The sequence below is a fragment of the Streptomyces sp. TS71-3 genome (assembly GCF_018327685.1).
Classification (GTDB): Bacteria; Actinomycetota; Actinomycetes; order Streptomycetales; family Streptomycetaceae; genus Streptomyces.
This window is the reverse complement of sequence record NZ_BNEL01000003.1, coordinates 1,325,834-1,556,519: the sequence shown is the minus strand read 5'-3', so window position 1 is coordinate 1,556,519 and position 230,686 is coordinate 1,325,834. Positions and strand designations below refer to the sequence as shown.

The following is a 230,686-nucleotide window of genomic DNA, read 5'->3' as shown; positions in this document are numbered from 1 at the left end:
CGGCCGGTCACACACCCCGGAGATCCACCGCGCCACCGACCGACCGGAGCCGGACCCGGACCGTCAAGAGGGAACAGGCACACGGGTTGCATCGGCCCACCCGGTCGGTCCGGTGGCCCATCCCCACACCGTGAGCGGCGGCCTTACCAGACCGGGAACCCGTCACCTTTCCGCCTGATACGCCCGAGTTAAGCTGTATGCGGGGCCTGTCGTTATGCGCCCTCGTCAGGAGCAGACGTGGAAACACCCATCGGACTGCCGGACGATCAGGGGTTCTGCCTGCCTGCGCTCGCATTGGCCGTCGTCGACCGCTCAGGGTCGATCGTGGGTTGGTCCAGCCAGGCCGAGCGGCTCCTGAACCTGCCCTCCAGCGCCGTCTCGGACCTGCCGGTCGACGGGCTACTCGCGGCCGGCGCACAGTGGGCCCCGCGGGAGATGACGGGGTTGCCCAGGCCGGGCCCGGGGCGGACCCGGCTCCGGCACGCGGACGGCGGGGATGTGGAAATCGTCTTCTGGGTGGAGGCGATGGGGGGTGAGGCCGGTCTCCTGCTGATCCACTTCGTGGCGGCCGAGGCGGCCGTCGAGTGGGGGCAGGGAGTCGCGTTGCTCCGGACGTTGCTCGACCAGCAGGAGGTCGGGATCTCCCTGCGCGACACGCACCTGCGGTTGGAGCGCACCAATATCACCTCCGGAATGTTCGGTGCCGCAGCCCCGGAGCCGGGAGAGACGCCGGACGAGGACGTGGTGTGGGCCGAGGACACGGCCGAGGCCGAGGCGATCCTCGGCGAGGTACTGGACACGGGCGTTCCGGTGGTCTCGCGCGAGCATCAGTGGCGGTCGGGGCAGACTCCGTCGCAGGACCGCACGGTCTCGGTATCCGCCTTCCGCATGGCAGACGCGCGGAGCGAGCCGTCCGGCGTGACCGAGATCGTAAGGGACGTCACCGAGCAGGACCGCATCCGGAGGCAGCGGGAACTGCTGCACAGCGCCTCAAGCCGCATCGGCTTCTCGCTCGACGTCAACGAGATCGCCCAGGCACTCGCGGACGTCGTTCTCGGGAATTCCGACCTGGTGACCGTGGACCTCAACGCGACCATGTTCTCCGGAGACGTGATGGCGCCGGCCTTCCGGGGAGACACCACACTGGTCCGTGCCGCCTTCGCCGGCGTCGATCACTGGCCCGAGGGCATGCTTGGCGTCGGGGAGTCGCAGCCCCGCATGCCGGACACCACGGAGGTCGAGGAGGTACGGGAGGGCCACCCGGTCCGCCTCACCAGGGACGAGGTGATCCATGCGATGGACGGGAACGACAACCTCACCAGGTTGTTCGTCCCGGACGATGCGCACTCGCTGGTGGTGTCGCCGGTTTTCGCGCGCGGCATGATGCTGGGCGCCATCTGCGCCTGGCGGACGGGGAACTCGCCTGCCTTCGACGACGACGAGGTGCGGCTCCTCGGTGATATCGGCTCGCGGGCGGCCCTGGGCGTCGACAACGCCCGTCGCTACGCCTACGAGCACCGGACCGCGCTGGGGCTCCAGGAAGGGCTGCTGCCCCGCGCGGTGAGCGATCTGACCCCCGCGCACACGGTGGGCGCATACGCCCCGGCCGGCGGCAGGAACGAGGTCGGCGGGGACTGGTTCGACGTCATCGAGCTGCCCTCGCTGCGGGTCGCCTTCGTCGTCGGCGACGTGGTAGGCCGCGGGCTGCCCGCCGCTGCCGGGATGGGCCGGCTGCGCACCGCCGTGCAGAACTTCGCCCTCCTCGAACTGGAACCCGCCGAGGTCCTCACCCGCATCGAGGACCTGGTCCAGCGACTGGCCGCCGAGACACCCACCATCCGCAGCGACACCAGCGGCGCCACCTGCCTCTACGCCGTCTACGACCCCACCACCCGCCAATGCACCTTCGCCAACGCCGGACAGCCCGCCCCCCTGCTGGTGCGGCCCGACGGGCACTCCGAGCAACTCGATGTGCCCCCGGGGCCTCCGCTCGGCGTGGGCGGCATGCCGTACCAGTCCACCACGATCACCCTGGAGCCGGGCGGCATCCTGGCACTCTTCACCGACGGCCTGCTGGAACTGGAGCCCTACACCGCCGCGGACGGCGCGAACCGGGTGGAACAGCGGCTGGCTGAGCTGTACCGCGAGGGCCGCTCGCTTGAACAGATGGGTGACCACCTCCTGGAGCCCACCACCCGCACAGAGCTTCGAGACGACATCGCCGTGCTGCTGGCCAGGACCAACGCCGTCGACCCCGACTCCGTCGCCACCTGGGAGTTCCCGGCAGAGGCAGCCTCGGTGGCCGCGGGCAGGTCGGCCGCCGCTCGGCAGCTCGACGCCTGGGGTCTGCCGGAACTCGCCTTCACCACGGAACTCATCGTCAGCGAACTCGTCACCAACGCCGTCCGGCACGCCTGGGGCCCGATCGGCGTACGCCTCATCCGCGACGAGGTGCTCATCTGCGAGGTCAGCGACCCCAGCAACACCCAGCCGCGGCTCATGCGCGCGGGCGACACGGACGAGGGTGGCCGCGGCCTGTTTATCGTCGCCCAGTGCACCTCTCGATGCGGCTGCCGCTATGCCAGTCAGGGCAAGACCATGTGGACCGAACAATCCCTCAAGGAATCAGAGAACGCGCACCTCGTCTCGTTGCCGGAGTGACGCGGAAGCGCCCGCGCCCAGGCTTGGTCTGTTCGCAGCCGGGCGCCCCACCGCGGCGGTGGCACCCCGCGCGCCAAAGGCACCGGCGTGGCTCACCGGGTCCCGAGGCGATCAGGCAACCGTTTGACTGAGTGTCTCAAGCAAGCAGCCCACCTTCCCCTTCCCATCCCCTTGCACCTGCCCAGGAGGGCTCCTATCGTCGAGCGCAACATTGAGGTCAATCGATTGACTAGATAAGCCACGTGGCCTGCCCCCTACGAACCCAGACGGGATGAGCACAAGTGAAAGCATTCAGAAGCGAGCGCAGAGTCCGAGCGCTGGCCGTCGGGGCCGCCCTGCTGCTGGCGGCCACGACGGCCTGCACCGTGCAGACGACGACCGGCTCCTCCACACCGTCCTCCGGGTCGTCCGGCGCAGCCAAGGGCAGGTACACCATCGGCCTGGCGAACCAGCAGGAATCCGTGACGTTCCCCGCGGCCATCGCGAAGGGCGCCCGGGCTCGGGCCGCCAGACTCGGAGTGAAACTGATCGATCTCGACTCCCAGGGGGACACCGCCAAGCAGTCGAGCCAGGTGCAGGACCTGATCGCCCAGAAGGTCGACGCCATCCTGCTGTCACCGTTGTCCCCCGGACCGGCCCAGGCCCTGGTGGACCAGGCGGATGCCGCGGGCGTCCCGATCGGTACCGTGCACGGCTATGTCGGGGCGAACCGGGACGCGGACGACCCCTACGAGAAGGTGAGGTTCGTCCTCGACGAGAACGAGACGGCCGCGGGCGCCATCGCGGGTCGGATGGCGTTGAAGGCGCTGCCGGGCGGCGGCGAGGTCGCCGTCATCACCGGTGCTCCCGGCTTCGTGGAGAACACCACTCGGGTGACGAAGTTCAGGGCGGCACTGCGCGACGCCGGCCCGTCGGGCAGGTACCGGATCGTCGCCGCCCAGCCGGGCAACTGGACCAAGCAGGACGGCCAGTCCGCGTGCCAGAACATCCTGGTGTCCAACCCCGGCGTCGGACTGTTCTACGCCATTTCCGACGACATGGCCGTCGGCTGCGCCGCCGCGGTGAAGTCGGCCCGCTCGGACGCCAAGATCATCGGTATCGGCGGCTCCCGGAGCGGGATCGCGGGAATCAGGTCGGGTGACCTTTACGGAACGGTCTGCGACAAGCCGTACGACGAGGGCGAGATGGCCGTGCAGATGATGCACGACGTGCTCACCGGCAAGCTGACCGGGCCACCGAAGACCTCGTTCTACTACACCCCCGGCATCACAGCCGCGAACGTCTCCGCATGCGCACCGCAGTGGTGACCGCGCCCCGTACCCCTGTGAGGCCGGCATGAGCGGGCAAGCCGGCACCTCGCCGGTTCTCTCCGTCGCCGGCGTGCACAAGGTGTACCCGAGCGGCACGCACGCGCTGCGCGGAGTGTCCCTCGACGTCCTGCCCGGCACCGTCCACGGCCTGATCGGGGCCAACGGCGCCGGGAAGTCGACGCTCATCAAGATCCTCTCCGGCGCCCAGACCGCGTCCTCCGGGACCGTCGCCTGGCACGGTGAGCCCGTCACCTGGACCAGTCCGGCGCAGGCACTCGCCGCGGGGATGGCCGCGGTCCACCAGCACACTCCGCTGGTGGAGGCACTGACCGTGCTGGACAACGTCTTCCTGGGCCGCCGGGAATCAGCCCGCTGGGACGCCCGCCGCCGAGCGGAGGAGCTGGCGGCGCTGTGCGAGCGGATCGGCTACGGGCTGGACCCCGCCACGCCGGTCGGCCGGCTGTCGGTCGGGGCCCGCCAGATGGTCTCCATCGTGCAGGCACTGGCCCGGCACCCGTCCGTGGTGCTGCTGGACGAGCCCACCGCCGCGCTGTCGCCCACCGAACGCGAGGTGCTGTTCCGCTCGATCCGGCGACTACGGGACCAGGGCACCACCTTCGTCTACGTCTCGCACTTCCTCGACGAGATCCTTGATCTCACCGACCACCTCACCGTGCTGCGGGACGGCCGGGTCGTGGTGAACACCGCCACGCCCGAGACCGGCAAGGAGCAGCTGGTCAGTGCGATCGTCGGCGAGCGGCTCGGCCGGCTGGAGGAACAGCCGCGAGCCACGCCCGCCCCCGCGTCCGGCGGCGAGCCCCTGCTCGCGGTCCGCGACCTGGCCTCGCCGGGGCGGTTCGGGCCGGTGAGCCTGGCCGTGCGGCCGGGCGAGATAGTGGGCGTGGCCGGGCTCCTGGGCAGCGGCCGTACCGAACTCCTCCAGGCGATCTTCGGTGCCGACCCTGCAGTCACGGGCACCGTCGCGGTGGACGGTCACCGGATACGCCCGCGCTCACCGCGCGCCGCCGTCAGGCGCGGTCTCGCCCTCGTGCCCGAGGACCGCAGCCGCCAGGGACTGCTCCCCGCGTGGGAGATATGGCGCAACATCTCGCTTCCTTACCTGCCGAGCCTGTCCCGCCGGGGCGTCGTCGTCGACAACGCGCGTGAACGGGCCCTGGCCGGACGGGCACTGCAGGAGCTGAACATCGCGGCCCCCTCCGCCGACGCGCCGGTCAGCGAGCTGAGCGGCGGCAACGCCCAGAAGGTGGTGTTCGCCAAGTGGCTGTACGGACGTGCCCGCGTCTTCCTGCTGGACGAGCCGTCGGCCGGTGTGGACGTCGCAGGCAAGGCCGACATCATCCAGCTGATGCGCGGCCTCGCCGACTCCGGGCACGCCGTCGTCCTCGTCGCCTCGGAATTCGAGGAGCTGCTGGCCGCCTGCGACCGCGTCCTGGTGATGCGGCGCGGCCGGCTGATCGCCGAGCGGGCCGCGTCCGCCACAGACCTCCATGAACTCACCGCTCTCGCCAGCGGCCTGTAGGCCCTGCGTCGCAGAAAGGCACCACGATCGTGACCTCCGGTACTGATATCGGCCCTGTCCGCCGGCCGCAGAAGCCTTCAGCGGGCTGGCCCCAGGCGCTGTCGCCACGCTCCGCGGGAGTGGTCTACGCCCTGGTGGTGCTCACCGCCGTACTGGCCATCACCTCGTCGGTCGAGGGCCGCCCCGCCTACCTGAACGACGTCAACGTCGGCAACATCCTCGATCAGTCCGCGCTCATCGGCATCCTCTCCGTCTTCATGACGGTCACGCTGATCACCGGTAACTTCGATCTGTCGGTGGCCTCCACGGCCGCACTCGGCGGCACGGTCGCGCTCAAGCTCGTCGATGCGCACGGCGTCGTGGTCGCGCTGGTCGTCGCACTCCTCATCGGCCTCCTGGTCGGCCTGGTCAACGCAGTGCTGGTGCAGAAGGTCGGCGTCAACGCCTTCATCGTCACGCTGGGCACGCTGACGGCCGTGCGCGGCATCGTGCAGGCCATCCTCAACGGGCAGAGCATCAGCGCCGAGAACACCGGTTTCCACACCTTCGCGACCGCACGTCTCATCGTGCACCCGGCAGCGGCCTTCGCTGCCGGAGTCCTGCTGGTCGTAGCGGCCGTGCTCCTCTTCGTGCGGGCCTCCCGCCGTCCCACGCGCGCATCGGTGGAATCGGCGGTCGTGGGCGTGATCCTCCTGCTGATCGCCTCGGCCCGTCCCGCGCTGCTCGGCCAGACCGTCCCGGTGTGGATCATGCTGGGTCTTGCTCTGCTCACGGGCGCCGTGCTGCGCTACACGGTGGTCGGCAGGAACCTGTACGCCGTGGGCGGCGGTTCAGAGGCGGCCCGGTTGTCGGGAATCAACGTCGACCGCTACAAGATGGCCGCGTTCATCCTCAACGGAGCCATGGCCGCGCTGGTCGGTGTGCTCTACGCGGGCCGGTTCAACTCCGTCGACCCCACCGTGCTCACCGGCGGCGAGCTAACCGTGATCGCGGCGGCCGTGCTGGGCGGCACCTCGCTGTTCGGCGGCTCCGGCCATGTGTCCAAATCCGTGGTCGGCACCCTGATCCTCTTCACGCTGAGCAACGGATTCAACGTCCTCAACATCGGATCGAACTACCAGAACGTCGTGCAGGGTTCGGTACTGGTCGCGGCCGCGGCCGTCTATACGGCCTCCGGATCGCGCGGCCGGTCCTTCCTGCGCAGCCGCTGGACGGCCATACGCAGCGCCCGGACGACCGTGCGCGGCGACTGACCGCCGGACACGCCGCACCCCCGCCGGCGACCGTGCCGGGCGCCGGCGGGGTGCTGTCCCTTCCCGGTTCACCTGGTTTGCCAGGTGTGGCATGGGCGGCCCTGGCGGGTCAGTTGCCCAGGCGGCGTCCCTGCCCGTCATAGAAGTCGATCTCCGCGATGTCCGCGTTGTTCCGCGGCGAGCCGTTGTACGTCTCGGCGTTCACGGTCACCCTGACGGTGTCGGCCGTCACCGGCGTGGAGAGGGTGAACGTCGCGTCGGGGGACGTGTTCCCGGTGAGCGAGGCCACCTGCCGAAGCGGCCCGCTGCCGGACGACGTGCTCAGGGCCAGGTCCCCCAGTGTCATGTCCCCGAGGTTGCGGCCGTGGACGACGACCTTGCCGAGCTCAGCGCTCCGGTTCAGTCGCAATTCGATCCAGTGCGGCATGGCCGTCGCGGCCGAGGACCAGAAGGTGCCGGCGCTGCCGTCCACCGCGTTGTACGGGTAGAAGCTGGTGTTCCAGAACACCTCGTCGTCCATGGAGTCCGCGGTCACCGAGGTCAGGGGCAGCCCCGACGGTCCGGTACGGCTGCCTCCGGCGGTCGTGACGGTTGCCTCTGCGAGGCTTGCACCGGCCGGGCACCGGGCGACGATGAACGACGGCGAGAGCACCGTCGTCCGTGCCGCGGGCGCGCCCCCGAAGGCGACCTCGCTGCCAGCGGTGAAGCCGTTGCCGGTGATCAGCACGCTGGTCGGTGCGGTGACGGTGCCCTGGCGCGGGCTGAGTGCGTCCACCCGGGGGCCTCCGGACGTCGCCAGGTGCCGGTACGCCGGCTCCAGGCCCGCGTTGCCGAGGATGTCGGCCGGCATGTCGGCAGGGCCCGGACGCAGCGGCAGCTGGGTGTTGTCGGAGTACTGCATGTCCACCGCTGCCGGCGAGCACGGGTAGACCGCGATCTGGTCGGCGTGGTAGTTGCCGGTGAAGCGCAGATGCCCGACCGGGGCACACCCGCCGTTGCCCGCGCTGTTGTTGAACTCGATGTTGCGGGTCCAGGTGATCCACTGGCTGCCGATGTCGTTGTAGAGCGTCAGACCGCTGTGCTCGTCGTTGAAGACGACGTTGCCGCTGACCGCCGTACCGTGGCTGAAGCTCCCCTCCTCGTCCACCGTCCCGTCCGCGCGGTGCAGGGTCTCGCCCTGGTGGCCTTCGAGGTAGATGGCGCCGCCGTCGGCGAGCACCTGGTGGAAGTCGTGGACCAGGTTGTCCGTGATGGAGTTGTCGGCGTTGATGTTGGTGGTGACGTCGGGGTGGTCGGCGGTGTCGAGGTGTCCCGCGTTCACCCCGCTGTCGATGCCGTCCCAGGGCACGTCGACGATCTCGTTGTGCGTCACGGTCGTGTGGCGGCTGTAGAAGAGCAGGATGCCGTCCGCACCGTGGTACTCGGCGCCGATGTTGTGGATGTAGTTGTTCTCGATCCTCGTGCCGGTGTTGATCTCACGGTCGTCCGCGCCCACGTCGGCGGGGTGCGGGTCGTCGGTGCTGCCGAGCGTGAGGCCGCCCCCGGAGATGTCCCCGAACTCGTTGCCGCTCACGACGTCGTTCCGGCTGCCGTGGGCGAGGGCGAGTCCGGCCGCGCCCAGATGCGTGAAGAGGCTGTCCCGGATGGTGACGTCGTGGGCTGCCTGCCAGGTGACCGCCGCCGGGTCCTGCGCGTTGGCGCCGAACGGGCAGGTGCCGGCGGGCCGGGTGAATCCGCAGGTGCCCTGCGGCCGCGGGCTCTGCGGCCCGGTGATCCGCACGTTGGCCTGGATCTCGGAGAACCCGCTGTCGCCGCTGGGGTCGAGCCACGTCGCGTACGCGTAGGTGATCCCGCTCAGCGTGATGTCGTGTACGGGCGCGTCGAGCGTGCCCTGCCCGGAGACCAGCGTCTGGAGGACGGGTGCCTCGATGTCCGCCCGGTTGGGGTCCGTGCCGGCCGGCGGGATGTACGAGATGGTGTGCCGCGTGCCGTCGAGGTACCACTGGCCCGGATGCAGCAGCTCGAACGCGTTCTCGATCCGGCTCGGCACGGCGTCCGCGGGCAGGTTCGGGAAGAAGTACGGGCTCTGCGCCTCCGGCATGGGCCGGTCGGTGACGTTGTCCCAGCAGGGCTGCCGCATGGTGATCCGGGTGCCGCTCACGGTGGACACCCGGCAGCGGCTCTCGGTCCAGGCTCCGTTGCCGCCGGTGTACACGAACTCCAGGCCGGAGGGGTCGCGCCAGTGGGAGTACGCGTCGTCGGCCGCGGTGTATCCGCCGGGAGCCCGTGTCAGGGCGGTGGGCGCATCCCCCTGGGCGACGGGGATGCGCTGCCCGTCGGCGTAGAGCTGCCGGGTCCGCAGGGAGGCGGGTACCGGCGCGGTCCACAGGCCGCGTGAGGCGTCCGTCAGCTTCCAGCCGGTGACGCGCCGGCCGCCGCTGAACTCGGGGCGGGCTCCCGGCTCCGGTCCCCAGACCACCCGGTGGCCACCGGTGCCGGAGTCGGCGGCGGTGAACCGCAGGGGGCCGTCGAGGCGGTAGGTGCCACCGGCCAGCCGGACCTGGAGGTCGCTGGTCATCCGGGGCGCGAGCGCGCGGACCCGCCGTTGGACGGACCCGAGGGAGCAGGGGTCGTCCACGGTGCAGCCGGTGCCCTTGCCGGTGGGGGCGACATGCAGGATCACGGACGAGGCCTGCGCCCGGGCGGGAGTGACCGCGGCTGCGAGAGCGAGGCCGGCGACGAGCGCGGCCCACACGCGGCGTGGTCTGCGTCGATGCATGGGGATTCCTTCGCGTGAGGTGATGGAGAGTTTAGTCAATCGATTGACTGAACGTAGTCCCACGGATGCCCCCCCGGCAATGCGTCTCGCATGACTTTCGCTGTTCACCAGCGCTGGATTTCGTTGACCTGGCGTCCGGACGAGGTTCATACTGCGCAAGCAATCGTTTGTTCCAGGCGGGCCCGGGCCTGCTGCGTGAGGAGGGGCCATGTCCACGACGAGGCAGCCGCTGCGCCTGCTGGGCCGCTCTTTCGACGGGTTCGACCGTGCGTTGGGCCGCCAGATGCCCGGGGCGGTGGCCGAGCCCGCCGAGCACCGGCTGCCCGACATCCTGGAGCTCCAGGAGCAGGTGGTGGCCGGGTCCGCGGCGACCAGCGGGGAGACCGATCTGCTGCTCGTGGTCACCGACTGGCTGCCCGCGCTGATCGCGGCCGGCAAGGTGCTCCCGCTCGACCCCTTCATCGCGCGGACCCCGCCCGAGGGATGGCCGGATGCCTGGCATCCGGCGCTGCGCGAGCTCCAGCGCGGGCCCGACGGATCGACCTACGGGGTGCCGTACCACGCGGGCCCGATGATGCTGCTGTACCGGGCGGACCACTACGACGATCCCGGCGAACAGGCCGGATTCGCCGAACGCTTCGGATACCCGCTGGCGGCGCCGGACACCTGGGAGCAGTACCTGGACCAGGCCCGATGGTTCACCCGGCCCGGGGAGGGCCGGTACGGGACGATCGCCGCGGGATATCCCGACGAGCACAACACGGTGTACGACTTCCTCACCCAGTTCTGGAGCCGGGGCGCGGAACTCACCGACGCCGAGGGGCGGTTGTCACTGGAGAGCGCCGAGGCGCTGGACTCGGCACGGTTCCTGTACGACCTGTGGCACACGCACCGGGTCGTCGATCCGGCGGGCGCGCAGTGGGACAGCGTGGCGAGCGGGGTGCGGTTCGCCGCCGGCGGGGCCTCGCTGATGGTCAACTGGAGCGGTTTCGCCGCGCTCTCCGCGCCCGCGGACAGCCCCACGCACGGCCGGGTGCGGTGCGCGCCCGTGCCGCGAGCCGCTGTGCCGGGCGGGACCCGGGTCGCGCTCAACAGCTACTGGGTGCTGGCCGTCGCCGCCGGGTCACGGCGTCCGGACGCCGCCTACGAGTTGCTCCGCGGGCTCACGACGCCCGAGATGGACCGGATCACGGCCCAGGAGGGCGGCACCGCGACCCGCCTCGACTCCTGGGCGGATCCGGCGGTCTCCGGTCTCGCGCCGTACTACGAGCAGTTCGAGGAGGCCCACGGGAACACCCGGTCGCTGCCGCGTGATCCGCGCTGGCCGCAGATCTCGGAAGTCCTCAACGACATGGTGGGTGCGCTGGTGAAGGGCTCGGCGCAGCCCGCGGCAGCGGTGGCCGTGGCCCACCGGCGGCTGACCGAGATCGGCTGAGCGCATGGACTTCCTGGTCGAGTTCGCGGTCACCCTGCCGCCGGGGATGCGGCTGCCGGAACGGCGCGCGTTGCTCGCCCGTGAGCGCACAAGGGGGCTGGAGCTGCGCGAGGCGGGCATCCTGGACCGGATCTGGCGGCTGCCGGGGCGCAACGCCAACGTCGGGGTGTGGACGGTGCCGGACACGGAAGCGCTGCACGAGGCAGTGACCAGCCTGCCGCTGTGGCCGTACGCGGAGGTCTCCGTGACGGCGCTGGCCCCTCACCCGCTGGAACGGGACCCGGCCGTGGAGTAGGAACTCTCCGGCCCGGTGGCTCACACGCTCTGCTCGGAGCTGCCGGGCCGGCGGCGGGCGGCACACGTCCTGCCCGCGCCGCCGCACCGCGATGTCGGCCCGCAGAGGTGGTCCGTGATTCCCGGTCAGCTACCGGGCGGTGCCGAGGTGGAGTCGCGCACCACCACTTCCACCGGGTCCGTCACCACTTCGGTGATCGGGTCCGCGGGCCCGCGCGCCGCCATCAGCTGCACGGCACGGGCACCGAGTTCGCCCAGCGGCATGCGGACCGTCGTGAGGGCGGGGACGAGGTGCCCGGCGAGCGGCATGTCGTGCATGGCGATCACGGAGATGTCGGCCGGGACGGCGAGCCCCGCGGCGTGCAGGGCGTGCAGGGCGCCGACCGCGGAAGCGACGTTGGCGACGAAGACGGCCGTCGGGCGGTCCGCCGCGGCCTGAGCGGTGAGGAGCGTGTCCATGGCGGCGCGTCCGCCCGCCGGCGTGTAGTCCGCGTGGACGATGAGGCGGGGGTCGACGGCGAGGCCGGCGCGCCCCAGGGCGGCGCTGTAGCCCATCCGCCGGCGGCGGGCGGTGTCGGCGGTCTCCGGGCCCGCGATGTGGGCGATCCGGCGGTGGCCCAGGGAGAGCAGGTGGTCGACGGCGAGGCCGCTGCCCTGCTCGTCGTCGAGGACGACATAGCGGTCGGTGCCGGTGATCCGGCGGTTGACCATGACCCATGGAACGCGGAGGATCCGCAGCTGCTCCAACTCGCGGCCGGTCTCGTCGCCGGCGAACAGCAGCCCGTCGACGCGCCCTTGGCCGAACAGGTCCACATAGTGCTCGACGCCCTGCCGGACCCCCTCCGAGCTGGCCGTCATCAGTCCGTACCCGAGCTTGCCGGCCTCCGTCTCCGCGCCCTTGATGATCTCCGCGTAGACAGGATTGGCGAAGTCGGGGATGAACAGGCCGAGCATGTACGAGCGGGCCGTGCGCAGGCTGCGCGCCGCCGCGTTGCGCCGGTAGCCGAGCTTCTCGATCGTCTCCAGGACGCGCTTTCGGGTGTCCGGCCGGATGTTGAGACGCGGGTCGTCGTTGATGACCCGGGAGACCACGGACCGGTCCACCCCGGCGAGCAGGGCCACATCGCTCAGCGTGACCTTGCCCGGAGTGGGCGCGGAAGTGCCGGGGGTGGTCCTGCCAGGGGCGGCTCGCTCGCCGCCCTGTGCACGTTTCGGTGTCATCACCGTCATCATTCCATGGACATGCTGTGGCCGGAGTCCATCGAGGCGTACAGCCGGTCGACCAGCCGGATCGTGCCGAGGTTGTCCCGGGCGGAAGGAAAGGGTTCGCCGCCGTCCGCGACCGCGCTCAGCAGGGAGGCCATGGGACCGGCGAAGGCATCGGGGATCCAGCGCCGGGTGACGGGGTACGGCAGCCAGCCATCGGTGGGCAGCGAGGAGCTGTTGACCTCGGCGGTGTCCGGCCGGCCGCGAGGGTAGTCGTAGAGCAGGCCCAGCGTGCCGCGGATGCTGCCCTCGGAGCCGTCGACCCGGAAGGTCGCCCGGGGGTCGGCCGTGCGGTTCTCGTGGGTGGCGTGCACGAGGGCGCGGGCGTTGCCGGGGAAGACCAGGGTGCTCATGGTGCGGGTCTCACCGGCAGCGAGCTGGCCCGGAGTGCGGCCGCCCGCGCAGAAGACGGTCTCGGGGTCGCCGAGCACGGAGCGTACGGCGTCGAGGTAGTGGATCGAGTGGTACATGATCTCCAGCCGCTCGCTGCGGACCAGCCACGGCCAGGGCGCCCAGTCGGTGGCGATGTCCACGGTGAACGTCATGGCGGTCGGCTCGCCTATCCACCCGGCGCCGACCATGGCGCGTGCGGCCGCGATGCCCTCGTCGTAGCGCAGCTGCTGATTCACCGCGATCTTCAGGCCGAGCCGTTCGGCGGTCTCGATCAGCTTCTCGCCGGTCGGCTCGTCGGGCACGAACGGTTTCTGGCACAGCAGGTGCTTTCCGGCTTCCAGGGCGCGCAGGGCGATCTCCGGCTGGGCACCCGGAGCGACCGCGATGTCCAGCACGCGCACCCCGGGGTCGGCCAGCAGCTCGTCCAGTGAGCCGTACACGGTGGGCACACCGTGCCGCCGGGCCACCTCGTGCGCCCGTTCCGGGTCGAGGTCGAACAGTCCCCGGACGGTCAGGCCCGCTTGCCGGTACGCCGGCAGGTGGGCGACGTCGACGATGGCGCCCGCGCCGACGACGGCGATCGGCAGCCGGTGGCCGGGCTCCACGCGGATGTCGCAGGCGGCTGCGATGGGAGCGAATACGTCCAGCATGCGGGGTCCTTCCGGGACTAGGGACGAGGCGCCGGCGGCTGCACGAGCTCCAGCACGATCCGGTCGGGGTCCTCGAAGTAGCAGGTCCAGCCGCCCTCGTTGACGCCGGACGTGATCGCGTTGGGCGGGGAGAAGAACCGCACGCCCGCCGCGGCCAGCCGCTCGTGCAGCCGGTGGATGTCGCCGACGGTCAGCGCGAGGTGCGCCGCCCCCGGGTGACGGATCTCCGGGTCCTGCCGGGTGCCGGCCGGGTGTACGTACTCCACCAGCTCCAGGTCGTGTGTGGAGCGCCCGGGTGTCCTGCCGGGGACCGCCAGCTGGGCGATCCGCAGATGCGCGTCCGGGTAGCCGACCAGCCTGCCGGTGTAACCGCCGCGCTGCTCCTGGCTGTGAACGTGCTCGAAGCCCAGCAGCCGGGTGTAGAAGTCCACCGAGCGTTCGATGTCCGCCACGGTGAAGCTGAAGTGCCATACGCCATGCAGCATGTGCGTCCTCTCTCGCACCGGAACGCGGCCGGTGCCGGTGGTGCGGCTAGTCCATCTCCAAGCCGCCGCAGACGTTCAGCGCCTGTCCGGTGACGTACGACGAATCGTCGGAGAGCAGGAAGGAGACGACACCCGCGATCTCTTGCGGGGTCTCGATCCGGCCGAGCGGGATCTTCGCCGCCTGCCGGGCGAAGGACTCCTCGGCCGTTATCCCTTCGATCTCCGCTTTCTGCCGGTGGATGGCCCGGGTCATCTCCGTGTCCACCACCCCGGGGCACACGGCGTTGACGCGGATACCGTGCCCGGCCAGCGACAGGGCCGCCGACCTGACCAGGCTGATCACCCCCGCCTTGCTGGCCGCGTAGTCCGCACAGGTGGCCCGCGGTCCCCGGCCCGCCACCGAGGAGACCGCGACCATGGTGCCGCCGCCGTGGGCGACCGCCCGCAGGGCCGTCCTCTGAAGCAGCACGAACATGCCCTTGAGGTTCACCGCCATCGTGGCGTCCCAGTCCTCGGCGGGCAGTTCGAGGAACGGGTGGTTGCGGACGATGCCGTGCGCGCCGGCGGCGAGCGTCACCGGCCCGAGATCCTCCTCCGCGCGTGCCAGCGCGGCGTCGACCGCGGCCGTGTCGGTCACGTCCACCAGGTATCCCGCTGCGTTTCCGCCCGCCCTGCGGAGGGCCTCGGCGGTCAGTTCCACGCTCTCCGCGGAGATGTCCATCAGCGCCACGCGCGCACCCTGCTCGGCGAGCAGCAGCGCGCAGGCCCGACCGATGCCGCCGCCCGCCCCCGTGACCACGGCCGTGCGGCCTTCGAAGCGTCCCATGTGCCATCTCCTTCGACCTGCTGCCGCCGACCCGTCGGGCGACCCCGGACAGTCGCCTTCGCCTCGCGCTTCCCCGGGACCGCTCACACCGGGGCGTGCCACTGCGAGAGCGCCGCGTCGATCGTCGTATGCGGATTGCCGACATACTCCTCGGGCCGCAGCTCGGCCGTCTCCTCGGCCGCCTGGCCGGAGAGCATGGCTTCCAGCACGGTGCCCAGTCTCTCCCCGGACTCCCGGCACCGGCGGGCCGCGGCGTACACCACGTCGTGGGCACGCTCCCGGCCCAGGCGTGGCGCCAGCCTGATCATGTACGCCTCCGACATCACCAGGCCGGAGTCCGCATCGAGATTCCGCCGCATCGCTTCGGGGAACACCTGGAGTCCCTCAGCGATCCCCCGGGTGGTGGCCAGCGCCCCGGCGGCGAGGGCGACCAGCTGGGGCAGTACCTGCCACTCCGCCTGCCATTCACCGGCCGCCCGTTCGTGGCCCGCCTCCATCACGCGATACAGGGCGGAGGTGAGCGCGCCCGCGGTGATGGACATGCCGATGACAGCCTCGGACTCGACGGGGTTGGCCTTCTGCGGCATGGTCGAGGAGGCGCCACGCAGGTGCCCGGCCGCTTCCGACACCTCGGCGATCTCGGTCCTGGACAGGTCGACGACCTCACGGGCGAAGCGGGCGCAGGTCGCGGCGAGCAGGGCGCAGACCGCGCCGAACTCCGCCACCCGGTCGCGAGCGACGTGCCAGGAGATGTCGGTGGTCCTCAGATCGAGCAGTTCGGCGACCCGCCGGCGCACCGCGACCGCGTCCGCCCCGTACGCGGCGGAGGTACCGCCGGCGCCGAACAGGGAGACCGTGGCGATGGACCGCCGGGCGCCGGCCAGCCTGGCCCGGTCGCGGGTGAGCTCGCCCAGGTAGCCGGCCATCTTGGCACCGAAGGTGGTCGGCACGGCCTGGAGGGCGTGGGTGCGGCCGGCGATCACCAGTCCGGCGTGGGCGGTGGCCAGTTCCGCGACCGCTTCGCCGAGGCCGGCGAGCAGCTCGCCCAGCCTGGCGCCGGCCGCGTCGAACTGAAGAGCCAGACCGGAGTCCATGATGTCCTGGGTGGTGGCGCCGTAGTGCACCCGCCCGCGGTGCTCCTCGGGCAGTGCCTCGTCGAGCTGCCGTACCAGTGGCAGGATCGGATATCCGACGTTGCGAGTCTCCCGCCACAGCCGCACCGGGTCGATGACCGCGCCCGTGGCGGCTTCGGCGATGGCGGCCCCGGTCTCCACCGCGATCACCCCGGCCTCCGCCTGGGCCGTGGCGAGCGCCCCCTCGACCCGCATCCACGACGCGATGAGCTCCTGCTCGGACAGGATGGCGGCCATGCGTTCGTCCCCGTACAGGCCGACGAGCATCTCAAAACGCTGCGGACTCATCGTCCCCCTCTCCTGGCTCCCTGCGACCGGAACGGCGTACCGTCACGGTGGCGGCCGCATCAGATCAATCGTTTGTCTAAACCTAGGCCCGAAGAGCCCCGCGGGCAAGCGCCGAATGAGTCACCCCAGCCGATTCATGGCAGTTCAAAGGTATCTCCTTGTCAGGCATTCAGCGTTCGCCTACATTCTAAGCAATCGATTGACTCTCACGAGTAAGGGACGGCGGCGGAGGCACCATGCGGGAAGACCTCTTGGCGGATCTGCGGGCGATGTGGCGCATCCGCGCGTTCGAGGAGAAGGCGCAGGCCCTGTGCGATTCCGGTGAGATCCGGGGGTCGGTGCACCTGTGCATCGGACAGGAAGCGGGACCGGTCGGTGCGTGTGACGCACTCGAGGGTTCGGACGCGCTCTTCGCGACCTACCGTGGCCACGGCTGGGCCATCGCCCGCGGGGCGCCGCTGCGGCCCCTGATGGCCGAGCTGCTGGGCCGGGCCACCGGGGTGAACGGCGGCCGTGGCGGCTCGGCGTATCTGAGCGCGCCGGAGCACGGCTTCCACGGTGAGAACTCGATCGTGGGAGCGGGCGCACCCATCGCGGTGGGCGCGGCCCTGGCGGGGCGGTACGACGGTACGCACCGGGTGGCGATGACGGTCTTCGGTGACGGCGCGATGAACCAGGGCTCCGTGCACGAGGCGATGAACTTCGCCGCGGCCGCGCGGCTGCCTGTGCTGTTCCTCTGCGAGAACAATCGCTGGTCGGAGCTGACGCCGATCCGGGAGACCGTGCACAACGAGACCCTGACCGACCGGCCGGCGGCACTGGGCATGCCGGCCGTGCGGATCGACGGCAACAACCCGGCCGTCGTCCGGGAGACCGTGTCCGATCTGGTGGAGGCCGCGCGGGAGGGCGGCGGCCCCGCCTTCGTGGAGCTGAGCACGCAGCGGCTGGTGGGCCACTACGTGGGTGATCCCCAGCTCTACCGCACCCGTGAGGAGCTTGCCGCCGACCGGGAGCGCGAGCCGATCGCCGTGGCGGTCCGCCGGCTGGCCGAGGCCGGCGTGGACGAGGGCGAGATCGAGGAGGCGCGGAGCAGCGCCTTCGCGGAGGTCGAGCGGGCCGTGCAGGACGCGCTGGCCGATCCACCGGCGAGCCGGGGCAGCGTGAGGGAGCACATCTATGCCTGACGACGAGATCATCAAGGTCAACTACTCGGGCGCGGTCAACGCCGCCCTACGGCGCGTTCTGGCCGAGGTTCCCCAGACGCTGCTCTATGGCGAGGACGTCGCCAAACCGGGCGGTGTGCACGGCGTGACCAAGGGGCTGTGGAAGGAGTTCGGCGAACGGGTCTTCGATACACCCATCAGCGAGTCGGCAATACTCGGTTCCGCGGTGGGTGCGGCGATGATGGGTCGCCGGCCGATCGTCGAGATCATGTGGGCGGATTTCTTCCTGGTCGCCCTCGACCAGATGATCAACCAGGCGGCGAACGTGCGGTACGTGTCGGGGGGCCGGCTGACCGCGCCACTGGTGGTCCGAACCCAGCAGGGCAACTCCCCCGGCGCGTGCGCACAGCACTCCCAGAACCTGGAGGCGCTGTTCCTGCATGTCCCCGGGCTGCGGGTCGCCATGCCGTCCACTCCGCAGGACGCGTACGACACCATGGTCTCGGCCGTGTACTGCGACGACCCCGTGGTCGTCTTCGACAACCGCACCTTGTACTTCGGCGAGAAGCAGGAGATCGTCACGGGCCGGCCCCCGGCTCCGGTGGGCGGCAGCCTGCGACGCCGCTCCGGCTCTGCGGCCACCGTCGTCACCTGGGGTGCCATCACCCACCGCGTCCTGACGGCGGCGGACCGCCTGGCCGAGCGCGGAGTGCGGGTGACGGTGATCGAGCTCCCCTGGCTCAATCCCTTCGACGGGGACGCGGTCATCGACTCCGTCTCCCGCACCGACGGCCGACTCGCGGTGGTCCACGAGGCCAACGTGACCGCGGGTTTCGGCGCCGAGGTGGTCGCCCGGGTCGCAGAGGCAGGCGTCCTGCGTGGCCGCCCGGTCCGCATAGGAGTCCCCGACTCCCGTATCCCGGCTTCCCCCGAACTGGCGGCGGCTCTGATCCCGGACGTGGACCGCATCACCATGGAGGTGGGCCGACTCGCCGGTGAGTGAGGCCGGTGGAGCGGTCGGTCGCCCGTTCCACCGGGGCGCGCGTCTCAGTCCGGCGCCGGGGAGCATGATCCTCCTCGGACTGCACTGGTCACGAAATCCGCCGCTGTCCTGGTCTCCACGGCGTCCTACAACCGGATGGTGTACGGGGTTCTGGAGAACGCGCAGTGGCTCTGCCAGCCTTGGCGGGACAGTGCCTCGACGGGCAAATCGCCTGCTACGTCCATCGGCTGCCGCAACGTGCCCTGAGGCGGCGCCCTCCTTCCCTTGGGGAGGATGCCTCTCGGCGCGGTGCTCCGAGGCCCAGGGCTCAGCGCAGGAACCGGTGCCCATGGTCGGTGGAGGCAAGGACAACTGCGCCACGGGTCTGTACGGTGAGTGGTGTAACTCCCGAGCTGGAAGCGACAGTTGATGACTGACGTGACGAGTGGCAGCGAGGCCGGGAAGGCCCCTGTGAGTGGGACGGGCGCCGTGGATGACGGGCTGGTCGCCGAGTTGGTGGCCCGGGCTCAGGCCGGTGGCGTGAAGCTCACCGGGGAGGGTGGCCTGCTGCAGCTGCTGACCAAGCGGGTGCTGGAGTCTGCCCTGGAGGGCGAGCTCACTGATCATCTGGGGCACCAGCCCGGTGAGCGGGCCGAGGGCGGTCGGGACAACTACCGCAACGGGCACCGGTCCAAGACCGTGGTCACCGAGTCGGGGCCGGTCGAGATCTCGGTGCCGCGGGACCGGGCGGGGTCGTTCGAGCCGCAGCTGGTCAAGAAGCGTCAGCGGCGTCTGGGCGGGGTGGACGAGATGGTCCTGTCGCTGTCGGCGAAAGGGCTGACGCATGGGGAGATCTCCGCGCATCTCGCCGAGGTGTACGGCACGGAGATCTCCAAGTCCACGATCTCCGCGATCACCGACAGTGTGATGGCTGGCATGGCGGAATGGCAGAACCGCCCGCTGGACAGCGTCTACCCGGTCGTCTTCATCGATTGTGTGAACGTGAAGGTCAGGGACGGGCAGGTCGCCAACCGGCCTGTCTACATGGCGGTGGCGGTCACTGCCGAGGGGCATCGGGACATTCTGGGTCTGTGGATCGGCGACGGCGGGGAGGGCGCAAAGTACTGGCTCCAGGTCCTGACCGAGATCAAGAATCGCGGCGCGGCTGATGTCCTGATGCTGGTCTGTGACGGCCTGACCGGCCTGCCGGACGCCGTGAACACCGTCTGGCCTGCGACGATCGTCCAGACCTGTGTCGTTCACCTGCTGCGGAACAGCTTTCGTTACGCGGCCCGGCAGGACTGGGAGAAGATCGCGAGGGCGCTCAGGCCCGTCTACACCGCGGCAACCGAGGACGCCGCCCTGGAGCGGTTTGTGGAGTTCACCGACGCCTGGAGCAAAAAGTATCCGGCGATCGTTCGCCTCTGGGAGGCGGCCTGGGCGGAGTTCGTGCCCTTCCTCCAGTTCGACGTGGAGATCCGCAAGATCGTCTGCACCACCAACGCGATCGAGAGTATCAACGCGCGGATCCGCAGGGCCGTCCGGGCCCGGGGGCACTTCCCCACCGACCAGGCCGCCCTCAAATGCGTCTACCTGGCCGTCATGAGCCTGGACCCGACCGGCACCGGACGCAAACGCTGGACCATGCGCTGGAAGGCCGCACTCCAAGCCTTCGACATCACCTTCGACGGCCGGCTCACCGCCGGACGCCGCTGAAGAAAACCGACCGAGTTCCACCGTTTGCTACACAGACCCCATAGGTCATGTCTGCCACCCACAGCTGGTCCGGCCGTGAGGCAGTGAAGTCTCGGTCGACCAGGTCCGGCGGGCGTGGCGCCGACGGCTCCGACACGGTGGTCCGCCGCCGTTGCCCGCGGATGACGCCTTCCAGGCCCAGTTCGGCCATCAGCCGCTCGACGGTGCAGCGGGCCACGGCGACGCCTTTGCGGCGCAGGGCCCGGGCGATCCGGCGGGCTCCATAGGTGCCACCCGACTCGCCATGGACCTGCTCGATCAGCGGCATGAGCTGCTCGTCGCGGAGCCGGCGAGCCGACTTCGGCCGCTTCTTGCGGGCGAAGTACGTGGACGGCGACAGCTCCAGAACCCGGCAGACGGGATCGACCCCGAAGCCCTTGTCGCGCAGGTGGTCGATCACCTGCTCGGCCTCGTCCGGGGACGGTCGATCTCCTGGGCAAAAAACACACTGGCGGCTTTCAGGATCTCATTCGCCCGCTTCAACTCGGCGTTCTCCCTGCGGAGTTGCTTGAGTTCCTCGCGCTCGGCGGTCGTGAGCCGGTCATCCCGCTCGCCACTGTCGGCCTCGGCCTGGCGGACCCAGCCGCGCAGGGCCTCCTTGTGGATGCCCAGGTCCTTCGCGACGTGGGCGATGGGGCGGCCGGTGGCGCGGACCTCACGGATCGCGCGCTCGCGGAGCTCGTCGGGGTATTTACGCGGTGCTGCCATGGTGCTGGTGGTTCTCCTTCGCCAGGACCGTAACCCTGGCATCACGGACTCCACAAATCTCAGTACAGCTCATTGATGCATCGTGGACGACTCTTGCCCGCCGCGCTGTCGCTCACGCATGACGATGAACTCGTGATGCTACGCGAATCGTGCCCTGAAGCAGTTTCGGTGGCGGTCGTGACAGGTGATGTGTGCTTCGACCGGTTGGTGGCGAGCGTGCCGCTGCGGGAACGCTACCGGCGGGCGTTGGGCATGCGTGTGGGGCAGAAGCTAGCCTCGAACTTTCGTGACGGCCTCGTTGCGGAAGCGTCTGCGGGCGCGCACGGCCTTGCGGATCCGGGCGTTGACGCTTTCGATCGCGTTCGTGCTGCAGATGACCGTGCGTATCTCGACGCCGAACGAGCGGCTGTTGCCGTTGTTCTTCCCGGCCGGATCGTGCTTCTCGTAGCCGACGTGGTCGGCAATCTCACCCTCCAGAGCGGACTCCAGCAGCCGCTTGGTCAACTGCTGCAACAGCTCGCCCTCGCCGGTCAGCTGCAGTCCCTCCCCTGTTCCGGGCCCGGTCAACCAGCATCGCCATGAGCTGTTCGTCCGACACCGCACTCGACGGTGCCTGAACCACCGGCTCAGGCTGCTCGTTCTCCACGGCGGTCCCCGTCATCAGACGCATCTCCTTGATCATCAGATCCGCCGTTGATTGGACACTCCCGGTTCCCACCTCGGCGTGGACGCCGGCCGTCGAACCCGGCGGTGAGATCCGTGACGGTGCCGGGGTCGCCGAACTCGGCGGAGATGTGCTGGACGACCGACCCAAGGGCATGCGGCTGCGCATCCGCCGGAACGTCCGCACGCCCCGGCGATCAGTTGCGCTTCACCGACGCCGACGGCATGCGGCTCACGGCGTTCCCCACCAACACAAGAACGTTCCGATCGCGGCGCTGGAGCCGCGGCACCGCCAGCGGGCCTGCGCCGAGGACCACATCCGCACAGCCCGCGTCACCGGACTACGCAACTTGCCCCTGCACGACGCCGCACAGAACCAGAGTTAGCCGGCGATCATCCAGACCGCCCTCGACATGCTGGGGCCTGGATGCCGATGCTCGTCCTCACCTGCCCTGCCCGGCTGTGGGAACCCCGCCGCCCACCTTCGGTTCTAGTGGTCGTTGCAACACCCCAGTTCAAGGGGTGCGATGGGCTTCGAGATCCGTAGGGTTCGTACGGCTCAGGGGCCGGTGAAGCTTTGGGCCGAGCGGGAGGAATACTTCCGGCTCGTGCAGATGGGGCTGACCAACCGAGAGGCGAGCCGGCGTGTCGGTGTCCATGATCGGACCGGTCGTGAATGGCGTAACGGCCGGATGGATCCGAAGCGGCGGCGGGCTCCTGCTCTGGCAGAGCAGGAGCCCGAGCCTTCGTCTAGCAGGTACCTGCGGGAAGACGAGCGCATCCACATAGCCGACCGGCTGCGGGAGAAGGCCACGGTCCGCGCGATCGCCGCCGAGCTGGGCCGCAGCCCGTCCACGATCAGCCGGGAGATACGCCGCAACGGCACACCTGTGCGCGGTGACCTCACCCGGTGGGCCTACCGTCCCCACGCCGCTCAGCGCCGGGCCATCGCTCGCCGGCCCCGGCCCAAGCCCGGCAAGATCGGCCAGAACCCCGAGCTACGGGACTTCATCCAGGCCCACCTAGCCATGCGGTGGAGTCCTGAGCAGATCTGTCACGCTCTTCGCAGACGGTTTTCCGACCGGCCGGAGATGCACGTGGTCCACGAAACGATCTACCAGGCCCTCTACGTCCAGGGCCGCGGGGAACTGCGCCGTGAGCTGGCCCGAGCTCTGCGCACGGGACGGGCCCGGCGCAAGCCGCACCGCCAGGCCGCCGCCCGGCAACCGCGCTTCACCCACCCCATGGTCATGATCAGCGAGCGGCCCGCCGAAGCGGACGACCGCGCCGTACCCGGCCACTGGGAAGGCGACCTGATCATCGGCAAGGACGGTGCCTCCGCCATCGGCACCCTGGTCGAACGGGCCACCCGCTACGTCATGCTCGTCCACCTGCCGACCGGCCGCAGCGCCGAGCACGTCAACACCGCCCTGCAGACCACCGTCCAGACCCTGCCCCGACACCTGATCAAGTCCCTGACCTGGGACCAAGGCTCCGAGATGGCCGCCCACCACGCCTTCACCCTGGCCACCGACATCCCCGTCTACTTCTGCGACCCCGCCAGCCCCTGGCAGCGCGGCTCCAACGAAAACACCAACGGCCTGCTGCGGCAGTACTTCCCCAAAGGCACCAACCTGGCCGCCCACAGCCGCGAGCACCTGGACACCGTCGCCGCCGAACTCAACAGCCGCCCACGCAAAACACTCGACTGGCAAACCCCAGCCGAACGCCTGCATAAACTGCTCACGACCTGAACAACCAACCACGTGTTGCAACGACCCCTGGAATCCGCCCACGGCTGCGGGTGTTCTCCGCCGCCGCTCAGCTCGTGACAACCAGACGGCGCCGTATCCTCCGGCTCGCGGCCCTGCTGAGCCCCCGCTGACCAGCAACTACCCAGTCCCTACGAACAGCACCACCCGACCGGAGCCTCGGAACCCGGCACCCACCCGACGCGACAGCCCGGCCACTGACGTGCCCACCGCCAAGCCCGGCAGCCGGAAACGACCCGTAGCGTATCCGACGCTCTGTCACGAAAGATGCGAGTCAAGTGGGGTGCGTTTCTATTCAAGAATTCTCCGTAGGAGCATGAAGGACGCGGGCCCGTGGAGGTAGTCCGTTTGGCCAGTCAAGTCGTGCGACAGCAATCCGTGATTGCGCCGTGCATGCACTAGTGCCGTGCGAGGCCGGACGCCCAAGGACAGTCACCGTAACGGTGTCTTTCCCTCGGGTGAAGCGCACACCTCGGAGCGTCACGCAGGCGGGCATGTTGACGGTGATGGTGGCGGCTCGTTCGGTCGTGACCGTTTGTGGGCTCTTCCATGACAGGCTGATATCCGTTCTCTCTTCCGCTGTCGTGACGACGGGGAGCGCCTGTTGGGGACGAGGAATGGACATGGTGTGATCCGGCACAGGGTGACGTCCTGCGGGACTGGTTGACGACTGTCTTCCACCCAGATTTCCGCAGGCGGTCAACGTGATTGCCGCGACCGAAACCACACACGGGACGATCGCACGAACGAACCACCGGTCCGTCATCCTAGCCACGTAGTGCCTCCATGGTTTACGTTTTCATGGTCCGTATGCGACGATCGCGCGGACCTTCGGGGCGGGGGACTTCAATGAGACGCGGAGAGGCCGCAGCAGGTTCCAGGGCCAACCAGGACGACAGCCCGCTCCAAGAGGGAGCAGGCTGTCGTTGCGCGCAGGGAATGCCATCGCTCCCATCAAGGGTCAGCTAGAACTCTCCGGATAGGCGTTGAGACTGATGTCTACAGACCCCATGTCGGCGAAATCCAGGGTGAGACCGTCCGCCGTGCCGGCACTGATGATCCCCAAGGGGTGATGCGGGGTCCCGGAAGTGTAGACCGGGCCGCCACTGTCGCCCGATTGGACTAGTGTCCCACCAACCCCTTCCGCCACGTCGAGATTGCACACCTTGACGATGGTGCCGTCGTCGTTGACGTTTTCGCAGACGTTTGTAGCCGTCACCATGCCGTAGCAGCTCTGAAGGGTAAAGGAGCCGTCTGCACAGATTTTCTGCCCCACCGAGACAGGGCTGACGGAGCCAACATTCTCGAGAGCCGTGCTGGTCGTATAGACCTGCGGCCAGAATCCATCGGGATTCCCGGTGTCGTTGAGGAGCTCCGCGTCTGACTTCCCGTTGCCCCATATCCTGGTGTAGGCGGAGCCCATAGTTCCGGTATAGTGGATGGTCTGGGCGGATTCGTCGTAGTACCCCTGCCGCCAACTCAACCCAGTAGGGCCGCAGTGACCGGCCGTCCCCATAGCGGGTGAACCGCTGCTAGTGACGAAGTCGAAGTTCACCGTGCACTCGACGATGTACTGGACACCATCGATCGTTTGCGTGGATACGATGCGGTCACCTCCAGCGTAAGGGACCGAGTCGAGCAGCCGGGTCGGCGTACTCGCCGCGGTGCCCGACTTTGTCACGCCAGTGTCTCGCAGTTCGGGTGTCCGATGCGAATAGCTCACCGGCCCGTCGACTTTAGTGCGCTTGTCCATCGTTTTATGCTGCTCTTCTTGGGCGACGGTGACGCGATCTCCGAAGTCCTCAGAAGCCAGCTTCACCAGTCGTGGCTTCACCTTGTTCAAGCCGATATGGACGGTATCGGTGCGAGGATCCGCATACCAGATGGTGAGGTTGTTTCCGGCTTCCCGAGCAAAGGCCTCCGAAACTCTGTCGCGGGTCTCCTGGAGCGTGGCCATGCTGTACCGCGCAGCTTGGGTCGAGAGGGTCCATTCCGGCCCGGCACTCTCCGATCTTGCGGTAGTCGCCGTGGACCTGATCGCGAGGTCTGAAAGGCTTTTTTGCGCCTTCAACGAAGTTGCCCCACCAACAGTGAGAACGTGCAGGGTGTGCGTCTGCTCATCCAGGTAGGATCCGCCGAATTCAGCCGGATGGTCTTGGATGTACGAACTCACGGAACCGAGCGCTGAGGCGCTTATTGAAACCTCGTCCAGCGGGTTCTGCGCAGCGTCAGCAGGGGTAACGAATAACCCCGAGAGTAGAGCAGCTGCGGCACCCGCAGAAAGGAGCATGGGTCTGGGTATCGCCATGAAACAACCTCTCACTAGGAGCACTTGCGGCCGGGGAGCCTAGCCCTGCAGGAGAGCACCCACAAGGGTGCGTGGGGAGCGTCGAGCTCGGCCAACTGCCATGCAGCGGCGAACTGCGACCCGTGTGTGCGAATCGCAGTCAGTGCCCAAGAGCCTGCTACGGCGGTGTCGGCCGGGCGGGAGACGGCCGGGTCGAAGTTCACCGGCCCGAAAACGGCAGGTCCAGCCCTCATTGCCATGACATCGGCCATACGATCCCCGCCCACGGCGGTCGCGAGCGTGAGGTCCAAGAGGATCTTGCCCGGATCGTGCACCGCCCACGCACACCACGCGGCGAGCGCCGCCGACAACGCGGCATCCATATCTGCGCCTTGCCAGTCGACAGGGTCACCCATGAGGAGAATTTTAGTAAGTCTTGGTTGGTTCCTGTGTGGTTTCAGTGATCATCTGGTGATGATGAGCTGTCAGCTCACCGGTCAGTGACGGTGGCGTAGGTGGGGGAGGACGCATCGCATGACGTGGCAGCGGCTCCTGTACCCGCGTCAGCGATGTCCTCACTTCTCTATCGCAAAGGATTCGCACGTTAAGGCGAAGACGCCCGCCCGGCTTAGGGACTCGATCCCGGTACTCCCGCACTTTCAGCTCCCTGGTCCTGGCCCTCGCCCTGGGCGCGGCCTGCGTGGTCGCCGGCTCGGCACCGGCATCGGCCGGCACCTGCAAGGGATCGGCCTGCACCGGACAGAGCCCCGTGACGATGGGGTGCGACGGCGACGCCCGGCTCCTGGAGGAGATCGACGACACGGATCTATCCCTCCGCTTCTACTACTCCGGCACGTGTGACGCCTCCTGGGCATACCTCACCGTCGATCCGAAATCAGAGCTGTGGCCCCGGGCCGCGAACATCTTCTACGTGCCGCAGCTCGGTGGCAGCGAAGCCTCGTACTCAGCCGGATACGTCAGCTCGGACGACGTGGCCAAGCCGACGCCGATGGTGGGTGGCAACGCGATGGCCAAGGGCTGCGCGGCCGAAATGGGGGCGGGATTCGACCCGGCGCCGGAGACCTGGAAGCAAGAGGGCACCACCGGAGTGTGCACCCAATGGCACTGACACGGAGCAGAAACACGGCGGGTGCCCGCAGGCGCGCCTCGCGCCGGACGGCACGGATGGGAATGCTGACCTGCGCCGTACTGGCCGCAGGGCTGCTGCCCGCTGCGGGGGTGACAGCGTCCGCCCAGGCAGCGGCACAGGACGAGGAGGGCGGTCGCCCGCCGTCGGCGGCGGTCCGCCAGCGCAGGCGGCCTGCCGCGTCACAGTAGTAGTTCTGCACGACGGTCTGCAGGACCCGTGTGCCGACGCGTGTCGTGAGAGCCGAGGGGAACCGATCTGCGAGCGAATCCCGGAACGCGTGGATGATCTTCAACTTGCCCAGGCTCGAGGACGGATGGCAGAGGGAAATTCGTCGTTGCTGGCATAGTAGAACCGCCTACAGCAGAGCGAGTGGCAGCTGATCGCTGCCCAGATGGAGCAGGGAGCGAGTCCAGCGCCTCCTGGTGGAGTGGTCGCATAAGCCCAGCGCCAGTCATCCGAAGCCCAGGCTCCAGGGTCCTCGCCGGCGGCAAGCCGTTCGAGGAGCGCGCGCTGCCGTTCCTTCAGGGCGGACCACCCATACACAGTCTCCGGCCCGCACCTCCCCGGCCGAGCCTGGATAGAGCCGAGAAAGTATCCGTCAGCGCTGGGAGTCCTCTGGGACTTCTCTGGGACTTCCGGCCTCATAAACGGGCACGAGCGTGAAACAGCCGAAAGTTCGTCTGCGCAGGTCAGCGTCCCACGGTCGCCAAGCATTGCAGGTCACAGGGTCGACTGGTCCCTTCCGGGACATCTGAGCCGCCGGAACCGTGCCGCCGCGCCCCTCCCGACCCGTGGACACCCGGGGCGGGCGGGGTGCGGCGGCGCTCTCGTGTCCCCTCCGGCTCTTCTCGTGTCCCCTCCGGCACTCTTGGGCTCCCTTCCGCGGTCTTGCGGGTCCCCTCCGGTGGCCTTGTGCTCCCTCCGGCGCTCTGCGCCCGCACCCGGGGGCCGGCAGTGGTAACTTCCGTATACAAGGTGTATGCACTGTCAGGGGGTAGCGGTGGCGTCCGGTCGGGAGAAGGCCTACGGGTATCTCAAGGACACCGTGCTGACCGACCCGGGGATGCAGGGGGCGTTCCTGTCGGAGCAGGAGATCGCCGACCGTATCGGGGTGTCGCGGACTCCGATCCGTGAGGCGCTGCTGCTGCTCGCGGCCGAGGGCCTGGTGGAGCTGGTGCCCAAACGGGGCGCCCGGGTCTCGCCCCTGAGCGGGCGGGAGATCGGCGAGCTGATGGAGCTGCGCGGCATCGTCGAGCGCTACGCGGCCCAGCGGCTGATCGCCACCGCCCGGGTCCCGGTGGCCCGGATGCGCGAGCTGCTGGAGCGCCAGCGCGGCCTGACCGGCCCCGACCAGGCGCGGGAGTTCATCGCGGTGGACCACCGCTTCCACGCGACGCTGGTGTCGACGGTGGGCAACGCCCTGCTGGACCGGCACTACGAGGGGCTGCGCAGCCGCCAGGTCAGGGCCGGCGTGGCGGCGCTGTACAACCAGCGGGGGCGGCAGGAGTCGGTACTCCAGGAGCACGAGGCCATCCTGGACGCCCTCGCCGCGGGCGACGCCGAGGCCGCGTGCGCGGCGATCGACGGCCATCTGGACTCGACGCTCAAGGTGCTGCTCGCGGGCTAGACGACGGTCAGGGCGAGGACATCGCGGCACTCGACCGCGTCGGGCGTCCGCGTGGGGCGTCCGCGTCTGGCGTCCGCGTCGGGCATCCCGGCCGCGACGGGTCGCAAGTGCACCCCGTGACCTGCGAAACGTCCCGTGGCGGACCCGGCAGGAGAATCCGCCCCGCCCCGTCGCCCCCGCCGGCACCCCCGAACGCTTCACAGCTGTAACGAGTGCCACAGGAATGAATATTCGAATGCTGGACAGGGGCCCTCTGACGGAAGGGCATTCTTGTGACGACAGCTGCGCACGATCCAGGTGAGACGGCTCGCACGAGCCCCGGCACACGCCGCTTCCTGCGGCGCCTGACCGCCGCCACCGGCGGAGGCATGTTCATCGACGGTTTCGTCTTCGCCTCGGTGGCCTCGGCGCTGGCGGGCACGGCGATGGCCCGCGACATCGGTGTCACCTCGACGTGGAACTCGCTGATCTCGTCGTCGACCCTGATCGGCACGTTCTTCGGCGGGCTGTTCCTCGGATACGTCACCGACCGCCTCGGCCGCCGGCCCATGCTCACCATCGACCTGTCCGTGTTCCTCGGCTCCGCCGTGCTGATGTTCTTCGTGACGTCGGCCTGGCAGGTGTTCGCCCTCGGCCTGGTCATGGGGCTCGCGGTCGGTGCCGACTACTCCATCGGGTCACCGCTGCTCGCGGAGTTCGCACCCACCAGGAAACGGGGCAACTACCTCGGCATCCTGGAGATCCTCTGGAACGTCGGCTACGTCGTCGCGTACCTCGTCGGATACGTGATCAACACGAACTGGCCGAACGCCTGGCACTACACGCTCGCCGCCAGCGTGGTCCCCGCCGTCGTCTGCCTGCTGATCCGGCACGGCCTGCCCGAATCGCCCCGCTGGCTGATCTCCAAGGGGCGGCACAAGGAGGCCGCCGACATCGTCGAGCGGGACCTGGGCATGTCCATGGGCGCGGAGGACTGGCGCGACGAGCAGGCGGAGGAGACCCGCTACCGGGAGCTGTTCTCGCCCGACTACATCCGGCGCACGGTGTTCACGTGCGTCTTCTGGATCTGCATCGTCCTGCCGTACTTCGCGCTGACGTTCTTCCAGCCGACCGTCCTCAGGGCGATCGGGCTCGACGGCAGCGCGCTCGCGGGCGCCCTGCTCGGCACCGTCATCGCGCTGGTCGGCGCCACGACCGGGTGGTTCCTGGTCGACCGGGTGGGCCGGCGGACCATCCTGATCTGGCCGATGTTCGGCTGCGCGCTCGCGCTGTTCCTGGTGGCGCTGGGCTCGTTCCTGCCGGTGTGGCTCGCGACGGTGTGCTTCTTCGGCTACCTGTTCTCGTACGGGGTCATGAGCATCCTGCCCGGCATCTACCCCGACGAGGTCTTCCCGACGTCCATCCGCACCTCGGGCGTGGGCCTGTCGTCCGCGGCCAGCCGGATCGGCGCCGCGCTGGGCACGTTCCTGCTGCCGATCTCGCTCGACCACCTCGGTCTGAGCTGGTCGATGGTCTTCATGGGCGTCGTGTCGCTGATCGGCGGCGTCACCTCGCTGGTGTGGGCGCCCGAGACGAACAACGTACGGCTGACGCAGTCCGGCCACCGCCAGGCGGACGCCAAGGGCTGGTGGGTGAAGACCCCGCTGGTCCCGCACCGCCAGGGCTGACCCGCGGCCGGGACCCGTCCGGTGGTCAGCTCCGCCGGGCGGGTCCGGCCCCGGTGCGATCGGTCAACTCGGCCGGGCGGGTCCGGCCCCGGCGCGGGCGGACACTCAGGCCGCCGGATCGCCGGGATAGGTGATCACCAGCATGGTCACCCCGTCCCCCGAGGTCCACGGGCCGTGCGGCATGCCGGGTGGCCGGCAGGCGTACATGCCCGCGGTGAAGGTCGCGTCGAGCGTCAGGTCGTGCAGCCCGCCCTCAAGGAGGTACACCTCCTCCCAGAAGTCGTGCCGGGCCACCCCCTGCGCCGAGGTGTCGGTGCCCGGCGCCCAGCGGACGAGCGCGGTACGGCTCCCGGTCGCGGGGTCCAGTGCCAGCTCCCGCTCCTCCACTCCCCGGTCGGCCCCCTCGGGCACCGCCCAGGGTCCGCCGGGCAGCTGGAACTCCCGCTCGGGCTTGCTCATCGCCACACCTCCGGCCGCCGGTTGGCCAGCACGGACGTCTTCTCGCGGACCGCCGCCACCTCGTCGAGGTCGAGATCGGCCACGAGGAGCTCCGGCGCGGCGCCCAGCGCGTGCCGCACGCTCCCGTCGGGGCCGACGATCCGGCTGTGCCCGATGCCGGTCGGCGCGGAGCCCTCCGCGGCCTCCGGCTCGGCCTGGCCGGCCGCGGCGACCCAGAGGGTGGCGTCCAGTGCCCGGGCGCGCACCAGCAGCTCCCACTGGTCGAGCTTGCCGGGGCCGGCGCCCCAGGACGCCGGCAGCAGGCTGGCGACGGCCCCGGCGTCGGCGTGCGCGCGGAACAGCTCGGGGAAGCGCACGTCGTAGCAGGTGGCGAGGCCCAGCCGGGCGCCGTCGACGTCGATGGTGACGATGCGCTCGCCCGGCGCGACGGTGCGGGACTCCTGGAAGCCGAACGCGTCGTAGAGGTGGATCTTGTCGTAGGAGGCCTCGACGCCGGGGCCCGTGGCGAGCAGCGTGTTGGCCACGCGCCCGTCCGGGGCCGGGGTGAACATGCCCGCCACGACGACCGTGCCGTGGGCGTGGGCGATGGCGCGCACCGCCTCGGCCCAGGGGCCGTCGAGGGGCTCGGCGAGGGGGGCGAGCGGGGTGCCGAAGCAGGCCATCGCCGCTTCGGGGAAGACGACGACGCGGGCCTGCTCGGCGGCGGCGCGTGCCGTCCACTCCTCGATCAGCCGGAGGTTCTTCTCGGGGTCGGGACCGGTGGTGAGCTGGCACAGGGCGATGCGCACGGCTGCTTGGCTCCTTCGCTGGATCGGAGGGCGTCTGCGGGGTTTGTGGGCGGGCGTGGCTCAGACGGCGTCCGCGGGCTTGTGGGCGGGCGTGGCTCAGACGGCGTCCGCGGGCTTCTGGGCGGGTGTCGCGGCGAGCATCGCGTCCTCGTCGGCGGCGGCCTGGGCGCCCCGGCCCAGGTACACGCCGGCGAGGGTGACGACCGCGGTCACGGCGATGTACAGGGCCAGCGGCACCCAGCTGCCGTACGCGCTGAGCAGGGCCGTGAACAGCAGCGGGGCGACGGCGCCGCCGATGACGCCGGCCAGGGTGTACGCGAGCGAGGAGCCCGTGTAGCGCAGCCGGGGCGAGAACTGCTCGGCGATGAAGGCCGCCTGCGGCCCGTAGAGGAACGAGTGGATGGCCAGCCCCACGACCACGCCCGCCGCGAGCGGGACCCACCCGCCGCCCGCCATCGGGAAGAACACGAACGGCCACACGCCGGCGGCGACGGCCGCGCAGCCGTAGAGCAGCCGGCGGTCGACCCGGTCGGAGACGGCGCCGGCCAGCGGGATCATGACGACCTGGAGCGAGGATCCGATGAGGACGGCGGCCAGCGCGGACCCCCGCGACATGCCGAGCTCCTCGGTGGCGTAGGTCAGGACGAACACCGTGAACATCGCGTACAGCACGTCGGGGGCGACGCGGCAGAGGACCGCGGCGGTCAGGGCGCGGGGCTGGGTGGTGAAGACCTCCTGGACCGGCGCGCGGGGACGCGACCGCTCCGCCTCCATGGCGCGGAAGACCGGAGTCTCCTCCAGCCGCACGCGGATCCACAGGCCGAAGCAGACCAGGACCGCGGAGAGCAGGAACGCCACGCGCCAGCCCCACGACTCGAACTGCGACTCGGTGAGCAGCGCGCCGAGGGCGGCCAGCACCCCGTTGGCCAGGAGGTTGCCGGCGGGCGGGCCCACCTGGGCGGCGGAGGCGTAGAAGCCGCGCCGTCGCGGGTCGCCGAACTCGCTGGACAGCAGCACGGCCCCGCCCCACTCGCCGCCCACGCCGACGCCCTGCGCGAACCGCAGCAGCACCAGGGCGATGGGGGCGGCGACTCCGGCGGTGGAGTACGTGGGCAGCACGCCGATGAGGAACGTCGCCGCGCCGATCAGGACCAGCGTGGCGATCAGCACCTTCTTGCGGCCGATCACGTCGCCGAGGCGCCCGAAGACGATGCCGCCGAGCGGCCGCGAGACGTATCCGACGGCGTAGGTGGAGAACGCGAGGAGGGTGCCGGTCAGCGGGTCCTTGGACGGGAAGAAGTGGTCGCCGAAGACCAGGGCCGCGGCGGCGGAGTAGACGGCGAAGTCGTACCACTCCAGCGCGGTGCCCGTGAGGCTCGCGGCGAAGGCACGGCGGACACCGGAGTGGTGTCCGGGCGCCGGCGGGCCGCCCTGCGGGGTGTCGTGCATGGTTCCCATCCTTGCGTCTCGGCGGACATCGAGTCCTGGCCTTCTGGCGGACTTCGAGCTTCCGGCCCTTTGGCCCTCACGGCATACTTCTTGTATACAGGTCGTATGCGCAACCCCCTGCGCGAGAAAAGCCGGCCGCCCGCACACGGCTGCCGCGCTGCCGTGACCAACCACTGGAGCGCCGCATGGCCCAGCTGACCTTCGAACTGCCCGACGGGACGACCCGCGAGGTGGACGTCACCCAGCTCCTGAACGCCGGGTACGCCGGGCGCAACCAGGAGGACGTCGCAGCCCACGTCGCGGAACTGGCCGAGCTGGGCGTGCCCGCACCGTCCGTGACACCGGCGCTCTACCCCGTGGCCCCGTACCTCGCCCAGCAGACCGGGCACGTCGCGGCCCAGCACGGGCGCACCTCGGGCGAGGCGGAGTGGGCCCTGGTGGTGGCGGACGGCGGGGAACTGCTGCTCACGGCCGCGTGCGACCACACCGACCGGGACCTCGAAGTGCACGGCGTGGCCTGGAGCAAGAACGCCGCCCCGGACGTCCTGGCGCGCCGCGCCTGGCGCCTGGCCGACGTCGAGGACCGGCTCGACGACCTGACCCTGCGCGCCTGGGTGACGCACGGCGGCACGCGGAGCGAGATCCAGCACGGCACGCTCGCGGAGCTGCTCACCCCCGGCTACTGGCTGGAGATACTGCGTGCCCGCGAGGTGCTGGCGCCCGGCACCGTCCTCGTCTCCGGGACGATCCCGATGGCCGCCGGCGTCGACCAGTTCGCCGAAGCCTGGCGCGTGGAGCTCGGCGACCCGGCCACCGGCGACACCATCGCCCTGTCCTACGACGTGCGGCCGATGCCGGAGCCCATCGGCTGAGCGGACTCCTCGCACTGCGGGTGGCGCGTCCTCCCGCGCCCCCGGCGGCGCGCGCCCGCGCACTGCCGGCGCCTTCGCGCACCTCCGGCGGCGCGTCCTCGCTCCCTCCCGGCGGCGCGCCCTCACCCTGCTACGCGGCGCCGATGAACTCCCGCAGCAGCGCCACCAGCCGCTCCGGCTGGTCCTCGGCGATCAGCGTGCGGGAGTCGCCGATCTCCTCCAGGCGGCCCTGCGGCAGCAGCCGGGCCAGCCGGGCGCCGTGCTCGCGGGGCATCATCAGGTCGTCCTCCGCCCACACCACCAGCGCGGGCTTGTCGAAGCGCCCGAGGCCCTCGGCCGCTTCGAGGAGTTCCGTCCTGCGGATGTGGGTGGCGTAGTGGCGCAGGTCCGCGCGGATGGCCGGATCGGTGCGCAGCGGGCGCAGCCAGCCGTCGACGATCTCGTCGGGAACGGGGTGCTTGGTGAGCGAGCCCAGGCCGAGCGGCAGGCGGCGCAGCGGCCTCAGGCCCAGCACCCTGATCATCAGCCCGATGCCGCCGGGCGTCCGGGCGGCCACGCCGATCATCTTGCCGGGCAGGCCGGGCGGGTAGTTGTCGAAGGCCTCGCAGGACATCAGCACCAGCCGCGCCAGCCGCTCGGGGTGCCGGGCGGCGACGGTCTGGGCGCGGCCGCAGTCGCTCTCGACGAGGGTCACCTCGCGCAGGTCGAGCCGGTCGAGGAACTCGACGACCAGGTCGATGACGACATCGGGGGTGGGCGGCACGGCCATGGGCGTGCGGTGCGCGCCGTACGGCAGGGTCGGCGTGAGGACGCGGTGGTCGTCGCGCAGGCCGGGCACCACTTTGCGCCAGACCGTGGCGTCGTGCACCAGGCCGTGCAACAGGACGACGACGGGGCCCTCGCCGCCGGTGTCGCCGTAGCTGATGGTGCCCGCGGTGAGTTCGATCTCAGGCATGTACAGATTGCTCCTCGGTCCGGCGGTCCTGGCCGTGCGCCCGGCGGCCCTCCGGGACACACGATCACGATGCCATGCCGCCCGCGCCGGGCGCGGTCCGCCAGGGGCGCGCCCGCGCCGGCGCATGTCGCCGTCGGTACCGGTGCCGGCGCCGGTGCCGGGCGAGCAGGGCCAAGCCGGGCGTCCCCCAGCTGAGTACAGCCACGCCGGCCGTCCTCAGGCGAGTACGGCCACGCCGTCCAGCTCCACCAGCGCCTCCTCGTCCCACAGCCGGACCACCCCGATCAGCGCCATCGCCGGGTAGTCCCGGCCCGCGCGCTCGCGCCAGATGCGGCCGAGCCCCCGGGCGTGCGCGCGGTAGCCGGCGACGTCGGTGGTGTAGACGGTGACGCGGGCGAGGTCGGCGGGGGTGCCGCCGGCGGCGGCCAGCGCGGCGAGGAGGTTGCCCAACGCCACGTCGAACTGCTCGGGAAGCGTCTCGCCGACGACCCGCCCCTGCCCGTCCAGCGCCGTCTGGCCCGCGAGCATGACCAGCCGGGAGCCGGTCGCCACGACGGCGTGCGAGAAGCCGGTGGGCGGCGACAGCTCCGGGGGGTCGACCCGCTCCAGGGGGCTCACCGGTACGGCTCCGGGTACGGCTCCTCAGCGGCGCTCACCGGTACAGCTCCTTCGCGATGATCGTGCGCTGCACCTCGCTGGCGCCCTCGTAGATCCGCGGGGCCCGCACCTCGCGGTAGAGGTGCTCCAGGAGGTGGCCGCGGCTCAGGGCGCGGGCGCCGTGCAGCTGGACGGCCTTGTCGACGACGTACTGGGCGGTCTCGGTGGCCAGCAGCTTGGCCATCGCGGAGGTCCGGGCGACGCCGTCGTCACCGCGGTCGTACGCCGCGGCCGCCGCGTAGACCAGCATCCGGGCGGCCTCGGTGCGCGTGGCCATCTCGGCGACCTGGTGGGCGACGGCCTGGAGGTCGCGGAGGACCCCGCCGAAGGCCTCGCGCCGTGCGGTGTGGGCGATGGTGGCGTCGAGCGCGGCCTGCGCCATGCCGAGCGCGAAGGCACCGACGCTGGGGCGGAAGAGGTTCAGGGTGGCCATGGCGACCTGGAAGCCGCGGTCCGGCTCGCCGATCACATCGGCCCGGGTCACGGGCGTACCGTCGAACTCCAGGGCCCCGATGGCGTGCGGGGCGAGCATGTCCAGCGGGCTGCCGGTCAGGCCCGGCCGGCCGGCGGGGACCAGGAAGGCGGTGATGCCGCGGGCGCCCGCACCGGGTGTGGTACGGGCGAAGACGGTGTAGAAGTCGGCCTCCGGGGCCTGCGAGATCCAGCACTTGCCGCCGGTGAGCCGCCAGCCGTCGCCTCCCGGATCGGGGTCGGCGGCGAGGCTGAGCGCCGCGGCGTCGGAGCCGGCGTCGGGCTCGCTCAGCGCGAACGCGGCCACCGCGCGTCCGCTCGTCACCTCGGGCAGCCAGCGTTCCCGCTGCTCGGCCGTGCCCCACGCCAGCACGGGATGCGCGCCGAGACCCTGGAGGGCGAGGGCCGTCTCCGCGTCGGTGCAGGCGTAGGCCAGGGACTCCCGCATCAGGCAGAGGTCGAGCGCGCCGGACGTGAACAGCCTGCGCAGCAGGCCGTGCTCGCCGAGGGCCGCGAGCAGCGGCCGGTTGAGGCGGCCGGGCTCGCCCCGCTCGGCGACCGGGCGGAGCCGCTCGGCGGCGAGTGCCCTCAGCTCCGTGCACCAGGCGAGTTGCTCGGGGTCCAGCGCGAACGCGGGCGTCTTGGCCATCGGGTCCCCTTCAGATCCGCCATATCGCGAACCGTTGACTGTCGTCACCATCACGATACGCTCCATACGCGAGCCCACAACGACTTGCGCGAGCCCACCATCCCAAGGGGGCAAACCGCCCATGGACGCCGGGAACGCCAGGCAGAGAAGCACCGGAGCCGCCCCCGGGCGTGCTCCGGCTCCGGCAAGCACACCGCGCACGCCCGAACACCCCGGCGCGCCCCGGACCGCGCCGGAGGGCACCACGCCGGCCGCGGGGAGCGCGGAAAGCGCGGGGACCAACCCGGCCACAGGCATGGGCATCGGGGACACCGCGAGCCCCGGCACCGGGCACACGCCCGCGGCCACCGATACCGGGGGCACCCCGGACACAGGTGCCGCGCACACCGCAGCGACCCGTACCGAGAACGCCCCGGGCTCCGACCCCGGGGAGACCGCACACGCCCCGTACACCGCCCACACCGACACCTTCGCGCGCGACCACCTGCCGCCCGCCGCACAGCGGCCCGGCCTGGTCTTCGACCTGCCCGAACTGCGCTACCCGGCGCGGCTGAACTGCGGCGCCGAGCTGCTGGACGGCACGCTCCGGCGGTTCGGCGGCGAGCGGCCGGCGTTCCGGTCGCCGTCCGGCGAGGTCTGGTCGTACCGGCAGCTCCAGGACCGTGTGGACCGGATCGCGCACGTCCTGACCGGCCAGTTGGGCGTGCGGCCCGGGAACCGCGTGCTGCTGCGCGGCCCCACCACACCCTGGCTCGCCGCATGCTGGCTGGCCGTGATGAAGGCGGGCGCCGTCGCGGTCACCGTGCTGGCCCAGCACCGCGCCCGCGAGCTGGCCGCCATCTGCGGGATCGCCCGCGTCGGGCACGCTTTGTGCGACGCGCGCTCGGTCGACGACCTGGCCGCTGCCCAGGTGCCCGGGCTGACGATCACGACCTACGGCCAGGACGCGCCCGGGGATCTGACGCAGCGCTGCGCCCAGTTGCCGGGCCCCTCGCGCTACCGGGCCGTGGACACCGCCGCCGACGACATCGCCCTGATCGCCTTCACCTCGGGCACCACCGGCATGCCCAAAGGCTGCCTGCACTTCCACCGCGACGTGCTGGCGGTCGCGGACACCTTCTCCCGGCACGTCCTCAAGCCGGTGCCGGACGACGTGTTCACGGGCAGCCCCCCGCTGGGGTTCACCTTCGGGCTCGGCGGACTCGTGATCTTCCCGCTGCGCGCCGGCGCGAGCACGCTCCTGCTCGAACAGGCCGGGCCGCGCCAGCTGCTGCCCGCCATCGCGGAGCACCGCGTGTCGGTGCTGTTCACGGCGCCCACCGCCTACCGCACCATGCTGGACCAGCTGGACGGCCATGACATCACGGCGCTGCGGCGGTGCGTCTCCGCGGGCGAGAACCTGCCGGCGGCCACCTGGCGGTCCTGGTACCGGCGCACCGGCCTGCGGATCATCAACGGCATCGGGTCCACCGAGTTGCTGCACATCTTCATCTCCGCGTCGGACGGCGACATAAGGCCCGGCAGCACCGGCCGTGCCGTACCGGGTTGGCAGGCACGGGTGGTGGACGCCTCAGGGCGCGAGGTGCCGGACGGGCACCCCGGGCTGCTCGCGGTGCGCGGCCCGGTCGGCTGCCGCTACCTGGCCGATCCCCGGCAGAGCGCGTACGTGCGCGACGGCTGGAACGTGACGGGTGACACCTATGTCCGCGACCCCGAAGGCTACTTCCGCTACGTGGCACGCGCCGACGACATGATCATCTCTGCGGGGTACAACATCGCGGGCCCGGAGATAGAGGAGGTCCTGCTGCGCCACCCCGACGTGGTGGAGACGGCCGTGGTGGGCCGCCCGGACGAGGCGCGCGGGCAGATACCCGTCGCGTACGTGGTGCTGCGCGGCCAGGCCGTGCCGGACGCCGACGGGCTGCGCGAGTTCGTCAGGTCGAACCTGGCGCCGTACAAGTGCCCCCGCGAGATCGTCTTCTGCGGCACGCTCCCCCACACGGCGACGGGCAAGTTGCAGCGCTTCAGGCTGCGCGGGGCGGACGGCGGCCGGGCACCCGGCGGTTCCGGGCCGGCGGCGGGCCCCGGCGAGGATGACCCGCACACGCCCGGACCTGGCGTTCTAGAGTGATGACGTGTCCGAGCCGCCTCATCCCCAGCCCGTCAGCACGCACACCCCGCGCTCGCTGATCGTCACGTTCTACGGCGCCTACGGCCGTGGGTTCGAGGGGCCCGTCCCGGTCGCGGAGCTCGTCCGGCTGCTCGGCACCGCCGGGGTGGACGCGCCGTCCGTGCGCTCGTCCGTGTCGCGGCTGAAGCGCCGGGGGCTGCTGGTGCCCGAGCGCACCGCCGGCGGCGCCGCGGGATACGCGCTCTCCCCGGGCGCCCGGCAACTCCTCGACGACGGCGACCGCCGCATCTACGTCCACGAACCGCCGCGCGCCGGCGACGGCTGGGTGCTGGCGGTCTTCTCGGTGCCGGAGACGGAGCGCGCGAAGCGGCACGTGCTGCGCTCCCGGCTCGCGGGACTGGGCTTCGGCACCGCGGCACCCGGCGTGTGGATCGCGCCCGCCCGGCTGCACGAGGAGACCCGGCACACCCTGCGCAGGCTCGGCCTCGACCCCTACGTGGAGCTGTTCCAGGGCGCGCACCTGGGGTTCGCCGAGACGGCACGGTCCGTGGCGCGCTGGTGGGACCTGCCCGGCATCGCCGCGGAGCACGAGCGGTTCCTGGCCGCGCACGAACCGGTGCTTCTCGCCTGGCGGGCACGTGCGGACACCCCGGCGGAGGACGCCTACCGGGACTACCTCCTCGCTCTGGACTCCTGGCGCCACCTCCCGTACACGGACCCCGGGCTCCCACCGGAGCTGCTCCCTCCCGACTGGCCGGGCGGCCACTCCGCGGCGGTCTTCCAGGGCCTGCACGAACGGCTGCGGGAGTCGGGCGAGCGGTACGTGCGGGGCACGGACTGACCGGCGCCGGGCGCCCGGCTCACTCCAGGAGTCCGAGCGCGCTGTCCGGCCGGCAGTGCGGGCACGCGGACGTCCCCTCGGTCAGCGCCCGAACCGCCGCGGCACGGCCGACCGGACGCAATCTCCCCCCGGCGGTCGGGCACCCGCCCACGTGCACGTACACCGGAGGCCGGCCGTGCCCGATACCCATCTCGACCGTCCAGTCCGGCACCGGCGGCCTCTCCCGGTCCCCGCGCCGCCGCTCCGACTCACGCCGCTCCAGAAAGGCGATCTTCCGCCGCACCCTGTCCAGCATGTAGAGCAGCCAGGTCTCCAGAACACGGAGGCGCGGCAGGTCGGGCGGTAGATCGGACATGCGTTCGATTCTATGGTCCGCTACCCGGGGCCCTCGCGGGGGCTGCCGCAGCGCACGGGCCACGGCTGGAGGATGACCGGCTGATCCTGCTGGACTCGCAGAGGCTCCGGGTTCCGCGGAATCGGCGGGAACCGGCCACCACTCCCCCCATCAGACGGCCATCCACCGGCCGTTGACGACTCGATACGCCCTAGACTAGGTCGTGTCCGGCGGATCTTCGTGGGCCCGCGACTCCCCCACTGCCTGAAGGGCGTGGGTGGGGGTACCTCCCACGCCCGTTCAGGGCAGTGGGGGAGTGCCCCCAGTACCGCACCTCGCCGCGTTGTCGGAGTCATCCGGGTACGCCCAGTACGAGTATGATCCTCCGCCTTGCGATGCACGGCACCAGACGCCGCAGGCTGATCCACGAAGATCCGCCGGACACGACCTAGACGGCAACCCGGCGGAGCCAGTCCCGCAGCGACCGGGTGCCGTCCTCCCCCTGCATCGCCTGCTGGACGGCGCGAGCGCCGCCACGCAGCGGCCGGCTCGAACGCGCCTGCGCGATGGCCGCTTCGAGGAGGGAGCCGTCGACCTTCCCGATCGGGATCGGGTCGGTGGCCGCGCCGAGGGCGACCAGGCGGCGCGCCCAGAAGGGCTGGTCCGTGTGCATCGGCAGGGGAACCGACGGGATCGCGGCCCGCAGGGCCGCGGCGGCGATCCCCGCTCCCGCCTGGTGTACGACCGCGGCGGCCCGGGGCAGGAGCCAGCCGTGCGGCACATCCCCGACGTGGATCACGTGGGGGCTGTCCAGCCGGTCGGCGACCGGGCGCAGCTGCGCGCCCTGCACGATCGCGCGCGCCTTGCCCGATCGCAACGCCTCTTCCACCGCCCGCACGGCAGCCGAGTTCGGCGGAACGCTGCCGAGGGTGATCACGACGGGCGCGGGGCCGGCGTCGAGGAACTCGCACAGCGAGGCCGGCGCGTTCCAGTCCTCGGGCTCGGGGGGCCACCAGAAGCCGTCGAGGGTCAGGTGGGCGGGCCAGTCGGCCGGCCGGGGCAGCACGGCGGGGCTGATGCCGTGGTGGACGGTTCGCCCCTCGGCGTCCCGCCGGCGCTGTCCGGCGCGGCGGGCCTCGGGAGGCAGGCCGAGCTCGGAGCGTATCCGGGCGCAGGCCGGGTCGTAGGGCGTCGGAACGCGGCGCGCGATCCGCCCGGCGAGACGGTTGCCGGCCCGGCCGAGGTCACGCCGACTGAAGATCACGGGCGGATAGGCGGCGCTGGGCTGCCAGGGTTGCAGCAGCGCGTCGACGGACGGCACGCCGATGCCTTCGGCGATGTCGTGGCCATACGGGGCGATGCCGTTGGCGAGCACGGCTTCCGCGCCGGGTGCGGCGCGCAGCGCGGCGGTGGCGGCCCGGTCCATGTAGACCCGCAGCGCCGCGAGGTGGGCACGCACCCCCTCCGGGGCGCCGGCGCTGCCGTCCGCCTGCGGCCCGAGCGGCGCGCCGATCGGCGCGAGCGTGCAGCCGGCCCCGGTCACGAGCGGCTCGTACTCTTCGCCCGCCACGACGGTGACCTCGTGGCCGTCGGCGACGAACGCCGCCCCCAGCCCGGTCGCCGGCACGACGTCACCGCGGGTGCCGGGGCTCAGGATCAGAACCTTCATCGTGCCTCCACCTCGCCTGCCGCACGGCTTCCCGTCCGGTGTTCCCGACTTAGCGTTCACCGTTCGCTAACGGCGTTCTCGAATATAACGCGACGCATACACTGTTCGCAAAGAGGGGTACACGGAGGCGCCATGGAGTCGGATCTCATCTGGATGAGGCCGGGCAAGTCAGGGGCCGGACGACCGGCCGGCCGCACGCGCGAGGAGATCACCGAGGCCGCGGTGCGGGTCGCCGACCGGGACGGGCTCGACGGGGTCTCCATGCGCAACGTCGCCGCGGAGCTGGGGACGGGGGCCGGCTCGCTCTACCGGTATGTCGACAATCACGGCGACCTCCTCGACCTGATGGCCGACCACGTCTGCGGCGAGTACGACCTCCGCGAACCCTCCGGAGACTGGCTGGCCGACCTGGTGGGCCTCGGGCTCCAGGCCCGCGAGATCTACCGCCGCCACCCGTGGCTCGCCGAACTCACCCTCACCAGGCCGGCGGTCGGCCCCCATGGCATCGACGTCAACGAGCACTTCTTCGCCGCGCTCGCCGGCCACCCCGCGACCGACGGGGAGAAGCTGGTCGCGCTCGGGATCCTCAACGCGGTGGTCGCCGCGGCGGCACGCGCGGAGGCCTCCCCCGTCGACATGCTGCGCAGCGCCCGCTACGTCGCGCACGTGGCCGCCGAGGGCAACCACCCCCACCTCGCCGCCCTCAACCCCGCCCCCGGGGACGGCGACCCGTTGCCGGAGGCCCTGCGCCGGATCCTCACGGGCCTGCTCGGCTGACGGACGGGGGCCGCGTTTCGCATGACCGGTCGGTTCGGGAACCCGGCGGTGTCGGCCTCCTGGCCGGTTCGGGCTCGACGACGGCTCAGACGAGTTCGAGGCCCCCGTCGACCGTGAGGACCTGGCCGGTGAGCCAGGTGGTGGCGGGGTCGGTCAGGCGCACGATCCAGGTGGCCACCTCGTCGGGCTCGCCCCGGCGGCCGAGGGGGATGCGGGCGGCCTCGTCCTGCTTGATGTCGTCGACGGCCGCCTCGGGGAATCCGGCCGCCGCCAGGGCCTGGCTCTCGGTCGGGCCCGGAGCCACGGCGTTGACGCGGATGCCGTCGGGGGCGAGTTCCAGCGCCCAGCTGCGGGTGAGCTGTTCGAGGGCGGCCTTGGAGGCCGCGTAGTGCGCGGTGCCGGACGACGGCCGGTGGCCGTAGGTGCTGGAGACGTTGAGGATCGAGCCCCGACTGCGGCGCAGGTGGGGCAGCGCCCGGTGGGCCAGCAGGCTGGGCGCGGTGACGTTGAGGGCGAACAGGTCGGCGATGCCCGTGGCGGTGGTGTCGGCGAGCGGCATGAACGCGACGGCTCCGGCGTTGTTGACGAGCACGTCGAGGTGGTCCCATCGGCCGGTCGCGGCCCCGACGATCTCCTCGGCCGCCCCCGGGTCGCGCAGGTCGGCCGGGTGAACGGCGATTCCCGGGCGTCCGGCCGCGGTCTCCTCCAGGGCGTCCTTGCGCCGCCCCACGCCCAGCACCCGGGCGCCCGCGCGGGCGAAGGCGCGGGCCGTGGCGCGGCCGATACCGGATCCGGCCCCGGTGACGATGACGACTCGGCCGGTGAAGTCTGCGGGGGTCTGCACGCTCATGGCCTACCTCGGCGGTTGCTCGATGTTCCAGATCCTGATTATTCGATGTTCGTGAAACATCGAATAAATTACCATGGCCACCATGAGACATGTGCGGCATCCCGATCCGGACGAGATCGACCTGATGGATGTGATGGGGGCGCTCAACGACCCCACGCGGGTCGGCCTGGTACGCGTGCTCGCCGACGGCCGCGAGCAGCCCTGGGGCAATCTGCGCGTCCCGGTGGCCAAGTCCACGCTCAGCCATCACCTCCGCACGCTGCACGCCGCCGGCATCACCCGGGGACGGCAGGAGGGGACCCGCTGCTGGGTCACGCTGCGCCGGAACGACCTGGACGCCCGCTTCCCCGGCCTGCTGGACGCCCTCCTCGACGCGGCCGAGCGTGACGGCGTCGGCGACCATGTCGGCCTCGCCGGCGGGGAGCCGTCACCTGACCGGCACCACGGGCTCGCGGAGCCCGCCGGGGCCGTCGCCGACTGCTGAACGCGGAGGCCGGCCGCCGCCCGGTGGCCCGGGGGCGGTGCCCCAAGGCAGTGACCCGAGCGGCAGGCTCCGCGGTCCCGGGTCCCTTCGGCCGTGGCGGAAGGGACCCGGGGAGGGTCAGTAGGCGCGTGCCACGACGGCGACGTTGCCCGGCTGGTCGTCGCTGTCGGGGACCGAGCCGTCCGCCGCGACCAGGCACCGCACGGACACGCCCTGCTCGGCGAGCTTCGCCTCGCCCTCCGGGCCCAGCGCGTCCCAGCGGATGCGCCCCCAGCCGGTGCTCGCGGCCTGAGCCGCCTCCTCGATCGTGCTCACCTCGGCGGTGCGGCTCTCGCGGCGCTCGCGGGACTGCGCCAGCAGCAGCGCCTGGTCGTCCTCCAGCATCTCGGGCAGGAGCGCGGGCAGCGCGTCGATCGCCATCGGCTCCTTGCTGCCCGTGATGCGGCGGACCAGCACGGCGGTGTCGTTCTCCAGGTCGCGGGGGCCGACCTCGATCCGTACGGGCACGCCCTTGAGCTCCCAGTCGACCGCCCGGCGTCGGAACGGCGTGTCCGTGCGGTCGTCGACGCGGACGCGCACGCCCGCCGCCTTCAACCGGTCCCCGATCTCGCGGACCTTGGCCAGAACCGCGTCGTCGCCCTTGATGGCCACGACCACCGCCTGGACCGGGGCGAGGCGCGGGGGGATCCGGAGGCCGTCGTCGTCTCCGTGCATCATCACCAGGGCGCCGACCATGCGCGTGGTGGAGCCCCAGGAGGTCTGCCAGACGTACTCCTGACGGCCGTCCTTCGACAGGTACCGCGTGTGGAAGGCCTTGGCGAAGTTCTGCCCGAGTTCGTGGCTGGTGCCCAGTTGCAGGGCCTTGCCGTCACCCATCATGCCCTCGAGGGTGAGGGTGTTGATCGCGCCGGCGAACCGCTCCCTGACCGTCTTGCGGCCCGGCAGGACGTCCATGGCGAGGACGTTCTCCATGAAGTCGGCGTACACCTCGCGGTGGATGTGCGCGGCGTAGTCCCGGGCGTCCTCGTAGGTGGCGTGTGCCGTGTGGCCCTCCTGCCACAGGAACTCCGTCGTCCGCAGGAACACCCGCGGGCGCAGCTCCCAGCGCACGACGTTCGCCCACTGGTTGATGAGCAGGGGCAGGTCGCGGTAGCTCTGCACCCACTTGGAGAAGTAGTCGTTGATGATCGTCTCGGAGGTGGGGCGGACGACGACGGGCTCCTCCAGCTCCTTGCCGCCGCCGTGCGTGACGACGGCGAGTTCGGGAGCGAAGCCCTCGACGTGCTCGGCCTCCTTCGTCAGGTACGACTGCGGGATGAAGAGCGGGAAGTACGCGTTGTCGGCGCCGGAGTCCTTGATCCGGGCGTCCATCTCCTGCTGCATCCGCTCCCACAGGCCGTACCCGTACGGTCGGATGACCATGGTGCCGCGCACCGGGCCGTTGTCGGCCAGTTCGGCCTTGTTGACCAGGTCCTGGTACCAGCGCGGGAAGTCGTCCGCCCGGGGCGTGAGAACGGGTGCCTTTGCCATGGCGGGCAGAGTAAGGCGCGGGCACGCCCGTGCGCGAATCCGTTACTCCCTTCCGGCACCTTCGGCACGACTGACGGCGCCCCCGCCGGATCCGCGTTCACCCCCTGGCACCGGACGCCGCAGAGCCGTCGATGTAGTCGCGGACGCGTCGGATCAGCCCGCCGCTGACGTGCAGGATCAGCAGGCCGGGGACGGTGAGGGTGCCGCGCCCGGCCGGCAGCGTCCCCACCACGATCTGCTCGGCGATGATCACCGAGGGATCGGCGGTCTCGTAGGCCGCGATCTCCTTGATCTCCGCCACCTCGACGGGGCTGGCGCCCCAGGCCGCCCGGTATCCCGCACGCACGGCCTCGCGTCCCTCGAAGCATGGCGGAAAGCCGGGCGCGGCGAACGGGAACTCGTGGAGCGCGTCCACCGCGTACAGATCGGCGAGATCGTCCGCGGACTTGTCGAGCATGGCCTGGTAGTAGCGGGCGAGCACGTCACGGGGGGTGCGGTCCACAGGGGTCTGAAGATCCGGCACGGTCCACTCCATTCGCTCAACACGCGTTGACCCAACTGTGGGCGCGAGTCTAGAAGCCGGCCGGAGGCTCGGTCAACGGCTGTAGAGTGAATTGGTGTCCACCCCCCATCAGTCCCGCGCCGAACGCCGCCGAGCCACCGAGGCGCGGATCCTCGACAGAGCCCGGGAGCTGTTCGCGGAGAGGGGCTTCGACCGGACCACCATCCGCGCCGTGGCGACCGCGGCGGGCGTCGACCCGGCCCTGGTCATGCAGTACTTCGGCTCGAAGCGCGAGCTGTTCACCCGGGCCGTGCAGATGTTCCCGGCGGCGCCGGCGGCTGCGGACGCGGACGCGCTCGTGGATCAGCTGCTGGCCACGCTCGACCTCAAGCTCGGCGGCCTTCCGGAGGGCGCGCTGGCGATGATGCGCTCCATGCTCACCGACCCGGCGGTGGCCGAGCACGCCCGCGCCGTCCTCGGGCGCCAGATCGACGGCATCGGCACCGCCCTGCCCGCGGGCGAGGACGCCGAACTGCGCGCCGCCCTGCTCGTCACCACGCTGCTGGGGGTCACCATCGGCCACCGCCTCATCAGCCTGGAGCCGCTCGCCGGCGTCCCGGCCGAGCGCATCGCGGCCCTGCTGCGCCCGGCGTTCAGGACCCTCGCGGAACCACCGGCCCCGTAACGCCCGCGGCGCCGCGGACACCCGGCACGCGGAGGCGCTCGCGACAGGAGCGTGACCTACACTTGCTTGAGAGTTCAATTAAGTAGGTCGCCTCGTGCGACTCCCGGAGGGGTGATTGCCGTGAACGCGCCAGTGGAACGCATGCCCGCCCTCTACCTCTCGCACGGAGCACCGCCCCTCGCGGACGACGCGCTGTGGACGCGCGAGCTCGCCGAGTGGTCGGCGCGGCTCCCGCGGCCGAAGTCGATCCTGATGATCTCCGCGCACTGGGAGGAGGCCCCGCTCGCCCTGGGCGCGACCGCGACCGTCCCCCTCGTCTACGACTTCTGGGGCTTCCCCGAGCGCTACTACGGCGTCAGGTACGAGGCCCCGGGCGCGCCGGAACTCGCCGCGTCGGTGCGCGGGCTGCTCGGTGGGGCCGGGACGCCGGTGCAGGACGTGCCCGGCAGGGGCCTGGACCACGGGGCCTACGTGCCGCTGAAGGAGATGTTCCCCGAGGCCGACATCCCCGTCCTCCAGGCGTCGATGCCCACGCTGGACCCGGCTGAGCTGATGGAGATCGGGCGGAGGCTGGCGCCGCTCCGCGACGAGGGCGTGCTGATCGTGGGCAGCGGGTTCTTCACCCACAACCTGGCGGCGCTGCGGCTACCGGACGGCGTGGTGCCGTCCTGGTCCGCGGAGTTCGACGACTGGGGGCGCCGCGCGCTGGCCTCGCGGGACGTCGACGCCCTGCTGGACTTCCGGCACAAGGCTCCCGCGGGCCAACTCGCGCACCCGCGAACGGAGCACTTCGCGCCGCTGTTCGTGACGCTGGGGGCGGCGGAGGGCGATCTCGACCGCGGGCGCAGCGTGATCGACGGCTTCTGGATGGGGCTGGCGAAGCGGTCGGTCCAGTTCGGCTGAGACGGGGGGCGCGGGCCGGCACCGGCCGCTGGTGGTGTCCCCGGCCGTCGTATGCGTGCCGATCAGCGATCACGCGGTCACGCAATCGCGCCGAAGCGGATCACCTGCGGATCGCCCGCTGTTCACCCGTCATCGGGCACCGGGGGCCTTGATGATCTTGCCGGACCCATCCACCGTGTGGGTGCGCCAGTACGTGTCCCACTTGTCGCCGACGTGCTGGGGGGCCTTCCCCTTCGGGTAGCCGGCGTACCGCTTGGGCGGATCGGCGCTGTCGGAGACGCAGGTCCTGCCGGTGCTGCCCACGGCCATGACGGGGTGCTCGCCGCCTCCGCAGACCGCGTCCGCGGAGGAGCAGCCGGACAGCATGGCGCCGGTCACGCAGGCGAGTGCGAATCCTGCCGCGAGGCCCATCCGGCCGCCGACGCGCCTCCGGCCACGCTGGGGCGCGCTCACGGCGCGCGGTGGGGAATCGCGCAGGCCGGTGTGCCGCCCGGCATCCGTTCGCGGTTGTTCGCGATCAGGCGGTAGACGCCGTGGGCGATCCAGCGCACGGGAGGAACGGCGAGCAGGGCGCCCGGGAGGACCCACACCCGCCCCGCGCTCATCAGGAGCCTGGAGACGGCCTGCGCGCCGCCGTGCACGGTGCCGTCCGGAGCGAGCCACAGCAGTTCGTGCTCGGCACGCTGCCGGGTGATGCCGAGCGCGTCCAGGTCCGCGAACTGCCACGGAACGGTCGTGCAGCGCGGCCGGATGCGGCGCTCGGCGAACCTCACCGAGGTGGTGCAGAACGCGCAGTCTCCGTCGTAGACGAGCAAAGGTCGCGTCGGCATGGTTCCATCATGCCGCCCCGGCCGGCTCGCCGTCCGGCCGACCCCGAATCCCGTCAGCGGTCCAGCGTGAGCCGCGGCCTCGGGCCGTCGGTGCGGCCGGTGGGCGGGCGGCGGCTGCCCGCCCGGTACGGCGGCGGCCAGGCCGCGCCGGGGCCCGTGTAGCCCTGCTCCGCCGCGGCGTGCAGGGTCCAGTGCGGGTCGTACAGGTGCGGGCGCGCCAGGGCGCAGAGGTCGGTGCGGCCGGCCAGGATCAGGGAGTTGACGTCGTCCCACGAGGAGATGGCGCCGACCGCGATCACCGGCACGCCCACGTCGCCCCTGATCCGGTCGGCGTACGGGGTCTGGTACGAGCGGCCGAAATCGGGGCGCTCCTCGGCGACCACCTGTCCGGTGGAGACGTCGATGGCGTCGGCGCCGTGCGCGGCGAAGGCCCGCGCGATCTCCACGGCGTCCTCGGCGGTGGTGCCGCCGGGCGCCCAGTCGGTCGCGGAGACGCGGACGGTCATCGGCCGGCCTTCGGGCCAGACCGCGCGCACCGCGTCGAAGACCTCCAGCGGGAAGCGGAGCCTGCCGCTGAGCGAGCCCCCGTAGGCGTCGGTGCGGTGGTTGGTCAGCGGGGAGAGGAAGCCGGAGAGCAGGTAGCCGTGCGCGCAGTGCAGCTCCAGCAGGTCGAAGCCGCAGTCCGCGGCCCGCCGTGCCGCCTCGGTGAACTGCGCCCGCACCAGGGCGAGGCCGTCCCGGTCCAGCTCGTGCGGGACCTGGTTGCGGGGGGTGTACGGCAGCGGGGAGGGGGCGAGGACCGGCCAGTTCCCGTCGTCCAGGGGCTGGTCCATGCCGTCCCACATCAGCTTCGTGGAGCCCTTGCGGCCCGCGTGCCCGAGCTGGACGCCCAGCGCGGTGTCCGGCGCCTGCGCGTGCACGAAGTCGGCGATCCGCCGCCAGGACGCCGCCTGCTCGTCGTTCCACAGGCCCGTGCAGCCCGGGGTGATGCGGCCCTCGGGGCTGACGCAGACCATCTCCGTCATCACGAGGCCGGCGCCGCCCAGCGCCCGGGCACCCAGGTGGACGAGGTGGAAGTCGCCCGGCACCCCGTCCGCTGCCGAGTACATGTCCATCGGCGAGCAGACGACGCGGTTGCGCAGGGTCAGGCCGCCCAGCCGGAACGGCGTGAACATCGGCGGGGTGCCGGGCGGGCAGCCCGCCTCGCGCTCCACGGCCGCGGTGAAACCGGGGTCGCGCAGCCGCAGGTTGCCGTGGGTGACGCGGCGGCTGCGGGTGAGCAGGTTGAAGGCGAACTGCCGGGGCGGCTGGCCGGTGTGGCGGTCCAGCTCCTCGAACCACTCCAGGCTGGCCCGGGCGGCCCGCTGCGTGGACGCGACGACGGGCTTCCGCTCGTCCTCGTAGGCGCGCAGGGCGCGGGCGAGCACGCCCGCGGGGCCCGGCTCTTCCGTACGGCCGGACGCCGCGCTCCCGTCCCCGTCCGGCGAGGGCCCGGAACCGTCGCCGGGCCGTTCCTCCGCCTCCAGGCAGGCCGCGAGGGCGAGGGCGTCCTCGACGGCGAGCTTGGTGCCGGAGCCGATGGAGAAGTGCGCGGTGTGGGCGGCGTCACCGAGCAGCACCACGTTCCCGGCGGCCCAGCGTTCGCTGACGACGGTGCGGAAGGTGAGCCAGGAGGAGTTGTTGCCGCGCAGCGGGCGGCCGTCCAGGGCGGTGGCGAAGAGCTTGGCGCAGCGCTCCGCGGACTGCTGCTCGTCCAGGTCGGCCAGACCGGCGGCCCGCCAGACCTCCTCGCGCATCTCGACGATCACGGTGCTGGCGTCCGCCGCGTACGGGTAGCCGTGCAGCTGCATGACGCCGTGCTCGGTCTCGGCGATCTCGAAGCGGAACGCGTCGAAGGCGAAGTCAGCGGCGAGCCAGATGTACCGGCAGCGGTGCTCGGTGACGTGGGGGCGGAACACCTCCGCCAGCGCGGTGCGGGTACGGCTGCGGGCGCCGTCGGCGGCGATCACCAGATCGTGGCTCACCGCCAGCTCGTCGACCGGCGGTGCCCCGGAGGCGAAGCGGAGGTCGACGCCGAGGGAGCGGCAGCGCTCGTGCAGGATCGCCAGCAGCCGGCGGCGCTCCAGGGCGGCGAAGCCGTGCCCTCCGCAGACCTCGCGCGTGCCGCGGTGCACTATCTCGATGTCGTCCCAGCGGACGAACGACGACTCCAGGGCCGCGTACACCTCGCGGTCCGCGCTCTCGATGCCGCCGAGGGTCTCGTCGGAGAGCACCACTCCGAAGCCGAAGGTGTCGTCGGGTGCGTTCCGCTCCCAGACGGTGACCTCGCGCGCCGGGTCGAGCCGCTTGAGCAGCGCCGCCGCGTACAGCCCGCCGGGCCCGCCGCCGACCACGGCGATCCGCCGGACCGCAGAGCCCGCAGGTGACGCGAGCGCCCGGGTGCCGGGGGCCACCGTCAGCGCCCCCGCCACTTCGGCGGCCGCTTCTCGGTGAACGCCGCGTGGAACTCCGCGTAGTCCGCCCCGGTCATCAGCAGTGCCTGCGTGGACGCGTCCAGCTCGACGGCGGCGCCGAGCGGCATGTCGAGCTCGGCGGTGAGCAGCGCCTTCGTCTGGGCGTGGGCGAGCGCAGGGCCGTCGGCGAGGCGCCTGGCCAGCGCCTGCGCCCGCTCGTCCGCGCGGCCCTCCTCCGTCAACTCGCTGATCAGCCCGATCCGCTCGGCCTCCGCGGCGCGCACCGGCTCGCCCAGCATCAGCAGCCGGGTGGCGTGGCCGAGGCCGACCACCCTGGGCAGCAGGTAGGCGGCGCCCATGTCGCCGCCGGAGAGCCCGACCTTGGTGAACAGGAACGCGAACCGCGCGGTGGGGTCGGCCACCCGGAAGTCCGCGGCCAGCGCCAGGACGGCGCCCGCGCCCGCGGCCACCCCGTGCACCGCGGCGAGGACCGGGAACGGGCACTCCCGCACCGCCCGCACGACCTGTCCCGTCATGCGGTTGAAGTCGACGAGCTCCGCCGTGTCCATGGAGAGCGTGGCGCCGATGATGTCGTCCACGTCGCCCCCTGAGCAGAAGCCGCGGCCCTCCCCGGCCAGCACCAGCGCCCGCACCGACCGCTCACGCGACAGCTCGGCGAGCAGGTCGCGCAGGTCGGCGTAGGCACCGAAGGTCAGGGCGTTCAGCTTCTCCGGACGGGCGAGGGTGACCGTGCCGACGCCGTCGGACACCGTGAGGCGCAGGTGGCGCCACTGCTCGGTACGGGACGCGGATCCGGCGAAGGGACTCATGGAGCGGCCTCCTCGGACGGGGGCGGCTGGATGGCGGACGCGCACGGCGGCTCGACGCATGCACGGGATCGGCGGTATCGGGTCGAACTTTATCACCCGTTCATGACTCCCGTCACGAGCACGCGATAGCGCGGTAGCCTGGGCAGGGTGACGCTCACGCGACCGGCACCTCACCCGCGCGCGAGGGGCACCGGATGGGCACGAAGAGGTGCACCGGAAGCCGCCCGAACCGGAGACTGCCGACGAAAAACCCAGGTCACAGTGGTCAAAGTGGGCCCGCAGGGAGCGTTCGCCCATACGCCACGTACCATTCAAAAGGTTGAAAGCAGGCCACCTGCTCCCCGGACTGGATGACACCGTGTTCATACCTCCCGCCCAGGTCCCCTGGCGCATAGCGCTGCCGCGCACCACGGCCGCCGTGCCCATGGCGCGTGCGGTGGTGCGCTCGGCCCTGGCGGAGTTCGACCACACCCCCGAGTGCGAGACCGCGGAACTCCTCACCGCGGAACTGGTCGCCAACGCCGTGGAGCACACCGCGGCCGAGGGCCCGATAGAGCTGGTCGTCGCGATGCTGCCGGGAACCTGCCAGGTCGAGGTGCACGACCGCGACCCCTCCCCGCCCGGCTCGCTGGGCCTCCCGGGCCACGTCGAGGAGCCGGACCCCTGGTCCGAGCACGGCCGCGGGCTCGTCCTGCTGCGCACCCTCAGCTCTTCCTGCGGCCACCGCCCCACCGACACCGGCAAGGCGGTCTGGTTCACCCTCGCCTGCGGCGTCCCGCGCCAGCAGCAGCGCCACCCCGCGTAACCCGGCGGCGCGCCGCCCCGCGCCTCTCTCCCCCCTCCATGCGCACGCGCATACGTCGCGCGCATACGTCGCGCGCACCACGCGCCCACGCGCCCGCGCGCGTACGCCACCGTCGTCCGGCGGACGGAGCCACCTCCGCCGGACGACGGCGCCAGACACAGGGCGCAGGGCGCCCGCCGATCAGCTCACGGTGGACGAGAACGAGTTCACGGCCAGGCCCACGCCGTTCTGCCAGGGCTCGAAGCCGGCCTGGACGCTGGTCAGGTACCAGGAGCTCTGGGCCTTGCCCAGGCTGATCGTCTGGTCGACGAAGTCCTTGACGTCGAAGCTGTAGCTCGACATCGCCGAGGACGCCACGTAGGAGACCACGTCATTGCCGCCGTTGTTGCCCGTCCAGACGGCCCAGCTCCGGCCGCCGACGGTGGCGGTGCCCGTCTGGGAGCCGACGGGCTGCACGGGGCCGACGTGGTTGAGCCAGATCATTATCTCGGTGCGGTTCACCCCGTCCTTCTTCGGCTGCGGGTCCAGCCAGATGTCGTACGCCGCGTCGAAGACGGAGTCGCCGGCGAAGGTGTACGAGACGCTGCTCGGCGCGCTGCGGATGGCGCTGATCTGCTTGGGCAGGGCGGTGCCCGGCGAGCAGTTCGCGTAGTGGCAGCCGTTGTAGACCGAGGGGTACGACTTCGGCGGCCCCGAGGTCGACGCGGAACCGTTCGCCTGGGTGATCCGGAAGCCCGAGCCGGACACGCTGATGCACTGGGCCTCGCTGGTCCCCCAGCGGTTGTTCTGCACGACGTAGGCGCCCTGGATGGTCGTCGTGCCGTACGCGCTGCATATCTCCGTGTCGGCCTGGGCGGTACCCGCCGTGGTCGCGACCGCGGTCAGCGAGCCCACGGCCAGCACGAGCGCCGCCAAGGCGGCACGCAGGGCGCGGGTCGGGTGGGTGCGGGGTGTCATGGATTCCCCTCCGGGTGGTGTGGGGGTTGCGCTATGGGAGCGCTCCCATAGCGGTGGCCCTGAACTGTAGAGGTCAATCAGGGGCATGACAACCCCGCGGTGGCGGGGTTCGGCGACCACCATCCGGGCCGGTGACCCGGGGATGGCTGCGACTGCCCCTCCGGGCCGGTGACCCGGGGACGGCTGCGACTGCCCCTCCGGGCCGGTGGCGACGGACAGGTCGCGTCGTGGGTGCTCGCGCGGTTCCCCGCGCCCCTGGGAAGCCGGGGCTGCGCCCCGGTCAGGGCGCGGGGAACGCGGGCCATGCCGGGCAGGCGCGCAGGACCACGCCCGGCAAGGGTGCAGGGGACACAGGACCACGCCCGGCAGAGGCGCAGGGGACACGGGGCCGCGCCCCGCAGGGGCGCGGGGTGGGGGTACCTCCCACGCCTTGAAGGCAGTGGGGGAGCGACCAGCCACACACCGGCAGATGGACCGGAGACAACAGGCACCACCCCTCCGAGCCGGCTGCACGGCGGGCCGTCCACCCGGAGGAGGACACGAGGTATACCCCCCACATCGGGTCCTCGCGCCCCTTCGGGGCGCTACGTAAGGGTGGCGACCAAGAGGGCCTTGATGGTGTGCAGGCGGTTCTCCGCCTCGTCGAAGACGACCGAGCGAGCGGACTCGAAGACCTCGTCCGTCACCTCCAGGGAGTCCAGCCCGTGCCGCTCGTGGATCTCCCGGCCGATCCGCGTGCCGAGGTCGTGGAAGGCCGGCAGGCAGTGCATGAACTTCACGTCCGGGTTTCCGGTGGCGTGCAGCACGTCCGCGGTCACCGCGTACGGCCGCAGCGCCGCGATGCGCTCGTCCCAGACCTCCTTGGACTCCCCCATGGAGACCCAGACGTCGGTGGCGACGAAGTCGGCGCCGCGCACCCCCTCGCCGACGTCCTCGGTGAGCGTGACGACGGCACCGCTCTCGGCCGCGAGCCGCCGCGCCTCGGCCACCACGGCGGGCGCCGGCCAGTACGCCTCCGGAGCCACGATCCGGACGTCCAGGCCGAGCAGGGCGCCGGTGACGAGGTAGGAGTTGCCCGTGTTGAACCGGGCGTCGCCCAGGTAGGCGAAGCCGAGGCCCGCGTCGAGGGGCTTCTTGCAGTGCTCGGTCATGGTGAGCACGTCGGCGAGCATCTGGGTGGGGTGCCAGTCGTCCGTCAGGCCGTTGTAGACGGGTACGCCGGCGTGCGCGGCCAGCTCCTCCACGTTCGCCTGGCTGTCGCCGCGGTACTGGATCGCGTCGTACATCCGGCCGAGCACCCGGGCGGTGTCCTTGACGGACTCCTTGTGCCCGATCTGGGAGCCCGCGGGGTCGAGATAGGTCGTGGCGGCGCCCTGGTCGGCGGCGGCGACCTCGAAGGCGCACCGCGTCCGGGTGGACGTCTTCTCGAAGATCAGCGCGATGTTCCGGCCGGCGAGCCGCCGGGTCTCGGTACCCGCACGCTTGGCCGCCTTGAGCTCGGCGGCCAGCTCGACCAGGCCGCGGAACTCCTCCGCGGTGCAGTCCAGCTCCTTGAGGAAGTGGCGTCCGGTGAGCTTGACCGGGACAGTCGCCATGGGGTGCTCCTGGGGTACGGGTCTCTGGACAGGACTGGAACTATATACGAGCTAATACATTTCTATACAGGCACCCATGGGACATCCTGCCGCGGACTCCGCCACCGGCCGCTCGGAGCGGGGCGGCTCACGGGGCCACGGCGTCGCGTTCCACCGGGCAGCTCATGCACCGCGGCCCGCCGCGGCCCCGGCCCAGCTCGCTGCCGGGGATCTCGATCACCTCGATGCCCTGCTTGCGCAGGTGCGTGTTGGTGGTGGAGTTGCGCTCGTAGGCGACGACCACGCCGGGCTCGACGGCGAGCACGTTGCACCCGTCGTCCCACTGCTCGCGCTCCGCGGAGTGCACGTCCTGGGTGGCCGTGAGGACCCTGATCTCGCTGAGGCCCAGGGCGGCCGCGATGGCCCGGTGCATGTGCTCGGGCGGGTGGTCGGTGACCTTGAGCTCGCTGCCGTCGTCGCCCGGCTCGATGGTGTACGAGCGGAGCATGCCGAGGCCCGCGTACTGCGTGAAGGTGTCCCCGTCGACCATCGTCATGAGCGTGTCCAGGTGCATGAAGGCCCGGCGCTTCGGCATGTCCAGGGCCACGATGGTGCGGGCGGAGCCGGCCGCGAAGAGCTTGTGCGCCAGCATCTCCACGGCCTGCGGGGTGGTGCGCTCGCTCATGCCGATGAGCACCGCTTCCCGGCCGATCACCAGGACGTCCCCGCCCTCGATGGTGGACGGGTAGTCCGCCTGGCCCTGCGACCAGGTGTGGAAGGGGCCGGCGCGGTCGCCGTGGAACAGCGGGTGGTGCTGGTAGATCGCCTCGAAGTGCACGGTCTCGCGCTGCCGGGCGGGCCAGCGCATCGCGTTGATCGAGACGCCGTCGTAGATCCAGGCGGAGGTGTCCCGGGTGAAGAGGTGGTTCGGCAGCGGGTCGAGCAGGAAGTCGTCCAGGTCCATCACGTGGAACCGCACCGAGGACGGCTCCGCGTGCCCCGCCAGGAACTCCCGCTTGGTCATCCCGCCCACCAGGGCCTCGGCCAGCTCGCGGGAGTCCATGGTCTCGAACACGGCCCGCAGGTGGTCCGTGGCGAGCGGGCCGTACTCCTTCTCGTCGAAGACGCGGTCCAGGACGAGGGCGCGGGCCGCCGGGATGTCCAAGGTGTCGGTGAGCAGGTCGCCGAAGAGGTGCACGGTCACGCCGCGGTCGCGCAGGACGTCCGCGAAGCCGTCGTGCTCCTGGCGTGCCCGGCGGACCCAGAGGACGTCGTCGAAGAGGAGGGCGTCCTTGTTGCTGGGGGTGAGGCGTTTCAGCTCCAGGTCAGGCCTGTGCAGGATGACGCGGCGCAGCCGGCCGGCCTCGGAGTCGACGTGGAATCCCATGCCTCCCATCCTGCCCCCGCGGCGCGGGTTACGACCGGGCATGCGCCTGGACGGGAGGTGGGGGGGGGCTGCCTCTCCCCACCCGCCCGCTCCACGGATACGGCAGTCGGCAGCCGACAGCGGGGCAGAGAAACGCGTACCCCCACCGGGCCGCAGTCGCGTACGAGACGCGAGGGGACGCGGGGAGATGTCCGCCCGCAGCGGCCGGCGTCAGGCCCACAGAACCCTCCGGGCAACGGAGGACGCCGGACCGTGGGGGCACCTCCCAGACCTTTAAGGCACTGGGGGAGGATATCCCCCCGCGGCCCCGCCCCACAACGAACCAGTAGGCGCACCCACAGCCACGACGGCAGCGAACGCACAACCCCAGCGCACACCCGGCCCAGCCCACGCACAGCCCCCGTCACAACCGCGGATCCACCGGCTCCGACTCCAGCGCGAGCACCGCGAACACCGCCTCGTGCACCCGCCACAACGGCTCCCCGTCGGCCAGCCGATCCAGCGCTTCGAGGCCCAGCGCGTACTCCCGGATCGCCAGCGACCGCTTGTGCCCCAGGAACCGCGACCGCAGCCGCTCCAGGTGCTCGGGGCGCGTGTACTCGGGCCCGTACACGATCCGCAGGTACTCCCGGCCCCGGCACTTCACGCCCGCCTGCACCAGCCGCCCCTGCTGGGTCCTGACCATCGCCTCCACCGGCTTGACGACCATCCCCTCGCCGCCGCGTCCCGTCATCTCCAGCCACCAGTCGATCCCGGACCGTACGGACGTCTCGTCCCCGGTGTCGACGTACAGCCGCCGGGTGGTCCCCAGCAGGCTGCTGCCGTCGTGCTCCACCATGCGGTCGATCAGCGCGAGCTGCGCGTCGTGCGGGAGCACGGCGCGGTTGCGCCCCTCGGACGCCAGGATCGTGAACGGCGCGAGCCGCACCCCGTCAAGACCCCTGGTGGGCCAGCAGTACCGCCGGTACGCGTCGGTGAAGGCGGCCGCGTCCCGTGCCCGGCCGCGCTGGCGCGCCAGCAGTTCGTGGGCGTCGACCCCGCGGTCGGCCGCCGCCTCCAGGGCGCCCAGCACCCGGGGGAAGGCGGCCTCGGAGGCGGCGCCGACGGCCGCGTAGCGGGTGCGCAGCAGCCCGGACGCCTTCAGCGACCAGGGCATCAGCTCCGCGTCCAGCAGCAGCCAGTCCGTGGCCAGCTCCTCCCAGAGCCCGGCCTGACCGATCGCCGCGCGCACCCGCCGCAGGATCTCCTCGGTGACGGCGGGGTCGTCGAAGAACGGCCGCCCGGTCCGGGTGTAGAGGGCGCCGGTGGGCGCCTGGCCCGCCGCGTCGCGCGCGCCCGCGACGCCCGGCGCCCCCGCCGCACCGGACACCCAGAACCGCTCCCTGGCCACGCCCGCGTTCCGACACACCAGGACCACCGCGCGCGAGCCCATGTGCTTCTCCTCGCACACCACCCGTGCCACGCCGTCCGCCGCGTACTGCGCGAAGGCCTCCGCCGGGTGCTCCAGGAACCCCTCGCGGCGCGAGGTCGCGGTGGGCGCCATCGTCGGCGGCAGGTACGGCAGCAGCCGGGGGTCGATGGCGAAGCGGCTCATCACCTCCAGCGCGGCCGCGGCGTTCTCCTCGCGGACCGTGATCCGCCCGGCGTGCCGGGTCTCCACGGCCCGGCGGCCGTGCACGTCGCCGAGGTCGAGCGGGCGTCCGTCGTCGCCCCCGGGCGCGGCGGTCCGCAGCGGCCTGGCCGGCTCGTACCAGACCCGCTCGGCTGGCACGTCCACCAGTTCCCGCTCGGGCCAGCGCAGTGCCGTGAGGCGGCCCCCGAAGACGGCGCCGGTGTCCAGGCAGATGGTGTTGTTCAGCCAGCTCGCGGCCGGTACGGGCGTGTGGCCGTAGACGACGGCGGCGCGCCCGCGGTAGTCCTCGGCCCAGGGGTAGCGCACGGGCAGGCCGAACTCGTCGGTCTCGCCGGTGGTGTCGCCGTACAGGGCGTGCGAGCGGACCCGTCCCGACGTGCGCCCGTGGAACTTCTCGGGCAGCCCTGCGTGGCAGACGACGAGCCGGCCGCCGTCGAGGACGTAGTGGCTGACCAGGCCGTCGATGAACCCGCGAACCTCGGCGCGGAACTCCTCGCTCTCGGCACCGAGCTGCGCGACGGTCTCCGCCAGGCCGTGCGTCTGGCGCACCTTGCGGCCGCCGAGCCAGCGGCCCAGCTTGTTCTCGTGGTTGCCGGGGACGCACAGGGCGGTGCCGGCGGCGACCATCGACATGACGCGGCGCAGCACGCCGGGGCTGTCGGGGCCGCGGTCGACGAGGTCGCCGAGGAGGACGGCCGTCCGCCCCTGGGGGTGCTCCCCGTCGACGTAGCCGAGCTTGCCGAGCAGCGCCTCCAGTTCGGCGTTGCACCCGTGGACGTCGCCGATGATGTCGAAGGGGCCCGTGAGGTGGGCGAGGTCGTTGAAGCGCCGCTCGCGGACGATCTCGGCGTCCGCCACCTCGTCGGGGCCGCGCAGGACGTGCACCCGGCGGAAGCCCTCGCGCTCCAGGTGGCGCAGCGAGCGGTGCAGCTCGCGGATGTGGCGCTGGATGACGCGGCGGGGCATGCCGGCCCGGTCGTCGCGTGAGGCGTTGCGCTCGGCGCACACCTCCTCGGGGACGTCCAGGACGATCGCGACGGGCAGCACGTCGTGCTCGCGGGCCAGCCGGACGAGCTGCCTGCGGCTGTCGGGCTGCACGCTGGTGGCGTCCACGACCGTGAGGCGGCCGGCGGCGAGCCGCTTGCCCGCGATGTAGTGGAGCACGTCGAAGGCGTCGGCGGTGGCGCTCTGGTCGTTCTCGTCGTCGCTGACGAGGCCCCGGCAGAAGTCCGAGGAGATCACCTCGGTCGGCTTGAAGTTCCGCCGCGCGAACGTGGACTTGCCGGACCCGGAGGCGCCGACCAGCACCACGAGGCACAGGTCGGGCACGGCGAGGGGGCGCCGGGCGGGGGTGGCGGCCGCTTCGGCCGCGGTGCCGGTCATGCCGCCCGTCCCGTCGTCGGCCCGGAAGCGGTGCCGGACGCGGTCGTGGGCCGGCTCGCGCCCGCCGGCTCGGACCTGCTGAAGACGGCCATCTGGGTCGGCGGGCCCACCTCGGGGTCGTCGGGCCCCACGGGGACGGTCCGCACCTCGTAGCCGTGCCGGCCCGCGGCCTTCCGCGCCCAGGCGGCGAACTCCGCGCGGTCCCACTCGAAACGGTGGTCGGCGTGCCGCATCCGCCCGGCCGGCAGGCTCTCCCAGCGGACGTTGTACTCGGCGTTCGGCGTGGTCACGAGCACCGTGGCGGGGCGGGCGACGGCGAAGACGGCATGCTCCAGCGCGGGCAGCCGCGGCGGGTCCAGGTGCTCGACCACCTCGCACAGCACGGCGGCGTCATACCCCTTGAGCCTGCCGTCGGTGTAGACGAGCGAGCCCTGGAGCAGCCGCACGCGGCCGGCCTGCCGGGCGCCGGCCATCCCGCCCGGGCTGCTCTGGGGGAGGTCGATGCGCAGCCTCCGGGCGGCCACGGCGAGCGCCCGCATGGAGACGTCCACGCCGACGACCTCGGTGAACCTGCCGTCCCTCAGCAGCTCCTGCACCAGCTGCCCCTGGCCGCAGCCGAGGTCGAGCACCCGGCTCGCACCGGCGGCACGCAGCGCTTCCACGACGGCGGCACGGCGCTGCACGGCGAAGGGCACGGTGGGGGCGGCGTCGTCGGGCGGGCCGGTGACCGGGGCGGTGCCGGTCGCGGCGGGGGCGGAAGCGGGGACGGAAGCCGGGGCGGGGTCGCACACCGTGTCGTCGCCGGCGGGCGTGGCAGCGGGTGCGGCGGGGTCGCCCGCCTCCTCCGGCACGGCGTTGTCGATCTCCTCGACGCCCGTGTCGTCGGCCTCCGCGAGCCGTGCCAGCTCCAGTCGCTCCTGGGCCTCGCGCGCCAGCGACCAGCGGCGCGCCAGGTAGCGGCTGGTGATCAGGTTCCGTTCCGGGTGCCCGGGCAGCCAGCCCTCGCCGGCCCGCAGCAGCTTGTCCACCTCGTCGGACGTCACCCAGTAGTGCTTGGCGTCGTCGAGCACCGGAAGCAGCACGTACAGGTGGCAGAGCGCGTGGGCGAGCTGCTGGTCGCCCTCCAGCACCAGGCGGACGTACCGCGAGTCGCCCCAGGCCGGGAAGGCGGTGTCGAGGGGTATGGGATCGGCGGTCACCCGCCAGCCCAGCGGCTCGAAGAGCCGGCGCACCAGCGCGGGGCCGCCGCTGGCGGGCAGCGCGGGCACCTCGACGCGCAGCGGCAGCGGCTGGGCGACCAGCTCCGGCCTGGCCTTGCTGCGGCCCTTCATCGCGCTGGAGAAGACGTTGCCGAGTGCGACGGCGAACAGCGACGACGCGGCGTACGGCCGGTCGTTGACGTACTGCGTGAGCGCCGCGTCGGGGGCGCCGCCCCTGCCCCGGCCCTTGCCGCGCCGTCCCAGCGCCACCGGATCGACCTCCAGCAGCAGCGCCGCCGTGCACCGCCGGGTCGACGCCTCGGGGTAGACGACGTGCGCCGTGCCGTAGGACGTCGTGAAGGCCTGCGCGTGGTCGGGGTGCTTGTGCAGCAGGAAGCCGAGGTCGGTGGCGGGCCATTCAGGGGTACCGGTGGTGGTGATCGTCAAGAACACCTGTCCGAGTATCGCCGCGCCGGGCGGTGGTGGCTACGGGCTTTCCGGCCCGTGGCCACTGCGCACGACGCTCAGCGCCGGTGCGTGACGGCACCACTGCGCGGGTGCCGCGCGCAGGCGCGCACGGGAGGCAGGCTGCGTGCGTACGTGTCCGGCGCGCATGTCCTGCGCGGGCGCCGTGTGAAGAAGCGCTCCCCGGGTGTCGTGCTCCGGGGCTGAGGGCGGCGAGAATCGGCGCATGCTGAACGTGGGATCGGTGGTGATGGGCGCGGCGGACGTGCGCCGGGCCGCGGCCTTCTGGACGCGGGCCCTCGGGTACGTGCCGCGCGGGGAGATCGAGGACGGCTGGGCCGTGCTGGTGCCGCCGGACGGCACCGGTGTCCGGCTGTCGCTGGGCCGCAGCGAGACGCCCGTGCGGGAGCGGCCGCGTGTCCACCTGGACCTGTACGCGGGGAACGCCGCGGAGCAGGCCGCCGAGGTCGAGCGGCTCGTGGCGCTGGGCGCCCGCCGGGTCGACTGGGACCTCTACCCGGACGACCCCGACTTCGTCGTGCTCCAGGACACCGAGGGCAACCGCTTCTGCGTCATCGACACGGCTCACGGCTGACACCCTCCCCCGTCGCACACGGCCCGCCACGCACTGGCGCCAGGAAGCCGGACGCCCCTCGCGCTCGCCACGGGGGCCCGCCACGCACCCGCCCGGGGGGCACCCGACACAGGAAGCACCCGCCACGCACCCGCCACGGCGCTCCAGGCCCGTCGCGCCGTCCCGCGGCGCCCCGCGCCGGGGGCCCGCCGCGCACCCCGCGCGGGCGGTATCGCCCCACGCCCCTCGCCGGCCGCTGCCGCCGCCCGCACGGCGCGCGCTCCCCTCTTCCGTGCCGCTGACTCTTTTGCGTGGGCGGCCCGGGGGCCGCGCCTGCCCGGCCGCGGCAGCGGGCATCATCGGGGTGTGCCGGAGGACCGGCCGCGGCGCCCGCGGCCGGTCCTCCGCCAGCGGCGGCCCCGCGGTCGCACGCTGCCCACCCAGCCGCACAGGAGCAGCCACCCGACATGAACACTCAGCACGGCACCGGACACGGGATGCGGATCGAGATGGTGGGCGGCCCCACCGCGATCCTGGAGACCGGCGGGGTACGCCTGATCACGGACCCCACCTTCGACCCGCCCCAGGAGTACTCCCTCGGAGCGGGCCGGGTGCTCGCCAAGACCGCGCCGTCCGCCCTCGGTCCCGACGAGGTCGGCCCGGTCGACGCCGTCCTCCTCTCCCACGACCAGCATGTCGACAACCTCGACCTGTCGGGGCGCGCGTACCTGGAGCGTGTGCCGCTCGTGCTGACGACGGCGATCGCCACGGAGCGGCTGGGCGGAGCGTGCCGGACCGTCGAGCTGTGGGAGCACGTCGACCTGCCGCGCCCCGACGGCCGGACGCTGCGGGTCACCCGGGTCCCGGCGCTGCACGGCCCCGAGGGGACCGAGCACCTCGTCGGGGAGGTCGCCGGCTTCGTCCTGTCCGGGGTGGACGTCCCCACGGTGTACGTCAGCGGTGACAACGCCTCGCTCGACCGCGTGCGCGCCGTAGCGGAGCGCTTCGGCAAGTTCGACGTGGCCGTGCTGTTCGCCGGCGCCGCGCGGACCGCGCTGATCGACGGCGTCCTCACCCTCACCGGCGCCCAGGCGGTGGAGGCGACGCGCATCCTGGACGCGACGCACGTGGTGCCCGTGCACTTCCACATGTGGCGGCACTTCAGCGAGGGCGCGCCAGAGCTGGCCAAGGCCTTCGCCGACGCGGGGCTCAGGGACCGCCTGACCCTGCTCTCCCCCGGCGAGAGCACCCTCGTAGCCGGGACGTCCGCCGGCTGAACGCGACCCCGCGGCGCCTGCGGGGACACACCGCCCCACGAGGCGCCGCCCGCACATCGGGTTGCCCGGCCGGGCTCGGGGGCGCCGCGGGGGCGACCCGGGCCGGGCGCATGCCGGACGGCGGCCAGGCGCGCCTGGACCCCGGGGTTCCGGCAGGCCGGCCGTCGGCGCCCTGCCGCGGCCGGCGAGCCGGCAACGGGCTAGGAGAGCTGCCGCTTCACCTCGGCCGAGATCAGCTCCAGGTGGTCCAGGTCCGAGAGGTCCAGGATCTGGAGGTAGAACCGCTCGGAGCCGACCGCCGCGTACTCCCCCATCCTCTCGACCACCTCGGCCGGGGTCCCGGCCAGGCCGTTGGCCTTGAGCTCGGGTACCTCGCGGCCGATGGCGGCGGCCCGGCGGGCGACCTCCGCGTCGTCCTTGCCGACGCAGGCGACCAGGGCGTTGGAGTAGACGAGGTCGCCGGCCGCGCGCCCGGCCTGCTCGGTGGCGGCCCTGACCCGGCCGAACTGCTGCTCGGAGTCCTCGATCGAGGCGAACGGCATGTTGAACTCGTCGGCGTACCGGGCGGCGAGCGCCGGGGTGCGCGTCGGGCCGTGGCCGCCGATGATCACGGGCACCTTGGCCTGGGCGGGCTTGGGGAGCGCCGGGGAGTCGGCGAGCCGGTAGTACGTGCCGTCGTAGTCGAAGGTCTTGCCGGGCTCCGTGGCCCACAGGCCGGTGACGATCGCGAGCTGCTCCTCCAGCCGTGCGATCTTCTCCTTGGGGAACGGGATGCCGTACGCCGTGTGCTCTTCCTCGTACCAGCCGGCGCCCAGGCCGAACTCGATCCGGCCGCCCGACATCTGGTCCACCTGGGCCACCTGGATGGCCAGGACGCCGGGCAGGCGGAAGGTGCCGGCCGTCATCAGGGTGCCGAGCTTGATCCTGCTGGTCTCGCGGGCCAGCCCGGCCAGGGTGATCCAGGCGTCGGTCGGGCCGGGCAGCCCGTCGGTGGAGCCCATCCGCAGGTAGTGGTCCGAGCGGAAGAACGCGTCGAACCCGAGGTCCTCGGTCGCCTTGGCCACGCTCAGAAGGGTGTCGTAGTCAGCGCCCTGCTGGGGTTCCGTGAAAATTCGAAGATCCATGCCCCCATCTTGCACGCCGTTGCCATGGCCGCCGCACGCTCCTCCCTCGGAGCCGACCAGGAGCCACCGGCCGAGCCAAGGGCCACCGATCTGCCACCGGCCGGCGACCACCTTCCACCGGCCCGACGAACTCCACGAGACTGATCACGGCGAGCAGGGGTCTTTGCCTCAGCCCTTCACCGTTGCAGCAGGCCGGTCCGGTAGACGAACTCTCCGTCGCCGTTGACGGCGTACCACCAGGAGGAAGCGAAGCTGCTCCTTGGTGAACTTCCAGGGGACCGGCTGGTCGTCGGTCGACCCCTCGCCGTTCAGGTGCTCGGCGCACCAGCCGGCGATCTGCCGGCCGAGCGTGCGCTTCGGCAGGAGCCAGGAGCCGTCCGCTGCGTGGATCCAGGTGGGGCCCGTGGAATTCGGGCTCCAGTGGCTCGATTTCTCCTCGGTGAGTTGTGCAGCATCCACGGCTCACCTCCAGGACTCCCAAGGGGGTAGGCGGGGAACTAAACTCAAGTTGCCGAAGGGGCCTTGTAGTTCGAGAAGGAGATCGTCGCTGGGTGACATAACGGCCCGGCCTAGGGGGGCAGGGCCGCGCTGCGCGGCAGTCGCGCAGTGCCCTGCCGATCTCCACTCGAAAGGAGCTACATGGAACTGGCAGGCTGGGTAACTGTCGGAACAGCGGCCATCGTTGGGTGCTTCACTGTTGTGGGGCATCTCTTTGATCAGGTTCCGACCCTGTCCCAAAAAGTGATCACTGCGATTCGCTCTGTTCGCGCGGTGCGCGATGAAGTGAAGGCCGATCGCAAATGATCAACCGGTCGCGCTGAGCCCCCCTTAGCGCTCGGTGCGGCCGGTACTACAACCCCAGGTCCTTCTTGTAGTCGGCGATGGCCACCACCGCGGCAGAGGCCGATTCGTCCGGGGGTTCTTGCAGCTCGATGCGGACGCGGCGCTGATCGCCCGCAGCGACGAGTAGGTGCTGGAACGCGGAGTAGCTGGTCTGGAGCATCTGACCCGACCGCTTGCCGACTTCTTGCAGTACAACAGGTCCTCGCACAGGGAGTAGGCGAAGGCCCAGTCGGAGTCCTGGTAGAAGTCGGCTTGGCCGGAGTCCTTCAGCGAGTCCCACAGCCGGCGCGCAATCGGGGTGCCGGTTCCCGTCCGCGTTCGGGACCTTCACCGGTCGCATCACGCCCTTGGTCACGGACTGCTGATCGCCGCCCTTGCGCTCGCGGGGGCGAGCCAGGTCGGCCTCTCGGTTGGGTACAGGGCCAGGCATCCGGCTCACCTCCTCTAGCTGACCGCCACACGACTCTCAGACGGTCACAGGGCGGCCGTCGGCCCACAGGGCGTCCACATGCCCGGCGAAGCGGTCGTACAGGCCGTCATCCGTGAGCCGGCGAAGGTGGAGCATGGGCGATTCACGGCCCAGGAGAGACGGCAGATGCGGCGTGACCAACATCTGATCATCGAAGGTGAACACGGACAACGCGATGTGCTGGTCACTGAAACGAGCCTGGACCCCGGCGTCGTTCGGGATCTTCGACAGTTCGTCCAGCGTGATCCGGATGCGCGTGGTCACGGCGAGGGGGACGGCCTCCACGACCTCCCGGTTCCTGGTGACCTCGGAGTCCGGGTCGCCCACGAGGAACTGGACGGTGCACCCCTCCCGGAGACGGACTGCAATCCACACATGACTGCGCAAGCGCTGGCCAGGTCTTGCAGAGCCTGGCGGACCTGCACGACGAGGAACTACCGCTCGCCGCCCGGCCGGTGCCTACCCCGCCTTCACGGCGCGCCCGCCGAATCGGGCTCCGGGAGGCTCTCCTCCCGGGCCGCGAGCTTGCGGAGCATCTCGACGACCCTGTCCCGGGCCTCGTCGGCCGCGTCGATGGCCTCCATGCACTGCCAGTAGATGCCGTCCTCCTCGGCCGAGCATGCGATGCCGACGAGGGCGATCGCCAGCTCGCCGAGCATCACGCCGAGTTCCAGGAGGGTGTGCCGGGCGTCCCCTATCTCGGAGAGATGGCTGGCGCGGATCTCCTCGACCTTGAAGGCCGGCGTACCGAGGGCTCCGCATCCCCTGCCGCCGACTTCGCTGAGCCCCAGCGCCTCACCCCGCAGCTCTGGTGGCCCCCCGACCGCCAGCCTGCTGCCGATGGCCTGCGATAGGGCCTGTACCTGCCAGGCCTCGGCCATGATGTCCGGGACCTCTTGGCTCTGTGCCAGTGCGCGCCTGCCCAATCCGATGAGCTGCACCGCGTCCATCCGCCGTCCCCGTCTTCCTGGAGGTCTTCCTCGTCACCGTGCCTCGCGCGGCTCTTCAACTCCTACCTGCGTCCCACTACTAAGAGTGAAGCCCCTTGGGACGAAAAGCCAGAGGAAACCCGAAATCTGTGGACAGAAAATCCAATGTTGATAAGGTAGTAACTCCGGAGAGTGACGAAGCCCGGGGATGTGGCACCGCGTTGACGGCCCATCGGCTTACGAATCACCGCGAGGTGGGGCGGAATCACGCGGCACGGGAAATCTCCGTTCATTGCGGTCGATCTTGGCGTCGAGTGCATGGAGGGCGTCGATCCCCAGCACCTCGCAGAGTTGCAGCAGATAGGCGAGGACGTCCGCGACCTCGTCCCTGACGCGGTGCGCCGTCCCGGGGTCGTCCATCACCCGCGCCGACTCCTCGGGCGTCAGCCACTGGAAGATCTCAACGAGTTCGGAGGCCTCCACGCTCAGCGCGGAGACCAGGTTCTTGGGGGTGTGGTAGGGCTCCCAGCGGCGCGCCGCGGCGAAGTCCGCGAGCCGGCGCTGGAGGGATGCCACATCGAGAGGGCGCGGGCCGGGCCCGGAGGAGGTGTCCGTCACGGCTTCAGGTGTACCACCGCGGCCGAGGCGGACTCCCGGGCGGCGGTGGGGGTGTGCACGGCCGCCAGCAGCCTGATGTGGCCGCGTGCGCACATCTCGTCGGCGAGGCGCGCGAGTTCACGGGTCTGGGTCTCGTCGAGGCACCGGTCGAGGCCGTCGGCGAGGACGGTGAGGGTCTGGTAGGCGTCGGGCACCTCGGCGGCGGGGTCCACCGCGAGGACACCCGGCCCGGTGAGCAGCACCAGGGCGAGGGCGACATAGCGGAGCTCGCCGTCGGCGAGGCGCTCCAGCGGAGTGGCGACGCCGCCGTCACGTACCAGCTCGGCGCGGACGGTGCCGTCGTCGAGCCGCCGGGCGAGCAGGTCGTGCACCGGCCCGGCGCAGCCCGCACGGACGGCCGCGACCAGCCGGGCGTGCCGGCGTCCGCACTCCCTGCGGGTGCGGCCCAGCACCTCGGCGAGGTTGCCGCAGTCGCTCAGCAGCCGGCCACCGGCCGGCGGGGAGGGTGCGCGCATCCGCTCCGGGCCGGGGTCGCAGGCGAAGACCGAGCGCAGGGCGACCACCAGTTGCTCCGCGGCCGCGAGCACCTGCCGCTGCGCCGCGGTGCGCCCGGCCACCCGCAGCGGCAGCAGCGGGGTGCCCAGCCGGTCGTCCGGGAACGGGTCGCAGGTCACCGGCGCGGGCCCGCCGGTGTGCCAGGCGGCCGCGAGCACGCTGCGCGACGGGGCGCTCAGCCCCGTGCGGAGCAGCGTCACGCCGTCGGCCGTGAGGCGTTCGCCGACGATGCGGAGGACGGGTTCCGCCTGGACGGCGAGGTCGAGCCGGACGGAGCCCGCCGGGCCTTCCGCGGTGCAGCCGATCCGGAAGCCCCGCGGGCCGGGCCCGGTCCAGGCCCGCTCCGGCACGCAGGCCGCCGCGTCGGGGAACGCCTCCGCGAGCGGGGCGCCCCCGCCGAGCCCCGCGAGCGCCCCCACGGCCCGCAGCACGGTGGACTTCCCGCTGCCGCTGGGCCCCGCGAGCAGCGTCACCGGAGACAGCCGTACGGCGGTCTTCCGGTGCCCCGCGAAGGCGGCGAGCCTCAGCTCGGTGAGCATCGGCCGCAGGGTCTCGGAGGGACGCCGGGCGGCCGGGACGACGGCAGGCGCGGCAGGGGCGCGGCCGGCACTGCCGGATGCCGCGTGGCGAACGACGGGTGCGGTCATGCCAGGACCGTAGGGAGCAGATGATCGGATGAACCGTTCCTCTGCCCGCACTTCCTTCGATCGGGGGACGCGGCGAACGCTTCGCTGACGGCCGGCCGGTGCGGTGTCGCGTTCCCGGTCTCGGCCGGCAGCGGGATGGCGGGCGCGGTCTCAGCCGGCCGCGCCGGTCACCAGACCCTTCACCTCGGTGCCGGGCGGCGCCAGCAGGAAGACGTTCCGGTCGACCCGGTGCATCCCGCTGCCGAGGCCGAAGACCACCCCGCTGCTGAAGTCCAGGACCCGCTTGGCGACGTCCGTCTCCGCGCCGGTCAGGTCGAGCAGCACCGGCACCTGCGCCATCAGGGTCTCCGCGACCTCGCGGGCGTCGGCGAAGACGTTGACCCGCAGCACCACGAAGCGGCGGCGGGCCTGCGTCTCGGCCTCGGCCGCGGGGGTCGCCGGGCGGCCGGGCCAGGTCGGCCAGGCCTCGCCGCTGCGCAGCGGCACGACCTCGGCGAGCCCTTCCCACTGTTCATCGGTGGCGTCGTGACCGCTCACTGCCCCACCCCGTCCCGCTACGCACTCGCTGTCTCCCGCTCACCGGCCAATTGTTACGCGTCCTCACTCGATCGGCCCAACAGCGACACGGCCTCGCCGGGCACGCGAAACGGCCACCGGCACGGACGCACCCGCGTCCGTGCCGGTGGCCGGTGAGATCCGAAGGCGGTCTGCAGCGCCGATCGGCGCGAATCCGGGCGAGGTGCCCGCTGCCGGAGGCGGGTCGGAGGGCCGGGGCCGAGGGTCCGGGACGCGGGCCCGCGCGAGGCCTGGGCCGTGTCCGGCGGCTCTTCGTGGGCCCGCGGCTCCCCCACTGCCTAGTCCTCGGTCGTCGGCCTCGTCCGGCCGACTTCCAGTTCCTCCCCCAGCTGAGCGCGGGCGTGGAGCGTGTCGCTGATGAAGAGGTCGTAGACGAGGACGCCGACCAGGCCGCCCACCAGCGGGCCGACGATCGGGATCCACCAGTACGCGCTGAAGGCGCCCGGCATGTTGCCTGGGAAGGCCAGACTGCTCCAGCCCTCCGCATACGCCAGCAGACGCGGGCCGAAGTCGCGTGCCGGGTTGATGGCGTACCCGGCGTTGGCACCGTACGAGATGCCGATGGCGGCCACGACGAGGCCGACGAGCAGCGGCCCCAAGTTGGCCTTGACGGCGGTGTTCCGCAGGTCGATGAGGGCGACGATGAAGAGCACCAGGAACGCGGTGCCCACGATCTGGTCGACCAGCGGTCCCCAGATCCCGCCGTGGAAGTAGGGGGCGGGGAAGGTCGCGAAGATCGAGAAGGTCTGGAGGGTGTGCCCGTCGGTCTTCGGCGCCTTGATCGTTGAGTCGAAGGCGTGGATGGCGCTGTGGTACACCGCGTACACCAGGGCCGCCCCGCTGAAGGCGCCTGCCACCTGGGCGGCCCAGTAGGGAATCACCTTGGCCCAGGAGAACTTGCGGCGTGCCGCGAGTGCCAGGGTCACCGCGGGGTTGATGTGCGCGCCGCTCACGCCGCCGGCGACATAGACGGCGAAGGTGACGGCGAAGGCCCATCCCCAGGTGACGAGCAGCCAGTCGCCCGTTCCCAGGAAGAAGGTGGTGGGCCCTTCCGTACGTCCCGATCCGGGCAGCGCGGCGACGGCCATCGCCACCACACCGTCACCGAACGAGATGAGGATGAGCGTGCCCAGGAACTCTGCGAGGAGTTCACCCAGGAGTCCGCCCCGCGCCTTGAGCCCTGCGCCTTTGGTGAGGGGCGAGATTTCTACGGCCATACCGCCTCCCAGATAAGGGAACTCATCCCGTGGTAACGCGGCCCCTTGGGCCCCGCAACCGCAGCCGGGCCCCTGCGAACGCGCTCGTGGCAAGCTTCTGACCCCCAGTCGACCGGGCGCCGCACCGCCCTCGCGAGCCGCGCCGCGCCCCCGGATCCGCCGGCCCCGGCACACCCGTACGGGGGTGGCGAAGGCCGGACTCCGGCAGCCGGCAGCCGACGGCCGACAGAGCACCCTGCGGGTGCGCATGCGGCGAAGCCCCCCTGCCGTTCGGCCCCCGGAACGCCCGGAGGGGCGCTTTCCGGCTGCTCTCCACCGGATGCCCCGGAACCCTGGCGGACGCGCGTAGAAGCGAGCATGATGGGCGTGCTCCACCTGCACTGCCGACGCATCTGTCCCACCCGGCACATGCAGGAGGTCTCGCCGACGAGGCAGCCCCGTACCGCTCCCGCGCCTGCACCGCGCGCGGCACGGAGTTGTCATGAACATGAAATATCGACGAAACCTCCGAAGCCGGTGCGCGGCCGCCACCCCGGACCGGGATGGCGGCCGTGTGCGCCGCATGCCGTGTGCCGGTCCACGATCAGTCCACTACGGCCCGCCCCGGTAGGCGGCTCCCAAACGGACCGGGTGTCGAGGGCGGACCGCTCCACAGTGAAGGGAAGCGACATGGCTTGCGGATCGACCAGCCTCTGGGCCGGTGAGAGCACCTGGTTCTGCTGCGGCAGCGCCTGGGGCCCCTGCGGCAGCGCCGGAACCGGTGCCTGCGGCACCTGCCAGTCCAGCAAGGCGCAGGCCGCCTGGCCCAACGCCTCGCAATCGTGCTTCGACATCACCCGGCCCGACCTGTGCGGCGAGAGCATCCCGAGACGCGGCTGCGGCTCGGTGATGAACGTCAGACACCAGTGCTCGGGGGCCACGGTGTGCGTGACCGTCTCCGACTGCGGCCCGCGCACCAAGAGCTTCTGCGGCGAGGCCACCTGCTGCAACGGCGCCTGCCGCACCAACCGCGTGATCGACCTGACCCCGGCGGCCTTCTCGGCGATCGGGAACCTCGATTCCGGCATGCTGCCCGTCTACATCTACGAGTGACGCGAGACGTGAGGAGGAGAACCGAGATGCGTGCCAGACACCAGCACGGACAGCAGGGCGAGCAGGGCCGGACCGACGGCCGGAGCGGTTTCGGCCGGCGGCGCTTCCTCACCACGGCGGCCCTCGGGGGCGCCACCATCGTGGGGGCCTCGGCGCTCGGCGGGCTCGACGCGGAGGCCGCGTTCGCGGAGCCGATGCCGTCGCTCGATCCGGCGATCGCCAAGTCGTCGTTCGCGGAAGGGCGCGTCAGCCGTATCAACGGCAGCGTCCTGGAGGTCCAGGGCTCCTACGGGGAGCAGCACCTCATCCAGCTCACCAACGCCACCAGCGTCTGGAAGCTGACGCCCACCACCGCCGACGCCGTCAAGCCCGGCGACGGCCTGTACGCCCGCGGTGTCGACATGCCCGACGGCACCATCGCGGCCGACGCGGTCTGGGTGAACATCGTCAACATCCTCTGCACCATCCGGGGGATCGCGAAGGACCGCCTGCACCTGTCGCACGGCCGGCACGCGGTGGTGGGGCACGTCCACACCAGCCACACCACGGCGTCCTACCTGGGCGGTGCGCAGACCTCGGACCTGTCACGGCTGCGGATCGGCCAGTCGGCGCAGATCCTGGGCGCCTGGCGGCCCGAGGACGACGGCATCGACATCTCCCGGGTGACCGCGGGCCACTGAGGGAGGACCGATGATCTCACTCGTGTGCACCCTGGCGCCGCTGGCGTGCGGCGCCCTGCTGGCCGTCACGGGCGCGGGCAAGCTGTTCGGGCGCCGGGTGGCGCAGCAGGCCGCAGGCACCGTGCTCGTGCGGGTCCTGGGCGACGGCCGGCGCGCCGCCCTCGCCCTGCGCACCGTCGGCGCGGCCGAACTGGCCGTGGCGGCGGCACTCCTCGCGGTCCCGCAGGCGGTGGCCCCGGGCGCCGGGGCGGCCGTGCTCGGCGCCGGCTTCCTCGGCTACCTGGGGTACGCCAAGGCGACGGCGCCCGAGTCGTCGTGCGGCTGCACGGCCCGGGACGAGGGGCCGATCGGGTGGCAGGCCTTCGCGCGTGCCGGTCTCGTGGTGGTGCTCGGCCTTGCGGCATGCACCGCGGACGGGACCTGGTGGGCGCGGATCGCCGGGCGTCCGGTGGCTTCCGTGGCCTTCGTACTGCTGGCCGCGGCCGTCCTGGTGGCGCTCTCGGACGGCGTGGACCGGCTGTGGCTGCTGCCACTGCGCCGGATGCGGCTGGAGGTCCTCGGCCACCCGCTGGCGGGCGGCGCGGCCGAGGTGCCGGTGGCGGCGACCGTGGAACTGCTGGAACGCTCGCTCGCCTGGCAGGCCGCCGCGCCGGTGGTCCGTTCGGGCCTGCTCGACCACTGGGACGACGACGGCTGGCGCATCCTGCGGTACGCGGGTGTGCACGAGGGCGGGCGGGGGGCGCGGCCGGTGAACGTGCTGTTCGCGCTCGACCTCGCGGCGACCGTCGACAACGCCCCGCGGCCCGCCGTACGGGTCACCGTGGTCGACGACACGACCGACGAGGTGGTGCAGGTCGCGCTGCCCGCCGCCGCACCGCGCACCCTCCTTCCGCTGGCGGATCCGGCCTGACCGGGCCGCCGTGACCGGCCCTGCGCCGGCCCTCGCGGGCGGCCCCGGCGACCCGCGAGGGAAACCGACCGGCGCGGAAGACCGACCCGCGCGGGAAACCCGATGCGGGCCGGGGACGGCGTCCGGAGCAGAGGAAGGAAACGGTCCAGGGCCGGCCCCCTTGGGGGCCGGCCCTGGATTCATGTGCCGAGCCCGTACCGCCGGTGCCGCCGCGTCAGAGCCGCGGCACCGGCGGACGGGTCAGAGCGCGGAGTTCGCGTGCGACCGGCGGCGGCGGATAACCGCCACACCGGCACCCGCGGCCACCAGCGCGACGGCCGCCGCGGTACCGGCGACGGCGCCCGTGGAGACACCGCCGTCGCTGCCGTCGGCGGACAGCGCCACCTCACCGCCGGTGTACTGCTGGGCGTCCACGGTCTTCTCGCTCACCGTGGAGAAGTGGTTCGGGATCCTGCCGATCGACTGGATCGAGCCGTCGTCCTTCAGGAGCACCTGCTGGTTGTTCGAGTGGCGGAAGTCGAACAGGCCGTTCAGGGAGCCCGCCTTCGCGTCGAACGAGGCGTCGCCGACGCGGCCGGTGTGCCAGTTGTCCTCGACGAACTTCAGGATCGAGGACTGGGTGGTCACGGCGTGGTCGACGTGGTTGACCTTGCTGTAGGGCGAGACGACGACGAGCGGCTGGCGCGGGCCGGGGCCGCAGCGGTCCAAGTAGCCGCCCGCGGCGGCCGGGCCCGACTGGCAGGCAGGGCTGTCGGCGGGGTTGCCGTGCGAGTCCGGCGTGGTGTCCTTCGAGCCGTTCTGCGGCTTGGCCATGACGTGGTCGTACCAGCCGTCCGAGTCGTCGTAGGCGAGGACGACAGCGGTGTCCTTCCACTGCGGCGACTTCTGGATCTTGTTGATCTCGTTCGTCACGAAGTGCTGCTCGTCGACCGGGTCGGAGTAGCCCGCGTGGCCGTCCTGGTACTCGGCCGCCTTCAGGTAGCTGACCGACGGGAGGTTGCCGGTCTTGAGGGCGGCGTCGAAGTCCGTCAGGTCGTACTGGTGGTTGGCCTGGCCGGAGTGCCCGATCTCCTTGACGCTCTTCGGCGGCAGGTGGTGCGGGTTCGCCGTCGACTTGTAGTACTGGAAGGGCTGGTGGTGCGGGCTGTAGTCCTCGGACGCGGCGCCGCTCACGTTGGCGTGCGTCACGGAGGCGCAGGTGGCGTAGTGGCCCTGCTGGCCGTCCCAGGCCTTGCCGGGGCGGAAGCCGCCCTGGAACCAGCCCCAGCTGACGTTCTTCTGGTTCAGCAGGTCACCGATGTTCTTGCCCTGCATGACGCCGAGCGGGCTGGTGGCCGTGTGGTCCTTGTCGGAGCAGTCGTCGTACGCCGGGTCGGGGTCGTTGACCATGGTGCCCACGCCCTTGGCGTCGGGCGACACGACGGTGTACGGGTCGGGCTTGTCCGTCTGCTTCGGGTTCTCGCTGCCGGTCGCCGGGTCCGTCGAGATGATGCCGTGCGTCTGGCCCGAGATCAGGCTGACGGCGCCGGGGCTGGAGGGACCGTACACGTCGCTGAAGGAGCGGTCGCTCATCGCGTAGTGCTGAGCGTAGTTCCACATGCCGGTGACGGTGTTGCCGTCGTAGTAGTCCATCACCAGACCGGGCTCGCCGAAGAGGTTGCCCGAGCACTTGCCCGAGTCGGTGTTCTCGACGAACTTGTCCGCCTTGCCGCCGTTGTAGGCGTACTGCTCGGGCGTGTAGCTGTGGTTCTGGTCGCAGGTGACGGCCTGCTCCTGGCTGAGGCGCTTGGGCAGGTACTGGTTGGGGTTCTTCTTCAGCAGACCCGCGTTCGCCAGGTTGTCGATGTCCCTCGGCGTGTGCTTCGACGCCGTGAAGGGCGTGCCGTCCGTGTTGGCGGCCTTCGGGTACGTGGCGAAGTAGTGGTCGAAGGAGATGTTCTCACCGAAGATGACCACGACGTGCTTGATGGGTGTGGCCGTCCCCCCGTCGTGGTGCCCACCGTGGTTCTGCCCCGTCGCGAGGGCGGGGGCGGTGGCACCGAAGACGCTCAGCGCGGCCGCACCGGTCAGCGCTGCCGCCCGCACCGCCCAGCGGTGCGCTCGTAGAGGTCGTCTTGCGTTCTTGGCCATGCGTTCGACATCCTTCGCTGCTTTTGAACATATATCCGGGGAGTGGCTACGGTCCGGAGTCTCAGCCTGGTCCACGACAGTGCGGCGGACCTTTCATGACGGCCTGGTGAAGCGCGGGTCATGAGTTGTCCAGCACGACTTGGCCATTCCTTGACTCTCCTTGGCCGAACCCTTCAGCTCAGCAGGGCCCGTCCGTACCAGTCATCGGCATCCCGTACTCCTGGCAGAGCGTAGAAGTAACCACCCCCGAAAGGGGAGATGTAGTCGGTGAGGGGTTCGCCCGCGAGGCGCTGCTGCACGGTCTTGAACTGCCGTGCCAGGTCCTGCTGGTAGCAGCCGAAGACCAGGCCCATGTCGAGGTTGCCGTTGCCGTCCATGCCGCGGTCGTAGTTGTAGGCGCGGCGCAGGATCCGGTTCCGGTCGGTGTCCGCGGTGCGCGGGTTGGCCAGCCGGATGTGGCTGTCGAGCGGGATGACGTCGCCCTTGGGGTCCTGCGGGTACTGGGGCGTGTCGTGCTCGTGGTCGCCGTCCAGCGGGGCCCCGCTGTCCCGGCTGCGCCCGAACATCCGCTCCTGCTCGGTGAGCGAGACCCGGTCCCAGAACTCCACCAGCATCCGGATCAGCCGGAAGACCTGGTAGCTGCCGCCGGCCGCCCACCCGGGCTCGCCGGACGCGGGCCCCGCCCACACCAGCCGCTCCATGCTGCGCCGGTCGGACGTGTCGGGGTTGGCGATGCCGTCCTTGAACCCCATGTGGTTGCGCGGGGCGCCGCTGGGCCGCGACGGTGACGAGAACCCGTCGATCCGCCAGCGGACCTGGAGGCCTCCGCGGGTCTGCCGGGTGATGTCGCGCAGCGCGTGCAGCACCGTGTCCTGGCTGTCCGCGCAGAGTTGCAGGCTGAGGTCTCCGCCGCACCAGGCCGGGTCGAGGTCGTCGTCCTCGAACGGCTCCATCGGCGTCAGCCGCCGCGGTGCCGCCTTCGCCAGGCCGTAGCGGTCGTCGAAGAGCGAGGCGCCCACGCCCACGGTCACCATCAGGCCGCCGGGCGGCACCTCGGGGCCCAGCGTGCCGGAGTCGGTCGGCGGGGCGGTGATGCCGGCCGGCTGCGGGGCTCCCCCGGCGGTCAGGAACCGGGCGCGGCCGGTGAGGGTCCGCAGCAGGTCGGCGAGGTCGGCGCGGCCGTCCGCGGTCACGTCGAAGGAGACCACGGCGCTGTTGCGGCGGGGCGCGGTGAGGATGGCGTTCTGGTGGGCGCCGTGGAAGGGGACCCGCGGCGGCGCGGCGCCGGCCGCCGTGCCGTCCGATCCCGCGTCCGCCGCCTGGCCCGCGACCAGGCCCACGGCTCCGGCCGCGCCGATGGTGCCCGCGACGGCCGCGCCGCGCAGGAAGCCCCGGCGGGACCGGGCGCCGGGTGCCGGGGTGCGTTCGGCACCGGTCGCGCCGGTGGCCTTCGCGGTGCCGGCGGCCGCGGCGCCCGCCCCGGGTGCCGCCTCCTCGCCGATGCCGGCGGGAGCGGTGTTCTCGCCGGACACGGGACGGTCCGTACCGTCGGCCGTGGTCATGCCGTCCTCCGTACGTCACAGATGGCCGCGATGTCGGCCAGGCGTTCCAGGGCGTCGCCGGCGGCGGCGTTGATCTGCTCGCGGTCCGTGCGGCTCAGGTCCTTCAGGGGGGTCCAGCTCCCGCCCCGGTGCTGGGCGTCGAGCACCTTCTGCAGGTGCGCCAGGGAGGCGTCCAGCTGGTCGAGGTGCGGGTAGCGGGTGCGCAGCAGCGGGTGGAGCCGGCTGAGCACGGCACGGGTGCCGTCCAGGTTGGCGCGGGCGGTAGCGAGGTTGGTGCCGCTGCCGTAGTCGGTGCGCCCCGTCAGCTCGAACTGGAGGGTGTTCTCCAGGATCTCGTGGGCGCGCAGGCCGAGGTCGGCCGGGTCCATCCGCTCGGACGCCCAGCTGTCGCGCAGGGCGTGCACGTCCTTGGCGAGGCGGTCGGCGACGGGCCGCAGGGACGCGGCGGACTCGCCGTGCCACAGCCCCTGTTCGAGCCGGTGGAAGCCGGTGAAGCCGGGGTCCTTCACACCGTCGGGCAGGCCCGCGTCGGTGCCGTTGATCGCCCCGTCGGCGTCGCCGAAGGTACCGTACGCGGCGCCCATCCGCTCGTACACGAGGTGCGCCTTCAGCCAGGCGGTGCGGGCCGCGGCCAGGTCGCCCGAGCGCACCGTGGAGCGCAGCGCCCCGGTGGCGTCGTCGAGGTCGGCCATCCGCCCGCCGATCCACTTCTGGTAGTCGAGCGTGGGCGGGATGAGCTCGTGCTGGTCGACGGGGACCGCGGCGGGGTTGGAGTCGTGCGCGGTGCCGCCGATGTGCACGACGGGCCCGGTGACGGCGGCGGCGTCGTCCGGCAGGCAGCGGAAGCGGTAGGTGCCGGCGCCCAGGCGGGCGCTCATCGGACGGGTGGTGCCGGGGGCGAGGCCCTCGACCTCGCCGTACACGGCACCGGAACGGGCGTCGACCAGGTGCACCTCGGCGGGGCGGTCCATGGTGTTGTGCATGGCGAAGACCTGGGTGCCGCCGTGCGGGCTGCTCCAGCCCTGGCCGCAGGTGCCCAACGAGACCTGGATCTCGGTGCCCGCGGAGGGCGCCCCGCCCTTGCCGTCGTTCGAACCGGAACCCGAGACGAGGGTGACGGTGCCGGCGATCACGCCCGCGACCACGACGGCCGCCGCCGGCGCCAGCCACCGACCCCGCCCCTGCCACCACGGGCGCCCCGGTGGCTGCTCGTCGGACGCCTCGGACATCGCAGTTCTCCATTCGCTCCATCGGGCGGAACTCCGCGGACCCGGATGCGGCCGCGCGTCCGTCCGCGCAGCGCGGCCACGCGACATGGCCGCGCCCCGCACGCGCTCCGGGGCGCGCGCCGCGGTCCATCATGTCGCGGCCTCATGGAGGACCGACAGCCGCCTGCCGCCCTCGCCGGTTCCGCCCGGTCGTTCGTCTGATCCACCCGGACCCCGCCTGCGGGGTCCGGCCCGGGACCGCCCCCGGTCATAACGGTGGCGCCCGCCCTCATCACAAGCGCAGCCGACACCGCTCCGGCGAACATCGGGAAACCCCTGGGTGACTCACCGGCGAACAGATCCTCTCGTACGACCGGGTCCCGTGCGGCCGGGTCCGGGGCAGGAGCCGCCGACGGCGCCTACGCCGCCCCGGCGTCCGCGAGGGCCGCGAGCACGTCGGCCTTGCGCGGGGCGCCCGAGGCGCGGCTCACGATCCGCCCCGAGCGGTCGAGGACCAGGACCGTCGGCGTCCTGAAGACACGCAGCTCGCGGGCGAGGTCGAGGCGCTCCGCCGCGTCCAGCTCCACCCGGCCCACTCCGGGGAGGGTGTCGGCGATCTCGGTGAGGGTGCGCCGGGTGGCACGGCAGGGCTGGCAGTAGGCGCTGGAGAACTGCACGAGGGTGGCGCGCTCCCCCAGGTCCTGACCCAGCTGCGCGGCACCGAGGCGGGGCCCGCCCGCGCCGCCGCGGGGCCGCAGCCGGCCGTCCGCGCGTCGGTGCAGCACGCCGAAGACCGCGGCGGCGAGGAGCACCGCCACGCAGACCACAAGTCCCGTCGATGTCATGTCCGACACAGCGTTCACAAGACTGCAAGGTATTCCTCGGTCGCAAATCCGCCCAGTGGCTGGATCCTGGTTGCATGGACATCGACACCCGCGGTCCCCGATTCGGTGCGACCGTCACGACCGTCGTCCTCGCGGCCGTCCTCGTCACCGGCAGTTCGGCCCTGCTCGGCTGGCAGGCCCTGTGCTTCGCGGTCGGAGCCGCGGCGGGGGTGCAGAAGTCGCCCTACGGGCTGCTCTTCCGGGCAGTCGTACGGCCGCGGCTCGGCCCGCCGTCCGACGTCGAGCCGCCCGCTCCCCCGCAGTTCGCGCAGGCCGTGGGGCTCGTCTTCGCTCTGCTCGGCCTGGTCGGCTACCTGTGGGGGCCGGCGTGGCTGGGGCTGGCGGCCACCGGGTGCGCGCTCGCCGCCGCGTTCCTGAACGCCGCGTTCGGCTACTGCCTGGGCTGCGAGATGTACCTGCTGCTGCGCCGGGTGCCGCTGGCCTCGCGCTGAGCCGCCTCGCCGGCGTGACGTCAACCCGCTGCCTTTGCTGACGTGACGTCAACCCGGCTCCCCGGGTGCGCCGCGCGAGCGGGGCTACCCGGGGGCGCACCCTCTTCAAGTCCCCCGTGACATCGGCCGAGTTGACGCCCGTCAACCCTGTTCACGCCACTGCAACGCAATCGCCTCGACAGGCGGGCCCGGCTGCTGGCAACCTCCCGCCATGTACACCGCCGCCCGCTCCACCGTTCCGGCACTGCTGGCCGGGCTCCTCGTCGTCCTCGCCGCCTGCGCCCCCGAGCCCGACGCGTCCGGCGAGCAGGGAGGCAAGGGGTCCGCCTCCGCATCCGCCGCCTCCTGCGCCAAGAGCGCCCTCGCCACCAAGACGAAGGGCAGGCTGACCGTCGGCACCGACAAGCCCGCCTACGCACCCTGGTTCCAGGACGACAACCCGGCGGGCGGCAAGGGCTTCGAGTCCGCGGTCGCCTACGCCGTCGCCCGCGCCCTCGGGTTCGGCAGCGGCCAGGTCGTCTGGCAGACCGTGCCGTTCAACAACGCGTACGCGCCCGGGAGGAAGACCTTCGACTTCGACGTCAACCAGGTCTCCATCAGCGACGCCCGCAAGCAGGCCGTGGACTTCTCCTCCGGCTACTACACCGTGCGGCAGGCGGTCGTGACGCTGAAGAAGTCGCGCTTCGCGCACGTGACCACCGCCGCCGGGCTCAAGGACGCGAAGATCGGCGCGCAGATCGGCACCACCAGCCTCGACGCCGTCGAGGCCCGCATCAAGCCGGTGCACAAGCCAGCCGTCTTCCAGAAGAGCGACTACGTGAAGGAAGCCCTGCGCAACGGCCAGGTGGATGCCGTCGTCCTCGACCTGCCGACCGCCTTCTACATCACCTCCGCCGAGATCCCGGAGGCGACCGTCGCCGGGCAGTTCCCGGACACGTCCGGCAAGGCCGAGCAGTTCGGGCTCGTCCTGGACAAGGGCAGCCCCCTCAGCGCCTGCGTCACCAAGGCCGTCGACGGGCTGCGCGAGGACGGCACGCTGGCCGGCCTGGAGAAGAAGTGGCTCGCCGACGCGGTGTCCGCGCCGGTGCTGAAGTGACCGCCGAGTCCGCGCCGCCGGGAGCCGCGGACCGGGACACCGGCGCCGCGGACGGCTACGCGCCCTCGGCCCGGCGGCTGGAGCGCGAGCGGTACAAGCGGGCGAGGGCCCTCAGGTCCACCGCCGTCGCCGCGGTGTCCACGGCGGTGACGGCGGTACTGCTCTACCTGCTCGTCACCGGCTCCCCCGGCTGGCAGCGCACCCGCGAGACGTTCTTCAACGCCAGGTACGCGCGCATCGCCCTGCCGGACGTGCTCCGCGGGCTGCTGCTCAACATCGAGTTGCTCGCGGTGTGCGGGTGCTGCGTGCTGGTGCTCGGGATGCTGCTGGCCGTCACGCGCACCCTGCGCGGCCCGGTGTTCTTCCCCCTGCGGGCGCTGGCCATCGCGTACACGGACTTCTTCCGGGGGCTGCCGCTGATCATCTGCCTGCTGATGATCGTCTTCGGGGTGCCGGCACTGCGGCTCCAGGGGGTCACCACGAACCCGGTGCTGCTCGGCGGCACCGCGCTCGTCCTCACGTACTCCGCGTACGTGGCCGAGGTGTTCCGCGCGGGCATCGAGTCCGTGCACCCCTCGCAGCGCGCGGCGGCCCGCTCGCTGGGCCTGTCGGGTGCGCAGACGCTGCGGTACGTGGTGCTGCCGCAGGCCGTGCGGCGGGTGGTGCCGCCGCTCCTGAACGACCTGGTCTCGCTCCAGAAGGACACCGGCCTCGTCTCCATCGCCGGCGCCGTGGACGCCGTGTACGCGGCGCAGATCATCGCGGGCAAGGACTTCAACTACACGCCGTACGTGGTCGCGGGCCTGGTCTTCGTCGCGCTGACCATCCCGATGACGCGCTTCACCGACTGGGTCACGGGCCGCCTCGACCGCAGGCGCGACCAGGGAGGAACCGTATGAGCGGGTCGGCCACGCAGCCGGACACACCGCCGCACGCACCGGCGGAGGCCGCCGCGGACCAGGTGTCCGCCCTTCCCGTGCTGCGCCTGGACTCGGTGCGCAAGACGTACGGGTCGGCACGCGGCGCGCACGGATGGCTGCGCGGGGCGTCCGCGGCGTCCACGGCGGAGGGGAAGGAGCACGGCCGGGAGCACCGCGTGGTGCTGCGGGATGTCTCGCTGGCGGTGCCGCAGCACACCGTCACCGCCCTGATCGGCGCCTCCGGCTCCGGGAAGTCGACGCTGCTGCGCTGCGCCAACCTCCTGGAGGAGATCGACGACGGCGCCATCTACCTGGACGGCGAGGAGATCACCGATCCGCGGGCCGACGCCGACGCGGTGCGCCGCAGGATCGGTGTGGTGTTCCAGTCGTACAACCTCTTCCCGCACATGACCGTCCTGGAGAACGTCACCCTCGCCCCGCGCCGGGTGCTGGGCGCCGGGCGCGAGGAGGCGGAGGAGCGGGCGCGCGCGCTGCTCGGCCGGCTGGGGCTCGCCGACAAGGCGCTCGAGTACCCCGACCGGCTCAGCGGCGGCCAGCAGCAGCGCGCCGCGATCGTCCGCGCACTCGCCGTGCGCCCCCGGCTGCTGCTGCTCGACGAGATCACGGCGGCGCTCGACCCCGAGCTGGTCGGCGAGGTGCTGGGTGTCGTGCGGGGCCTGAAGGACGAGGGCATGACGATGGTGCTGGCCACCCACGAGATGGGCTTCGCGCGGACCGTCGCCGACCAGGTGTGCTTCCTGGACGACGGGGTGGTGTGCGAGCGGGGCACCCCCGAGCAGGTCTTCGGCGATCCGCGCGAGGAACGCACCCGCCGCTTCCTGCGGCGGATCACGGAGGCGGGGCGGCTCTAGGGGACGGGCGCGGTTGCCGCGGTGGGTCCGGGGGCCGCCCGTTGCCGGGTCGCCCGCCCCCGCCGGACTGGGGCCCCGCCCGGCCGGGCGCCCTGCCCGGCCTGATCGCCTACCCGGCCTGGTGCGCTGCCCGTCCGGCGCCTCACCGGCCCCGTGGACGGTGTCGTGCTCCGGAGTCCGAGCGCGTTACCCTTCGGCCTCGTAGCAATCGGCGCAAATAGCCGATAATGGGCGATAAGGACCGAAAACCCACCCCCGATCCATGGTGACCAGGCATGGCCCACCCCTCCAAAGGCGACGCGCGCGGACGGCGCGGGTCTCCGGTCGCTCCTGTCTTCGGTGACATGGCCACGGCGCTCGTGGACGAGGCCGGGCGGATCTCGGGGTGGTCGGAGGGGATGCGGCAGCTCGTCGGGCGCAGCGCCGAGGAGGCCCTGGGGCGGCCCGTGGAGTCCCTGCTCCAGCCCGCGGGCGACCCCGCCATCCCGGAGGTGGAGAGCGGCGACATGCCGGACGTGCCCTGGCTGCGCTTCCTCGCGGCCAGCGGATGCGTGCAGCAGTCCGCCCCGGGCGGGCGCTGGGCGTGCGTGGTCCAGGTGCAGGGCGACGAGGGGCGCGGCACGCCGGTGGCGATGGAGGTCTCCCCGATGGCCGGGGCCGGCGGCAGCACCGCCTGGCTGCTGTCGGCCGTGGAGCTCTCCATCTCGGGCACGTCAGGAACCAACGGCTTCCCGCTGCTGCGGATCCTCATGGAGCGCTCCCCGATCGCGCTCGCCCTCTGGGACACCGATCTCAACTGCATCTGGGTGAACGCGGCCGCCGCCGAGGCCGGCGGGATGGCCAGCCGCCGGGTCGGCAAGCCCCTGTCGAAGGCGGCGGCACTCGGTTTCGACCTCTCGGCGATCGCGCCGGTCATGCAGCGCGTCCTGGAGAACGGCACACCGATGATCGACCTGGAGGTGCGCCGCTCCGGCCTCGACGGGCAGGAGAGCGCCCTGTCGGCGTCCGTCTTCCGGCTCGACGGGCCCGACGGCACCCCGCAGGGCCTGTGCACGGTCGGCATCGACGTGAGCGACAGCCTCGCGCGCCGGCGGCTGGCACTGCTGAACAGGGCCGCCACGGTGGTCGGCACCACCCTCGACACCCTCACGACCGCCCAGGAGCTCGCGGACATCGCGATCCCCGGCCTGGCGGACTTCGCCACCGTCGACCTCGCCGACTGGATCCCGATCGGCGAGATCCCCCGGGAGCGCCCGGGAGGCGGCTCCTACGGCAGCGGGCCGCTCTTCCGGCGGGCCGGGATGGCGTCGATCCACAAGGACGTCCCCGAGGCCGTCTTCTCACCCGGCCAGATGGTGTACCAGCCGCCCTCCTCGCCCATGGTCAAGCCACTCCTGACCGGCGAGTCGCACTTCGAGCCGGAGCTCGACCGGACCCGCTACTGGCTCACCGAGGACCCGGCCCGCGCCACGATGATCCGCGACACCGGCATGCACTCGGCCATGTTCGTGCCGCTGAAGGCGCGCGGCGCGATCCTCGGCGTCGCGGTCTTCATCCGCGCGGAGAACCCGGTGCCGTTCACCCGTGACGACCTGCTGCTCGCCGAGGAGCTGGCGACGCGGGCGGCCCTGAGCCTGGACAACGCCCGCCAGTACTCCCGCGAGCGCAACGCCGCACTCGCGCTCCAGCGGGACCTGCTGCCGCGCCGGCTCAGCGGCGGGCCCGGCCTGGAGGTCGCCTCGCGCTATCTGCCGACGGACAAGCACGAGGGCGTGGGAGGCGACTGGTACGACGTCATCCCGCTCTCCCGGGGCCGGGTGGCCCTGGTCGTGGGGGACGTGGTGGGCCACGGGATCAACGCGGCCGCCGCGATGGGCCGGCTGCGCACGGCCGTGCACACCCTGGCGGCCATGGACCTGCCGCCGAACCGGCTGCTCGCCCAGCTCGACCGGGTCGCTCTGAACCTCTCCGAGGAGGCCGACGACCGGAACCCGTCCGGCATCCCCAGCCTGGCCGCCACCTGCGCCTACGCGATGTACGACCCGGCGACCCGGATCTGCACGCTGGCCCGGGCGGGGCACCCGCCGCCCGCTCTGGTCTCCCCGGAGGGCGACGTCGTCTTCCCCGAGGTGCCGACCGGCGGGCCCGTCGGCTGGGGGCTCGCCACGTACGAGTCCGCCGAGATCGAGCTGGCGGAGGGCAGCAAGATCGCGCTGTTCACCGACGGCCTGATCGAGAGCCGCAAGGACGACATCGACACCGGCCTCACCCGGCTCGCCGAGGCCCTGCGGCACAGGTGCCGCACGTTGGACGAGTGCTGCGCCCACGTCATCAGGACCATGCTGCGCAGCGCCACGCCCGAGGACGACGTCTCCCTGCTCATCGCGCTCACCCGGGCACCGACCGCGCCGGGCGCCCCGCCCTTCCGGCGGTGGCACACGCGCTGAGCGGCCCGGCATCCAGCTATTGACAACGACAATCATTATCACTTATCCTGCCGCCATGGCACGCAACGAACTACGCCCCGTCGTCAAGGTGCGCTCCACAGCGCAAACCGGGTACACGTACACAACAAGGAAGAACCGCCGAAACGATCCCGACCGCCTGGTCCTGCGCAAGTACGACCCGGTGGTCCGCCGGCACGTCGACTTCCGCGAGGAGCGCTGACGCCCGAGCGCGCCGGACCCCCCGAAGAGTCCCGAGCGCATCGAAGGAGGACCATGAAGTCCGGAATCCACCCGGCCTACGGCCCCGTCGTGTTCCGCGACAGGGCTGCCGGCTTCGCCTTCCTCACCCGCTCCACGCTGTCCAGCGACCGCACCATGGAGTGGGAGGACGGCAACGTCTACCCCGTGGTCGACGTGGAGATCTCCTCCGCGAGCCACCCCTTCTACACCGGCACCGCACGCGTGCTGGACACCGCCGGCCGCGTCGAGCGCTTCGAGCGCCGCTACGGCCGCCGCGAGGGCCGCTGACAGCGGCATGACCCCGGCAGCCGGGCGCCGGGGATCCTCTCCGGGCGCCAGGGGAATTCCCCGGCGCCCGCCCGGCCGCTCCCCACGCGTTCGCCGACGCCCCTCCCCCGCATGCGCGCCGCCCGGCCATGGGTGCTGAGGCGGCCTGCGCCGTAGTGCTGTTTCATGGACCGCATGTGATCTGCGACGATCGTCATGCCTCTGCTTTTCATGGCTGCTTTTCACGGCGAACGGGAGGAGCCCGGTGGACGCGGCAACCTGGGGCCTCATCATCGCGACCTTCGTCGCCTGCTTCGTGGAGATGGTCGAGGCGACGACGATCGTCATGGCGATGGGCTACACCCGCGGCTGGCGCTCGGCCCTGACCGGAGTGGCGGCCGCCCTCGCCGTGCTCGCGGTGGTCACGTCGATCGCCGGGTACGCGCTCGGGCACTGGTTCCCCGAAGCGGCCCTCCAGCTGGTCATCGGCGGTCTGCTCCTGATCTTCGGCATGCAGTGGCTGAGGAAGGCGATCCTGCGCTCCTCGGGCCGCAAGGCCGTCCGCGACGAGGACGCGGCCTACCGCAGGGGGGTCGAGGCGGCCGAGGCCGCCGAGCGAGGCGCCGGCGGACTGGACATGTTCTCCTTCATGGTCTCCTTCAAGGGCGTCTTCCTCGAAGGCATGGAGGTCGTCTTCATCGTGATCACCTTCGGCCTCAACGCGGACAACGTCCCCGCCGCCGGCGTCGGCGCCGCGGCCGCGGTCGTGGCCGTGCTCGGCATCGCGTTCGCGGTGCGCCGGCCCCTGTCGATGATCGACGAGAACCTGCTCAAGTACGGCGTCGGTCTGCTGCTCGCCTCGTTCGGCACGTACTGGGCGGTGGGCGGCATCGGCATCTTCCGTGCCGGGCACGAGAGCATCCGGTGGCCGGGCGGGGACGTGTCCATCCTCGCGCTGCTGGTCGCGTGGTTCCTGCTGAGCCGGCTGTTCGTACGGGTCCTGCGCACCACCCCCGAGCCGCCGGCTCCCGCCGGTTCGCCCGAGCCGATCGAGGAGAGGGCGGGATGAGGTTCCTGAAGTCCTTCGGGCGGTTCTGGTACGACTTCATCGTCGGTGACGACTGGAAGATCGCGGTCGCCGTGGTGCTGTCCCTGGCCGTGCTGGTGACCGCCGTCGCACTCGGCCTCTTCGGGGACGCCGGTCTTGCCGTACTGGGCGGTGTCCTGGTGATGGTGGCCTTCTCCATCAGCCTGGTGATCGACGTACGGCGCGACAAGTCCTGATCGACGCGGCGTTCGTCCCCTCGTGCCGTCTCTTGTGCCGTCCGGCTCCCCGCTTCCCGGCTCTCGGCCCACCCGTACGATCATCGGGACCGGAGCAACGGCCCGTGCCGGTGCGGAGCACGCCGGGCCCGAGTATCGAAAGCAGGCAGTCACATGGTCACGGAGATCGCGCAGATCGAGGTTCACCCGGGCAGTGAGGAGGAGTTCGAGCGGGCGGTGGCCCAGGCCGTACCCCTCTTCTCCTCGGCCGAGGGCTGCCACGGCGTGGAGTTGCACCGCAGCGTCGAGTTCCCGCAGCGCTACCGGCTCCTGGTCCGCTGGGAGACCGTCGAGCACCACATGGTGAAGTTCCGCGAGTCCGACGACTTCGGCCGCTGGCGCGCCCTGGTCGGCCCGCACTTCGCCACGCCCCCGCAGGTTGAGCACATCGTCTCCGTCCTGCCCGACGCGACGGTCTGACCTCCGCCGCCGGGTGCGTGACGGTGCCGTCAGAAACCCGCGGCACCGGCTCGCCGGAGCGCCCCTGAGCCGAGGCCCAGGACGGCCACCAGGGCGAGCACACCGGCGCACCCGGCGACCCGGCACCCCTCGATCCGGCCGCCCCCGGCACCCCTCCGTCCAGAGGAATCCACGTCGCAGAGTGACAGCGCCGGTGCCGTCCGGAGCCTCGCTTCCACCGCGCAGGGCTCCGGTGGCCGCCGAATCGTGCTGATGTTCAATGGTGTCCCGGGCTCCCTCGTCTCCCGACCGGCCTGGAGCCCTCGCCGCCAAGGTGCCGTACGCCCCCGGAAATGAGGCCGCAGCGCGTGAGCTCCCGTCCCGTGACCCTCTGGAGCCTGATCCCGGCCGTGTTCCTGCCGGCTCTGATCTTCGAGACGGGGATGGGGGCCCTCGCGCCGGTGCTCGCGCTCAGCGGCAGAGCGCTCGGGGCATCCGTCGGGGGCGCGAGCCTGGTCCTCGCGCTGCTCGGAGTGGGACAGATCCTCGGGGACGTGCCGGCCGGCGCGCTGGCCGCGAGGCTCGGTGACCGCAAGGCGATGATGGTCGCCGCGGGCGTCGCCATGGTCACGCTGGCGGGGTGCGCGCTGGCCCGGAGCGTGTGGCAGCTCGCCCTCGCGGTGACCGCCACCGGCGCGACCAACGCGGTGTTCATCCTGGCCCGGCAGGCCTACCTCACGGAAGCGGTCCCCGTCGGGCTGCGCGCCCGGGCCCTTTCCACGCTCGGCGGCATGTCACGGGTCGGGGCCTTCGTCGGCCCCTTCATCGGCGCCGCGGTCCTCACGGGCCGGCCGATACGGGACATCTACTGGCTGGCGCTGGCGTGCACGGCCATCACCGTCGTGGTCCTGTTCGTCGTGCCCGATGTCGCCGACCCCGCCAAGGCCGCCCGCGGCGGTGCCGCGCCCGCCTCCGTGCGCACCGTCGTACGCCGCCACCGCAGGGTCTTCCTCACCCTCGGCGTCGCCGTCCTCCTGGTGGGCTCGGTCCGGGCGACCCGGCAGACGGTCCTGCCGCTGTGGGCCGAGCACCTGCACCAGAGCCCGTCGTCCACCAGCGTCATCTTCGGCATCGCCGGGCTGATCGACACCCTGACGTTCTACCCCTCGGGGAAGGTCATGGACCGGGCCGGCAGGCTGTGGATCGCGGTGCCCTCGATGCTGGTGCTGGGACTGACCCAGGCCGCCCTGCCGCTCACGCACGGACTGGTCTCGCTGACCGTCGTCGCCATGCTCATGGGGTTCGGCAACGGCATAGGCAGCGGAATCCTGATGACCCTCGGCGCGGACGTGGCACCGCCGGACACCCGCTCGCAGTTCCTCGGCGTCTGGCGGCTGTGCGCCGATTCGGGCAGCGCCGGAGGACCGCTCGTCGTGTCGGCCGCCGCGGCCCTCGGCAGTCTGGCGACCGGAATCGCCGTGATGGGCGGCATGGGGATCGTGGCGGCCGGGGCCCTGCTGCGCTGGGTGCCGCGCTACTCGGAGTTCGCCACCACCGGCACCCGCGGCAGAAGCACGCTGGTCCGGACGGCCGGGCCCCGGGCGCCCGAGAGCCGCCGTTCCCCGGACACGGCGTCCAAACCGAACCTGCGGGACTGAGACCGGCGAGCGGGAGAACCTCGCCGCAATGGCCTCACACATGACGGCCTCACACAGGAAGGCCTCGCCGCCAAGGCCTGGCCGTGAAGCCTCGCTGGGAAGGCCTCACCGCGAGAACCACGGCGGGAGTCCCTGCCGCGAGTCCCCCACCGCGAGAACCCCGCCGCCAGACCCCTGCCGGCAGACCCCTGCCGGCAGACCCCCGACGGTGGACCCCGCCAGCAGACCCCCGACGCCAGACCCCCGATGGCGGACCCCCGACGGTGGACCCCTCCGTGAGAACCCCGGCGGGCACGCGAAGAAAAACCGGCATCCGTGTCATCCGCGAGCCGGGCCGCGGAGTTTGGAGGGGTGGAGACGGTGCCTCACGCCCGTCTACCGCCCATCCGGACCCGAAGGGTCCATGTCTCGCGAGGAGTTATCCGTCCATGACACGGATGCAGAACTGTGTGGCCGCCGTGGCCGTCACCGCCGCGCTGGTGGGGACTCCGGCCGTCGCGTACGCCGCCACGTCCGGCACGGGCACCGCGACCGCGGTGGCCAAGGCCGCCGCCCCCGCACGGGCCCAGGTCTCCGCGGTGGCGAACGCCGCCCGCACGCACGCCCCGACGCCGCGGATCGTCGCCCCCGGTGAGCACGTGACGGCGGCCCCCGGCTTCGAGCTCTGGCTCACCCCCGAGGGCAAGCACTGGTTCACCCCGTCCTCCCCCGAACCGGAGTTCCGCAGCGTGGTGGACGGCAACATAGACCTGAACACCCCCGGCGTCTCGATGCAGGCCGAGATCTCCCCGAGCCAGGCCTACCTGAGCGGCCTGTACTACGGCGGCAAGGGCACGGCCTCCCGCGTCGTGGTCACCACCAAGGCGGGCACCGTGCAGGGCAAGCTCATCGAGCTGGCCGACAACACCGGCTGGGGCGTCTGGTACGCCACCGCCGACTTCGGTCCGGGCGGCACCGACATGGACTTCATCACCGCCATCACCGTGTACGACACCAAGGGCAAGGTCTACGCGCAGCTGAAGATCTGATCCCGGGGGTGGGGGGGCACGCATGGCCCCCCCACCCATCGGCTCCTGACACCCCGCTCAGCCGACCCCGAGGGACCGCGCCAGTGCCGCAGGACGAGACATCCCCAGCCTCCGCCGGGAGCAGCGGCTTCGCCGCTTATTCAGCCGCGGCCTGGCCCCGTCTGGTGCGCACCGCGCACCTGCTCACCGGCGACTTCCACGAGGCCGAGGACCTGGTGCAGACCACGCTGGCCAAGGTGTACGCACGCTGGCAGCACATCCCGGAGGCGGACGTCGACCGCTACGTGCGGCGCTCGCTCGTCAACAACAACCTGAGCCGGTTACGGAAGAGACGCATCATGCACCTGCTGATGCCGTCCCTGCCGGAGAGGGTGCACCAACCGGACGCGGGGCACGCCGAGTCCATCGAGCGGCGGGCCGCGGTCTCCGGTGCGCTCGCCACGCTCTCCGGGCGCCAGCGGACCGTGCTGGTGCTGCGCTTCTGGGAGGATCTCACCGAGGTGGAGATCGCCGATCTGCTGGGCTGCTCGCTCGGCACGGTCAAGACCCATGTCCGGCGGGCCCTCGCGATGCTGCGCACCCACCCCGCCCTCGCCGTCTCCGACCGCCCCCGCCCCGTCACCGGAGCCCGCCGATGAAGCACCCCGACTCCCGGACCGAATCCGGACCCGGAACCGGACTCGAAACCGGACTCGAAACCGAGCGCGACACGACGGACGCCTCGACGGGGCGGCTGCGCGCGGCGCTCACCGAGGCCGCGTACGAGATCACGCCCTCACGGCTGCCGCTGGAGGCCATCGAACGCGACGGCCGCCGGCGCAGGTTCAGGCGCAGGGCGGCTGTGCTGAGCGCCGGATGCGGGCTGCTGCTGGTGCCGCTGGCCGTGGTGGGGCTGTGGGGCCCGGGCTCCGGCGACGCCGACCGCGTCACCTCGCATCCGGCGCCCCCTTCTCCCTCCGCGTCCTCGCGCTCGGTGTCCCCTCCCGCGGCATCCCCGCCCGCCGCGGGCGAGGCGAAGCGGGTGGTCGCGTCCGGCCGGCACACCAGGGTCGCCCCCGGCTTCGAGCTCTGGCTCACCCCCGAGGGCAAGCACTGGTCCACCCCGTCCTCCCCCGAACCGGAGTTCCGCTCCGTCGTCGACGGGAACGTGGGCGTGCAGAGCCCCGGTGTGTCGTTGCAGGCCGAGACCACCTCCGGGCGTTCCTACCTGAGCGGCCTGTACTACGGCGGCAAGGGCACCGCCTCCCGCGTCGTGGTCACCACCAAGGCGGGCACCGTGCAGGGCGGCCTCCTCGAACTGCCCGGTGCCCCGGGCTGGGGAGTCTGGTACGCCACCGGCGACCTCGGACCGCACAGCACCGACATGGACTTCATCACCGCCGTCACCGTCTACGACACCGACGGCAAGGTCTACGCGCAGATGAGGTACTGATCCTCATCGCATGACATGCATCTCCTGACTCTCCGGATGGAAACACATACCGTAAGTCGACGCGCCCTCAAGGCATCTCATTGCCTGCGGAATACCGGAGTGCCTCCGACCGTATCGCAATCCGGGAACCCACCCGCGTTCGGGAACCCATCTGCGTTCACGCGTGGTTGACCGGCCAATCCATTCATTTTCCATTTCGATTGGCCTACCGCGGGTGAATCACCCCATGGGCACGTCAATGGGTGGCCGATACAAGGTTCTTGCCGGTGGCGCGTACGCCGCCGGAACGGCCGATGACGGCGGTGGAGGCCCCCGGGGGCCCCGACCGCGCCGGGCACACGAGGCAGAACCGGGCGCGGAACCGGGCACAGGGCGGGCACGAAGCCCACCCCCGGCCGACCGCCGTCCGGGGTGCGGGCCGGCCGTTCGACCTCGCCCACGGGGCCCCGGAGGGGGTGCCGGTGCCGGACGTGACGACGGCGCCGAAGGGCAGCGGCGAGCCGGACAGGAGTGCTCCGGCACCGCCCGGAAACAGGGTGGATGGCGAAATCCAGCAGGTCAGATGGCCGGCCGGAGCCCGGCCGACTCCGGCCGACGACCTGCCGCCGGGCCCGCCCGGCCGCTCCCTGGGCGGCGCTCCTCCGGATGCCCGCCCGGTTCGGGCGGTCTCGCCGCGGGCCCGAAGGAGGCATCTCGACCAACGGAATCGCCCTCTGACGGAGCCCGCCGCGGGCCGCCGGAGGCCGCCCCGAGGCCGTGCGGCAAGATCATCGCAACACCGCCTGCGGTCCGTACTTCGGACACCGCGGGACCCCTCCGCACCACCTTGCGCACGAGCCCTGGCCGGATCGCCCCCTCGTTCGAGCGCTGTTCGATGGAGTATGTCCGGATACGTACGGACAATCCAGGCACACATTACCAGTCAACCTCCAGGAGAAAATGCGGAATTCAAGGTTCACGGTTGCGGGGGAAAAATCGAATAGATAGAGTCGCGTCGATCGCCGGGATGAGGACCCATCTCCTACGGGAAAAGGAGAGGGCCAAAGTGATCACCTAGGGGGTAGCACGATGGGCGAAGTTCACTTACCTGAGGCGCACCATTTCTCGGATATCAATCCGGGAGACTTGGCGGCAGAACCCTGAACCAGCCCCTCTCGCACCAAGCTCGTCCCGCGCGTTGCCGACGCCGTCAATCGCGCGTGGTTCCGGGCAGACTCCCTCTCTTATGGCGCAAAGCCCGCCTCAGCCGCCGGATGATCCGCGGCCACCCACTCACCTGACCGCCGTACCGACCGGCCGGCGGTTCCATCGGGTGACTGCGGACACGACGCGGCCGACACCTGTGCGACCTCGTGGAACGCTCAATACATTGGTGAACTGATGTGGGGGAATATCAGTGAGCACAATGCTGTTCGCATGCCTTCCTGGCTGCATTCACATGCGATGTCGTTGTGAGGCGCAACGCGCTTAGCTGACGACCGCCGCATTGCGCGGCCGATGAATTCTGCTCGTACCAGCGGATCGGTCTCAGGGCTCCTTTACGCGCCTGTGGCCGGGCTGCCGCTGCGAGCTGGGCGCGGGGTACCGGAGATATGACATCCGTGCGGTGAGGCCGCTGCCGCGAGCCTTGCCGGCCAAAAACGTGAGCGTGGCCGCGGATGCCTTTGAAGTGCCGATACCGCCGCCGCTTCCCATGCGTTCCGCCACGGGGATCCCGCATGCCCGGATACACCCGGCGTATCCACCTGCCTGCGCCTCGTACGACTTCTCGATCCTGGCAGCAACCGGAAAAGGAGTTCTCTGGCTCGTCCAGCAGGGGGTTGCTGCCGCGTGGGGGCGATCAAGTGATCGGTCCCGCTGTCCACTTCACGATCCACAAGGAGAAGATCAGTTATGCCTACGGTGACTGTGGGAACCTCGCGGGTGAAGTACACGGTGACCGGGTCGGGTCCGGCCCTGATGCTGGTGCACGGTGTGGGCAAGGGCGGGCAGGCAGCCTTCGGGCACCTGCTGGAGCAGTTCGCCCGGCGCAACACGGTCATCCTGCCCGACCTGTCCGGCAGCGAGGCCGCCGAGGACGACGGCAGCGACCTGACCATGGAGCAGCTCGCCGACGAGGTCTCCGCCATCATCACCGACGCCGGCAGGGGTCCGGTCGATCTGGTCGGCTTCTCCCTGGGCGGCGCGGTCGTGGCGGCCACCGCCGGTCTGCACCCCGAGCAGGTCCGCCGCCTGGTCCCCATCGGCGGCCTGGTGCAGACCGACCGCTACATGGAGAACCTCATCGGCCTGACCCTCAGCCAGAAGCACGACGCCCTGGCCTTCGGCCGTGTGCTGACCACCACCGCCTTCAGCCCCCGCTTCATCAACACCCTCGACAGCCTTGAGCAGATCGACGAGATGGGCGCCGAGCTGAGCCCCTCCAGCGGACGCATCCGCCAGCTCGAACTCCTCGTGCGCACCGACATCCGCGACCTCGCCGGCAAGGTCGAGGCCGAGAGCCTCGTCATCGGCTGCAACCCCGACGCCGCCGTGCCCACCCACCACTCCCGCGAGCTCGCCGCCGCCATACCGAACGCCACCTACCGCGAATTCGACTCCGGTCACATGGTCCTCGTCGAGAAGCCGACCGAGCTCGTCGACACCATCACCACCTTCATCCACAAGCCCTGACGCACGCCCACAACCCGACCCCCTGTGCCACACCGTGGGCGCGGCCCCTTCCCCGGCCATCACACCGTCACCGGCCGCGCCCACGAAAACCCCGGACATCCACTCCCGAGCGATCGACCGGGGCCCGGCGGCCACGAGGTCCATGGCCGGCTGAATTCACGACACACCAGGAGGAGAAGTGGCCAAGGTACTGCTCGCAGTCAGCAGTCATGATGTTCTCGGCGACACCGGCAACAGGACGGGCTACAGCGTTTCGGAGGCCGCCCACCCGTACAACGTCTTCACGGCCGCGGGCTACGACGTGGACTTCGTGTCCGTGCTGGGCGGCGAGCCGCCGGCCGTGGTGTTCGACGGCGAGGAGAACGACCCGGAGATCGTCGGCTTCCTCGCCGACGAGACCGTGAAGGCGAAGCTCGTGGCGACGCAGCCGGCCTCCCAGGTGCACTCGGCCGACTACGAGGCCATCTTCTACGTCGGCGGGCACGGCGCCATGTGGGACTTTCCGGAGTCGCCCGACCTCGCCCGGCTCGCCATCGGCATCTACGAACGCGGAGGCGTGGTCTCCGCCGTCTGCCACGGCCCCGCCGGCCTCGTCAATCTCCGCCTGTCCGACGGTTCCTACCTGATAGACGGAAAGCGGGTGGCGTCCTTCACCAACGAGGAGGAGGCGTCCCTCGGGTTCGTCGAGATCATGCCGTTCCTCCTGGAGGACCGGCTGAAGGAACGCGGCGCGCGGCACACCAAGGCGGGGAACTACGTCTCCCACACCGAGGCCGACGGCCGGGTCATCACGGGCCAGAACCCCGCGTCGGCGGCGCCGGTGGCACGGCTCGTCGTCGACACACTGAAGAACGCCTGACAGCGGCTCGCGTCGCTGGCACGGGGTGCGAACCACGCTGCCCGCCGGTGGGCGCCCCTCCTCTTTCCGCATCAACTTTCGCTGATGTCAGCAGTTCCGCACGGTGATGCCTCCGGACATTCCCGTGCGGTCCGGATCCATCACGGACGGCCGTCGTGAACGGCCGCCGGCAAAGGGAGATCACCATGCAGGGTTTGATCCAGGTCGCGGGAATCATCGACCAGGCCGAAGCCGACATGATCATCGAGGAGGGCGCCGACTGGCTCGGGTTCGCGCTGCGGCTCCCCGCGAAGAACGAGGACCTCTCCGAGAAGGACGCGGCCGCGATCGTCAGGGCGATCCAGCCGGAGCACAAGGGCGTCATCATCACCTACCTGACCGACGCCGACGAGATCAGGGACTTCTGCGCCGAGATGGGCGTCGGCGCCATCCAGCTGCACGGTGACGTGGTCCCCGCCCAGCTGCGCAAGCTGCGGACCATCGCCCCGGACCTCTACGTCCTCAAGAGCCTCGTGGTGAAGGCGGACAACACCGACGAGCTGGCCAAGATCGTCGATGACTCCGCCGAGCATGTCGACATGTTCATCACCGACAGCTTCAACCCCGCGACCGGCGCCAAGGGCGCCACGGGCCTGGTGCACGACTGGGACATCAGCGCCGAGCTGGTGCGGATCTCACCGCGGCCGCTGATGCTGGCGGGCGGGCTGAACCCGCAGAACGTCGCCGACGCGATCGAGCAGGTCCGCCCGGCCGCCGTGGACGCCCACACCGGCCTGGAGGACGCCACGGGCCGCAAGGACCGGCTGAAGGTGCGCACGTTCGTCACGGAGTCCCGCAGGGCCTTCGCCCGCTTGGCCGCCGAGACCCAGCAGAGGTGAACGCGATGACCACCGAGACCACGACGGTGCAGGACGCGGTGCATCTGCTGCCGCAGACCAAGCAGTTGCGGGCCCTGCACACCATCATCCGCAACCGGGGCGCCGACCGGGACGACTTCGTCTCGAACGCGGGCAGGGTCATCCGCCAGCTCATCGAGGCCGGCCTGGAACTGCTCCCCTTCGAGCCCTGCGACGTGCGGACCCCGGTCGGCGAGACCTACCACGGCCTGCGCATCACCCCGGAGATCTGCGGCGTGTCCATCGCCCGCGCCGGCGAGAGCATGGAGGCGGAGCTGCGTGCCATGTCGCCGGAGATCCGGATCGGCAAGATCCTGATCCAGCGCGACAAGGTGACGAAGCTGCCGCACCTGTACTACTCGGCGCTGCCCGCCGACATCGTGAACCGCCACGTGCTGCTGCTCGACCCGATGCTCGCCACCGGCGGCACGGCCCTGGCCGCGATCGAGGTCCTGCTCGAGACGGGCGTGCCCGAAGAGCACATCGTGTTCGTCAATCTGCTGTCGGCACCCGAGGGCATCAAGGCCGTCCGCGAGCGCTACCCGCACGTGCGCATGGTGACCTCGTCCATCGAGCAGCGGCTGAACGAGAACGCCTACATGCAGCCCGGCATCGGCGACTTCGGCGACCGGTACTTCGGGACGGACGTGGTGCTGTGAGCGGAGCCGGCGCCTGAAGGAAGCCGGTCGCCCGCCGACCCGGGTGTGACCGCCCCGTGCCGCCCATCCCGCCGCCCGTGCGGCACACCCGCATCCGCCAGAACCCCGCCCCTCTGCTGCGCGCCCTCCTCCGCGAGGGGATCGAGCCCGGCCGGCCACCACGCGCCCACCACGGGCTCCACGCCCGGCGTGCGCACGGCCCCGGACGGCGGCCGGTACGCGCCCCACACCGGCCGGCGTCCGCCGCGCCCGCGGCCGGCCCGGCTCGCGTCCAGACCGTTCACAACCACCCAAGGAGCACAGCAAGCCATGTCAACCGCCGGCCCCACCAGCGTCACCAGAGTCGCCATCGTCTACTACTCCGGAACCGGCAACATCCACAAGCTCGCGACGGCCGCGGCCGAGGCGGCCGAGAAGGCCGGGGCGCAGGCGCGCCTGCGCCGGGTGCCCGAGTACGTCAACGAGTCGCTGGCACCCGAGTTCACCGAATGGACCGAGGCCTGGTCGGAGAACGCCGAGGCGATGAAGGACGTGCCGACGGCCGGCATCGACGACCTCGACTGGGCGGACGTGGTCCTGCTGGGAGCACCGGGGCGGTTCGGCCTCATCGCCGCGCCGCTCAAGCACTTCATCGACCTGGCCTGGCCGCTGAACGCGCGCCGCGGGCTGGCCAACAAGGTCATGTCGTCGTTCACCTCGACCGGCGCCCCGCACGGCGGCCAGGAGGCCACGATCCTGTCGCTGAACAACGTCTTCTACCACTGGGGCGCGATCATCGTGCCGCCGGGCATCACCGACGACATCCAGACGGCGCCCAGCAACGGCAACCCGTACGGGGTGAGCTCGGTCTCCGGCCGGCAGGCGATCCCCGGACGGCTGGCGGAGAACGTCACCGAGGACAACCTGGCCGCGATCGCCTACCAGACCCGGAGGATGGTCGAGATCGCCACCGCCCTGCGGCAGGGCTTCGCGATGACCTCTCTGGAGTGACGGCGGTCGGCGGGCCCCGTGCGGCTCGGGGGCGTCCTCGCCGCCCACCCGCGGCCTCCCGGCGCCCCAGTGCCCGGTGCCCCGGTGCCCCGGTGCCGGCGGGACGGTCCGCCGGGCAGGCGTCGTTCCTCGCGTTCGCGAGCCCGACCGTCAGGGCGGTGCCGCGCCGTGCGTTCCCCGTGGCGGGAACCGGCCGTCGCGCAGGTCATCGGTGCCTCGCCAGCGCCGGTGCCGCGGTGCTCGCCCAGGTCAGGCCGGCCGGATCCATCGCCGGCCCGCAGGGACCGGTTGCCGTTCCTGAGAGAGCGACCGGCAAGCAGTCATCCATAGGGGGAGAAGTGTTACCACTTGACATGGCGAGGCTGAAACCCTCGCCGGAGACCACCCTTCCCGACTTACTCCGGGAAGAAGCACGACAGCGGCCGGACGACACGGCCGTCATCTACGGCGGCGAGCACCTGACCTACCGCGAGCTGGTCCGGCGCGGCTCCGAGCTGTCGGGGTGCCTGGAGCAGCTCGGCGTGGCGGCCGACGGCAGCGTCGGGCTGTTCGTCGAGCCGTCCGTGGACCTCATGATCGGTGCATGGGGAATCCTCTTCGCGGGCGGTGCCTACCTGCCGCTGTCGCCGGAGTACCCCGAAGAGCGCCTGCGCTACATGATCGAGGACTCCGGTACGAAGGTCATCGTCACCCAGGCGGAGCTGGCGGACCGGCTGGCCGCGCTCGCCCCCGTGGGCACCGCGATCGTCACGCTGGAGGACGCCCGGGGCTTCACCCCGGCCACCACCCGCCCGGCCGCGTACAACCTGGCGTACGTCATCTACACCTCCGGCAGCACCGGCAAGCCGAAGGGCGTGATGATCGAGCACCGCAGCATCGTCAGCCAGATGCACTGGCTCGCGGTGACCTACGGCCTGGACAGCGAGAAGACCGTGCTCCAGAAGACGCCCATGAGCTTCGACGCGGCGCAGTGGGAGATCCTCGCGCCCGCGTGCGGAGCGGTGGTCGTGATGGGCACCCCGGGGATCTACCGTGACGCCGAGCGGCTGATCGACACCATCAGGAAGCACGGTGTCACCACGTTGCAGTGCGTTCCCACCCTGCTCCAGGCGCTGCTGGACACGGCCGAGCTCCAGTCGTGCAAGTCGCTCACGCAGATCTTCACCGGCGGCGAGGCGCTGTCGAGGCCGCTCGCCCAGGAGTGCCTCGACACCCTGCCGTGGTGCGACCTGGTCAACCTCTACGGGCCGACGGAGTGCACGATCAACTCCTCCGCGATCACCGTGAACCGGGCAGCCGTCGGCGAGGGCCCCAACTCGATCTCGATCGGCGCCCCGGTGCACGACACCGAGTACCACGTTCTCGACGCCGAGCGGTCCAGGGTGGCCGTCGGCGAGATCGGCGAGCTGTACATCGGCGGGGTCCAGCTGGCGCGCGGTTACCTGAACAAGCCGGAGCTGACGGCGCAGCGGTTCGTGGACAACCCGTTCGGCAGGGGGAAGCTCTTCAGGACCGGCGACCTCGCGCACTGGAACGCCGACGGCACCGTCCAGTTCGTCGGCCGGGCTGACAACCAGGTGAAGCTGCGCGGCTTCCGCGTCGAGCTGGACGAGATCCGGCTGGCGATCGAGACGCACGAATGGGTCAAGCACGCCGCGGTGATCGTCAAGAAGGACGGCCGCACCGGCTTCCAGAACCTGATCGCCTGCGTGGAGCTGAACCCGCGGGAAGCCGCCCTGATGGACCAGGGCAACCACGGCGCGCACCACCAGTCCAAGGAGAGCAAGCTCCAGGTCAAGGCGCAGCTGTCGAACGCGGGCGTGCGCGACGCCGACGAGCTGGACGGCAGGACCGTGATCACGCTGCCGGGCAGGACGGCCACCGAGAAGCAGCGGCGGCAGGCGTTCGCGCGCAAGACCTACCGGTTCTACGAGGGCGGGGAGGTCACCAAGGCCGACGTCCTCCGGCTGCTCGAACGGCGGGTCGCGGGGACCGGCTCGCGGAACCTGGCCGAGGTCGGCTTCGACGAGTTCGGCGAGATCCTGCGCTTCTTCGGGCAGCACCTGAGCCCGGAGCGGCTGCTGCCGAAGTACGGCTACGCGTCGCCGGGCTCCCTGTACGCCACGCAGGTGTACCTGGAGATCACCGGCATCGGCGACACCCGGCCCGGCATCTACTACTACCACCCGGTCGAGCACGAGCTGGTGCTGATCACGGAGACGGCCGGCGCGGCCGAGCCCGGGGTGAAGCTGCACTTCCTCGGCAAGAAGCGGGCGATCGAGCCGGTCTACAAGAACAACATCCAGGAAGTGCTGGAGATCGAGACCGGCCACATGGTGGGCCTGCTGGAGGAGATACTGCCGGCGTACGGCCTCGACATCGCCGGCGCGGAGTTCGCGCCGTCCGTCAAGGACAGGCTGGACGTCGCCGAGGAGGACTACTACCTCGGCACCTTCGCGTGGGTGCCCTACGCGGGCCCGCGCATGGACGACGCCGTCGACGTGTACGTCCAGGCCCATCCGGGAAAGGTCGCCGACCTGCCGGCAGGGCAGTACGCCTACGCGGGCGGGGAGCTGGAGCCGATCTCGTCCGACCTGGTCCTGCGCAAGCAGGTCATCGCCATCAACCAGGCGGTGTACGACCGGGCGAGCATCGGGATCTCGGTCATCAGCCGGACCACCGAGGACTGGCGCCGGTACATAGACCTCGGCCGGGGGCTCCAGAAGCTGTCGATGAACGACGTGAACCTCGGGTTCATGTCGTCCGGGTACAGCTCCAGGACGGGCGACGACCTCCCCTCGCACCGGCGGATCGACGGCATCCTCAGCGGGCTCGGCCGGGCCACCGGTCCGTCGTACTTCTTCGTCGGCGGCCGGGTGAGCGACGAGCAGCGGCTGCACGAGGGCATGAAGGAAGACGTCGTGCACATGCGCGGCCCGGCGGAGATCATCCGTGACGACCTGATCAACTTCCTTCCGGACTACATGATCCCCAACAAGGTCGTGATCCTCGACGCGCTGCCGACGACCGCCAACGGCAAGATCGACGTCAAGGCGCTCGCCGCCTCCGACAGGACCGGCGTGGACAGCGGCGACCGCCCCTTCATCGCGCCCCGCACCCACGTCGAGCGCCGCATCGCCGAGCACTGGAAGAAGGCGATGAAGCGGGAGGCCGTCTCGGTGCAGGACGACTTCTTCGCCTCCGGAGGCAACTCGCTGATCGCGGTCGGGCTGATCAACAAGATCAACCGGGAGTTCGAGGCGTCGCTGCCGCTTCAGGTGCTGTTCGAGTCCCCGACGATCGAGAAGCTGGCCCGGCGGGTGGACGGGGCGGACGACCAGCAGTCCTCCCGGCTGGTCCCCCTCCAGCCCGAGGGGCCGCAGAAGCCGGTCTACTGCTGGCCCGGTCTCGGCGGCTACACCATGAACCTGCGGCTGCTGGCCGCGAAGATGGGCACGGACCGGCCGTTCTTCGGTGTGCAGGCACACGGCATCAACGAGGGTGAGGCTCCGTACCCGACGATCAGGGAGATGGCGGCCGAGGACGTCAAGGCCATCAAGCAGCTCCAGCCGGAGGGCCCGTACACCCTGTGGGGCTACTCCTTCGGGGCGCGCGTGGCCTTCGAGGCCGCGTACCAGCTCGAACAGGCGGGTGAGAAGGTCGACCACGTCTTCCTGATCGCCCCCGGCTCGCCCAAGGTCCGCTCGGCCGGCGGGCAGGACCGCGTCGCCTCCTACGCCAACAAGGCGTACGTGACGATCCTCTTCTCCGTCTTCTCCGGCGCGATCAGCGGTCCCCTACTGGAGAAGTGCCTCGCCGCCGCGGAGGACGACGAGACCTTCGCCGCCTTCGTCAGCGAGAGCATCCCGAACCTCGACATCGACCTGGTGCGCCGGATCATCGCGGTCGTGGGGACGACGTTCGAGTTCAGCTACACCTTCCGCGAGCTGACCGAGCGGCGGATCACCGCCCCCATCACCATCTTCAAGGCCCGGGGAGACGACTACTCGTTCCTGGACGGCAGCAGCGGCTATGCGGCCTCGCCACCGACCGTTCTGGAACTTCAGGCCGATCACTACTCCATGCTCAAGGCGCCGGACATCGACGAGCTCGCGACGGCCATCCGTCGCCGCCTGGACATCCGGAAGGAAACGATCATGCCGCACGTCAACATCAAGCACTTCCCGGTCTCGCTCAGCGACGAGCAGCAGTCGGAGCTGGTCTCGGCCCTGACGAGAGCGGTCACCACCGCCTTCGGCTGCGACGAGGGGGTGGTGTCGATCGCGTTCGAGCCGATCGACAAGGAGGTCTGGACCGAGAAGGTCTACATCCCGGAGATCGTCAATCGCCGGGACATCCTGGGCAAGGTGCCCACCTACGGCCCCGACATCGACTGATGGCGGTGACGACCATGACCTCGCTTCCCCACGAGAACATTCCGCTCGCCTTCAGCGCCGAGGTGGCCGACGCGCTCCACGAGGGCCGTCCGGTGGTGGCGCTGGAGTCCAACGTCATCACCCACGGACTGCCCTACCCGGAGAACGCCGCGACCGCGCGGAAGGTCGAGGATGCCGTCCGGGCGGGCGGTTCCGTCCCGGCCACGATCGCCGTCGACGGCGGCAGGATCGTGGTCGGCATGACCGACGCCGACATCGAGCGGTTCGCCTCGACGCCGGGCATCCCCAAGGTCAGCAGCAGGGACATGCCGATCGTCCTGGCCCAGGGCCGGATGGGCGCGCTGACGGTCGCCTCCTCGGTGGTGGCGGCCGAGCTCGCGGGCATCCCGTTCTTCTCCTCGGCCGGAATCGGCGGTGTGCACCGGGGCGCGGAGAAGACCATGGACGTCTCCTCCGACCTCATCCAGTTCACGCGCTCCAGGGTCGCGGTGGTGTGCGCCGGCGCGAAGAAGATCCTCGACCTCGGCCTGACGCTGGAGTACCTGGAGACCCAGTGCGTGCCGGTGGTCTCGTACCGGTCCGACGACTTCCCCGCGTTCTACTGCACCACCAGCGGTTTCCGCAGCCCGATGCGGCTGGACGACGACGAGGTGATCGCCCGTTCCATAGAGAACCACTGGGCGCTGGGCAACGACAGCTCGTTCCTGATCACGACGCCGGTCCGGCCCGAGGAGGCGATCGACAGCGACGAGGTCGACGCCGCCATCACCGAGGCCATGGCCGCCGCGGAGCGGGACGGCATCCGGGGGCAGGCGATCACGAAGTACCTCATGCGCGCGGTGGACGCGGCCACGGAGGGGCGGTCGGCCAGGGCCAACATGGCCGTCCTGATCAGCACGGCCGGGGTCGGCGGGCGGCTCGCCGCGGCACACGCCGCGTACCGCAGGAAGGTGCGAGGCTGATGGACGCGAAGAACGTCATGCTGTTCGCCGGGCGCAGTCACCCCGAGCTGGCCGAGCAGGTCGCCAAGCACGTGGACGTCCCGCTCACCCCGCAGTCGGTGTACGACTTCGCGAACGGTGAGATCTTCGTCCGGTTCGAGGAGTCGGTGCGCGGCAGTGACGCGTTCGTCCTCCAGAGCCACTGCACGCCGATCAACAAGTGGCTCATGGAACAACTGATCATGGTGGACACGCTCAAACGCGCCAGCGCCAGGCGGATCACCGTGATCATGCCGTTCTACCCCTACTCCCGGCAGGACAAGAAGCACCGGGGCCGGGAGCCGATCTCGGCCCGGCTCATCGCCGACCTGTTCAGGACGGCGGGCGCGAACCGGGTCATGACGGTCGACCTGCACACCGCCCAGATCCAGGGCTTCTTCGACGGCCCGGTCGACCACCTGCTCGCGCAGAACATGCTGGCCGAGTACGTGAACGACAAGTACGGCGGCGGCGCCGACATCACCGTGGTCTCCCCCGACTCCGGGCGGACCAAGCTGGCCGAGAAGTGGGCCGGCCACCTGGGCGGCCGGCCGATCGCCTTCATCCACAAGACCCGCGACCCCGACAGGCCCAACGAGGCCGTCGCGAACCGCGTCGTCGGCACGGTGCGCGGCCGGCTCTGCGTGCTGATCGACGACATGATCGACACCGGCGGCACGATCGTGAAGGCCACCGAGGCCCTGCTGGCCGAGGGCGCCGCTGACGTGGTCATCGCCTCCACGCACGGCATCCTGTCCGACCCCGCCGCCGAGCGCCTGTCGACCTGCGCGGCGTGCGAGGTGATCGTCACCAACACCCTGCCGATCCCCGAGGAGAAGCGCTTTCCCAAGCTGACCGTGCTGTCCATCGCCCCCCTGCTGGCGCGGGCGATCCAGGAGGTCTGCGAGGACGGATCGGTCACCAGCCTCTTCGACGGGCACGCCTGACCGGCGGGCCCTCGCGACGGAGCGGAGCGATTCCGGCAGCCGAGGACGAGAGCGACGCGTGGATTCGGGGAGCCCTGACGGGTCCACCGACCACCCCGGATCCACGCGGAAACAGGCCGGCTCATCCGGCCATGAGCGCGGTTCCGCACCCACCGCCCCGTGCGGGGGAAGGACCGCGGCACTTGCACATCCCGACATTCCCCTTCGACGGAGGAGTCTCCACCATGGAAAACAACCAGTCACAGGGCGGCCTCGGCACGGCCGTCGACCACCGGCCGCTGATGTCCGACGAGCGTCTCGGGCAGGTCCTGGAACTGCGCAGGACCCTGGCCAGTGACGGCAGCGAGCCCGCCGGCGAGGAGACCGTCTCCTTCAACGGTCTGACGCTGAAGGTCCCCTCCCAGGTCATGACCCCCTGCCCCGTCTCCCACATGCTCGGCAAGAAGATCCTCGCCGAGGTCACCGAGAGCGACCGCGTTCTGGACATGGGCGCCGGAAGCGGGTCCCTGGGCATCCTCGCCGCCACCAGGGCCGCCAGGGTGTTCGCCGTCGACATCAACCCGCACGCGGTCGAGGCCGCCCGGGCCAACGCCGCGAGCAACGGCGTGGCCGACCGTTACGAGGTGCGCCAGAGCGATGTCTTCAGCGCCGTCGAGGGCACGTTCGACCTGATCATCTTCAACCCGCCGTTCCAGTGGTTCGCCGCCCGCGACGTGGCCGACTCGGCCACGACGGACGAGAACTACGGCGCGTTGACGACGTTCTTCAAGCAGGTCCGCGAGCACCTCGCCGAGAACGGGCGCATGATCATCTTCTTCAGCACGATGGGTGACGTGAACTACCTCCTGAAGCTCATCGACGAGGCGGGGTTCCACCGCGAGGTCGTGCTGGAGCACACGGCACCCGTCGCCGACGTGCCGGTGGACTTCGCCGCCTACCGGTTGTCGTGAGCCGGAACTGAGCGCCACAGGGGCCTCCTCACCGGTTCCGAGAGGCGGTGAGGAGGCCTCGCTGCGTCCCCGCGGGGTATCGGAAAAAGCCGTCACCGCGTTTCCGCACAAACGGAATGGAGCATGCTGCTTTTAGCGGATTCCCTCGCCGAGCACGGATTCTCCGCCGCCCCTTCCGCGGACGCCAAGGGGATTCTCACATTCCTCTTTTCCGGCGCGGGAGTATGCGCCGTCTGCGCCGGCCGGTTCACCGATACATTCACGACCAGGGTGGTACGAATACATGCCGGCGGCTCCACCTCGATAACGATACACAGCAGCGCGGTGACGAAAAATCAATGGCCGGTTTGAGGCCTGTTTCTCGTAGGGTCGGTACGCCAATATGGACACGACCGAGAGCCGGGGTCGTCGTGGCTGACGGAGGCCGGATTTCCCTGAAGGGATCCGCCTGCCTCCGCTTGAAGGGGGAAGGCGTAAGCATGCCCACGACCCTGTCCGAGCCATTTGTCGACTCTTCGCGCTAATCCACTGGATCGTCACTCGACCATCAATGCCGTGACACGATTCAATCCTGCCTGAAATAGGAGTGGAAAAAAGATGACGACAAGCACCGCAACCGCACTTCACGACCAGGTCACCTCGCTCATCGACGACCTGGACCGGCACCCCGTCTACGACAACGAGTACTTCAAGCTCCTGGAGTCGACGCCCTGGACCGGCGAGACCTACGACTTCCACCGGGCGAACTTCTTCCACCGGACCGAGGGCACGGTCAAGGGCATCGCCCACGTGTGCGCCCAGGCGGCGGCCCACGACGACCGCGACACGCTGGTCCTGTTCTCCCACATCCTCAACGAGGAGACGGGCAACGGCGTGGCCGCGCACTGCCACGAGATCCTGATGGAGAACGCCCACAACCTGCACGGCGAGGTCGAGTTCGGCCTGTCGCCGCTGCTCGTCAGGGACGCGCGGGACAGCAAGCTGATCATCTCGGAGACGCTGGCGTACCGGGAGCGGACCCTCGGCCTGCTCACCACCAACTACCACCGCATGCTCGGCGTCGCGATGGCCCTGGAGTCGCACGCGGACAGGATGCTCCAGGTCTGCCGCACGGCCTTCCGCAACACGAACAACGAACTCCCCGAGGCCCGGTTCGTGGACGACGTGGAGATCTACTTCAACGTCCACGTGGGCGACGAGGGCGTCGAGGAGCGCCACGCCGCCGACGCGAAGAAGTGTGTACTGAACAACTGCCACGCCGACGCCGACGTCGCCGAGATCGCCTATGCCGCGACGGAGACCCTGAACATCCAGCTCGAGATGTGGAACGCCATGCACAAGGCCGTCACGAGTTGAGTTCCGGAGCGTCAGAGAGGCAGCCCGTACGACCGTGCAGAAAATTCGAGGCATCTCAAACGCCGTCCTGAGCATTCCGGAATCAGCGACCCACGGAACCGCGGCGAAGCTCGCCGCGCTCAATCGTGGACTCGCCGAGGAAGACAAGATCATCGACCTCAGCATCGGTGCGCTGGACACGCCGACCGATCCCCGGATCGACCAGGGCGTGATCGAGTTCATCCAGACGAAATCCAACACGATCCACGCCTTCGCACCGGTCAAGGGATTTCCGTTCCTGCTGGATTCCGTGGCGGCCCGCGTGGCCCGCCTGCACGGAATCGAGTACGACCCGGAGAGCGAAATCATGGTCACGCCGGGCGGTGTGAAGGGGTCCATCTCGGTGACCTTCCACGCACTGCTGGATCCGGGCGACGAGGTCGTGATCCCCGTGCCCAACTGGCCGCACTACCCGGACATGGTGAGGCTTCACGAAGCCACGCCGAAGACCGTCCTGGTCACGGCGGACGACGGGCTGACGGCCCCGGCCCTGGAGGAGGCGATCTCGGAGCGAACCAAGATCGTCGTCCTCGGCGACTGCATCAACCCGACGGGCAAGATCTACTCGACCGAGGAGCTGTCGGCGCTGGCCCTCGTCATCGCCCGGCACAACCTGCGGCGCGAGGCCGGCGGGCAGAGCCCGATCCACGTCTTGTTCGACTGCCCCTACGAGGCCCACATCCTCGACGCCCGGGCCAGGACGTTCGGGGCCATCGACGTCCCGCTCCCGGACGGCGGCCACTGCTCCATGCGGCCGTGGACGGTCTCCGTGACCGGACCGGGCAAGACGTACGGCATGCACGGCGATCGGATCGGCTACCTCTGCGGTCCGGCGGACATCGTGGAAGCGGCCGCACGCGCCCAGGTCAACCTGACGTCGTTCGCGTCCACCTACGGCCAGGTCTCCACGCACATCGCGCTGAGGCCGGAGATGGACGAGGTGGCCACCGGCAGGGCGAGGACCGCGCGCGCCAACCTGGAGGCCATGCTGCGAGAGCTCGAAGCGGTCCCCTCGTTGCAGGTCCGCCGGCCGCAGGGAGGCTACTTCCTGTTCGTGGACCTCTCGGCCTACGCCGCCGCCTACCAGCGGCACGGCTACGTCACCGCCGACCAGTTCCTGCTGGCGGAGGCGAAGGTCGCCACGATCTGCGGCAACCACTTCGGCGAGGACGACCGCCTGGACCACTTCGTGCGGATCAACTGCGGCCGCACCGGTTCCCTCCTGAGCAAAGCCGGCATACGCATCAGGGATGCCCTCAGCCGTCTGGAGTCCTGACCTGAATGCCAATCCCCCGGGATCCCTGAGGTTCTGCATCATCGGTACCGGTTTCGCCGGTACGTGCGCGCTGTGGCATCTGGTCAGGAGGCTGACGGATCCACGGGTGCAGCCCCCGCTCCCCCGTTCGGCGATCTCGATCACCACGGTGGAGCGGGGGTCGGTGAACGGCCCCGGATACCCCTACGCCAAGGACAACGTCCAGCTCGGGCACCGGTGCAACAACGAGGCCAGCACCATGGGCATCCATGGCAACGACTTCGTCGACTGGATGGCCGAGAGCAAACCCCGGCTCATCAGGGACCACCCGGAACTCGTCCTGGAGACACACCCCGGGATCGAGCTGGCCGAGTGGCGGCCCGCGGACGGCGAGTTCTATCCGCGCGCGCTGTTCGGCCTGTACCTCGAAGACCGGTTCCGGGACACCGTCGAGACGTGCCGCGCGCACGGCATCGAGGTCCGGCAGTACGTCCGGCACGAAGCCTTCGACGGATACGCGGCGGAGGGGGGCTTCTCCGTACGCCTCCGCGAGCTCGGCACCCAGCGCGAGTTCACCGTGGAGGGCTTCGACCGCGTCCTGCTGAGCACCGGGCACTGGAAGCCCACGGAGACCGACGCGCTTTCGGGCCACGGTGGATACATCGCGTCGCCGTATCCACCGGACGCGCTGGGGCTCGCCGTCGCCGGCCGCGCCCGGTCCCGGCGTGCCCGCGGCGAGCGCCCCCGCGTGTTCGTCCAGGGCATGGGCCCGAGTGGCATCGACGCCATCATGTCGCTCACCGGCGAGGGCGAGTTCGCGTACACGCCCGACGGCCACGTCGCCTCGTACCGGCCGGCGGCGGGCGCCGGCCGGGAGCCGCTGCGGATCGTCGCCGGATCGCGCTCCGGGTTCTTCCCTCCGGTCCGGGGGCCGCTCGCCGACTACGAGCTGCACCACGTCACGGAGGAGAACCTGGCCGCGATCCGGCGCGAGCACCACGGTCAGCTGAGGATCGAGCCCATCCTGGAACTCCTGGACAAGGACCTGCGCCGGGCGACCGCCGGGGCGGTGGGGTGGCACGACGTCGAGCACCCCCGCTACCGCTCCGCCGGGGAGAAGCTCCGGAGCGATCTGGAGGACTCCTACAAGGGCAACCTCGTCTACACGATCGTGCTGAAGACGCGCAGGATGCGCTTCTACCACCAGCTCGAACCGAGCGACAAGGCCCTCTACGACCGCCTGCTCGACACCCACTTCATCCGCACGGCCGTACCCATGCCGGCCGCGAACGCGGAGAAGATCCTCGCCCTGATGGACGCCGGCATCCTGACGACCGTGCGGCAGGGTTACGACGCGCCGGGCATCGACGTCGGCGAAGACGGCCGGTTCCAGGTCGCCTACCGGTCCGCCGACGGCGCACCGTCGACTCTGCTAGCGGACTGCGTGGTCCGCGCGAAGACGCAGGATTTCCGGATGGAACGCCACCCCTCGGCGTTCGTGCAGAGCCTTCTGCGCCGGGGCGAGATCGTCCCCCACGAAGAGGGGGGATACACCACGGGCGGAATAGCGCTCGACGCCCATGGAAGGTATCGGGCGATGAAGCGGATGAATGGCGCGCGCGTCCCGTCACCGTATCTGTCGTCCTTCGGCGCGCCCGTCAGGTTCTGGCAGAACGAACGCAATTACGCCGGCGCATTCGTCGAGGCGGCGGAACGGGTGGCCGACGACTGGGTCGAATCGGTCACGGCCGCCGGTGAACGGCCCGTCGCCGGGGACGGCCCCGGGCTGGTCAGTACCGAAACAGGGAGATGAGCAATGGAAATGAAAGAGTTCCACTACCAGGACGGCCTGCGGGTCAGCGTGTTCAACCTCGACCACAAGGCCGTCCCGTATCACTTCCACAAGGAAGTGTCGGACATGATGTACTGCTCGCGGGGCCGGATCACGATCGAACTCCCCGACGCGGGCGAGTCGTTCAGCGTCGATCCGGGGCAGGTGTTCCAGGTGCCGAACCCGAGCAGGCACCGGTTCGTCAACGGCGCCCCCGTCGGGACGCCCTCGCGCTACGTCCTTCTCCAGATCGGCACGTTCGACATCAACTTCGTGCCGTCCGCCGAGGAGCTCGCCGAGCAGTTCGAAGGCCACCAGGCGACGCATGTGGCGGACGCCAGCGTCTACATCGAGAACCGCAGGGACGACATCCTGGGGCTCGCCGACCGCTTCGAGCAGGAGCGGCCCGAGGAGCTGACCTCGCAGGAGCAGGCCGACGTGGTGGAGGCACTGCGGTGCTTCGTGTCCCGCGGGATCGAGGCGGGGCACCCGGAGGCCGCCGTCCACCAGTGATCCGCAGCGACCTGTTCTCGTTCCACCTGACCACCTTCGCGCTGATCGCCCTGACGTTCTTCGTGGGTGGGTTGTTCAAGGGTTTGACCGGTCTGGGGCTGCCGCCCGTTGTCCTGGGGATTCTCACCGCGACGATCGGGATCCAGCCCGCGAAGGCGCTGATCCTCATCCCGACGTTCCTGACGAACATCCTCCAGGCTCTGCGCGGCGGCCACGGCCGGAAAGTCGCCAGGCTCACGTGGCCGTTCCTCCTGGCGGCCACGGTGTTCGCCCTGTCGGGCATCCTCACGCTGGGCTTTTTCCGGGCGGACGTGATGTCGTCCCTGCTCGGCGTGGGGCTCGCCGTGTACGGGCTGCTCGGGCTGTTCAAGCTGCGGGTCGACATCCGGGGGAAGTGGTTCCACCACCCCACGGGCGTGCTCTTCGGAGCCACCAACGGCTTCCTCACCGGAATGACCGGCTCCTCGGCCGTCCCGGGGGTCTTCTACCTGCAGTCCATCGGGCTCCTCCGCGACGAGCTGGTGCAGAGCATGGGAATCCTCTTCACGCTGTCGACGGTCGGTCTTGCCTCGTCGCTGCGGGCGCAGGACCTGCTCAGCGTGAACCTCCTCGTCATGTCGGCCCTCTCCCTGGCCCCGGCATTCCTCGGTATGTCGATCGGAAATCGGATACGCCGCGGGATACCCGAGGACAGGTTCCGAACGGTGCTCTGTGCGGCCCTGCTACTGCTCGGGTTGTACATTACGGTGCAGAATCTGGCTGGCTGACGAGGCGCCATGACGCGACGAGGGGAAGCATGATGGAACCGGCTCTGATCGAGCTCCTGCGCGAGTTGGAGGAATTCGGTGAGACCAACGACGCGGCGACGGACGACCGGAGCCGGAAGATGCTGAACATCACGCACGACACCGGCGTGTTCCTCGCGCTGCTCATCAAGGCATGCAAGTGCAAGAACGTGCTGGAGATCGGGACGTCGAACGGCTATTCCACGCTGTGGCTGGCCGACGCCGTGGGCCCCGGCGGCTCGGTCACGACCGTCGAGCAGGCACCCGGCAAGATCGCCATGGCCGAGCGGAACTTCCAGCGCTCCGGCCTCGGCCCCCGTATCCAGCAGATCACGGACGAGGCCGGCCGGTTCCTCGCCTCGCGCGGTGCCGGTGAGTACGACTTCGTCTTCCTCGACAGCAATCGCGGGCAGTACGCCGGCTGGTGGCCCTCGTTGCAGCAGGTCCTCGCGGACGGCTGCGTCATGGTCGTCGACAACGCCACCTCCCATGCCCCCCAGTTGGAGGAGTTCAACAAGCTGGTCGAGGCCTCGGAGGGCTACCTCAGCTCCCTCTCCCCGATCGGCAAGGGTGAGCTGGTGATCCTGAAGGACAGGTGACGGCCGGCGGCCGGACGTCGTGGGCGGGCCCCCGCCGGCGGGCAGCGAGTGCTGTGCGCCGGCGGGGGCCCGCCGTCGTGCCAGCCCACCGCTCGCTACGGCGGCGCGGGCGCCGCTGTGCCGCTGTGCCGCTGTGCCGCTCTGGCGGGAGGCGTCGGGAACGCGAGAGGCGCACACCGTCCCGTCCTCGGCCGCTCCCGTGTCTCTCGACCCGGAAACGTGGACGGTGGACGGCGTGCGCCCCACTCGATGAGGGAACCGTGTGGCCGTCAGCCCTTCGCCAGGACCGGCGGACCGGAGAACCGGTCTAGCTACCGGTCGTCGCCAGCGCCTCGTCGACGACCGGGCTCGCGGTCCTCTTACGCGTGCCGAGCGTGATGACCAGCGAGAGCGCTGTCAGCGCCACGCCGAACCAGACGGCACTCTCGACACCGAAGTTGTCGGCGAACAGCCCACCGAAGAGCGCACCGAGCGCGATGGACGTGTTGTAGCCGAGGGTGTTGATCGACATGGCGGCCTCGAACTTGTCGGGCGCCGCCCCGAGCGTGAGGTTGATCTGGGAGAGGTTCGCCCCGCCGAAGGAGAGGCCCCAGAGGATCACCGAGAGGATCAGGCCGAGCTTCGTGTGGCCGATCGTGAGGAGCAGCAGCAGCGCCGCGAGGATTCCGACGCAGGCGGTGATGAAGGTGGCCCTCAGGTTCTTGTTCACGGTGTATCCGGCGACGAAGTTGCCGGCCGCGCCGCTGACGCCGTACACCACGAGCAGGATGCTGATGAAGGCGGCCGAGGCGGAGGTGTTGTCCTCGGCGAACGGCCGGATGAACGTGTACGCCCCGAAGTGACCCAGCACGTAGAGGGCGACGGCGGTGGCCACCAGGCGCAGCCGTACGTTCTTGACCGGGAGCGAGAAGACCTCCCGCACCGAGACGGCGTTGTCCGACGGCAGCGACGGCACGATCGTGGCGACCAGGACGAACACCACCGCGCTGAGGCCGCTCCAGATCAGGAACGTGGTGCGCCAGTCGCTGAGGCTCTCCAGGAACGTTCCCAGCGGGATGCCCACGACCGTGGCGATCGAGATGCCGGACAGGGCGACCGCGGACGCCCTGCTCGCGTAGCGATCCGGAACGAGGCGCATCGCCATGCCGACGCCGATGGCCCAGAAGACGCCGTTGGCGAATCCCATGATCAGTCGCGTCGTCAGGACCAGCGGGAAGTTCGGCGAGATGGCCGTGATCAGGTTACCGAGAGCCAGGATCGCCAAGAGCGTGGACAGCAGCACACGTCGGTTGACATGCCTGGTCCACGCCACGATAAACGGTACGCCGAGCCCGGCTGAGACACCGTAAAGAGTGACCATCAGACCGGCGATGCCCACTTCGATCTTCAGGCTCGTACTGATCGGAGTAAGAAGGCCGACGGGCATCAACTCGGTGGTGACGAAAGTAAAGAGACTGGCTGTGATGACGGAGACACCCAGCCAGGACCGTAAGGCCGAGTGCGGGCGTTCAGCGATAGTAACCATTTCTTCTCTCTGAATTGTTTTAGGCTGTGGAGTCGGCAGAGGAACACCGGGGTCGATCGGTCGATGCGAGGCGCTCGGTTTCCGCGCCGCATTTCCGGGCTTCACTGCCGGCCCCACCTTCCGGGCGGTCGCTGCATTGTCCGGGATACGCCTGGCCGTGGAGGTGAGGACGTTCGATGCCAGCGCTCACCACCGGCTGGTCAAGCCGGCTGCGATGGCGTCCGAACTTCTTCAGTGCGCACCGGCGGACGGGGTGGGGTGTTGCTCATGCGTCATCATGAGCGCCCCCCTTCCACCGCCGACGATGACGTCGGTTCGGGTACCGCGGTATCGGGGGTGTCGTCCGGACTGAGCTTCTGCCGCTTGGCCGGCCGGGGCTGTGCGAGCAGCACGGCGGCGAGAATCACGACGATTCCGAGCAGCTGAAGGATCGACAGCGTCTGATCCAGGACGACATATCCAAGAAGGGTGGCGACGATCGGGCTTCCGAGGGCAAGGAAGGAAACCGCCACCGCGGGCAGTCGCTCTATTCCGCGGAACCAGATCACATAACTGATCACGGCGCCGAGGATAATGAGGTAGGAGAACCCGAGGACGTTCGTTCCGTTGATGCTGGACGGCAGGCCCTCGATGCCCAGCGTGAAGGGCAGCGCCACGAGTCCGCCCGCGACCAGCTGCCAGCCGGTGAAGGGCAGCAGCCCCACGCCGTCCGGGCGCCCCCACATCTTGGTCAGCGTGATGCCGGTGGCCATGCAGACGGCCGCTATCAGGGCCGCCACCACGCCGACGTAGTCGACTGTCGCGTTCCCCTTGAAGACGAGCAGTACGACACCGCCCGCGCCGAGGAGGCAGGCCAACACGTGCACCGGTTGGACCCTGTCCCCCATGAGCAGGGCCGCGAGGATCAGCACGACCATCGGCTGCACCGCCATGATCATCGCTGCTATGCCGCCCGGCAGGCGATAGGCCGCGACGAACAACAGGTAGTTGAACGCGCCTATGTTGAGCGTGCCGAGCACCAGGGCGCGCCACAGCCAGATCCCCTTCGGCATCGCCCGCGCGAAGGCCAGCAGGATCAGGCCCGCTGGAAGCGCCCGCACGGTGGTGGCGAGCATGGGGCGGTCCGGCGGCAACCACTCGGTCGTCACCATGTAGGTGGTGCCCCAGACAGCCGGCGCCAGTGCCGTCACGCCCGAGGTAAGTAATTGCTGGCCGCTCTTCATACCGCGTCGCCCTCCGTACCGAAGTACCGGTCATCGGGGTTCGCCGACGCCAGGCACCATACGGTAGTTTCCATGGAAGATAAGATTACTTTCCATGGAAGGTATAGTCAAGCCATGCCCCAGGACGGTGACTCCCTTGCGCCCACCGAAGCCGACGCGGTCGATCTCATCATCGACCAGTGGCATCGGGAGCGGCCCGAACTCGACCCCAGCCCGATGCACGTGATCGGACGCATCACCCGCCTGCACTGGGCGCTGGACGAACGGCTGTCCCGGGTCTTCGAGAGCTTCGACCTGGGCAGGGGCGAGTTCGACGTGCTCGGCACGCTGCGCCGCTCCGGCCCTCCTTACGAGCTGACGGCCGGTGACCTGCGCGGGTCGACGATGGTCACCTCGGGCGCGGTGACGAAGCGCGTCGACCGGCTGGAGCGCGCCGGCCTGGTCAGCCGCCGAGCGGCCGAGGACGACGGGCGCGGCCGGCTCATCCGCCTCACGGAGCGGGGCCGGGAGCTCATCGACGCGGCGGTCGAGCAGCACGTCAAGAACGAGACGCGGCTCGTCGCCGGGCTGACCGCCGAGGAGCAGGACGCCCTGACGCACCTGCTCCGCAAGCTGAACCGGACGCTGCCGAGCGAGTAGGGGCCCGCACCCGCGGGGCACTCCACCGCTGACGGGCCCCCACCGCGGCTGCCAGAGGCCCGGCACCGTGGCGGAGGGTCGCCCCGGGGGCGCGTCAGCGGAGGGTCATCCGCGGCGCGTCAGTCGAAGATGGGGTCGCGGGTGCGGGTGCGCTTGAGCTCGAAGAACCCGTCGGTGCTCGTCACGGCGATGACACCGTCCCAGAGGCGGCCGGCGGCCTCGCCCCGCGGGGCGGGGGTGATGACGGGTCCGAAGAACGCGACGAGTTCGCCGTCGGCTCCGGGCACGTGGATCACGGGAGTGCCGACCTCCTGGCCGACGGGGTCCATGCCGGCGTGGTGGCTGGCCCGGAGCTCCTTGTCGTAATCGGTGGAGTCCGCCGCCTCGATGAGCGCTGACGGCAGATCGGCCTCGGCGAGGGAGGCGAGCATCATGTCCCGCCCCAGGCCGGCCTTGTCGTGGTGGATCCGGGTTCCCATGGCGTTGTAGAGCGGCCGCATCACCTCGTTGCCGTACTGCTGCTCGGCCGCGATGCAGACGCGCACCGGCCCCCAGCCGTCGATCATGCCCTGCTTGTACTTCTCGGGCACCTCGCGGCCCTCGTTGAGGACCGACAGGCTCATGATGTGGAAACGGGTTTCGATGGGTCGCACCTGTTCGACCTCCAGCAGCCAGCGGGAGGTGATCCACGCCCACGGGCAGCGCGGATCGAACCACAGGTCGACAACGGTCTTGTCCTGCCGGTCCGGTGGCGAGACGGTCATGATCGTCAGGTCCTCTCATAGGGGATCTATACGGCTTGGTCGCGAGCGGCTTGCTGGGTTGCGAGCGGCCTGCCGGGTATGAGCGCATTCCGGGGCTTATGGATGATGAAGGTGACGGGGAGGGGGATGGTGTCGACAAGTTCGGTGCGCTTTTCGACGAGGGACGTGTGGCCGGCGTCGAATTCGAGGTAGGTGGTGTTTCGGCCAGGAGAAATCCCCCCGGGTGAACTACGGAAGACGGCGGCGACATCAGCCCTCGAACGGATCCGCACCCGCCTCGCTACCGTCACCGGCGTGCTAACCGCCCTGTCGAGGATTGTCGCGCGGCGAGGGCGAGCATCGCGGTGGCGGCTCACCCGCCACGGATGCCACATTCCCTATGCGACGCACCCGATTCGAACTGCGGGCCCGCGTCAGCATGGAGGGAAATCAGCGACCGGTCCCGATGGCTCAAGCAGAATTCACCGCCCGCACCTACGGGAGCTGCCAACCGGGCCCAGCGCGCCTCACCATGACGTCGCAGGTGAAGCCGGCCCGGACGGCGTGCGGACGGCATCGCGCCCATGAGTGGGTGCCCGCGGCACGCACGGTGGCCAAGGCGGGACGCATGTCGCGGGAGAAGGAGCGCGAGGAGAGACGTACACGGTCGGCGTCGTCGGCAACGCGCAGGAGGAATTCAGCACAAGAGGGGGTCGAACTCCGGCACCAGGGTCCTGATCGGAATTTCTCACCTGCAAGATGGGCACGGTCACCGTACTGCCGCCATATCCCCCGGGTTGATTTCCGGGATATGGCTCACTTCTGATAAGTGAACTTCGCCCATCGCACGATCCCCCTCATCGATCACTCCGCCCCCCTCCTTTTCCCGCAAGGAGATGGGCCCTCGTCCCGGCGACCGCCGCGACTCTATCCACCCGATTTTGCCCCCGCAACCCAGAATACCGAATTCCACATTATCGCGGGGAAGTTGACCGGTAATGAATGTCTGGATTATCCCCACCTATCTCGACATACACGGCTGATCTCACCCTAACGGTGATCCGATCCGGCCATGGGGCATTCGACGAGGAGCAGCGCGATGTCGTCGCCGCTGCGCGGGCTCACGGTCGTCTCGGCCCGCTCGATGACGGCGTCCGCCAGCGCGCCCAGTTCCTGCCGTCCCGCCTCGGAGATCTCCTCGGCAAGCCTGCCGATCGCCTGTCCCAGATCGATGCCGGGCCGCTCGACGAGCCCGTCGGTGTAGAGGGCCAGAAGCGCTCCAGGCGGCAGGTCGAACTCCGTGATCTCGTAGCGCACGTCCGGCTCGATGCCCAGGAGCAGCCCGGACGCCTTGTCCAGCACCTCGGTGGTGCCGTCCGGATGCCGCAGGATCGGGGGCGGGTGCCCGGCGGACACGAGCCGGACCCGGTGCCGGGGAACGTCGATGTGGGCGTAGACGCAGCTGCAGAACAGGCTGCCGCTCAGCTCGGTGAGCAGCCGGTTCGTCCGCGAGAGGATCTCTTCGGGCGGGGAGCCCGCCCGAGCGTGGGTGTGGACGGCGGTGCGGACCTGGCCCATGATGGCGGCCGCCTGGACGCTGTGCCCCTGGACATCGCCGACGACCGCTCCCACGACGGACTCGCCGAAGTCGATCAGGTCGTAGAAGTCGCCGCCGACTTCGAGGGCGTGCGTGGCGGGTCGGTAGCGGGCGGCCACGTCGAGCTGCCCGGGCCGGGGCAGCCGGTGCGGCAGCAGCCCCTCCTGGAGGCCGCGTGCGACCTGGGCGTTGGAGTCGTAGAGCCGGGCGCGTTCGAGTGCCTGCGCGATCATCCCGGCCAGCGAGGTGAGTTCGGCTCGCTGGTCGGTGGGGAAGAGCCTCGGCCGGTCGTACCCGAGGACGCAGCAGCCGATGGTCCGGCCGGACACCGTCAGGGGCAGGAAGGCGAACGCCGCCATGTCCCCGCAGTGCCGGTTGTTGGGGAAGTCGCGGATCAGGTCCGAGGCGTCGGAGTAGAACAACGGCACACCGGTCTCGATCGCCCGGATGCCGGCGGTCTGCGAGGACAGCGGGAGGCCGTTGAGGTACCTCTGCACCTCCGGGGGGAACCCGGCGGTCCCGACGACCTGGAGCCGTCCCTCGTCGGCCGTGAGCAGCGCCAGGCCCTGGGCGTCGAGGACCTGCATGACCTGCTCGGTCAGGGAGAACGTCAGCTCCTCCACATCGACGGCCCGGGTGAGGGCGGACGCGAGGTGCAGGAGGTGGAAGAGGGTGCCGGGGCGGGCCGGCGCGGCGGGCAGGGTGTCGGTGGCCGGATCCGGCGGGTCCTCGGGCCTGTCGGTCGGCCTGATGCGCACGGTGATCCCGGTGGTGTCGGGATACAGCAGGAACGCGAGCGACGTGCCGTCCGGCCGGTCGGCGGTGAAGCTGGTGGGAAGACGGCTGAAGAGAGCCGCGAGATAGGCGTTCTCGTAGGCGGGGTCGGTCAGCCAGGGCACCATCTGCCAGGGCCGGTTGCCCAGCAGCTCGGCGCGGTCGCGTTCCAGGAGGCCGGCCGCCGTGCTGTTCAGGAAGGTGACGCGGCCGTGCAGGTCGAGCGCGCAGACGCCTTCACCGAGCCGTTCGGTGAGGTCGGACGCGGGGTGGCCGTACCGCGGCGACGGCGGGTCCAGGGCGAGCGGGGTGATCCTCGGACGCACCGGGCTGCCCCGCGCCGCGGCCGTGCGCAGCCCCCGGGCGATCAGCTCCACGGCCCGCCCTATCTCGCTGGTCTCGGCGGGGGTCAGCTCCTGTGGGCGGTTGCCGGGCCACAGCATCAGGACGGCACCCCAGCAGGCGCCGTCGACGAGCACCGGAACGACGTACATGGCCACCGAGTAGGGGAAGGCGAGCGCCGTGCGCGGGAAGCGGCGGGCCAGCTCCTGCCGGTTGGGGAGCCACACCGGAGCGCCCGACCGGGCCGCCTCGGCCACCGGCACGGGGGCCGCCAGCGCCACCCGCGACCACGGCCGGGTCAGCCTGCTGGGCACCCCGGTCGCGGTCGTCATCATCATCAGCTTCCGCTCCGGGACCTTCAGATACAGCGCCCCGAAATGCGCGCCGACGGTTCTCGTGGCCCGGTCGAGCAGCCGGTCCACCTCCGCCGTCTCCGGGGCGACGGCGCTGTTCTCGTCTCCACGCATGTCCCACCGCCCTCCTCGTGCCCTTTCGGGAAGTTTTTCGGGAATACCCCAGTCTACGGGGCCGCAGATGCCATCAGCCCGACGCCGGGGCGGGGCGCTGAAGCGGGTGCTGGAGCGGCTACTGGAGCGCGGCGCCGGCACCCTCGCGTGACGCACGCGACGGCATGGTCGCGCGTTCCCGACCGAGTGGTCCACTATCCAAATCATCCACGTTATTCCTTTATATCCCTTTGTGGACCATACGGTCAATAACTGTTACCGTGATGTCATGGCCAGACCACGAGGGTTCGACGAGCGGAGCGTCCTGGAAGCGGTCCGCGAACAGTTCTGGAACGCGGGATACGCGGCCACGTCCCTGGACGACCTGATGCAGGTCACCGGCCTCGGCAAGGGCAGCCTGTACGCGGCCTTCGGGGACAAGCACCGGCTCTTCCTCAAGGCGCTGCGCAACTACAACGAGGTGAGCCACGGCTACCTGCGGAAGGAGCTCGACTCCGCCGAGCGGGCCGTGGACGCCCTGCGGGCGTTCATGATGGCTCCCGTGGGCGACGCCACCGGGGCAGCCGCTCGCCGAGGGTGCCTCATGGCGAACAGCACGTGCGAGCTCGCCACCGCGGACCCGGGCGTCCTGGCGGAGTCCCGGCGCACCTACGAGGCGACGACGGCCGCGGTCGCCGAGTGCATCGTGCGGGCCAAGGGCCAGGGCGATCTGCCGGCCGACGCCGATCCGCTCGAATTCGCCCGCTCCCTGCTCGCCGCGCAGCAGGGACTGGTCTTCATGGGGCGCACGGGCATGGACATCGACACCCTGACGGCGACGGCGCGCTCGCTCACCGCCCGGCTCCTGCCGGAGTCCTGACCCGCCCCCGCGGCGGGACCGCGCGGGGCGCTCACGTACGGCGCCCGACCCAGGCCCGGGCGCCGCCCCCTTCACCTCCACAGCAGGGTTCAGACCTGTATCTGGCCGCCGTCCACGAAGTACTCGGAGCCGGTGACGAAGGAGCTCTCCGGGCCGGCCAGGAACGCGACCACGGCGGCCACCTCGGCGGGTCGGCCCATCCGGTTCAACGCGACCTGGGAGGCGAGCACACCGTGGAAACCCTCAGTGCTCAGGCCGTTCGCCTCCGCCAGCCCCTCGATTCCGGGAGTGGCGGTGGGGCCAGGGGTGATGACGTTGACGCGCACGCCCCGGGGCGCGAGTTCGGCGGCCCAGGTGCGCCCCAGACTGCGGATCGCGGCCTTGGAGGCGGCGTAGAGGCCCATGCCGCTGATCCCCTGGTAGCTGGACGTCGAGCCGAGCAGGATCACCGAGGCACCGTCGGCCAGGAGCGGCAGCGACTTCTGCACGGTCAGCAGGGTGCCTTTCGCGTTCACCCCGAAGACGTGGTCGTACTGCTCCTGGGTGGCCTCCGCGAGGCTGGTCAGGACACCGAGGCCGGCATTGGCCACCACGGCGTCCAGGCGGCGTCCGTCGCCGCGGATGACGTCCATGACACGGTCGAGATCGGCCGCCTGCGAGACGTCGCACGGCACGGCGACCGCGCCGGGGCCGCACTCCGCCGCCGCGGCTTCCAGTTCGTCCTTGCGCCTGCCCGTCAGGTAGACGCGGGCACCGTCGCCGGCGAGACGCCGGGCTGTCGCGCGCCCGATACCGCTGGAGGCGCCGGTCACGAGGGCGGTCTTCCCATCCAGATGAGACATGGCGATGTCCTTTCGATGATCTCGTCACCCGCGTCCGTGCCTGCCTCGTCGCCCCGCTGAGCTCATGCGCTCGTCCACTCGCTCGCCGCCGTCGGGAAGCGGGGGGCATGGCAGGGGATGGGTCAGCGAGAAATTATTGACTATGTGGTCCAGAACATAGCGCGTTCTGGACGGGACAGTCAAGAACAGGGGTGGCCGCGCCCCTTCCACCCAACGTGAGCCCAGCCTCCCGAAAGGCCGCGTGCGGGCGCCGCGTTGATGTCCTGGAACGCGCTGATCCCTCCCTGGGCGCGGCACGCCCGACCCTTCCAGGCGGCTACCGGGACTCAGGCGGCGCGGCGACCGCGCGGCCCTTGCGCTGCGGGCTCGTGGCCGCGCCATCGCCCTTGAGCAGCAGCGAGAGAAGGGCGGTGACGATGCTCATCGTGGCGATGGCGTAGAACGCGATGCGGTAGCCGTCGACCGTGGCCGCGGAGCCGGTCGCGGAGCTGTTGCGGGTGACGGTGGCGGCGACGGTGACGAGCGCGGCCAGACCGAGGGCCGCACCGAGCTGGCGGCACATGTTGATCAGACCGGAGGCAACACCGGCGTTGCGCGGGGCGACGCCGGTGGTGGCGGCGACGATCGCCGGCATCATCGTCAGGCTCGTGCCCGCACCGATGACCACCGTGGGCAGCAGGACGTGTCCGACATAGTCGGACTGGTCGGGCAACGAGGCCAGCCATACCAGTCCGGCGGCGGCAACCAGGCCGCCGGTCACCACCAGGCGGCGCGGGCCGATCGCGGGGATCAGCTTCTGGGAGATCAGGACGCCTGCGCTGATCACGGAGACCATCGGCAGCAGCGACAGCCCGGTGCGCAGGGCGCTCTCCCCCAGCACCTGCTGCAGGTACAGCGAGAGGAAGAACAGCGGCGCGGTGATCACCACACCCATGCACAGGGTCAGGATGTTGCCGATGCGCACGTTGTGGATGGAGAAGACGTCCAGCGGGATGAGCGGGTCGCCGGTGCGGCGCTCGATCGCCACGAATGCCGCCAGCACCAGGATTCCGCCGATCAGCAGGGCGAGGACCCGTCCGGATGCCCAGCCGTGGTCCGGGGCGATGGACACGCCGTAGACGATCGCGGCAGCGGCCAGGGTGATCGTCACGGCACCGGGAACGTCCATGCGGGCGCGGGCCGTTGAGGGTGCGGAGGGCTGCAGGCAGATGAGACTGGCCACCAGCAGGCCGACGCCGATGGGCACGTTGACGAGCATCACCCAGCGCCAGCTCAAGGAGGCGGTCAGCAGGCCGCCGAGCACGATGCCGGCCGCGCCGGCACTGGACGCGGCGACGCCCCACCAGGTCATCGCGCGCGTGCGCTGGGCGGGGTCGGTGTGACTCGTGGTGATCAGGCTCAGGCTGGACGGTGCCAGCGCGGCGGCGCCTGCACCTTGCACGACGCGTGCCGCCAGCAGCATCCAGCCATCGGTGGCCAGGCCCCCGAAGAGGCTGGCGGCGGTGAAGACGACCAGGCCGGCCTGGAAGAGGCGGCGGCGACCGAACAGGTCACTGGCGCGCGAGGCGAGCAGCAGCAGGCCGCCGAATGCGATCAGATAGCCGTTGACACCCACTGCTGCGCGGTGTCCGACAGGCGGAGGCCGGCCTTCATCGAGGGAAGGGCCACGTTCACGATGCTGGAGTCGAGCACCACCATGAACTGCGCGGTGCAGGCGATCAAGGCAATCGCGGCCAGGACCACGCCCGGTTTGGCCACGGCCCGCGTCGCGGGCTGCGGGGACGTCAGCCCTCTGGAACGTGCGTGAGGCATGGCGAAGCTCCTCTGTACTGGGTGGCTGATGTACTGGGCGGCTGACCAGCTGCACCGGCACCATTGCCGGATAGGCTGTCCACCAACAGTAGGCCGATGCCGGATAGGTTGTCCACTTGGGTGGGGGTGAACGCACGGGCGCGACGCAGGGAGGCGAGCGCGGCCCACCGCCCACGCGGGGTGATACCGGATCGGAGAAGGGTGATGACTGACAAGAGGGCGTTTCCCACACGGCGGGCAGCGGCCGAACGCAACCGCGACAAGATCCTGGCTGCGGCCCGCACCGCGTTCGCCGAAGGTGACACCGACATCTCCATGGCCGGGGTTGCTCGGCGCGCGGGCGTCGGCATGGCCACGCTCTATCGCAACTTCCCCGGACGCCAGGAACTGCTCGAAGCCCTCTACGCCGGGGAAGTCGACGCCATCTGCGAAGCCGCGGTCATGGAAGACGGACAGACGCCGGGCGCGGCACTCACTGCCTGGCTGCGCCTGCACTTCGACTTCCTCCCCAACAAGCGCCTCATCGTCTCGGAGTTGCTGGAGCACACCGGCCAGGACGGCCCGCACAGCCGTCGCGAGCAGGCCCTCGCCGCCGGCCGGCCCCTGCTGGCCGCCGCGCAGAAGGCCCGTGAGGTGCGCGACGACCTCACCCTGGAGCAGGTCTTCGACATGATCGTGGCCATCGCCAAGATCCACGGATCCCCGGACTACCTCGAACCGATCATCCAGACCATGCTCAACGGGCTCCGCATCCCAGCCGGCGAGTACGACCATGGGCGTGCGGGTTCTCGCTGACGGTCGTCTGCGGGGGTCGAGCGAGTACGCCTTGCTCCGGGCGCCCTTGGCCTTGACAAGGCGGCGGGCGGGCGGCGAGGGCCAGACCCTCGGCGTTCACGCCGACGACGTCCTCCGCGCGGGCGGCGGCCCCGTGGAGCACCCGCCACGGGGTCCAGACGGTCCCCTGCTGTCAGGCTTGACGGGCGCAGGACGCAAGGCGGTCGGCGAGCGCGATGACGAGGTGGCGCAATTCGTCGGGGCGCTCGATGACGAAGGGCCGGTCGAGTGAGGCGAGTACCGGCGGCAACCAGTCGAGGGTTTCCGCCCGTAGCTCGACTCGCAGCCAAGGCCCGCTCGCCGGATCCGCGCCTGCCGCGGGAGCGATCTCCTCCAGCCTCGCAACGCCGGCCGGAAGCCGGGCGCGGCGTCCGGCTTCGTGAACTCGCCGGGCGGAGCTGTGAATGCGAGGGATTCCAGGACCGTGTCGAGTGCCCGGGACAACCGCTCGGGCAGCACCCTGCGGATCTTGGCTGCCGCCGTCTCGTTCGCCGTGTCCGTCGTCGTTTCGCGCCCCCGCTGCCCCCTCGCGAAGGCACACGAATCAACCGGCTGAACGAACGGGTCCCACAAGAACGGGATCAGTCTGCCCGGCGGACCGCCAGGAGCCAGCACCGCTCACGAACCTCATTCCGTCCCGTACCTCACGACGTCAAACGTCAGGAAACGGGGAACCAGGCCGACAGACGCTTGGCGATGGCCGGTACATCGATATTGTCCTGCGCGACTTCCTCGACGAACGGACCGGCAATGGAGACGTGCGGCGGGGCGATGCCGGCGCTGACGCCGTTGAACCGCAGGAAGACACGCATCGCGAGCCAGGCGGTGCGCTTGTTGCCGTCGATCAGCGCGTGATTGCGGGCAACGGAGTGCAGCAGAGCCGCCGCCTTCTCGTGCAGCGTGGGATACAGCTCGGCTCCGAACACGTTCGTCCGGGGTCGTTCGATCGCCGACACCAAGAGTCCCATGTCACGCACGCTGTGCTCGGTATCGTTGACCTTGCGGGCGATGGCGAGGATCTCGTCGATCTGGATGTAGCGCACTTCGGTCACTTCAGGTAGTCCAGGATCTCCGCATCGCTGTCCATGAGCTCGGCCAGGACGTCATCGACCTTCAGCTCGGCCCGATTCTCGGCGTCACGGATGGCCTCAATGGCAAGTTCCTGCTTACTGCGGCGCTCCCGACGGGCCCGCTCGGTGAGTTTCGCGTCAAGGTCGTCGGGGAGTCGGAGTGTCATCGCCATACAGCGATGATACCGGACTGGTATCTAGGTGGCGAGGTGATACCAGCCACTCAAGGCCTCGGACCACGGCGCCGTCCTTTGCGGCCCGGTCGGGTCGCACTCTCGGTTCCACGGTGCGTGCGACGAGGTGGCAGCACGCGCCGTGGCCGGCGAGGTACAGTCGGACCCCCGGCCCGGAGTCCTTGGCCGCCGACGGCCCCGGTCCGCGCGGCCCGGGGCCGGAGAGGTCCGCGAGGTTGAGAATTTCCGATATTCGAGCGTCATCCGAGCGTCAAAATTCCGCATTCCGCATCGCCAGTCGCCCGCGAATCCCGTGCCGGCCCTTGAAGCTGTAACTCAGGCCGTTCTGCACACGCGAACCTCAGTCGACGCACTCCAGAGCGAAAACGGGTGAACTGGCCACCTGGAAAATAAAGCAGCAGGTCAGCGGCCTTTTTCGGCAGGCTCAAGCACCGCCACGCACTCCACGTGATGCGTCATCGGAAACACATCAGCCGGAACCACCTCAGAGAAACTCCAGGTCAGACAGGGTTTCGCGCCCGGACCCGAGAATCCACGAACCCCGCGAGCGTCGAACGAGCGTCACAACCGGCGGAATCGACGACATGACCGGGCGTCGTCCGACATCAGATCGGAAGGTCGTCGGGTAGTACCCGGAACGCCTTGTGCCGGCCCAATGGGCGCACAGCCCGGAAGTCGCGACGGTCGAGTGTGAGTACGGCGTCGGTGTCGTAGTCAGCAGCAAGGGCCACGTTCACCGCATCCGCGAGATCCAGGTCCAGATCGCGATAGCGGGCCCGCACGGACTGGGCGACCCCGAGATGATCTTCCGTGATCTCAGGCAGAGCGATACGGCCCCGACGCATCCAGTGCCGGATGTCGTCGACCGCGCTGAGCGCCGCTTCACGGCCGATCTCGCGCGTTGCTACGTGATCGATCTCCGCGAGCAGCAACGGGGACATCACCAGGAGTCCAGCAGCCATGATCGCTTCATTCGACGCCTGGTGCTCGGGGTGGGTGGAATCGAGCGCCGCAAGGAGCCCGGAGGTGTCCGCGATGACGATGATCACGCGGCGGTCCCGGACCCGGCCTCGCGACGCACGGCATCGGCGACGGCGTCACGCACCTCGCGCTTGCCGGGCGTACTGCCCGTCCCCCGGAAGGTACGGGAGAAGAGAGGCTCGTCCCAGACACGGTTGGCCATGGCCGCGAGATGGATGCCCTGACGGATGATCTCGGCCTCACTGACGCCGCGCCGCTTCGCGGCCTCCTTGATAATCGCGAGGTCTTCCGGATCGGCGTAGACGTTGGTTCGCTTCATGGACATGTACCAAAGCTAGCATATGTACCACAACGATGTATGCTCATCACGGGGCCCGTGGACCCGTGCGCCCCTTGAGAGGGGTCGCTTGCCTGCGCAAGGCCGACGATCCACATCAGTAGAAGAGGTATTCGCCAAAGTCCCGTAAAATCTGCAGGTCAAAATGCATTCTCCTGTCTCGGGCACAGGCTGTGAGGCGGCAGGAGCGTCCAACGAACCTCACCGGCTGAGGCACGCTAGCCGGTGAACTGAGCGGGGCGGGCGCCCGACACCGACGGTTCGCGAACGGGAGTAGCAGGCCGTCCCGCTTATCCGGGACAGCGGGAACCGGGAGCGGAGCGGCCGACTACTTCTGTCACGCTCCGTGCATCCTCTGACCACGGTTGACGGGATCGGATACCTGTCAGGGACAATGTCGGACGATGACCTCGCAGCCTCCTGGCCGGGAGCGGACCGACTACGCGCCCTTCGCACACCTGACCGTGCCCCATGCCGCCCTGTACCGGCGGGTGATGCGTGCGTTCCTGGCCGCAAAGGAACGGTTCGCAGTGCACCTGCGGCCCGAGGACGTGCACGCGGCGCTGCCGCCGGAGCAGCGGCCCGGTGATCTGGACGCGGTCGTCAAGGCGCTGGACAGCCTCGTCGAGTGGGGCAATCTGCGGGCGGACCCGGACACCGCAAGGGTCACGGCGGTCGAGGACTTCTACCGCAAGCGGTTCATCTACCAGCTCACCCAGGCCGGAGAGGCCGCCGAGGAGGCGCTGAACGCGTACGACGAGGCGCTGGGGCGGCGCGGTGCGTTGCAGGCGGTGGCCCTGCATGACATCGTCACCCAGCTGCGGGCGCTGCTGGTGATCGCGGCCGAGGAGATACCGGATGACGCGAAGGCGCATCTGGCGCTGTCCGTCCTGACGGCCCGGTTCGAGGCGCTGGCGGAGAACGCGCGGGCGTTCATGGGGTCGCTACAGCGCACGATCGACCTGCACGGTGTCGAGGTGGAGGTGTTTCTCGCCTACAAGGATCGGCTGATCCAGTACCTGGAGCGGTTCATCCAGGACCTGATCACGCTGGGCGGGCGGATCGCGCTGCTCATCGGCGAGCTGGAGCAGGGGGGCCGGGCAGACGCGCTGTTGCGGCTCGCGGCGGCCCGTGAGGCGGCCGACGCCGCTCCGGAGGAGGCGGAGAGCGCCGAGGCGCAGGCGTACGCGCGGTGGGCGGCACGGTGGGCGGGGCTGGCCGCCTGGTTCATGTCGGCGGACGGGCGGGAGTCGCAGGCCCGGCTGCTGCGTGGACGTGCCCTGGGTGCCATCCCGCAGCTGCTGGCCGTCGTGCGGCAGTTGAACGAGCGGCGCGCCGGGCGCTCGGACCGGTCTGCGGATTTCCGTGCTCTGGCCCGCTGGTTCGCCGAGGCGCCGGACGACGAAGCGCGGCACCGGCTGTGGCGGGCCGCTTTCGGGCTGTACTCCTCCCGGCACCTGACCGTGGACGCCGACACCCTCGCCGGGCGTACGGCCAGCCCGGTGCCCGCGTCCACCCCGTGGTCCGAGGCCGAGCCGCTTCGGATCAGCCCGCAGCTGCGCCGCACCGGCAGCTACGAGCGGCGGGGCAGGGCTCGCAAGGTGCAGGACAGGTCCGAACAGCGGCGGCTGCTGGCTGAGCTGGCCGCGCGGCAGGCGGAGGAGGTCACGGCGGCCCGCGCCCGGCTGGCCACGGACGGCACGACCCGGTTGTCGGCACTCGGCGAGCTCGAACCGGCGGCCTTCGACCTGTTCCTGCGGCTGCTCGGGGATGCCCTGTCCACCTGGCGGCCGGGCATGACGACGACCCTGGCGACCAGCAACGACGGCACGATGGAGATCCGGCTGACGGCCCTGGCGGACGGGACGACCACCGAGATCCGCACACCGGGCGGCACCTTCCGCGGCCCTGATCATCTGGTCGAGATCACCGATCTGACCCGCGACGGGCGGGTGCGATCCGCCACGGTGCCGGCGGCAGGAGAGGAACGATGACGACGCCCCTGGGTGAAGTGCTCGACGGACGGCGCGCGGCCGAGCTGCAAAGGGCCGCCCGCGCCCTGCTGAAGGAGCCGCTGTTGCTCGCGCACGGCCCGTCGGCGGACGAGTTCCGCCTGGTGCGGCAGTACGCCGGTGAGCTGCGCGACTGGTTCGACCGCAACACCGGCTGGACGCTGCGGGTGGACGCGGAGGCGGCCCGGCTGCACCGCACGCCCGGCACCCTGGCCGACGCGACCCATCCGGCGCGCGAGGCGTCCCGCGCCCGTGCGCCGTTCACCCGGCGCCGCTACGTACTGCTGTGCCTGGCACTCGCGGCGCTGGAGCGGGGCGAGTCGCAGACCGCGCTGGGGCGGCTGGCCGAGCAGGTGGTGCTGGACGCCGCCGATCCGCGTCTGGCCGCCGCCGGCATCGAGTTCACGCTGGAGCGGCGCGAGGAGCGGACGGACCTGGCGGCGGTGGTGCGGCTGCTGTTGCGGTACGGGGTGCTGAGGCGGGTGGCCGGGGACGAGGACGCCTACGTCAGCGGGTCCGGAGACGTGCTGTACGACGTGCAGCGCCGCGTCCTGGCCGGGCTGCTCGCCGCGCGCCGCGGCCCGTCGACGATTCCCGCCGGCGGTTTCGAGGAGCGGCTGGCCGAGCTGACCTCCGAGACCGCCCTGGACAGCGAGGAGCTGCGCTTCCGCGCGATCCGCCAGCGCCTGACCCGCCGACTGCTGGACGACCCGGTGCTGTACTACGAGCGCCTGACCGACGAGGAACTCGCCTACCTGACCCGCCAGCGCGGCTTCCTCACCGCTCGCATCACCGAACTGACCGGCCTGGTCGCGGAGGTGCGGGCCGAGGGCATCGCGATGGTTGATCCTCCCCCAGAGCTTCGCCTGGGAGGTGCCCCCAACGACCTCACCGACGTACGAATGCCCGAGCAGGGCACCCACGGGCATGTCACCCTGCTGCTCGCCGAACACCTGGCGACCGCGGACGTAGCGGTGAGCCACGGTGAGTTGGAGCGACGCGTGCGGGAACTGGCTGCCGATCACGGGGCGTTCTGGTCGAAGAGCGCCAAGCAGCCGGGCGCGGAGGCCGAGCTGGTGGACCAGGCACTCACCAAGCTCACCGCGCTCGGCCTGGTGGCCCGTACCGCCGCCGGCGTGACCCCGCTGCCGGCGCTTGCCCGGTACGCGGTCGGGGAGACCGTAGTGGTCGAACAGGGAGCTCGCACCGCCCGTCCCTCTCAGCGAAAGGCGCACCAGCCGTGACCGCCCTGCCCGTCCCCGCGCCCGGCCGTTGGCGCCCGCTGCGTGTCGGTCTGGTGGACCTGTTCTATTACGACACCGAGGAGTTCTGGTTCCGCGACGGTCGGCTGCTGCTGCGCGGCAACAACGGCACCGGCAAGTCCAAGGTGCTGGCGCTGACCCTGCCGTTCCTGCTGGACGGCGATCTGTCCGCGCGGCGCGTGGAGCCTGACACCGACCCGGGCAAGCGGATGGAGTGGAACCTGTTGCTCGGCGGGGAGCACCCGCACCCGGAGCGGCTCGGCTACACCTGGATCGAGTTCGGCCGGGTCGACGCGGACAGCGGGCAGGCCCGTTTCCGGACGTTGCTGTGCGGGCTGAAGGCGGTGGCGGGGCGGGGTATCGCCCGCCACTGGTACGCCGTCACCGACCAGCGGATCGGCGAGGAGCTGAGCCTGCTGGACGCCACCGGTACCGCCCTGTCGCGGGACCGGCTCGCTGAGGCCGTCGCAGGGCGCGGCATGGTGTACGACCAGGCGAAGACGTACCGGCGCGCCGTCGACGAGGCCCTGTTCGGGCTCGGCGAGCAACGGTACGCGGCCCTGGTGGACCTGCTGATCCAGCTGCGCCAGCCGCAGTTGTCCAAGCGGCCCAACGAGGCCGCGCTGTCCCGTGCGCTGACCGAGGCGCTGCCTCCGATGGACCAGGCGGTGATCGCGGACGTGGCCGAGGCGTTCCGGTCGCTCGACGAGGAGAAGGAGGAGCTGCGTGCGGCTGCCGAGGCGGAGCGGGCCGCGTCCGCGTTCCTGGAGCACTACCGCCGCTACGCCCGCGTCGCCACCCGGCGCAGGGCCCGGCTGCCACGCGCCGAGCACGCCCGCTACGAGCAACTCGGCCGCGACCTGGCCCAGGCCCGGACCGAACGAGAGGAGGCCGAGCGGGAGCGGGATGAGGCAGCCCGGCGGATCACCCACTTGGAGGAGACCGCGACCCGGCTGAGGGCTCAGGAGGTGGCGCTGCGCGCGGGGCCTCAGATGCGCAGCGCACGGGAGCTGGAGCAGGCGGCGGCCGACGCCCGTCGTATGGCTGGGGAGCTTGCTCGCGCCGAGGCCGACCAGGAGCAGGCCGCCGCCGCGCACACCCGGGCCCTGGGCCGTCTTCAGGCTGCCGAAGGGCGGTTCGCGGCGGCCGAGGGGCAGGTCGCGGACACCCTGGTGCGGGAGCGGGAGGCTGCTGCGGCGGCCCGGCTCGGCGGGGAGCTGTACACCGACGGCGCGCCGGAGGCGGATCTGCGGGGCGCGGCCGAGGAGTCGGTGGCCCGCAGGCGGCGCACCATCGACCATGCGGAGGAGCTGGCCGCGCGCGCCGCGGAGGCCGCCGGCGACAAGCGTGCCGCCGCCCGGCGCCTTGACGAGGCCGAGACCGAGGCCGGCCACACCGCCGCCCGGCGGGCCGAGGCCGAGGAACAGGCCGCCGAGGCGGGCCGGGAGCTGGTCGGACGCGTCCGGGACCACCTCCAGGGCTGCCGGGAGCTGAGCGTCGTCGATCTCGCCGGCCTGCTCGACGACCTTCAGGACTGGACGACGCACTGTCAGGGCACGTATCCGGCGCGGGAACAGGCCGGGTGGACGCACCGGGCACGCGCGGCGGAGCTGGCTGACCGGTCTGCCGCGCTCGGGCAGGAGCTGGACGCCCTGAACGCTCGGCGGGCGGAGGCTCAGCGGGAGCTGGCCGGGCTTGAGGCGGGCGGCCAGCGCGGTCCCGAGGCCCCTCACACCCGTACGCCGGGCGTGCGCGACAAAGCGCCGGGGGCGCCACTGTGGCGGCTCGTCGACTTCCGCGACCATGTCCCGGCCGGTGAACGAGCGGGCCTGGAGGCAGCGTTGGAGGCGTCCGGGCTCCTGGACGCCTGGGTGCGCCCGGACGGCGCCGCCCTGCACGCGGACGGACACGACGTGCTCCTCGCGCCAAGCGGGGCGCCGGCCGGACCGACGCTCGTCGGCATGCTGCGACCAGCCGTCGACCACGGCGACGATCTCCCAGAGGGGGTACCCCCAGCCGCCTCGGTGAGTGAGGAGGCGGTGGCCCGACTCCTGTCCGCCGTGGGCCTCGGTTCCGGCGGCGACACCTGGGTGGCCGCCGACGGCCGCTTCCGCATCGGCGCACTGACCGGCTCCTGGGCCAAGGAGAAGGCCGTATACGTAGGCGAGGGCGCACGCGAGGAGGCCCGCCGGGCCCGGATCGCCGCCCTGCGGTCCGAGCTGGGCGACCTGGCCGACGAGACGGGGCGGCTGGAAGCCGAGCGGGCTCACGTGGCCGAGCGGCGCCGCGTCGTGGACGCCGAGCTGGCGGCCGTCCCCGACGACGCCGCCCTGCGCCACGCCCACGCGCGTACCGCGGCCGCGGCCGACGCCGCCCACCGGGCGCGGCAGCACCGCGACGAACGCGCCGCCGACCTGACCGAGGCGGCAAGGCGGGAGGCCGAGGCAGCCACCGAACTCGCCGAGACAGCCGCCGCCGTGCGTCTGCCCACGGACCGGGCAGGGCTCGCGGCCGTCCGCCAGGCCCTGGCCGACTACACCGCCGTCCTCGCCGCCCTGTGGCCCGCGCTGCGCGAACGCTCCGCCTCGGCCCGCGCCGTCGCCGACGAGCGCGCCGAGGCCGCCCGGACCGACGGCCGGGTCACCGAGCTGGGCGAGCGGGCTGAGGAGTCGGCCCGGCTCGCCGCCGCTGCCGACGAACGCCACACCACCCTGCGTTCCACCGTCGGCGCCGCCGTCGCCGAGCTTGAGCGGCGCCTGGCCGAGACCGCCGACGCGCTGGCCGCCTGCGGGAGCGACCAGCGCCGGGCCCGCGGGGAGTACACCGACGCCGACCGGCGCACCAGCCGGGCCGAGGGCCGTATCGAACAGCTGGAGCAGGACGTACGGGAAGCGGCGGCTGCCCGCGCCGAGGCGATCGCCACGCTCCAGCGGTTCGCGGCCACCGGACTGCTCTCCGTAGCTCTTCCCGAGGCGGCCGTACCGCCGCTGGACATCGGCCCATGGGCCGCCACCCCGGCGATCACGCTCGCGCGGGCCATTGAGGCCGGCCTGTCCGCAACCGACGACTCCGACGGCGCCTGGGAACGGGTGCAGAAAAAACTCGGCGAGGAGTACAAGAAGCTCCAGGACTCCCTCTCCCGCGGCGGTCACGCCGCCACCGCCCGGATGACGGAGGACGGCATGGTCGTCGACATCGTCTACCAGGGCCGCGAGCGGGCCGTGCCTGAGCTGGCCGAGGCCCTCGCCAACGAGGTCACCGAGCTGACCCGCATCCTCTCCGCGCACGAACGCGAGATCCTGGAAACCCACCTGCTCACCGAGGCCGCGGGCACCCTCCAGGAGCTGATCGGCACCGCCGAGCGGCAGGTGCACGCCATGAACGCCGAGATCACCGAACGGCCCACCTCCACCGGCATGCGGCTGCGTCTGGTCTGGCGCCCTTCCCGCAGGGCACCGGCGGGACTCGCCCAGGCACGCGACCGGCTGCGGCAATCCGCCGATGCCTGGACGAGCGAGGACCGCGCGGCGGTCGGCGAGTTCCTCCAGACCCAGATCGCCCAAGCGCAGGTCGACGACACCGCAGGCAGCTGGTTGGAGGTGCTCAGCACGGCGCTCGACTACCGCTCCTGGCACGAGTTCGGCGTCGAACGCCACCAGCACGGCAAGTGGGTCCCGGCCACCGGCCCCGCCTCCGGCGGCGAACGCGTCCTGGCCGTGTCCGTACCGCTGTTCGCCGCCGCATCCTCGCACTACGCCACCGCCGTCTCCCACGCCCCCCGCCTGGTCACCCTGGACGAGGCGTTCGCCGGCGTCGACGACGACTCCCGCGCCAAGTGCCTCGGCCTACTACACGCCTTCGACCTGGACGTGGTGATGACGAGCGAACGTGAATGGGCCTGCTACCCCCAGGTCCCCGGCATCGCCATCGCCCAGCTCTCCCGCGTCGACGAGATCCCGGCTGTCCTGGTGACCCGCTGGGAGTGGGACGGCACCGAACGGACGCGGGCCACCGGACCGGCCCCCGACCGCATGCCGTCGTTGCCCGCCCAGCCCGAGCCCGCATCCGAGGTGCGGAGCGGCCCAGGCACCCCTGCGGACGCCTGAGACGCCTCGGCGAGCCAGGAATCCCTGTGGCAGACGTGAACCCGCCCTCCGAAGCAGATGTCAGCCCGCCCGGACAGCGCACCGGCGCACACGAGAACACCGGCCGCCCGACCCCCAGCGGCGCTGCCCTGGCCACCGGGCCCGCTACACCTGCCGATCCAGCCGCGCCCGTCGGCGGCGGGCACTACGCTGCGCCCACCGCCTCTGCGGCGCGAGACCGCACCACGCTCAGCCCCGGCGCGGCGCCCGCCGCCCCCGTCGACCGCGACCGCCTCACCCGTCTGCTCGGCCATGCCGACACGGCCTGGCTCGTACAGCGGATACGCCGCCGCATGGCACGGGACGAACCTCTCACCGGATCGGTCACACTGGCCACCCCCACCCCCGCCCAGCGCGCCGCCACCGAGCGCCTGCTGGGCCGCGCCGCCGGCACCGGGCGCTCGCTGAACGTCCGGCTGGAGGCGGTGGACGCCGTCCTGCGCCGCTCCGGCGCCGCCCCTGACGGGCTGGCCGCCGCCGTCACCGCCCTCACCGGCTCCGTCGCCCGGCTCGCCGACACCCGCGAGCAGGAGGCCGACGCCTGGCGGGACGCATACGCCCCCCTGGCCACACTCACGCCCGAACTGGCCCCCTGGGCCGACCGGTTGCGCAGGGACGGCCTGGTGCGGCGCCTCGCCCCCACACCGCAGAAGGCACGGGACCTGCTCACCTCCACCACCGTAGCCCTGCGCGCGCTGCCCACCTGCCCACCCGTGTCCCTCGCGGCCTTCGCCAACCGCACGCTCGGCGATGCCCACGCCCTCGACGAGGGAACACCGCTGGCCACTCTCGTCCACTCCGGCATCCGCGCCCTGACCGGCTTCCCGGACGGCATCGGCGCCGAGTGGCGCCGCGAGGCCTGGGCATCGGCCGGTCTCCTCAAGGACGCCCTCTCCTCCACCGTGCTGACGCTGGGGCTCACCGGCACCCCCGCCCTGGACACGCTGGCCGAAGAGGGCGAACCGGCTGTCCTGACCCTGCGCCAGCTCACCCGCACACCACCGCACACGGCCCCGTCCACGGTGTACGTATGCGAGAATCCCACCGTCCTGGCCACCGCTGCCGACACCCACGGCCCCGCATGCCCGCCGCTGGTCTGCCTCCAAGGCCAGCCCTCCGCCGCCGCCCTCGCCCTGCTGCGCCACCTGCACACCCACGGCGCCACGCTGCACTACCACGGCGACTTCGACTGGGGCGGCCTGCGCATCGCCGCCGCCCTGCTGCGCCACGTCCCCTGGCAGCCCTGGCGCTACACAGCCGCCGACTACCGCACCGCAGCCGCCGCCGCTCCCCTGTCCCCGCACCTGACGGGCACCCCCGCAAGCGCCCCATGGGACCCGGATCTTCGCCCCACCCTCACCGAACTCGGCGTACGCGTGGAGGAGGAAGCGGTCCTCGACATCCTGCTGAACGACCTTGCCCGCTGACCGGGCGGCCGGCGCTGGCCCGGTCAGCCGGAGGATCAGTCCGCCCGGCGGGCTGCCAGGAGCCGGGAGCGCCCACGGAGGGTAGTCCAGGATCTCCGCATCGCTGTCCATCAGCTCAGCCAAGACGCCATCGACGTTCAGCTCGGCCCGATCCTGGGCGTCGCGGATAGCCTCGATAGCGAGTTCCTGCTTGCTGCGATGCTCACGACGAGCACGCAGGAGGTGCTGGACCTCGTAGAGCGAGACCCCCTTCTGGACGAGCCACGAGGCACAGGTGTGCCGCATGGAGTGCGGCGGATAGTGCGGAACGAGCTGCTGCTCGCCGTCGGTGTCAAAGTAGTAGGCGCCATCGACGGCGGGCCACCAGGTCTGGCGGCGCCAGTTACCGTCGTCGAGGCGACGGCCGGACCGCCCCTTGGTGATGGTGGTGAAGACGAGCGCGTCGCGGTCGAGCCGGTGGATGTGGCGTTCGAGTGCCTCCAGGACGTGGGGCGGGAGCGGGACCTCCCGGCGGCTCTTGGAGCTCTTCGGGTACTCCTTGATGCCGCTCTTGGTGTTTGACCTCGACAACGAACAGGCGCGAGCGGCGCTGTCGATGCGGTGGCGGTGGAGCCCGGAGAGCTCGCCCCAGCGCACTCCGGTGTAGAAGCCGAGCAGGCACATCGTCCGCCACACGGCAGGGAGTTCGTCCAGGATGCTCTGCGCCTGGTCGAGCGTGAACCACTGCGGCGGCTTGACCGCAATCTGGGGCAGGTCGATGCTGCGGCACGGGCTCACCGCGAGCACGTCGTCGTCGACGGCTGCACGCATGATGGAAGAGGTCAGGTTGTAGGCCCGCTTGATGGCGGCGGCACCCGCACCCTTCTCGACCTGAGCACGGATCCAGCTCTGGACGTCCATGCGAGTGATGGCCCGCATCTCCCAGTCGGCCCAGTGCGGCATGATGTGGTTCCTGATGCTGGAAGCATCGTCCCGCAGCGTGTGGGGCTCGACCACACGTGCGTCCCACCAGCGGTCGTGCCACTCCCGGAACGACATCTCGCCGGCCCGCGGATCCCGGATGCCCCCACGAGCGAACTGGGTCTCCATGTCGATACCCCGGGCCCGTGCCTGGGCTTTGAGGGGAAACGACTCGCTGAACCGGTCTCCTGCCCGGCTGCGTACGGTCGCCTGCCACTTGCCGGACTTCAACTTGCGCAGGTACGCGGTACTACTCCTTTATTCGAGGATGGATCAGGACGAGCGGCGGCAAGGGGTCAGCGGCGGGGCTGCGGGGCAGTGACCGACCTGCTGGTGATGAACTCCTCGAGCCCGGCAACGGGAACACGGACGCGGGAGCGCCCCGCTCCGGTCCGCAGGTCGACGACCGGCAGTTCACCAGCCGCGATGAAGCGGTAGACCGTACGGCGATCGACATCCAGGGCAGCGGCAACAGCAGGAATGGACAGCAAGTGCGCAGGCATAGGTGAGTCCTTGAGGATGAGGGTGGGATGGGCGCCCGGCGAAGCGGCAGCCGGGCCCTCGGCCGGTTCCAGACGAAGATCAACCAGCTCCGTGAGGGCAGCGGGATCTCGCATCGAAGCGATACTCCGCAGAGAGGGATTTCGTCACGTGACGGCGTCGCTGGTGTGGGGGTCGGCGACGGCGGAGGGATAAAATCGGTGGTTGCCCGCGCTCCGTGGATAGCCGAGCAGGGCGGGGTTCATCGCTTGTGCTGCGGAAGGGCCATGGCCTTGGCGAGGCGATCCCAGTCGATTTCGACATCCTCCCGGCAGAAGCAGTGCGGGTTGAGACTGTGCCGGCTGAGCCGACCGAAACTGCGTGGAAGATCCAGTCAGCCGTAGCCGATGCGACGGCCAGGGCGGATTCGAAAGCAGCGCTCGCCTTGACCCTACAGTCCACCACTCTGGCCGTTCTGAGTCTGCTGGCAAGTTCTCGGCGGGCGGCTGGCGGGTTCGACTCCGTCGCGGCGCAGTCGCTGTTGTGGCTCGGTATCGCACTCATAATGGCGGGTGCCTGTTGCGCCGCATGGGCTGTCTCTCCCCGGCTCGGCAAGGAGCGGCGAGGACCAGATCCGGATGGCGACTTCCTGTACTTCGGACACCTGCGGCTCATGGAACCAGCCGTGCTGGAGAGGGCGCTGCAGAACACGGAGCCGCTGCCTTCGCTCACCCGGCAATTGGTGGTGATGAGTGAAATCGCCTGGGCTAAACACCGCCGGGTGCAGTGCTCTCTCGTCTTGGCAGTCGCGGGCTGCGGCTCCTTCGCCCTGGCCGCCGTTCTCGCGTGACGCGCCAGGAGGTGTCACGGTGAACTTCTCTTCCCTTGCCTCTTCTGACGTGTGGCGTGACTTGATCGAACGCGGCCGCCGACGCACCTACCGGAGCCAGGCGGTGCTGCTGGCCCAGGGCGAATCGCCCGACGGTGTCATCGCGCTGGTCGAGGGTCTTGTCAAGGTGGTGCAGGGCAATGAGGCCGGGGACCATCTGACGTTGATGCTTCGCGGCCCGGGCGAGGTCCTCGGCGAGAGGGGGGTGCTGCTCGACCGGCCGCGATCGGCGACCGTGACTGCAGTACGCCCGTGCATCGGTGTCGTCCTGACCGCTCACGCCTTCCGTGGATACGTGGCCCGGCATCGCCTGGAGCCGGTCGTCTACCGGTTGAGCGTGGACCGGCTGAACAGCCAAGAACGTTTACGCGCCGACCTTGCTCACCTGCCGCCGCCAGCGCGCCCGGCACGAGTGGTCATCCATCTCGCGGACGAGGTGGGTCACCGTGACGGAGGTGGCGGTGTCGTCGTCGAACTCGGCATACCCAGGGAGGACTTGGCCACTATGGCGGGTATGAGCCGGTCGTCCGCGCTCGCTGTCCTTGCACGTCTACAGTCCGCCGGCATTGTCACGCTCGGCCGTCGGCGGCTCGTTGTCAGGAATCCTGCTCTGCTGAGAGCCGCGGCCCAGGACGCCGGGGCGGAGGACGGCGATCGGCCGCCGCGCGGAACGCCCATGATGTGACGCGCCACACGCCCGTACCGTCCAGCGCTGGGCGGTTGGCTCCCGGCCTCTCGAACAGGGTGGTGCTCTCCCCGCCGCATGGGCGAGGAGAGACACGAGAGGAGCGGCGCATGCTGCCGTCATGGGAGCCTTTGTGGCCCTACCGAGCGGTGCTGGCCGTTGACGCCAGGGACTTCGGAACACTTGACAGCAAGGGAATGCAGCGGGTCAACGCCGACATCCCGCCCTTGCTGGCCCAAGCGCTGAGCGCCAGCAATGTCAGCGCACACTGGGAACGGCGCGTGTTCGGCCAACACACGGGCGACGGTTACGTCGCCGGCATGGACCCCGAGATCCTGCCCGCGCTGGTGGGACACTTCCCCGACGCGCTGCGCCAGGCGCTCGCCGTTCGGCGGGCCGAGGCCCCACACCTTAAGCCGCTGCAGCTACGGGTGAGCATCCACGTCGGGCCCTTGCCTCAGAGCGGTCTGGGCGTGCCCATGGTGCACACCCACAGGCTCCTGGACGACAAGGCGCTGCGAGCGGTGCTCGAGCGCGGCCATCCCGAAATCACCAACACCGCCGTGATCGTCTCCCAGCGGGTGTACGAGGACGTCTTCGATAGCGGCTGCGTCAACGATGACGTACTGCCGGCGCATTTCCACCGGCATCTGGTGAGGGTGAAGAAAGGGGCCTTCCTGGCTGTGCTCGCCACTCCAAGCGACTGGCAAGGCCCGTGTGCCGACGCCACCGGCGACGTCACCGTGCGGCTGGAGTCCCCCAATGCGCGACGCCTTGTCGAGGCCGAGCTCGCCACGCACGGTCACACGGATCGGGTGGCCTGGCTGACAGACGAGAAGCTCTCCCCGATCTGGACAGCCGACCCGTCCGCCAGCGAAGCATGCCGGCTGGCCGGACTCCTCGGTGCGGTCAAGGGCAGGGAACAGCTCAAGGAAGCCGTGGACCGCTTCGGGGACTGGCACACCACGGTAGAGAAGCTACTGAACAAACGCGGTGCAGTGGACGGGAGTCCGTCGTTGCTGTCCACTCGGGTCACGGTGCGGGCGGGAGCGCTGCTCGACGGAGGGCGGCGCAGTTCCATCGTCCGCGCCTCCGACGACCTGCTTGCCTCACTGGGCCAGGCCCGCGGGCCAGCCGACGTGCTGACCGACGCAACATCGTCTAGTCGGCTCAAGGCTGCCGAGATCGTGCCCGTCGGTGACCGTGCCCACCACAACCGGAGTTGTCGGGGACTGCCCGCGGCCATCCTGCGTCATCTGTGGGACGAGTTTCCCACCCAGCACGACCTGCTGACGACGTGGGCAGTCGACGTCGCCGCGAATCGGTCCGTCCCGGAGGACGACGCCCGCCTTGCAAGCGAGGCCCTCCTACACCTGTCGGTGCGTCGGCACGACAGGAATGTGCTCGACGCCCTCGCAACGGGGCTCACCGGCCCTCGGCGGACCTTGGCCGTCGAGGCGCTCACGAAGGCCGCGACCAACGCCGAACTCGGCCGCTACGTCCGCGACCGGCTCCTCAACTGGGCCGAGTCCCACAGTATGGAGAAACTCGATCTGGTCATCGACGTCTGTAGCGGGCCCTGGGGCTTGGAGCAGCCCGCACTCGCACCAACCCGCCTGGGCAAGGCAGCGGGCGGGAAGGAGTTCGGCGCCGAGAAGCTGGTCGACGCCTTCCGCGGGCTCGTCCGCCACTCCCCCGGCCTGGTGGACAAGACGGTTGTGCAGTGGCTGAGGAAGCACGGGACCGAGGCCGGCGGGAAGGCGCTCCGCCAAGCGTTGGGCTCCTTCCTAGCGCTCGTCTCCAGTGACACAGGTGCGGACCTGGTCCTCGCCTCGGCACGCGAGGCCTCCACCAGAGAGCACTTTGTCCATGCCTGGCAGGTACTGCTGTCCACCAACGAGTCAGTAGAAGCCGTGCTCAGCCAGCTCACACGGTGGCAGGAGCGGTTCGAGTACGACGCCGACCACAGAGACGTGGTGATCGCCCTGCTTGCGGAGGTCTTCGCCCCGCCGCGGCTGCGGCTGCGGCTCGATCGGCTCCTGGCGGCGGAGGGAGCGGAGGTCCGGCCATTCTGGCGGGACCTCCTCGGCAATGCCATGCAGCACTACAGCCTCGTTCGGAAAGCGTCGGAGACGTGACCCGTCATCCCGGTCCCTGGTGGAGAAGGCGGGTCGGCCGGTTCAGGGCATACTGGCCCACCTGCCTGCCTGGCGTCCACTTCCTCGCCCGCGGCACTCTCACCCATCTGGTCTCTCTCCGGGCAGCCGAGACCCACCACCCGAGCACCGCGCGAGCGGCGGCCTACTTGGCCTTGGACGAACTCGGCCGCGGCATCGCCGGGGAGCACCGGCCCGAGGAACTGGAGTGCGCTCGGCAGACGCTCACCCTGGCGGTCTCGCCATGGCACAGCCCCGACAGCCGTCCCGGCCTCTGGCTCAGGGCACGACTCAACCTGCTGCTCCCCCAGCAAGACGCCGACCGTGCCCAGAGGCACCAGAATGCCCTGCGCCACGTGGAACTCCAGCTTGCGCAGGACCGGTTACGCCGACAGGAGCTGGCTCGGACTGTGTGCACCGACCGGAACACCGCCCGCCTGTGGTGGCTGGAGCGACACCTGGATGATCTATCGGCCCTCAACTGGGCGTCGTTCAAGGACACGATCCTACCCTTGGTAGGGACGTCGGTCGCCGAGCGCACACAAGCCGAGCGGCTCGCGCACTCCCTCCTCTACGTCTGGGAGCGGTTGGACGCCGAGCCGGGGCGGCAGGCGCGGTTCGTGGCTACCGCTCGCACGCTCTTCGAACAGATGGGGTGGGCCGATGGGTTCCCCTGGCAGTCGACCTCCGACGACCTCGAGCCCGTGGCGTCGTCCCCCACGGCGGTCCCCTTCGCAACGGAGGACGAGCAGTGAAGAGCTTCATACTGCGCTGGCTGCTCGACCCGCTCACCAGTCTGCTCGCCCCCTGCCTGTGGTTCCGGGAGCGCGGCCGCTGGCCATACGACGCGGCGTGGCGGCTGGCCAGGGTCATGCATCAACCGGACAAGCTCGTGTACCGCATTCACGGCCACCGACCCGACGATCCTAAGGCGTGATTCTTTGATCACGGACAGCGCCGCCGTCTGCGAGACACGAGCCGACCAGACGTGCGCGGCCGACGGCGCCCGGCAGCGTGAGGTGAGGGACTATGACCGCCTTCCAGCGGTGCAAGCACGACAAACGCAGTGTGAACTTCCGCGGTGAAAGGGCCCGGTGCGGGCACGGCAGGACTGCCTGGTCCTGCAAAATTCCAAGCGATCTTGCTCGATCGGGTGCACCGCCAGGCATCCTGACCAGCGCCCCAACGCGCCTGACGCCCCATCAAGACGAGCGTCAAACGAGCGTCAAGATACCTCTTAGAGCGTCATTTCAGCGTCAAGATATCGCCCGTAACGCACATAGAGCACATCATACGCACCCACTGAAACCGCAGGTCAGCGACCCTTTCCGACGGGCTCCAGAATCGCCACGCACTCCACATGATGCGTCATCGGAAAGAGGTCGAACGCGCGGAGCGTCCGCACCCGGTAGGGCGTGTCCGCCTCACGGAAGTACGCCAGGTCGCGGGCGAGGGCGGCCGGGTCGCAGGCGATGTAGGCGATGCGGCGGGCGCCGAGGGTGGTGAGGTGGGTGACGGTGGCGCGGCCGGCGCCGGTCCGGGGCGGGTCGAGGAGGATCAGGTCGGCCTCGGTGATGCCCGTGCGCGGTAGCGTCTGCTCGACCTTGCCCTGCTCGATGCGTACCCGGGGGAACTCCCTGAGGTTGTGGCGGGCGTCCTCCACCGCCCTCTTCGAGGACTCGATGCCGAGCACCGCGCCCTTCTCGCCCACCCGGTCGGCGAGCGCGCCGGCGAAGAGGCCCACGCCGCAGTACAGGTCGAGGGCCGTCTCGCCCTTGCGCGGCAGCAGCCCCTGCATGGCGGCCTCCACCAGCACGTCGGGCGCCTTCGGATGGACCTGCCAGAAGCCCCCCGCGCCGACGCGCCACGTGCGGCCGTCGGCACGCTCGCGCACGAAGGGGCGGCCGTGGACACGGTGCACGGCGCCGTCATGCTCGTCGACGCGGAGCACGGAGACCGGACGGTCGAGTTCGACGAGCGGCAACCGCCCGCCGGGCCGGGGGGTGAGCACGACCTGCCGGTCGCCGGATCCGGAGGCCGCGATCGCCTCCACGGTCTCCATGTCCGGCCATTCACGCGCCTCGATGCCCAGCTCGGTGACGCCCTCGGCGGCGATCAGGCAGCGGTCGATGGGCTCGACCTCGTGCGAACGGTGCCGGCGCAGGCCCGCGCGGCCGCTCTCGTCGACGGCGTACTGGACGCGGGTGCGCCATGCGGGCACCTCGCCCGCCGGAACCTTGTCGCCGGGCGCCGGCGCCACCGTGCCGTCCCAGCCGGCCTCCTCAGGGCTGAGGCCGGCCAGCCGCCGGAGCTGCTCGGCGATCACGTCGGCCTTGAGGCGACGCTGGGCCCCGGGCTTGGCATGCTGCCAGTCGCAGCCGCCGCAGTGGCCGGGGCGCGCATAGGGGCAGGGGGCCTCGATGCGGTCCTTGGACGGGTCCAGCACCTCGACGGCGTCGGCACGCAGGAAGCGCGAGTCCGGGCCACCCTCCGTGACACGGACCACGGCCCGTTCGCCGGGCAGGGCGTGCCGGACGAAGAGCACCTGGCCACCCGGGGTCCGGGCCACACAGTGCCCCCCGTGCGCCACGGGGCCGATCTCGACCTCGTACTCCTCCCCCACCAGCGAGGTCTGCGGTTCTGCCTGCATGGTGGGACGGCTCCAAGCACTAGGGGGATCACGGGCAACGGCCGTTCAGTCTACGGCCCCCACGACGCCACCCCGCCCGGACCGGGCACCCGAGATCGAGGGCGCCGAGGGCCGCGTCCCCGGTCAGCGACCGCGCGAGCGCCCCGGACCGGGCGAAGCCCGCCCAAAGGGGGCGCGGGGAACTGCGCGACCAGCCCCCCACCCACAACCAGCCGGAGAACACACCGCAAGACCCCGAACCATCCCGACCGGGCAAAGCCCGCCCCAAAGGTGCGCGGGGAACTGCGCGACCAGCCCCCCACCCACAACCAGCCAAGACTCAGACCGCAAGAGGCTGAACCCCAAGGACCGGGCGAAGCCGCAAGGAGGAAACCGCGGCTCCCCGCGCCCCCACCGGGGCGCTCAGCGCCGCTCCCCCGCCTCCTCCCGCGCCTGCCTCTCCACCGGTCGAACGGGGCCGACAGGCCCCCTCCGCACGGTGCCGGGCGCGTGCCACTCCTGGCGCCTGCGAGCCCGCTTCCTCGCCACCTCCGAGGACTCGAGCTGGTACGGCACGGACGTCACCATGATCCCGGGAGAGAACAGCAGCCTGCCCTTGAGCCGCAGGGCGCTCTGGTTGTGCAGCAGGTGCTCGTACCAGTGGCCCACCACGTACTCGGGAATGATCACGCTGACCGCCTCCCGGGGCGAGTCGCGCCGCAGGCCCTTGACGTAGTCGATGATCGGCCGGGTGATCTCGCGGTAGGGCGAGTCGAGCACCTTCAGCGGTACGTCCAGGCCGCGCCTGTCCCACTCGGCCCTCAGCGCCTTGGTCTCCTCCGGGTCGACGTTGACGGTCAGCGCCTCCAGCGTGTCGCTGCGCAGCAGCTTCGCGTAGGCGAGCGCGCGCAGCGTGGGCCGGTGGATCTTGGAGACGAGGACGATGGAGTGGACCCGGGAGGGCCGCATGGTGTCCTCGGACGGCTCCTCGGGGGCGGCGATCTCCTCCGACACATGGTCGTAGTGGCGCCGGATCGCCGTCATCGTCACGTAGAAGATGACCATGCCGAGCACCGCGACCCAGGCTCCGTGGGTGAACTTGGTGACCAGGACGACGACCAGGACCAGACCGGTGAGGCAGGCGCCGAAGGTGTTGATCGCCCGCGAGCGCTTCATCCGGCCGCGCCTGGCCGGGTCCGTCTCGGTGCGCAAATGGCGGTTCCAGTGCCGCACCATACCCGTCTGGCTCAGCGTGAAGGAGACGAAGACGCCCACGATGTAGAGCTGGATCAGCCGGGTCGAGTCGGCGCCGTAGATCACGGTCAGCAGGGTGGCCGCGCCCGCGAGCACCACGATGCCGTTCGAGAACGCGAGCCGGTCGCCGCGGGTGTGCAGCTGGCGGGGCAGGAAGCGGTCCTGCGCCAGGATGGAGCCGAGCAGCGGGAAGCCGTTGTACGCGGTGTTGGCGGCGAGGAAGAGCACCAGCGCGGTGGCCGCGGCGAGCACCACGAAGAGGAAGCTGCCGTCGCCGAAGACGGCCGCGGCGACCTGCGAGATCACCGGGTGCTGCTCGTAGTCCCCACCGAGCGGGACGCCGTGGTTCAGCAGGTTGTGCGCCGGGTCGTCGGCCATGTGCACGTTGGTGGTCGCGGCCAGCGCGATGATGCCGCAGAACATGGTGACGGCGAGCAGCCCCATCATCGCGAGGGTGGTCGCGGCGTTCCGGCTCTTGGGCTTGCGGAAGGCCGGCACGCCGTTGCTGATGGCCTCCACGCCGGTCAGCGCGGCACAGCCGGAGGAGAACGCCCGCAGCAGCAGGAAGACGAGGGCGAAGCCCGCGAGGCCGTGGTGCTCGGCCACGATGTCGTAGCCGGCTGTCGGCGCGCGCATCGTGTCGCCGCGCACCAGCCCCCGGAAGGCACCCCAGATGATCATCACGAAGACGCCGGTGACGAACACGTAGGTGGGGATCGCGAAGAGCTTGCCCGACTCCCTCACCCCGCGGAGGTTCATCAGGGTCAGCAGCACGATCACGGCCACCGCGCAGAGCACCTTGTGCTCGACGATGAAGGGGACGGCGGAGCCGAGGTTCTCGATGCCGGAGGAGATCGACACGGCGACGGTGAGCACGTAGTCGACCAGCAGCGCGCTGGCGACGGTCAGGCCCGCCTTGGCGCCGAGGTTGGTGGTGGCGACCTCGTAGTCGCCGCCGCCGCTCGGGTAGGCGTGCACGTTCTGGCGGTAGGAGGCCACGACCGTGAACATCAGGACCACGACCGCCACCGCGATCCACGGGCTGAAGTGGTACGCCGACATACCCGCGATGGACAGGACGAGCAGCACCTCACCGGGGGCGTACGCCACTGAGGACAGCGGGTCGGACGCGAAGACGGGGAGGGCGATGCGCTTCGGGAGGAGTGTCTCCCCCAGCCTGTCGCTGCGCAGTGCGCGCCCGATGAGAATCCGCTTGGGCACGTCGGTCAGTTTGGACACGCAGAGGATCGTATGCGTTCGAACGGGCGCCCGGACACCCCTACCCCCCTCTCCACGGGAGCACCATTCGCGCGTGCGCGCCGCGGGAAAACCCGGGCGCGCGCCGGTCGCGAACCGGACGGTAGGCATCCGTCCGCGGACGTCCGGTTTGCGGCCGGCGCGGGGCGGTACGGGGACCTGTGCGCGTATCCGGCCGCCAGGCGAGTCCTGGACCCCTGGTACCTCGATGGGCGGTGGGCGGTGGGCGGTGGGCGGTGGGCGGTGGGCGGTGGGGGCAGGATCATGCGGGGAGACCGGCGGACGGACGGCTGGCAGACGGGTGACGGTGAGACGGGTGACGGAGGCGTCGCGTGGAAGGGTGAACGTATGCGTCTGCTGCTGACCGCCGACACCCATGTGCCGCGACGTGCCCGGGAGCTGCCCGCCGCGCTGCTCGCGGAGGCGGAGCGCGCCGACGTCGTGCTGCACGCGGGCGACTGGGTGGACGCCAGCACGCTCGATCTGCTGGAGAGCACGTCACGGCGGGTGATCGGGGTCTACGGAAACAACGACGGGCCTGCGCTGCGGGCCCGGCTGCCCGAGGTGGCGCGTGCGGAACTGGGCGGTCTGCGGTTCGGGGTCGTGCACGAGACCGGAGGCGCGGTGGGGCGCGAGCGGCGGTGCGCCGAGCGCTTCCCCGACCTGGACGTACTGGTCTTCGGGCACAGCCACATCCCCTGGGACAGCACCGCGCCGGGCGGGCTCAGACTGCTCAACCCCGGCTCGCCGACCGACCGCCGCCGGCAGCCCTACTGCACGTACATGATCGTTGAGGTGGACGCGGGTGCCGTCCGCACGGCGCGGCTGCACCGGCTGCCGCGGCGCCGCTGAGGAAGGCGTGGCGACGCCAGGATGACGACAAGTGGTGCCGGGGTCATAAGCTCGTCTCCCGGCAACGCCGTACGCGGTTGCCCCGTTGCGGCCTGGCAGACTTCCCAGGGAACTGTGAGCAGGCCGTTTTCGCAGGTCAGCCGGACAAGAAAGACTGCGGGGTAGAGGCAGGTGCACATCGTGATCATGGGCTGCGGCAGAGTGGGTTCCGCTCTCGCCCAGACCCTGGAGCAACAGGGGCACACGGTCGCCGTGGTCGACCAGGACCCCACGGCGTTCCGCCGGCTGGGCTCCGGGTTCAGCGGCCGCCGTGTCACAGGGGTCGGCTACGACCAGGACACCCTGCGTGAGGCGGGCATCGAGGAGGCGGGCGCCTTCGCGGCGGTGTCCTCCGGGGACAACTCCAACATCATCGCCGCCCGGGTGGCCCGTGAGATGTTCGGCATCGAGAACGTCGCGGCCCGGATCTACGACCCGCGGCGCGCGGAGGTCTACCAGCGGCTCGGCATCCCCACGGTCGCCACGGTCCGCTGGACCGCCGACCAGATGCTGCGCCGCCTGCTGCCGTCGGGCGCCGAGCCGCTCTGGCGGGACCCGACGGGCGGGGTGCAGCTCGCCGAGGTGCACGCCTCCCCCGCCTGGGTCGGGCACCGGATCAGCCAGCTCCAGGAGGAGACGGGGGTGCGGGTGGCCTTCCTCACCCGGCTCGGCGAGGCCGTCCTGCCGACCTCGCAGACCGTGCTGCAGGAAGGCGATCTGGTGCATGTGATGATGCGCACGGAGGACGTCTCCAAGGTGGAAGCGGCCTTCGCCGAGGGCCCCGAGGGAGGCGGTCACTGATGAGGGTCGCCATTGCGGGAGCAGGCGCGGTGGGCCGCTCCATCGCCGGGGAGCTGCTGGAGAACGGGCACGAGGTGCTCCTGATCGACAAGGCGCCGACGGCGATCTCCGTCGAGCGGGTGCCCCAGGCGGAGTGGCTGCTCGCCGACGCCTGCGAGATCACCTCGCTGGACGAGGCCGCACTCCAGCGCTGCAACGTCGTCATCGCCGCGACCGGCGACGACAAGGTCAACCTGGTCGTCTCGCTGCTCGCCAAGACGGAGTACGGCGTGCCGCGGGTGGTCGCGCGCGTCAACAATCCCAAGAACGAGTGGCTCTTCAACGAGGCCTGGGGCGTGGACGTCGCGGTGTCGACGCCGCGGCTGATGTCGGCGCTGGTGGAGGAGGCGGTGAGCGTCGGCGACCTGGTCCGGCTGCTGCGCTTCAGCCACGGCGACGCCAACCTGGTCGAGCTGACCCTGCCGCCCGAGTCGGCGCTCGCGGGCACCCAGGTCGGCGAGGTGCAGTGGCCGGAGGACACCTCTCTGGTCACGATCATCCGCGGCAACCGCGTACTCGTCCCGGCCCAGGACGACGCGCTGGAGCCGGGCGACGAGCTGCTCTTCGTGGCGGCGCAGGCACGCGAGGAGCAGCTGGAGGAGCTGTTGTCCGTCCGCCGGGCGGACCAGCCGACCGCCGACTGAGCCCCCGCGCCCCCTTCGGGCGGCGCTCAGCCCTTCGGGGCTTCGCCCCATGCCGCTCCGAGGGAGCTTGACCTTTCGGGCCGGACCATCCGCCGGCGGGCCTTACTCGCGCAGTTCCCCGCGCCCTGTCGGGGCACCAGGGTGTCCCCACGCCCCACGGCACCCGCCCAGGGGCGCGGGGAACTCCGCGAACAGCCACAGCGAAACCCGCGCCATCGCGCCAGAGAGAAACCACCCCGAAAAGGGGCGCGGGGAACTGCGCGACAAGCCCCCACCAGCGGCCAGCCGGACACGAAACCCTTCTGGGCAACCCCTACCCCGATAGGGGCGCGGGGAACTGCGCGAGAAGCCCCCACCGCCGGTGGTCGAAGAAGCGACCGGAAGGGGCTGGCCCCACCGGCCCGCCGCAGGCGCATCCCGACTGGACCGAACCGAACCGAACCGGACCGAACCGGATCCGCAACGACACGGCTGATCGCGGCGCCCACGCGCCGCAGACGCAGACGGCCTACCGGCCACGCCGGTGACGACCCGGCCGGTCACCACCGGGCCCGCCGGAACCGTCGGACCCCCCGGGGTCACCCGGTCCACTCGCCGCCCCGACCCCGTCGAACCCTTCCGAGGCCCGCGAGCGGGCCTCGGCCTGCTCCTCCGCCTCCATCTCGGCGAAGACGTCGATCGGCGCCGGCGCTTTGACGAGGAACACCCAGGTCAGCCAGACCGCCAGCAGGAACGGCGGGATCTTCAGGGCCACCAGGATCCAGCCGAGCTGGGTGGTGTCGGCCCACCAGTAGAGCGGGAAGAGGATCGCGCTCTTGGCGAGCAGGATCAGGCCCCAGGCCCAGCTGGCCTTGGTGTAGGCGCGCTTGCGGCCGGGGTTCCTGGTCCGCCAGGACAGGTTCTCCTTGAAGACCGGGCCGAGGACCAGGCCGATCAACGGCACGCCGACCAGCGCCGTGACGATGTAGGCGACGGCGAGGCCCAGCGTGTAGAGCATCCCGGGCAGGTAGAAGTCCTTGGCGTTGCCGGTCATCATCGCGAAGACCACGCCGAACGCCACGCCGAAGACACCGCTGAAGGCGTGCTTGATCGTGGTGCGGCGCACCAGGCGGACGACGACCAGCACCAGCGAGACGGCGAGCGCCGCGACGGCCGAGAGCTTCATGTTCTTGTCGATCGTGAAGATCGCCACGAACAGCAGCCCGGGCAGGACGGTCTCCACCATGCCCAGCAGGCCGCCGAACGCCTCGAAGAGGGCGGCCTCGGTGACGGCCCTGGCCTCACCGGAGCCGGTGGCCTCGGTGGCGCCGGCTGACCGGGGGCCCTGCTGCGGATCCCCGGGGCCGTCCCCCGGGGATCCGTGGTCGGTCGGCTTGTCGAGGGACGTCACCGGCTACTCCCGTCCGAGCGGTCTGAGTTCGTACTTCGGGTTGAACAGCACCCGGCGGCCCCGGCTCATGGACACGCGACCCGATGCGATCAGCTTGCGGCCCGGTTCGATTCCCACGATGGAGCGCCTGCCGAGCCAGACGACGTCGAGGGCGGCGGAGCCGTCGAAGAGCTCCGCCTCCAGGGCCGGGACGCCGGCCCTGGGCCGCAGGGTGACCGTGCGCAAGGTACCAGTGACGGTGACGATCTGGCGGTCGCGGCTGTCACCGATACGGGTGCATCCCGTGGTCGCGGCGTCCTCGCGCAGCTCCTCCGACTCCAGGTCCTCCTGGGACGCGGAGATGTCGGCAAGCCGCCCGAGCATCCGCCACAGCCGGCCCGCCCGCTTCCCGGACTGGGGATCACCACTCATGGGAGAAGCGTACCCGGGGTCCCCGTGCCTCCACTCCCCATCCGGAGCCGCCGCCCCCGCTCCGCCACGGCGCCGGGCCGGGCTCTCCGAGGCCCCGCACGGCCGCATGCGGGCTACCGCTCGAAGCGGTAGCCCATCCCCGGTTCCGTGATGAAGTGCCGGGGGTGGGAGGGGTTCTCCTCCAGCTTGCGGCGGAGCTGGGCCATGTACACCCGCAGGTAGTTCGTCTCGGTCTCGTACGAGGGCCCCCAGACCTCCTTGAGCAGCTGCTTCTGCCCGACCAGCCGGCCCGCGTTCTTGACCAGGACCTCCAGCAGGTGCCATTCCGTGGGCGTGAGGCGTACGTCACGGCCGTCCCGGTGGACCTTCTTCGCGCCCAGGTCGACGGTGAACCCCTTCGCCTCCACGACGACGCCCGACTCGCCGCCGGGCGGCTCGGCACGGCGGACGGCTGCGCGGAGCCTGGCGAGCAGCTCGTCCATGCCGAACGGCTTGGTGACGTAGTCGTCGGCGCCGGCGTCCAGCGCCTGGACCTTCTCGTCGGAGCTGTGCCGGGCGGAGAGCACCAGCACCGGAGCCCGCGTCCAGTGCCGCAGGTCCTTGATCACGTCCACGCCGTCCATGTCGGGCAGGCCCAGGTCCAGCACGATCACATCGGGGTGCCGGTCGGCGGCGAGCCGAAGCGCCGTGGCGCCGTCGCCGGCCGAGTCGACCTCGTAGGCGCGCGCCTTCAGGTTGAGCTCAAGCGCGCGCACGATCTGCGGTTCGTCGTCGACCACGAGCACGCGGACCATCGTCACCTGCCAGTTCTTTCGGTCTGTGGTTGTGAGTGCCCGGCCCGCTCTCCCGCGGGCCGGTCCCAGTGTGGCGGGTTTCCGGTCAGGGTTGCGCCCCTGTCCGCACCTCCGGGCCGTGCGCCGGGACTGGTTCCGCTGCGGTGCGGCGCAGGGTGAGCACCATCGTGAGGCCCCCGCCGGGGGTGTCCTCGGCCTCGAGCGTGCCGCCCATCGCCTCGGTGAAGCCCCGGGCGACGGCGAGCCCGAGCCCGACGCCGGCTTCGCGGGGCGCGTCCCCGTACCGCTGGAAGGGCGCGAAGATGCGTTCCTTGGCGTCGTCGGGCACGCCGGGGCCCCGGTCGACGACACGCAGCTGGACGCGGTCGCCGAGCGCGCTGGCGGCGACGAGGACGCGGTGTCCGGCGGGGCTGTACTTGACGGCGTTCTCGACGACGTTGGCCACGGCGCGCTCCAGCAGCCCGGGGTCGACCGGCACCATCGGCAGGCTCTCGGGAACGTCCAGCCGCACGCTGCCCTCGGGGACGCCGCCGAGGGCCATCGGGACCACCTCGTCGAGGTCCGCCTCGCGGATCAGCGGGGTGACGGTGCCGGTCTGCAGGCGGGACATGTCGAGGAGGTTGCCCACCAGGTGGTCGAGCCGGTCGGCGCCGGACTCGATGCCGGCGAGCAGCTCCGCCCGGTCCGCGTCCGACCAGTGCACGTCCGGGGAGCGCAGGGAGGTGACGGCGGCCTTGATCGCGGCGAGCGGGGTGCGCAGGTCGTGGCTGACGGCGGCGAGCAGGGCGGTGCGGATGCGGTTGCCCTCGGCGAGGGTGCGGGCCTGCGCGGCCTCGGTCATCAGGCGCTGGCGGTCCAGCACGACGGCGGCCTGGGCGGCGAAGGCGGCGAGCACGCGGCGGTCCTCGGCGGGCAGTACCCGGCCGCGCAGCGCGAGCGCCATGTGGTCGCCGACGGGCATGTCCGCGTCGGCGTCCTCGGGGCGGCGCAGGTCCGCCGGGCCCACGCTGCCCGCGCAGGTCCACTGGGTGCGGCCGTCCGCGCGTTCCAGGAGCGCCACGGAGTCCATGGCGAACGTCTCGCGTACCCGTTCCAGGAGGGCGGTCAGGGGTGCCTCGCCGCGCAGCACGTTCCCGGCCAGGGACGACAGCACCTGCGACTCGGCGCGCAGCCTGGCCGCCTGCTGGGCCCTGCGGGCGGCCAGGTCCACGACGGACGCCACGGCGACGGCGACGGCCACGAAGACCAGGATGGCCAGCATGTTCTTCGGGTCGGCGATGCTCACGCGGTGCGTCGGGTAGGTGAAGAACCAGTTCAGCACCAGGGAGCCGACGGCCGCCGACGCCAGTGCGGGCAGCAGCCCGCCGAGCAGGGCGGCGGCGACGGTGCAGGCGAGGAAGAGCAGCACGTCGTTGGCGAGCCCGAGGTCGCCGCCGGTGCGTGCGAGCAGCAGGGCGAGCAGCGCGGGGCCCGCCACTCCGGCGGCCCAGCCGGCGGCGGTCCGGCCGCGGCCGAGCGGCGCGCCGCGTGCGACGGGCAGGCCGCGGCCCTTGGCGACCTCGTCGTGGGTCACGATGTGCACGTCGAGGTCGGAGCCGCTGTCGCGGGCGACCGTGGCGCCCACGCCGGGCCCGAGGACGTACTGCCAGGCCTTGCGGCGGGACGAGCCGAGGACGATCTGGGTGGCGTTGTGTCCGCGGGCGAAGGCGAGGAGGGCTTCGGGCACGTCCTCGCCGATCACATGATGGAACGTGCCCCCCAGCTCCTCCACCAGCGCCCGCTGCACCACCAGCTCCTTCGGCGAAGCAGCCGTCAACCCGTCACTGTGCGAGACGTGCACCGCCAGGACCTCCCCACCGGCCCCCTTCTCCGCCAGCCGCACCGCACGCCGGATCAACGTCCGCCCCTCGGGACCACCCGTCAGACCCACCACGATCCGCTCACGCGCCCCCCACGTCGAACGGATGCCATGCTCCCCGCGATACCGCTGGAGACACTCATCCACCCGATCCGCCACCCACAACAACGCCAACTCACGCAACGCCGTCAGATTCCCCGGCCGAAAATAATGCGACAACGCCGCATCCACACGATCAGGCCGGTAGATGTTGCCGTGCGCCATACGCCGCCGCAGCGCCTGCGGATCCATATCCACCAACTCGATCTGATCCGCCCGCCGCACCACCTCATCAGGCACCGTCTCCAACTGACGCACCCCCGTGATCGACTCCACCACATCACCCAGCGACTCCAGATGCTGGATATTCACCGTGGAGATCACATCCACCCCCGCCCCCAGCAACACCTCCACGTCCTGCCACCGCTTGGCACGAGCAGAGCCCGGCACATTGCCGTGCGCCAACTCATCCACCAACACCACGGCCGGATCCCGCGCCAGCACCGCATCCACATCCAACTCCGCGAACGAGCAGTCCCGGTAGGCCACCTCCCGACGCGGCACCGCCTCCAGGCCCTGCACCATCACCTCGGTACGCGGCCGCCCATGGTGCTCCACCACCCCCACCACCACATCCGTGCCACGCTCCAGCCGACGGTGCGCCTCCGCCAACATCGCGTACGTCTTCCCCACACCCGGCGCCGCACCGAGATAGATCCGAAGCCTGCCGCGTCCCATGGCCCCATTCTCCGCGGGCCGCGCGCATGGTCCGCGCCGAGGTCCGGGTCCGGGCGCCGACGCCGCGGGCCGGGCGCCGAGTGCGGTCTCGGCGCCCGGCCCGGGCGATCGTTGGCGGAAGGCGCTGTGTCAGCTGGGGTTGTCCCCGTGGGTCAGGGTCTCCCAGGCGACGAAGAGGTTGTTGGTGCCCGCGGGGCGGTTCTGGACCGTGAGCTTCTGGGTGTTGTCCATCGCGTTGCCGAGGCGGTTGTGCATCGCGTTGTAGCCGACCTCGGTCACCGGGCCGAGGCCCCGCTTGACGGTTCCGCCGCACAGCCAGCTCGGCGGCGCCGAGCCCAGCTCGTACTTCGACTGGAACCCGAGGGCGTAGCGGATGCGGGTGCCGACGTCCCCGGTGTAGAGGTCGCGGCCCTGGATGCGGCTGGTCTCGGCGACGTGCGAGATCGAGGAGATGCCGTAGCCGGTGTGCGTGAAGTCGCGGCAGGTCTCCTGGGTGACGCCGTTCTCGAAGTGGCTGAGGCCCTGCCAGTAGCCGATGATCTCGTCCCGGGTGTCCAGGCCGCTGCCGGGCGCCGTCTTGGGCAGGTCGCCGTCGGTGTCCAGGTAGATGTAGGCGGGCACCCGGCCCATGAACTTGGTCATGGCCTTGTCGTACGACGCCTGGTCGTCGAGGAAGACGGAGATGCCGGTGGCGGCCTCCATCATCGTCAGCTCCCAGTTGCCGTTGGAGTTGGAGCCACCGATGATCTTGGGCAGGTAGACGTTGCGGAGCATGGTCGCGAAGCGGCTCTCGTTCGCCCAGCCGCCGTCGTAGGTGGACTTGATGATCTCGGCGGCCTTGGCCCAGGAGGAGCCCGCCCAGCCGGTCTGGAGCGGGGCGTTGCTGTTGGTGTGGTCCTTGATGGTGCCGGACCAGGCGTCCATCAGCTCGATGGACTTCTTCGCGTAGGCGGCGTCGCGGGTGATGTACCAGACGAGCGAGTCGGTGTACGCCGCGATGGCGTCCTCGCGCTCATCGGTGCAGCCGAGGTTCGGATCCGAGTAGGGGCCGCACTCGACGGTGGCGCGGGGCTTGGCCTGGCGGGACAGGCTGGCGTAGTTGCTGGCCTTCATCTGGTCGTAGGCGCCCTTCCAGGGCTGCGCGCCGGCGTTCACCTTCTGACGGGTGAAGTCCAGCTGCGCCTGGGAGACGACCACTCCCGGGTGGACGAAGGCGGCCTGCGCGGCGTCGGCGCGGTTCGCGGCGGGCCAGGCGAGGAACGTGGCCACGAGAGCGGTCGCCACACCGGTGGCGGCGAGGAACATCCGGCGGCGTGGTCTGCGGTGCCCGGTGGCGGTGGGGGAGGCGGGAGTGTCTGGCATGGTGGGGGGCCATCCGTTCTCGTATGTGAACGATACGTCGCGTTCTGAACACTCACGGTTGACGGGTGACCATAGGTACAGACCAGCCCCCCGTCAAGAGGTGAAGAAAGCGCGCCAGCTCAACCCTGGTTCATGGTTGTGAACATGACCGGTTCGACGTGGCCGCCCCGGGCCGTCGGCTCCGCCGCCGGATGTGCGGGGCGTGGGCGCCTGCCGCGCCGAGAACGCGACCGGGCCGCGCCCCCCCATGGGAGCGCGGCCCGGTCCGAGACCTGGTCATGGCGCCGAAGGCCCCCGCGAGCGGGACCGCCGGCGCCTGTCGGCGTCTGCTCAGCGCACCTCGGTGATCTCGGGTCCGCGAGCGAGCTGCCCCATTCCCCCGGAGAACCGGGATCCGGCCTGCTCCTCCTGCTGAACCCCTTCGGGCACCATCTGCGCGTCGTCCGGCAGCTTGAGCACGATGGGGTCGCGGGGCGCCATCGGGCCCTCGCCGCGCACCACGACGGTGTCGCGGAAGATCTGCTCCAGCAGGCCGGCCGCCTGCGGCTGGACCGCGCCCTGCCCGGAGATCACCCCGCGCAGGAACCAGCGGGGCCCGTCCACACCGACGAACCGGACGACCTGGAAGCCGCCCTTGCCGTCCGGGAGCTGCACCGGGACCTGGGCGCGCAGCTCCCAGCCCAGCGGCCCCTCGACCTCGTCGATGACGCCGCCCTGCTGGGTGATCCCGGTGGCGATCTCCTCGCGGACGTCCGTCCAGATGCCCTCGCGCTTCGGCGCGGCGAACGCCTGGAGCTGGATGGCGCTGTCCTTCAGGACGACGGTGGCGGCGACGATCGACTCCCCGGCGACCTCGACGCGCAGCTCCATGCCGTCGACCCCGGGGATGAACATGCCTCCCAGGTCGACGCGGCCCTCGCCGGCGTTGCCGACCTCGGTGCTGTCCCACGGGCCGTCGGGGCGGGGCTCCGGCTCCAGCCGGACACGCTCCCGCTCGGTGTCCTCGGCTGCATCGCCTTCCGCGATGTCGTCGACCTGCTCGGCCTCGCTGGCCTCGTCCGCCGTGTCCACGGCGGCGTCGGCGGGGTCATTCTTCTTGCGACGTCCGAACACGTCACTGTCCTTCCCGGTCAGATACGACCGAAGCGTATCGATTCCCACCCACGTGCCCACCGTCGTCACCGCTCAGGGCGGCGTGGCCGCCGGTGGAACCGAAGCCCCCGTCGGCCCGCGCCGAGTCGGGAAGCTCCGCGACCTCCTGGAAGCGCACTCTCTCGACCTGCTGGACGACCAGCTGGGCAACCCGGTCGAAGCGCTCGAACCGCACGGACTCGCGCGGATCGAGATTCACCACGATCACCTTGATCTCTCCACGGTACCCGGCATCCACCGTCCCCGGGGCATTCACCATGGCGACACCGCACCGCGCTGCGAGCCCCGAACGGGGGTGCACGAAGGCCGCGTACCCCTCGGGCAGGGCGAGGGAAACACCGGTGGGCAGCACGGCCCGTGCGCCGGGGGCGAGCTCGCAGGGCTCGGTGGTCCTGAGGTCGGCCCCCGCGTCCCCCGGATGTGCGTACGACGGCAGGGGTACGTCCGGATCGATGCGCTTGACCTGCACGGGAAGCTCCTGGCGCGCGCCGGGGCGCCCGCGCGCGAGTGCCCCCGGCACCGTACGGCCGACGGAATCTCCTAGTGGGCGCGAGCGCGCCGGATCCGGTCCACTACCACTCACAGGCGCAGACCTTACCCGCCGAAGCTTTGAGTGCCCCGCGCCGCGGCGCCCTGCGCGCGGTCCGGCATATGCGCCGTGCCAAGCTTGACGCATGCAGCCCCCCGTCACCGCCTTCGAGGAACGACTGACCGCCCCCCGCTCCTGGTGGTTGATCTGCTTTCTGGTGGGGATCGCGTCGGCCCTGATCGCGCTGCCCTTCGGATCCCTGCCCGCCCTGGGCGCCCTCGTCGGCGGCACCGCCGTGGCGGCCGTGGTGGCCAGCTCGTACTGCTCGGTGCGGATCCGCGTGGTGGCCGGCTCGCTGGTCGCCGGAGAGGCCCGGATCCCGGTGACCGCGCTCGGCGCCTCGGAGGTCCTGGGGCCGAAGGAGGCCCAGGCCTGGCGGACCTACAAGGCCGACCCGCGGGCGTTCATGCTGCTGCGCAGCTACGTGCCGACGGCACTGCGCGTGGAGATCACCGACCCCGACGACACCACACCGTACGTGTACCTCTCGACACGCACCCCGGAGCGCCTGGCCAAGGCCCTGGCGGAGGCACAGGCGGCGTCCGAGACGCCGTCAGATGCACGGCCCGAGGCGCAGGCGGACTAGGTCGTGTCCGGCGGATCTTCGTGGATCAGCCCGCGGCGTCTGGTGCCGTGCATCGCAAGGCGGAGGATCATCCTCGTACGGGGCGTACCCGGATGACTCCGACAACGCGGCGAGGTGCGGTACTGGGGGCACTCCCCCACTGCCCTGAACGGGCGTGGGAGGTACCCCCACCCACGCCCTTCAGGCAGTGGGGGAGTCGCGGGCCCACGAAGATCCGCCGGACACGACCTAGGTCCTCTCCAGACCGTCTGAGGCCCTTCCAGGCCCGCTCAGAGCCCTTCGGGCACCTCGTCGGCGCACAGCGCCCTGAAGGGGCGCGGGGGACTGTCCGACCAGCCACAAGAAGGCAGCTGGACCGCCACGACCGCAAGGGGCAACTGCCCGGGTGGGCGCGTGCGGCGCTCCGGAAGGGGGCCTGGGGTTCTACGCCCCGGGCTCGTCAGGGTCGGACGGCGGCTCTGCCGCCCCTGGCACCGCACCGGGCGGCAACGCGTCCGGGGCCTTCTCCAGCGCGGGGAGCTGCGGCACCTCGTCCCAGGGCACCTGATCGCGGCGCAGGTCGGCGCGGACGCGCTCGGCGAGCCTGCGGGTGTCCCGGTGGTTCATCACGGCCCCGACGGCCGCCCCGACCATGAGCGGCATCAGATTGGGGAGATTGCGCACCAAGCGCTTGGCGATCTGCTGGCGCAGCTCGCGCTTCACGTGGCTGCCGACGGCGGAGTTCACCGTCCAGGGCTTGCTGACGTCGATGCCGCGCTCCTCGGACCACGAGGTCAGATAGGCGACGCTGCGCTGCTTGAGGGTGCCGGGCGGGCGGAGCCCGTACACCTCGTGGAGTTCGGCGATCAACTTGAGCTCGATCGCCGCGACGCCGGTCACCTCGGCGGCGAGTTCGGTGGCCAGTGCCGGGGGCACGGGGAGCATGGCGACGGCGCCGATGCCCGCCCCCACGGTGGAGGTGCTGGCGGCGGCGCCGGAGATGAGCCTGTCGGCGATCTCGTCCGCCGTCAGGCCGGGGAAGTGCTTGCGGAGGGTCGCCAGGTCACGCACGGGGATCCGGGGGGCCAGGTCGAAGACCCGGTCGGCGAGGTAGCCGACGGCGGCCTTCGCGCGGTCGCCGCTCTTGCGTATCCCGTTCCTGACGGCCGCCAGGCGTCGCCCGACGACGGGTGCTGCCTGGGCCGGCATGGTGTCGTCCGTCCTTTCCACGGCGCCCTGTGCCGGCGGCTTGCCGGGGTCCGCCGGTATGGGCCCGTGCTGCGGGCCGGCCGGCGAGGCGGAGGCCTCCGGTGTGCCAGGGGCTTGTGATGTCCTCCGGTCTTCTTCTGCCGAGCGGGACTCTCCGGCTTCCGCCGAATATTCCGCCGAGCGGAACTCGCCCGCTTCCGCTGAGCCGGGCTCGTCCGCGGCTTCGAGCGAGGCCGGCAGGCCTCGCTCGTCGTCATGCGCACCCCGGGACGACCCCGAGGCCGCTTCCTGCCCGCGGGGGTCACGCCCCCACAGACGGCGCTTGGGGCGCTGGTCCGGGCCTGTCACGGCCGACCCTGCCTCAGTCGCAGTCGCGGCAGATGGGCTGGCCGTTCTTCTCACGGGCCAGCTGGCTGCGGTGGTGGACCAGGAAGCAGCTCATGCAGGTGAACTCGTCCTGCTGCTTGGGCAGCACCCGGACGGCCAGTTCCTCGTTCGAGAGGTCCGCGCCCGGCAGCTCCAGGCCTTCCGCGGCCTCGAACTCGTCCACGTCGACAGTCGAGGTGGACTTGTCGTTCCGCCGGGCCTTCAGCTCTTCGATGCTGTCCTCGTTGAGGTCGTCATCGGTCTTACGTGGGGTGTCGTAATCCGTTGCCATATCCGTCTCCCCCTCTGGGTGTCTGTGGTGTCTCCAGCGCACGTAACGCGTGAGAGGCCGGACTTGTGCCCGACCCGAGGCGGAGATTTTGCCTCACATCAAGGTCTGTTACTCAATCGACACCCAACCGACCCCCTCACGGGTGATCGGCTGGGATGGCGAAGGGCACCGTACACGGTCCCGGTGCCTTGGTTCACGAGCGCCACCCCGTGTACTTCCCGTGATCGGCGGCCTCGAAAACCCGGATTTTCCCGGCTTTCCCCCGGTGCGGACGACCACAGAGCGTAGGCACGCCGAAGCCTCCTCATGTGATCGATCACACACTGCGGCTCCGAAAATCAGGCTCGAAATTTCCGCGGAAAGCGAACACGTGCGCGAGAAAAGATGACGAAAAGAGCACGGCCGCCTCACATCGGAAGGGTGACGCGCATCACAAGCCCACCGCCTTCGCGCGGTTCCGCACCGATCCAGCCGCCGTGTGCACGCGCCACCGAGCGCACGATGGACAGGCCGAGTCCGACGCCTTTGTCACTTCCTGTCCGCTCGGTGCGCAGCCTCCTGAACGGCTCGAAGAGGTTGTCGATCTCGTAGGCGGGCACCACGGGTCCGGTGTTCGCCACCAGCAGTACCGCCTGCCTGTTCCGGGCCTCGGTCGTCACCTCCACCCAGCCGTCCCGGGGGACGTTGTAGCGCACCGCATTCTGCACGAGGTTGAGGGCGATCCTCTCCAGCAGCACTCCGTTGCCCTGCACCACCGCGGCCGCCCGCTCGCCGCGGATCTGCACTCCGGCCTGGTCCGCCTCCGCGCGCACCTGGTCGATCGCGCGCGAGGCGACCTCGGCCAGGTCGACGGGGCCCCGCTCCACGATCTGGTTGTCGCTGCGTGCGAGCAGCAGCAGGCCCTCGACGAGCTGCTCGCTGCGCTCGTTCGTCGCGAGCAGGGTCTTGCCGAGCTGCTGGAGCTCGGGCGGGGCGTCCGGGTCGGACAGGTGCACCTCCAGGAGCGTGCGGTTGATCGCGAGCGGGGTGCGCAGCTCGTGCGAGGCGTTCCCGACGAAGCGCTGCTGCGCGGTGAAGGCGCGCTCCAGCCGGTTCAGCATGTCGTCGAAGGTGTCGGCGAGCTCCTTGAACTCGTCGTCGGGACCATCCAGCTCGATGCGCCGGGACAGGTCCGATCCGGCCACTCGGCGCGCGGTACGCGTGATGCGGCCGAGCGGCGAGAGCACCCGGCCCGCCATCGCGTACCCGAAGGCGAACGCGATCACGGCGAGGCCCAGCAGGGCCAGCAGGGAGCGGCTGAGGAGGTTGTCCAGCGCCTCGTGCCGCTGCTGGTTGACGCAGGCGTTCAGCGCGTCCATCACGTCGTCACGGGGGCCCGTGAAGGAGTCCAGGTTGGGGCACGCGTCGCTACGGACCGTGACCTGGCCGGAGACGATCGTGAACGGCAGGTCGTTGCCGACGTGCACGGCCTGCGCGGCCAGCAGGTAGATGATCGACAGCAGCAGGATGCCGGCGATCAGGAACATGCCGCCGTACAGCAGGGTCAGGCGTATGCGGATCGTCGGGCGCAGCCAGGGGAACGGGTCGGGCCGCCTGGGGTCCCAGGTCGGCTTCGGGGGCGCCGAGGGCGGCGCGGGGGGTGCGGCCACCGGGGATCAGATCCGGTAGCCGGAGCCGGGCACGGTGACGATGACGGCCGGCTCGCCGAGCTTGCGGCGCAGCGTCATCACGGTCACCCGCACGACATTGGTGAACGGGTCGGTGTTCTCGTCCCAGGCCTTCTCCAGGAGCTGCTCCGCGGAGACCACGGCGCCCTCGCTGCGCAACAGCACCTCCAGGACGGCGAACTCCTTGGGGGCGAGCTGGACCTCCCGGCCGTCCCGGAAGACCTCGCGGCGGTTGGGGTCGAGCTTGATGCCGGCGCGCTCCAGGACGGGCGGCAGCGGCAGGCTGGTGCGCCGCCCGAGAGCCCGCACGCGCGCGATGAGCTCGGTGAACGCGAACGGCTTCGGCAGGTAGTCGTCGGCGCCGATCTCCAGGCCCTCGACCCGGTCGCTGACGTCGCCCGACGCGGTGAGCATCAGGACCCGGGTGGGGATGCCCAGCTCGACGAGCTTGCGGCAGACGTCGTCGCCGTGGACGAGCGGCAGGTCACGGTCGAGGACGACGACGTCGTAGTCGTTGACGCCGATCCGTTCCAGCGCGGCGGCGCCGTCGTAGACCACGTCCACGGCCATGGCCTCCCTGCGCAGCCCGGTGGCCACCGCGTCGGCGAGCAGTTGCTCGTCCTCGACGACGAGTACACGCACGTCGCTCCTCCTTGTGTGCCCGCGTGCGCCCGCGCGGGACCGCGGGCCCCGGGCCGGAGCGCCCTCGGGACCGATCGCATCGCGGACGGAAACCTGTAGGGGGTGAGGCCTCCATCCTGCCTCTTTCAGCCATAAACCGGCGGTAAGACGTCCTGCCGGCCGCGGGCTCCCGGATCGTGTGAATTTTCTCGCGGGGTGAGGTTTCCGCCGCTGCGGACACGGGGATGACGTCGGTTACACCCGAGATCACGCTTTGTATGTGGCGTGCCACGACCCGCCCTGCGGGCCGCAAGGTTACGTGATCGCTTCCCTTTCCAGGGCACACCCCCGTGCCACCACCGACGACCCAGGACGAGGGGGCGCAACCATGGACGCATTCACCGCAGGCCTTCTGCAGCGCATAAGGGCGACCGAGTCTGACCTGACGCGGGCACGCGAAACCGGGGACGACTTCCTTGCCGATGTGGAGCAGGGGGAACTCGACGACCTGCACCGCCTCGCCGCCGAGCACGGCGTGGAGGTCGGCGCGCAGAGCGTGGAGGCCGGAGTCTCAGCCGGCTGAACGTAGTCATTCAGGGCCGAAGGGGCCCCGAAGCCTCCCAGAGGGCTTCGGGGCCTTTCTCGTGTCTCAGCGCGCGGTCACGTGCTCGTGACGTCGTACGGCGGGCGTGGCGGGTGGCTAGTCGTGCCAGGCGCCCAGCTCGTCCAGGATCCGCTGGAGCGGCGCGAAGACGCCGGGCGTGGCCGCCAGCGCGAGGTCATAGGACGGCCGCTCGCCGGGCCGGCCGCCGGTGAGGGCACCCGCCTCGCGCGCGATCAGGTCGCCGGCGGCCATGTCCCACGGGTTGAGGCCGCGCTCGAAGTACGCGTCGAGCCGCCCGGCGGCGAGATCGCACAGGTCGACCGCGGCCGAGCCGCCCCGCCGGATGTCCCTGACCTGGGGGACGAGCTGCCGGGCCACCTCAGCCTGGTGGTCGCGGACGGTGGTCACGTAGTTGAAACCGGTGGCCACGAGGGACTGCTCCAGGGGCGCGTCGGCACGGCAGCGCAGCCGCTGCTCGCCCGCGTACGCCCCGCCGCCGAGCACGGCGTGGAACGTCTCCCCGCGCATCGGCACCTCCACGACCCCGACGACGGTCTCCCCGTCGCGCTCCGCGGCGATCGACACCGACCAGGTGGGCAGGCCGTAGAGGTAGTTCACGGTGCCGTCGAGCGGGTCGATCACCCAGCGCACCCCGCTGGTGCCGGTACGGGAGGCGCCCTCCTCTCCGAGGAAGCCGTCCGCGGGCCGGTGCTCCCCGAGGAAGCCGGTGATCAGTTTCTCGGCGGCGATGTCCATCTCCGTGACGACGTCGATGGGGCTCGACTTGGTGGCGGCGACACCGAGGTCGGCGGGGCGGCCGTCGCGCAGCAGCGTGCCCGCCCTGCGGGCCGCCTCCTTGGCGAGGGCGAGGAGCTCGTCGCGCTCGGCCCGCTCTGCCGGGCCGGGCTGCGGGGACTGCGTGCTCTGCGTGCTCTGGTCGGACCGGGGGGTCCGGCCGGACTCTGCGGACTTCTCGGGCTGATCGGGCTGGCCGGACTGCGCGGAGCTGGTCACGGTTCTCCTAGGGGACCGGCGTGCGAGCGCCGGCTTGGTCGGTGGGGCGGATGGCCCCGGAGCCGCGGTCACGTCGGTGGGACCGGGGCGAGGAGGCCGGGTCGGCGGAGAGTCGGCAGGCGGATGTCGCGGGTGTGGCTTCGGCGTCACGCGTAGGGGCTGTCCGCGCCCGCGGCGGCGGGCTTGGGGGCGCGGGCCGGGCAGCAGCCCACGGGGCAGACGTCGTGGCTCGGGCCCAGCTCGCCCAGGGCGCAGCGGCGCACCGGCAGGCCGCGCTCCGTGGCGGCGCGCTCGACGACCAGCTCGCGCACGGCCGCGGCGAAGCGCGGGTCGGCGCCGACCGTGGGCGAGCGGCGCACCGGCAGGCCCAGTTCCTCGGCCTTGGCGGTCGCCTCCGTGTCCAGGTCGTACTTGACCTCCATGTGGTCGGAGACGAAGCCGATGGGGACCATCACCGCGGAGGGCGCCCCGGCGGCGTGCAGCTCCTCAAGGTGGTCGCAGATGTCCGGCTCAAGCCAGGGGATGTGCGGGGCGCCCGAACGGGACTGGTAGACGAGGCGCCACGGGTGCTCGGCCCCCGTACGCTCCCGGACCGCGTCGGCGATCAGCCGCGCCACGTCCAGGTGCTGTGCCACGTAGGCGCCGCCGTCGCCGTGGCCTTCGACGGGCCCGGAGGTGTCGGCGGACGCCTGCGGGATGGAGTGGGTGGTGAACGCGAGGTGGGCGCCGTCGCGCACGTCCGCGGGCAGATCGGCCAGCGAGGCCAGCACGCCGTCGATCATGGGCTCCAGGAAGCCCGGGTGGTTGAAGTAGTGCCGCAGCTTGTCGATCCGGGGCGGCTCCAGGCCCTCGGACTCCAGGGTCGCCAGCGCCTCGGCGAGGTTCTCGCGGTACTGGCGGCAGCCCGAGTACGAGGCGTAGGCGCTGGTGGCCACCGTCAGGACGCGCCGCCTGCCGGCGGCGGCCATCTCGCGCAGGGTGTCGGTGAGATAGGGGGCCCAGTTGCGGTTGCCCCAGTACACGGGGAGGTCCAGGCCGTGCTCGGCGAAGTCCTTGCGGAGGGCGTCGAGCAGGGCGCGGTTCTGGTCGTTGATGGGGCTGACCCCGCCGAAGAGGTAGTAGTGCCGCCCCACCTCCTTCAGGCGCTCCTGGGGGATGCCGCGGCCCCGGGTCACGTTCTCCAGGAACGGGATGACGTCGTCGGGGCCCTCGGGGCCGCCGAACGAGAGCAGCAGCAAGGCGTCGTAAGGGGTGGAATCCAGCTCTTCGGGCATGCCCCCGATCCTCCCATCCGTGCTCGGCGGCAGGGAAACGGCCGACCTGATCGGCGCCGTCGGAGGGGGGGCGCGGGGGATGGAGAACCCTGCGGGCATGGGTATGATCCCCCACCACCGGCCGGCGGTACTGACCGGTCGGTAACCGGGCTGCACGGCCGCCGCCCCGGCGGCGGCCGCCACGGCGGGAGGAGCTCTCGGCAATGGCGTACGGGAACGGAACCGCGTGGCACAACTGGGCGGGCAACGTCACGGCACGGCCGGTACGCGAGGCCGCCCCGGCCTCCGTCGAGGAGCTCTCGGCGGCGGTCCGCAAGGCCGCCGAGGACGGCATGAGGGTGAAGGCCGTGGGCACCGGCCACTCGTTCACCGCGGCCGCGGCCACGGACGGGCTGCTGATACGGCCGGGCCTGCTCTCCGGGATCCGCGCCGTCGACCGCGCGGCGGGCACCGTCACGGTGGGCGCGGGCACCCAGCTGAAGCGGCTGAACGCGGCGCTGGCCCGCGAGGGCCTGTCGCTCACGAACATGGGCGACATCATGGAGCAGACGGTGTCGGGCGCCATCAGCACCGGCACGCACGGCACCGGCCGGGACTCGGCGTCGATCGCGGCGCAGGTGCACGCCCTGGAACTGGTGACCGCGGACGGCTCGGTGCTCACCTGCTCCGCCGACGGGACCGAGGAGGAGCGCGCGGTGTTCGCCGCGGCCCGGGTCGGCCTCGGCGCGCTCGGTGTGATCAGCGCGGTGACGTTCGCGGTGGAGCCGGTCTTCCTGCTCGCCGCGCGCGAGGAGCCGATGCGCTTCGACCGGGTCATGGAGGAGTTCGACGGGCTCGTCGCGGAGAACGAGCACTTCGAGTTCTACTGGTTCCCGCACACCGGCAACTGCAACACCAAGCGGAACAACCGCAGCGCGGGCCCGCCCGCACCGCTCAGCAGGGTCACCGGCTGGGTTGACGACGAACTGCTCTCCAACGGCCTCTTCCAGGCGGTCAACACGCTGGGCCGCGCGGTTCCCTCGACCGTGCCGGCGATCGCCCGGGTGGCCAGCCGCGCGCTGTCCGCGCGCACCTACACGGACATCCCGTACAAAGTCTTCACAAGCCCCCGACGCGTGCGCTTCGTGGAGATGGAGTACGCCCTGCCGCGGGCGGCGCTGGTGACGGCGCTGCGGGAGCTGAGGGCCATGGTGGACCGCTCGCGGCTGCGGATCAGCTTCCCCGTCGAGGTGCGCACGGCGCCCGCGGACGACATCACGCTGTCCACGGCGTCCGGCAGGGACAGCGCCTATGTGGCCGTCCACATGTACCGGGGCACGCCCTACCAGCAGTACTTCACGGCCGCAGAGCGCATCTTCGTCGGCCATGGCGGGCGGCCGCACTGGGGGAAGGTGCATACGCGCGATGCCGCGTACCTCTCCGGGGTGTATCCGCGGTTCGGCGAGTTCACGGCGCTGCGGGATCGGCTCGATCCCGGGCGGGTGTTCGGGAACGACTACTTGCGGCGGGTTCTGGGGGACTGAGGGCCGGCCCCACGGCCGGGGCTCGCCCCTTGGTCCCGGTGCCCCGGCGGTACGGCGGTATGGCGGCTCGGCGGTATGGCGGCTCGGCGGTATGGCGGCTCGGCGGTTTCGCCGTCCCGGCGGTTTGCGCAGTTCCCCGCGCCCCTTATCTGCGGTGGTTTCTCCGCGGTACGACAGCGCGGGCATCGTCGTGGTTGATCGCGCAGTTCCCCGCGCCCGTTATGTGCGGTGGTTTCTCCGCCATGTCACAGCGTCGGCATCGTCGTGGTTGATCGCGCAGTTTCCCGCGCCCCTTGTGTGCGGGGTCAGCCCTCTCTTGCAGGTCCAGCCCCGGTGCGTGCCCCGGACGGCTCACGGCTCGGGGCCGCGTGGGTCAGCCCGTGGGGGCGAACGGGCGCTCCTGGTCCTGGGTGGTGGAGCCCTGCTTGCCCGTGTCCGGTGACGTGCCGCCGTCCTGGCTGGGCGTCGGGGTGGGGGTGGCCGGGGACGTGGGCTGGTCCTGCCCGGGGCTGTTGCCGGGGTCGGGGGTGTGGTGGTGCGAACCGGTGCCGCCAGAGCCGGAGCCGGTGCCGGAGCCGTCCGTCTCGCCGGGGGTGGGGGTGGTGCCCCGGTCCTGCGGCTGCTCGGTACCGGGGGTGGGGCTCCCGGTGTCCTGGTCCGGCTGCTGACCGGACGGCGCGCTGTCCGACGGCCGGTCGGTGGGCGTCGCCGGGGGTGTGGCCGGGGTGTGCCGGGCCGTGGGGTGACCGCCGCCGAAGACGTTGCCGATCGTGGTACCGGCCGTCCCGCCGCCGAGGCTGTGGCCGGACACCAGCTCGTAGCCCGTGATGCCGCCCATGGTCACCGCGAAGACCAGGCCGGCCGCGATCAGGGGCCGCTTCAGGCCGCGCACGCGCGCGTGGTGCACGGTCCCCTCGCTGTACTCCTCCGACGGCTCCCCGTACTCCCCCGGAACCCCGCTCCCCATCGCCACGCCCTGAGCCGGGGCGCCCGGGTGGAGCGGTGGGCCGTGCTCCCGCTGCGCGTCCCTCTGGGCCATGGCCCGGCGCAGCAGAAGGGTGATGTCGTCGCGCCGGGCGCCCGCAGCCGGGGAACCGCCCGTGGCCGCCGTGTCGGCCGTGCCCGTACCCGGCACGGCCGAGGGGTCCCACGCGTCGCCGCCCGCCGCGGCGTCCCGGTCGCCCCCGCCGGTGCCGCGCGGAGCCCAGGGATCCACGTCCTGACCGTGCGGCGGCCGGTCCTGCGCACGCGGGGTGACGGTCGTCAACGCCCGGGCGTCCCCCAGCCCCCCGGGTGCCGTCTCCCCCTTCATCTCGGACCGGAAGGTCGCCGGCACCGGGAACCCGTCCTGCTGCCTGGGCACCGGCACCTGCCGGGCACGCGGCTTGGCCTGGGATGCGGCGACGCGGATCTGCTCGCCGGTGCGCCGGAAGAAGTGCTGGAAGAGCGGGCCGCCGCAGGTGGCTATCGCGCTGACGAGGCCGGCGCCGAGGATGGTGCCGTACACGCCGAGGTTCGCGGCGAACTTGGCGGCCACCACCGCGGCCACGGCGCTCCCGGCCACCTGAGGCAGGTTCAGGTCGAGCCGGCGCCTGTGGCCGCCCTCCTCAGGGGCGTCCTCGGAGGTGCCCGCCACGTCCGGGTCGGCTCCGGTCGCCCCGCCGCGTGCACCGCGGCCGCCCACCGTGCCCCTGCCCGTCGGGTCGCCCGCCCCGCCGTCGGCGTACCCCTGCGCGTGCCGTCGGGGATCCGGCATCTTGCCCATCTGCGACCCTTGCCTGCCCTTCTCGACCGTTTGCACGGGAAATTGCACAGCTAGGGTACGAATGAGCGAGGTATCGTGGTTCCACTTCTGGCGGATTCGTGAACTATGCCACGCATAATCTCCACGTGATCCACCGAAACACCAGTCAACTCCCGCACCTCTACAGAACTTCGACGGCGCGCCGGTCCACCCGGCTGGCCCAATGGAGTACTGTTGCGAGCCCTGGGTCCGGTCTACCGCCGGGGCGCCGAGGGCCTTCCAGGACCGCCGAAAGGGGGCACGTTGCACTCCGCGTCGCACAGAGTGGCCAGAGCAGTCACTCAGCGTTGCAAAAAGGTAACCGTGCCATAACGGCGATCCAGGGTCCACGCCCGACACGCCGGGCAACACGGCAAGGTTGTGGCAGGCTGCACCCGGGCAGGCCACACTCGACCAGCGGAAGCAGCGACGCACGTGACGTCGGCAGGCACCACCCGGGAGGTCCCCATGCCCGAACTGCGTGTCGTGGCCGTCTCAAATGACGGCACACGGCTGGTGCTGAAGGCTGCGGACAGCACGGAGTACACGCTTCCCATCGACGAGCGGCTCCGCGCCGCCGTTCGGGGCGACCGTCCTCGTCTGGGCCAGATCGAGATCGAGGTGGAGAGCCATCTCCGCCCGCGTGACATCCAGGCGCGTATACGCGCGGGCGCCACCGCGGAAGAGGTCGCCCAGCTCGCCGGCATCCCCGTTGACCGGGTGCGGCGCTTCGAGGGCCCCGTGCTGGCGGAGCGCGCCTTCATGGCCGAGCGAGCCCGGAAGACTCCGGTACGCCGTCCGGGTGAGAACATCGGCCCCCAGCTCGGTGAGGCCGTCCAGGAGCGGCTACTCATGCGCGGTGCCGACCGCGACGCCGTGCAGTGGGACTCGTGGCGGCGCGACGACGGCACCTGGGAGGTGCTGCTCGTCTACCGCGTCGCCGGCGAGACCCACACGGCAAGCTGGACGTACGACCCGCCGCGCCGCCTCGTGCAGGCCGTGGACGAGGAAGCGCGCTCCCTGATCGGCGAGACCGACGACCTCGCCGCGCCGGAGCCGAGCTTCCCGTTCGTCCCGCGCATCGCACGGCTTCCGCGCGAGCGCTCGGAACGGCCGAGCCTGCCCGGGCCCACCAGTCCCATGGACGACGACGGCGACCAGGGCCGGGACTCGCTCACCAGCCTGCTGGAGGCCGTGCCGAGCTTCCGCGGCGACCTGGTGGTGCCCGAGCGTCCCGAGCCGGCCGCCGAGCACACCCCGGAGGAGCCCGAGCAGGAGCCGGAGGCCGAGGAGCCCCCGGCGCCCGCGGCCTCGGCGGGGTCCGCGTACGCGGACGTGCTGATGCCGCGTTCGGTCGGCGGCCACCGCGAGCGGCTGGTCGGCTCCACGGACCGTCAGGCCGAGGCGGACGGCGTACGCCCGGGACGCAGGGCCGCGGTGCCGAGCTGGGACGAGATCGTCTTCGGCACCCGCCGGAAGAAGCAAGAGTAGGAGCACCTGTGCGAAGACGGCGGCTGCACCCCTGTGCGGCCGCCGTCTTGCCGTGTGCATGTCTATTACTGGGGATCGGGCCCCGTGGCGACCGGCCGGTCCGGATCCGAGGACCACTCGGACCACGAGCCCAGGTACAGGTCCGCCCGGATGCCCGCGACGGCCAGGGCCAGCACCTCGTGGGCGCCGGAGACCCCGGAGCCGCAGTAGACACCGACCTCCGCGCCGCCCGCCGCACCCAGCGCCGCGAAGCGCTCGGCGAGTTCACGGGCGGGCAGGAAGCGGCCGTCCGCGGTGACGTTCTCCGCGGTCGGCGCGGACACCGCGCCCGGGATGTGGCCCGCCACCGGGTCCATCGGCTCGACGTCGCCGCGGTAGCGCTCGGCGGCCCGGGCGTCCAGCAGCACCCCGGACCGGGCGAGCGCGGCGGCCCCGTCCGCGTCCAGCAGTCCGGACGCCTCAGCTCCCGTTTCGGAACCTTCCGAAATCGTTGGGGAGTTGCCCTCCGCCGACCGTGCCAGATCGGAAACGGATCGGGACGGGCCGGGAGCGGGCCGGAAATCACCGGCCTCCGGCCGGCTCTCCGACTCCCCGGATTCCAGCGGTCCCTGCCAGACGCCGAGGCCGCCGTCCAGCACGCGGACCGAGGGGTGGCCCGTCCAGCGCAGCAGCCACCAGGCGCGTGCGGCGGCCCAGCCCTGGCCGCCGTCGTAGACGACGACCGGACGGTCACTACGCACCCCGGCCGCGCGCATGGCCGCGCCGAAGGCCTCGATGTCGGGCAGCGGATGCCTGCCGGCCGCCCCGGCGGGACCGGCCAACTGGGCGTCCAGATCGATGAAGACGGCACCCGGGATATGGCCCTCGGCATACGCGGGCCGCTGGTTCGGACCGCCGAGCTGCCAGCGCACGTCCAGCAGCAGCGGAGGTTTGGGCCCGGCAGATTCGGCCAAGAGTTCGGATGCGGAGATGATGGCTTCCATGACGCCATCCTTGCGCACGGGGTGGCTCCCCCGCCGCCCCCCGGATACTCTGCTCGACGACCAGATGCGACCACTGCGCGTACTGGAGTAGACACACGTTGTGCATCTGCCTTACATCCGCGGATCATTAAGCAGAAACGAAAAATCAATAAGAAGCAGCCAGAAAGCCGACGAGAACCGGAAAAAGTAGCCGAACTATTAAGGCGAGCAGCTCCAGAGCGTGCGGGTGCAATGGGGCACGCCACGCACTCCCCTGCGGACGGAGCGGCAGCGAAGCGGCACCACGAAGGGTCGAGGAGAGAGTGACGATGACCGAGGCGCTGGGTTCGACCGGCAGACTGGGTGCCCCCGGGCACCCCCGGCGGACACCGGGAACGCCCTGCTGGGTGAGTCTGCTGGTGCACGACCTGACGACCACCCAGGACTTCTACGGAGCGCTGTTCGGCTGGGAGTTCCGGCCCCAGCCCACCGCGACCCCGCTGGGGTACTACGCACAGGCGCTGCTGGACGGCCGGGAGGTGGCCGTGATCGGGCAGCTTCCCGACGAGCGCCGCGACCCCGTCGCGTGGACGCCCTACCTGGCCACGGACGACGTGGACCTCACCGCCGAGATGGTGCGGCTGTGCGGCGGCACCGTCGGCTTCGGGCCGCTGGACGCGGGAGCCGCCGGCCGGCTGGCCCTCGCCTCCGACCCGAGCGGCGCCGTCTTCGGCATCCGGCACGCGCCCGCCTACCCGGGCCGCCCGGTCTCCGGGACGCCCGGCGCACCGGCCTGGACGGAGCTGATGACCCATGAGTCGGCGCGGGTCATCAGGTTCTACGAGGACGTCTTCGGCTGCACGCACAAGCCGAACGTCTCCGCGGGCCCCGACTGCGTGACCCTGCATACGGCGGACGGCCGACCCGTGGCCTCCATCCGCGGAGTCGGTGGCCCGCAGTTGCATGGCAGGGGCGCCCACTGGATGACGTACTTCGAGACCGTCGACGTCGACGCCGCGGTCGCGCGGACCACGGAGCTCGGCGGCAGCGTCGTCGAACCGCCGCGGGACGGCCCCTACGGCCGGGTCGCCACCCTCACCGACCCGGCGGGCGCGGCGTTCGCCCTCGTACGGACGCCCGACTGACCGTCTCGCCGGGGAAGGTGCCGGGGCGACGTCGCCGAGCAGCCGTCAGCCGCGTACCTCGAGCAGCGGGACCAGTTGCTCGGCGGGTGTCATGGAGCCGTGGTTGCCCACCATGGCCGACTCCTTGGGTTCCAGCAGGCTCGCGGTGATCAAGACGTCGTCCCTGGCCGCCGCGATCACGTCGCCCAGCCGCCGGTACACCCGCTCCTCGACCACGGGGCCGAACCAGCCGGCGGCGATGGCCTCGTCCCGTCCGGCCACCCAGAACCGGTCGCCGAGCACCTCCTGCCAGACCGCGAGCACGTCCGACGCCGCGCCCGGAACCGCGTAGACGTGCCGGGCGCGGCCCTCGCCGCCCAGCAGGGCGACACCGGCGCGCAGCTCCCAGTCGTCGTCGAAGTCGATGCGGTGCTGCTCGTCGAAGGCGACGTCGAGCATGCCGTGGTCGGCCGTCACGTACAGGGCGCTGCGCGGCGGCAGCTGCTCCGCGAGGCGGCGCACCAGCCGGTCGGCGCGGGCCAGCTCGGCGCGCCACTCGTCGGAGTCGACCCCGAAGCGGTGCCCCTTGCCGTCCACGTCCGCGTAGTACGTGTAGACGAGGGAGAGGTCGCCGCCCGCGAGCTGCTCGGCGGCGAGGTCCATGCGCTCCTCGCCGGGGAGCCGGCCGTGGAAGGTGCCGCCGCTGAGCGCGACTTGGGTGAGCGGGGTGGTCGCGAACGTCGGGGAGGACACCTGCGCGGTGTGCACGCCCGCCTCCGCGGCCCGCTGGAAGAGCGTGGGGTGAGGTTGCCACTGGCCCGGCGACGTCCACGGCTGCCAGCGGAGCTGGTTCATCAGGCCGCCGGTCTCCGGGTCGCGGACCGTGTAGCCGGGCAGGCCGTGCGCGCCCGGGGGCAGCCCGGTGCCCACCGACGCCAGGGACGTCGCGGTGGTGGCGGGGAAGCCCGCCGTGATGGGGCGGCCCGTGCCGCCGCGCGAGGTCCCCAGCAGGGCGGTCATGTACGGGGCCTCGCCGGGGTGCGCCTGGAGTTGCTCCCAGCCGAGGCCGTCGATCAGGAAGACGCAGACGCGGTCGGCCGGAGCGAGCTCCTGGATCCCGGCGGACGTCCCGGCCACACCCTGGTGTGCGGCGATCGTCGGCAGCAGGTCGGCGAGCGAGCCGGTGCCGTACTCCGGGACCGGGGCGGTGGCGATGGCGAGCTGCTCGGGTGGGTCCAGCGCGGGCTGTGCCATCAGTGCCCGGTGTCCGCGCCGGCGGCCGTGGTGGCCTCGGACAGCGCCTGGGCGAAGGCGAGGGTCTGCCGTACGGCGTCCGCGCCGTCACCGGCCTCGCTGACCCGCAGGCTGAGATCGTCGGCCGTGGAGCTGCCCGTGTAGCCGTGGTCGGCCTCGCAGTTGGGGTCGCCGCAGGCGGCGGGCTCCAGGTCGAGCCGGGACACGGCGCCCCACCCGATGGTCAGCACCACCTCGCGGGGCAGCGTGCCGGGGGTGTACGACTCCGGGTTCGCCACGACCCGGCTGACCACCACCGAGGAGATCCGGCCGATCTTCACCGATTCGGTGGAGGTGGTGGCGTACGGCGTCGGCGAGCTGGAGTCCGCCGCCTGCTCGTCGGTGTGGCTCACGATGAACCGGGTGCCGGTGAGCACGAGGACCGTCACATGACGGCGCACCTCGTTCGCGTCGAAGGTGGTCTCCTGATGGACCAGGTACGACCCGATGTTCTCGCCGCCGATCGCGGCCTCCACCGCCTCGGCCACGATCGCCGGGTAGTAGCCGCTGCGCTCGATCGCCGCTCGCAGCCCCTGGGTCGTCGTACTGGTCTTGGCCATGCCGTCCATCCTACGGCCCTGGGGCCCGCCTCAGGTCCCGCAGGAGGGCCGGTGTACGGCCCTGCTGCGACCGGCTGCTCCCGGGCGGTGTCCGGGCCGCCGCCTTCAGTAGGCGGGCATGGTGCGCGGGCCGAGGTCGGTGCGCGCGGGCGGCGGGGCGAGCCGCACGGAGGCACCCAGCACGGACACCCCGTGTCCGGCCACGACCACGGGCTCCAGGGAGACCGCGACGACCTCCGGATGGTCGTCGACCAGGCGTGAGAGGCGGAGCAGCAGCTCTTCGAGGGCACCGGTGTCGGCCGGCTGCGCGCCGCGCCAGCCGAAGAGGAGCGGTGCCGTCCGGATGGACCTGATCACGGCGTGTGCCTCCCGGTCGGTGACCGGGATGAGGCGGTGCGCCATGTCCCCGAGCAGTTCCGAGGGCGCGCCGGCGAGCCCGAAGGAGAGCACGGCTCCGGCGCTGGGGTCGATGACGGCGCGCACGACGGTGTCGACGCCGCGCGGGGCCATCGCCTGGACGACCGGGAGCAGTTCCCCGGGGCTGCCGAAGGTGTGGGTGAGCTCCGAGTAGGCGCGGCGGAGCTGCTCCTCGTCCGCCAGGTCGAGCCGGACGCCGCCGAGGTCGGCGCGGTGCCGCAGGTGGGGCGCGGTGGTCTTGAGCGCCACGGGGTAGCCGACCGCCGCGGCGGCCCGGACGGCCTCCTCGGGACCGGGCGCGGGCAGGGCGGCGCGGAGCGTGATGCCGTAGGCGCCGAGCAGGTCGCCGGTGTCCTCGGGGGCGAGCGTGGCCCCGCGCGGATCGTTGCCCGCGCGCTCCATCAGGGCGCCGATCAGCTCCGCCGCCCGCTTCTCCTCGATGTCGTCGTACTGGGGCACTCTGCCGGGGTCGGCCGCCTCACGGCGCCACTGCGCGTACTTCACCGCCTCGGCGAGGGCACGGGCGGCACGTTCGGCGGCCGGGTAGGCGGGGATGCGGCGGTCGTGGGCCTCTTCGGGGGCGGGGGGCGCCGGGGGCTCGGGGGGTGCGGCGGGGACGGGGGGTGCCGGGTGCGGCTCCCCCTGGGCCGTTCGCTCGGGCCGGGGCGGGCCGGTGCTGCCGGCCGCGGACAGCGCGTCGGCCAGGCCGCCCAGCTCGACGTGGACCACGGAGACGGGCTTGTGCGGGTGCGCGGCCGCGGCGGACCGGAGCGCCCCGGCCAGGACGCCGTCCGTGGTGGGCCCGCCGTCCACGGCGGGGATCACGGTGACCACCACCGCGTCGCAACTGTGATCCGCCAGGGCCTCCCCCAGCGCGGCATGGAAGTCGCCGGGGGTCGCCGCGGTCGTCAGGTCCCGGGGCCGCAGCGGGTGCAGCCCCTCGGAGAGGCAGGCGTCGTACGTGAGCAGGCCCAGGGACTCGGAGTTGCCGAGGATGGCCACCCGGGGCCCGGCGGGCAGCGGTTGCGCGGCGAGCTGGAGGCCCGCGTCGACCAGCTCGGTGATGGTCTCCACCCGGATGACGCCGGCCTGCCGGAGCAGCGCGGAGACGGTGGCGTGGGGCAGCCGGGTGGGCGGCACGGCGTGCCCGGTGGGCGCGCTTCCGGTGTGCCGGGCGCCCTGCACGACCACGAGCGGCTTGGCGGCGGCGGTGCGCCGGGCCAGGCGCGTGAACTTGCGCGGGTTGCCGATCGACTCCAGGTACATCAGAGCGACGTCGGTGTCCGGGTCCTCGTACCAGTACTGGAGGACGTCGTTGCCGGAGACGTCGGCGCGGTTTCCGGCGGACAGGAACGTGGAGACGCCTGCGACGCCTGCGACGCCTGCGACGCCTGCGACATCGACGACACCGGCAACGCCCTCGACACCGGTGGCACCCTCCGCGCCTGAGGCATCTGACACATCTGTCGCGCCAGCCGGGGCCGTCCCGGTGGTACCGGCGGGGGCGGCCGCCGGCTCCGCGGGGACCGGACCGCCTCCGCCCCGCCGGTGCAGCCGGGACAGCAGGGCGATGCCGATCGCGCCGGACTGCGTGAACAGCCCGATCCGCCCCGGCCTCGGCAGTTGCGGGGCGAGCGAGGCGTTCAGCAGGACGTCCGGTGCGGTGTTGGCGATGCCGAAGGCGTTGGGGCCGATGATCCGCATGCCGAACGAGCGGGCCTGGCGGACCAGCGCCCGCTGCCGCTCCAGTCCCTCGTCACCGCTCTCGGCATAGCCGGCCGAGAGCACGACGAGCCCCTGCACGCCGTTCTCCCCGCACGTGTCGACCACCTCGGGCACCAGCGGCGCGGGAACCGCGACCACGGCGAGGTCGACGGGTTCGCGCAGCTCCCCGAGGGACCGGAGCGCGGGAACGCCGTCGAACGTGGTCGTCTCCTCGGGGAAGGCCTTGTTCACGGCGTAGAGCCGGCCCGTGAAGCCGGCGGCGCGGATGTTGGCCAGCACGCTGCGGCCCACCCCGCCCGCGGTCCGGCTGACGCCGATGACGGCGACGGAGCCGGGCCGCAGCAGCCGCTGCACGGAGCGCGCCTCGGCCCGCTGCTCGCGGGCGAGCTGGACGGCGCGGGACGCCTCGGTGGGAGCCAGATCCAGCTCCAGGCGTACGACGCCGCCCTCGAAGGTCCGCTGCTGCTGGTAGCCGGCGTCCGTGAAGACCTTGACCATCTTGGTGTTGGCGGGCAGCACCTCGGCGGCGAACCTGCGAATACCGCGTTCGCGCGCGACGGCCGCGATGTGTTCCAGCAGCGCGGACGCCACGCCCCTGCCCTGGTGGGCGTCCTGCACGAGGAAGGCGACCTCGGCCTCGTCGGCCGGCTCCGGGGCGGCCCTGCCGTCGCCGTCGATGCGGTCGTAGCGCACGGTCGCGATGAACTCCCCGCCCACCACGGCCGCGAGGCCCACCCGGTCCACGAAGTCGTGGTGGGTGAAGCGGCGCACGTCGTTCGCGGAGAGCCGGGGATAGGGGGCGAAGAAGCGGTAGTACTTCGACTGGTCGGAGACCTGCTCGTAGAAGCTGACCAGGCGGTCCGCGTCGTCGGCGGTGATCGGCTTGATCCGCGCGGTCCCGCCGTCGCGGAGCACCACGTCGGCCTCCCAGTGCGCGGGGTAGGCGTGCCTGTCCGACGGGCTCTGCATGGGGTCAGCGTACGGCCCTCGGGCGCCGGTGTACCGCCGCCGGAGGCGTGTTCCGCGGGCGGTGCGCCGGAGCACGCTCCGACCGGCTGGGGGCGGCCGGAGTGCGCTCCGAACGACCGGCCGCGGGACGCGCGCGTGGCTTCCCGGCACGGGGTCCCTTGGGCGAGGGCCCGTGCGCGGGCTCCTCTGGGCGAGGCGTCCCGAGTAGCCGGCGGGTGACGAGTCGCGGGGCGAGGTGCGTGGGGTGCTTGAGGTGCGGGCATGAGGACAGGCGCGAGGCGGGGAGCCGCTGTCGCGCGGAGTCGTGTTCGATCGGTGGCCCCGCCCTGCGCTCCTGCCCCGTGTGACACACTGGTCTAGACAACCACCCGGGAGTCGTCGCCACGCCCCCGCCCGCACGGACGCCGCCGTCCGGATGGCACGCATGGGACCTTTGCCGGACACGCCGAGACATCTGAAAGGGCATCGACACCATGGCTGAGCGCCGCGTCAACATCGGCTGGGCCGAGGGCCTTCACGCCCGCCCCGCCTCCATCTTCGTCCGGGCGGCCACGGCCTCGGGCGTCCCGGTGAAAATCGCCAAGGGCGAGGGCGTTCCAGTCAACGCCGGGTCCATGCTCGCGGTGCTCGGCCTGGGGGCCCAGGGCGGCGACGAGGTCGTGCTGACCTCGGACGCCGAGGGCGCGGACGCGGCCCTGGACCGGCTGGCGAAGCTGGTGTCCGAGGGCCTGGAGGAGCTGCCCGAGACGGTCTGAGGGTCCACTGCGGCCGGGTGCCGAACCCGGCTGCGGCTCGCGGGGGTGCCCGCCCGTGCAGCCGGAACCCGAGGGCCGTCTCAGACCCGAGCGCCATCTCACGATGCCGCATCCGCCGGCCGTTGCCGTGCCGGCGGGTGCGGTTTTTGTGCGTTCGGGGCCGAGTGTTTCCGCGTGAGTCGGGCGCGTCCGTGTGAGACCGCCGGTTCCGCGTGGGACGGGCGGGTCCGTGTGAGACCGCCGGTTCCGCGTGAGAGCGGCGCTTCCGCGTTGGACCGGCGCTTCGGCATGAGACAGGTGCGCCGCGTGAGACACGTGCTTCCGCGTGAGCGGGTTTCACATTTTCCGGACACGTAAATGTCACGCGGCAATGCGCCGCATACGCGCCGGACGCGTGCCCGCATAATCCGGCAAGACGGTGCAGGAATTCCGGGGCGCGAAAAACGGAACCGGCACCGGATTTCGCGATACCGCACGCCTATGCACTGCCGGGCTCATGCTCGTATATGAATCACCGCCGACTCCGTTTTTACGGGGCGCCTGTTAAAAACGGTGCCCCGCCGCATGTACGGCGTGTTACGAAGCCCTCACGCGGTCGGGGCGCGCGGGTGTCCTGGGGAGGCGAAGGCGGTGGGCCGGGATGCCCCGTTCGTTGTGCAGCGCCGTCACCGACCGGGCACGCTCGGCGTCGCCGCGGGCCACGGCGTCGAGGATCGCGGCGTGCTCCGCCCAGCACTCCGTGGAGCGCTCGCTCACGTCGACGGTGTACATCCAGGCGACCTTGTGCCGGAGCTGGGTGAGCAGCGCGGTGAGGCCGGGGCTGCCCGAGGCCTGGGCGAGCGTCTCGTGGAACCAGCTCTCCAGTGACCGCAGGTCCTCGCCGTGACCACGCCTGACGCGGTCGTGCCCGAGGCGCACCAGGCCTCTGAGCACCTTCAGATGAGCCTGGGTGCGGCGCTGCGCGGCGCGCGCGGCGCCCATCGGCTCCAGGAGCAGGCGGATCTCCAGGAGGTCGGCGGCCTCCTGCTCGGTGGGCTCGGCGACGCAGGCGCCGGCGTGCCTGCGGGTGACTACGAAGCCCTCCGCCTCCAGGGTGCGCAGTGCCTCGCGCACAGGGATGCGCGAGACGCCGTAACGTCGCGCGAGGACCTCTTCGGTGAGCCGGCTGCCGCGCTCCAGCGCACCGGAGACGATGTCGTCCCGGATGGCCGTGCATACCGAGTGCGCGGGAATGCGCATGACCCGACCTCCGCCCTGATCCCGCGAAATCGCGGCCCGATGAAGCCTGCCCGCGACTCTATTGCAGGGAACCGCATTTACCGAAGGGGGCCGGAAATCCATGGATATTTTTTGGACTGCTGGACTGCTGGACTGCTGGACTGCTTGGGACCGCGCACCGGACACCGCTGGGTGCGGTGTCCGGTGGCCGAGTCCTCCGCGCCGGACGGTCGGGCATTCCCTTTTCGGCCGTTTCCTTCTTGGGGGTCAGACCCGGGGGCCGTCAGGCGCGTGAGTTCGCGGCGGGCCCGGCGCAGGGCCCGCGGACGGTGGACGTGGGATCAGACCTTGACGCCGTGGGAGCGGAGGTAGGCGACCGGGTCGATGTCGGAGCCGTAGTCCGGCGTGGTGCGGGCCTCGAAGTGCAGGTGGGGGCCCGTGGCGTTGCCGGTCGCCCCGGAGAGTGCGATCCGCTGCCCCGGGGCGACGCTCTGGCCGGCGGTGACGGCGATGGTGGAGAGGTGGCCGTACTGCGTGTACGTACCGTCGTGCATCCTGAGGACGATGTTGTTGCCGTAGGCGCCGCCCCAGCCGGCCTCGACGACGGTGCCCGTGCCCACGGCGTGCACGGGGGTGCCGGTCGCGGCGTGGAAGTCGATGCCCGTGTGGCTGCCGGACGACCACAGGGAGCCGCCCGTCCGGTAGCCGGTGGTGACGTACGAACCGATGATCGGGACGGTGTAGGCGACGCTCCTGCGCACGGCGGCACGGGCCGCCCGCATCTTGGCCGTGCGGCGCTTGACCGCACGGCGCTTGGCGGCCTCCGCCTTCCGCTTGGTCTCCACGGCCTTCCGTTCCGCCTTGAGCTCGGCGGTGCGGCGGGCGGCGGCCTCGTAGGCGGCATGCCGCTGGGCGGCCGCCTGGGCGCTGATCCGGTCGGCCGTCGCGGCGCCGGCCAGGACCCGGGTCAGACCGGCGCCCTCCGCCGGCCGCTGCGCGGCGGTTGCGGGTGTTGCGGTGAGGCCACCGATGACGCCGGTGGCGGCGAGTGCGGCGACGCCTGCCACGTACGCGGTGGAGCGTCCGAGGCGGCCGGTACGGCGGTGCTTCCCGGTAGTACGGGTGAACGCCATGAAGCGGCTGGTCCTTTCCCTCCTTCTCGCCTACCGGGTTAGCTGACGGGTTCGGAGCAGGAAGGTCTCCTACGGGCGCCCTCTCGGGAAGAGCGTCCGATTCACCCCGGGACATGTGGGTCCCCGGCTCCCCCGGCTCAGCCGCCGGGAGACTCGGCGATGGCTGTCCGGCACCGCGGGTGCGGCGCAGGTCCGACGGACAGCCGGACCGACGCTAAAGGGGACAACTCCAGACCAACAAACAGATCAACGCTTTTGTTGCGCATGCCACAGGGGCAGACCGGCCGACTTCCTGTCAATTCGAGCAGGGTACGGGTGAATTCGGGGCATTTGCCAGCCCCCGAGACGGGTGTGTGGTAAGCGCAGGGCGGTATGCAACGGGGCGAGGGCGGAGGGCGCCCCTCGGTTCGGGGCCGCCCGCAGGCGTACGGCAGGGCTCTCGGGCGCGAGCCCGTGGGGCCGTACGGCGCGGGCGGCCCTGCGACGTCAGCCGGAGACCACCGTGACCTCGCCGATCCCCAGTGCCCGCACGGGCTCCTCGATCCCCGAGGCGTCCCCGACGAGCACGGTCACGAGCCGGTCCACCGGGAACGCGCTGACGACGGCGGCCGTGGCCTCGACCGTCCCGGTGGCGGCGAACTGCTGGTACAGGTGGCCCTGGTAGTCGTCGGGGAGGTGCTGTTCCACCTGGTCGGCGAGCGTGCCGGCGACGGCGGCGGCGGTCTCGTACTTGAGCGGGGCCACCCCCACCAGGTTCTGCACGGCGACATCGCGCTCGTCGTCCGTGAGGCCGCCGGCGGTGAGGTCCCGCAGCACCTTCCACAGGTCGTCCAGGGCGGGGCCCGTGGAGGCCGTGTCGACCGAGCCGGAGATCGCCATCATGGCGGCGCCCGCGGATCCCTCGGGCGAGGACGGGGCGGACGAGCGCAGCACCTGGCTGAAGGCCCGCACGCCGTAGGTGTAGCCCTTCTCCTCGCGCAGCACGCGGTCGAGCCGGGAGGTGAGCGTGCCGCCCAGGCAGTAGGTGCCGAGCACCTGGGCGGGCCAGACGCGGTCGTGGCGGTCCGAGCCGATCCGGCCGATCAGCAGCTGCGTCTGCACCGCGCCCGGCCGGTCCACGATGACCACGCGGCCGCGGTCGTCCGCGGTGATCGGCGGCACCGGGCGGGAGGCGGCGGTGTCGCCGGTCCAGGCGCCCAGGGTGTCGGCCAGCACCGTGTCCAGGTCGGCGCCGGTGAGGTCGCCCACCACCACCGCGGTGGCCGTCGCCGGGCGCACGTGCTTCTCGTAGAAGGCGCGCACCGCCCCGGCGTCGATGGCGGCGACGGTCTCCTCGGAGCCCTGCCGGGGCCGCGACATGCGCGAGGTCGCCGGGAAGAGCTGCCGGGAGAGCTCCTTGGCGGCGCGGCGGGCGGGGTTCGCCATCTCGTGCGGAATCTCGTCCAGGCGGTTGCGCACCAGGCGCTCGATCTCGCTGTCGGCGAAGGCGGGCGCACGGAGGGCGTCGGCGAGCAGGCCGAGCCCCTTGGGCAGCCGGGAGGCGGGCACCTCCAGGGAGATCCGCACCCCCGGGTGGTCGGCGTGGGCGTCCAGGGTGGCTCCGCAGCGCTCCAGCTCGGCGGCGAAGTCCTCCGCGGAGTACTTGTCGGTGCCCTCGGAGAAGGCCCGGGCCATGATGGTGGCGACGCCGTCGAGGCCCTCGGGCTCCGCGTCCAGCGGGCTGTCGAGCAGTACCTCCACGGCGACAACCTGCTGGCCGGGGCGGTGGCAGTGCAGCACGGTCAGGCCGTTGGCGAGCGAGCCGCGCTCGGGGGTGGGGAACGCCCAGGGCCTGGCGTCGCCGGGCTGGGGCTGGGGGTGGAAGTCCATCGTCGTCCCCTGTTCTGACGTCGCGGCCTCGGTCACTTCGCCGCCTCCTCGTCCTGGTCGGTGCTGCCGGCGGCGTCCGCTGTGCCGGCGTCCTCGGCGTCCGCGGCCTCTTCGGTGGGCTCGTAGACGAGCACCGCGCGGTTGTCGGGGTGCAGCTGGGCCCTGGCGGCCTCCTGGACCTCCTCGGCCGTGACCTCAAGGGCACGCTTGACGGCCGTCAGGGCGAGCTGGGGGTCGCCGAAGAGCACCGCGTACCGGCAGAGTTCGTCGGCTCGGCCCGCGACCGTCCCGAGGCGGTCCAGCCACTCGCGCTCCAACAGCGCCTGCGCGCGCTCCATTTCGCCGGGCGTGGGGCCCTCCTCCGCGAACCGCGCCAGCTCCTCGTCGACGGCGGCCTCGATGACGGGGATCTCGACGTCGCCGGAGGCCTTCACGTCCAGCCAGCCGAGCGAGGGCGCCCCGGCGAGCCGCAGCAGCCCGAATCCGGCGGCCACGGCGGTGCGGTCGCGGCGGACGAGGCGGTTGTAGAGCCGGGAGGACTCGCCGCCGCCGAGGACGGTGAGGGCGAGGTCGGCGGCGTCGCACGCGCGCGTGCCGTCCTCCGGGAGGCGGTAGGCGGCCATCAGGGCGCGCGCCGGGACCTCCTCCTCGACGACCTCGCGCAGCTGCCGGCCGATGGTCTCGGGCAGGGAGCCGTCCCGCGGAGCGGGCTTGCCGTCGTACATGGGGATGCTGCCGAAGTACTTCTCCACCCAGCCCAGCGTCTGCACGGGGTCGATGTCGCCGACGACGGACAGGACGGCGTTGTTGGGCGCGTAGTAGGTGCGGAAGAACTGCTGGGCGTCTTCCAGGGTGGCCGCGTCCAGGTCGGCCATCGAGCCGATCGGCGTGTGGTGGTACGGGTGGCCGTCCGGGTAGGCGAGGGCGGTCAGCTTCTCGAAGGCGGTGCCGTAGGGGACGTTGTCGTAGCGCTGGCGGCGCTCGTTCTTGACGACGTCGCGCTGGTTGTCCAGGGAGTCCTGGTCGAGCGCGGCGAGCAGCGAGCCCATGCGGTCGGCCTCCAGCCACAGTGCCAGCTCGAGCTGGTGGGTCGGCATGGTCTCGAAGTAGTTGGTGCGCTCGAAGCTGGTGGTGCCGTTCAGGGAGCCGCCCGCGCCCTGCACCAGCTCGAAGTGGCCGTTGCCCCGGACCTGCTTCGAGCCCTGGAACATCAGGTGCTCGAAGAGGTGCGCCAGTCCCGTGCGGCCGCGTACCTCGTGGCGGGAGCCGACGTCGTACCAGAGGCAGACCGCCGCGACCGGGGTCAGGTGGTCCTCGGAGAGCACCACGCGCAGGCCGTTGGCCAGGCGGTGCTCAGTCGCTGTCAGGCCGCCGGAGCCGGCCTGCGCTGTGGCCGTGTGACCCATGGGCATGTACGTCCCTTCGATCGCGAAAAGCTGTGAAAACCCCCTGCGGGGTGTCGGGCGCCGGGCGCCGGTCCGCCCACTGTATGCAAGCGTGCTGACACCTCGCGAAGTTCCCGCTCCGCCGGTGTCGCGGCGGGGCCCGGCCGGGTCACGGTCCGCGTTGTCGGCGGGGCGGTCCACAATGGAGCCCGTCAGACCCCCGTAACGTCCCGGCAGTACCGGCAGTATCCGTGAAGGAGCCGCGCAGCGATGGCCCGCCGCAGCACGAAGACCCCGCCGCCCGACGACCCGTTCGAGGAGCGGATCCTCGACATCGACGTCGTCGACGAGATGAAGGGCTCCTACCTCGAATACGCGTACTCGGTCATCTACTCCCGGGCGCTGCCGGACGCGCGTGACGGCATGAAGCCCGTCCACCGCCGCATCGTCTACCAGATGAACGAGATGGGCCTGCGCCCCGACCGCAGCTACGTGAAGTGCGCCCGTGTCGTCGGCGAGGTGATGGGAAAGCTGCATCCGCACGGAGACGCGTCGATCTACGACGCGCTGGTGCGGATGGCCCAGCCGTTCAGCATGCGGCTCCCGCTGGTCGACGGGCACGGCAACTTCGGCTCGCTGGGCAACGACGACCCGCCCGCCGCCATGCGGTACACCGAGTGCCGGATGGCGGACGCCACCTCCCTGATGACCGAGTCGATCGACGAGGACACGGTCGACTTCAGCCCGAACTACGACGGCCAGGAGCAGGAGCCCGAGGTCCTCCCGGCCGCCTACCCGAATCTCCTGGTGAACGGCGCCCAGGGAATCGCCGTCGGCATGGCGACGAACATGCCCCCGCACAACCTCCGCGAGGTCGTCGCGGCGGCCCGCCACCTGATCAGGCACCCGGGCGCCGACCTGGACACGCTGATGAAGTACATCCCGGGCCCGGACCTGCCCACCGGCGGCCGGATCGTCGGCCTCTCCGGCATCCGGGACGCCTACGAGTCGGGCCGCGGCACCTTCAAGATCAGGGCGACGGTCTCCGTGGAGACCGTCACCGCCCGCCGCAAGGGCCTGGTCGTGACCGAGCTGCCCTTCACGGTCGGCCCGGAGAAGGTGATCTCGAAGATCAAGGACCTGGTCGGCACGAAGAGGCTGCAGGGCATCGCGGACGTCAAGGACCTCACGGACCGCGAGCACGGGCTCCGCCTGGTGATCGAGATCAAGAACGGCTTCGTCCCGGAGGCCGTCCTGGAGCAGCTCTACAAGTTGACCCCCATGGAGGAGTCCTTCGGGATCAACAACGTCGCCCTGGTCGACGGACAGCCCCTGACACTGGGCCTCAAGGAGCTGCTGGAGGTCTACCTCGACCACCGCTTCAACGTGGTCCGCCGCCGCAGCGAGTTCCGGCGCGGCAAGCGGCGCGACCGGCTCCACCTGGTCGAGGGACTCCTCGTCGCGCTGGTGGACATCGACGAGGTCATCCGCCTCATCCGATCCAGTGACAACTCCGCCGAGGCGAAGCAGCGGCTGATGGACCGCTTCTCCCTGAGCGAGATCCAGACCCAGTACATCCTGGACACCCCGCTGCGCCGTCTGACCAGGTTCGACCGCATCGAGCTGGAGTCGGAGCGCGACCGCCTGAGGGCCGAGATCGAGGAGCTCACCCGCATCCTGGACTCCGACGCGGAGCTGCGGAAGCTGGTGTCGGCCGAACTGTCCACGGTGGCCAAGAAGTTCGGTACCGACCGGCGCACGGTCCTGCTGGAGTCCGTGGACACCCCGGCGGTCGCCGTGCCGCTCCAGGTGGCGGACGACCCGTGCCATGTCCTCTTGTCGTCCACCGGCCTGCTGGCGCGTACGGCGACGGGCCAGACCTTCGTCCCGGAGGGCGGCAAGCGCGCGAAGCACGACGTGATCATCTCCGCCGTGCAGGGGACGGCCCGCGGAGAGGTGGGCGCCGTCACGTCCACCGGGCGGCTGCTGAGACTTTCGGTGATCGATCTGCCGCAGCTTCCGGAGTCGGCGTCCACGCTGTCGGGTGGGGCGCCGATCGCGGAGTTCCTCTCCCTGGAGGCGGACGAGGAACTGATCTGCCTGACGACCCTCGACGAGTCCTCGCAGGGCCTCGCTCTCGGCACCGCGCAGGGCGTCGTCAAGCGCGTGGTGCCCGACTACCCGGTGAACAAGGAGGAGCTGGAGGTCATCACCCTGCGCGACGGCGACCGCATCGTGGGCGCGATCGAGCTGCGCACCGGCGAGGAGGACCTGGTCTTCATCGCCGACGACGCGCAGCTGCTGCGCTTCCCGGCCTCCCAGGTGCGTCCGCAGGGGCGGCCGGCGGGCGGCATGGCCGGCATCAAGCTCACGGAGGGCGCGAAGGTGATCTCCTTCACGGCCGTGGAGCCGTCGGTGGACGCGGTGGTGTTCACGGTCGCCGGCTCGCGCGGCACGCTCGACGACTCGGTCCAGACGACCGCGAAGCTCACCCCGTTCGACCAGTACCCGCGCAAGGGGCGTGCCACGGGCGGGGTCCGCTGCCAGCGGTTCCTGAAGGGCGAGGACTGCCTGAGCCTGGCGTGGGCGGGCCCCACGCCCGCCCGGGCCGCGCAGCGGAACGGCACGCCGGTCGAGCTCCCGGAGCCCGACCCTCGGCGCGACGGCTCCGGCGTGTCGTTGCAGAAGACGGTTGCGGTGGTGGCAGGGCCGCTCTCCTGAGGCGGTGAAGGCGAACGCCCGGCCCGGTGCACCGGCCGGGCGTGACCTTCTGTGGCCTGTCCATGGTTGTGGCCTCTCCACGGTGTGGCCTCTCCACGGTGTGGCCTCTCCACGGTGTGGCCTCTCCACGGTGTGGGCCCGTCTCCTGTGGCCTGTCCCTCCTGTGGCCAGTCAGGCGTGTGGCCTGTCCCTCCTGAGCCCCGTTCCTTCCGCGGAGGGCTCCCCTGGCCCGGTGGTGCCGGTCGCCCTCTTCGACGGCGCCGGCCCCTTCCTAAGGGACGTCTCCGGGGTCCGCGGGCCCGGCCGCCACGCCCTCGTCCTCGCTGTGACGCACATAGCGGAGGACGCCCCACATGCTGTGCTCGTCGGGCGGCTCCTCGGCGGCGGACACGGTGATACGGCAGGCGGCCAGCCCTTCGAGGAGGGCGTCGCCGTCGATGGCCGAGCCGATGAGCACCAGGCGGGTGAACCGCCCGCCGCCGACGCCCCAGTTCTCGGACGGCAGGGGAAGCGACGCCCACGGTTCCGAGGCCCAGGAACCCGGCATCGGTGGTTCGGGTTCGTGCGGCACGCTGGACCAGGGCTCGGGCGAGAACCGCAGGAAGCGGCCGACGGCGTGCACCTCGTAGCGGTTCACGGGGTCGGCGGCGCCGAAGTCGACATATCCCTTTATGCGGTAGAGGCCCTTGGGGCGGCTGTCGAGGAACTCCATGGTCCTGCGGGGGTCCATCGGCGTGCCGGAGACGAAGGAGACGCTGTCGTACGCCAGGTGCAGGTGTTCGTGGTCGGCATGCCCCTCGTGGGCGCGCAGGTCGTCGAAGGAGAGCTGCCCGACGCGCTCGGCCACCGCCTTGCGGTCGAAGAGGAGGTCGGGGTCGATCCGCCCGTAGGAGGCGCAGACCACGGCCGCACGGCCGGCCAGCCCGCGCACGACGCCCAGGGTCCGCTTCCTGGCCGCCTCGTCCACCCGGTCCGTCTTGTTGAGCACCACCAGGTCGGCGATGCCCAGGTGGCGCGCGATCTCGGGGTGCCGCTCCCTGGTGGCGCCGAACTCCGCGGCGTCCACCACCTCCACGAGACCTCCGTAGACCACCCGGGGGTTCTCGCTGGCGAGCACCATCCGCACGAGTTCCTGGGGCTCGGCGAGGCCGCTCGCCTCGATGATGATCACGTCGATACCGGTGGCCGGCCGGGTCAGCCGGTCCAGGTAGGCGTCCAGCTCGCTGACGTCGACCGCGCAGCACAGGCAGCCGTTGCCGAGCGACACGGTGGAGTCCCCGAGCTGCCCGGCCACGGCCATGGCGTCGACCTCGATCGCCCCGAAGTCGTTGACCACTGCTCCGATGCGGCTGCCTCTGCTGCTGTGCAGCAGGTGGTTGAGGAGAGTGGTCTTGCCGGAGCCAAGAAAGCCCGCGAGCACGACGACAGGGATCTGCTGGTCAGTCACGTGCGGCCTCACTCATGCGCTCGCTACGAAGCTGGGGGTGCGATACGGCCCCAGGATACGAGCGCCGCCCGCGGCGGTGTGAACGTCGGGCCTGGAGGTTCTACTTCACGCCACCGGCGCGGGGGCCTTCGGCACGGGGACCGGGGGCACCGGCCCGACGTACCTGGCCGCGGGCCGGATGATCTTCGAATCCCCGGCCTGTTCCAGGATGTTGGCGCTCCATCCGACGACGCGGGCGGCGGCGAAGGTCGGTGTGAACATCTCCCGCGGCAGGCCGCACAGTTCCATGACCACGCCCGCGTAGAACTCCACGTTGGTGTGCAGGTCCCGACCCGGTTTGAGCTCGGCGAGAACGGCCTCCACACCCCGCTCCACCTCGATGGCGAAGTCAACGAGAGGCCCGCCGAGCTCCTCGGCCAGGCCCCTCAGCATCCGCGACCGCGGGTCCTCCGTGCGGTAGACGGGGTGCCCGAATCCCATGATCCGGTCCCCCGCGAGCACCCGGGCACGGACCCAGGCATCGATGCGGTCGGGGGTTCCTATGGCGTCGAGTGTGTCCAGTGCGCGACTGGGCGCCCCGCCGTGCAGCGGTCCGGACAGAGCACCCACGGCGCCGGCCATACACGCCGCCACATCGGCGCCGGTGGATGCGATGACACGTGCCGTGAACGTTGACGCGTTGAACCCGTGGTCAATGGTGGAAATCAAGTATTGCTCGATGGCACGCGCCCGCAGGGGCTCCGGCTCGCTGCCCGTCACCATGTGCAGGTAGTTGGCCGCATACGGCAGGTCGGTGCGCGGCTCGACCGGTTCGAGACCCTGGCCGAGCCGGTACAGCGCCGCGAGCAGGGTGGGGACGGCCGCGCATGCGGCGAGCGCGTCCGCACGGCGCTGCTCGTCGTCGATGTCGTAGACGGGCCGGAAGCCCTGTGCGGCACCGAAGAGGGAGAGCGCCGTGCGCAGGCCGGCCAGCGGCCCGGACCGGGTGCCGGCCGCGGCGATGGCGGGAAGCGCGGCGGCGACGTCCTCGGGCAGCCGGCGCAGCTCCGCGGTCCGGCGAATGAAGGCGGCCCGCTTGGCGGCGTCGGGCAGTTCGCCGTGTGCCATCAGGTGCCACACGTCCTCGAACCCGCGGGTCCGCGCGAGCTCGACGGCCGAGTACTGCCGGTAGTGGTAGAAGCCTTCGCGGCCCCGCACGTCGCCGATCGCCGTCTCGGTGACGACGACTCCCGCGAGTCCGCGGGGTACGTCGACGGGGGCGGTGGCCCCGTTCGTCGGCTTGGTGGGAGTAGTAGGCGGCATCGGGGGTCTCCTTCTTGCGTCCTCTTGCGTCCCCAGTGGTCTTGACTAGACGATCCATGTTTGACTGCGATACTGTCAACATTGATTGAATCAACTTGAATCAATATGAAGACGTTGACTTCCCCGGATACGGTGACGCCCATGACAGATCAAGACCCCGCGCCCACCCCTCACCGGCGGATCAGCACCAAGGAGGCCGCCGAACTCCTCGGCGTGAAGCCGGAGACGGTGTACGCGTATGTCAGCCGGGGCCAGTTGGGGAGTCGCCGCGGGCAGGGCGGCCGAGGCAGCACTTTTGACGCAAAAGAGGTGGAGGCGCTGGCCCGCCGCCACAGCAGGGAGCGCCAGCCGGCGCGCAGCCGTGGTGAGCTCTCCGTCCGCACCCACATCACGCTGATCGACGGGGACCGGTACTACTTCCGCGGCGTCGACGCCGTCGAGCTGGCCACGCGGCACTCCTACGAGGAGGTCGCGGAGTGGCTGTGGACCGGCGACCTGCGGCCGGGGGCACGGTTCTCGGCCCCCGAGGCCGCCACGGCCGTGGCCCGGCGAGCGGTCCGCGCCCTGCCGTCGACCAGTGGTCCCACGGACCGGTTGCGGGTCGCCGCGGTGGCCGCCGCGGCTGCCGACCCGCTCCGCTTCGACCTCTCGCAGCAGGCGGTCCTGGGCACCGCGCGCACCCTCGTCCCGACGCTGGTCGCGGCCCTCCCACCAGTGGCGCAGGGCCATCGCGACGAGGGATCGTCGCTGGCCCGGGGGCTGTGGGCGCGACTGACCGGTAGGCCCGTCGACGAGACGGCACTGCGCGTCCTCGACACGGCCCTCGCGCTCCTCGTGGACCATGACCTGGCCGTCTCGACGCTCGCCGTCCGCCTCGCCGCGTCGGCACGCGCGCACGTCTATGCGGCCCTCTCAGCGGGCCTCGGCGTTCTGGAAGGGCCCCTTCACGGGGCGGCGAGCGGGCTGGCCCACCGGATGCTGCTGGAGGTGCTGGACCAGGGCAGTGCCGCCCCGGTGGTGGCCGAGGAGCTGCGCGCGGGGCGCGCTGTCCCCGGGCTCGGGCACCGGCTCTACCCGGGCGAGGACCCGCGTGCACGGGCGTTGTTCGCGCTCCTGGCGGACGTCCCCGGCGCCGCCCCGGCACTCGCCGCAGCCCGGGACGTCGTGGCCACCGCGGCCCGGCACACACCCCTGCATGCCAACGCCGACCTGGCCCTGGCCGTCCTGACCGTCTCCACCGGTATGCCGGCCGGCGCGGGCGAGACGATCTTCGCCGTGGCGCGGAGCGCGGGCTGGATCGCCCACGCCCTGGAGGAGTACGCGGAAACCCCGCTCCGGATGCGCCCCAGCGGCCTGTACACGGGCCCTCGCCCCCCGCAGCCTCTCCCGGCCCCCGCCGATGCGGCTCACCCGGAGGCATAGAGCACGGGCGGCCGGCGCCGGGGCGCGATCACCCGCACGAGGTACATGCGAGCGGCCTCGCCGTTCACCCGTGCGTGGACGGCGGGCTGTCCCAGAGCGCGCGGCGCCCCGGTGACGCCCCGTTCCCGTGACCTGCCAGGAGTGCGCTCGCTCCGCGCGGACCGACCCTGTCGCACGGGTCTATGGCCCACGTGCCCCGCCGCCTACCGTTCCTACGCATGAGCACCACCCGTACGGCTCGGCTACTGCGGCTCGGACTGCCCCGCCGCGTCTTCTCGCAGGTGCTGCTGATGCAGCTCGCGATCGCGGCCGGGGTCACCGTCCTGGCCACGGGCCTCTTCCTCGCGCCGCTCGGCCACCAGCTGGACGACCAGGCGATGCGCCGGGCCCTCGCCATCGCGCAGACGACCGCCACCCAACCGGGCCTGGTCAAGGACCTCCAGACCAGCAACCCCACGGTCGACGGCCCCGTGCAGCGGCGCGCGGAGCGTGTCCGCCGGGCCAGCGACGCCGAGTATGTGGTGATCATGAACACGGAGGGGGTCCGCTGGTCCCACACGGACGTCGACCAGATCGGCAAGGTCGTCTCGACCGATCCGAGCGTGCCGCTCTCCGGCAGGGAGATCATGCAGATCGACAGCGGCACCCTGGGGCGCTCGGCGCGCGGCAAGGTCCCGCTGCGCGACGCGCACGGCACCGTCGTGGGCGCGGTCTCCGTGGGTATCAAGTACGACAGCGTGCGGGCCCGGCTGATCCACGCGATCCCCGGTCTGCTGGCCTATGCCGGAGGCGCGCTGGCCGCCGGTGCCGCGGCGGCGTTCCTGATCTCCTGGTGGGTGCAGCGCCGCACCCGTGACCTCGCCTTCTCCGACATCGCCGCGCTGCTGGCGGAGCGCGAGGCGATGCTGCACGGCTTCCGGGAAGGCGTTGTGGCCCTCGACCGAGGCGGCCGGATCCGCCTGCTCAACGACGAGGCCCAACGCCTCCTCGGCATCGGCCCGGACGCCGTCGGGCAGCCCCTGGACGAGGCGCTGGGCCCGGGCCGCACCACCGATGTCCTGGCCGGCCGCGTCACCGGCAAGGACCTGCTCACCGTGCGCGGCCATCGGGTGCTGGTCGCCAACCGGATGCCCACCGACGGCCGCGGCGCCGTCGCCACCCTGCGCGACCGCACCGAGCTGGAGCAGCTCGGCCGCGAACTCGACTCCACCCATGGGCTGATCGATGCCCTGCGCGCCCAGGACCACGAGCACGCCAACCGTATGCACACCCTGCTCGGCCTGCTGGAACTCGGGATGTACGACGACGCCCTCGCGTTCATAGGCGAGGTGGCGGGCAGTCACCGGGTCACGGCCGAGCAGATCACCACCCGGGTCCGGGACCCGCTGCTCGCCGCGCTGCTGGTCGGCAAGGCCACGGTGGCCGCGGAACGCGGGGTGGCCCTGGCCCTGTCGACCGGCACCGCCGTGCCGGACCGGCTCGTCGACGCCCGGGGGCTGGTCACCATCGTCGGCAACCTCGTCGACAACGCCCTCGACGCCACCGCGGGCACCCCCGACGCACGCGTGGCGATCGAACTCCGCGCGGAGGGCCGCACCGTCGTCCTCCGCGTCGGCGACAGCGGCCCGGGCATCCCTCCCGACGAGCGGGACCGGGTCTTCGAGGAGGGCTGGTCGACCAAGCGCGCCTCCGGACACGGCAAACGGGGCATCGGCCTCGCACTGGTCCGCAGGCTCGCCGAACGGCAGGGCGGCACGGCCACGGTCGGAGAAGATCCCAGCGGTGGAGCGGAGTTCACCGTCGTCCTCCCCGAGGCCCTCACCGGACCCGAGCAGGCCGACCCCATACCGGCCGAACACGAGGCGGCCCCGGCCGACGACATCGGCACGCGGTGAGCGGCACCCACCACGAGCCGCCCGACATGGCGGGAACAGGACCCCTCGGCACGCCGAGCCCACAGCACGCCCGGCCCTGGACACGCCCGAGCGCGCCACAATCCTGGCCTGCTCCGCCGATCCGCCCCCTGCCCAGTGCCCCGCTCTCACCCCATCACTCACTTCCCGTCAGCTGCCGGCCTCGGGGGCGGTGCCAAGCCGTACGTGTAGGCGTACCGCACAGCCCCTGCGCGGTCCTTGAGACCCGTCTTGGCGAAGAGGTTGTTGATGTGCGTCTTCACCGTGGCGGTGGAGACGTGCAGGCGGCGGGCGATCTCCTGGTTGGTCAGTCCTTCCGCGATCAGCGTCAGCACCTCGGTCTCGCGTGCGGTCAGGCCGTCCGGAGACCCCGCCGAGGGCGGAGGCGGCTCGGGCTGGGAGAGCTTCTCCAGCAACCTGCGCTGGATGGCCGGTGAGAGACCCGCGTCACCGGAGAGGACGCTGTGCACGGCCCGCACGATCTCGTCGCCCCCGGCGTCCTTGGTGAGGTAGCCACGAGCGCCGGCCTTGAGCGCGGGGAAGAGCGATTCGTCGTCGACATAGGTGGTGAGCACCACCACCTCCGTCCGGGGGTACTCGCTCCTGATCCGCCTCGTCGCCTCGACGCCGTCGCAGCGGGGCATGCGCAAGTCCATCAGCACGACGTCCGGCGCGAGCTCCCCGACGAGCTTCACCGCCTCGAGCCCATCCCCTGCCGCTCCGACCACCTCGATGCCCGGCAACAGTCCCAGCAGCATCACGATCCCCTCGCGCACAACCGTCTGATCGTCGGCCACGATCACCCGCGCCGTCGCCCCGGTGTCTTCGGCCGTCATGCAGGCACCTTCAAGGTCACCGCGAACCCCTCCTCGTACGGCCCTGCCGCCAGCGTGCCGCCGAGCAGTTCCGCGCGCTCCTTCATCCCCCGCAGACCGTATCCGCCACCGGAGCCCGCCAGTTCGCCCGGCGTGCCGCCGGAGTCCTTCACGTCCAGCGTGATGTCATCCTCGCCGTACTCGAGGCGGACCATGACCTTGGCACCCGGGGCGTGCTTGCGCGCGTTGGTCAGGGCTTCCTGGGCCACCCGCCGTACCGCCTGGGAGGCCTCCGCCGGCAGCGGTCTGCTGTCCCCGCTGACGGTGACCTCGGCCGCCGCGGTCGTGGACACCAGCTCCCGCAGGTAGTCCTCCAGCGGTGATATCTCGCCGCGGAGTGCGGAGAGCGCCTGCCTCGTCTCCGCCAGGCCGTCCCGCGCCATCCGCCTGGCACCGACCACCCGCTCGAGTATCTGCTCGTGCGGGGCGCCGCGCTCGACGAGCAGGCGGGCCGCCTCCAGGTGGACCAGCTGCGCCGAAAGGCTGTGGGCCAGCACATCGTGGATCTCCCGCGCGATACGGGCACGCTCGGCCAGGGCGGCCGACTCGCCCTCGGCCTTCCGCGCCGCCCGCTCCTGCGCGAGGAGCCGCTGCGCACTCCCCCTGGCCTCGGAGTCCAGGCGCAGCGCGTAGCCGGCGAGGAGCAGCCCGAGGGCGGTGATCACATTGGTCGTGGCGGTGTCGTTGTTGTCGAGGAAGAAGCCGGTAAGAGCCCCAGCGGACACGGGCAGGGCGGCGACCAGCGGCGTCCGCTCCACGACGGTGATGACGCATCCGCACCACAGAACGACTGCGGCGACGCGGAACCCGGTCTGCTCCGCCACGAGCGCCAGGCCTCCCAGCAGGACGAACAGCCCCATCGACGGCCAGAGCCGGTGGGCCAGAGTCATCCGGAAGACACCCCAGGCCGTCACCCCGCAGCAGCAGATGCCGACCAGCACCAGGGCCGTCTGCCAGCCGCTCAGGTCTCGGTGGGCCATGCTGCTCCACGCCAGGACGCCCAGGACCACCGCTCTCGTCACCACGCCCAGCCAGAGCCGCAGCGGGGTGAGGCCCACTCGGGAGAGGGCCTCCCGGGAGGGCCACGTGGTCCAGGCGTTCACGATCACACGGGGTCCTTCCACGACGCGGCACGCACGCCGTCACCGTACGACGTGGCCCGACCGAGGGTGCCGTTCATGAGCCCCGCTCGCCAGGCCAGCAGCCCGGAGCGCACCAGCAGCGAGGCGGCGAGCGCGAGCAGCAGGGCACCGCTCCCCTGGTGTATGCCCATCGCGACGCCCACGCCGGCGAGGGCCAGGCGAACGGCTATGCCGATGACCCAGACGGCCACGGTCGCCTTCGTGCCCCGCACCCATACGGAGCCGTCGGGCTCGGTCCAGATGCGGCTGGTCCAGGCCCAGGCGGCGCCCATCAGGATGCCGATCAGCAGCTCGGCGGCGAGGAGCAGCGCGGCCGCGGCCTGGTGCCGGGGATCCAGGAGGCCGGGCTCGCGCACGGCGAGGTAGATCAGCACCGCGGGGACCAGCCACCAGCGCCTGCCGCCGGTGGCCCGCTGGGGCCTGACCTGGCGCACCACGATCAGGGCGACGACGGCGAGGGCTGCCACAACATCGACGAGCGTGGACATCAGGGCCTCCGTGAGCGAACGACGAGGACGGTCGGCCGCGGGCGCCGTCCGCGCAGGAACGCACCGAGCAGCCGCCGAAGCCGGGCAACGACGTCGACACTACGGAAAAGGCCTGGTCAAGAGATCGGAGCGGAGGTGGAACCCAGGTGGATCCTGAACTCCACCCAAGGGTGGAGCGTGCTCGTGCCGCCCGCACGAGGCACTACCCCGGGGCCTCGTGCCGCCCGCACGAGGCACCACCCCGGGGCCTCGTGCCGGCGGCCCGAGCCGAAGCCGCCGAACAGAGCCGCACGCGCCGGAACCGCCGGAGACAGCGCCCCGGCCCCGCGGAGCCGCCACCGGGAACCGGCCGGACCGACAGACCCGGCGCCCCTGCGCGCGCGGGCGCCTCAGGCGTCGATGCGCGAGCGGTCCAGCGTCGCCGCGGAACCGCTGATGAACTCCTTGCGGGGTGCCACCTCGTTGCCCATGAGCAGGTCGAAGACCTGCTCGGCGGAGTCCAGGTCCGCGATGTTGATCCGGCGCAGGGTCCGGTGACGGGGGTCCATCGTGGTCTCCGCGAGCTGGTCCGCGTCCATCTCGCCGAGGCCCTTGTAGCGCTGGATGGAGTCCTTGTAGCGCACCCCTCGCCGCTGGAGGTCGAGCAGGGACTCGCGCAGTTCGCGGTCGGAGTACGTGTAGAGGTACTTGTCCTGGCCCTTCTTCGGCTGGACGAGCTCGATGCGGTGCAGGGGCGGCACGGCGGCGAAGACGCGGCCGGCCTCCACCATGGGCCGCATGTAGCGCTGGAACAGCGTCAGCAGCAGGCAGCGGATGTGCGCGCCGTCCACATCGGCGTCGACCAGCAGGATGATCTTTCCGTAGCGGGCGGCGTCGATGTCGAAGGTCCGGCCGGACCCCGCTCCTATGACCTGGATGATCGAACCGCACTCGACGTTCTTGAGCATGTCCGAGACGGACGACTTCTGGACATTGAGGATCTTGCCGCGGATCGGCAGCAGGGCCTGGAACTCGGAGTTCCTGGCCAGCTTGGCGGTGCCGAGCGCCGAGTCGCCCTCCACGATGAACAGCTCGCTGCGCTCGACGTCGTCGCTGCGGCAGTCGGCCAGTTTCGCCGGCAGCGAGGACGACTCCAGGGCGGTCTTCCGCCGCTGTGCCTCCTTGTGCTGCCGGGCGGCGATGCGGGTGCGGGCCGCCGCGACGGTCTTGTCGAGGACTGAGCGCGCCTGTGCCTTGGCGTCGCGCTTGGTGGACGACAGGAAGGCCTTGAGCTCCTTGGCGACGACGTTCGCCACGATCCGGTTGGCCGCGGACGTGCCGAGCACCTCCTTGGTCTGGCCCTCGAACTGCGGCTCCGCCAAGCGCACCGTGACGACCGCCGTGAGCCCCTCCAGGGCGTCGTCCTTGATGATGTCGTCCTCGGCGACACGCAGCAGCTTCTGGGTTCGCAGGGCCTCGTTCACCGTCCGTGTGACGGAGCGCTCGAAACCGGACAGGTGGGTGCCGCCCTTGGGGGTGGCGATGATGTTCACGAACGACCGGACGGTGGTGTCGTAACCGGTGCCCCAACGCAGGGCGATGTCGACACCGAGATCGCGGGTGACCTCGGTCGGGGTCATCTGCCCGCGGTCGTCCAGGACCGGAACGGTCTCCTTGAAGGTTCCCTGGCCGGTCAGGCGCAGCACGTCGCAGACCGGCTTGTCCGTCGCCAGGTACTCGCAGAACTCGCTGATGCCGCCGTCGAAGCGGAAGGACTCCTCGCCCTTGCTGTCGCCGTCGCCCAGGCCGTACTCGTCGCGTACGACGATCGTCAGGCCGGGCACCAGGAAGGCCGTCTGCCGGGCGCGCTGGTGGAGGGTGTCCAGGGAGAGCTTGGCGTCCTTGAGGAAGATCTGCCGGTCGGCCCAGTACCGCACGCGGGTGCCGGAGCGCGTCTTGGGGATCTTCTTGGTCTTGCGGAGGCCGCTTCCCGGCTCGAACGATGCGTCCTGGCCGTCCTTGGCGAAGGCACCGGGCACACCGCGCCGGAAGCTGATCTCGTGGGTGCGCCCGCCGCGGTCGACCTCCACGTCCAGCCGGGCGGACAGGGCGTTCACCACGGAGGCGCCCACGCCGTGCAGGCCGCCCGAGGCGGCGTAGGAGCCACCGCCGAACTTGCCGCCCGCGTGCAGCTTGGTCATCACGACCTCGATGCCCGACAGGCCGGTCTTGGGCTCGACGTCCACGGGGATGCCGCGACCGTTGTCGCTGACCTCCACGGAGCCGTCGTCGTGCAGGACGACCTCGATGTGGTCGCAGTACCCGCCCAGGGCCTCGTCGACGGAGTTGTCGATGATCTCCCAGAGGCAGTGCATCAGGCCGCGGCTGTCCGTCGAGCCGATGTACATGCCCGGCCGCTTCCGGACCGCTTCGAGCCCTTCGAGGACGAGCAGGTGCCGCGCGGTGTAGTTGGAACTGTCCCTGTCCAGGATGCCGCCTGCTCCGGTCAGCAGCGCTGTGGACGGCACGGACGTCTCGGCGGTCACGCGGTTCGCTCCTCGCTGAATTTCTGTTGGTCCCTGATGGAACGGTGGGTTGGCTTCGGTTGCCGATCTGAGGGTACCGAGGCCTGGTAGAGCCGTTGTAACGCCACCCACGCTCTCGCTTACAGTAGCCCAAGGGTCGCATATCAGTTCGATCCCTCGAGGGCGTGACGTGTACATCACGTTCCCTTCGAGGCATGAACCATTTAGGCTCCGGGCACGTCCTCATGAACACCGGCAAGCCAGCCGGGAGGATTGAACCCACAGAGAAGTGCGAACCCGTAAGACGCAAAGAAACGCAATACGGCACATTCGCCGCCAACCGCCAGCAGACAGCCACCGCGGAGAGAAATCTTCGAGGAAATGCCACGAGCGGGAACGTTTGGGGCTGGTTGGATGTTGACCTGGTACGACAGCTCGTCGAGCTAGAGAAGAGGCGACGTGACTACTGTTCTGACCCCCGCGAGCCCGCTGACGGCCGCCGACCGCTGCGACCGCTGCGGAGCCCAGGCCTACCTGCGCGTTGTCCTGACAAGCGGCGGTGAACTGCTCTTCTGCGCCCACCACGGCCGCAAGTTCGAGCCGGAACTGAAGAAGATCGCCGCTGAGATACAGGACGAGTCGGAGCGGCTGACGGCCGCTCCGGCGTCAGCCGAAGACGAAGAGCGCTGACCACATCGCATCGACGACGAGCAGCCCGGCATGGCCGGTGATGGGCGGCCACCCTTGGGTCACCAGGGGTGGCCGTTCATTTCGCCTGTTGGGCCGGCTCTGCTCACGCGATCGGACCCGTTTCTCAGCAGCGCCCTGAGCGCTCCACCCAGCGCCTCAGGGTGCACCGACTCACCGACGGTGGCACACCACCGGGTCACCCCCGGGCCACCGTCGCGCTGTGTCTCCGCCCCCTCGGCACCCCGCGCTATCCGGTGGTGCCTGTGTCCTTGAGGACCCGCGAGAGCCGCGTGTAGACACCGGGCCGCCCCGCGTGCCCGCAACCGCTGCCCCAGGAGACCAGCCCTATCAGCCGCCCCTGGGCGACCAGCGGTCCTCCGCTGTCCCCCTGGCAGGCGTCACGGCCCCCGTCGGGCTCTCCCGCGCAGAGCATGGACCCGGCGGCGTAGGTAGCCCCCGTGGTGCCCGGGTAGGCCGCCTCACACGCGCTGTCGGGCAGTACCTGGACCTCTGACGCCAGGAGGCCGTCCGAGAGCTGCCTGGCGCCCGTGGTGTCCCCCCAGCCGTACACGGTGGCCCTGGTGCCCGCCTCGTAGGCGCTGTCGCCTTCAGGAGCCGTAGGGAGCACGGAGCGTTCGGGGAGCGGTTCCGAGAGGGTGAGGGTGGCCACATCCGCGGCGTTCGTACCGCTGTCGTACTGCGAGTCGACGACAGATCCTCGTACCTGGATCTCCCGACCCTCGCTCGTGGTCATGTCCTCACGGCCCACTATGACCTTCAGATCGTGTACGTCACCCAGCGGTACGCCGAGCGTCTCCACGCCGAGGCAGTGGGCGGCCGTCAGGACCGTCGAGGGCGCGATGAGCGCTCCACCGCAGAACTGCCCGGAGCGTGTGCCGCCGAACCGGTCCCGGCTCGCCAGGGCCACCACCCAGGGCACCTCGGCGACGCCGACCGGAGAGCCGCCCACCACGGCACCGCCGGCCCGCGCGGCGGCCGGGGAAGCGGTGGGCAGGACCACCGTCGCGGTGGCCAGGGCGGAGGCTGCGGCCGATATTCCCAGGGTGCGTCGACGCATGCGCGCTCTCCTCACTCGGCGTGTCTGGTGCACGCACCCAGCGTTACTCGGGAGCGGAGGGCGCGCATCCGTACAGACGCCGGCGGCCCGCTTCCCAGGGAAGGGAGCGGGCCGCCGGTGGGGTCTGCCACGCGCGGTGAGGTGTCCCGCGCGGATGCTGCGCAGCCCCCGGAACCTCGTCGTAGGACGGGCTTCCGGGAGCGCTTCCAGCCTCTAGTCGAGGTAGTCGCGCAGCACCTGCGAGCGGGACGGGTGACGCAGTTTCGACATGGTCTTGGACTCGATCTGCCGGATGCGCTCACGGGTGACGCCGTACACCTTGCCGATCTCGTCGAGGGTCTTCGGCTGACCGTCGGTGAGACCGAACCGCATGGAGACGACGCCCGCCTCGCGCTCGGAGAGCGTGTCGAGCACGGAGTGCAGCTGCTCCTGGAGGAGGGTGAAGCTCACCGCGTCCGCCGGGACGACCGCCTCGGAGTCCTCGATCAGGTCGCCGAACTCGCTGTCGCCGTCCTCACCGAGGGGGGTGTGCAGGGAGATCGGCTCACGACCGTACTTCTGGACCTCGATGACCTTCTCGGGGGTCATGTCGAGCTCCTTGGCGAGCTCCTCCGGGGTGGGCTCCCGGCCGAGGTCCTGGAGCATCTGGCGCTGCACCCTGGCGAGCTTGTTGATGACCTCGACCATGTGCACCGGGATGCGGATGGTGCGGGCCTGGTCGGCCATGGCGCGGGTGATCGCCTGGCGGATCCACCAGGTGGCGTAGGTGGAGAACTTGTAACCCTTGGTGTAGTCGAACTTCTCCACCGCACGGATGAGGCCGAGGTTGCCTTCCTGGATGAGGTCCAGGAAGAGCATGCCGCGGCCGGTGTACCGCTTGGCGAGCGAGACCACGAGGCGGAGGTTGGCCTCGAGGAGGTGGTTCTTGGCGCGCCGGCCGTCCTCGGCGATGATCTCCAGCTCGCGCTTGAGCTTGGGGGCGAGCTTGTCGGCGTTGGCGAGCTTGTCCTCCGCGAAGAGGCCGGCCTCGATGCGCTTGGCGAGCTCCACCTCCTGCTCGGCGTTGAGGAGGGGGACCTTGCCGATCTGCTTCAGGTAGTCCTTGACCGGGTCCGCGGTGGCTCCGGCTGCGGCGACCTGCTGGGCGGGGGCGTCGTCCTCGTCCTCGTCCGAGAGCACGAAGCCCTGGGTGCCGTCCTCGGCAGGCTCCTCGGCACCGGGCTTGCCGGCGCCGGGGGCTTCCTCGACGACGGTCTCCTCTTCGAGGACCTCCTCGGCGTCCTTCTTGGCGGTGGTCTTCTTCGCCGGCGCCTTCTTGGCGGTGGCCTTCTTGGCGGCGGTCTTCTTGACCGCCGCCTTCTTGGCCGCCGCCTTCCTGGCGGGTGCTGCTTCTTCTGCGGGCGCGTCGACGACCGGCACCTCCGCAACCGGGGCCGGGGCCGCGGCAGCGGTGGTCTTCTTGACGGTCGCCGTCTTGGCCGCCACAGTCCTGGTGGCGGTGCGCTTGACGGGACTCTTCGCTGCGACGCTCTTCCGGGTCCGCTTGGGCTCCGCGGCACTGACCATCAGCGTCACACCCTCTTCCTCGAGGATCTGGTTGAGGCTGCGCAGTACGTTCTTCCACTGAGTGGCCGGAATCTGGTCAGCTTCGAAGGCCCGACGCACGTCATCGCCGGCGATCTGCCCCTCAGCCTTTCCCCGCTCGATGAGCGCCATGACAGAGACGGACTCGGCGATCTCCGGCGGGAGCGTACGGGATGTGCTGGCCGACACGAACAACCTCTCGGAACGTTGGAAAACGGCTTCCGACCCCGTCCGCTGAGGGACTGGAGCCGACGACCGCCGGCTTGGGAGTGGGCCGACGGCGCGGGCGGGCCGGGGAGATGGACAGCGCCGCCTTTGGCCGCTGTATTCCCTCCTCGACTGCCACCTCTTAGGTCATCGCACAGCCCGGAGGAGCGTTACGCCCAATCCGCGTGGCCCGAGTCACACCACGTAAGCGCACAAAAATGTACAAATGCATCCCGAGCGCGCCCGAAGGGGGGCCCGTTGGGCCGTATGGGGGGCATGCGGGATCGGTGGGCGCCGCCCGGGTGCGGGGCGCGGGAGGCCGCGGAGGGGGCCCGCCACGGAGGCCGGGCCCGGGCGCCGTCCCGCAGCGTCGGACGGGCGGGCGCGTCGCCGGACCCGCGCCGGTTCCAGGTCAGGTTCCGGCACAGGCCCGGCCTACGCGTGCCGCGTCGGGGTGGCGGACGGGCACGGCGGGTCCGAGGTCGCGCTGTAGGGCGCAGGGGTCACGCCGCATGGCCCGTCCTGCTGTGGCGTCGCACGGGCCTCAGTGCTCGCGGGGAGCCGGGACGACGCGCTCCACCTCCGGGTGGACGGTGAGCAGTTGACGCATGGCCGACTCCGCGGCCGCGCCGTCGCCGGAGGCGAGGGACTCGGCGATCCGGGCGTGCAGCCCGAGGGACGTCTCGTTCGGGCGGTCGCAGCCCGTGACGGGGCCGCCGGACACCTGGAGGGCGGCCGAGACGATCCCCGACAGGTGCTCCAGCATGCGGTTGCCGGCGACCTGGATGAGCAGGGAGTGGAACTCCGCGTCCGCGCGGGAGAAGGTGATCGTGTCCGCCTGGGCCAGGGCGTGGCCCATGATCTCGACCATGTCGCCGAGCCGCTGCTGGACGTCCTCCCTGCCGTGACCCGCGGCGAGTCGGGCGGCCAGGGGCTCGATGGTCCAGCGCAGCTCGCTGAGCTCGCGCCGCTGGTCGTCCCGCTGCGGTCCGAAGGCCCGCCACTCGATGATGTCAGGGTCCAGGAGGTTCCAGTCGCTCACGGGGCGGACGCGCGTGCCGACGTTGGGGCGGGCGCTGACCAGGCCCTTGGCTTCGAGGACGCGCAGCGACTCACGGACGACGGTGCGGGAGACCTCGAAGCGGTGGCCGATCTCCTCGGGCACGAGGGGGCGGTCGGCGCCCAGGTCGCCGGAGACGATCATCTGGCCGAGCTGCTGGACGAGTTGGCCGTGCAGTCCCCGGCCGCGGCTGCCCGCGGCCCGTCGCCCCACACGGCCCAGTTCGGGCTCCGTGCCCTCCCAGGCGGTCGCGCCGCTCACGCGCTCGCCTCCCGGGGCTTCTGCGTAGGGGTAGCTGTCGAGTTCGCCCGGTCCGACGAAGCCGGAGTCCGAGGAGCGGGCGGTGGTCATCATGGTGTGCGCAAGGGTACTCACGGATCCTTTGTCGGCGTCACTCCTAACTGCCTTGAGGTCTTTGGTGAAAAGCACACGAAAGGGTGATCGCTCACTCCGCGATAATTGACGCCTTATCGGAAAGAAATGGGCATTGATCCGGGAGTTGCGCACAGCAACGAAAGGAATCAAGAAGAAAAGGAATGGGAAAGGTCATCATCGTGCTCTTCCGCGCAGCCGGCTAAACATGTAGCCGCACAGCAGCGCCCCCAGCGACAACACCAGAGCCCCGCCGAGGGGTTGGGCGACCGAGGTCGCCCCGGCCGCCGTGTAGGGCGCGGCGCCGAGCGGCCATCGGCCCAGCACGAACTCCCGCAACCAGGCCGGGAACCCGGTCGCCCCCCGCACCGGCGCCCCGGCAACTGCCGCGTGCACCAAGGGCACGACGACAAGCGGCACGGCAAGTACGGCGGCAAGCCCCGCGGCGGTGGAGCGGAAGACTCCGGCCGCAAGCACCCCTGCCCAGGCGCAGCCCACCACAAACGAGATCCAACTCACGCCCAGCGAGGGCCAGTCGACGGGGTTCCCGTCGACTGCAAATCCGTAGACGAGGTGAAGCACTGCGGCATCAAAGGTGAAGGTCGCGACGGCGAAAAGGACGGCCGAGGCAGCCGCTACGAGCAGTTTGGCGCCAAGCATCCCCAGCCGGCGGGGCACTGTCCCATGGTCGGCGGCGAGTGCGGGATGCCGGAATTCATCGCCGAAGGCAAGCGCCCCCAGGAGTCCGGCGCCCAACGCGGCCGGCGGTAGCGGGAGTTCCCTCGGCCACCCGGCAAGTACGTACGGCGGTGGAATACGGCCGGTTCCCGCCAGCAGCAGGGAAAGGAGTGCGGAAGAAACAAGCACGCAGGCCGCGGTGACATAGGCGGTGGCCACCCCGGTGGCCCGGTGCAGTTCGTAGCGGACCGGGCTCAGCGGGCTCCCCGGCGCCCGGACGGCGATGGGCGGGGGCAGCGCACCGGTTCCTGACGGATCGGGACCCCGGCTCCGGGGGCGGGGACCGGGCACGTGCGACACCGGCGCCTCGGAATCCTTGCCGGGCGGGGCGGTGCGCGGCAAGGACTCGCCGGGCGGTGCGGTGCGCGGTTCGGTGTCCGCATGAGAGTCGCCGCGCGTTTCTTCGTCCTCCTGCACGGAGGGCCGAACCCCGTCCTGCTCCCGGGCGGGCCTGTCCGCAGCAGGCCCGTCCGGGGCGCGCGCGGTGAGCGGGCCGGCTCCGGCGGACGGGACGCCGCTGCCGACGAGGGCGCCGCCGACGGCCTCGGGGGCCGGGGCGGCGAGCTGCGCCGGCTTCTCCGGCTCCCGCTGTCGGGTCCCCGGGCCCATGTCCCCGATCTCCTCCGCGAGTTGGTGGACGAGGATGCCGTGCCGGAACGCCGTCTCGCCGATGTCGGCGCATGTACTCCCGTACACCGAGAGGCGGGTGCCGTCCTCCCGGACCACCTCGACGGACCGGCGGGCCGCCCTGGCCTCCTTGGCGAGGAGCAGGCCGAGGCGGGCGGCGTACGGACTGCGGACGGCGATCCTGGGGCGGAGCCTGGTGCGTGCGAAGTCGACGGCCTCCTGATCGGCGACGACCCGGCCGGCATCCAGTGTCACCACCCGGTCCGCGCTGCGGGCGGCCTCCTTGGGGTCGTCCGTGGAGAAGAGCACCGTCCCTCCCCCGTCGGCGTGTGCGCGCAGCAGGTCGTGCAGCCACCGGGCCTCGCGTGGAGCCAGCCCCTGGCTCGGCGCGTCCAGTACGAGCGTGTGCGGGTCCGTCAGCAGGGCGCAGGCCATGCCCAGCCGGCGGTCGAGCCCGCGCGAGAGCGTGCCGAGGGGCTCACCGCGCAGGCTGACGAGGCCCATGTCCTCCAGCACCTCGTCCGCGCGCGAGGTGGAGACTCCGGCCGCCGCACAGAGCATCCGCAGATGGCCGCGGACGCTACGGCCGGGGTGCCCCGGGACCTCCCCCAGCAACACGCCCACCTCGTGCGCCGGATGCGGAATCCGGTGCAGCGGCCGGCCCCGGAAATAGGTGATCCCACGGCCCTGGTCCAGTTCGAGCATCAGCCGGAGCGCCGTCGTCTTGCCGGATGCGGGCGCGCCTAGAAGAGCGGTGACGCGTCCCGGATGCGCTTCCAGGGACACATCGTCGAGAACCAGGGCCGGGTCCCCCTCGTGTGCACCGACCCGGCGGCCCCAGCGTGCGGGGCCGGTCAAACGCCCCCTGGGACGGTTGCTGGTCAGTCCGATGGCCTGGATCATCGCTTCTCTCGCGGAAGGTGCGACCGCTCGACGGCCGGGGCCCGCCCGACGGCACAGATCGACGGACCCTGCAAGTACGGATGCAAGATATCGCGATATTACTGATTTTCCGGGCAAGAGAGGCGTACGGGTGTCTGATCGCCGCTGCCGACGGCGTGGCACGGGGTCGGCGAAGACCTTCGGTCAGGCCTCGGGGCGCAGCATCGGGGGGTTGAGGAGCGTGGCGCCGCCGGCGCGGAAGAGCTGGGCGGGACGGCCGCCCTGACGGGTCGTGGTGCCTCCGGTGGGGACGAGGAAGCCGGGGGTGCCGGTCACCTTGCGGTGGAAGTTCCGGGGGTCGAGCGCGACGCCCCAGACCGCCTCGTACACCCGGCGCAGCTCCCCCACGGTGAACTCCGGTGGGCAGAACGCGGTGGCCAGCGAGGAGTACTCGATTTTCGAACGCGCTCGTTCCACACCGTCCCCGAGGATCAGGGCGTGGTCGAACGCGAGTGGCGCGCTCTGCTCGTCCTGCCGCCCGCCCGGCGGCTCCAGCAGCGTCTCGACCGGTGCCCAGCGGGCGCTCCGCGCGTCGCCGCCCGCCCGGGGCGCCGGCAGATCGGGCGCCAGCGCCAGGTGGGCGACGCTGACCACCCGCATCCGCGGATCACGCTTGGGGTCGCCGTAGGTGGCGAGCTGCTCCAGATGCGCGCCGTTGTCCTGTGCCGGGGACTCGGGCCTGTGCACGCACAGCCCCGTCTCCTCCTTGAGTTCCCTGGCCGCCGCGGAGGCCAGGTCCTCGTCCGCCCGGACGAAGCCTCCCGGCAGTGCCCAACGCCCTTGGTACGGCGGCTCGCCGCGCCGCACCGCGAGCGCACAGAGCGCATGGCGCTGCACGGTCAGCACGACCAGGTCCACGGTGACGGCGAAGGGCGGGAAAGCCGACGGGTCGTAGGGCGACATGACGCGATCATAGTCGTCTGGGTGACGATAAACACGCGCTTCGCTATGGGTTCCGTATCTGTTCCGGACAGTCCCGGCCACGTGCTCCCGGCTGCTCCTTGGCTCTCAGAAATGGCCGGTCAGGGCCTCGTCGAGGGGCTTGCGGACGGTTCATCAGGGTGAGGCGGCAGCTTTGGGTGACGTTCCGCTTCTGCCGGGGTGGCTTGTGGGCGCGGGGCTTTGGCCGGCGGGACGCGGGGCCCCGGTCGCCGGACCGTCCCGTCCCGGTTGGAGGTGTCGGCGTCATTGGCCGGTTCCCGGTGCGTGCTTCGGGGCGCGGGGGCGGCTGGGGTGGGGCCTGATCACGGGCGTGGTGCCCGGGCCCGTTCCCCTGGGTCGGGTCGGCCGCGGCCCGCGTGCGCTCGATCCGCCGGCTTCGGGGCGGCGGGGGCGGCGTGGGCTGGGACGCCGTGGAGGGGTGGAGGGCGGTCGGGAGTCGTCGAGGTCGGGGCTGGCCGGGCCAGGCAGCGACCGCTGGGCCACCGCGCCCGGCAGAGAGCGCTGGCCGACCGCCCCCGGTAGGGGGCCGTTGGTGACGTCACCGGCGGGCGGAGGCTGCGTCCGGGTCTCGGGGGCCCCGATCCCCGCTGTCTCCTCGGCCTCGGCCGCACTCCCCGCGGCCTTCCGCTGCGCAGCCGTTCGCTCCGCTCGCTCCTTCCGCAGGCAGCGACGGATGGCCTCGGGGTCCAGGCCTTCGTTGCACCCCTGGTGGAGGAGGCGGGCGAAGACGTAGTCCGGGTCCAGGCCGAGAGCCGTGGCAAGCGCCTCGCGGGCCTCCAACTCGTCACCTGCCGACCAGGCGATCCAGCCCGCCAGGGTCAGCGGTGCCGCGGCGTGCTCGGCGTAGGGGCCGACGCAGCGGCGGGCGAGCGCGCGCCAGAGGCGAAGCGCCGAAGGCGCCTCGTCCTCCTCGATCCACTCCGCGGCCATGTCGCGCGTGGTCCTGTCCTGGAGGCCGAGGATGAGGTCGGCTGCCTCGTCGTGTGCGATGAGCTCGTCGTCGCGGACGTCGGCCTCAAGTGTGCCGTGGACGGCTTGCGCGGTGGCGAGGCGGTCCATGATCCGGCGTGCCAGAGCGAGGGTGTCGGCGATCACGTCGCGGCGCCGGGACTCGTCCAGGATCCTGGGCACGAGGGCCGCACTCGCGGCGTCCAGTGCCGCTTCCTGGTCCAGGGCGCCGGCGGTCTCCCAGGGCAGCAGCCGGGCGCGGAACTCCCTGAGAGTTCCCCGGACCTGAAGGCCGGCGTACGTCATGGCGGCCGAGAGAACTGAGGATCCCGGTAGGCCCATGGGCTTGCCCTCCTCGGGGCAGCATTGGGTGCCGGGGCAGCAGTAGGACCAGAAGCGGTTCGCGGAGATGCAGAGCGCCTCGAGTACGGGGATGTCGAGACTGCCGCACTCGGTGCGCAGCAGCTGCGCCAGCGGGCGGAGGGCCTCCATCACCTGGCGGCCGGTCCGGCCGCTCTCCGGCTCGCGGCACACGAAGGCGACCATCCCCTCGGGCCGGACGCCGCGCCGCTCGCTCGCGACCACCAGGCAGCGGGCCATCTGCCGAGCCGCTTCCTGCCAGTCCTCCTCGCGCTCCGGAATGCCCAGGCGAGCACGGGCGCCGAAGCTGCCGTAGCCGCCGTGATCGTGGAGGGCGACGAGCACGATGCTGTCCTCGGGGCGGTATCCGAGGAGGTACGGGAGCGCGTCGGCCAACTCCGCGGGTGAGCGCAGAGTGACCTGGTCCAGCCCTCCCCCCGCGCGGGCCTCGGCGTGGCTCATGGCCGCCGGTGACACGGCCGCCGTACCGGCCGGCCAGGACGGCTCTCCCCCGGAGTGCATCGCCTGCAGAGTCCTCTCCAGGGGCATCGCCGAGGGACCAGGGGGACCCGGGTCCGCGGAATCCGCGGACCCGCGCGGGTCGGTGGATTCGCCTGGGCCGGAACCCCGCGCCCCGCCGGAGTCGTGAACCGGGCCCCTGGCCGGAGCGGGGTCAGGAGCTTGAACGCGGCCAGGCTCTCGAGTCCGGCCCGGGCCAGGAACGTGGGCAGGGTCGTGGCCCGGATCGGGATCGTGGGCCGGACCAGGGCAGGCTGGGCGCGCCCGATCGCCGGGCTCGGCGGGTTCCATTGCCTCGCTTGCCTCGCTGTGATTCGTCATGCAGCGACCTTGCCCCGAAATGCAAGATTCCGGTTTGACCTGTGGATAAGTCAGATCAGGGACACGACAAGAGTTATCCACAGACTCGGCGGCTCGTTCGCACGATGTCGCACCCATCGGGTTGCATGGGGGCATGAGCAACGAAGAGCTGCGTTCCGCGGCGGATGCCGTGCTGTCCCGTCTCGTCGGCGACCCGACAGGCGGTACCCGGCTGCGCGAGGACCAGTGGCATGCGATCGAGGCGCTGGTTGCCGACCGGCGCCGCGCGCTCGTCGTGCAGCGGACGGGCTGGGGCAAGTCCGCCGTGTACTTCGTCGCCACGGTGCTGCTCCGCGAGCGGGGCAGCGGTCCGACCGTGATCGTCTCCCCGCTCCTCGCCCTCATGCGCAACCAGGTGGAGGCGGCGGCCCGCGCCGGGATCCGCGCGCGCACCATCAACTCGTCGAACCCGGAGGAGTGGGAGACCATCCGGGCCGAGGTGACGGCGGGTGAAGTCGACGTGCTGCTGGTGAGCCCGGAGCGGCTCAACAACCCGGACTTCCGCGACCAGGTGCTGCCCGAGCTGTCCGCCACCACCGGCCTCCTCGTCGTCGACGAGGCCCACTGCATCTCCGACTGGGGACACGACTTCCGGCCCGACTACCGGCGCCTGCGCACGATGCTGGCGGAGCTGCCGTCCGGGGTTCCCGTCCTGGCCACGACCGCCACGGCCAATGCGCGGGTCACGGCAGACGTCGCCGAGCAGCTCGGCACGGGCGGGGGTTCGGACGCGCTGGTGCTGCGCGGACCGCTCGACAGGGAGAGCCTCAGCCTGGGCGTGGTGCGGCTGCCGGATGCGGCGCACCGCCTCGCATGGCTGGCCGAACACCTGGACCAGCTGCCGGGCTCCGGGATCGTCTACACGCTCACGGTGGCCGCGGCCGAGGAGGTCACCGCGTTCCTGCGGCAGTGCGGGCACGCAGTCGCCTCCTACACCGGGCGGACGGAGAACGCGGACCGGCAGCAGGCCGAGGACGACCTGCTCGCCAACCGCGTCAAGGCGCTGGTGGCCACCTCCGCACTCGGGATGGGTTTCGACAAGCCCGACCTGGGCTTCGTCGTCCACTTCGGTTCTCCCTCCTCCCCCATCGCCTACTACCAGCAGGTGGGCCGGGCGGGTCGCGGGGTGTCGCACGCGGAGGTGCTGCTGCTGCCCGGTCCGGAGGACGAGGCCATCTGGCGGTACTTCGCCTCGGTGGCCTTCCCGCCCGAGGAGCAGGTCCGCCGCACGTTGGACGCCCTGGCCCGGGCGGGTGGACCGCTGTCGCTGCCTGCGCTCGAACCTCTGGTGGAGCTGCGGCGCTCCCGGCTGGAGACCATGCTCAAGGTCCTGGACGTGGACGGCGCGGTCCGCCGGGTCAAGGGCGGCTGGATCACCACCGGCGAGCCGTGGGCGTACGACGCGGAGCGCTACGCCTGGGTGGCCAGGCAGCGGGATGCCGAGCAGCAGGCGATGCGGGCGTATGCGACCACGGAAGGTTGCCGCATGGAGTTCCTGCGCCGGCAGCTCGACGACGAGATGGCCGCGCCCTGCGGCCGGTGTGACAACTGCACCGGCAAGCCGTTCAGCTCATCCGTCTCCGACTCCGCACTCGGCACGGCTCGCGGTGAGCTGGGACGTGCGGGCGTCGACGTGGAGCCCCGGAGGATGTGGCCGACAGGGCTTCCCTCGGTCGGCATCAACCTCAAGGGACGCATTCCGGTGCAGGAGCAGGCCGGTCCCGGCAGGGCTCTGGGGCGGCTCTCCGACATCGGCTGGGGCAATCGGCTGCGGCCCATGCTCACTGCTCACAGCCCCGACGGGCCGGTGCCGGACGACGTCGCTCGCGCCGTGGTCGGCGTCCTGGCGGAGTGGGCCAAGGGCCCCGGCGGCTGGGCCTCGGGGGAGCCGGGCGCGCCGCCCCGTCCGGTCGGCGTGGTCACCATGCCGTCGCACACGCACCCACGCCTGATCGAGTCCCTGGGCAAGCACATCGCCGAGGTCGGCCGGTTGCCCCTGCTGGGCTCCCTCGCCTACGCCGAGGCGGCCGGTCAGGAGGACGGCGTTCTGGACCGCCCCCTCGACGGCCCCGACGGAACGGGCCCCGGGGATCTCGACGACCAGGGGTGGCCGGCGCCGGACGGGGACGCCTCGCCCCGGCCCAAGGCACTGCGCATACCGAGGAGCAACAGCGCGCAGCGCCTCAAGGCCCTGGACGGAGCCCTGGCTCTGCCTCCGCCGCTGATGACAGCAGTCGAACGGACGGCAGGACCCGTTCTGCTCGTCGACGACTACACGGAGACGGGCTGGACACTGGCCATGGCCGCACGACTGCTCCGCCGCGCCGGCGCAAGGGAGGTGCTGCCGCTGGTCCTGGCCGTGCAGGGCTGACGCGCATGGCCGACCGGAACACAGCTGCCCCTGGGCAGGCGCCACCGCACCGCCACGACGAGCACCGCCACCGCCGCCACCCCTACGCCGCCGCACCGCCACACGGGGAAGACATCCAGACGAATTACCCGTCCACCCACGAGCCCGTCCGCCGCCGGAGCCAGCCCGCACCAACCGCAAGCCCGCGCTGACAGCTCCAGAAGGCAGTGACAGCTACACAAGAAGGGAGGCTCCATCGCCAGATGACAGCCACGGTGGCAGATTGCTCGTTGCCGCAAGCCAGTGCGAAGGGAAGAATTGGGGGTGCTCCCACGCGCCTCGTCCGGGCTCCGGCAGGGTTGCGCTGTGGTGCGCTCTCCTAGTCCCACCCCGTTCTCCGCATGTAGCCGAAGGGAGGACCGTGACCTTCGGATTCACTCCGTCCGGAGCGGCATCGGCGACGTATGCGAAGACCGCCAGGGTGGCCGCCGACTCCGCTCAGGCCGCCTCCCGGTTGCTGGAACCAGCTGAGTGGTCGGCCGCGGGCATCCCCCTCCTGCGCAACCCGCGCGAGGTCGTGGTGGGCCTGCACTGGCGGCATCAGCCGACGCCCATGACGGCCGTGGTCGCCGTACTCGACCCCGAGGGGCGGCTCAGCGCCAGCGCTTCGTTCGCGCGGCGGCAGTCACCCGCGGACGGCTGGATCTTCCGCAACGCGCTGCTCGCGCAACTTCGCCTGGTGATCCCGCACGACCTGCGGCGACGCGCTCCGGTGCGGACGGCGGTACTGATGTACTGCCGCGAGGGCGACGGAGGGTGGACGGAGGAGGACGGGGCCTGGATGTGGGGGCTGCGAGATGCCTGCACCCTGCACGGGCTGCGGTGCGGGGCCTACATCACGCTGACCCGGGGCGGTTGGCACGTCCTGGGTGAGGAGCGCGCCGGACGGCGGCCGAATGTCACGTCGCCGCCCGAGCCCTTGGGCACCCCGGCAAACGCTCAACCGCTCAGCGGCGGTGCCGCTTCGAAGATCATGCGGCGCGCCGCCGCCCGCTGAGGCACCCCCGCGAGGGCATAACAGGATCGCCCATAACGGGGTGGGAGCCAGGGACGGCGTCAGAGCCGGGGCCAGGGGCGGCGTCGGAGCCGGGCTCAGGGCCGGAGCCGGGCGCGAGGACGGGGTCACCCGAAGCATCGGATCGAGACCCGTGCACGCAGGCGCCGACGGACCAAGACCAGGGCCGCAAACCCACGGACGGCACCCACGGCCGGTGCACCACGACCAGCACGGGCGGCGCCCACCAGCACGCACGGGCGGCGCACCACGACCAGCACGGGCGGCGCCCACCAGCACGCACGGGCGGCGCACCACGACCAGCACGGGCGGCGCCCACCAGCACGCACGGGCGGCGCGCGCCCAGCACGGGCCCCCACCAACCGCGGCCACGACAAAAGCACGGCCGCCCACGAGCCCGCGCCGCCCGACCGTTCTCTACGTCTGAACGGCACCGCCCCGTAGGCCTGGGGCCGAACGGCTGAAGCGCTCCGCACGCCTGAAGCGCTCGGATGGCCGTCCGAGCCCCTCGACGGCGCATTCACATCACCGCAGTCGGCGACACGCACCGCCACCGAAGACACCCACCGACGTCGAAGACACACCGACCGATGGAGACGTCCACCGACCTGCTCCGACCCCGAACCCCGAGTCAGCCCCCGCCGCAGCCGGGTCCGCTCATGGCCGGCGACGGCCCTGAAACCGCGCCGCACGGCCGGCTTCTGCCGACCGCCGGCTCGCCGAGGGGCCACCCTGCGGTGGCCCGTATCGACGAGGTTCAGACGCCGGCGCCCAGCACGGAGTTGATCTGCTGCGGGTCACCGCAGACGATCAGCAGAGCGCTCGCACGGCCGACGGCCAGGGGCAGCGCGGTGGCGGCGGTTTCGGCCGAGTCGGTGTTCACGGCGACGACCACGACGGGGCGGACCTTGGCGCGGTCGATGACGGAGGCGGCGGCGTAGAACACGTCGTCGCCCGCATCGTGTTGGGCCCAGTAGGCGGCCTCGCCGAAGGAGAGCTCGTGGGTCGCCCACGGGTGGGGGTCGCCGGTGGTGATGACCAGGATGTCGCCGGGCGCACGGCCCGAGTCGAGCAGCAGGTCGACGGCTTCCTCTGCCGCGTCCAGCGCTCCCCCCGGCGGTGCGGGGATCAGCTGGACCTGGGGAGACGCCGCGGCCGCGTCCGCCCTGGGACCAGGCTTGCCGGCGGCAGGCTTGGCAGGGCCGGGCTTGGCGGCGTTGGTCGACGGCGTGGCCGGGCCGGCGGGCCCGGTTTTGGCGGCCGGAGCCTCGCGCGGCGTGCGCTGCGCGGGGGGAGCCGGCCGGACGGGGCCCGGACGACCGGAACGCGACGGGGCCCCGGGGCGCGGACCAGGTACGGGACGAGGGGTCGGCGTGCTGCGGCCGCTGGCCGGAGCTGTGCCGTGACCCTGGGCACTCTCGTGAATCTGAGGCTCCTCGGGAATGAGAGGCATGGGTTGATATTTATCAAACGCCGGTGCGGACAGCCCCGGCGGGTGGCACATACGTGCGATCCGGAACTCAGAGGCCGAAGTCGAGTTGACCTTCGATCTCGGGAATAGCTCCGGTCGCCCAGGCGCGGGCCTTCTTGAGGTGCCGCCACCGGGGCAGCGCATCAAGATACGCCCACGTGAGGCGGTGGTAGGGGGTGGGGCCCCATTCCTTCAGCGCGGCCTGGTGCACAGGGGATGGATACCCGGCATTGGCCGCAAAACCGAAGTGTGCATGCTCAGCACCCAGTTCGGCCATCATTTTGTCGCGCTGTACCTTGGCGATCACCGAGGCGGCAGCTACGGCGACACAGGAGCGGTCGCCCTGGATCACCGTGCGGACCTGCCACGGATCGCGCAGGTAGTCGTGCTTGCCGTCGAGGATCACAGCGTCGGGACGGACCGGCAACTGCTCCAGAGCGCGCGATGCCGCGAGCCGGAGGGCTGCCGTCATCCCCATGTCGTCGATCTCCTCCGAGGAGGCGTGCCCGAGCGCGTGGGCCGTGACCCACTCCTCCAGCACCACGGCCAGTGCCGTACGCCGCTTCACTGTCAGGAGTTTGGAGTCGGTCAGCCCGTCGGGCGGCCTGCGCAGACCGGTGACCGCCGCGCAGACGGTGACCGGACCCGCCCACGCGCCCCGACCCACCTCGTCGATGCCTGCAACGATCTTCGCTCCCGTGGTGGCGCGGATGGAGCGCTCGACGGTGTGAGTAGGTGCTTCGTAGGGCATGGCGCAACTAGCGTACGCCGCCCCGCACCCGCAGCGACACCCCCGTCTTCCGGACGGCGACCGGCCGGTTCCGCACCCGGAACGGCCTCTGCAATCAGGCACCCCACGGGGTGGACATCGCGCCACACGCCGACCGCGCGCTCACCCCTCGCGCCACTTCAACGCCGGAACGCCCGCGCACCCCCTCGCCACCGGCCCCGGCCCTGGCCCCGGCCATGGGGCGTTCACACCGACCGGCGGTCAAACGCCCACGCCCTACGCCCTCCACGCCCCCGACAGGCGGCGGCACCGCACGAAACAGCGACCCCGCCACCGCACCCCGACATGAACTACCCGCCCGCAAAGGGGCCGGACCACCGAACCGACCCCGCACTCGCGCTCAAGACGCACCGCAGACGGCAGACCGCCTCAAGACGCACCCCGGCAAACCCCCACGCCCCCGCACTCACCGCCGCCGTATCCAGCGCACCCGCCCTCAGCGCCACCACACGCCTCAGCACCACCGCACACCCCAGCACCACACGCCGCGCCACCACACGCCTCAGCACGACCGGACACCTCAGCACCACACGCCTCAGCGCCACCCCACACCTCAGCGCCGCCGCACACCGCGCCACCGCACACCTCAGCACCGCACGTCGCGCCGCCGCGGCGCCGCGGCCCGTCAGGCCTGCTGAGGCAGTAGCAGCGGAATCATCAACCGGTCAACCATTTCTTCCAGATCCTTCGTCTCCCATTCACATGCGCACACCTTTGACCGGTACATCATCATGGCCGGAATAGCGTCATAGACGACCGAGTGCGCGGCTTCGGGCCTCACCTCGCCGCGTTCGATGCCGCGGCGCACCACCTCTTCGATCAGCGCGACGGTGGGTTCGATCACGCCGTCCACGATGAGGTCGTGGAAGCGTTCCGCGGTGGTGGCGTCGCACTCGTGGAGGACGGAGCGGAGGGCGAAGCCGGGGCGCGAGTACATCGTGTCGCGCACCAGATGGCAGAGGGCGATCAGGTCCTCGCGGACGCTGCCGAGGTCCGGCGGGCTGTCGAGGCGCGGCAGACCGGACCGCAACGCGTCCGCGACGAGGTCCTCCTTGGACGGCCAGCGCCGGTACACGGCGGCCTTGCCTGTCTGTGCGCCGGCGGCGACGCCCTCCATGGTGAGGCCGTTCCACCCGACCGTGCTGAGCTGCTCCAGGGCGGCATCGAGGATGGCGCGTTCCAGGACGGCGCCACGGCGGCGCACGGTGGACGGGCGAGGGGAGGCGGCCGTCCAGCGTGAAGTAACCATTGGTGACTCTCCGTTATGCGGGTGAGCGGAAAACCGGCGCCCGGGCAGCAACTTCAGTGAACGCTTGCGTTCACTGTTGGGGACTTACTACCGTAGGCGCGTCAGTGAACGCCAGCGTTCACTAAGCACTCTGTGGGGGACCCAATTGTGACAACCTCTCCATTGCTTGAAGATCAGATACCCGAGGGGACTCGCCGGAAGGCGCATCCGGGCATCGCCCTCGCCGTCATCGCAGCATGCCAACTCATGGTCGTACTTGACGCGACGATTGTGAATATCGCGCTGCCGCACATTCAGAACGCGCTCCAGTTCTCCACCACGGACCTCACATGGGTCGTCAGCGCGTACACGCTCACGTTCGGCGGCCTGCTGCTGCTCGGCGGGCGGGCCGGGGACATTCTGGGCCGCCGCCGGGTCTTCATGGCCGGCATCCTCCTCTTCACTCTCGCCTCGCTGCTCGGCGGACTCTCCCAGGAGCCCTGGCAGCTCCTGGCGGCGCGCGTCCTGCAGGGCGTCGGCGGGGCCATCGCGTCCCCCACATCGCTGGCCCTGGTCACCACCACCTTCCCCGAGGGCCCGGAGCGGAACCGCGCCTTCGGCGTCTTCGCCGCGGTGTCCGCGGGTGGCGGTGCGGTCGGGCTGCTCGCGGGCGGCATGCTCACCGAGTGGCTCGACTGGCGCTGGGTGCTGTTCGTCAACGTTCCCATCGGGGTGCTGATCGCCGTCCTGACGCCGCGCTTCATCCCGGAGTCGGTGCGCCACCCCGGACGGTTCGACGTGTCGGGGGCCCTGACGTCCACGGCGGGCATGGCCCTGCTGGTCTACGGCTTCATCCGGGCCTCCGAGGAGGGGTGGCGGGACGGGATCACGATCGCCTCGTTCGTGGCCGCCGTCGTGCTGCTGCTGTCGTTCGCGGGCATCGAGCGCCGGGCCAGGGAGCCCATCACCCCGCTGCGGATGTTCGCCGACCGGAACCGCTCGGGCACGTACGTGCTCATGCTCAGCCTGGCCGCGGCCATGTTCGGGATGTTCTTTTTCATTGTACTTTTCGTACAGAACGTCCTGAACTATTCGCCGATCAAGGCCGGTCTGGCCTTCCTCCCGGTGACGGTGGCCATCGCGGTGGGCGCCGGCCTCTCGCAGCGCCTGCTGCCGGTGCTCGGCCCCAAGCCGTTCATGGTCACCGGCTCGGCCGTCGCGGTCGTGGGCCTCGGCTGGCAGACGTTCATCAGCCCGGACAGCTCCTACGTGGGCGGCGTCCTGGGTCCCATGATGGTGTTCGGCTTCGGCATGGGCCTGAACTTCGTGACGCTCACCCTGACCGCGGTCTCGGGTGTGGAGCAGCACGAGGCGGGGGCCGCGTCCGGCCTGCTCAACGCGATGCAGCAGGTCGGCGGGTCGCTGGGGTTGTCGATCCTGACGACGGTGTTCGGCACGGCGAGCCGTGACGAGGCCACCAAGCAGGTACCCGACTTCACGGCGCACGCCACACCGGAGCAGCAGGGTGTGTTCGCGAAGACACACCAGCTCCCCGCTCCCTGGAGTCACGAGGTCCTGGCCCACGGCATCTCGACCGCGTTCCTTCCCGCGGTCGCCATGGCCCTTCTGGCTCTGGTCACCGCCCTGGTGGTCATCCGGGTCCGCAAGAGCGACCTGGAGGCCCTGGCCGGTACGGCCGGGGCAGCAGGCCCGGCGGCGGGCTGACGGGGCCCGCAACCGGACAGCGGCACCGCCAGGGGGACGGCGCCGCGCGGGGGAACGGAAGCCGGGCCGCGTCCAAGCGACAGGGACGCGGCCCGGCTTCAGCCGTTCGCCGGCCGCTCTCGTCAGGCGCCGGTCGGCACCCACTCGGGCAGCGGCTCCGTGCGGGCCAGCCAGGCCCCCGGTGGAGCGGCGCCTCCCGCCGCCACGATGCCGCCGACGATGGCGCAGTTCGTGTCCACGTCGCCGCCGACCTGCGCGGTGGCCCAGAACGCTCCCTCGAAGTCGCCGAGGCCACGCGCCGCCGACCAGAGCGCGAACGGGACGGTGTCCTGCGCCGACGTCTGCCGGCCGCAGCCCAGCACCGCGGCGACCGTCGCCGGGTCGTCGTGGTCGAGCATGTCCCGGGCGCGGCCCAGGCCCGCCGTCACCGAGCCGCGCGGCAGCAGGGCGATGACGGCGTCGAGCAGTTCGCCGGGCGCGGGAGGTCCGCCGGGAGCGGCCGCCAGGGCAGCCGCCGCGGCCACGGCCATGGCGCCCGCCACCGCCTCCGGGTGCTGGTGGGTGATGTACGCGGAGACCTCCGCCTGGTGCGTCGCCTGTTCCGGGTCGTCCGCGTACCAGGCGCCCACGGGGGCGATGCGCATGGAGGCGCCGTTGCCCCAGGACCCCTGGCCGTGGAAGAGGTCACCGGCCAGCGTCCGCCAGTCACCGCCCTCCCTGACCTGCCGCAGCAGCCGGTTCACGGCCGGCCCGTAGCCGCGGTCGGCGTCGTGGTGCCGGGCGAAGGACGCGGCCAGGGCTTCCTGGTCGACGCGCCGGTGGCCGGCGAGCACGGCCAGCACCGAGCACGCCATCTGCGTGTCGTCGGTCCACTGCCAGGGCGCGCCGGGCAGCTCCCTGCGCCCCAGCAACGGGAGGTTCACCGGCACGGAGAACTGCGACCCCAGCGCATCGCCCACGGAGAGGCCGCGCAGGCTCGCCAGCGCACGCCGTAGGCGCGCGGCCGGTCCCGGCTCCGCACCCGGCTCGCCGGAGGGACGAGCCCCGGAGCCTGCCGGAAAAGACGCCGCGACGGCGGAGGACCCCCCGGCAGGAGGGCGATCCACCTCGGCCCGGGACGCGGCGGAAGGGACAGACGGCACGGAAGCAGAGAATCCGGATGAGGAGGGCAGATCGGCAGTCATCGCCCGGCCACTCTAACCGGTGACCGCGCCGGAGGACTCGGGTCCACCCAACCGGGGACGGCGCCACAGGACCCGGGTCCGCCTAACCGGTGGAGGCACCACAGGCCTCACCACAGGCCTCGGATCCGCCTAACCGGTGACCGCGCCATAGGACTCGGGCCTGCGCCAATATTCGAACGGACGGTCGAGTGCATACCGGCCATCCGCCCCGAGCTCCAGGATCCGCTTCTCGCCGTTCCCCGGATTCGCCAGGGCCTCGAATTCGGCCACCGTCCAGTGGAACCACCGCATGCAGAACAGCCGCATGGTGAGGCCGTGGGTGACGATGAGCACGTTGGGCGGGTGGTTCGGGTCCTGGAAGCTGCGGTGCAGGCTCTCCAGGAAGGCGTCCACGCGGTCGTACACGTCGGCCCCCGACTCGCCCTGGGCGAAGCGGTAGAAGAAGTGCCCGTATGCCTCGCGGTACTCCTTCTGGAGCCGTACGTCCTCACGGTCCTGCCAGTTGCCCCAGTCCTGCTCACGCAGCCGCGGCTCCTCGCGGATCCGCACCCGGTCCTTGTCCAGGCCGATGATGCGGAGGGTCTCGTGGGTGCGGCGGTACGGCGACACGTACACGCTCACCCGCTCGCGATCGAACAGTTCGCGCAGCTCGCTGCCCAGCTCCTCCGCCTGGCCGCGCCCCCGCTCGGTGAGGGCCAGGGCGTGGTCGGGGGTGCGTTCGTAGACGGTGTCGTCGGCGTTGCCCTGCGATTCTCCGTGCCGGACGAGCACGATGCGGTGTGGTCGGGCCATGCGGAAACCCTAGTTCGGCCGCCGTGGCCGATTCATACCGTCCAGGTGGCTTCGAGCTCGATGACGTCACCGGTCAGGGCCGCCACGTCGGCCTCCGTCTGGGCCCGCAGGGAGAGGCGCTCCACGCGCTCGGTACGGTACTTCCCGTGCTCCGCCGCGGACTGCCACATCGAGAGCACCAGGAACTCGGGTCCCGGCGCCTCCCCGAACAGACCGCGCACCATCCCCGGGGAGCCCGCCATGGCCGGATTCCAGACTTTCTCCTGCATCAGCGCGAAGTGCTCGGCCCGGTGCGGGTGGACCCGGCTGTGCGCGACCCGCAGCAGGTCCGTGTCGGCGAATCGGGGCTCGAACCCGGTCTTCACGTCGAAGCGGTGGTCGAAGAGCTTGATCTGCATGTCCTTGAACGTGCCGGACTGGGCGGCGGCGAGCCGGTCGTGGGAGCGTGCCATGAAGGAGTCGTAGAAGGCCCGGCTCTCCCAGAAGGAGAAGACATGGGCGACGCCCGGCCTTCCCCTGCTCCATCCGCCGCCTTGCCCACGGAATCCCGGCTCCCCCAGAAGCCCCGCCCATTTCCGCTGCCCCCGCTCGAACCCCCGGCGGTCCACGACGGTGCAGCGAATCCACTTGACCAGCACCGCGCCATGGTAAGGCCCATGAACGTGGCACCGGTCACTCTCGGGCGAGTGCTTTCCCTCGTACGTGACGGTGACGGTTTCCGGTTGACCGGGGCCCGTTCGGGCATGGGCTCTTTCGACGGCCCGCCCGTCGGCCGGCGCCCGCCGCGGTTGACGTATACGCGTGGGTGCGGCTTCCGCATGGTGGCACCATGGACTGGCGCCATGACAAGAAGCTTGCGCCACGGCCCAGGTGAGGCACGTTCACCGGGAGAACGGGCCGGCAGAGGAGCAAGCGGATAGAGGGGGATGCCAGTGAGTAGTCTCAACAAGGGACTGGAGAAAGTCGAGGTGGCAGTGAAGTGGGACCCCAGTCCGCTGGGCGAGCCCGCGAACGACCTCGATCTGGTCGCCGCCACCTACACCGCCGACGATCCGCGCGGCGAACCCGTGTATCTGGTGCACTTCGACAGCCGTTCCCCCGACGGCACCATCACACTGAACCGGGACAGCCGCACCGGCCAGGGCTATGGCTTCGACGAGGTCATGACCCTGGAACTGGACAGGATGGCGGAGTCCTACACGCGTGTGCTGGTAGGAGTGGCGATCCAGCAGGGAGAGCAGAGGAAGACGTTCGGCGAGATCGGCGGCAAGGGACTGCGGGTCCGTGCCGACATCACCGACCTCGCCCTGGGCGACCTCACGGAGGTCTTCTCGGCCACGGCAGCCATCGTGGCCGAGTTCATCAGAGACGAGTCGGGCGCCTGGCACTTCCATGAGGGGGTGCGTGGCTTCGACACCGACCCCGCGTCGTTCGCCCACATGATGGGCAACGCCGTGATCTGAGACACGTGCCACCATGCGGTGGCAGGGCGGCTGCTCCCGAGCGCGGGGCGCCACGGGCCGCCCCACGAGCGCGGCCTGCGGGGCGCGCAGCGCGGGAGGTCGAAGTCCAACGGGTTGAAGTCCGTACGCCGCTCACGCGGTAGGCGCTCACACGGAAGGGGCACCGACCATCGGTCGGTGCCCCTTTCTCAACCCGCGAGCGCCTCGCGGCTCAGTCCTCGTGCCCCTCGCGGCTCAGCCGCCCCTCCGGGGCCGGCTCAGCACCCGCCGGGCGCAAGCCGCTGCCGGGCAAGCCGGTCCGGCGCGATCCCGCGCCGATGCGACTCAGCTGCAACCGCTCGTCGAGCCGCAGCCCTCGCAGATGTAGCAGGAGCCGGCCCGCTGCATCTTGGTGCCGCAGGAGAAGCAGAGCGGGGCGTCCGCCTGGATGCCGAGCTGCATCTCCACCAGTTCGGCGCTGGTGTGCGCCTGCTGCGGTGCGGGCTTGGCCGCCTGGGACTCGGCCTGCGGCGTGCCGACCGCCTTGAGGGACTCCGGCTGGCGCGGCGCCGACTGCGCCAGGGACTCGACGTCCACGTCGTCGTCCGTGAAGCGCTCGTAGGAACCGGTCTCCAGGTGCCGCTGGCGCTCCTCGGCGGAGTGGATGCCGAGCGCGGAGCGGGTCTCGAAGGGCAGGAAGTCCAGCGCCAGGCGGCGGAAGATGTAGTCGACGATCGACTGGGCGATCCGCACGTCCGGGTCGTCCGTCATGCCGGCCGGCTCGAAGCGCATGTTGGTGAACTTCGAGACGTACGTCTCCAGGGGCACCCCGTACTGGAGGCCGACGGAGACCGCAATGGAGAAGGCGTCCATCATGCCCGCGAGGGTGGAACCCTGCTTGGACATCTTCAGGAAGACCTCGCCGAGCCCGTCGTCCGGGTAGGAGTTGGCGGTCATGTAGCCCTCGGCGCCGCCGACCGTGAAGGAGGTCGTGATGCCGGGGCGGCCCTTGGGGAGGCGGTTGCGGACCGGGCGGTACTCGACGACCTTCTCGACCGCGCCGCGGATGGCGTCCTCGGCCTTCTCGGTGATCTCCGCGCGCTCCTGCTCCTTCTTCTCCTCCTTCTTCTTGGCGGAGAGCGGCTGGCCGACCTTGCAGTTGTCGCGGTAGATCGCGAGCGCCTTGATGCCCATCTTCCAGGCCTCGAAGTAGATCTCCTCGACCTCTTCGACGGTGGCGGACTCGGGCATGTTGACCGTCTTGGAGAGCGCACCGGAGATCCAGGGCTGGATGGCCCCCATCATCCGGACGTGGCCCATCGCGGAGATCGAGCGCTCACCCATGGCGCAGTCGAAGACCTCGTAGTGCTGGGTCTTCAGGCCGGGTGCGTTGACCACGTTGCCGTGCTCGGCGATGTGGGCGACGATCGCCTCGATCTGCTCCTCCTGGTAGCCGAGGCGGCGCAGGGCCTGCGGGACGGTGCCGTTGACGATCTGCATCGAGCCGCCGCCGACCAGCTTCTTGAACTTGACCAGCGCGAGGTCGGGCTCCAGGCCCGTGGTGTCGCAGGACATCGCGAGGCCGATGGTGCCGGTCGGGGCGATGACGGATGCCTGGGCGTTGCGGTAGCCGTGCTTCTCGCCGAGCCGGACCACGTCCTGCCAGGCCTCCGTGGCCGCGGCCCAGACCGGGGTGTCCAGGTCGTCCATGCGGACGGCCGCGGCGTTGGCGTCGGCGTGCTGCTTCATGACGCGCTTGTGGGCCGTGGCGTTGCGGGCGTAGCCGTCGTACGGGCCGACGACCGAGGCGAGCTCGGCGGAGCGCCGGTAGGCGGTGCCGGTCATCAGGGACGTCACGGCGCCGGCCAGCGCGCGGCCGCCGTCGGAGTCGTAGGCGTGGCCGGTCGCCATCAGCAGGGCGCCGAGGTTGGCGTAGCCGATGCCGAGCTGGCGGAAGGCGCGGGTGTTCTCACCGATCTTCTGCGTCGGGAAGTCCGCGAAGGAGATGGAGATGTCCATCGCGGTGATGACCAGCTCGACGACCTTCGCGAACCGGTCGGCCTCGAAGGACTGGTGGCCCTTGCCGTCGTCCTTGAGGAACTTCATCAGGTTCAGCGAGGCGAGGTTGCAGGACGTGTTGTCCAGGTGCATGTACTCGCTGCACGGGTTCGAGCCGTTGATCCGGCCGGACTCGGGGCAGGTGTGCCAGTGGTTGATGGTGTCGTCGTACTGGATGCCCGGGTCGGCGCAGGCCCAGGCGGCCTCGGCCATCTTGCGGAACAGCTCCTTGGCCTTGACCTCCTCGATGACCTCACCGGTCATCCGGGCGCGCAGGCCGAAGGCGGCGTCGTTCTCGACGGCCTTCATGAAGGCGTCGTTGACGCGGACGGAGTTGTTGGCGTTCTGGTACTGGACGGAGGTGATGTCATCGCCGCCGAGGTCCATGTCGAAGCCCGCGTCGCGCAGCGCGCGGATCTTCTCCTCTTCCTTGACCTTGGTCTGGATGAAGTCCTCGATGTCGGGGTGGTCGACGTCCAGGATGACCATCTTCGCGGCCCGGCGGGTGGCGCCACCGGACTTGATGGTGCCGGCGGAGGCGTCGGCGCCGCGCATGAAGGAGACGGGCCCGGAGGCGTTGCCGCCGGAGGAGAGCAGCTCCTTGGAGGAACGGATCCGGGAGAGGTTCAGGCCGGCGCCCGAACCGCCCTTGAAGATCATGCCCTCTTCCTTGTACCAGTCGAGGATCGACTCCATGGAGTCGTCGACGGAGAGGATGAAGCACGCGGAGACCTGCTGGGGCTGCGCCGTCCCGACGTTGAACCACACCGGGGAGTTGAAGCTGAAGATCTGGTGCAGGAGGGCGTACGCCAGCTCGTGCTCGAAGACCTCCGCGTCGGCCGGCGAGGCGAAGTACCTGTGCTCCTCACCCGCTCGCCGGTAGGTCTTCACGATGCGGTCGACCAGCTGCTTGAGGCTGGTCTCGCGCTGCGGTGTGCCGAGGGCACCGCGGAAGTACTTGCTGGTGACGATGTTGACCGCGTTCACCGACCAGAACTCGGGGAACTCGACGCCACGCTGCTCGAAGTTGATCGAGCCGTCGCGCCAGTTGGTCATGACGACATCACGACGCTCCCAGGCAACCTCGTCGTACGGATGCACACCGGGAGTGGTGTGGATGCGCTCGATACGCAGCCCCTTGCCGGTCTTGGCCCCGTTGGTGCCGGAGCCACGGGCCGGGTTGGTGCTTGAGCCGCGTGCCGGGCCGCTCGTCGTCTCTGTCATGCCGCCTCCCTATACCGGGCGAAAACGCCCTGAAGTGCCCTGTTCTTCCCGGGCACGGTGTTCTGTCTCGAACCGGGGAACGCCTCTGTCGCCGCCCCCGGCAGGTCCTGATGTGATCGCCGCTCGTCCGTTCCCGGACGGACCACCCCTGTCCGTCCGGCCGGCCGTCAGTCGGCGGTGACGGCGGGCTCGGGGACCCCGAGGGTCCCTCCCGGCCCGCGCTCGGGCGCCTCGCGGACCTCGCCGGCGTTCTCGGCGGGGGTTCCGGCACCGTCGGCCGGGGCGGGCACCTCGGCCCGCTGCTCGCGCAGCAGGCGGATCGCGTCATCGAAGTCGTCGAGCGACTCGAACGCGCGGTACACCGACGCGAAGCGCAGGTACGCGACGACGTCCAGCTCCTGGAGCGGGCCGAGGATCGCGAGGCCCACGTCGTGCGTGGTCAGCTCGGCGCTGCCGGTGGCGCGGACGGCCTCCTCGACGTGCTGCCCGAGCTGGGCGAGCGCGTCCTCGGTGACCGGCCGCCCCTGACACGCCTTGCGCACGCCGTTGATGACCTTGGTACGGCTGAAGGGCTCCGTCACTCCGCTGCGCTTGACCACCATGAGTGAGCAGGTCTCCACGGTGGTGAACCGCCGGGAGCAGTCCGGGCACTGGCGGCGCCTGCGGATCGAGGTGCCGTCGTCCGTGGTGCGACTGTCGACGACACGGCTGTCGGGGTGCCGGCAGAAGGGGCAGTGCATCGCGTCCATCCCTCCTTCTTCACAGCACGGGTCCATCGCTGCCGAAAGGGCGGTCCTCCCTCCCGGAGCAGCCCCAATCATAGGCCATGATCCGGAGCAATGGAGACTCCGGGACCACAACTTGTGGGCCGCTGATGTAATCCAACCACTAGATGTGGGGTCGCGCTGCAAATTCCACGCCACCGCATGTCACGCCGCGTGTCGCGGTCCACGGGCCCCTCAGGACGGCTGCGGAGGGTGCGCGGACGACCGCGGGGCGTGCGCGATCGGCGGGTCCGCGAGGGCACGCCGACACCCCGGCGACGACGCGCCGAGCCGCACCCGCGACGCACCGAGCGGTCCGCGATGGGGCAGGTGGGACACCTGGTGCGGTCCGGATTCCCGCCTCACGGCTTCGGATCCGGAACCCGGCGGGCACGCAGCGTCATCGCCGTGGCATCTCCGCGGCTCCACGAGGGAGCAGTTCCGGCCAGCCACGGGGACAACGGGCTCCGGCATCCGAACAAGGGCCGGGAAGGCCGGGTGGCACCATCGAACGCACGCCGGCCGGTCGCCCCGGACAGGCTCCCACGCGCCCGGCCCGCCACGAGGGCGGCCCCGGTACCGTGCGGCCGCCACCCGGGATGGCAGACTGAGGATCACCCACCGGGCACGGCACGCGCACACAGCGCCTCGGACAGGCGGTCACCGCGATTCCGGCGGTGAAGATTACCGCAATCGGCGGATTCGCCCGACCCCGCCCGAGGAGATCCATACACCCGAACATCGAGTTGCGTACAGTGATCCAGGATTTTTCACTCGAACGTGTGTTTGGCGCAACCTTTCGAAACCAACTACCGTTGTCCAGCCAGGGAGAACATTCGAGAGGGGCCCACGAACGTGACCACCACCGCAGACAGTGCCGTCATCACTGCTCAGGACCGCTCCCAGGACCGACTCGACCCGGTGCACGCCATGAGTGACGCAGCCACGAGCCAGGAGGGGCCACGACCAGCTCGCTCCCTGCCGGGTCGACCCCCAGGAATCAGGGCCGACAGCTCCGGCCTCACCGACCGGCAGCGTCGGGTCATCGAAGTGATCAGGGACTCCGTCCAGCGGCGTGGCTACCCCCCGTCCATGCGTGAGATCGGCCAGGCCGTCGGCCTGTCCAGCACCTCCTCCGTGGCCCACCAGCTGATGGCCCTGGAGCGCAAGGGCTTCCTGCGGCGCGACCCGCACCGCCCGCGCGCCTACGAGGTCCGCGGCTCCGACCAGCCCGCCGTGCAGCCCACCGACACCGCGGGCAAGCCCGCCGCGTCCTACGTCCCCCTCGTCGGCCGCATCGCCGCCGGCGGGCCCATCCTCGCCGAGGAATCGGTCGAGGACGTGTTCCCCCTGCCACGGCAGCTCGTCGGCGACGGCGAGCTGTTCGTCCTGAAGGTCGTCGGCGACTCCATGATCGAAGCGGCCATCTGCGACGGGGACTGGGTCACGGTCCGCCGCCAGCCCGTCGCCGAGAACGGCGACATCGTCGCCGCGATGCTCGACGGTGAGGCCACCGTCAAGCGGTTCAAGCGGGAGGACGGGCATGTGTGGCTGCTGCCTCACAACTCCGCCTACCAGCCGATCCCTGGCGATGAAGCGACCATCCTCGGCAAGGTGGTCGCGGTGCTCCGCCGCGTGTGACACCCCGCAACCAGGCCCCGGGACCTCTGCGCCGGTTCCGGGGCCTGTGGTTTGTCCGGCGGGGCCTGTCCGGCAGGGGCCCGTGTTTCCCCGGCGGGGACCGACGGGGATGCGCGTGTGCCGCCAGCAGTTCCCCGCGCCCCTTTCAGGGGCGCTTCTCTCAGGGACGCTTCGCGGCCCCCGACTACGCCTTCGCCGCCTCCTCCTGCTGCCGCGCCGACGCGTCGATCGCCGCCAGGGAGCGCCTGGCCTGGTTGCGGTCCGTCGTGTACCAGAAATCCGGCAGTGAAGCCCGCAGGTAGCTGCCGTAACGGGCGGTCTCCAGGCGCGGGTCCAGCACCGCCACCACCCCGCGGTCCCCCGACGCACGCACCAGCCGACCCGCGCCCTGCGCCATCAGCAGTGCCGCGTGCCTGGCGGCCACCGCCATGAAGCCATTGCCGCCGGCGTCCTCCACGGCCTTCTGGCGGGCGCTCATCAGCGGATCGTCCGGGCGGGGGAACGGAATCTTGTCCATCACCACCAGCTGGCACCCGGAACCGGGCACGTCCACCCCCTGCCAGAGCGAGAGCGTGCCGAACAAGCAGGTCTCCGGGTCGCCCGCGAAGCCCTTGATCAGCTCCCCCAGCGTCTCCTCGCCCTGCAACAGGATCGGGAAATCCGGAATCCGCGTCCGGAGCGCCTCCGCGGCCGACTGCGCGCCCCGCATCGACGAGAACAGGCCCAGCGTCCGCCCGCCCGCCGCCTGGATCAGCTCGGCCAGCTCATCGAGCATGTCGCCCCGGTCGCCGTCCCTGGCCGGCCGCGACAGATGGCGGGCCACGTAGAGAATGCCCTGCTTGCGGTACTCGAACGGCGAGCCGACATCGACGCCCTTCCAGACCGGCAGGTCCTCCACCTCGGCGTCCGCCGTGCCCGCCAGCCCCTCCGGGGCGAGACCCATCGACGCCCCGATGCCGTTGAAGTCGCCGCCCAGCTTGAGCGTCGCCGACGTCAGGACCACGGAACGGTCCGCGAACAGCTTCTCCCTCAGCAGGCCCGACACCGACATCGGCGCCACCCGCAACGACGCGCCGAACCGGTCATGCCGCTCGTACCACACGACGTCGTACTCCGAGCCGCCCGTCACGCGCTCGGCCACATCATGGACCGTCTCCACGGACGCGAGGGCCTGCTTGCGCACCGCGTCCTCGTCCTGCACCGAGGCGTCACGGGTGGCCCCCAGCCGGCCGATGACATTCCGCGCCGCGTCCCGCAGCGCCATCAGCGCATAGCCCAGATCCTCGGGGATCTCCTCCAGGCGGCCCGGCAGCGCCAGCTCCATCAGCCGCTCGAAGCCCTCCGCCGCCGTCTGGAGCTGATCGGCCGTCTTCTCGTCGACCAGCTTCGCCGCCCGCCGCACCGCCCGATTGACCTGCCCGGGCGTGAGCTCGCCGGTGGCCACCCCCGTCACCCTGGACACCAGCTCATGCGCCTCGTCCACGACCAGCAGCTCGTGCTCCGGCAGCACCCGGGCGCCCTCCAGGGCGTCGATCGCGAGCAGCGCGTGATTCGTGACGACCACCTCGGACAGCTTCGCGCGCTCCCGCGCGAGCTCCGCGAAGCACTCCTGGCCGTACGCGCACCTGGACGCGCCCACGCACTCCCGGGACGAGACCGACACCTGCGCCCAGGCGCGGTCGGAGACGCCGGGGCTCAGATCATCGCGGTCGCCCGACTCCGTGTCGTCCGACCAGTCGCGCAGCCGCAGCAGGTCCTGGCCCAGCCTGCTGGTGGGCGCGGCGGCCTCGAACTGGTCGAAGAGGCCCTCCTCCTCGTCCTGCGGCATGCCCTCGTGCAGCCGGTGCAGGCAGAGGTAGTTCGACCGGCCCTTGAGCATCGCGAACTCGGGGCGGCGGCGCAGCAGCGGATGGAGCGCCTCGACCGTGCGCGGCAGATCACGCTCGACGAGCTGGCGCTGCAGGGCCAGCGTCGCCGTCGCCACCACCACCCGCTCCCCATGGGCAAGGGCCGGCACCAGATACCCCAGCGACTTGCCGGTGCCGGTACCGGCCTGTACGAGCAGGTGGGAGCCGTCGGCGAAGGCTTCGGCGACGGCTTCTGCCATGGCCGCCTGGCCAGGGCGCTCCGTGCCGCCGACGGCGGTGACGGCGGCATGCAGGAGCTCGGAGAGTGAGGGCTTCGTCATAGGCCGACAACATTACGCGGCGCCACCGACAACACCCGGGTCAAGGAAGATACAGCGGATTGGCGACAGTCCCGTGCACGGCGGCGTGCGGCCGCTGGGCGCGGTCCCGGTAGCCGTCCAGATGCAACCGGTTCCGGTTCAGGCAGAGCCGCTCGATACGCGGAGTAAGCAGGTCAAACACGGCGTAACGGTCCTTCAGGCGAGGAAAGCGCTCCTGGTGCCGCACGATCTCCGCCCGCACCAGCGACCAGAACTCGGCCTCGGGGACGCCGAGTTGCTCTTCGCAGAGGGGAGCCAGGTAACGGAAGACGCCCACGAAAAGACCCGAATGGATGAACTGCGTGAGGAACGCCGGAGGCTCGGTCAGCAGTACCGAGCGCACGTCGCCGGGCATGAGGTCGTGCTCGGGCAGCGGCTTGGCGCTGACGTTGACGTCGTCCACGAAGTCCTTGACCGCGAGCCGCACCGGCACGTCCTGCTCGTCGAAGACGACGATGGCGTTCTCGCCGTGCGGCGAGAAGACGACGCCGTAGTGGTACAGGTAGCGCAGCAGCGGGGGCAGCAGCGCGGCGAAGAGGTGCCGCAACCAGACACGGGGAGGCAGCCCGGAGCGCGCGACGAGTTCCGCGGTGACCGCGCGGCCGTCCTGGTCGGTGTGCAGCAGCGCCGCCAGCGTCCTGGCCCGTTCCCCCACGGCCAGCTGCGGCGGCAGGGGCTCCCGCCAGATCGCGCCGAGCAGTTCCTTGTACTGGTACGGCGCCTCGGGCAGCGCGTCGTAGACGGGGTGCTGGACGGTCACCGAGGCGACCTCCCCCAGCAGGATCACGCCGCACTCGTCCTTGAGGAACGGGTCGGCGTCGCGCAGCCCTTGCATCCAGGCGGTGACGGAAGGGGCGGCGAGGGTGCGTTCCGTCGGCAGCCCCCGCCAGACCAGGGTGTTCAGGATGGACAGCGGCAGCTTCACGGTGTGCCGGGCCGGGCGGGTGACGTTGCAGAACGTCCGGATGGACTGCTGGGGAAGCCGCAGATCTCCGTCCGTCGGCAGCGGAACGATCTTGCCGGTGGCCACCGAGGACCCGAACAGCGGCAGGACGACCTCGTCCCACTGCCAGGGGTGGACGGGAAGGTACAGGTACTCCCGCGGCTCCAGCCCGCGCGCGCGGAGGACGTCGGCGAAGGTCTCGCGGACGGTCCCGGCAAGTTCCTGGGCGTAGAGCCGGTCGGCGGTGTCGAGGCCGGAGACGCCGCGGTAGGTGGCCAGGGACGTGTGCACAGCGATCCAGGGCAGGGCGGTGGGCCTGCGGCTCTCGGGCGCCCAGTGCGCGGTGTCGTTGGCCGAGAAGCCGAGCCGGCCCTTGTTGAGGACCAGCCAGGGGTGCCCGGTCTGGTGGCCCTCCAGCTCGGCGTAGCCGAGGTCGGCGAGGTCGGCGGCGGAGACCGCGGTCCGGTCGAGCCGGACGTCGGCGGCGAGGGTGTGGCTGAGCTCGCGGATGACGTGGCCGAGGGTGATGCCGTCCACGCCGAGTGTCCGGCGGGCCCTGACGAGGAAGGAGAGCGGGTCGGCGAACGGTTTCGCCTCCCTCTCGGGCTCGGTCAGCGTGACGCTCCCCGGGTCCACTCGCCAGCCGCCGTACGCGCCGCGCCGGGCCCGGAACCCGATTCGGGCGCCGTCGTCGAGACCTACGCAAAAGGAACGGCCCTCGCCGGACGGGATCGTCGGCTCGGGCCGTGCGTCTGCCGGAGGGTGCGGGGCCGGCCGGACGGCGGGGGTGGGCGGTTCGATGGTCTCGGGGGACCCGGCCGGATCGGGCGCCCTGCCTGCCCGGTGCTCCGCGCCCGCCGGTGCCGTTTGGGGTGTTGACGCACCGGAGGGTGCCGCGTGGCCGGGCGCCGTTTCGAGCGGTGCTGTTGCGAGCAGTGCCGTGTCGCCCGCTGTCACCTCCAGCAGTGCCGTATCGCCCGGTGCCACCTCCAGCAGTGGCGTTTCGCCCGGTGTCAGCTCCAGCAGTGCCGTATCGTCCGGAGCCACCTCCAGCAACGCCGTATCGTCCGGAGCCACCTCCAGCAACGCCGTATCGCCCCGTACCGCCTCCAGAAGTGGCGTTTCGCCCGGTGCCACGTCGGGCGGTGACGTTTCGGCTGATGTCACCGAGTCCCGTGTGGCTTCGGCCGGTGACACTCCCCCACTTGTCTCCTCTGCCTCCCGTGTCTCCTCTGCCTCCCGTGTCTCCTCGGCCGGTGTGCCGTCCGGTTCCCCGGGTGTGGGCAGGATGATCTCCTCGTAGGCGAACTCGGCCAGCATCTTGGCGAGCAGGCGGCCGCCGGCCCTGCTCCATGCGTCCTCCTTCCGGCACGAAGGGCGGGGCGGACAGGGCGCGTCGGACAGCTCCGCTGCGGGGCCGGGCTGCGGGGTGGCGGATGGATTCGGCACGGGGACTCCTCACGAGGGAACCGGATCGATGTGGGCGTGGAACTAGCGGTGACCGGGCCGGAGCACAGGGCGCAGGGCCCGGTCGTGGACCATGAGCGCGGCGCGTTTGCCCGGGAGTTCGATCTCCGCGGAGAACCGGAACCCTGCGCTCAGGAAGGCGGATACGGACGGGGTGTTGCGCAGGTCCGGCTCGGCGACGACCCGCGGGCAGGCGGGACGGTGGTCGAGCACGAGGTCGGTGACCGCACCGAGCAGCAGGCTGCCGAGACCGCGGGCCCGGTCGGCGGCACCGCCGATGAGCAGGTGGATCCCGGTGTCGCCGGGCCGGGCCGGGTAGTGGCGGGCCAGGGGGTCGAGGTCGGCCCGGTAGACCTCCCAGTAGCTCATGGGGGTGCCGTCGAGCACGCCGAGGCAGGGAACGCTGCGGCCGTCGCCTTCCAGTTGAGGCCGCAGATGGTGCTCGGTGACGGACGGGGAGCCCGACAGCTCCCAGAAGGCGGCGACGGCCGGGTCGTTCATCCAGCGGCAGATCAGCGGCAGATCGCGGCCGAGGCGCACGGGCAGCAGCCGGAAGACCCCCGCGGGGGTGTCGGCGGGTGCCCAGCCGGAGATGCCGTCGAGGAGGTCGCCGCTGCCCGCCGGAGGGCCGGCCGACGCCTCGGCCAGGCCGGCCCCGGCAGGGGTGGCGGAGGGTTGTTCCGGCAGGGGGAGACCGAGGGTGTCGCCGTCGCCGGCGTCGGCGGTTGCCGGGCCTCCGCCCCCGGGGCTCACGTGGACGCGGGTGCCGGTATCGCCGGTGCCGCCGCCGGGCGGCGGTGTGCCGTCCTCGGTGCCGGTGTTCGGGGACCGGTGGACAGCCACGGCGACGCTCCTCTCGGGTGGGGGAAGGGTCATGCCCCGCTGGCGTGCAGGGGGTTGGACAGGGTGGCGTAGACGGACTGGGTGTCGACGGGGCCGACGAGTTCGTCGAGCCCGTGCAGCCGGGTCAGCAGGTTGGCCTTGCAGCGCAGCACCGGCGAGTCGAGCAGGCGGCCGGGCAGCGGGCTGCGCAGCTTTCCGGGTCCCGACGCGGCCTGTTGCAGGAAGCGGCGGAAGGCCGCCAGCAGCACCGTCTCGTCGGCGAGCCGCTGGGAGCCGAAGGCTCCGATCAGGCCGAGGACGTTGTTGATGCCGAGGTAGTAGGCGAAGCGCTCGTCCGTGACGTCGTCGGAGACGAACGTGTCGCTCCGCGTGCCGATCCCGGGCAGACGCCGGTCGAGTTCGGCGCGGCGCGAGGCGCGGAAGTAGTAGCCCTGGTTGTCGCGGTAGCGGCCGCCGATGGGCCAGCCGTCCGGGTCGAGCAGGACCAGCGTGTTCTGCTGGTGTGCCTCCAGGGCGATGCCGGCCTCGCTGTCCAGCCAGAGCACCGGGCGCACCACCTGCTCCAGGTAGCGCAGGAACCACTCGGTGGCGACGGCGTGCCGGGGCCTGCCGGTGTGGTGGGCGAGCCGGGTGACGATCTCGGCGAGCCGGGATCTCATCGCCGTGGCCGAGGCGTTCCCGTGCTCCTGGCCGGCGTACGCGCCGGGGGCACCGGACCCGGCCTGCCGCGGCACGCCGGCGTGCGCGGCGCGGCAGCCGGCACTGGATGCGGGCGCGGGGCGCGGGGAGACGAGCCCCGCCACGCAGGAGGCGTCGTCGCCGGGTCCGAAGGGGTTGTGCCGGATCATCACGTCGAGGCCGGGCAGCGGGAGGCCGTCCGTGCCGTCCACGGCGAGCCAGGCCGGGTCGCGGACGATCCCGAAGCCGGGGTGGGCCGCCTGCCACCGCGCGTCGAGCCCGCTGCGCAGCAACCGGTGGACCTCGACGCCCCGGAGCAGTTCCTTGCGGAGGTTCTCGCGGCGGGAGTTGGTGATGCGCAGGCCCAGGGAGAGCTTGAGCATCGCGGGTGCGCCGGGCCGGTAGACGGTGCGCACGGACGAGGTGGGAAACCACGCCTCGCCGTGTGCACCGAGGGGCACCAGGAGGCCCGCGTCGACCAGCGCGGAGACGGCGGGGCGGTCGAGGACGTCGCGGATCTGCCAGGGGTGGAGGGGCAGGGCGGCGCAGCCCGCGGGCAGCGCGAGCCCGTCGCCGGCCAGCCGCTGGGTGAGCCGTTCGGCGGGGATCACGCGGCCGCGCTCGGTCCACGCGGAGTCCTGGGCGAGCAGGGAGCGGTCGACCGCCAGCCAGTGCACGGGGAAGGAGCCGCGCAACTCGGGTGAGTAGCGCCGTGCCTCGTCGTCGGTGAGGCCCTCTCGGCTCTTGGGGGTCGGATGCAGCGGGTGGCCGAGCACGAGGGACTGCTCGGCGGCCAGGAAGAGATCGGGTTCGCCCTCTGCGTGGCGGCGGCCTTCGGCCAGGAACGCGGCGGTGCGGCGCACGGAGTCGGAGACTCTCGCGACGAGGTCTCCGCCGTCGGCGAGGGGTCCGTCTGGGGGCGTGGAGCTGCGAACGGCGGCGCGCACGAGGAGGGCCGCCAGGGTGGGGGCGTCCGGCGGCGGGGCTCCGTCCGGGGTGCCTTCCAGCACGGGGAGGCCGAAGCGGTGCCACCCGGTGGGCGACCAGTAGTGCACGGGGACGAGGAGGGCGGTGCCGTCGGCGTCGAGGGGGATGCGCAGGGTGGGGTGCCCGGGTGCGCTCAGGTCGTTCTCGCGGACCCAGCACCGGAGCAGGTTCTCGATGCCTGCCGCCTGGGCCGCGGTGCCGGGATCGGCGTTCTCCAGCAGGTCCGCGGTGCCGCCGAGCGGGCGCTCGGCGGCCGGGTCGGCGGTCGTCTGGCGTGGCACCGCGCGGGTCTGCGCGGGCCCCCGCGCCGGTGTGGTGGCACAGGCGGCGCCCGGAGGGGGGCCGGGACGGGCGTCGGGTGCGGGGGTGGCGTTCAAGAGTGCTTCCTCGGGGGTCGTTCGGGTGCCGGGTGCCGGTCGGCGGGTCCGGCACGCCGGGTACTGCCCTATTCGGGCCTTCGTCCGGGTGCGAGGGGCGGGAGAGGGGGGTGAGGGCGGTGCCGGGACGGCGCGTCGGCGGACGGTGCGCCGTCAGGGGTGCGCCGGCGCGGGGTGGTGGGTGCGGGCGGCCGCGCCGATGGCGTCGGCGAGGCGGTCGAGGACGGCCGAGGCCTGTTCGTCGGTGAGGGTGAGCGGGGGCAGCAGCCGTACGACGCTGGAGTGCCGGCCGCCGAGTTCGACGATCAGTCCCCGGCTCAGGCACTCCCGCTGGACGGCGAGCGCCAGGGCGGGCGCAGCGGGCGGAGGGCCGGGGGCGGTGGTGTCCTCCGCCTCCGGGTCGACGAGCTCGACGCCGATCATCAGGCCCCGGCCGCGTACGTCTCCGATGCATTGGTGGGCCGCCGCGAGGCCCTGGAGCTCGCCGACCATCCGGGTGCCGAGCAGCGCGGCGCGCTCCGCGAGTCCGTGCTCGCGGATGTGGGCGAGGGTGGCCGCTCCCGCCGCCATGGCGAGTTGGTTGCCGCGGAACGTCCCGGCGTGCGCGCCGGGCGGCCAGACGTCCAGGTCCTCGTGGTACACGACGACGGCCAGCGGCATGCTCCCCCCGATGGCCTTGGACATCACCATGACGTCCGGGACGATCCCGCTGTGCTGCACGGCCCAGAAGGCGCCCGTGCGCCCCGCCCCGGTCTGCACCTCGTCGGCGATCAGCGGGATGCCCCGCGCCGCCGTGAGCGCGCGCATCCTGCGCATCCAGTCGTCGGGGGCGGGCAGCACCCCGCCCTCGCCCTGCACGGGTTCGAGGATCATGCCGGCCGGCGCGCGGACGCCGGACTTGGGGTCGTCGAGCAGCGTCTCGGTCCAGCGGGCCGCGAGCTCGGCGCCACGCGGGCCGCCGACGCCGAAGGGGCAGCGGTAGTCCTGCGGGAACGGCAGGTGGGCCACCCGGCCGGCGCCGAAGCCGTCGGCGCCGCCCGAGGCGTCCAGCGCGCCGGCCGTCATGCCGTGGTAGGCGCCGCTGAACGCGAGCACGCCGGCCCGGCCGGTGGCCGCGCGCACCAGCTTGAGCGCGGCCTCGACGGCGTCCGTGCCGGCCGGTCCGCAGAACTGGATGCGCGCGTGGTCCGCCAGGGGGCGCGGCAGGGTGGCGAAGAGCTCCGTGACGAAGGCGTCCTTCACCGGGGTCGCGAGATCCAGTACGTGGAGAGGCGCGCCGGAGTCGAGGACGGTGCGGATGGCCTTGAGCACCACGGGGTGGTTGTGGCCGAGGGCGAGGGTGCCCGCGCCGGAGAGGCAGTCCAGGTAGCGCCGGCCGTCGGCGCCCTCGATCGTCAACCCGCGTGCGCGCACGGGCACGATGGGCAGGGCGCGCGCGTAGGTGCGCGCTGCGGATTCGCGCGCCGCCTGACGGCGCAGGATGGCCTCCT

191 protein-coding genes, 4 pseudogenes and 1 riboswitch (1 of these 196 only partly in view) are annotated in these 230,686 nt (G+C 71.3%); of the genes and pseudogenes, 88 read left to right on the top strand and 107 right to left on the bottom strand.

Translation table 11 applies throughout. From position 1 onward, the window contains the following. Positions 1 to 237 precede the first annotated feature (237 nt). The 4 genes from Sm713_RS30915 to Sm713_RS30900 all read left to right on the top strand — a co-directional run bounded on the left by Sm713_RS30915 (position 238) and on the right by Sm713_RS30900 (position 6,764). Complete coding sequence (locus Sm713_RS30915; protein ID WP_212913272.1) at positions 238 to 2,661, top strand: SpoIIE family protein phosphatase; 2,424 nt, start codon at positions 238 to 240, stop codon at positions 2,659 to 2,661. Positions 2,662 to 2,942: 281 nt separating this feature from the next. Beyond that, positions 2,943 to 3,968, top strand: coding sequence for a sugar ABC transporter substrate-binding protein (locus tag Sm713_RS30910; protein ID WP_212913271.1), 1,026 nt, complete (start codon positions 2,943 to 2,945; stop codon positions 3,966 to 3,968). A gap of 28 nt (positions 3,969 to 3,996) precedes the next feature. Further along, complete coding sequence (locus Sm713_RS30905; protein WP_212913270.1) at positions 3,997 to 5,511, top strand: sugar ABC transporter ATP-binding protein; 1,515 nt, start codon at positions 3,997 to 3,999, stop codon at positions 5,509 to 5,511. Positions 5,512 to 5,630: 119 nt separating this feature from the next. Beyond that, positions 5,631 to 6,764 carry an ABC transporter permease gene (locus tag Sm713_RS30900; RefSeq protein WP_212913269.1) on the top strand — a complete coding sequence of 378 codons (1,134 nt, stop codon included), beginning with the start codon at positions 5,631 to 5,633 and terminating at the stop codon, positions 6,762 to 6,764. A 109-nt stretch (positions 6,765 to 6,873) separates the two neighbouring features. Here the strand turns inward: Sm713_RS30900 and Sm713_RS30895 are convergent, their stop codons facing one another. Continuing rightward, positions 6,874 to 9,543: a discoidin domain-containing protein gene (locus Sm713_RS30895; protein WP_212913268.1), complete on the bottom strand. Its 2,670-nt coding sequence runs from the start codon at positions 9,541 to 9,543 to the stop codon at positions 6,874 to 6,876. 208 nt (positions 9,544 to 9,751) lie between these two features. Here Sm713_RS30895 and Sm713_RS30890 point away from each other — a divergent pair, with 208 nt between their 5' ends. Both Sm713_RS30890 and Sm713_RS30885 read left to right on the top strand, forming a co-directional pair. After that, positions 9,752 to 10,978, top strand: coding sequence for an extracellular solute-binding protein (locus Sm713_RS30890; protein WP_212913267.1), 1,227 nt, complete (start codon positions 9,752 to 9,754; stop codon positions 10,976 to 10,978). A 4-nt stretch (positions 10,979 to 10,982) separates the two neighbouring features. Further along, a complete protein-coding gene (locus Sm713_RS30885; RefSeq protein ID WP_212913266.1) occupies positions 10,983 to 11,273 on the top strand; it encodes a muconolactone Delta-isomerase in 291 nt (96 codons plus the stop codon). A 125-nt stretch (positions 11,274 to 11,398) separates the two neighbouring features. Here the strand turns inward: Sm713_RS30885 and Sm713_RS30880 are convergent, their stop codons facing one another. From Sm713_RS30880 to Sm713_RS30860, 5 genes are all read right to left on the bottom strand, one after another. Then, positions 11,399 to 12,493 (bottom strand): LacI family DNA-binding transcriptional regulator, encoded by a 1,095-nt coding sequence (locus Sm713_RS30880; RefSeq protein ID WP_212913265.1) that lies wholly within the window; start codon positions 12,491 to 12,493, stop codon positions 11,399 to 11,401. An 8-nt stretch (positions 12,494 to 12,501) separates the two neighbouring features. Further along, on the bottom strand, positions 12,502 to 13,581 hold the full coding sequence (locus Sm713_RS30875; RefSeq protein WP_212913264.1) for a Gfo/Idh/MocA family protein: 1,080 nt from the start codon (positions 13,579 to 13,581) through the stop codon (positions 12,502 to 12,504). A 17-nt stretch (positions 13,582 to 13,598) separates the two neighbouring features. After that, complete coding sequence (locus Sm713_RS30870; protein WP_212913263.1) at positions 13,599 to 14,066, bottom strand: VOC family protein; 468 nt, start codon at positions 14,064 to 14,066, stop codon at positions 13,599 to 13,601. A gap of 46 nt (positions 14,067 to 14,112) precedes the next feature. After that, on the bottom strand, positions 14,113 to 14,892 hold the full coding sequence (locus tag Sm713_RS30865; RefSeq protein WP_212913262.1) for an SDR family NAD(P)-dependent oxidoreductase: 780 nt from the start codon (positions 14,890 to 14,892) through the stop codon (positions 14,113 to 14,115). Positions 14,893 to 14,975: 83 nt separating this feature from the next. After that, positions 14,976 to 16,313 carry an adenylosuccinate lyase family protein gene (locus tag Sm713_RS30860; RefSeq protein WP_212913261.1) on the bottom strand — a complete coding sequence of 446 codons (1,338 nt, stop codon included), beginning with the start codon at positions 16,311 to 16,313 and terminating at the stop codon, positions 14,976 to 14,978. A gap of 236 nt (positions 16,314 to 16,549) precedes the next feature. Between Sm713_RS30860 and Sm713_RS30855 the strand changes: the two genes are divergently transcribed. From Sm713_RS30855 to Sm713_RS30845, 3 genes are all read left to right on the top strand, one after another. Then, the gene (locus tag Sm713_RS30855) at positions 16,550 to 17,497 is read left to right on the top strand and encodes a thiamine pyrophosphate-dependent dehydrogenase E1 component subunit alpha (protein ID WP_212913260.1); all 948 of its coding nucleotides are present in this window, start codon (positions 16,550 to 16,552) and stop codon (positions 17,495 to 17,497) included. Beyond that, a complete protein-coding gene (locus tag Sm713_RS30850) occupies positions 17,490 to 18,479 on the top strand; it encodes an alpha-ketoacid dehydrogenase subunit beta (protein ID WP_212913259.1) in 990 nt (329 codons plus the stop codon). Before Sm713_RS30855 ends, Sm713_RS30850 begins: the two co-directional genes overlap by 8 nt. 408 nt (positions 18,480 to 18,887) lie before the next feature. Beyond that, on the top strand, positions 18,888 to 20,174 hold the full coding sequence (locus Sm713_RS30845; RefSeq protein WP_212912260.1) for an IS256 family transposase: 1,287 nt from the start codon (positions 18,888 to 18,890) through the stop codon (positions 20,172 to 20,174). On the opposite strand, the gene Sm713_RS30840 is transcribed toward Sm713_RS30845, so the two are convergent. From Sm713_RS30840 to Sm713_RS41800, 3 genes and pseudogenes are all read right to left on the bottom strand, one after another. After that, entirely contained in the window at positions 20,155 to 20,613 is a 459-nt protein-coding gene (locus Sm713_RS30840) for an IS3 family transposase (RefSeq protein WP_212913258.1), read from the bottom strand. The two genes, Sm713_RS30845 and Sm713_RS30840, sit on opposite strands and share 20 nt — an antisense overlap. After that, positions 20,610 to 20,921 carry a transposase gene (locus tag Sm713_RS30835; RefSeq protein ID WP_212913257.1) on the bottom strand — a complete coding sequence of 104 codons (312 nt, stop codon included), beginning with the start codon at positions 20,919 to 20,921 and terminating at the stop codon, positions 20,610 to 20,612. The genes Sm713_RS30840 and Sm713_RS30835 overlap by 4 nt, the downstream gene beginning before the upstream one ends. 294 nt (positions 20,922 to 21,215) lie before the next feature. Then, positions 21,216 to 21,320, bottom strand: a pseudogene (locus Sm713_RS41800) (transposase); the annotation flags it as partial. 311 nt (positions 21,321 to 21,631) lie between these two features. On the opposite strand from Sm713_RS41800, the pseudogene Sm713_RS40850 reads away from it, so the two are divergent. Both Sm713_RS40850 and Sm713_RS30825 read left to right on the top strand, forming a co-directional pair. Further along, positions 21,632 to 22,062, top strand: a pseudogene (locus Sm713_RS40850) (transposase); the annotation flags it as partial. Between the two features lie 214 nt (positions 22,063 to 22,276). Next, complete coding sequence (locus Sm713_RS30825) at positions 22,277 to 23,338, top strand: IS30 family transposase (protein WP_374195966.1); 1,062 nt, start codon at positions 22,277 to 22,279, stop codon at positions 23,336 to 23,338. 979 nt (positions 23,339 to 24,317) lie between these two features. Here the strand turns inward: Sm713_RS30825 and Sm713_RS30820 are convergent. Both Sm713_RS30820 and Sm713_RS30815 read right to left on the bottom strand, forming a co-directional pair. Beyond that, entirely contained in the window at positions 24,318 to 25,529 is a 1,212-nt protein-coding gene (locus Sm713_RS30820; protein WP_212913255.1) for a hypothetical protein, read from the bottom strand. Between the two features lie 149 nt (positions 25,530 to 25,678). Beyond that, positions 25,679 to 26,059 carry a hypothetical protein gene (locus Sm713_RS30815; RefSeq protein WP_212913254.1) on the bottom strand — a complete coding sequence of 127 codons (381 nt, stop codon included), beginning with the start codon at positions 26,057 to 26,059 and terminating at the stop codon, positions 25,679 to 25,681. A 284-nt stretch (positions 26,060 to 26,343) separates the two neighbouring features. Between Sm713_RS30815 and Sm713_RS30810 the strand changes: the two genes are divergently transcribed. From Sm713_RS30810 to Sm713_RS30800, 3 genes are all read left to right on the top strand, one after another. Beyond that, complete coding sequence (locus Sm713_RS30810; RefSeq protein ID WP_283249830.1) at positions 26,344 to 26,772, top strand: DUF2690 domain-containing protein; 429 nt, start codon at positions 26,344 to 26,346, stop codon at positions 26,770 to 26,772. Positions 26,773 to 27,793: 1,021 nt separating this feature from the next. Continuing rightward, positions 27,794 to 28,420 carry a GntR family transcriptional regulator gene (locus Sm713_RS30805; protein ID WP_212913252.1) on the top strand — a complete coding sequence of 209 codons (627 nt, stop codon included), beginning with the start codon at positions 27,794 to 27,796 and terminating at the stop codon, positions 28,418 to 28,420. Positions 28,421 to 28,692: 272 nt separating this feature from the next. After that, entirely contained in the window at positions 28,693 to 30,087 is a 1,395-nt protein-coding gene (locus tag Sm713_RS30800; protein ID WP_212913251.1) for an MFS transporter, read from the top strand. Positions 30,088 to 30,192: 105 nt separating this feature from the next. On the opposite strand, the gene Sm713_RS30795 is transcribed toward Sm713_RS30800, so the two are convergent. The 3 genes from Sm713_RS30795 to Sm713_RS30785 form a co-directional block, all read right to left on the bottom strand. After that, entirely contained in the window at positions 30,193 to 30,546 is a 354-nt protein-coding gene (locus Sm713_RS30795) for a cupin domain-containing protein (protein ID WP_212913250.1), read from the bottom strand. Beyond that, on the bottom strand, positions 30,543 to 31,334 hold the full coding sequence (locus tag Sm713_RS30790) for a carbon-nitrogen hydrolase family protein (RefSeq protein WP_212913249.1): 792 nt from the start codon (positions 31,332 to 31,334) through the stop codon (positions 30,543 to 30,545). Before Sm713_RS30790 ends, Sm713_RS30795 begins: the two co-directional genes overlap by 4 nt. Positions 31,335 to 31,430: 96 nt before the next feature. Beyond that, complete coding sequence (locus tag Sm713_RS30785) at positions 31,431 to 32,783, bottom strand: MFS transporter (RefSeq protein ID WP_212913248.1); 1,353 nt, start codon at positions 32,781 to 32,783, stop codon at positions 31,431 to 31,433. A 185-nt stretch (positions 32,784 to 32,968) separates the two neighbouring features. On the opposite strand from Sm713_RS30785, the gene Sm713_RS30780 reads away from it, so the two are divergent. Further along, positions 32,969 to 33,655: a DUF2848 domain-containing protein gene (locus Sm713_RS30780; protein ID WP_212913247.1), complete on the top strand. Its 687-nt coding sequence runs from the start codon at positions 32,969 to 32,971 to the stop codon at positions 33,653 to 33,655. A 130-nt stretch (positions 33,656 to 33,785) separates the two neighbouring features. On the opposite strand, the gene Sm713_RS30775 is transcribed toward Sm713_RS30780, so the two are convergent. The 3 genes from Sm713_RS30775 to Sm713_RS30765 form a co-directional block, all read right to left on the bottom strand. Beyond that, complete coding sequence (locus Sm713_RS30775) at positions 33,786 to 34,610, bottom strand: alpha/beta fold hydrolase (RefSeq protein ID WP_212913246.1); 825 nt, start codon at positions 34,608 to 34,610, stop codon at positions 33,786 to 33,788. Positions 34,611 to 34,826: 216 nt separating this feature from the next. Beyond that, on the bottom strand, positions 34,827 to 35,228 hold the full coding sequence (locus tag Sm713_RS30770) for a RidA family protein (RefSeq protein ID WP_212913245.1): 402 nt from the start codon (positions 35,226 to 35,228) through the stop codon (positions 34,827 to 34,829). Positions 35,229 to 35,262: 34 nt separating this feature from the next. Continuing rightward, positions 35,263 to 36,387, bottom strand: coding sequence for an acyl-CoA dehydrogenase family protein (locus tag Sm713_RS30765; protein ID WP_212913244.1), 1,125 nt, complete (start codon positions 36,385 to 36,387; stop codon positions 35,263 to 35,265). A 295-nt stretch (positions 36,388 to 36,682) separates the two neighbouring features. On the opposite strand from Sm713_RS30765, the gene Sm713_RS30760 reads away from it, so the two are divergent. Next, positions 36,683 to 38,518, top strand: a complete 1,836-nt coding sequence (locus Sm713_RS30760; protein ID WP_212913243.1) for an AMP-binding protein — start codon at positions 36,683 to 36,685, stop codon at positions 38,516 to 38,518. A 4-nt stretch (positions 38,519 to 38,522) separates the two neighbouring features. Then, entirely contained in the window at positions 38,523 to 39,359 is an 837-nt protein-coding gene (locus tag Sm713_RS30755) for a PaaX family transcriptional regulator C-terminal domain-containing protein (RefSeq protein ID WP_212913242.1), read from the top strand. Between the two features lie 19 nt (positions 39,360 to 39,378). Here Sm713_RS30755 and Sm713_RS30750 read toward each other — a convergent pair whose 3' ends face one another. Together Sm713_RS30750 and Sm713_RS30745 are read right to left on the bottom strand one after the other, a co-directional pair. Beyond that, positions 39,379 to 39,714, bottom strand: a complete 336-nt coding sequence (locus Sm713_RS30750) for a DUF6233 domain-containing protein (RefSeq protein WP_212913241.1) — start codon at positions 39,712 to 39,714, stop codon at positions 39,379 to 39,381. A 427-nt stretch (positions 39,715 to 40,141) separates the two neighbouring features. Next, positions 40,142 to 41,362, bottom strand: coding sequence for a glycosyltransferase (locus Sm713_RS30745; RefSeq protein WP_212913240.1), 1,221 nt, complete (start codon positions 41,360 to 41,362; stop codon positions 40,142 to 40,144). A 132-nt stretch (positions 41,363 to 41,494) separates the two neighbouring features. Between Sm713_RS30745 and Sm713_RS30740 the strand changes: the two genes are divergently transcribed. Beyond that, on the top strand, positions 41,495 to 42,139 hold the full coding sequence (locus Sm713_RS30740) for a TetR/AcrR family transcriptional regulator (RefSeq protein ID WP_212913239.1): 645 nt from the start codon (positions 41,495 to 41,497) through the stop codon (positions 42,137 to 42,139). 85 nt (positions 42,140 to 42,224) lie between these two features. Here Sm713_RS30740 and Sm713_RS30735 read toward each other — a convergent pair whose 3' ends face one another. Next, positions 42,225 to 42,989 carry an SDR family NAD(P)-dependent oxidoreductase gene (locus Sm713_RS30735; protein WP_212913238.1) on the bottom strand — a complete coding sequence of 255 codons (765 nt, stop codon included), beginning with the start codon at positions 42,987 to 42,989 and terminating at the stop codon, positions 42,225 to 42,227. Between the two features lie 82 nt (positions 42,990 to 43,071). Between Sm713_RS30735 and Sm713_RS30730 the strand changes: the two genes are divergently transcribed. Further along, entirely contained in the window at positions 43,072 to 43,473 is a 402-nt protein-coding gene (locus Sm713_RS30730) for a helix-turn-helix transcriptional regulator (protein ID WP_308293202.1), read from the top strand. 117 nt (positions 43,474 to 43,590) lie between these two features. On the opposite strand, the gene proS is transcribed toward Sm713_RS30730, so the two are convergent. Further along, positions 43,591 to 45,003 (bottom strand): proline--tRNA ligase, encoded by a 1,413-nt coding sequence (gene proS / locus Sm713_RS30725; protein WP_212913237.1) that lies wholly within the window; start codon positions 45,001 to 45,003, stop codon positions 43,591 to 43,593. A 97-nt stretch (positions 45,004 to 45,100) separates the two neighbouring features. After that, a complete protein-coding gene (locus Sm713_RS30720; protein WP_249416800.1) occupies positions 45,101 to 45,526 on the bottom strand; it encodes a nuclear transport factor 2 family protein in 426 nt (141 codons plus the stop codon). Between the two features lie 94 nt (positions 45,527 to 45,620). On the opposite strand from Sm713_RS30720, the gene Sm713_RS30715 reads away from it, so the two are divergent. Beyond that, complete coding sequence (locus tag Sm713_RS30715; protein WP_212913235.1) at positions 45,621 to 46,190, top strand: TetR/AcrR family transcriptional regulator; 570 nt, start codon at positions 45,621 to 45,623, stop codon at positions 46,188 to 46,190. Positions 46,191 to 46,331: 141 nt separating this feature from the next. Further along, complete coding sequence (locus Sm713_RS30710) at positions 46,332 to 47,093, top strand: dioxygenase (protein ID WP_212914963.1); 762 nt, start codon at positions 46,332 to 46,334, stop codon at positions 47,091 to 47,093. A gap of 129 nt (positions 47,094 to 47,222) precedes the next feature. Here Sm713_RS30710 and Sm713_RS30705 read toward each other — a convergent pair whose 3' ends face one another. From Sm713_RS30705 to Sm713_RS30690, 4 genes are read right to left on the bottom strand one after another with little or no spacing between them, the layout of a single operon-like run. After that, complete coding sequence (locus tag Sm713_RS30705) at positions 47,223 to 47,546, bottom strand: SCO0607 family lipoprotein (protein WP_308293201.1); 324 nt, start codon at positions 47,544 to 47,546, stop codon at positions 47,223 to 47,225. Beyond that, positions 47,543 to 47,923 carry a thiol-disulfide oxidoreductase DCC family protein gene (locus tag Sm713_RS30700; protein ID WP_212913234.1) on the bottom strand — a complete coding sequence of 127 codons (381 nt, stop codon included), beginning with the start codon at positions 47,921 to 47,923 and terminating at the stop codon, positions 47,543 to 47,545. Before Sm713_RS30700 ends, Sm713_RS30705 begins: the two co-directional genes overlap by 4 nt. Before the next feature lie 53 nt (positions 47,924 to 47,976). After that, positions 47,977 to 50,394 carry a bifunctional salicylyl-CoA 5-hydroxylase/oxidoreductase gene (locus Sm713_RS30695; protein ID WP_374196094.1) on the bottom strand — a complete coding sequence of 806 codons (2,418 nt, stop codon included), beginning with the start codon at positions 50,392 to 50,394 and terminating at the stop codon, positions 47,977 to 47,979. Then, complete coding sequence (locus Sm713_RS30690; RefSeq protein WP_212913233.1) at positions 50,379 to 51,206, bottom strand: enoyl-CoA hydratase family protein; 828 nt, start codon at positions 51,204 to 51,206, stop codon at positions 50,379 to 50,381. The genes Sm713_RS30695 and Sm713_RS30690 overlap by 16 nt, the downstream gene beginning before the upstream one ends. Positions 51,207 to 51,564: 358 nt before the next feature. Here Sm713_RS30690 and Sm713_RS30685 point away from each other — a divergent pair, with 358 nt between their 5' ends. After that, positions 51,565 to 52,011, top strand: a complete 447-nt coding sequence (locus Sm713_RS30685; RefSeq protein ID WP_249416799.1) for an ATP-binding protein — start codon at positions 51,565 to 51,567, stop codon at positions 52,009 to 52,011. A 183-nt stretch (positions 52,012 to 52,194) separates the two neighbouring features. Here Sm713_RS30685 and Sm713_RS30680 read toward each other — a convergent pair. From Sm713_RS30680 to Sm713_RS30660, 5 genes and pseudogenes are all read right to left on the bottom strand, one after another. Further along, positions 52,195 to 52,968 (bottom strand): annotated as a pseudogene (locus tag Sm713_RS30680) (glycosyl hydrolase family 5); the annotation flags it as partial. 584 nt (positions 52,969 to 53,552) lie between these two features. After that, entirely contained in the window at positions 53,553 to 54,563 is a 1,011-nt protein-coding gene (gene argF, locus Sm713_RS30675; protein ID WP_212913231.1) for an ornithine carbamoyltransferase, read from the bottom strand. A gap of 127 nt (positions 54,564 to 54,690) precedes the next feature. Then, the gene (locus tag Sm713_RS30670; protein WP_212913230.1) at positions 54,691 to 55,929 is read right to left on the bottom strand and encodes an arginine deiminase; all 1,239 of its coding nucleotides are present in this window, start codon (positions 55,927 to 55,929) and stop codon (positions 54,691 to 54,693) included. A gap of 403 nt (positions 55,930 to 56,332) precedes the next feature. Beyond that, entirely contained in the window at positions 56,333 to 58,945 is a 2,613-nt protein-coding gene (locus tag Sm713_RS30665) for a polynucleotide kinase-phosphatase (RefSeq protein WP_212913229.1), read from the bottom strand. After that, on the bottom strand, positions 58,942 to 60,597 hold the full coding sequence (locus Sm713_RS30660; protein ID WP_212913228.1) for a 3' terminal RNA ribose 2'-O-methyltransferase Hen1: 1,656 nt from the start codon (positions 60,595 to 60,597) through the stop codon (positions 58,942 to 58,944). Before Sm713_RS30660 ends, Sm713_RS30665 begins: the two co-directional genes overlap by 4 nt. Before the next feature lie 238 nt (positions 60,598 to 60,835). On the opposite strand from Sm713_RS30660, the gene Sm713_RS30655 reads away from it, so the two are divergent. After that, complete coding sequence (locus Sm713_RS30655; RefSeq protein WP_212913227.1) at positions 60,836 to 61,204, top strand: VOC family protein; 369 nt, start codon at positions 60,836 to 60,838, stop codon at positions 61,202 to 61,204. A 446-nt stretch (positions 61,205 to 61,650) separates the two neighbouring features. Further along, positions 61,651 to 62,460 carry an MBL fold metallo-hydrolase gene (locus Sm713_RS30650; protein WP_249416798.1) on the top strand — a complete coding sequence of 270 codons (810 nt, stop codon included), beginning with the start codon at positions 61,651 to 61,653 and terminating at the stop codon, positions 62,458 to 62,460. A 200-nt stretch (positions 62,461 to 62,660) separates the two neighbouring features. On the opposite strand, the gene Sm713_RS30645 is transcribed toward Sm713_RS30650, so the two are convergent. After that, positions 62,661 to 63,584, bottom strand: a complete 924-nt coding sequence (locus tag Sm713_RS30645) for an LLM class F420-dependent oxidoreductase (RefSeq protein WP_212913226.1) — start codon at positions 63,582 to 63,584, stop codon at positions 62,661 to 62,663. Positions 63,585 to 63,752: 168 nt separating this feature from the next. Further along, on the bottom strand, positions 63,753 to 64,043 hold the full coding sequence (locus tag Sm713_RS30640; protein WP_212913225.1) for a hypothetical protein: 291 nt from the start codon (positions 64,041 to 64,043) through the stop codon (positions 63,753 to 63,755). Between the two features lie 180 nt (positions 64,044 to 64,223). On the opposite strand from Sm713_RS30640, the gene Sm713_RS30635 reads away from it, so the two are divergent. Beyond that, positions 64,224 to 64,388 (top strand): hypothetical protein, encoded by a 165-nt coding sequence (locus Sm713_RS30635; RefSeq protein WP_212913224.1) that lies wholly within the window; start codon positions 64,224 to 64,226, stop codon positions 64,386 to 64,388. A 46-nt stretch (positions 64,389 to 64,434) separates the two neighbouring features. Here the strand turns inward: Sm713_RS30635 and Sm713_RS40845 are convergent, their stop codons facing one another. From Sm713_RS40845 to Sm713_RS30600, 7 genes are all read right to left on the bottom strand, one after another. After that, the gene (locus Sm713_RS40845; protein ID WP_249416797.1) at positions 64,435 to 64,635 is read right to left on the bottom strand and encodes a hypothetical protein; all 201 of its coding nucleotides are present in this window, start codon (positions 64,633 to 64,635) and stop codon (positions 64,435 to 64,437) included. Positions 64,636 to 64,893: 258 nt separating this feature from the next. After that, positions 64,894 to 65,181: a hypothetical protein gene (locus Sm713_RS30625; protein ID WP_249416796.1), complete on the bottom strand. Its 288-nt coding sequence runs from the start codon at positions 65,179 to 65,181 to the stop codon at positions 64,894 to 64,896. Positions 65,182 to 65,366: 185 nt separating this feature from the next. Beyond that, the gene (locus tag Sm713_RS30620; RefSeq protein WP_212913223.1) at positions 65,367 to 65,846 is read right to left on the bottom strand and encodes a DUF6099 family protein; all 480 of its coding nucleotides are present in this window, start codon (positions 65,844 to 65,846) and stop codon (positions 65,367 to 65,369) included. A gap of 216 nt (positions 65,847 to 66,062) precedes the next feature. Beyond that, a complete protein-coding gene (locus Sm713_RS30615; protein WP_212913222.1) occupies positions 66,063 to 66,443 on the bottom strand; it encodes a nucleotide pyrophosphohydrolase in 381 nt (126 codons plus the stop codon). Beyond that, complete coding sequence (locus Sm713_RS30610) at positions 66,440 to 67,645, bottom strand: AAA family ATPase (RefSeq protein ID WP_212913221.1); 1,206 nt, start codon at positions 67,643 to 67,645, stop codon at positions 66,440 to 66,442. The genes Sm713_RS30615 and Sm713_RS30610 overlap by 4 nt, the downstream gene beginning before the upstream one ends. Before the next feature lie 150 nt (positions 67,646 to 67,795). Then, complete coding sequence (locus tag Sm713_RS30605) at positions 67,796 to 68,182, bottom strand: cell division protein SepF (RefSeq protein ID WP_212913220.1); 387 nt, start codon at positions 68,180 to 68,182, stop codon at positions 67,796 to 67,798. Positions 68,183 to 68,499: 317 nt separating this feature from the next. After that, a complete protein-coding gene (locus tag Sm713_RS30600; protein ID WP_212913219.1) occupies positions 68,500 to 69,438 on the bottom strand; it encodes an MIP/aquaporin family protein in 939 nt (312 codons plus the stop codon). Positions 69,439 to 70,107: 669 nt separating this feature from the next. Between Sm713_RS30600 and Sm713_RS30595 the strand changes: the two genes are divergently transcribed. From Sm713_RS30595 to Sm713_RS30585, 3 genes are read left to right on the top strand one after another with little or no spacing between them, the layout of a single operon-like run. After that, entirely contained in the window at positions 70,108 to 70,530 is a 423-nt protein-coding gene (locus Sm713_RS30595; protein WP_212913218.1) for a hypothetical protein, read from the top strand. 26 nt (positions 70,531 to 70,556) lie between these two features. Further along, positions 70,557 to 71,210, top strand: coding sequence for a cell wall protein (locus tag Sm713_RS30590; protein ID WP_249416795.1), 654 nt, complete (start codon positions 70,557 to 70,559; stop codon positions 71,208 to 71,210). Positions 71,211 to 71,220: 10 nt separating this feature from the next. Next, positions 71,221 to 72,120, top strand: a complete 900-nt coding sequence (locus Sm713_RS30585; protein ID WP_212913217.1) for a MauE/DoxX family redox-associated membrane protein — start codon at positions 71,221 to 71,223, stop codon at positions 72,118 to 72,120. A 240-nt stretch (positions 72,121 to 72,360) separates the two neighbouring features. Here Sm713_RS30585 and Sm713_RS30580 read toward each other — a convergent pair whose 3' ends face one another. From Sm713_RS30580 to Sm713_RS30565, 4 genes are all read right to left on the bottom strand, one after another. Beyond that, entirely contained in the window at positions 72,361 to 74,250 is a 1,890-nt protein-coding gene (locus tag Sm713_RS30580) for a phospholipase C (protein WP_212913216.1), read from the bottom strand. 173 nt (positions 74,251 to 74,423) lie between these two features. Further along, positions 74,424 to 75,812: an iron uptake transporter deferrochelatase/peroxidase subunit gene (gene efeB / locus Sm713_RS30575; RefSeq protein ID WP_212913215.1), complete on the bottom strand. Its 1,389-nt coding sequence runs from the start codon at positions 75,810 to 75,812 to the stop codon at positions 74,424 to 74,426. After that, complete coding sequence (locus Sm713_RS30570) at positions 75,809 to 77,041, bottom strand: EfeM/EfeO family lipoprotein (protein ID WP_212913214.1); 1,233 nt, start codon at positions 77,039 to 77,041, stop codon at positions 75,809 to 75,811. The genes efeB and Sm713_RS30570 overlap by 4 nt, the downstream gene beginning before the upstream one ends. A gap of 398 nt (positions 77,042 to 77,439) precedes the next feature. Next, complete coding sequence (locus Sm713_RS30565) at positions 77,440 to 77,865, bottom strand: thioredoxin family protein (RefSeq protein WP_212914958.1); 426 nt, start codon at positions 77,863 to 77,865, stop codon at positions 77,440 to 77,442. A gap of 74 nt (positions 77,866 to 77,939) precedes the next feature. On the opposite strand from Sm713_RS30565, the gene Sm713_RS30560 reads away from it, so the two are divergent. The 29 genes from Sm713_RS30560 to Sm713_RS30420 all read left to right on the top strand — a co-directional run bounded on the left by Sm713_RS30560 (position 77,940) and on the right by Sm713_RS30420 (position 109,767). Beyond that, positions 77,940 to 78,356, top strand: coding sequence for a DUF4395 domain-containing protein (locus Sm713_RS30560; protein WP_212913213.1), 417 nt, complete (start codon positions 77,940 to 77,942; stop codon positions 78,354 to 78,356). Between the two features lie 211 nt (positions 78,357 to 78,567). Beyond that, positions 78,568 to 79,452, top strand: a complete 885-nt coding sequence (locus tag Sm713_RS30555; protein WP_212913212.1) for an ABC transporter substrate-binding protein — start codon at positions 78,568 to 78,570, stop codon at positions 79,450 to 79,452. Next, positions 79,449 to 80,351, top strand: coding sequence for an amino acid ABC transporter permease (locus tag Sm713_RS30550; protein WP_212913211.1), 903 nt, complete (start codon positions 79,449 to 79,451; stop codon positions 80,349 to 80,351). Before Sm713_RS30555 ends, Sm713_RS30550 begins: the two co-directional genes overlap by 4 nt. Beyond that, entirely contained in the window at positions 80,348 to 81,244 is an 897-nt protein-coding gene (locus Sm713_RS30545; protein ID WP_249416794.1) for an amino acid ABC transporter ATP-binding protein, read from the top strand. The genes Sm713_RS30550 and Sm713_RS30545 overlap by 4 nt, the downstream gene beginning before the upstream one ends. 344 nt (positions 81,245 to 81,588) lie before the next feature. Beyond that, a complete protein-coding gene (locus Sm713_RS30540) occupies positions 81,589 to 83,691 on the top strand; it encodes a SpoIIE family protein phosphatase (protein ID WP_212913210.1) in 2,103 nt (700 codons plus the stop codon). Between the two features lie 55 nt (positions 83,692 to 83,746). Continuing rightward, on the top strand, positions 83,747 to 83,911 hold the full coding sequence (rpmG, locus tag Sm713_RS30535) for a 50S ribosomal protein L33 (RefSeq protein WP_212913209.1): 165 nt from the start codon (positions 83,747 to 83,749) through the stop codon (positions 83,909 to 83,911). Positions 83,912 to 83,964: 53 nt separating this feature from the next. Next, positions 83,965 to 84,219 carry a type B 50S ribosomal protein L31 gene (locus Sm713_RS30530; RefSeq protein WP_212913208.1) on the top strand — a complete coding sequence of 85 codons (255 nt, stop codon included), beginning with the start codon at positions 83,965 to 83,967 and terminating at the stop codon, positions 84,217 to 84,219. A gap of 244 nt (positions 84,220 to 84,463) precedes the next feature. Continuing rightward, positions 84,464 to 85,267: a COG4280 domain-containing protein gene (locus Sm713_RS30525; RefSeq protein ID WP_212913207.1), complete on the top strand. Its 804-nt coding sequence runs from the start codon at positions 84,464 to 84,466 to the stop codon at positions 85,265 to 85,267. Then, positions 85,264 to 85,482, top strand: coding sequence for a hypothetical protein (locus tag Sm713_RS30520; RefSeq protein ID WP_212913206.1), 219 nt, complete (start codon positions 85,264 to 85,266; stop codon positions 85,480 to 85,482). The genes Sm713_RS30525 and Sm713_RS30520 overlap by 4 nt, the downstream gene beginning before the upstream one ends. A 153-nt stretch (positions 85,483 to 85,635) precedes the next feature. Next, positions 85,636 to 85,941 (top strand): antibiotic biosynthesis monooxygenase, encoded by a 306-nt coding sequence (locus tag Sm713_RS30515; protein ID WP_212913205.1) that lies wholly within the window; start codon positions 85,636 to 85,638, stop codon positions 85,939 to 85,941. Positions 85,942 to 86,288: 347 nt separating this feature from the next. Then, complete coding sequence (locus Sm713_RS30510; protein WP_212913204.1) at positions 86,289 to 87,578, top strand: MFS transporter; 1,290 nt, start codon at positions 86,289 to 86,291, stop codon at positions 87,576 to 87,578. A gap of 428 nt (positions 87,579 to 88,006) precedes the next feature. Next, positions 88,007 to 88,606 (top strand): hypothetical protein, encoded by a 600-nt coding sequence (locus Sm713_RS30505; protein WP_308293200.1) that lies wholly within the window; start codon positions 88,007 to 88,009, stop codon positions 88,604 to 88,606. 83 nt (positions 88,607 to 88,689) lie between these two features. Continuing rightward, positions 88,690 to 89,244, top strand: coding sequence for a SigE family RNA polymerase sigma factor (locus Sm713_RS30500; RefSeq protein ID WP_212913203.1), 555 nt, complete (start codon positions 88,690 to 88,692; stop codon positions 89,242 to 89,244). Further along, positions 89,241 to 90,038: a hypothetical protein gene (locus Sm713_RS30495; RefSeq protein ID WP_249416793.1), complete on the top strand. Its 798-nt coding sequence runs from the start codon at positions 89,241 to 89,243 to the stop codon at positions 90,036 to 90,038. Before Sm713_RS30500 ends, Sm713_RS30495 begins: the two co-directional genes overlap by 4 nt. A gap of 1,893 nt (positions 90,039 to 91,931) precedes the next feature. Next, positions 91,932 to 92,711 carry an alpha/beta fold hydrolase gene (locus Sm713_RS30490; protein WP_212913202.1) on the top strand — a complete coding sequence of 260 codons (780 nt, stop codon included), beginning with the start codon at positions 91,932 to 91,934 and terminating at the stop codon, positions 92,709 to 92,711. A 178-nt stretch (positions 92,712 to 92,889) separates the two neighbouring features. Continuing rightward, positions 92,890 to 93,570, top strand: a complete 681-nt coding sequence (locus Sm713_RS30485) for a type 1 glutamine amidotransferase domain-containing protein (protein WP_212913201.1) — start codon at positions 92,890 to 92,892, stop codon at positions 93,568 to 93,570. Between the two features lie 185 nt (positions 93,571 to 93,755). Continuing rightward, on the top strand, positions 93,756 to 94,448 hold the full coding sequence (locus Sm713_RS30480; RefSeq protein ID WP_212913200.1) for a phosphoribosylanthranilate isomerase: 693 nt from the start codon (positions 93,756 to 93,758) through the stop codon (positions 94,446 to 94,448). Between the two features lie 5 nt (positions 94,449 to 94,453). Further along, the gene (gene upp, locus Sm713_RS30475) at positions 94,454 to 95,125 is read left to right on the top strand and encodes a uracil phosphoribosyltransferase (protein WP_212913199.1); all 672 of its coding nucleotides are present in this window, start codon (positions 94,454 to 94,456) and stop codon (positions 95,123 to 95,125) included. Positions 95,126 to 95,434: 309 nt separating this feature from the next. Continuing rightward, on the top strand, positions 95,435 to 96,115 hold the full coding sequence (locus Sm713_RS30470) for an NAD(P)H-dependent oxidoreductase (RefSeq protein ID WP_212913198.1): 681 nt from the start codon (positions 95,435 to 95,437) through the stop codon (positions 96,113 to 96,115). 353 nt (positions 96,116 to 96,468) lie between these two features. Then, positions 96,469 to 100,512: an amino acid adenylation domain-containing protein gene (locus tag Sm713_RS30465; RefSeq protein ID WP_212913197.1), complete on the top strand. Its 4,044-nt coding sequence runs from the start codon at positions 96,469 to 96,471 to the stop codon at positions 100,510 to 100,512. A gap of 14 nt (positions 100,513 to 100,526) precedes the next feature. Next, positions 100,527 to 101,474 carry a pseudouridine-5'-phosphate glycosidase gene (locus Sm713_RS30460; protein ID WP_212913196.1) on the top strand — a complete coding sequence of 316 codons (948 nt, stop codon included), beginning with the start codon at positions 100,527 to 100,529 and terminating at the stop codon, positions 101,472 to 101,474. Continuing rightward, entirely contained in the window at positions 101,474 to 102,439 is a 966-nt protein-coding gene (locus tag Sm713_RS30455; protein ID WP_212913195.1) for a ribose-phosphate diphosphokinase, read from the top strand. Before Sm713_RS30460 ends, Sm713_RS30455 begins: the two co-directional genes overlap by 1 nt. A 224-nt stretch (positions 102,440 to 102,663) precedes the next feature. Next, positions 102,664 to 103,389, top strand: a complete 726-nt coding sequence (locus Sm713_RS30450) for a HemK2/MTQ2 family protein methyltransferase (protein WP_212913194.1) — start codon at positions 102,664 to 102,666, stop codon at positions 103,387 to 103,389. Positions 103,390 to 103,986: 597 nt separating this feature from the next. Then, positions 103,987 to 104,745: an iron-containing redox enzyme family protein gene (locus Sm713_RS30445; RefSeq protein WP_212913193.1), complete on the top strand. Its 759-nt coding sequence runs from the start codon at positions 103,987 to 103,989 to the stop codon at positions 104,743 to 104,745. A 34-nt stretch (positions 104,746 to 104,779) separates the two neighbouring features. Then, positions 104,780 to 106,060, top strand: coding sequence for a pyridoxal phosphate-dependent aminotransferase (locus Sm713_RS30440; RefSeq protein ID WP_212913192.1), 1,281 nt, complete (start codon positions 104,780 to 104,782; stop codon positions 106,058 to 106,060). Further along, the gene (locus tag Sm713_RS30435; protein ID WP_212913191.1) at positions 106,035 to 107,852 is read left to right on the top strand and encodes an FAD/NAD(P)-binding protein; all 1,818 of its coding nucleotides are present in this window, start codon (positions 106,035 to 106,037) and stop codon (positions 107,850 to 107,852) included. The genes Sm713_RS30440 and Sm713_RS30435 overlap by 26 nt, the downstream gene beginning before the upstream one ends. A 3-nt stretch (positions 107,853 to 107,855) precedes the next feature. Beyond that, positions 107,856 to 108,383, top strand: a complete 528-nt coding sequence (locus tag Sm713_RS30430) for a hypothetical protein (protein WP_212913190.1) — start codon at positions 107,856 to 107,858, stop codon at positions 108,381 to 108,383. After that, the gene (locus Sm713_RS30425) at positions 108,380 to 109,150 is read left to right on the top strand and encodes a sulfite exporter TauE/SafE family protein (protein WP_212913189.1); all 771 of its coding nucleotides are present in this window, start codon (positions 108,380 to 108,382) and stop codon (positions 109,148 to 109,150) included. The genes Sm713_RS30430 and Sm713_RS30425 overlap by 4 nt, the downstream gene beginning before the upstream one ends. 29 nt (positions 109,151 to 109,179) lie before the next feature. Continuing rightward, a complete protein-coding gene (locus Sm713_RS30420) occupies positions 109,180 to 109,767 on the top strand; it encodes an O-methyltransferase (RefSeq protein ID WP_212913188.1) in 588 nt (195 codons plus the stop codon). 307 nt (positions 109,768 to 110,074) lie between these two features. On the opposite strand, the gene Sm713_RS30415 is transcribed toward Sm713_RS30420, so the two are convergent. Both Sm713_RS30415 and Sm713_RS30410 read right to left on the bottom strand, forming a co-directional pair. Continuing rightward, positions 110,075 to 111,292: an MFS transporter gene (locus tag Sm713_RS30415; protein WP_212913187.1), complete on the bottom strand. Its 1,218-nt coding sequence runs from the start codon at positions 111,290 to 111,292 to the stop codon at positions 110,075 to 110,077. Between the two features lie 275 nt (positions 111,293 to 111,567). Then, positions 111,568 to 112,515, bottom strand: a complete 948-nt coding sequence (locus Sm713_RS30410) for an EamA family transporter (protein ID WP_212913186.1) — start codon at positions 112,513 to 112,515, stop codon at positions 111,568 to 111,570. Between the two features lie 114 nt (positions 112,516 to 112,629). Between Sm713_RS30410 and Sm713_RS30405 the strand changes: the two genes are divergently transcribed. After that, on the top strand, positions 112,630 to 113,154 hold the full coding sequence (locus tag Sm713_RS30405; protein WP_212913185.1) for a MarR family winged helix-turn-helix transcriptional regulator: 525 nt from the start codon (positions 112,630 to 112,632) through the stop codon (positions 113,152 to 113,154). 119 nt (positions 113,155 to 113,273) lie between these two features. Here the strand turns inward: Sm713_RS30405 and Sm713_RS30400 are convergent, their stop codons facing one another. Next, entirely contained in the window at positions 113,274 to 113,918 is a 645-nt protein-coding gene (locus tag Sm713_RS30400; protein ID WP_212913184.1) for a DsbA family protein, read from the bottom strand. A gap of 1,029 nt (positions 113,919 to 114,947) precedes the next feature. Further along, positions 114,948 to 117,077 carry a SpoIIE family protein phosphatase gene (locus Sm713_RS30395; RefSeq protein ID WP_212913183.1) on the bottom strand — a complete coding sequence of 710 codons (2,130 nt, stop codon included), beginning with the start codon at positions 117,075 to 117,077 and terminating at the stop codon, positions 114,948 to 114,950. A gap of 268 nt (positions 117,078 to 117,345) precedes the next feature. On the opposite strand from Sm713_RS30395, the gene Sm713_RS30390 reads away from it, so the two are divergent. Beyond that, positions 117,346 to 117,936 (top strand): TetR/AcrR family transcriptional regulator, encoded by a 591-nt coding sequence (locus tag Sm713_RS30390; RefSeq protein ID WP_212913182.1) that lies wholly within the window; start codon positions 117,346 to 117,348, stop codon positions 117,934 to 117,936. An 89-nt stretch (positions 117,937 to 118,025) separates the two neighbouring features. On the opposite strand, the gene Sm713_RS30385 is transcribed toward Sm713_RS30390, so the two are convergent. The 3 genes from Sm713_RS30385 to Sm713_RS30375 all read right to left on the bottom strand — a co-directional run bounded on the left by Sm713_RS30385 (position 118,026) and on the right by Sm713_RS30375 (position 120,590). Beyond that, entirely contained in the window at positions 118,026 to 118,778 is a 753-nt protein-coding gene (locus tag Sm713_RS30385; protein ID WP_212913181.1) for an SDR family NAD(P)-dependent oxidoreductase, read from the bottom strand. Positions 118,779 to 119,094: 316 nt separating this feature from the next. Then, positions 119,095 to 120,393: an MFS transporter gene (locus tag Sm713_RS30380; protein ID WP_212913180.1), complete on the bottom strand. Its 1,299-nt coding sequence runs from the start codon at positions 120,391 to 120,393 to the stop codon at positions 119,095 to 119,097. Then, positions 120,372 to 120,590 carry a hypothetical protein gene (locus tag Sm713_RS30375; protein WP_212913179.1) on the bottom strand — a complete coding sequence of 73 codons (219 nt, stop codon included), beginning with the start codon at positions 120,588 to 120,590 and terminating at the stop codon, positions 120,372 to 120,374. Before Sm713_RS30375 ends, Sm713_RS30380 begins: the two co-directional genes overlap by 22 nt. 204 nt (positions 120,591 to 120,794) lie before the next feature. Here Sm713_RS30375 and Sm713_RS30370 point away from each other — a divergent pair, with 204 nt between their 5' ends. After that, positions 120,795 to 121,385, top strand: coding sequence for a TetR/AcrR family transcriptional regulator (locus Sm713_RS30370; RefSeq protein ID WP_212913178.1), 591 nt, complete (start codon positions 120,795 to 120,797; stop codon positions 121,383 to 121,385). Positions 121,386 to 121,557: 172 nt separating this feature from the next. Here Sm713_RS30370 and Sm713_RS41520 read toward each other — a convergent pair whose 3' ends face one another. The 5 genes from Sm713_RS41520 to Sm713_RS30350 all read right to left on the bottom strand — a co-directional run bounded on the left by Sm713_RS41520 (position 121,558) and on the right by Sm713_RS30350 (position 123,994). After that, positions 121,558 to 121,965 (bottom strand): WYL domain-containing protein, encoded by a 408-nt coding sequence (locus Sm713_RS41520; protein WP_374196093.1) that lies wholly within the window; start codon positions 121,963 to 121,965, stop codon positions 121,558 to 121,560. A 118-nt stretch (positions 121,966 to 122,083) separates the two neighbouring features. Beyond that, a complete protein-coding gene (locus Sm713_RS30365; RefSeq protein WP_212913177.1) occupies positions 122,084 to 122,476 on the bottom strand; it encodes a type II toxin-antitoxin system death-on-curing family toxin in 393 nt (130 codons plus the stop codon). Then, positions 122,473 to 122,667 (bottom strand): ribbon-helix-helix protein, CopG family, encoded by a 195-nt coding sequence (locus Sm713_RS30360; RefSeq protein WP_212913176.1) that lies wholly within the window; start codon positions 122,665 to 122,667, stop codon positions 122,473 to 122,475. Before Sm713_RS30360 ends, Sm713_RS30365 begins: the two co-directional genes overlap by 4 nt. A gap of 626 nt (positions 122,668 to 123,293) precedes the next feature. Continuing rightward, entirely contained in the window at positions 123,294 to 123,737 is a 444-nt protein-coding gene (locus tag Sm713_RS30355) for a PIN domain-containing protein (protein ID WP_212913175.1), read from the bottom strand. Further along, on the bottom strand, positions 123,734 to 123,994 hold the full coding sequence (locus Sm713_RS30350; protein ID WP_212913174.1) for a CopG family transcriptional regulator: 261 nt from the start codon (positions 123,992 to 123,994) through the stop codon (positions 123,734 to 123,736). Before Sm713_RS30350 ends, Sm713_RS30355 begins: the two co-directional genes overlap by 4 nt. A 416-nt stretch (positions 123,995 to 124,410) precedes the next feature. Here Sm713_RS30350 and Sm713_RS30345 point away from each other — a divergent pair, with 416 nt between their 5' ends. Genes Sm713_RS30345 through Sm713_RS30330 form a run of 4 tightly spaced genes read left to right on the top strand, consistent with a single transcriptional unit; the run spans position 124,411 to position 132,852 of the window. Further along, a complete protein-coding gene (locus Sm713_RS30345) occupies positions 124,411 to 126,000 on the top strand; it encodes a TIGR02677 family protein (protein ID WP_212913173.1) in 1,590 nt (529 codons plus the stop codon). Then, complete coding sequence (locus tag Sm713_RS30340) at positions 125,997 to 127,262, top strand: TIGR02678 family protein (protein WP_212913172.1); 1,266 nt, start codon at positions 125,997 to 125,999, stop codon at positions 127,260 to 127,262. Before Sm713_RS30345 ends, Sm713_RS30340 begins: the two co-directional genes overlap by 4 nt. Then, positions 127,259 to 131,386: a TIGR02680 family protein gene (locus Sm713_RS30335; RefSeq protein WP_212913171.1), complete on the top strand. Its 4,128-nt coding sequence runs from the start codon at positions 127,259 to 127,261 to the stop codon at positions 131,384 to 131,386. Before Sm713_RS30340 ends, Sm713_RS30335 begins: the two co-directional genes overlap by 4 nt. Before the next feature lie 26 nt (positions 131,387 to 131,412). Continuing rightward, positions 131,413 to 132,852, top strand: a complete 1,440-nt coding sequence (locus Sm713_RS30330; protein ID WP_308293199.1) for a TIGR02679 family protein — start codon at positions 131,413 to 131,415, stop codon at positions 132,850 to 132,852. 276 nt (positions 132,853 to 133,128) lie between these two features. Here the strand turns inward: Sm713_RS30330 and Sm713_RS40835 are convergent. Then, a pseudogene (locus tag Sm713_RS40835) lies at positions 133,129 to 133,515 on the bottom strand (site-specific integrase); the annotation flags it as partial. 593 nt (positions 133,516 to 134,108) lie between these two features. Further along, positions 134,109 to 134,429 (bottom strand): helix-turn-helix domain-containing protein, encoded by a 321-nt coding sequence (locus tag Sm713_RS40830; RefSeq protein WP_249416791.1) that lies wholly within the window; start codon positions 134,427 to 134,429, stop codon positions 134,109 to 134,111. Between the two features lie 134 nt (positions 134,430 to 134,563). Here Sm713_RS40830 and Sm713_RS30315 point away from each other — a divergent pair, with 134 nt between their 5' ends. The 5 genes from Sm713_RS30315 (at position 134,564) to Sm713_RS30295 (ending at position 138,959) form a co-directional block, all read left to right on the top strand. Further along, the gene (locus Sm713_RS30315; protein ID WP_212913170.1) at positions 134,564 to 135,142 is read left to right on the top strand and encodes a Pycsar system effector family protein; all 579 of its coding nucleotides are present in this window, start codon (positions 134,564 to 134,566) and stop codon (positions 135,140 to 135,142) included. Between the two features lie 19 nt (positions 135,143 to 135,161). Beyond that, positions 135,162 to 135,866 carry a Crp/Fnr family transcriptional regulator gene (locus Sm713_RS30310; RefSeq protein WP_212913169.1) on the top strand — a complete coding sequence of 235 codons (705 nt, stop codon included), beginning with the start codon at positions 135,162 to 135,164 and terminating at the stop codon, positions 135,864 to 135,866. A gap of 110 nt (positions 135,867 to 135,976) precedes the next feature. After that, on the top strand, positions 135,977 to 138,004 hold the full coding sequence (locus Sm713_RS30305; RefSeq protein WP_212913168.1) for a hypothetical protein: 2,028 nt from the start codon (positions 135,977 to 135,979) through the stop codon (positions 138,002 to 138,004). Further along, complete coding sequence (locus Sm713_RS30300; RefSeq protein ID WP_212913167.1) at positions 138,001 to 138,777, top strand: hypothetical protein; 777 nt, start codon at positions 138,001 to 138,003, stop codon at positions 138,775 to 138,777. The genes Sm713_RS30305 and Sm713_RS30300 overlap by 4 nt, the downstream gene beginning before the upstream one ends. Continuing rightward, on the top strand, positions 138,774 to 138,959 hold the full coding sequence (locus Sm713_RS30295; protein ID WP_212913166.1) for a hypothetical protein: 186 nt from the start codon (positions 138,774 to 138,776) through the stop codon (positions 138,957 to 138,959). Before Sm713_RS30300 ends, Sm713_RS30295 begins: the two co-directional genes overlap by 4 nt. A gap of 378 nt (positions 138,960 to 139,337) precedes the next feature. Here the strand turns inward: Sm713_RS30295 and Sm713_RS30290 are convergent, their stop codons facing one another. Further along, positions 139,338 to 140,672 carry a class I SAM-dependent RNA methyltransferase gene (locus Sm713_RS30290; RefSeq protein WP_212913165.1) on the bottom strand — a complete coding sequence of 445 codons (1,335 nt, stop codon included), beginning with the start codon at positions 140,670 to 140,672 and terminating at the stop codon, positions 139,338 to 139,340. A 402-nt stretch (positions 140,673 to 141,074) separates the two neighbouring features. Then, the gene (locus tag Sm713_RS30285) at positions 141,075 to 143,144 is read right to left on the bottom strand and encodes an APC family permease (RefSeq protein ID WP_212913164.1); all 2,070 of its coding nucleotides are present in this window, start codon (positions 143,142 to 143,144) and stop codon (positions 141,075 to 141,077) included. A 366-nt stretch (positions 143,145 to 143,510) separates the two neighbouring features. Here Sm713_RS30285 and Sm713_RS30280 point away from each other — a divergent pair, with 366 nt between their 5' ends. The 3 genes from Sm713_RS30280 to Sm713_RS30270 all read left to right on the top strand — a co-directional run bounded on the left by Sm713_RS30280 (position 143,511) and on the right by Sm713_RS30270 (position 145,537). Then, positions 143,511 to 144,014: a metallophosphoesterase gene (locus Sm713_RS30280; protein ID WP_212913163.1), complete on the top strand. Its 504-nt coding sequence runs from the start codon at positions 143,511 to 143,513 to the stop codon at positions 144,012 to 144,014. A gap of 171 nt (positions 144,015 to 144,185) precedes the next feature. Then, a complete protein-coding gene (locus tag Sm713_RS30275; protein WP_212913162.1) occupies positions 144,186 to 144,854 on the top strand; it encodes a TrkA family potassium uptake protein in 669 nt (222 codons plus the stop codon). Beyond that, entirely contained in the window at positions 144,854 to 145,537 is a 684-nt protein-coding gene (locus Sm713_RS30270) for a TrkA family potassium uptake protein (RefSeq protein WP_212913161.1), read from the top strand. Before Sm713_RS30275 ends, Sm713_RS30270 begins: the two co-directional genes overlap by 1 nt. A 508-nt stretch (positions 145,538 to 146,045) precedes the next feature. Here the strand turns inward: Sm713_RS30270 and Sm713_RS30265 are convergent. The 7 genes from Sm713_RS30265 to dut all read right to left on the bottom strand — a co-directional run bounded on the left by Sm713_RS30265 (position 146,046) and on the right by dut (position 153,750). Next, a complete protein-coding gene (locus Sm713_RS30265; protein WP_212913160.1) occupies positions 146,046 to 146,927 on the bottom strand; it encodes a DUF3159 domain-containing protein in 882 nt (293 codons plus the stop codon). A gap of 3 nt (positions 146,928 to 146,930) precedes the next feature. Next, positions 146,931 to 147,338: an OB-fold nucleic acid binding domain-containing protein gene (locus tag Sm713_RS30260; RefSeq protein ID WP_212913159.1), complete on the bottom strand. Its 408-nt coding sequence runs from the start codon at positions 147,336 to 147,338 to the stop codon at positions 146,931 to 146,933. Between the two features lie 113 nt (positions 147,339 to 147,451). Further along, positions 147,452 to 148,132: a response regulator gene (locus Sm713_RS30255; RefSeq protein WP_212914952.1), complete on the bottom strand. Its 681-nt coding sequence runs from the start codon at positions 148,130 to 148,132 to the stop codon at positions 147,452 to 147,454. Positions 148,133 to 148,217: 85 nt separating this feature from the next. Continuing rightward, a complete protein-coding gene (locus tag Sm713_RS30250; protein ID WP_212913158.1) occupies positions 148,218 to 150,767 on the bottom strand; it encodes an ATP-binding protein in 2,550 nt (849 codons plus the stop codon). Positions 150,768 to 150,896: 129 nt separating this feature from the next. Further along, complete coding sequence (locus Sm713_RS30245; protein ID WP_374196092.1) at positions 150,897 to 152,129, bottom strand: alginate lyase family protein; 1,233 nt, start codon at positions 152,127 to 152,129, stop codon at positions 150,897 to 150,899. A gap of 330 nt (positions 152,130 to 152,459) precedes the next feature. After that, on the bottom strand, positions 152,460 to 153,242 hold the full coding sequence (locus tag Sm713_RS30240) for a DUF3710 domain-containing protein (protein WP_212913157.1): 783 nt from the start codon (positions 153,240 to 153,242) through the stop codon (positions 152,460 to 152,462). Position 153,243: 1 nt separating this feature from the next. Next, entirely contained in the window at positions 153,244 to 153,750 is a 507-nt protein-coding gene (gene dut / locus Sm713_RS30235; RefSeq protein WP_212913156.1) for a dUTP diphosphatase, read from the bottom strand. A gap of 205 nt (positions 153,751 to 153,955) precedes the next feature. On the opposite strand from dut, the gene Sm713_RS30230 reads away from it, so the two are divergent. Continuing rightward, positions 153,956 to 154,456: a DUF3093 domain-containing protein gene (locus Sm713_RS30230; protein ID WP_212913155.1), complete on the top strand. Its 501-nt coding sequence runs from the start codon at positions 153,956 to 153,958 to the stop codon at positions 154,454 to 154,456. A gap of 423 nt (positions 154,457 to 154,879) precedes the next feature. On the opposite strand, the gene Sm713_RS30225 is transcribed toward Sm713_RS30230, so the two are convergent. From Sm713_RS30225 to Sm713_RS30210, 4 genes are all read right to left on the bottom strand, one after another. Then, complete coding sequence (locus Sm713_RS30225) at positions 154,880 to 155,992, bottom strand: hypothetical protein (protein ID WP_374196091.1); 1,113 nt, start codon at positions 155,990 to 155,992, stop codon at positions 154,880 to 154,882. A gap of 13 nt (positions 155,993 to 156,005) precedes the next feature. Then, positions 156,006 to 156,302, bottom strand: coding sequence for a DUF4193 domain-containing protein (locus Sm713_RS30220; RefSeq protein ID WP_003951337.1), 297 nt, complete (start codon positions 156,300 to 156,302; stop codon positions 156,006 to 156,008). Positions 156,303 to 156,709: 407 nt separating this feature from the next. Further along, complete coding sequence (locus tag Sm713_RS30215; RefSeq protein ID WP_212913153.1) at positions 156,710 to 157,951, bottom strand: HAMP domain-containing sensor histidine kinase; 1,242 nt, start codon at positions 157,949 to 157,951, stop codon at positions 156,710 to 156,712. A gap of 6 nt (positions 157,952 to 157,957) precedes the next feature. Next, positions 157,958 to 158,611 (bottom strand): response regulator transcription factor, encoded by a 654-nt coding sequence (locus tag Sm713_RS30210; protein ID WP_212913152.1) that lies wholly within the window; start codon positions 158,609 to 158,611, stop codon positions 157,958 to 157,960. 367 nt (positions 158,612 to 158,978) lie between these two features. Here Sm713_RS30210 and Sm713_RS30205 point away from each other — a divergent pair, with 367 nt between their 5' ends. Next, positions 158,979 to 159,173 (top strand): hypothetical protein, encoded by a 195-nt coding sequence (locus Sm713_RS30205; RefSeq protein ID WP_212913151.1) that lies wholly within the window; start codon positions 158,979 to 158,981, stop codon positions 159,171 to 159,173. A 117-nt stretch (positions 159,174 to 159,290) separates the two neighbouring features. Here the strand turns inward: Sm713_RS30205 and Sm713_RS30200 are convergent, their stop codons facing one another. Both Sm713_RS30200 and Sm713_RS30195 read right to left on the bottom strand, forming a co-directional pair. Beyond that, positions 159,291 to 160,208 (bottom strand): inositol monophosphatase family protein, encoded by a 918-nt coding sequence (locus tag Sm713_RS30200; protein WP_212913150.1) that lies wholly within the window; start codon positions 160,206 to 160,208, stop codon positions 159,291 to 159,293. Between the two features lie 146 nt (positions 160,209 to 160,354). Further along, entirely contained in the window at positions 160,355 to 161,482 is a 1,128-nt protein-coding gene (locus Sm713_RS30195; RefSeq protein WP_212913149.1) for a ferrochelatase, read from the bottom strand. A gap of 203 nt (positions 161,483 to 161,685) precedes the next feature. On the opposite strand from Sm713_RS30195, the gene Sm713_RS30190 reads away from it, so the two are divergent. Then, the gene (locus tag Sm713_RS30190; protein ID WP_212913148.1) at positions 161,686 to 163,005 is read left to right on the top strand and encodes a D-arabinono-1,4-lactone oxidase; all 1,320 of its coding nucleotides are present in this window, start codon (positions 161,686 to 161,688) and stop codon (positions 163,003 to 163,005) included. A 373-nt stretch (positions 163,006 to 163,378) separates the two neighbouring features. Here Sm713_RS30190 and Sm713_RS30185 read toward each other — a convergent pair whose 3' ends face one another. Beyond that, the gene (locus tag Sm713_RS30185) at positions 163,379 to 164,761 is read right to left on the bottom strand and encodes a hypothetical protein (RefSeq protein ID WP_212913147.1); all 1,383 of its coding nucleotides are present in this window, start codon (positions 164,759 to 164,761) and stop codon (positions 163,379 to 163,381) included. A 495-nt stretch (positions 164,762 to 165,256) separates the two neighbouring features. Between Sm713_RS30185 and sepH the strand changes: the two genes are divergently transcribed. Further along, the gene (gene sepH / locus Sm713_RS30180) at positions 165,257 to 166,279 is read left to right on the top strand and encodes a septation protein SepH (protein WP_212913146.1); all 1,023 of its coding nucleotides are present in this window, start codon (positions 165,257 to 165,259) and stop codon (positions 166,277 to 166,279) included. A gap of 65 nt (positions 166,280 to 166,344) precedes the next feature. Here sepH and Sm713_RS30175 read toward each other — a convergent pair whose 3' ends face one another. Beyond that, positions 166,345 to 167,262, bottom strand: coding sequence for a sulfurtransferase (locus tag Sm713_RS30175; protein ID WP_212913145.1), 918 nt, complete (start codon positions 167,260 to 167,262; stop codon positions 166,345 to 166,347). 308 nt (positions 167,263 to 167,570) lie between these two features. On the opposite strand from Sm713_RS30175, the gene Sm713_RS30170 reads away from it, so the two are divergent. Further along, on the top strand, positions 167,571 to 168,386 hold the full coding sequence (locus Sm713_RS30170; protein WP_212913144.1) for a VOC family protein: 816 nt from the start codon (positions 167,571 to 167,573) through the stop codon (positions 168,384 to 168,386). 45 nt (positions 168,387 to 168,431) lie between these two features. On the opposite strand, the gene Sm713_RS30165 is transcribed toward Sm713_RS30170, so the two are convergent. The 3 genes from Sm713_RS30165 to Sm713_RS30155 form a co-directional block, all read right to left on the bottom strand. Beyond that, on the bottom strand, positions 168,432 to 169,619 hold the full coding sequence (locus tag Sm713_RS30165; protein WP_212913143.1) for an alkaline phosphatase family protein: 1,188 nt from the start codon (positions 169,617 to 169,619) through the stop codon (positions 168,432 to 168,434). Continuing rightward, a complete protein-coding gene (locus Sm713_RS30160) occupies positions 169,619 to 170,227 on the bottom strand; it encodes a DUF5998 family protein (protein WP_212913142.1) in 609 nt (202 codons plus the stop codon). Before Sm713_RS30160 ends, Sm713_RS30165 begins: the two co-directional genes overlap by 1 nt. Before the next feature lie 96 nt (positions 170,228 to 170,323). Continuing rightward, positions 170,324 to 173,329, bottom strand: a complete 3,006-nt coding sequence (locus tag Sm713_RS30155) for a GNAT family N-acetyltransferase (protein ID WP_249416790.1) — start codon at positions 173,327 to 173,329, stop codon at positions 170,324 to 170,326. 473 nt (positions 173,330 to 173,802) lie between these two features. Here Sm713_RS30155 and Sm713_RS30150 point away from each other — a divergent pair, with 473 nt between their 5' ends. Further along, on the top strand, positions 173,803 to 174,084 hold the full coding sequence (locus tag Sm713_RS30150; RefSeq protein ID WP_212913141.1) for an HPr family phosphocarrier protein: 282 nt from the start codon (positions 173,803 to 173,805) through the stop codon (positions 174,082 to 174,084). Positions 174,085 to 174,660: 576 nt separating this feature from the next. Here the strand turns inward: Sm713_RS30150 and Sm713_RS30145 are convergent. The 4 genes from Sm713_RS30145 to Sm713_RS30130 form a co-directional block, all read right to left on the bottom strand. Further along, positions 174,661 to 175,323 (bottom strand): GntR family transcriptional regulator, encoded by a 663-nt coding sequence (locus Sm713_RS30145; protein ID WP_212913140.1) that lies wholly within the window; start codon positions 175,321 to 175,323, stop codon positions 174,661 to 174,663. Between the two features lie 320 nt (positions 175,324 to 175,643). Then, a complete protein-coding gene (locus Sm713_RS30140; RefSeq protein ID WP_212913139.1) occupies positions 175,644 to 176,435 on the bottom strand; it encodes a M23 family metallopeptidase in 792 nt (263 codons plus the stop codon). Between the two features lie 12 nt (positions 176,436 to 176,447). Beyond that, positions 176,448 to 176,604, bottom strand: a riboswitch (cyclic di-AMP (ydaO/yuaA leader). 317 nt (positions 176,605 to 176,921) lie between these two features. Then, positions 176,922 to 178,304: a pitrilysin family protein gene (locus Sm713_RS30135; protein ID WP_212914949.1), complete on the bottom strand. Its 1,383-nt coding sequence runs from the start codon at positions 178,302 to 178,304 to the stop codon at positions 176,922 to 176,924. Between the two features lie 32 nt (positions 178,305 to 178,336). After that, positions 178,337 to 179,716 carry a pitrilysin family protein gene (locus Sm713_RS30130; RefSeq protein ID WP_212913138.1) on the bottom strand — a complete coding sequence of 460 codons (1,380 nt, stop codon included), beginning with the start codon at positions 179,714 to 179,716 and terminating at the stop codon, positions 178,337 to 178,339. 243 nt (positions 179,717 to 179,959) lie between these two features. Between Sm713_RS30130 and Sm713_RS30125 the strand changes: the two genes are divergently transcribed. Further along, entirely contained in the window at positions 179,960 to 182,410 is a 2,451-nt protein-coding gene (locus Sm713_RS30125) for a DNA topoisomerase (ATP-hydrolyzing) subunit A (RefSeq protein WP_212913137.1), read from the top strand. Positions 182,411 to 182,681: 271 nt separating this feature from the next. Here Sm713_RS30125 and Sm713_RS30120 read toward each other — a convergent pair whose 3' ends face one another. Both Sm713_RS30120 and Sm713_RS30115 read right to left on the bottom strand, forming a co-directional pair. Continuing rightward, positions 182,682 to 183,857, bottom strand: coding sequence for a GTP-binding protein (locus Sm713_RS30120; RefSeq protein ID WP_212913136.1), 1,176 nt, complete (start codon positions 183,855 to 183,857; stop codon positions 182,682 to 182,684). A gap of 105 nt (positions 183,858 to 183,962) precedes the next feature. Next, entirely contained in the window at positions 183,963 to 185,159 is a 1,197-nt protein-coding gene (locus tag Sm713_RS30115) for a citrate synthase (protein ID WP_212913135.1), read from the bottom strand. Positions 185,160 to 185,300: 141 nt separating this feature from the next. Between Sm713_RS30115 and Sm713_RS30110 the strand changes: the two genes are divergently transcribed. Beyond that, positions 185,301 to 186,581 carry a citrate synthase family protein gene (locus Sm713_RS30110; RefSeq protein ID WP_212913134.1) on the top strand — a complete coding sequence of 427 codons (1,281 nt, stop codon included), beginning with the start codon at positions 185,301 to 185,303 and terminating at the stop codon, positions 186,579 to 186,581. 218 nt (positions 186,582 to 186,799) lie between these two features. Then, entirely contained in the window at positions 186,800 to 188,476 is a 1,677-nt protein-coding gene (locus Sm713_RS30105) for a sensor histidine kinase (protein WP_212913133.1), read from the top strand. Between the two features lie 158 nt (positions 188,477 to 188,634). Here the strand turns inward: Sm713_RS30105 and Sm713_RS30100 are convergent, their stop codons facing one another. From Sm713_RS30100 to Sm713_RS30085, 4 genes are all read right to left on the bottom strand, one after another. Next, the gene (locus Sm713_RS30100; protein ID WP_212913132.1) at positions 188,635 to 189,330 is read right to left on the bottom strand and encodes a response regulator transcription factor; all 696 of its coding nucleotides are present in this window, start codon (positions 189,328 to 189,330) and stop codon (positions 188,635 to 188,637) included. Beyond that, the gene (locus Sm713_RS30095; RefSeq protein WP_212913131.1) at positions 189,327 to 190,478 is read right to left on the bottom strand and encodes a sensor histidine kinase; all 1,152 of its coding nucleotides are present in this window, start codon (positions 190,476 to 190,478) and stop codon (positions 189,327 to 189,329) included. Before Sm713_RS30095 ends, Sm713_RS30100 begins: the two co-directional genes overlap by 4 nt. Next, positions 190,475 to 190,999, bottom strand: coding sequence for a CcdC protein domain-containing protein (locus Sm713_RS30090; protein WP_212913130.1), 525 nt, complete (start codon positions 190,997 to 190,999; stop codon positions 190,475 to 190,477). The genes Sm713_RS30095 and Sm713_RS30090 overlap by 4 nt, the downstream gene beginning before the upstream one ends. A gap of 389 nt (positions 191,000 to 191,388) precedes the next feature. Further along, a complete protein-coding gene (locus Sm713_RS30085) occupies positions 191,389 to 193,524 on the bottom strand; it encodes a type IIA DNA topoisomerase subunit B (protein ID WP_212913129.1) in 2,136 nt (711 codons plus the stop codon). Between the two features lie 438 nt (positions 193,525 to 193,962). On the opposite strand from Sm713_RS30085, the gene Sm713_RS30080 reads away from it, so the two are divergent. Next, positions 193,963 to 194,193, top strand: coding sequence for a hypothetical protein (locus Sm713_RS30080; protein ID WP_212913128.1), 231 nt, complete (start codon positions 193,963 to 193,965; stop codon positions 194,191 to 194,193). A 247-nt stretch (positions 194,194 to 194,440) separates the two neighbouring features. On the opposite strand, the gene Sm713_RS30075 is transcribed toward Sm713_RS30080, so the two are convergent. The 6 genes from Sm713_RS30075 to Sm713_RS30050 form a co-directional block, all read right to left on the bottom strand. Continuing rightward, positions 194,441 to 195,271, bottom strand: a complete 831-nt coding sequence (locus tag Sm713_RS30075; protein WP_212913127.1) for a serine protease — start codon at positions 195,269 to 195,271, stop codon at positions 194,441 to 194,443. A gap of 213 nt (positions 195,272 to 195,484) precedes the next feature. Continuing rightward, positions 195,485 to 197,050, bottom strand: coding sequence for an RNA polymerase sigma factor (locus Sm713_RS30070; RefSeq protein WP_212913126.1), 1,566 nt, complete (start codon positions 197,048 to 197,050; stop codon positions 195,485 to 195,487). A gap of 556 nt (positions 197,051 to 197,606) precedes the next feature. Beyond that, complete coding sequence (locus tag Sm713_RS30065; RefSeq protein ID WP_212913125.1) at positions 197,607 to 198,497, bottom strand: FadR/GntR family transcriptional regulator; 891 nt, start codon at positions 198,495 to 198,497, stop codon at positions 197,607 to 197,609. A gap of 174 nt (positions 198,498 to 198,671) precedes the next feature. After that, the gene (locus Sm713_RS30060; protein WP_212913124.1) at positions 198,672 to 200,762 is read right to left on the bottom strand and encodes an ABC transporter ATP-binding protein; all 2,091 of its coding nucleotides are present in this window, start codon (positions 200,760 to 200,762) and stop codon (positions 198,672 to 198,674) included. Positions 200,763 to 200,945: 183 nt separating this feature from the next. Beyond that, positions 200,946 to 201,704 carry an NUDIX domain-containing protein gene (locus Sm713_RS30055; RefSeq protein ID WP_212913123.1) on the bottom strand — a complete coding sequence of 253 codons (759 nt, stop codon included), beginning with the start codon at positions 201,702 to 201,704 and terminating at the stop codon, positions 200,946 to 200,948. Positions 201,705 to 201,986: 282 nt separating this feature from the next. Beyond that, on the bottom strand, positions 201,987 to 203,513 hold the full coding sequence (locus tag Sm713_RS30050) for a DUF4192 domain-containing protein (protein WP_249417049.1): 1,527 nt from the start codon (positions 203,511 to 203,513) through the stop codon (positions 201,987 to 201,989). Between the two features lie 511 nt (positions 203,514 to 204,024). Between Sm713_RS30050 and Sm713_RS30045 the strand changes: the two genes are divergently transcribed. Then, positions 204,025 to 206,301 (top strand): RecQ family ATP-dependent DNA helicase, encoded by a 2,277-nt coding sequence (locus tag Sm713_RS30045; protein WP_249416789.1) that lies wholly within the window; start codon positions 204,025 to 204,027, stop codon positions 206,299 to 206,301. 400 nt (positions 206,302 to 206,701) lie between these two features. Next, positions 206,702 to 207,337, top strand: a complete 636-nt coding sequence (locus Sm713_RS30035; protein WP_212913121.1) for a hypothetical protein — start codon at positions 206,702 to 206,704, stop codon at positions 207,335 to 207,337. A 775-nt stretch (positions 207,338 to 208,112) separates the two neighbouring features. On the opposite strand, the gene Sm713_RS30030 is transcribed toward Sm713_RS30035, so the two are convergent. From Sm713_RS30030 to Sm713_RS30020, 3 genes are all read right to left on the bottom strand, one after another. Next, the gene (locus tag Sm713_RS30030; RefSeq protein ID WP_212913120.1) at positions 208,113 to 208,808 is read right to left on the bottom strand and encodes a hypothetical protein; all 696 of its coding nucleotides are present in this window, start codon (positions 208,806 to 208,808) and stop codon (positions 208,113 to 208,115) included. A 67-nt stretch (positions 208,809 to 208,875) separates the two neighbouring features. Next, complete coding sequence (locus Sm713_RS30025; RefSeq protein WP_212913119.1) at positions 208,876 to 209,577, bottom strand: ribonuclease HII; 702 nt, start codon at positions 209,575 to 209,577, stop codon at positions 208,876 to 208,878. A gap of 664 nt (positions 209,578 to 210,241) precedes the next feature. Beyond that, positions 210,242 to 210,865 carry a TetR/AcrR family transcriptional regulator gene (locus Sm713_RS30020; RefSeq protein ID WP_212913118.1) on the bottom strand — a complete coding sequence of 208 codons (624 nt, stop codon included), beginning with the start codon at positions 210,863 to 210,865 and terminating at the stop codon, positions 210,242 to 210,244. 147 nt (positions 210,866 to 211,012) lie between these two features. Here Sm713_RS30020 and Sm713_RS30015 point away from each other — a divergent pair, with 147 nt between their 5' ends. After that, the gene (locus Sm713_RS30015; RefSeq protein WP_212913117.1) at positions 211,013 to 212,569 is read left to right on the top strand and encodes an MFS transporter; all 1,557 of its coding nucleotides are present in this window, start codon (positions 211,013 to 211,015) and stop codon (positions 212,567 to 212,569) included. 122 nt (positions 212,570 to 212,691) lie between these two features. Here the strand turns inward: Sm713_RS30015 and Sm713_RS30010 are convergent, their stop codons facing one another. From Sm713_RS30010 to Sm713_RS30000, 3 genes are all read right to left on the bottom strand, one after another. Further along, positions 212,692 to 213,552, bottom strand: coding sequence for an ADP-ribosylglycohydrolase family protein (locus Sm713_RS30010; RefSeq protein ID WP_212914948.1), 861 nt, complete (start codon positions 213,550 to 213,552; stop codon positions 212,692 to 212,694). A 330-nt stretch (positions 213,553 to 213,882) separates the two neighbouring features. Continuing rightward, positions 213,883 to 214,545 carry a histidine phosphatase family protein gene (locus Sm713_RS30005; RefSeq protein WP_212913116.1) on the bottom strand — a complete coding sequence of 221 codons (663 nt, stop codon included), beginning with the start codon at positions 214,543 to 214,545 and terminating at the stop codon, positions 213,883 to 213,885. 32 nt (positions 214,546 to 214,577) lie between these two features. Continuing rightward, complete coding sequence (locus tag Sm713_RS30000) at positions 214,578 to 215,183, bottom strand: YdbC family protein (protein WP_212913115.1); 606 nt, start codon at positions 215,181 to 215,183, stop codon at positions 214,578 to 214,580. A gap of 294 nt (positions 215,184 to 215,477) precedes the next feature. On the opposite strand from Sm713_RS30000, the gene Sm713_RS29995 reads away from it, so the two are divergent. Then, entirely contained in the window at positions 215,478 to 216,008 is a 531-nt protein-coding gene (locus Sm713_RS29995) for a TerD family protein (protein ID WP_212913114.1), read from the top strand. A 324-nt stretch (positions 216,009 to 216,332) separates the two neighbouring features. Here the strand turns inward: Sm713_RS29995 and Sm713_RS29990 are convergent, their stop codons facing one another. Both Sm713_RS29990 and nrdR read right to left on the bottom strand, forming a co-directional pair. Then, a complete protein-coding gene (locus Sm713_RS29990; RefSeq protein WP_212913113.1) occupies positions 216,333 to 219,269 on the bottom strand; it encodes a vitamin B12-dependent ribonucleotide reductase in 2,937 nt (978 codons plus the stop codon). A 167-nt stretch (positions 219,270 to 219,436) separates the two neighbouring features. Beyond that, positions 219,437 to 220,009 (bottom strand): transcriptional regulator NrdR, encoded by a 573-nt coding sequence (gene nrdR, locus Sm713_RS29985; protein WP_212914947.1) that lies wholly within the window; start codon positions 220,007 to 220,009, stop codon positions 219,437 to 219,439. An 879-nt stretch (positions 220,010 to 220,888) separates the two neighbouring features. On the opposite strand from nrdR, the gene lexA reads away from it, so the two are divergent. Then, positions 220,889 to 221,674, top strand: a complete 786-nt coding sequence (lexA, locus tag Sm713_RS29980; RefSeq protein ID WP_212913112.1) for a transcriptional repressor LexA — start codon at positions 220,889 to 220,891, stop codon at positions 221,672 to 221,674. Positions 221,675 to 221,858: 184 nt separating this feature from the next. Here the strand turns inward: lexA and Sm713_RS29975 are convergent, their stop codons facing one another. Both Sm713_RS29975 and Sm713_RS29970 read right to left on the bottom strand, forming a co-directional pair. Then, positions 221,859 to 223,862: an ATP-dependent DNA helicase gene (locus Sm713_RS29975; RefSeq protein ID WP_212913111.1), complete on the bottom strand. Its 2,004-nt coding sequence runs from the start codon at positions 223,860 to 223,862 to the stop codon at positions 221,859 to 221,861. Positions 223,863 to 223,902: 40 nt separating this feature from the next. Next, a complete protein-coding gene (locus tag Sm713_RS29970) occupies positions 223,903 to 225,645 on the bottom strand; it encodes an IucA/IucC family siderophore biosynthesis protein (protein ID WP_374196132.1) in 1,743 nt (580 codons plus the stop codon). 96 nt (positions 225,646 to 225,741) lie between these two features. Between Sm713_RS29970 and Sm713_RS41795 the strand changes: the two genes are divergently transcribed. Then, entirely contained in the window at positions 225,742 to 225,993 is a 252-nt protein-coding gene (locus Sm713_RS41795) for a pentapeptide repeat-containing protein (RefSeq protein WP_212914946.1), read from the top strand. Positions 225,994 to 226,335: 342 nt separating this feature from the next. Here Sm713_RS41795 and Sm713_RS29960 read toward each other — a convergent pair whose 3' ends face one another. From Sm713_RS29960 to Sm713_RS29950, 3 genes are all read right to left on the bottom strand, one after another. Further along, positions 226,336 to 227,187 carry a GNAT family N-acetyltransferase gene (locus tag Sm713_RS29960; protein ID WP_212913110.1) on the bottom strand — a complete coding sequence of 284 codons (852 nt, stop codon included), beginning with the start codon at positions 227,185 to 227,187 and terminating at the stop codon, positions 226,336 to 226,338. Next, on the bottom strand, positions 227,184 to 229,196 hold the full coding sequence (locus Sm713_RS29955; protein WP_212913109.1) for an IucA/IucC family siderophore biosynthesis protein: 2,013 nt from the start codon (positions 229,194 to 229,196) through the stop codon (positions 227,184 to 227,186). Before Sm713_RS29955 ends, Sm713_RS29960 begins: the two co-directional genes overlap by 4 nt. Before the next feature lie 153 nt (positions 229,197 to 229,349). Continuing rightward, positions 229,350 to 230,686, bottom strand: partial view of a diaminobutyrate--2-oxoglutarate transaminase family protein gene (locus Sm713_RS29950; protein ID WP_212913108.1) — the 3' portion only. It continues 43 nt past the right edge of the window; 1,337 of the gene's 1,380 nt are visible here — the last part of the coding sequence; its start codon lies beyond the right edge, outside the window — the gene reads right to left on this strand; its stop codon occupies positions 229,350 to 229,352.

What these genes read in the sequence shown, in the direction of transcription:
- Sm713_RS30885 (WP_212913266.1), top strand. Translation starts at nt 10,983, where the DNA reads ATGGACTTCCTGGTCGAGTTCGCGGTCACCCTGCCGCCGGGGATGCGG.
- Sm713_RS30250 (WP_212913158.1), bottom strand. Translation starts at nt 150,767, where the DNA reads ATGGGACGCGGCAGGCTTCGGATCTATCTCGGTGCGGCGCCGGGTGTG.
- Sm713_RS30560 (WP_212913213.1), top strand. Translation starts at nt 77,940, where the DNA reads ATGGACATCGACACCCGCGGTCCCCGATTCGGTGCGACCGTCACGACC.
- Sm713_RS30600 (WP_212913219.1), bottom strand. Translation starts at nt 69,438, where the DNA reads ATGGCCGTAGAAATCTCGCCCCTCACCAAAGGCGCAGGGCTCAAGGCG.
- Sm713_RS30645 (WP_212913226.1), bottom strand. Translation starts at nt 63,584, where the DNA reads ATGGATCTTCGAATTTTCACGGAACCCCAGCAGGGCGCTGACTACGAC.
- Sm713_RS30055 (WP_212913123.1), bottom strand. Translation starts at nt 201,704, where the DNA reads ATGTCGCCCTACGACCCGTCGGCTTTCCCGCCCTTCGCCGTCACCGTG.
- Sm713_RS30105 (WP_212913133.1), top strand. Translation starts at nt 186,800, where the DNA reads ATGAGCACCACCCGTACGGCTCGGCTACTGCGGCTCGGACTGCCCCGC.
- Sm713_RS30370 (WP_212913178.1), top strand. Translation starts at nt 120,795, where the DNA reads ATGACTGACAAGAGGGCGTTTCCCACACGGCGGGCAGCGGCCGAACGC.
- Sm713_RS30580 (WP_212913216.1), bottom strand. Translation starts at nt 74,250, where the DNA reads ATGGCCAAGAACGCAAGACGACCTCTACGAGCGCACCGCTGGGCGGTG.
- Sm713_RS30220 (WP_003951337.1), bottom strand. Translation starts at nt 156,302, where the DNA reads ATGGCAACGGATTACGACACCCCACGTAAGACCGATGACGACCTCAAC.
- Sm713_RS30020 (WP_212913118.1), bottom strand. Translation starts at nt 210,865, where the DNA reads ATGGTTACTTCACGCTGGACGGCCGCCTCCCCTCGCCCGTCCACCGTG.
- Sm713_RS30030 (WP_212913120.1), bottom strand. Translation starts at nt 208,808, where the DNA reads ATGCCTCTCATTCCCGAGGAGCCTCAGATTCACGAGAGTGCCCAGGGT.
- Sm713_RS30890 (WP_212913267.1), top strand. Translation starts at nt 9,752, where the DNA reads ATGTCCACGACGAGGCAGCCGCTGCGCCTGCTGGGCCGCTCTTTCGAC.
- Sm713_RS30125 (WP_212913137.1), top strand. Translation starts at nt 179,960, where the DNA reads ATGGCCCGCCGCAGCACGAAGACCCCGCCGCCCGACGACCCGTTCGAG.
- Sm713_RS30585 (WP_212913217.1), top strand. Translation starts at nt 71,221, where the DNA reads ATGATCTCACTCGTGTGCACCCTGGCGCCGCTGGCGTGCGGCGCCCTG.
- Sm713_RS30460 (WP_212913196.1), top strand. Translation starts at nt 100,527, where the DNA reads ATGACCTCGCTTCCCCACGAGAACATTCCGCTCGCCTTCAGCGCCGAG.
- Sm713_RS30340 (WP_212913172.1), top strand. Translation starts at nt 125,997, where the DNA reads ATGACGACGCCCCTGGGTGAAGTGCTCGACGGACGGCGCGCGGCCGAG.
- Sm713_RS30875 (WP_212913264.1), bottom strand. Translation starts at nt 13,581, where the DNA reads ATGCTGGACGTATTCGCTCCCATCGCAGCCGCCTGCGACATCCGCGTG.
- Sm713_RS30785 (WP_212913248.1), bottom strand. Translation starts at nt 32,783, where the DNA reads ATGCACGACACCCCGCAGGGCGGCCCGCCGGCGCCCGGACACCACTCC.
- Sm713_RS30305 (WP_212913168.1), top strand. Translation starts at nt 135,977, where the DNA reads ATGCTGCCGTCATGGGAGCCTTTGTGGCCCTACCGAGCGGTGCTGGCC.
- Sm713_RS30860 (WP_212913261.1), bottom strand. Translation starts at nt 16,313, where the DNA reads ATGAGTCCGCAGCGTTTTGAGATGCTCGTCGGCCTGTACGGGGACGAA.
- Sm713_RS30865 (WP_212913262.1), bottom strand. Translation starts at nt 14,892, where the DNA reads ATGGGACGCTTCGAAGGCCGCACGGCCGTGGTCACGGGGGCGGGCGGC.
- efeB (WP_212913215.1), bottom strand. Translation starts at nt 75,812, where the DNA reads ATGACCACGGCCGACGGTACGGACCGTCCCGTGTCCGGCGAGAACACC.
- Sm713_RS30530 (WP_212913208.1), top strand. Translation starts at nt 83,965, where the DNA reads ATGAAGTCCGGAATCCACCCGGCCTACGGCCCCGTCGTGTTCCGCGAC.
- Sm713_RS40830 (WP_249416791.1), bottom strand. Translation starts at nt 134,429, where the DNA reads ATGCGAGATCCCGCTGCCCTCACGGAGCTGGTTGATCTTCGTCTGGAA.
- Sm713_RS30880 (WP_212913265.1), bottom strand. Translation starts at nt 12,493, where the DNA reads ATGACACCGAAACGTGCACAGGGCGGCGAGCGAGCCGCCCCTGGCAGG.
- Sm713_RS30570 (WP_212913214.1), bottom strand. Translation starts at nt 77,041, where the DNA reads ATGTCCGAGGCGTCCGACGAGCAGCCACCGGGGCGCCCGTGGTGGCAG.
- Sm713_RS30045 (WP_249416789.1), top strand. Translation starts at nt 204,025, where the DNA reads ATGAGCAACGAAGAGCTGCGTTCCGCGGCGGATGCCGTGCTGTCCCGT.
- Sm713_RS30850 (WP_212913259.1), top strand. Translation starts at nt 17,490, where the DNA reads ATGCCTGACGACGAGATCATCAAGGTCAACTACTCGGGCGCGGTCAAC.
- Sm713_RS30825 (WP_374195966.1), top strand. Translation starts at nt 22,277, where the DNA reads ATGGATCCGAAGCGGCGGCGGGCTCCTGCTCTGGCAGAGCAGGAGCCC.
- Sm713_RS30690 (WP_212913233.1), bottom strand. Translation starts at nt 51,206, where the DNA reads ATGAGTCCCTTCGCCGGATCCGCGTCCCGTACCGAGCAGTGGCGCCAC.
- Sm713_RS30870 (WP_212913263.1), bottom strand. Translation starts at nt 14,066, where the DNA reads ATGCTGCATGGCGTATGGCACTTCAGCTTCACCGTGGCGGACATCGAA.
- Sm713_RS30150 (WP_212913141.1), top strand. Translation starts at nt 173,803, where the DNA reads ATGGCTGAGCGCCGCGTCAACATCGGCTGGGCCGAGGGCCTTCACGCC.
- Sm713_RS30345 (WP_212913173.1), top strand. Translation starts at nt 124,411, where the DNA reads ATGACCTCGCAGCCTCCTGGCCGGGAGCGGACCGACTACGCGCCCTTC.
- Sm713_RS30435 (WP_212913191.1), top strand. Translation starts at nt 106,035, where the DNA reads ATGCCCTCAGCCGTCTGGAGTCCTGACCTGAATGCCAATCCCCCGGGA.
- Sm713_RS30390 (WP_212913182.1), top strand. Translation starts at nt 117,346, where the DNA reads ATGGCCAGACCACGAGGGTTCGACGAGCGGAGCGTCCTGGAAGCGGTC.
- Sm713_RS30450 (WP_212913194.1), top strand. Translation starts at nt 102,664, where the DNA reads ATGGAAAACAACCAGTCACAGGGCGGCCTCGGCACGGCCGTCGACCAC.
- Sm713_RS30115 (WP_212913135.1), bottom strand. Translation starts at nt 185,159, where the DNA reads ATGCCGCCTACTACTCCCACCAAGCCGACGAACGGGGCCACCGCCCCC.
- Sm713_RS30855 (WP_212913260.1), top strand. Translation starts at nt 16,550, where the DNA reads ATGCGGGAAGACCTCTTGGCGGATCTGCGGGCGATGTGGCGCATCCGC.
- sepH (WP_212913146.1), top strand. Translation starts at nt 165,257, where the DNA reads ATGCCCGAACTGCGTGTCGTGGCCGTCTCAAATGACGGCACACGGCTG.
- upp (WP_212913199.1), top strand. Translation starts at nt 94,454, where the DNA reads ATGACCACCGAGACCACGACGGTGCAGGACGCGGTGCATCTGCTGCCG.
- Sm713_RS30495 (WP_249416793.1), top strand. Translation starts at nt 89,241, where the DNA reads ATGAAGCACCCCGACTCCCGGACCGAATCCGGACCCGGAACCGGACTC.
- Sm713_RS30375 (WP_212913179.1), bottom strand. Translation starts at nt 120,590, where the DNA reads ATGCCTCACGCACGTTCCAGAGGGCTGACGTCCCCGCAGCCCGCGACG.
- Sm713_RS30760 (WP_212913243.1), top strand. Translation starts at nt 36,683, where the DNA reads ATGGGCATCGGGGACACCGCGAGCCCCGGCACCGGGCACACGCCCGCG.
- Sm713_RS30025 (WP_212913119.1), bottom strand. Translation starts at nt 209,577, where the DNA reads ATGCCCTACGAAGCACCTACTCACACCGTCGAGCGCTCCATCCGCGCC.
- Sm713_RS30665 (WP_212913229.1), bottom strand. Translation starts at nt 58,945, where the DNA reads ATGACCGGCACCGCGGCCGAAGCGGCCGCCACCCCCGCCCGGCGCCCC.
- Sm713_RS30145 (WP_212913140.1), bottom strand. Translation starts at nt 175,323, where the DNA reads ATGCGCATTCCCGCGCACTCGGTATGCACGGCCATCCGGGACGACATC.
- Sm713_RS30090 (WP_212913130.1), bottom strand. Translation starts at nt 190,999, where the DNA reads ATGTCCACGCTCGTCGATGTTGTGGCAGCCCTCGCCGTCGTCGCCCTG.
- Sm713_RS30765 (WP_212913244.1), bottom strand. Translation starts at nt 36,387, where the DNA reads ATGGCCAAGACGCCCGCGTTCGCGCTGGACCCCGAGCAACTCGCCTGG.
- Sm713_RS30165 (WP_212913143.1), bottom strand. Translation starts at nt 169,619, where the DNA reads ATGGCACAGCCCGCGCTGGACCCACCCGAGCAGCTCGCCATCGCCACC.
- Sm713_RS30135 (WP_212914949.1), bottom strand. Translation starts at nt 178,304, where the DNA reads ATGGACTTCCACCCCCAGCCCCAGCCCGGCGACGCCAGGCCCTGGGCG.
- Sm713_RS30490 (WP_212913202.1), top strand. Translation starts at nt 91,932, where the DNA reads ATGCCTACGGTGACTGTGGGAACCTCGCGGGTGAAGTACACGGTGACC.
- Sm713_RS30845 (WP_212912260.1), top strand. Translation starts at nt 18,888, where the DNA reads ATGACTGACGTGACGAGTGGCAGCGAGGCCGGGAAGGCCCCTGTGAGT.
- Sm713_RS30730 (WP_308293202.1), top strand. Translation starts at nt 43,072, where the DNA reads ATGAGACATGTGCGGCATCCCGATCCGGACGAGATCGACCTGATGGAT.
- Sm713_RS30270 (WP_212913161.1), top strand. Translation starts at nt 144,854, where the DNA reads ATGAGGGTCGCCATTGCGGGAGCAGGCGCGGTGGGCCGCTCCATCGCC.
- Sm713_RS30815 (WP_212913254.1), bottom strand. Translation starts at nt 26,059, where the DNA reads ATGGGTGACCCTGTCGACTGGCAAGGCGCAGATATGGATGCCGCGTTG.
- Sm713_RS30590 (WP_249416795.1), top strand. Translation starts at nt 70,557, where the DNA reads ATGCGTGCCAGACACCAGCACGGACAGCAGGGCGAGCAGGGCCGGACC.
- Sm713_RS30905 (WP_212913270.1), top strand. Translation starts at nt 3,997, where the DNA reads ATGAGCGGGCAAGCCGGCACCTCGCCGGTTCTCTCCGTCGCCGGCGTG.
- Sm713_RS30735 (WP_212913238.1), bottom strand. Translation starts at nt 42,989, where the DNA reads ATGAGCGTGCAGACCCCCGCAGACTTCACCGGCCGAGTCGTCATCGTC.
- Sm713_RS30005 (WP_212913116.1), bottom strand. Translation starts at nt 214,545, where the DNA reads ATGGCCCGACCACACCGCATCGTGCTCGTCCGGCACGGAGAATCGCAG.
- Sm713_RS30505 (WP_308293200.1), top strand. Translation starts at nt 88,007, where the DNA reads ATGACACGGATGCAGAACTGTGTGGCCGCCGTGGCCGTCACCGCCGCG.
- Sm713_RS30245 (WP_374196092.1), bottom strand. Translation starts at nt 152,129, where the DNA reads ATGCCAGACACTCCCGCCTCCCCCACCGCCACCGGGCACCGCAGACCA.
- Sm713_RS30100 (WP_212913132.1), bottom strand. Translation starts at nt 189,330, where the DNA reads ATGACGGCCGAAGACACCGGGGCGACGGCGCGGGTGATCGTGGCCGAC.
- Sm713_RS30175 (WP_212913145.1), bottom strand. Translation starts at nt 167,262, where the DNA reads ATGGAAGCCATCATCTCCGCATCCGAACTCTTGGCCGAATCTGCCGGG.
- Sm713_RS30060 (WP_212913124.1), bottom strand. Translation starts at nt 200,762, where the DNA reads ATGATCCAGGCCATCGGACTGACCAGCAACCGTCCCAGGGGGCGTTTG.
- argF (WP_212913231.1), bottom strand. Translation starts at nt 54,563, where the DNA reads ATGGCGACTGTCCCGGTCAAGCTCACCGGACGCCACTTCCTCAAGGAG.
- proS (WP_212913237.1), bottom strand. Translation starts at nt 45,003, where the DNA reads ATGGCAAAGGCACCCGTTCTCACGCCCCGGGCGGACGACTTCCCGCGC.
- Sm713_RS30740 (WP_212913239.1), top strand. Translation starts at nt 41,495, where the DNA reads ATGGAGTCGGATCTCATCTGGATGAGGCCGGGCAAGTCAGGGGCCGGA.
- rpmG (WP_212913209.1), top strand. Translation starts at nt 83,747, where the DNA reads ATGGCACGCAACGAACTACGCCCCGTCGTCAAGGTGCGCTCCACAGCG.
- Sm713_RS30155 (WP_249416790.1), bottom strand. Translation starts at nt 173,329, where the DNA reads ATGCAGAGCCCGTCGGACAGGCACGCCTACCCCGCGCACTGGGAGGCC.
- Sm713_RS30350 (WP_212913174.1), bottom strand. Translation starts at nt 123,994, where the DNA reads ATGTCCATGAAGCGAACCAACGTCTACGCCGATCCGGAAGACCTCGCG.
- Sm713_RS30710 (WP_212914963.1), top strand. Translation starts at nt 46,332, where the DNA reads ATGCCCGCCCTCTACCTCTCGCACGGAGCACCGCCCCTCGCGGACGAC.
- Sm713_RS30360 (WP_212913176.1), bottom strand. Translation starts at nt 122,667, where the DNA reads ATGGCGATGACACTCCGACTCCCCGACGACCTTGACGCGAAACTCACC.
- Sm713_RS30405 (WP_212913185.1), top strand. Translation starts at nt 112,630, where the DNA reads ATGCCCCAGGACGGTGACTCCCTTGCGCCCACCGAAGCCGACGCGGTC.
- Sm713_RS30205 (WP_212913151.1), top strand. Translation starts at nt 158,979, where the DNA reads ATGGACGCATTCACCGCAGGCCTTCTGCAGCGCATAAGGGCGACCGAG.
- Sm713_RS30255 (WP_212914952.1), bottom strand. Translation starts at nt 148,132, where the DNA reads ATGGTCCGCGTGCTCGTGGTCGACGACGAACCGCAGATCGTGCGCGCG.
- Sm713_RS30195 (WP_212913149.1), bottom strand. Translation starts at nt 161,482, where the DNA reads ATGCCCGAAGAGCTGGATTCCACCCCTTACGACGCCTTGCTGCTGCTC.
- Sm713_RS30230 (WP_212913155.1), top strand. Translation starts at nt 153,956, where the DNA reads ATGCAGCCCCCCGTCACCGCCTTCGAGGAACGACTGACCGCCCCCCGC.
- Sm713_RS30455 (WP_212913195.1), top strand. Translation starts at nt 101,474, where the DNA reads ATGGACGCGAAGAACGTCATGCTGTTCGCCGGGCGCAGTCACCCCGAG.
- Sm713_RS30140 (WP_212913139.1), bottom strand. Translation starts at nt 176,435, where the DNA reads ATGGCGTTCACCCGTACTACCGGGAAGCACCGCCGTACCGGCCGCCTC.
- Sm713_RS30410 (WP_212913186.1), bottom strand. Translation starts at nt 112,515, where the DNA reads ATGAAGAGCGGCCAGCAATTACTTACCTCGGGCGTGACGGCACTGGCG.
- Sm713_RS30480 (WP_212913200.1), top strand. Translation starts at nt 93,756, where the DNA reads ATGCAGGGTTTGATCCAGGTCGCGGGAATCATCGACCAGGCCGAAGCC.
- Sm713_RS30595 (WP_212913218.1), top strand. Translation starts at nt 70,108, where the DNA reads ATGGCTTGCGGATCGACCAGCCTCTGGGCCGGTGAGAGCACCTGGTTC.
- Sm713_RS30420 (WP_212913188.1), top strand. Translation starts at nt 109,180, where the DNA reads ATGATGGAACCGGCTCTGATCGAGCTCCTGCGCGAGTTGGAGGAATTC.
- Sm713_RS30170 (WP_212913144.1), top strand. Translation starts at nt 167,571, where the DNA reads ATGACCGAGGCGCTGGGTTCGACCGGCAGACTGGGTGCCCCCGGGCAC.
- Sm713_RS30385 (WP_212913181.1), bottom strand. Translation starts at nt 118,778, where the DNA reads ATGTCTCATCTGGATGGGAAGACCGCCCTCGTGACCGGCGCCTCCAGC.
- Sm713_RS30395 (WP_212913183.1), bottom strand. Translation starts at nt 117,077, where the DNA reads ATGCGTGGAGACGAGAACAGCGCCGTCGCCCCGGAGACGGCGGAGGTG.
- Sm713_RS30545 (WP_249416794.1), top strand. Translation starts at nt 80,348, where the DNA reads ATGAGCGGGTCGGCCACGCAGCCGGACACACCGCCGCACGCACCGGCG.
- nrdR (WP_212914947.1), bottom strand. Translation starts at nt 220,009, where the DNA reads ATGCACTGCCCCTTCTGCCGGCACCCCGACAGCCGTGTCGTCGACAGT.
- Sm713_RS30555 (WP_212913212.1), top strand. Translation starts at nt 78,568, where the DNA reads ATGTACACCGCCGCCCGCTCCACCGTTCCGGCACTGCTGGCCGGGCTC.
- Sm713_RS30655 (WP_212913227.1), top strand. Translation starts at nt 60,836, where the DNA reads ATGCTGAACGTGGGATCGGTGGTGATGGGCGCGGCGGACGTGCGCCGG.
- Sm713_RS29990 (WP_212913113.1), bottom strand. Translation starts at nt 219,269, where the DNA reads ATGACAGAGACGACGAGCGGCCCGGCACGCGGCTCAAGCACCAACCCG.
- Sm713_RS30650 (WP_249416798.1), top strand. Translation starts at nt 61,651, where the DNA reads ATGAACACTCAGCACGGCACCGGACACGGGATGCGGATCGAGATGGTG.
- Sm713_RS29975 (WP_212913111.1), bottom strand. Translation starts at nt 223,862, where the DNA reads ATGACGAAGCCCTCACTCTCCGAGCTCCTGCATGCCGCCGTCACCGCC.
- Sm713_RS30075 (WP_212913127.1), bottom strand. Translation starts at nt 195,271, where the DNA reads ATGCGTCGACGCACCCTGGGAATATCGGCCGCAGCCTCCGCCCTGGCC.
- Sm713_RS30780 (WP_212913247.1), top strand. Translation starts at nt 32,969, where the DNA reads ATGGCCCAGCTGACCTTCGAACTGCCCGACGGGACGACCCGCGAGGTG.
- Sm713_RS30290 (WP_212913165.1), bottom strand. Translation starts at nt 140,672, where the DNA reads ATGCAGGCAGAACCGCAGACCTCGCTGGTGGGGGAGGAGTACGAGGTC.
- Sm713_RS30895 (WP_212913268.1), bottom strand. Translation starts at nt 9,543, where the DNA reads ATGCATCGACGCAGACCACGCCGCGTGTGGGCCGCGCTCGTCGCCGGC.
- Sm713_RS30610 (WP_212913221.1), bottom strand. Translation starts at nt 67,645, where the DNA reads ATGACCGCACCCGTCGTTCGCCACGCGGCATCCGGCAGTGCCGGCCGC.
- Sm713_RS30260 (WP_212913159.1), bottom strand. Translation starts at nt 147,338, where the DNA reads ATGAGTGGTGATCCCCAGTCCGGGAAGCGGGCGGGCCGGCTGTGGCGG.
- Sm713_RS30415 (WP_212913187.1), bottom strand. Translation starts at nt 111,292, where the DNA reads ATGGTTACTATCGCTGAACGCCCGCACTCGGCCTTACGGTCCTGGCTG.
- Sm713_RS30400 (WP_212913184.1), bottom strand. Translation starts at nt 113,918, where the DNA reads ATGACCGTCTCGCCACCGGACCGGCAGGACAAGACCGTTGTCGACCTG.
- Sm713_RS30775 (WP_212913246.1), bottom strand. Translation starts at nt 34,610, where the DNA reads ATGCCTGAGATCGAACTCACCGCGGGCACCATCAGCTACGGCGACACC.
- Sm713_RS30110 (WP_212913134.1), top strand. Translation starts at nt 185,301, where the DNA reads ATGACAGATCAAGACCCCGCGCCCACCCCTCACCGGCGGATCAGCACC.
- Sm713_RS30795 (WP_212913250.1), bottom strand. Translation starts at nt 30,546, where the DNA reads ATGAGCAAGCCCGAGCGGGAGTTCCAGCTGCCCGGCGGACCCTGGGCG.
- Sm713_RS30470 (WP_212913198.1), top strand. Translation starts at nt 95,435, where the DNA reads ATGTCAACCGCCGGCCCCACCAGCGTCACCAGAGTCGCCATCGTCTAC.
- Sm713_RS30565 (WP_212914958.1), bottom strand. Translation starts at nt 77,865, where the DNA reads ATGACATCGACGGGACTTGTGGTCTGCGTGGCGGTGCTCCTCGCCGCC.
- Sm713_RS30130 (WP_212913138.1), bottom strand. Translation starts at nt 179,716, where the DNA reads ATGCCCATGGGTCACACGGCCACAGCGCAGGCCGGCTCCGGCGGCCTG.
- Sm713_RS30700 (WP_212913234.1), bottom strand. Translation starts at nt 47,923, where the DNA reads ATGCCGACGCGACCTTTGCTCGTCTACGACGGAGACTGCGCGTTCTGC.
- Sm713_RS30465 (WP_212913197.1), top strand. Translation starts at nt 96,469, where the DNA reads ATGGCGAGGCTGAAACCCTCGCCGGAGACCACCCTTCCCGACTTACTC.
- Sm713_RS30190 (WP_212913148.1), top strand. Translation starts at nt 161,686, where the DNA reads ATGGCGTACGGGAACGGAACCGCGTGGCACAACTGGGCGGGCAACGTC.
- Sm713_RS30185 (WP_212913147.1), bottom strand. Translation starts at nt 164,761, where the DNA reads ATGCCGGATCCCCGACGGCACGCGCAGGGGTACGCCGACGGCGGGGCG.
- Sm713_RS30670 (WP_212913230.1), bottom strand. Translation starts at nt 55,929, where the DNA reads ATGGGATTCCACGTCGACTCCGAGGCCGGCCGGCTGCGCCGCGTCATC.
- Sm713_RS30750 (WP_212913241.1), bottom strand. Translation starts at nt 39,714, where the DNA reads ATGTCCGATCTACCGCCCGACCTGCCGCGCCTCCGTGTTCTGGAGACC.
- Sm713_RS30835 (WP_212913257.1), bottom strand. Translation starts at nt 20,921, where the DNA reads ATGGCAGCACCGCGTAAATACCCCGACGAGCTCCGCGAGCGCGCGATC.
- Sm713_RS30540 (WP_212913210.1), top strand. Translation starts at nt 81,589, where the DNA reads ATGGCCACGGCGCTCGTGGACGAGGCCGGGCGGATCTCGGGGTGGTCG.
- Sm713_RS30430 (WP_212913190.1), top strand. Translation starts at nt 107,856, where the DNA reads ATGGAAATGAAAGAGTTCCACTACCAGGACGGCCTGCGGGTCAGCGTG.
- Sm713_RS29960 (WP_212913110.1), bottom strand. Translation starts at nt 227,187, where the DNA reads ATGACCCTTCCCCCACCCGAGAGGAGCGTCGCCGTGGCTGTCCACCGG.
- Sm713_RS30620 (WP_212913223.1), bottom strand. Translation starts at nt 65,846, where the DNA reads ATGGACGCGGTGCAGCTCATCGGATTGGGCAGGCGCGCACTGGCACAG.
- Sm713_RS30745 (WP_212913240.1), bottom strand. Translation starts at nt 41,362, where the DNA reads ATGAAGGTTCTGATCCTGAGCCCCGGCACCCGCGGTGACGTCGTGCCG.
- Sm713_RS30160 (WP_212913142.1), bottom strand. Translation starts at nt 170,227, where the DNA reads ATGGACGGCATGGCCAAGACCAGTACGACGACCCAGGGGCTGCGAGCG.
- Sm713_RS30635 (WP_212913224.1), top strand. Translation starts at nt 64,224, where the DNA reads ATGGAACTGGCAGGCTGGGTAACTGTCGGAACAGCGGCCATCGTTGGG.
- Sm713_RS30050 (WP_249417049.1), bottom strand. Translation starts at nt 203,513, where the DNA reads ATGAGCCACGCCGAGGCCCGCGCGGGGGGAGGGCTGGACCAGGTCACT.
- Sm713_RS30445 (WP_212913193.1), top strand. Translation starts at nt 103,987, where the DNA reads ATGACGACAAGCACCGCAACCGCACTTCACGACCAGGTCACCTCGCTC.
- Sm713_RS30280 (WP_212913163.1), top strand. Translation starts at nt 143,511, where the DNA reads ATGCGTCTGCTGCTGACCGCCGACACCCATGTGCCGCGACGTGCCCGG.
- Sm713_RS30515 (WP_212913205.1), top strand. Translation starts at nt 85,636, where the DNA reads ATGGTCACGGAGATCGCGCAGATCGAGGTTCACCCGGGCAGTGAGGAG.
- Sm713_RS30520 (WP_212913206.1), top strand. Translation starts at nt 85,264, where the DNA reads ATGAGGTTCCTGAAGTCCTTCGGGCGGTTCTGGTACGACTTCATCGTC.